Source organism: Pseudomonas sp. P8_229 (genome assembly GCF_034008635.1).
Classification (GTDB): domain Bacteria; phylum Pseudomonadota; class Gammaproteobacteria; order Pseudomonadales; family Pseudomonadaceae; genus Aquipseudomonas.
The window spans coordinates 2346306-2576254 of the sequence record NZ_CP125378.1 but is presented as its reverse complement, the minus strand read 5'-3'; the positions used below and the strand labels follow the sequence as shown (position 1 = coordinate 2576254).

General features: G+C 61.0%; 205 protein-coding genes and 1 riboswitch (1 of these 206 only partly in view). Of the genes, 103 read left to right on the top strand and 102 right to left on the bottom strand.

The genetic code is table 11. The features are described 5' to 3' along the window. The 7 genes from QMK55_RS11705 to QMK55_RS11675 form a co-directional block, all read left to right on the top strand. Positions 1-1589: the 3' portion of a heavy metal translocating P-type ATPase gene (locus QMK55_RS11705; RefSeq protein WP_320329223.1), read on the top strand. The gene continues 685 nt to the left of window position 1, outside the view; only the last 1589 of its 2274 coding nucleotides appear in the window; the start codon falls outside the window, past its left edge; its stop codon occupies positions 1587-1589. Positions 1590-1605: 16 nt separating this feature from the next. Beyond that, entirely contained in the window at positions 1606-2469 is an 864-nt protein-coding gene (locus QMK55_RS11700; protein WP_320330250.1) for a LysR family transcriptional regulator, read from the top strand. 221 nt (positions 2470-2690) lie between these two features. Beyond that, the gene (locus tag QMK55_RS11695) at positions 2691-3767 is read left to right on the top strand and encodes a putative 2-aminoethylphosphonate ABC transporter ATP-binding protein (RefSeq protein ID WP_102354905.1); all 1077 of its coding nucleotides are present in this window, start codon (positions 2691-2693) and stop codon (positions 3765-3767) included. Next, positions 3767-5491, top strand: coding sequence for a putative 2-aminoethylphosphonate ABC transporter permease subunit (locus tag QMK55_RS11690; protein ID WP_320329222.1), 1725 nt, complete (start codon positions 3767-3769; stop codon positions 5489-5491). The genes QMK55_RS11695 and QMK55_RS11690 overlap by 1 nt, the downstream gene beginning before the upstream one ends. Before the next feature lie 36 nt (positions 5492-5527). Next, complete coding sequence (locus tag QMK55_RS11685) at positions 5528-6553, top strand: putative 2-aminoethylphosphonate ABC transporter substrate-binding protein (protein WP_003229178.1); 1026 nt, start codon at positions 5528-5530, stop codon at positions 6551-6553. 198 nt (positions 6554-6751) lie between these two features. Beyond that, a complete protein-coding gene (locus tag QMK55_RS11680; RefSeq protein ID WP_102354908.1) occupies positions 6752-7885 on the top strand; it encodes a TIGR03364 family FAD-dependent oxidoreductase in 1134 nt (377 codons plus the stop codon). Further along, positions 7885-8442, top strand: a complete 558-nt coding sequence (locus QMK55_RS11675; RefSeq protein ID WP_320329221.1) for a phosphonate degradation HD-domain oxygenase — start codon at positions 7885-7887, stop codon at positions 8440-8442. The genes QMK55_RS11680 and QMK55_RS11675 overlap by 1 nt, the downstream gene beginning before the upstream one ends. Before the next feature lie 617 nt (positions 8443-9059). On the opposite strand, the gene QMK55_RS11670 is transcribed toward QMK55_RS11675, so the two are convergent. Then, positions 9060-10436: a GTPase/DUF3482 domain-containing protein gene (locus QMK55_RS11670; RefSeq protein WP_320329220.1), complete on the bottom strand. Its 1377-nt coding sequence runs from the start codon at positions 10434-10436 to the stop codon at positions 9060-9062. After that, complete coding sequence (locus QMK55_RS11665; RefSeq protein WP_102354911.1) at positions 10429-11802, bottom strand: DUF2868 domain-containing protein; 1374 nt, start codon at positions 11800-11802, stop codon at positions 10429-10431. Before QMK55_RS11665 ends, QMK55_RS11670 begins: the two co-directional genes overlap by 8 nt. 85 nt (positions 11803-11887) lie before the next feature. Between QMK55_RS11665 and QMK55_RS11660 the strand changes: the two genes are divergently transcribed. Beyond that, complete coding sequence (locus tag QMK55_RS11660) at positions 11888-12400, top strand: dihydrofolate reductase (RefSeq protein WP_102354912.1); 513 nt, start codon at positions 11888-11890, stop codon at positions 12398-12400. Positions 12401-12504: 104 nt separating this feature from the next. On the opposite strand, the gene QMK55_RS11655 is transcribed toward QMK55_RS11660, so the two are convergent. After that, complete coding sequence (locus QMK55_RS11655) at positions 12505-13896, bottom strand: L-cystine transporter (protein WP_320329219.1); 1392 nt, start codon at positions 13894-13896, stop codon at positions 12505-12507. A 242-nt stretch (positions 13897-14138) separates the two neighbouring features. Between QMK55_RS11655 and QMK55_RS11650 the strand changes: the two genes are divergently transcribed. Continuing rightward, the gene (locus QMK55_RS11650) at positions 14139-15200 is read left to right on the top strand and encodes a phosphorylcholine phosphatase (protein WP_102354914.1); all 1062 of its coding nucleotides are present in this window, start codon (positions 14139-14141) and stop codon (positions 15198-15200) included. A 197-nt stretch (positions 15201-15397) separates the two neighbouring features. On the opposite strand, the gene ilvD is transcribed toward QMK55_RS11650, so the two are convergent. The 6 genes from ilvD to QMK55_RS11620 all read right to left on the bottom strand — a co-directional run bounded on the left by ilvD (position 15398) and on the right by QMK55_RS11620 (position 23216). Continuing rightward, complete coding sequence (gene ilvD, locus QMK55_RS11645) at positions 15398-17239, bottom strand: dihydroxy-acid dehydratase (RefSeq protein WP_320329218.1); 1842 nt, start codon at positions 17237-17239, stop codon at positions 15398-15400. A gap of 258 nt (positions 17240-17497) precedes the next feature. Continuing rightward, complete coding sequence (locus tag QMK55_RS11640) at positions 17498-18730, bottom strand: multidrug effflux MFS transporter (RefSeq protein ID WP_320329217.1); 1233 nt, start codon at positions 18728-18730, stop codon at positions 17498-17500. After that, on the bottom strand, positions 18723-19700 hold the full coding sequence (locus QMK55_RS11635; RefSeq protein ID WP_320329216.1) for a diiron oxygenase: 978 nt from the start codon (positions 19698-19700) through the stop codon (positions 18723-18725). The genes QMK55_RS11640 and QMK55_RS11635 overlap by 8 nt, the downstream gene beginning before the upstream one ends. Continuing rightward, positions 19697-20770: a SagB family peptide dehydrogenase gene (locus QMK55_RS11630; protein WP_102358737.1), complete on the bottom strand. Its 1074-nt coding sequence runs from the start codon at positions 20768-20770 to the stop codon at positions 19697-19699. The genes QMK55_RS11635 and QMK55_RS11630 overlap by 4 nt, the downstream gene beginning before the upstream one ends. Positions 20771-21214: 444 nt before the next feature. Beyond that, positions 21215-22411: a class I SAM-dependent rRNA methyltransferase gene (locus QMK55_RS11625; RefSeq protein WP_102358738.1), complete on the bottom strand. Its 1197-nt coding sequence runs from the start codon at positions 22409-22411 to the stop codon at positions 21215-21217. Positions 22412-22676: 265 nt separating this feature from the next. Continuing rightward, entirely contained in the window at positions 22677-23216 is a 540-nt protein-coding gene (locus QMK55_RS11620; RefSeq protein ID WP_102358739.1) for a type 1 glutamine amidotransferase domain-containing protein, read from the bottom strand. A 228-nt stretch (positions 23217-23444) separates the two neighbouring features. Here QMK55_RS11620 and QMK55_RS11615 point away from each other — a divergent pair, with 228 nt between their 5' ends. The 3 genes from QMK55_RS11615 to QMK55_RS11605 all read left to right on the top strand — a co-directional run bounded on the left by QMK55_RS11615 (position 23445) and on the right by QMK55_RS11605 (position 25475). Then, entirely contained in the window at positions 23445-24257 is an 813-nt protein-coding gene (locus QMK55_RS11615) for an HDOD domain-containing protein (RefSeq protein WP_178082172.1), read from the top strand. Between the two features lie 12 nt (positions 24258-24269). After that, positions 24270-25082, top strand: coding sequence for a bifunctional DNA-formamidopyrimidine glycosylase/DNA-(apurinic or apyrimidinic site) lyase (mutM, locus tag QMK55_RS11610; protein ID WP_102358741.1), 813 nt, complete (start codon positions 24270-24272; stop codon positions 25080-25082). A 69-nt stretch (positions 25083-25151) separates the two neighbouring features. Beyond that, entirely contained in the window at positions 25152-25475 is a 324-nt protein-coding gene (locus QMK55_RS11605) for a hypothetical protein (protein WP_025112081.1), read from the top strand. Between the two features lie 125 nt (positions 25476-25600). Here the strand turns inward: QMK55_RS11605 and QMK55_RS11600 are convergent, their stop codons facing one another. The 5 genes from QMK55_RS11600 to QMK55_RS11580 form a co-directional block, all read right to left on the bottom strand. Next, positions 25601-25852 (bottom strand): YfhL family 4Fe-4S dicluster ferredoxin, encoded by a 252-nt coding sequence (locus QMK55_RS11600; RefSeq protein WP_003195146.1) that lies wholly within the window; start codon positions 25850-25852, stop codon positions 25601-25603. Between the two features lie 102 nt (positions 25853-25954). Next, positions 25955-26434 carry a pantetheine-phosphate adenylyltransferase gene (gene coaD, locus QMK55_RS11595; protein ID WP_003229157.1) on the bottom strand — a complete coding sequence of 160 codons (480 nt, stop codon included), beginning with the start codon at positions 26432-26434 and terminating at the stop codon, positions 25955-25957. Positions 26435-26549: 115 nt separating this feature from the next. Further along, positions 26550-28145, bottom strand: coding sequence for a GMC family oxidoreductase (locus QMK55_RS11590; protein ID WP_320329215.1), 1596 nt, complete (start codon positions 28143-28145; stop codon positions 26550-26552). Positions 28146-28266: 121 nt separating this feature from the next. After that, positions 28267-28812, bottom strand: coding sequence for a twin-arginine translocation pathway signal protein (locus tag QMK55_RS11585; RefSeq protein WP_102358743.1), 546 nt, complete (start codon positions 28810-28812; stop codon positions 28267-28269). Between the two features lie 28 nt (positions 28813-28840). After that, positions 28841-30271 carry a coniferyl aldehyde dehydrogenase gene (locus QMK55_RS11580; RefSeq protein ID WP_320329214.1) on the bottom strand — a complete coding sequence of 477 codons (1431 nt, stop codon included), beginning with the start codon at positions 30269-30271 and terminating at the stop codon, positions 28841-28843. Between the two features lie 145 nt (positions 30272-30416). Here QMK55_RS11580 and QMK55_RS11575 point away from each other — a divergent pair, with 145 nt between their 5' ends. Together QMK55_RS11575 and QMK55_RS11570 are read left to right on the top strand one after the other, a co-directional pair. Continuing rightward, complete coding sequence (locus QMK55_RS11575) at positions 30417-31088, top strand: TetR/AcrR family transcriptional regulator (RefSeq protein WP_102358745.1); 672 nt, start codon at positions 30417-30419, stop codon at positions 31086-31088. Positions 31089-31119: 31 nt separating this feature from the next. Continuing rightward, complete coding sequence (locus QMK55_RS11570) at positions 31120-31974, top strand: sulfurtransferase (RefSeq protein ID WP_102358746.1); 855 nt, start codon at positions 31120-31122, stop codon at positions 31972-31974. Positions 31975-32071: 97 nt separating this feature from the next. Here QMK55_RS11570 and QMK55_RS11565 read toward each other — a convergent pair whose 3' ends face one another. From QMK55_RS11565 to QMK55_RS11540, 6 genes are all read right to left on the bottom strand, one after another. After that, positions 32072-32935: an AraC family transcriptional regulator gene (locus QMK55_RS11565; protein ID WP_320329213.1), complete on the bottom strand. Its 864-nt coding sequence runs from the start codon at positions 32933-32935 to the stop codon at positions 32072-32074. After that, on the bottom strand, positions 32932-33930 hold the full coding sequence (locus QMK55_RS11560; RefSeq protein ID WP_320329212.1) for a hydrolase: 999 nt from the start codon (positions 33928-33930) through the stop codon (positions 32932-32934). The genes QMK55_RS11565 and QMK55_RS11560 overlap by 4 nt, the downstream gene beginning before the upstream one ends. A gap of 52 nt (positions 33931-33982) precedes the next feature. After that, positions 33983-34588 carry a 16S rRNA (guanine(966)-N(2))-methyltransferase RsmD gene (gene rsmD, locus QMK55_RS11555; RefSeq protein ID WP_102358749.1) on the bottom strand — a complete coding sequence of 202 codons (606 nt, stop codon included), beginning with the start codon at positions 34586-34588 and terminating at the stop codon, positions 33983-33985. Continuing rightward, positions 34588-36075: a pitrilysin family protein gene (locus tag QMK55_RS11550; RefSeq protein WP_320329211.1), complete on the bottom strand. Its 1488-nt coding sequence runs from the start codon at positions 36073-36075 to the stop codon at positions 34588-34590. Before QMK55_RS11550 ends, rsmD begins: the two co-directional genes overlap by 1 nt. Continuing rightward, a complete protein-coding gene (locus tag QMK55_RS11545; RefSeq protein ID WP_025112091.1) occupies positions 36068-37423 on the bottom strand; it encodes a M16 family metallopeptidase in 1356 nt (451 codons plus the stop codon). The genes QMK55_RS11550 and QMK55_RS11545 overlap by 8 nt, the downstream gene beginning before the upstream one ends. 152 nt (positions 37424-37575) lie before the next feature. Continuing rightward, positions 37576-37770, bottom strand: coding sequence for a hypothetical protein (locus QMK55_RS11540; protein ID WP_025112092.1), 195 nt, complete (start codon positions 37768-37770; stop codon positions 37576-37578). Here QMK55_RS11540 and ftsY point away from each other — a divergent pair. The 4 genes from ftsY (at position 37769) to rpoH (ending at position 41961) form a co-directional block, all read left to right on the top strand. After that, on the top strand, positions 37769-39301 hold the full coding sequence (gene ftsY, locus QMK55_RS11535; protein WP_320329210.1) for a signal recognition particle-docking protein FtsY: 1533 nt from the start codon (positions 37769-37771) through the stop codon (positions 39299-39301). The genes QMK55_RS11540 and ftsY overlap by 2 nt on opposite strands. After that, positions 39298-39969 (top strand): cell division ATP-binding protein FtsE, encoded by a 672-nt coding sequence (gene ftsE, locus QMK55_RS11530; protein ID WP_003229148.1) that lies wholly within the window; start codon positions 39298-39300, stop codon positions 39967-39969. The genes ftsY and ftsE overlap by 4 nt, the downstream gene beginning before the upstream one ends. Beyond that, positions 39966-40991 carry a permease-like cell division protein FtsX gene (gene ftsX, locus QMK55_RS11525; protein ID WP_025112094.1) on the top strand — a complete coding sequence of 342 codons (1026 nt, stop codon included), beginning with the start codon at positions 39966-39968 and terminating at the stop codon, positions 40989-40991. The genes ftsE and ftsX overlap by 4 nt, the downstream gene beginning before the upstream one ends. A gap of 115 nt (positions 40992-41106) precedes the next feature. Further along, on the top strand, positions 41107-41961 hold the full coding sequence (gene rpoH / locus QMK55_RS11520; RefSeq protein ID WP_003229146.1) for an RNA polymerase sigma factor RpoH: 855 nt from the start codon (positions 41107-41109) through the stop codon (positions 41959-41961). A 181-nt stretch (positions 41962-42142) separates the two neighbouring features. Here the strand turns inward: rpoH and mtgA are convergent, their stop codons facing one another. Continuing rightward, on the bottom strand, positions 42143-42865 hold the full coding sequence (mtgA, locus tag QMK55_RS11515) for a monofunctional biosynthetic peptidoglycan transglycosylase (protein WP_320329209.1): 723 nt from the start codon (positions 42863-42865) through the stop codon (positions 42143-42145). A gap of 74 nt (positions 42866-42939) precedes the next feature. Here mtgA and QMK55_RS11510 point away from each other — a divergent pair, with 74 nt between their 5' ends. The 4 genes from QMK55_RS11510 (at position 42940) to trmB (ending at position 45180) form a co-directional block, all read left to right on the top strand. Further along, positions 42940-43320: a DUF423 domain-containing protein gene (locus tag QMK55_RS11510; RefSeq protein WP_102358349.1), complete on the top strand. Its 381-nt coding sequence runs from the start codon at positions 42940-42942 to the stop codon at positions 43318-43320. A gap of 71 nt (positions 43321-43391) precedes the next feature. After that, entirely contained in the window at positions 43392-43592 is a 201-nt protein-coding gene (gene thiS, locus QMK55_RS11505) for a sulfur carrier protein ThiS (protein ID WP_102358350.1), read from the top strand. A gap of 58 nt (positions 43593-43650) precedes the next feature. Further along, positions 43651-44445 carry a thiazole synthase gene (locus QMK55_RS11500; protein ID WP_102358351.1) on the top strand — a complete coding sequence of 265 codons (795 nt, stop codon included), beginning with the start codon at positions 43651-43653 and terminating at the stop codon, positions 44443-44445. Positions 44446-44454: 9 nt separating this feature from the next. Then, complete coding sequence (gene trmB, locus QMK55_RS11495) at positions 44455-45180, top strand: tRNA (guanosine(46)-N7)-methyltransferase TrmB (protein WP_016983240.1); 726 nt, start codon at positions 44455-44457, stop codon at positions 45178-45180. A gap of 134 nt (positions 45181-45314) precedes the next feature. Here trmB and QMK55_RS11490 read toward each other — a convergent pair whose 3' ends face one another. The 10 genes from QMK55_RS11490 to QMK55_RS11445 all read right to left on the bottom strand — a co-directional run bounded on the left by QMK55_RS11490 (position 45315) and on the right by QMK55_RS11445 (position 52299). After that, positions 45315-45638 carry a DUF3392 domain-containing protein gene (locus QMK55_RS11490; RefSeq protein WP_102358352.1) on the bottom strand — a complete coding sequence of 108 codons (324 nt, stop codon included), beginning with the start codon at positions 45636-45638 and terminating at the stop codon, positions 45315-45317. A gap of 35 nt (positions 45639-45673) precedes the next feature. Continuing rightward, positions 45674-46879, bottom strand: a complete 1206-nt coding sequence (gene hemW / locus QMK55_RS11485) for a radical SAM family heme chaperone HemW (RefSeq protein ID WP_320329208.1) — start codon at positions 46877-46879, stop codon at positions 45674-45676. Beyond that, positions 46876-47472 (bottom strand): RdgB/HAM1 family non-canonical purine NTP pyrophosphatase, encoded by a 597-nt coding sequence (gene rdgB, locus QMK55_RS11480; protein ID WP_095186987.1) that lies wholly within the window; start codon positions 47470-47472, stop codon positions 46876-46878. The genes hemW and rdgB overlap by 4 nt, the downstream gene beginning before the upstream one ends. Further along, the gene (locus QMK55_RS11475) at positions 47469-47903 is read right to left on the bottom strand and encodes a DUF4426 domain-containing protein (RefSeq protein WP_102358354.1); all 435 of its coding nucleotides are present in this window, start codon (positions 47901-47903) and stop codon (positions 47469-47471) included. The genes rdgB and QMK55_RS11475 overlap by 4 nt, the downstream gene beginning before the upstream one ends. Before the next feature lie 26 nt (positions 47904-47929). Beyond that, positions 47930-48550, bottom strand: coding sequence for a methionine biosynthesis protein MetW (gene metW / locus QMK55_RS11470; RefSeq protein ID WP_003229126.1), 621 nt, complete (start codon positions 48548-48550; stop codon positions 47930-47932). Positions 48551-48557: 7 nt separating this feature from the next. Then, positions 48558-49697: a homoserine O-succinyltransferase MetX gene (gene metX / locus QMK55_RS11465; RefSeq protein WP_320329207.1), complete on the bottom strand. Its 1140-nt coding sequence runs from the start codon at positions 49695-49697 to the stop codon at positions 48558-48560. Between the two features lie 178 nt (positions 49698-49875). Further along, complete coding sequence (locus QMK55_RS11460; RefSeq protein WP_320329206.1) at positions 49876-50163, bottom strand: DUF167 domain-containing protein; 288 nt, start codon at positions 50161-50163, stop codon at positions 49876-49878. Further along, positions 50160-50750: a YggT family protein gene (locus tag QMK55_RS11455; RefSeq protein ID WP_102358357.1), complete on the bottom strand. Its 591-nt coding sequence runs from the start codon at positions 50748-50750 to the stop codon at positions 50160-50162. Before QMK55_RS11455 ends, QMK55_RS11460 begins: the two co-directional genes overlap by 4 nt. 10 nt (positions 50751-50760) lie before the next feature. Then, positions 50761-51579 (bottom strand): pyrroline-5-carboxylate reductase, encoded by an 819-nt coding sequence (gene proC / locus QMK55_RS11450; RefSeq protein ID WP_102358358.1) that lies wholly within the window; start codon positions 51577-51579, stop codon positions 50761-50763. A 33-nt stretch (positions 51580-51612) separates the two neighbouring features. Then, positions 51613-52299, bottom strand: coding sequence for a YggS family pyridoxal phosphate-dependent enzyme (locus tag QMK55_RS11445; protein ID WP_102358359.1), 687 nt, complete (start codon positions 52297-52299; stop codon positions 51613-51615). A 56-nt stretch (positions 52300-52355) separates the two neighbouring features. Between QMK55_RS11445 and QMK55_RS11440 the strand changes: the two genes are divergently transcribed. Then, positions 52356-53390: a type IV pilus twitching motility protein PilT gene (locus QMK55_RS11440; RefSeq protein WP_102358360.1), complete on the top strand. Its 1035-nt coding sequence runs from the start codon at positions 52356-52358 to the stop codon at positions 53388-53390. A gap of 127 nt (positions 53391-53517) precedes the next feature. Here QMK55_RS11440 and QMK55_RS11435 read toward each other — a convergent pair whose 3' ends face one another. After that, positions 53518-54144 carry a C40 family peptidase gene (locus QMK55_RS11435; RefSeq protein ID WP_003229112.1) on the bottom strand — a complete coding sequence of 209 codons (627 nt, stop codon included), beginning with the start codon at positions 54142-54144 and terminating at the stop codon, positions 53518-53520. Between the two features lie 250 nt (positions 54145-54394). On the opposite strand from QMK55_RS11435, the gene QMK55_RS11430 reads away from it, so the two are divergent. After that, positions 54395-54826 carry an NINE protein gene (locus QMK55_RS11430; protein WP_102358361.1) on the top strand — a complete coding sequence of 144 codons (432 nt, stop codon included), beginning with the start codon at positions 54395-54397 and terminating at the stop codon, positions 54824-54826. 152 nt (positions 54827-54978) lie between these two features. Here the strand turns inward: QMK55_RS11430 and QMK55_RS11425 are convergent, their stop codons facing one another. The 7 genes from QMK55_RS11425 to gshB all read right to left on the bottom strand — a co-directional run bounded on the left by QMK55_RS11425 (position 54979) and on the right by gshB (position 61094). After that, on the bottom strand, positions 54979-56250 hold the full coding sequence (locus QMK55_RS11425) for a dihydroorotase (protein ID WP_102358362.1): 1272 nt from the start codon (positions 56248-56250) through the stop codon (positions 54979-54981). After that, the gene (locus QMK55_RS11420) at positions 56247-57251 is read right to left on the bottom strand and encodes an aspartate carbamoyltransferase catalytic subunit (protein ID WP_102358363.1); all 1005 of its coding nucleotides are present in this window, start codon (positions 57249-57251) and stop codon (positions 56247-56249) included. Before QMK55_RS11420 ends, QMK55_RS11425 begins: the two co-directional genes overlap by 4 nt. A 27-nt stretch (positions 57252-57278) precedes the next feature. Beyond that, on the bottom strand, positions 57279-57785 hold the full coding sequence (gene pyrR, locus QMK55_RS11415; protein ID WP_102358364.1) for a bifunctional pyr operon transcriptional regulator/uracil phosphoribosyltransferase PyrR: 507 nt from the start codon (positions 57783-57785) through the stop codon (positions 57279-57281). Between the two features lie 80 nt (positions 57786-57865). Then, the gene (ruvX, locus tag QMK55_RS11410) at positions 57866-58303 is read right to left on the bottom strand and encodes a Holliday junction resolvase RuvX (RefSeq protein ID WP_003229101.1); all 438 of its coding nucleotides are present in this window, start codon (positions 58301-58303) and stop codon (positions 57866-57868) included. Then, complete coding sequence (locus QMK55_RS11405) at positions 58303-58875, bottom strand: YqgE/AlgH family protein (RefSeq protein ID WP_102358365.1); 573 nt, start codon at positions 58873-58875, stop codon at positions 58303-58305. Before QMK55_RS11405 ends, ruvX begins: the two co-directional genes overlap by 1 nt. 240 nt (positions 58876-59115) lie before the next feature. Next, entirely contained in the window at positions 59116-60015 is a 900-nt protein-coding gene (locus QMK55_RS11400; RefSeq protein ID WP_320329205.1) for an energy transducer TonB, read from the bottom strand. 107 nt (positions 60016-60122) lie between these two features. Next, on the bottom strand, positions 60123-61094 hold the full coding sequence (gene gshB, locus QMK55_RS11395; RefSeq protein ID WP_320329204.1) for a glutathione synthase: 972 nt from the start codon (positions 61092-61094) through the stop codon (positions 60123-60125). A 225-nt stretch (positions 61095-61319) separates the two neighbouring features. On the opposite strand from gshB, the gene pilG reads away from it, so the two are divergent. The 16 genes from pilG to madM all read left to right on the top strand — a co-directional run bounded on the left by pilG (position 61320) and on the right by madM (position 79623). After that, positions 61320-61724: a twitching motility response regulator PilG gene (pilG, locus tag QMK55_RS11390; protein WP_007913673.1), complete on the top strand. Its 405-nt coding sequence runs from the start codon at positions 61320-61322 to the stop codon at positions 61722-61724. Between the two features lie 60 nt (positions 61725-61784). After that, on the top strand, positions 61785-62150 hold the full coding sequence (gene pilH / locus QMK55_RS11385; protein ID WP_025109154.1) for a twitching motility response regulator PilH: 366 nt from the start codon (positions 61785-61787) through the stop codon (positions 62148-62150). A gap of 10 nt (positions 62151-62160) precedes the next feature. Continuing rightward, positions 62161-62700, top strand: coding sequence for a chemotaxis protein CheW (locus QMK55_RS11380; RefSeq protein WP_320329203.1), 540 nt, complete (start codon positions 62161-62163; stop codon positions 62698-62700). Positions 62701-62755: 55 nt separating this feature from the next. Continuing rightward, a complete protein-coding gene (locus QMK55_RS11375) occupies positions 62756-64810 on the top strand; it encodes a methyl-accepting chemotaxis protein (RefSeq protein WP_320329202.1) in 2055 nt (684 codons plus the stop codon). An 11-nt stretch (positions 64811-64821) separates the two neighbouring features. After that, positions 64822-70746 (top strand): Hpt domain-containing protein, encoded by a 5925-nt coding sequence (locus QMK55_RS11370; protein ID WP_320329201.1) that lies wholly within the window; start codon positions 64822-64824, stop codon positions 70744-70746. Beyond that, entirely contained in the window at positions 70739-71209 is a 471-nt protein-coding gene (locus tag QMK55_RS11365; protein ID WP_320329200.1) for a chemotaxis protein CheW, read from the top strand. The genes QMK55_RS11370 and QMK55_RS11365 overlap by 8 nt, the downstream gene beginning before the upstream one ends. 504 nt (positions 71210-71713) lie before the next feature. Next, a complete protein-coding gene (locus QMK55_RS11360) occupies positions 71714-72079 on the top strand; it encodes a DUF6124 family protein (protein ID WP_320329199.1) in 366 nt (121 codons plus the stop codon). Positions 72080-72375: 296 nt separating this feature from the next. Further along, positions 72376-74046 carry a malonate decarboxylase subunit alpha gene (mdcA, locus tag QMK55_RS11355; protein WP_007913685.1) on the top strand — a complete coding sequence of 557 codons (1671 nt, stop codon included), beginning with the start codon at positions 72376-72378 and terminating at the stop codon, positions 74044-74046. Further along, complete coding sequence (locus QMK55_RS11350) at positions 74046-74918, top strand: triphosphoribosyl-dephospho-CoA synthase (protein WP_320329198.1); 873 nt, start codon at positions 74046-74048, stop codon at positions 74916-74918. Before mdcA ends, QMK55_RS11350 begins: the two co-directional genes overlap by 1 nt. Next, positions 74918-75217, top strand: a complete 300-nt coding sequence (locus QMK55_RS11345; protein ID WP_007913697.1) for a malonate decarboxylase subunit delta — start codon at positions 74918-74920, stop codon at positions 75215-75217. The genes QMK55_RS11350 and QMK55_RS11345 overlap by 1 nt, the downstream gene beginning before the upstream one ends. Further along, positions 75210-76061, top strand: coding sequence for a biotin-independent malonate decarboxylase subunit beta (locus tag QMK55_RS11340; RefSeq protein ID WP_102358997.1), 852 nt, complete (start codon positions 75210-75212; stop codon positions 76059-76061). Before QMK55_RS11345 ends, QMK55_RS11340 begins: the two co-directional genes overlap by 8 nt. Further along, complete coding sequence (gene mdcE / locus QMK55_RS11335; protein ID WP_320329197.1) at positions 76058-76843, top strand: biotin-independent malonate decarboxylase subunit gamma; 786 nt, start codon at positions 76058-76060, stop codon at positions 76841-76843. Before QMK55_RS11340 ends, mdcE begins: the two co-directional genes overlap by 4 nt. After that, complete coding sequence (locus QMK55_RS11330; protein ID WP_320329196.1) at positions 76837-77457, top strand: malonate decarboxylase holo-ACP synthase; 621 nt, start codon at positions 76837-76839, stop codon at positions 77455-77457. Before mdcE ends, QMK55_RS11330 begins: the two co-directional genes overlap by 7 nt. Continuing rightward, positions 77454-78374: a malonate decarboxylase subunit epsilon gene (gene mdcH / locus QMK55_RS11325; protein WP_320329195.1), complete on the top strand. Its 921-nt coding sequence runs from the start codon at positions 77454-77456 to the stop codon at positions 78372-78374. Before QMK55_RS11330 ends, mdcH begins: the two co-directional genes overlap by 4 nt. 66 nt (positions 78375-78440) lie before the next feature. After that, a complete protein-coding gene (gene madL / locus QMK55_RS11320; RefSeq protein WP_102359001.1) occupies positions 78441-78857 on the top strand; it encodes a malonate transporter subunit MadL in 417 nt (138 codons plus the stop codon). Between the two features lies 1 nt (position 78858). Next, positions 78859-79623, top strand: coding sequence for a malonate transporter subunit MadM (gene madM, locus QMK55_RS11315; RefSeq protein ID WP_102359002.1), 765 nt, complete (start codon positions 78859-78861; stop codon positions 79621-79623). Positions 79624-79814: 191 nt separating this feature from the next. Here the strand turns inward: madM and QMK55_RS11310 are convergent, their stop codons facing one another. Next, positions 79815-80735 carry a LysR substrate-binding domain-containing protein gene (locus QMK55_RS11310; RefSeq protein WP_102357717.1) on the bottom strand — a complete coding sequence of 307 codons (921 nt, stop codon included), beginning with the start codon at positions 80733-80735 and terminating at the stop codon, positions 79815-79817. A 142-nt stretch (positions 80736-80877) separates the two neighbouring features. Between QMK55_RS11310 and trhA the strand changes: the two genes are divergently transcribed. Next, positions 80878-81495: a PAQR family membrane homeostasis protein TrhA gene (gene trhA, locus QMK55_RS11305; RefSeq protein ID WP_047596560.1), complete on the top strand. Its 618-nt coding sequence runs from the start codon at positions 80878-80880 to the stop codon at positions 81493-81495. Positions 81496-81597: 102 nt separating this feature from the next. On the opposite strand, the gene QMK55_RS11300 is transcribed toward trhA, so the two are convergent. Continuing rightward, the gene (locus tag QMK55_RS11300) at positions 81598-82509 is read right to left on the bottom strand and encodes a LysR family transcriptional regulator (RefSeq protein WP_102357719.1); all 912 of its coding nucleotides are present in this window, start codon (positions 82507-82509) and stop codon (positions 81598-81600) included. Positions 82510-82618: 109 nt separating this feature from the next. Between QMK55_RS11300 and QMK55_RS11295 the strand changes: the two genes are divergently transcribed. Then, positions 82619-83860 carry a D-amino acid dehydrogenase gene (locus QMK55_RS11295; RefSeq protein ID WP_102357720.1) on the top strand — a complete coding sequence of 414 codons (1242 nt, stop codon included), beginning with the start codon at positions 82619-82621 and terminating at the stop codon, positions 83858-83860. 53 nt (positions 83861-83913) lie between these two features. Further along, positions 83914-84816 carry a transporter substrate-binding domain-containing protein gene (locus QMK55_RS11290; protein WP_320329194.1) on the top strand — a complete coding sequence of 301 codons (903 nt, stop codon included), beginning with the start codon at positions 83914-83916 and terminating at the stop codon, positions 84814-84816. A gap of 121 nt (positions 84817-84937) precedes the next feature. On the opposite strand, the gene QMK55_RS11285 is transcribed toward QMK55_RS11290, so the two are convergent. Both QMK55_RS11285 and QMK55_RS11280 read right to left on the bottom strand, forming a co-directional pair. Then, the gene (locus QMK55_RS11285; protein WP_320329193.1) at positions 84938-85657 is read right to left on the bottom strand and encodes a 16S rRNA (uracil(1498)-N(3))-methyltransferase; all 720 of its coding nucleotides are present in this window, start codon (positions 85655-85657) and stop codon (positions 84938-84940) included. Between the two features lie 132 nt (positions 85658-85789). Next, entirely contained in the window at positions 85790-87196 is a 1407-nt protein-coding gene (locus tag QMK55_RS11280; RefSeq protein WP_102357725.1) for an adenosylmethionine--8-amino-7-oxononanoate transaminase, read from the bottom strand. Positions 87197-87419: 223 nt separating this feature from the next. On the opposite strand from QMK55_RS11280, the gene QMK55_RS11275 reads away from it, so the two are divergent. The 3 genes from QMK55_RS11275 to QMK55_RS11265 all read left to right on the top strand — a co-directional run bounded on the left by QMK55_RS11275 (position 87420) and on the right by QMK55_RS11265 (position 90683). Beyond that, positions 87420-89186 (top strand): flavin monoamine oxidase family protein, encoded by a 1767-nt coding sequence (locus tag QMK55_RS11275; RefSeq protein ID WP_320329192.1) that lies wholly within the window; start codon positions 87420-87422, stop codon positions 89184-89186. A 338-nt stretch (positions 89187-89524) separates the two neighbouring features. Further along, on the top strand, positions 89525-90076 hold the full coding sequence (locus QMK55_RS11270) for a cytochrome b (RefSeq protein WP_025109173.1): 552 nt from the start codon (positions 89525-89527) through the stop codon (positions 90074-90076). Between the two features lie 31 nt (positions 90077-90107). Continuing rightward, positions 90108-90683: a YceI family protein gene (locus QMK55_RS11265; protein WP_320329191.1), complete on the top strand. Its 576-nt coding sequence runs from the start codon at positions 90108-90110 to the stop codon at positions 90681-90683. A 159-nt stretch (positions 90684-90842) separates the two neighbouring features. On the opposite strand, the gene QMK55_RS11260 is transcribed toward QMK55_RS11265, so the two are convergent. The 4 genes from QMK55_RS11260 to ahcY all read right to left on the bottom strand — a co-directional run bounded on the left by QMK55_RS11260 (position 90843) and on the right by ahcY (position 96330). After that, positions 90843-92723 carry a DEAD/DEAH box helicase gene (locus QMK55_RS11260; RefSeq protein WP_320329190.1) on the bottom strand — a complete coding sequence of 627 codons (1881 nt, stop codon included), beginning with the start codon at positions 92721-92723 and terminating at the stop codon, positions 90843-90845. Between the two features lie 222 nt (positions 92724-92945). Further along, positions 92946-93758, bottom strand: coding sequence for a substrate-binding periplasmic protein (locus QMK55_RS11255; protein ID WP_102357731.1), 813 nt, complete (start codon positions 93756-93758; stop codon positions 92946-92948). 156 nt (positions 93759-93914) lie between these two features. Further along, complete coding sequence (metF, locus tag QMK55_RS11250) at positions 93915-94760, bottom strand: methylenetetrahydrofolate reductase [NAD(P)H] (protein ID WP_102357770.1); 846 nt, start codon at positions 94758-94760, stop codon at positions 93915-93917. A 160-nt stretch (positions 94761-94920) separates the two neighbouring features. Continuing rightward, positions 94921-96330, bottom strand: coding sequence for an adenosylhomocysteinase (ahcY, locus tag QMK55_RS11245; protein WP_102357732.1), 1410 nt, complete (start codon positions 96328-96330; stop codon positions 94921-94923). A gap of 23 nt (positions 96331-96353) precedes the next feature. Beyond that, positions 96354-96452: riboswitch (S-adenosyl-L-homocysteine riboswitch) on the bottom strand. A gap of 196 nt (positions 96453-96648) precedes the next feature. Between ahcY and QMK55_RS11240 the strand changes: the two genes are divergently transcribed. Beyond that, positions 96649-97056 (top strand): acyl-CoA thioesterase, encoded by a 408-nt coding sequence (locus QMK55_RS11240; RefSeq protein WP_016984776.1) that lies wholly within the window; start codon positions 96649-96651, stop codon positions 97054-97056. 189 nt (positions 97057-97245) lie between these two features. Then, positions 97246-98142 carry a formate/nitrite transporter family protein gene (locus QMK55_RS11235; protein ID WP_320329189.1) on the top strand — a complete coding sequence of 299 codons (897 nt, stop codon included), beginning with the start codon at positions 97246-97248 and terminating at the stop codon, positions 98140-98142. A gap of 2 nt (positions 98143-98144) precedes the next feature. On the opposite strand, the gene QMK55_RS11230 is transcribed toward QMK55_RS11235, so the two are convergent. Together QMK55_RS11230 and QMK55_RS11225 are read right to left on the bottom strand one after the other, a co-directional pair. Further along, complete coding sequence (locus tag QMK55_RS11230) at positions 98145-99434, bottom strand: cation:dicarboxylate symporter family transporter (RefSeq protein WP_320329188.1); 1290 nt, start codon at positions 99432-99434, stop codon at positions 98145-98147. A gap of 38 nt (positions 99435-99472) precedes the next feature. Beyond that, a complete protein-coding gene (locus QMK55_RS11225) occupies positions 99473-99886 on the bottom strand; it encodes a VOC family protein (protein WP_320329187.1) in 414 nt (137 codons plus the stop codon). A 91-nt stretch (positions 99887-99977) separates the two neighbouring features. On the opposite strand from QMK55_RS11225, the gene QMK55_RS11220 reads away from it, so the two are divergent. Next, positions 99978-100841, top strand: a complete 864-nt coding sequence (locus QMK55_RS11220; RefSeq protein WP_320329186.1) for a LysR family transcriptional regulator — start codon at positions 99978-99980, stop codon at positions 100839-100841. A 31-nt stretch (positions 100842-100872) separates the two neighbouring features. Here the strand turns inward: QMK55_RS11220 and QMK55_RS11215 are convergent, their stop codons facing one another. After that, the gene (locus QMK55_RS11215; protein WP_102357739.1) at positions 100873-102135 is read right to left on the bottom strand and encodes a cation:proton antiporter; all 1263 of its coding nucleotides are present in this window, start codon (positions 102133-102135) and stop codon (positions 100873-100875) included. A gap of 155 nt (positions 102136-102290) precedes the next feature. Here QMK55_RS11215 and QMK55_RS11210 point away from each other — a divergent pair, with 155 nt between their 5' ends. Together QMK55_RS11210 and QMK55_RS11205 are read left to right on the top strand one after the other, a co-directional pair. Continuing rightward, entirely contained in the window at positions 102291-103124 is an 834-nt protein-coding gene (locus QMK55_RS11210) for an EamA family transporter (RefSeq protein WP_320329185.1), read from the top strand. 39 nt (positions 103125-103163) lie between these two features. Continuing rightward, on the top strand, positions 103164-103547 hold the full coding sequence (locus QMK55_RS11205; protein ID WP_102357742.1) for an MAPEG family protein: 384 nt from the start codon (positions 103164-103166) through the stop codon (positions 103545-103547). 114 nt (positions 103548-103661) lie between these two features. On the opposite strand, the gene QMK55_RS11200 is transcribed toward QMK55_RS11205, so the two are convergent. Next, a complete protein-coding gene (locus QMK55_RS11200; RefSeq protein ID WP_320329184.1) occupies positions 103662-104846 on the bottom strand; it encodes a murein transglycosylase A in 1185 nt (394 codons plus the stop codon). A gap of 128 nt (positions 104847-104974) precedes the next feature. Between QMK55_RS11200 and QMK55_RS11195 the strand changes: the two genes are divergently transcribed. Continuing rightward, a complete protein-coding gene (locus tag QMK55_RS11195; protein ID WP_102357745.1) occupies positions 104975-105424 on the top strand; it encodes a c-type cytochrome in 450 nt (149 codons plus the stop codon). Positions 105425-105544: 120 nt separating this feature from the next. On the opposite strand, the gene QMK55_RS11190 is transcribed toward QMK55_RS11195, so the two are convergent. From QMK55_RS11190 to QMK55_RS11175, 4 genes are all read right to left on the bottom strand, one after another. Continuing rightward, entirely contained in the window at positions 105545-105940 is a 396-nt protein-coding gene (locus QMK55_RS11190; RefSeq protein ID WP_102357746.1) for a DUF1090 domain-containing protein, read from the bottom strand. Between the two features lie 97 nt (positions 105941-106037). Further along, positions 106038-107714 carry an NAD-dependent DNA ligase LigB gene (ligB, locus tag QMK55_RS11185; RefSeq protein ID WP_320329183.1) on the bottom strand — a complete coding sequence of 559 codons (1677 nt, stop codon included), beginning with the start codon at positions 107712-107714 and terminating at the stop codon, positions 106038-106040. 235 nt (positions 107715-107949) lie between these two features. After that, a complete protein-coding gene (metK, locus tag QMK55_RS11180; RefSeq protein ID WP_102357749.1) occupies positions 107950-109140 on the bottom strand; it encodes a methionine adenosyltransferase in 1191 nt (396 codons plus the stop codon). A gap of 18 nt (positions 109141-109158) precedes the next feature. Then, on the bottom strand, positions 109159-110154 hold the full coding sequence (locus QMK55_RS11175) for a metalloregulator ArsR/SmtB family transcription factor (RefSeq protein ID WP_320329182.1): 996 nt from the start codon (positions 110152-110154) through the stop codon (positions 109159-109161). Positions 110155-110411: 257 nt separating this feature from the next. On the opposite strand from QMK55_RS11175, the gene tkt reads away from it, so the two are divergent. The 6 genes from tkt to fba all read left to right on the top strand — a co-directional run bounded on the left by tkt (position 110412) and on the right by fba (position 116800). Next, positions 110412-112409, top strand: coding sequence for a transketolase (tkt, locus tag QMK55_RS11170; protein WP_320329181.1), 1998 nt, complete (start codon positions 110412-110414; stop codon positions 112407-112409). 181 nt (positions 112410-112590) lie between these two features. Beyond that, complete coding sequence (gene epd, locus QMK55_RS11165; RefSeq protein WP_102357754.1) at positions 112591-113649, top strand: erythrose-4-phosphate dehydrogenase; 1059 nt, start codon at positions 112591-112593, stop codon at positions 113647-113649. Positions 113650-113675: 26 nt separating this feature from the next. After that, positions 113676-114839 (top strand): phosphoglycerate kinase, encoded by a 1164-nt coding sequence (locus QMK55_RS11160; RefSeq protein ID WP_102357755.1) that lies wholly within the window; start codon positions 113676-113678, stop codon positions 114837-114839. A gap of 34 nt (positions 114840-114873) precedes the next feature. Next, positions 114874-115095, top strand: coding sequence for a hypothetical protein (locus QMK55_RS11155; protein WP_102357757.1), 222 nt, complete (start codon positions 114874-114876; stop codon positions 115093-115095). A 57-nt stretch (positions 115096-115152) separates the two neighbouring features. Then, a complete protein-coding gene (locus QMK55_RS11150; RefSeq protein ID WP_102357758.1) occupies positions 115153-115485 on the top strand; it encodes an MliC family protein in 333 nt (110 codons plus the stop codon). 250 nt (positions 115486-115735) lie between these two features. Further along, positions 115736-116800: a class II fructose-bisphosphate aldolase gene (fba, locus tag QMK55_RS11145; protein WP_019694035.1), complete on the top strand. Its 1065-nt coding sequence runs from the start codon at positions 115736-115738 to the stop codon at positions 116798-116800. Between the two features lie 71 nt (positions 116801-116871). On the opposite strand, the gene QMK55_RS11140 is transcribed toward fba, so the two are convergent. Beyond that, positions 116872-117450: a hypothetical protein gene (locus QMK55_RS11140; protein ID WP_320329180.1), complete on the bottom strand. Its 579-nt coding sequence runs from the start codon at positions 117448-117450 to the stop codon at positions 116872-116874. 591 nt (positions 117451-118041) lie between these two features. Here QMK55_RS11140 and QMK55_RS11135 point away from each other — a divergent pair. After that, complete coding sequence (locus QMK55_RS11135; protein ID WP_102357773.1) at positions 118042-118416, top strand: DUF6124 family protein; 375 nt, start codon at positions 118042-118044, stop codon at positions 118414-118416. 198 nt (positions 118417-118614) lie between these two features. Here QMK55_RS11135 and QMK55_RS11130 read toward each other — a convergent pair whose 3' ends face one another. Then, positions 118615-119283 carry a polysaccharide lyase family 7 protein gene (locus QMK55_RS11130; RefSeq protein WP_320329179.1) on the bottom strand — a complete coding sequence of 223 codons (669 nt, stop codon included), beginning with the start codon at positions 119281-119283 and terminating at the stop codon, positions 118615-118617. 335 nt (positions 119284-119618) lie between these two features. Here QMK55_RS11130 and QMK55_RS11125 point away from each other — a divergent pair, with 335 nt between their 5' ends. From QMK55_RS11125 to QMK55_RS11115, 3 genes are read left to right on the top strand one after another with little or no spacing between them, the layout of a single operon-like run. Next, a complete protein-coding gene (locus tag QMK55_RS11125) occupies positions 119619-121742 on the top strand; it encodes a putative bifunctional diguanylate cyclase/phosphodiesterase (protein WP_320329178.1) in 2124 nt (707 codons plus the stop codon). 43 nt (positions 121743-121785) lie between these two features. Next, positions 121786-122277, top strand: coding sequence for a M48 family metallopeptidase (locus tag QMK55_RS11120; RefSeq protein WP_003229006.1), 492 nt, complete (start codon positions 121786-121788; stop codon positions 122275-122277). A 20-nt stretch (positions 122278-122297) separates the two neighbouring features. Beyond that, positions 122298-122594, top strand: a complete 297-nt coding sequence (locus tag QMK55_RS11115; RefSeq protein ID WP_102357766.1) for a winged helix-turn-helix domain-containing protein — start codon at positions 122298-122300, stop codon at positions 122592-122594. A gap of 102 nt (positions 122595-122696) precedes the next feature. Here the strand turns inward: QMK55_RS11115 and QMK55_RS11110 are convergent, their stop codons facing one another. Further along, complete coding sequence (locus QMK55_RS11110; protein ID WP_102357767.1) at positions 122697-123149, bottom strand: GNAT family N-acetyltransferase; 453 nt, start codon at positions 123147-123149, stop codon at positions 122697-122699. 257 nt (positions 123150-123406) lie between these two features. Here QMK55_RS11110 and QMK55_RS11105 point away from each other — a divergent pair, with 257 nt between their 5' ends. Beyond that, complete coding sequence (locus QMK55_RS11105) at positions 123407-124144, top strand: substrate-binding periplasmic protein (RefSeq protein WP_102357769.1); 738 nt, start codon at positions 123407-123409, stop codon at positions 124142-124144. 895 nt (positions 124145-125039) lie between these two features. On the opposite strand, the gene yccS is transcribed toward QMK55_RS11105, so the two are convergent. The 9 genes from yccS to betI form a co-directional block, all read right to left on the bottom strand. Next, positions 125040-127232 (bottom strand): YccS family putative transporter, encoded by a 2193-nt coding sequence (gene yccS, locus QMK55_RS11100; RefSeq protein WP_102357715.1) that lies wholly within the window; start codon positions 127230-127232, stop codon positions 125040-125042. A 226-nt stretch (positions 127233-127458) separates the two neighbouring features. Next, positions 127459-128637, bottom strand: a complete 1179-nt coding sequence (locus tag QMK55_RS11095) for an NAD(P)/FAD-dependent oxidoreductase (protein WP_320329177.1) — start codon at positions 128635-128637, stop codon at positions 127459-127461. A gap of 159 nt (positions 128638-128796) precedes the next feature. Next, positions 128797-130134, bottom strand: a complete 1338-nt coding sequence (gene dbpA / locus QMK55_RS11090) for an ATP-dependent RNA helicase DbpA (RefSeq protein WP_256588215.1) — start codon at positions 130132-130134, stop codon at positions 128797-128799. Positions 130135-130461: 327 nt separating this feature from the next. Continuing rightward, the gene (gene mdtD, locus QMK55_RS11085) at positions 130462-131889 is read right to left on the bottom strand and encodes a multidrug transporter subunit MdtD (RefSeq protein ID WP_320329176.1); all 1428 of its coding nucleotides are present in this window, start codon (positions 131887-131889) and stop codon (positions 130462-130464) included. A 152-nt stretch (positions 131890-132041) separates the two neighbouring features. Further along, positions 132042-133379 carry a TldD/PmbA family protein gene (locus QMK55_RS11080; RefSeq protein WP_320329175.1) on the bottom strand — a complete coding sequence of 446 codons (1338 nt, stop codon included), beginning with the start codon at positions 133377-133379 and terminating at the stop codon, positions 132042-132044. Then, positions 133379-134821 carry a TldD/PmbA family protein gene (locus QMK55_RS11075; RefSeq protein ID WP_320329174.1) on the bottom strand — a complete coding sequence of 481 codons (1443 nt, stop codon included), beginning with the start codon at positions 134819-134821 and terminating at the stop codon, positions 133379-133381. Before QMK55_RS11075 ends, QMK55_RS11080 begins: the two co-directional genes overlap by 1 nt. A 284-nt stretch (positions 134822-135105) precedes the next feature. Further along, complete coding sequence (gene betA, locus QMK55_RS11070; RefSeq protein WP_320329173.1) at positions 135106-136809, bottom strand: choline dehydrogenase; 1704 nt, start codon at positions 136807-136809, stop codon at positions 135106-135108. A 249-nt stretch (positions 136810-137058) separates the two neighbouring features. Next, positions 137059-138531, bottom strand: a complete 1473-nt coding sequence (gene betB / locus QMK55_RS11065; RefSeq protein WP_102357706.1) for a betaine-aldehyde dehydrogenase — start codon at positions 138529-138531, stop codon at positions 137059-137061. Between the two features lie 89 nt (positions 138532-138620). Then, entirely contained in the window at positions 138621-139214 is a 594-nt protein-coding gene (betI, locus tag QMK55_RS11060; protein ID WP_025108530.1) for a transcriptional regulator BetI, read from the bottom strand. Positions 139215-139638: 424 nt separating this feature from the next. Between betI and betT the strand changes: the two genes are divergently transcribed. Continuing rightward, entirely contained in the window at positions 139639-141636 is a 1998-nt protein-coding gene (gene betT / locus QMK55_RS11055) for a choline BCCT transporter BetT (RefSeq protein ID WP_102357704.1), read from the top strand. Between the two features lie 253 nt (positions 141637-141889). Here betT and choV read toward each other — a convergent pair whose 3' ends face one another. From choV to QMK55_RS11040, 3 genes are all read right to left on the bottom strand, one after another. Then, entirely contained in the window at positions 141890-143068 is a 1179-nt protein-coding gene (gene choV / locus QMK55_RS11050) for a choline ABC transporter ATP-binding protein (protein WP_102357703.1), read from the bottom strand. Further along, the gene (gene choW / locus QMK55_RS11045) at positions 143065-143910 is read right to left on the bottom strand and encodes a choline ABC transporter permease subunit (RefSeq protein ID WP_320329172.1); all 846 of its coding nucleotides are present in this window, start codon (positions 143908-143910) and stop codon (positions 143065-143067) included. Before choW ends, choV begins: the two co-directional genes overlap by 4 nt. 66 nt (positions 143911-143976) lie before the next feature. Then, positions 143977-144924 (bottom strand): choline ABC transporter substrate-binding protein, encoded by a 948-nt coding sequence (locus QMK55_RS11040; protein WP_102357700.1) that lies wholly within the window; start codon positions 144922-144924, stop codon positions 143977-143979. 434 nt (positions 144925-145358) lie between these two features. On the opposite strand from QMK55_RS11040, the gene QMK55_RS11035 reads away from it, so the two are divergent. Continuing rightward, positions 145359-146735 carry an L-serine ammonia-lyase gene (locus tag QMK55_RS11035; RefSeq protein WP_102357698.1) on the top strand — a complete coding sequence of 459 codons (1377 nt, stop codon included), beginning with the start codon at positions 145359-145361 and terminating at the stop codon, positions 146733-146735. 95 nt (positions 146736-146830) lie between these two features. Here the strand turns inward: QMK55_RS11035 and QMK55_RS11030 are convergent, their stop codons facing one another. Next, complete coding sequence (locus QMK55_RS11030; protein ID WP_102359176.1) at positions 146831-147778, bottom strand: IS110 family transposase; 948 nt, start codon at positions 147776-147778, stop codon at positions 146831-146833. A gap of 655 nt (positions 147779-148433) precedes the next feature. Between QMK55_RS11030 and QMK55_RS11025 the strand changes: the two genes are divergently transcribed. Continuing rightward, positions 148434-149537 (top strand): GlxA family transcriptional regulator, encoded by a 1104-nt coding sequence (locus QMK55_RS11025; RefSeq protein ID WP_007949927.1) that lies wholly within the window; start codon positions 148434-148436, stop codon positions 149535-149537. A gap of 127 nt (positions 149538-149664) precedes the next feature. Here the strand turns inward: QMK55_RS11025 and QMK55_RS11020 are convergent, their stop codons facing one another. The 6 genes from QMK55_RS11020 to QMK55_RS10995 all read right to left on the bottom strand — a co-directional run bounded on the left by QMK55_RS11020 (position 149665) and on the right by QMK55_RS10995 (position 155178). Beyond that, positions 149665-149928: a hypothetical protein gene (locus QMK55_RS11020; RefSeq protein ID WP_102357696.1), complete on the bottom strand. Its 264-nt coding sequence runs from the start codon at positions 149926-149928 to the stop codon at positions 149665-149667. Between the two features lie 371 nt (positions 149929-150299). Continuing rightward, entirely contained in the window at positions 150300-151463 is a 1164-nt protein-coding gene (locus QMK55_RS11015; RefSeq protein WP_320329171.1) for a gamma-butyrobetaine dioxygenase, read from the bottom strand. A gap of 23 nt (positions 151464-151486) precedes the next feature. Continuing rightward, the gene (locus tag QMK55_RS11010; protein ID WP_320329170.1) at positions 151487-151963 is read right to left on the bottom strand and encodes a thioesterase family protein; all 477 of its coding nucleotides are present in this window, start codon (positions 151961-151963) and stop codon (positions 151487-151489) included. Positions 151964-152090: 127 nt separating this feature from the next. Beyond that, complete coding sequence (locus QMK55_RS11005) at positions 152091-153056, bottom strand: L-carnitine dehydrogenase (protein WP_320329169.1); 966 nt, start codon at positions 153054-153056, stop codon at positions 152091-152093. A 214-nt stretch (positions 153057-153270) separates the two neighbouring features. Beyond that, complete coding sequence (locus QMK55_RS11000; protein ID WP_093429893.1) at positions 153271-154158, bottom strand: 3-keto-5-aminohexanoate cleavage protein; 888 nt, start codon at positions 154156-154158, stop codon at positions 153271-153273. 75 nt (positions 154159-154233) lie between these two features. After that, entirely contained in the window at positions 154234-155178 is a 945-nt protein-coding gene (locus tag QMK55_RS10995) for a choline ABC transporter substrate-binding protein (RefSeq protein WP_320329168.1), read from the bottom strand. A gap of 206 nt (positions 155179-155384) precedes the next feature. Between QMK55_RS10995 and QMK55_RS10990 the strand changes: the two genes are divergently transcribed. After that, entirely contained in the window at positions 155385-156329 is a 945-nt protein-coding gene (locus tag QMK55_RS10990) for a GlxA family transcriptional regulator (RefSeq protein WP_095121415.1), read from the top strand. A 116-nt stretch (positions 156330-156445) separates the two neighbouring features. On the opposite strand, the gene QMK55_RS10985 is transcribed toward QMK55_RS10990, so the two are convergent. Then, a complete protein-coding gene (locus QMK55_RS10985) occupies positions 156446-156862 on the bottom strand; it encodes a DUF3010 family protein (protein WP_102357689.1) in 417 nt (138 codons plus the stop codon). 236 nt (positions 156863-157098) lie between these two features. Between QMK55_RS10985 and QMK55_RS10980 the strand changes: the two genes are divergently transcribed. Continuing rightward, positions 157099-158064 (top strand): tyrosinase family protein, encoded by a 966-nt coding sequence (locus QMK55_RS10980; protein ID WP_102357687.1) that lies wholly within the window; start codon positions 157099-157101, stop codon positions 158062-158064. Positions 158065-158127: 63 nt separating this feature from the next. Here QMK55_RS10980 and QMK55_RS10975 read toward each other — a convergent pair whose 3' ends face one another. Together QMK55_RS10975 and QMK55_RS10970 are read right to left on the bottom strand one after the other, a co-directional pair. Further along, on the bottom strand, positions 158128-158451 hold the full coding sequence (locus QMK55_RS10975; protein ID WP_102357686.1) for a helix-turn-helix domain-containing protein: 324 nt from the start codon (positions 158449-158451) through the stop codon (positions 158128-158130). Positions 158452-158554: 103 nt separating this feature from the next. Continuing rightward, positions 158555-158956 carry a lysozyme inhibitor LprI family protein gene (locus tag QMK55_RS10970; RefSeq protein WP_025108542.1) on the bottom strand — a complete coding sequence of 134 codons (402 nt, stop codon included), beginning with the start codon at positions 158954-158956 and terminating at the stop codon, positions 158555-158557. Between the two features lie 234 nt (positions 158957-159190). On the opposite strand from QMK55_RS10970, the gene QMK55_RS10965 reads away from it, so the two are divergent. From QMK55_RS10965 to QMK55_RS10920, 10 genes are all read left to right on the top strand, one after another. Then, entirely contained in the window at positions 159191-160168 is a 978-nt protein-coding gene (locus tag QMK55_RS10965) for a dipeptidase (protein ID WP_027610650.1), read from the top strand. Positions 160169-160246: 78 nt separating this feature from the next. Then, positions 160247-160777, top strand: a complete 531-nt coding sequence (locus QMK55_RS10960) for a DUF5943 domain-containing protein (RefSeq protein ID WP_064589570.1) — start codon at positions 160247-160249, stop codon at positions 160775-160777. Between the two features lie 15 nt (positions 160778-160792). Continuing rightward, positions 160793-162853 (top strand): dimethylglycine demethylation protein DgcA, encoded by a 2061-nt coding sequence (gene dgcA / locus QMK55_RS10955; RefSeq protein ID WP_320329167.1) that lies wholly within the window; start codon positions 160793-160795, stop codon positions 162851-162853. Between the two features lie 170 nt (positions 162854-163023). Further along, a complete protein-coding gene (gene dgcB, locus QMK55_RS10950; RefSeq protein ID WP_320329166.1) occupies positions 163024-164973 on the top strand; it encodes a dimethylglycine demethylation protein DgcB in 1950 nt (649 codons plus the stop codon). Continuing rightward, positions 164973-166193 (top strand): electron transfer flavoprotein subunit alpha/FixB family protein, encoded by a 1221-nt coding sequence (locus QMK55_RS10945; RefSeq protein WP_320329165.1) that lies wholly within the window; start codon positions 164973-164975, stop codon positions 166191-166193. Before dgcB ends, QMK55_RS10945 begins: the two co-directional genes overlap by 1 nt. Positions 166194-166202: 9 nt before the next feature. After that, positions 166203-166973: an electron transfer flavoprotein subunit beta gene (locus QMK55_RS10940; RefSeq protein WP_102357682.1), complete on the top strand. Its 771-nt coding sequence runs from the start codon at positions 166203-166205 to the stop codon at positions 166971-166973. Between the two features lie 203 nt (positions 166974-167176). Beyond that, the gene (locus tag QMK55_RS10935; protein ID WP_102357681.1) at positions 167177-167743 is read left to right on the top strand and encodes a GNAT family N-acetyltransferase; all 567 of its coding nucleotides are present in this window, start codon (positions 167177-167179) and stop codon (positions 167741-167743) included. A gap of 947 nt (positions 167744-168690) precedes the next feature. After that, positions 168691-172143, top strand: coding sequence for an alpha/beta fold hydrolase (locus QMK55_RS10930; protein WP_320329164.1), 3453 nt, complete (start codon positions 168691-168693; stop codon positions 172141-172143). A 137-nt stretch (positions 172144-172280) separates the two neighbouring features. After that, positions 172281-174149: a hypothetical protein gene (locus QMK55_RS10925; protein ID WP_320329163.1), complete on the top strand. Its 1869-nt coding sequence runs from the start codon at positions 172281-172283 to the stop codon at positions 174147-174149. 25 nt (positions 174150-174174) lie between these two features. Then, a complete protein-coding gene (locus QMK55_RS10920; protein ID WP_320329162.1) occupies positions 174175-175419 on the top strand; it encodes a metallophosphoesterase in 1245 nt (414 codons plus the stop codon). Between the two features lie 129 nt (positions 175420-175548). Here QMK55_RS10920 and gbcA read toward each other — a convergent pair whose 3' ends face one another. Further along, the gene (gene gbcA / locus QMK55_RS10915) at positions 175549-176844 is read right to left on the bottom strand and encodes a glycine-betaine demethylase subunit GbcA (RefSeq protein WP_102359033.1); all 1296 of its coding nucleotides are present in this window, start codon (positions 176842-176844) and stop codon (positions 175549-175551) included. Between the two features lie 296 nt (positions 176845-177140). Here gbcA and gbcB point away from each other — a divergent pair, with 296 nt between their 5' ends. Continuing rightward, on the top strand, positions 177141-178241 hold the full coding sequence (gene gbcB / locus QMK55_RS10910) for a glycine-betaine demethylase subunit GbcB (protein ID WP_102359032.1): 1101 nt from the start codon (positions 177141-177143) through the stop codon (positions 178239-178241). Between the two features lie 120 nt (positions 178242-178361). Here gbcB and QMK55_RS10905 read toward each other — a convergent pair whose 3' ends face one another. The 3 genes from QMK55_RS10905 to QMK55_RS10895 all read right to left on the bottom strand — a co-directional run bounded on the left by QMK55_RS10905 (position 178362) and on the right by QMK55_RS10895 (position 181205). Further along, the gene (locus QMK55_RS10905; protein WP_320329161.1) at positions 178362-179186 is read right to left on the bottom strand and encodes an NAD(P)-dependent oxidoreductase; all 825 of its coding nucleotides are present in this window, start codon (positions 179184-179186) and stop codon (positions 178362-178364) included. 140 nt (positions 179187-179326) lie between these two features. Further along, positions 179327-179860: an REP-associated tyrosine transposase gene (locus tag QMK55_RS10900; RefSeq protein ID WP_102359030.1), complete on the bottom strand. Its 534-nt coding sequence runs from the start codon at positions 179858-179860 to the stop codon at positions 179327-179329. A 304-nt stretch (positions 179861-180164) separates the two neighbouring features. After that, the gene (locus QMK55_RS10895; protein WP_016772826.1) at positions 180165-181205 is read right to left on the bottom strand and encodes a low specificity L-threonine aldolase; all 1041 of its coding nucleotides are present in this window, start codon (positions 181203-181205) and stop codon (positions 180165-180167) included. 126 nt (positions 181206-181331) lie between these two features. Between QMK55_RS10895 and QMK55_RS10890 the strand changes: the two genes are divergently transcribed. The 8 genes from QMK55_RS10890 (at position 181332) to fdhA (ending at position 191347) form a co-directional block, all read left to right on the top strand. After that, positions 181332-182042, top strand: a complete 711-nt coding sequence (locus QMK55_RS10890; RefSeq protein WP_102359171.1) for a TraX family protein — start codon at positions 181332-181334, stop codon at positions 182040-182042. Positions 182043-182327: 285 nt separating this feature from the next. After that, on the top strand, positions 182328-183581 hold the full coding sequence (glyA, locus tag QMK55_RS10885; protein ID WP_102359037.1) for a serine hydroxymethyltransferase: 1254 nt from the start codon (positions 182328-182330) through the stop codon (positions 183579-183581). 20 nt (positions 183582-183601) lie between these two features. Continuing rightward, positions 183602-184852, top strand: a complete 1251-nt coding sequence (locus tag QMK55_RS10880) for a sarcosine oxidase subunit beta (protein ID WP_003206307.1) — start codon at positions 183602-183604, stop codon at positions 184850-184852. A gap of 14 nt (positions 184853-184866) precedes the next feature. After that, positions 184867-185196 (top strand): sarcosine oxidase subunit delta, encoded by a 330-nt coding sequence (locus QMK55_RS10875; protein ID WP_320329160.1) that lies wholly within the window; start codon positions 184867-184869, stop codon positions 185194-185196. Further along, complete coding sequence (locus QMK55_RS10870) at positions 185193-188210, top strand: sarcosine oxidase subunit alpha (RefSeq protein ID WP_320329159.1); 3018 nt, start codon at positions 185193-185195, stop codon at positions 188208-188210. The genes QMK55_RS10875 and QMK55_RS10870 overlap by 4 nt, the downstream gene beginning before the upstream one ends. Before the next feature lie 132 nt (positions 188211-188342). After that, positions 188343-188975 (top strand): sarcosine oxidase subunit gamma, encoded by a 633-nt coding sequence (locus QMK55_RS10865; protein ID WP_102358916.1) that lies wholly within the window; start codon positions 188343-188345, stop codon positions 188973-188975. 139 nt (positions 188976-189114) lie between these two features. After that, the gene (gene purU / locus QMK55_RS10860) at positions 189115-189972 is read left to right on the top strand and encodes a formyltetrahydrofolate deformylase (RefSeq protein WP_102358915.1); all 858 of its coding nucleotides are present in this window, start codon (positions 189115-189117) and stop codon (positions 189970-189972) included. Between the two features lie 175 nt (positions 189973-190147). After that, complete coding sequence (gene fdhA, locus QMK55_RS10855) at positions 190148-191347, top strand: formaldehyde dehydrogenase, glutathione-independent (protein WP_102358914.1); 1200 nt, start codon at positions 190148-190150, stop codon at positions 191345-191347. A gap of 68 nt (positions 191348-191415) precedes the next feature. Here fdhA and QMK55_RS10850 read toward each other — a convergent pair whose 3' ends face one another. The 3 genes from QMK55_RS10850 to QMK55_RS10840 all read right to left on the bottom strand — a co-directional run bounded on the left by QMK55_RS10850 (position 191416) and on the right by QMK55_RS10840 (position 193352). Further along, complete coding sequence (locus QMK55_RS10850; RefSeq protein ID WP_320329158.1) at positions 191416-191892, bottom strand: DUF3757 domain-containing protein; 477 nt, start codon at positions 191890-191892, stop codon at positions 191416-191418. Between the two features lie 153 nt (positions 191893-192045). Next, on the bottom strand, positions 192046-192720 hold the full coding sequence (locus QMK55_RS10845; RefSeq protein ID WP_320329157.1) for an anti-sigma factor domain-containing protein: 675 nt from the start codon (positions 192718-192720) through the stop codon (positions 192046-192048). Continuing rightward, positions 192717-193352: a sigma-70 family RNA polymerase sigma factor gene (locus tag QMK55_RS10840; RefSeq protein ID WP_320329156.1), complete on the bottom strand. Its 636-nt coding sequence runs from the start codon at positions 193350-193352 to the stop codon at positions 192717-192719. The genes QMK55_RS10845 and QMK55_RS10840 overlap by 4 nt, the downstream gene beginning before the upstream one ends. Positions 193353-193500: 148 nt before the next feature. On the opposite strand from QMK55_RS10840, the gene QMK55_RS10835 reads away from it, so the two are divergent. Next, a complete protein-coding gene (locus QMK55_RS10835; RefSeq protein WP_320329155.1) occupies positions 193501-194052 on the top strand; it encodes a DUF2780 domain-containing protein in 552 nt (183 codons plus the stop codon). Positions 194053-194066: 14 nt separating this feature from the next. On the opposite strand, the gene QMK55_RS10830 is transcribed toward QMK55_RS10835, so the two are convergent. Next, positions 194067-194954 carry an acyltransferase gene (locus QMK55_RS10830; RefSeq protein ID WP_102358909.1) on the bottom strand — a complete coding sequence of 296 codons (888 nt, stop codon included), beginning with the start codon at positions 194952-194954 and terminating at the stop codon, positions 194067-194069. Between the two features lie 309 nt (positions 194955-195263). Between QMK55_RS10830 and QMK55_RS10825 the strand changes: the two genes are divergently transcribed. From QMK55_RS10825 to creD, 4 genes are all read left to right on the top strand, one after another. After that, complete coding sequence (locus QMK55_RS10825; protein ID WP_320329154.1) at positions 195264-195767, top strand: ATP-dependent zinc protease; 504 nt, start codon at positions 195264-195266, stop codon at positions 195765-195767. Between the two features lie 73 nt (positions 195768-195840). Next, a complete protein-coding gene (creB, locus tag QMK55_RS10820; RefSeq protein WP_102358918.1) occupies positions 195841-196521 on the top strand; it encodes a two-component system response regulator CreB in 681 nt (226 codons plus the stop codon). Beyond that, positions 196521-197939 carry a two-component system sensor histidine kinase CreC gene (gene creC / locus QMK55_RS10815; protein WP_102358907.1) on the top strand — a complete coding sequence of 473 codons (1419 nt, stop codon included), beginning with the start codon at positions 196521-196523 and terminating at the stop codon, positions 197937-197939. Before creB ends, creC begins: the two co-directional genes overlap by 1 nt. A 175-nt stretch (positions 197940-198114) precedes the next feature. Then, complete coding sequence (gene creD, locus QMK55_RS10810; RefSeq protein ID WP_320329153.1) at positions 198115-199485, top strand: cell envelope integrity protein CreD; 1371 nt, start codon at positions 198115-198117, stop codon at positions 199483-199485. Between the two features lie 208 nt (positions 199486-199693). Here the strand turns inward: creD and QMK55_RS10805 are convergent, their stop codons facing one another. The 8 genes from QMK55_RS10805 to QMK55_RS10770 form a co-directional block, all read right to left on the bottom strand. Next, positions 199694-200323, bottom strand: a complete 630-nt coding sequence (locus QMK55_RS10805; RefSeq protein WP_102358904.1) for a glutathione S-transferase — start codon at positions 200321-200323, stop codon at positions 199694-199696. A 173-nt stretch (positions 200324-200496) separates the two neighbouring features. Next, positions 200497-200676, bottom strand: coding sequence for a hypothetical protein (locus QMK55_RS10800; protein WP_102358903.1), 180 nt, complete (start codon positions 200674-200676; stop codon positions 200497-200499). Next, positions 200673-201797 carry a PepSY domain-containing protein gene (locus QMK55_RS10795; RefSeq protein ID WP_320329152.1) on the bottom strand — a complete coding sequence of 375 codons (1125 nt, stop codon included), beginning with the start codon at positions 201795-201797 and terminating at the stop codon, positions 200673-200675. The genes QMK55_RS10800 and QMK55_RS10795 overlap by 4 nt, the downstream gene beginning before the upstream one ends. A 74-nt stretch (positions 201798-201871) precedes the next feature. After that, on the bottom strand, positions 201872-204310 hold the full coding sequence (locus tag QMK55_RS10790; RefSeq protein ID WP_320329151.1) for a TonB-dependent siderophore receptor: 2439 nt from the start codon (positions 204308-204310) through the stop codon (positions 201872-201874). Between the two features lie 245 nt (positions 204311-204555). Next, complete coding sequence (locus QMK55_RS10785; RefSeq protein ID WP_320329150.1) at positions 204556-205527, bottom strand: FecR family protein; 972 nt, start codon at positions 205525-205527, stop codon at positions 204556-204558. After that, on the bottom strand, positions 205524-206042 hold the full coding sequence (locus QMK55_RS10780; protein WP_045122847.1) for an RNA polymerase sigma factor: 519 nt from the start codon (positions 206040-206042) through the stop codon (positions 205524-205526). Before QMK55_RS10780 ends, QMK55_RS10785 begins: the two co-directional genes overlap by 4 nt. A gap of 246 nt (positions 206043-206288) precedes the next feature. Further along, positions 206289-206996 (bottom strand): 3'-5' exonuclease, encoded by a 708-nt coding sequence (locus tag QMK55_RS10775; protein ID WP_320329149.1) that lies wholly within the window; start codon positions 206994-206996, stop codon positions 206289-206291. Further along, positions 206993-208927, bottom strand: coding sequence for a putative nucleotidyltransferase substrate binding domain-containing protein (locus tag QMK55_RS10770; RefSeq protein ID WP_320329148.1), 1935 nt, complete (start codon positions 208925-208927; stop codon positions 206993-206995). Before QMK55_RS10770 ends, QMK55_RS10775 begins: the two co-directional genes overlap by 4 nt. Positions 208928-209186: 259 nt before the next feature. Between QMK55_RS10770 and QMK55_RS10765 the strand changes: the two genes are divergently transcribed. Beyond that, a complete protein-coding gene (locus QMK55_RS10765) occupies positions 209187-209633 on the top strand; it encodes a response regulator (protein WP_102356265.1) in 447 nt (148 codons plus the stop codon). A gap of 218 nt (positions 209634-209851) precedes the next feature. Here QMK55_RS10765 and QMK55_RS10760 read toward each other — a convergent pair whose 3' ends face one another. Beyond that, positions 209852-212029 carry a malate synthase G gene (locus QMK55_RS10760; protein WP_320329147.1) on the bottom strand — a complete coding sequence of 726 codons (2178 nt, stop codon included), beginning with the start codon at positions 212027-212029 and terminating at the stop codon, positions 209852-209854. Positions 212030-212678: 649 nt separating this feature from the next. Between QMK55_RS10760 and QMK55_RS10755 the strand changes: the two genes are divergently transcribed. Continuing rightward, on the top strand, positions 212679-213197 hold the full coding sequence (locus tag QMK55_RS10755) for a glycine cleavage system protein R (RefSeq protein ID WP_320329146.1): 519 nt from the start codon (positions 212679-212681) through the stop codon (positions 213195-213197). 223 nt (positions 213198-213420) lie between these two features. Here the strand turns inward: QMK55_RS10755 and rarD are convergent, their stop codons facing one another. From rarD to QMK55_RS10730, 5 genes are all read right to left on the bottom strand, one after another. Next, positions 213421-214308 carry an EamA family transporter RarD gene (gene rarD, locus QMK55_RS10750; RefSeq protein ID WP_102356263.1) on the bottom strand — a complete coding sequence of 296 codons (888 nt, stop codon included), beginning with the start codon at positions 214306-214308 and terminating at the stop codon, positions 213421-213423. Between the two features lie 196 nt (positions 214309-214504). Further along, positions 214505-215479, bottom strand: a complete 975-nt coding sequence (locus QMK55_RS10745; RefSeq protein ID WP_025108581.1) for a serine/threonine protein kinase — start codon at positions 215477-215479, stop codon at positions 214505-214507. Between the two features lie 166 nt (positions 215480-215645). Next, positions 215646-217547, bottom strand: coding sequence for a PhoX family phosphatase (locus QMK55_RS10740; RefSeq protein WP_320329145.1), 1902 nt, complete (start codon positions 217545-217547; stop codon positions 215646-215648). 71 nt (positions 217548-217618) lie between these two features. Next, entirely contained in the window at positions 217619-218383 is a 765-nt protein-coding gene (locus QMK55_RS10735) for a TOBE domain-containing protein (protein ID WP_102356260.1), read from the bottom strand. Between the two features lie 187 nt (positions 218384-218570). Further along, complete coding sequence (locus QMK55_RS10730) at positions 218571-219305, bottom strand: ComF family protein (RefSeq protein ID WP_320329144.1); 735 nt, start codon at positions 219303-219305, stop codon at positions 218571-218573. A 91-nt stretch (positions 219306-219396) separates the two neighbouring features. Here QMK55_RS10730 and bioB point away from each other — a divergent pair, with 91 nt between their 5' ends. The 9 genes from bioB to QMK55_RS10685 all read left to right on the top strand — a co-directional run bounded on the left by bioB (position 219397) and on the right by QMK55_RS10685 (position 229932). Next, a complete protein-coding gene (gene bioB / locus QMK55_RS10725; RefSeq protein ID WP_320329143.1) occupies positions 219397-220452 on the top strand; it encodes a biotin synthase BioB in 1056 nt (351 codons plus the stop codon). 148 nt (positions 220453-220600) lie between these two features. Beyond that, positions 220601-221779: an 8-amino-7-oxononanoate synthase gene (bioF, locus tag QMK55_RS10720; RefSeq protein ID WP_102356257.1), complete on the top strand. Its 1179-nt coding sequence runs from the start codon at positions 220601-220603 to the stop codon at positions 221777-221779. Beyond that, entirely contained in the window at positions 221772-222503 is a 732-nt protein-coding gene (locus tag QMK55_RS10715) for an alpha/beta fold hydrolase (RefSeq protein WP_102356256.1), read from the top strand. The genes bioF and QMK55_RS10715 overlap by 8 nt, the downstream gene beginning before the upstream one ends. Further along, positions 222496-223308: a malonyl-ACP O-methyltransferase BioC gene (gene bioC, locus QMK55_RS10710; RefSeq protein ID WP_102356255.1), complete on the top strand. Its 813-nt coding sequence runs from the start codon at positions 222496-222498 to the stop codon at positions 223306-223308. Before QMK55_RS10715 ends, bioC begins: the two co-directional genes overlap by 8 nt. Then, on the top strand, positions 223305-223985 hold the full coding sequence (gene bioD, locus QMK55_RS10705) for a dethiobiotin synthase (protein ID WP_102356254.1): 681 nt from the start codon (positions 223305-223307) through the stop codon (positions 223983-223985). The genes bioC and bioD overlap by 4 nt, the downstream gene beginning before the upstream one ends. Before the next feature lie 109 nt (positions 223986-224094). Continuing rightward, positions 224095-224391 carry a hypothetical protein gene (locus QMK55_RS10700; protein ID WP_003228898.1) on the top strand — a complete coding sequence of 99 codons (297 nt, stop codon included), beginning with the start codon at positions 224095-224097 and terminating at the stop codon, positions 224389-224391. A 275-nt stretch (positions 224392-224666) separates the two neighbouring features. Further along, positions 224667-226472 (top strand): phenylacyl-CoA dehydrogenase, encoded by a 1806-nt coding sequence (locus QMK55_RS10695; RefSeq protein WP_025108590.1) that lies wholly within the window; start codon positions 224667-224669, stop codon positions 226470-226472. 191 nt (positions 226473-226663) lie between these two features. Continuing rightward, positions 226664-227953 carry a GGDEF domain-containing protein gene (locus QMK55_RS10690; RefSeq protein ID WP_102356253.1) on the top strand — a complete coding sequence of 430 codons (1290 nt, stop codon included), beginning with the start codon at positions 226664-226666 and terminating at the stop codon, positions 227951-227953. Positions 227954-228153: 200 nt separating this feature from the next. Continuing rightward, a complete protein-coding gene (locus tag QMK55_RS10685) occupies positions 228154-229932 on the top strand; it encodes an acyl-CoA dehydrogenase C-terminal domain-containing protein (RefSeq protein ID WP_320329142.1) in 1779 nt (592 codons plus the stop codon). Positions 229933-229949: the final 17 nt, after the last annotated feature.

The window sequence follows — 229949 nt, the reverse complement described above, 5'->3', positions numbered from 1 at the left end:
TGGCCGAACTGATTGAAGCGCGCTCGCTGGATCGCGCCCGCAACGCCATCAGCGGTCTGATGCAGATGACCCCGGAACAGGCCACGGTGCAGCAAGCCGACGGCAACTGGATCGAACAAGAGGTTAAAAGCGTCGAACTCGGCGCCCGCGTGCGAGTAAAACCCGGCGAGCGTATCGCGCTGGACGGTGAAGTCGTCAGCGGCAGCTCGACCATCGATCAGGCACCGATCACCGGCGAAAGCCTGCCGGTGGAAAAAACCGTCGGCGACAAAGTCTTCGCCGGTACGATCAACCAGGCCGGTTCGCTGGAATACGCGGTCACTGCCGCGGCGAATAACTCGACCCTGGCGCGGATCATCCACGCCGTCGAGCAGGCTCAAGGCGCGCGCGCACCGACCCAACGCTTCGTCGATCAGTTCTCGAAAATCTACACCCCGGTGGTATTCGTCCTGGCGTTGGCCGTGGCGATCATCCCGCCGCTGTTCATGGGCGCGGTGTGGTTCGACTGGATCTACCGCGCGCTGGTGCTGCTGGTGGTCGCGTGCCCATGCGCACTGGTGATTTCCACCCCGGTGACTATCGTCAGCGGCCTCGCGGCAGCCGCGCGCAAAGGTATTCTGGTCAAGGGCGGCGTGTACCTGGAGGGCGGTTTCAAGCTCGATTATCTGGCGCTGGACAAGACCGGGACCATCACCCACGGCAAACCGGTGCAGACCGATTACCTGTCGCTGGACCCGACCGCCGACGCCACGGCGCCGGCAATTGCTGCCGCGTTGGCCGGACGTTCCGATCACCCGGTGTCGCTGGCGATCGCCAATGCAGCTGTGGACAAGAATCTCGCTGCGCTGGCTGTGGATAACTTCGAAGCGCTGGCCGGTCGCGGTGTGAAGGGCCAGGTCAACGGCCAGACCTATCACTTGGGCAACCACCGTCTGGTTGAAGAACTGGGCCTGTGCTCACCGCAACTGGAAGAAAAACTCTTCGCGCTGGAGAAGCAGGGCAAGTCCGTGGTGCTGCTGCTCGACAGCTCCGGCCCGCTGGCGCTGTTTGCCGTGGCCGACACGGTCAAGGAAACCAGCCGCGAAGCGATCCGCCAGTTGCACGCCCTGGGCGTGAGAACCCTGATGCTCACCGGCGACAACGTGCACACCGCGCAGGCGATCGCGGCGCAGGTCGGCATCGATCAGGCCAAGGGTGACTTGCTGCCGACCGACAAGCTGCAAGCCATCGAAGAGCTTTATGCACAGGGCCACCGGGTGGGCATGGTCGGCGACGGCATCAACGACGCCCCGGCACTGGCCCGCGCCGAGATCGGTTTCGCCATGGCGGCGGCCGGTACCGACACCGCGATTGAAACCGCCGATGTCGCCCTGATGGACGACGATCTGCGCAAGATCCCGGCGTTCATCAGCCTGTCGCGCAATACCGCCAGCATTCTGAAACAGAACATCGCGTTGGCACTGGTGATCAAGGCTATCTTTCTTGGGGTAACCTTCGCCGGGCTCGCCACCATGTGGATGGCGGTGTTCGCCGACATGGGCGTGAGCCTGTTGGTGGTGTTCAACGGCTTGCGCCTGTTGCGTAAATAAACGATGAGGGATGGTTGTGCTGAGTGCCGAGCTGAAAGCGTTTTACATGGTCGCCCGCTTGGGCAGCATCACGCTGGCAGCGAAGAAACTCGGCCTCAGCCAACCCACCGTGACCACGCAGATCCGCAACCTGGAAAGCCAGTATTCGGTGGAGCTGTTCTACCGTGGCGGTCGGCGCCTGAGCGTCAGTGACGAAGGCGCGCGGTTGCTGCCGATGGTCAAGGCGCTGTTGCAGCAGGAGTCCGACATCGAATTCTTCCTGCGCAACAGCGGTCAGGTGCAGGGCACGTTACGCATCGCCGCCACTGCGCCGTATTACATCCTCGATCTGGTGAAGACCTTCCGCGAGCGCCTGCCGCAGGTGGAAGTGTCGGTGGAAATCGGCAATTCGCAGCAGGTGCTGGAAGCGCTGGAGGATTATCGGGTGGACGTCGCGGCGTCGTCACAGTTGCTTGAGGATGCGCGGTTGATTCGTCGGGTGTTGGGGACTGATCCGCTGGTGCTGGCGGTGCATCGCAACCATCCGCTGGCGACGCAGGAGCATGTGGCATTGAGCGCACTGGCCGGGCATACGTTGTTGATGCGTGAGTCGGGCTCGACGACGCGGCGGCTGACGGAAGAATTGCTCGCGACTGCTGGGGTGAGCTTCGGGCCGTTGCTGGAAATTGGCAGCCGTGAGTCGATTCGAGAGGCGGTGTTGCGCAATATCGGTATCAGCATTATTGCGCGGCAGGAAGTGCCGCATGATCCGCAACTGCGCGTGTTGACCATCGAGAATGCGCCGCAGATTCCTGAGTACCTTTACTGCCTCAAGGAGAGGAAGGCGGCGCGGTTGCCGGCGGCGTTCCTCGGCTTGGCCCAGGAAATGTCTCCTGCGTAATGATCGTTCCCACGCTCCGCGTGGGAACGCAGCCCGGGACGCTCTGCGTCCCAACAGCCGAACGCGGAGCGTCCGATGAGGCATTCCCACGCAGAGCGTGGGAACGATCTCTGGTGAACCAAAATCCCTGAATACCACTATCGGCCGTTTTTGCCTCACTGCCACATGACGGACGCATTACAACTCTAGGATTGGCCCCATCTGCTTGATGAGGTCTGTCCATGAATCCTGCCATCGCAACTGCCCTGACCAACCCCGGTGCGCCGATGAAAGTGCGCGGCGTGCAGAAACGCTTCGGCGCGTTCACCGCGCTGGATAACGTCTCCCTCGATGTCGCCGCCGGTGAACTGGTGTGCCTGCTCGGCCCGTCGGGCTGCGGCAAGACCACGCTGCTGCGCTGCATCGCAGGGCTGGAAAAGCAGGACAGCGGCGAGTTGTATCTGGGTGAGCGCGACGTTTCCCATCTCGCCCCGCAGGCCCGCGACTATGGGATTCTGTTCCAGTCCTACGCGCTATTCCCCAATCTGACGGTTGAAGCGAACATTGCCTACGGCCTCGCCGGCAGTGGTCGCGACGAAGTGCGCCGTCGCGTCGCTCAGATGCTGGAACTGGTCGGCCTCACCGGCAGTGAAAAAAAGTATCCGGGCCAGTTGTCTGGCGGCCAGCAGCAACGCGTCGCGCTGGCTCGCGCCCTGGCACCCGCGCCGTCGTTGCTGTTGCTCGATGAACCGATGTCGGCGCTGGACGCCCGCGTCCGCGAGCATCTGTGCACCGAGCTGCGCCAACTGCAGCGCAACCTCGGCATCACCACCCTGATGGTCACGCACAATCAGGACGAAGCCATGTTGATGGCCGACCGCATCGCCGTGATGAACAACGGCCGCGTCGAGCAGTACGCCACCCCGCAGGAAATCTACAACCGCCCGGCCACGCCGTTCGTGGCCGAGTTCGTCGGGCAGGGTAACTGGTTGCCGTTCCAGCGCAGCAGCGACAGCCATGCGCAGGTCGGCGGGATGAACCTGCGCTTGGCCGACGGTAGTGTGCACAGCGCCTCGGGTCGTTTGTTCTGCCGCCCGGAAGCGATCAACGTCAATCCGCTGGTGCACGAAGAAAACCTGTTCCCGGCCAAGGTCCGCGAGATCACCTTCCTCGGTAACCGCTGCCGCATGAGCTTCGAGCTCGATCAACTGCCGGGCCATTCACTGCTCGCCGAACTGGCGCCGGAAGCCATGCCGCGTCTTGGCGCGCAGCAGATCATGGTCGCCTTGCCACCGCGCAGCCTGCAGGTGTTCGCCTGATGAGCGCGAACATCGCACTGCCGCTACCGCACAAGCAGGCGCGGCAGGTGTCCGGTGCCGAGGTCGGTGACCGGATCTTCGTCCTCGGCGGCAAAGTCCTGCTGCTGTTGCTGCTCGGTGTCGCGGTGCTGCTGCCATTGCTGGCGATCTTCTGGCGCGGTTTCAGCAGCGAGGCCGGGCAGGGCGGTGGCTGGCTCGCCGCCAGGGAGTTGGTGGCCAGCGACAATTTCCACTGGCTGCTCGGCAACAGCCTGAAAGTTTCCCTCAGCGTCGCGGCCATCGTCGTACCGCTGGCCTACCTGTTTGCCTACGCGCTGCAACGCACACTGATTCCGGCCAAGGGCATCTGGCGCGGAATTTCCCTGCTGCCGCTGATGGCGCCGTCGATGCTGCCGGGGATTGCGCTGGTCTATCTGTTCGGCAACCAGGGCATGTTGCGCGGGCTGCTGTCGGACAACATCTACGGGTTCTGGGGGATCGTGCTGGGCGAGGTGATTTACACCTTCCCCCATGCGTTGATGATTTTGCTCTCGGCATTGTCGCTGGCCGATGCGCGCCTGTTCGACGCCGCGTCGAGCATGGGTGCCAGCCCCGCCAAGGCTTTTCGCAGCATCACCTGGCCGGCGACTCGCCAGGCGGTGTTCGCCGCGTTCTGTCTGGTGTTCACCCTGACCATCACTGATTTCGGCGTGCCGGTGGTGGTCGGTGGTGACTATCAAGTGCTGGCGCTGGAAGCCTACAAAGCCGTGGTCGGCCAACAACAATTCGGTCGCGGCGCGTTGATCGGCATGGTGCTGTTGCTGCCGGCGCTGTTCAGCTTCGGCGTCGATGCCTGGCTGCGCCGGCGTCACGGCGATTCCATGAGCGGTCGTGCTCAGGTGTTCAAGCCGGCACCGTCGACACTGCGTGACGGTTGTTATCTGGCGATTGTTTTACTGATCAGCGCCGCGTTGATTCTGGTGTTCGGCATGGCGGTGTTCTCGTCGCTGGTGAAGTTCTGGCCGTACAACCTGTCGCTGTCGCTCAATCACTACCAGTTCAACGAAACCGCCGGCGGTGGCTGGCTGGCCTATAGCAACAGCCTGAAGATGGCGCTGGGCACGGCACTGATCGGCAGTGTGCTGATCTTCACTGGCGCTTACCTGATGGAGAAAACCCGCAGCCAGCGCGGCCTCAACCTGACGTTGCGCATGCTCAGTTTCATACCAATGGCAGTGCCGGGGCTGGTGCTTGGTCTGGGTTACGTCTTCTTCTTCAACCTCAGCGGCAACCCGCTGCACGTGCTCTACGGGACGATGACGCTGCTGATCGTCTGCACCATTGCGCACTATCTGACTACCGCACAAATGACCGCGACCACCGCGCTGCGCCAGCTCGATGCCGAGTTTGAAGCCGCCGCGCTGTCGCTCAAGGCGCCGCTGTACCGGCATTACTTGCGCGTCACCGTGCCGATCTGCCTGCCGGCGCTGCTGGACATCGTGCGCTACCTGTTCGTCTCGGCGATGACCACTGTTTCTGCTGCGATCTTCCTCTACAGCCCCGACACGATCCTTGCGGCGGTGGCGGTGCTGAACATGGATGACGCCGGCAACGTCGGCGGCGCGGCGGCGATGTCGACCCTGATTCTGTTCACCTCGGCAGGCGTGTCCTTGCTGCTGGCGTGGGCTTCGCGCGGCTTGCTGCGCCGTTCTCAAGCCTGGCGGCAAACCGCGCCCGGTCACTGATTCCAACCCCGTTCAACTCATTACAGGAAATCGATCATGTTCAAGCCTATGGCCCTGGCCGCTGCTGTGCTCGCTACTTTCAGCCTGAATGCCTTCGCGGCAAAAACCGAGTTGACGGTGTACACCGCCCTCGAAGCCGAGCAACTGACCGCCTACAAAGCCGCATTCGAAAAGGCCAACCCGGACGTCGAGATCAAATGGGTGCGCGATTCCACCGGGATCATCACCGCCAAACTGCTGGCCGAGAAGGCTCGTCCACAGGCTGATGCGGTGTGGGGTCTGGCGGCTTCCAGCCTGGCGATCCTCGACCAGCAAGGCATGCTGCAAAGCTATGCGCCGAAGGATCTGGGCAAGATCGGCGCGAACTACCGCGACGCCGCCAACCCGCCAGCCTGGGTCGGCATGGACGTGTGGGCCGCAACCATTTGCTTCAACACTGTTGAGGCTGAGAAGCAGGGCTTGAGCAAACCCGTGAGCTGGCAGGACCTGACCAAGCCTGAGTACAAGGGCAAGATCGTCATGCCCAACCCGGCGTCGTCCGGCACCGGTTTCCTCGACGTCAGCGCCTGGCTGCAAACCTTCGGCGAGAAGCAGGGCTGGGCCTATATGGACGGTCTGCACCAGAACATCGGCCAGTACGTTCACTCCGGTTCCAAGCCTTGCAAACTGGCTGCTGCAGGCGAATTCCCGATCGGGATTTCTTTTGAATACCCGGCGGTACAGCTGAAGCGTCAGGGTGCGCCGCTGGACATCATCCTGCCGAAGGAAGGCCTGGGCTGGGAGATCGAAGCGACTGCCGTGATCAAAGGCACGCCGCATGAAGACGCAGCGAAAAAACTGGCCGACTTCTCCGCCAGCGCCGAGGCGATGGACTTGTACAAGGAGAACTTCGCTGTTCTTGCACAGCCGGGCATCGCCAAGCCGCAGACCGAACTGCCGGCCGACTACGAGCAGCGCCTGATCAAGAACGACTTCGCCTGGGCCTCGAAGAACCGCGACGAGATCCTGACCGAATGGCGCAAGCGTTATGACGGCAAGTCCGAGAAAGTTGTCGCCAAGTAAGATCTCTATCGACTGACAGGATCTCTTCGCGAGCAAGCCCGCTCCCACAGTGGACCGTGTTCACAACACAACTCCCAGGGGGCGGGCAGGCTCGCCCCCACATTGGATCTCCCGTGAACACAAATTTTGTGAACACCCAAATCCCCTGTGGGAGCGGGCTTGCTCGCGAAGGCGGTCTCTCCTTCAGAGCACATTTCAATGACACAACACCAAGACTTGCTGATTGTAGGCGCCGGCATCCTCGGCCTTTCCCACGCCTACGCCGCCGCCAAACGCGGCCTCAAGGTCAGCGTTTTCGAACGCACCGCCACGCCCCTCGGCGCTTCGGTGCGCAACTTCGGCCAAGCCTTGGTCACCGGCCAACCACCCGGTCAAATGTTGGAACTGGCCAAAGCCAGCCGCGAAATCTGGGGCGATTGGGCGCAACTCGCCGGTTTGCAAATCAAGCGTAACGGCTCGTACCTGTTCGCCCGCACCGAAGCTGAAGAACACCTGCTGGAAGCCTTCTGCAACGGCCGCGCCGTGGAACACGGTTACAACATCGAGCTAATGCGCGGTGCTGCCCTGCGCGATCTGTACCACGGTCAGTTCAGCCACCACCGTGCCGCGTTGCACGGTATGGACGATCAACAGTTGTATTCGCGCGAAGCGATCCCGGCGCTGATCGACTATCTGCGCCGCGACCTCGGCGTCGAGTTTCACTTCTCGACGCTGGTGCGCGACGTCGAACCGGGGCGCCTGCAAAGCACCGCCGGCACCTTCACGGCGAAGCAGATCATCGTCTGCTCCGGCCACGATTATCAGACCCTGCTGGCCGAGCCGATTGCTGCGCTCGACCCGCAGATCTGCCGCCTGCAAATGCTCCGCGCCAAACCGCAGATCGAGCTGAATCTGCAACATGCCTTGCTCACCGGCCTGAGTTGCGTGCACTACGGCGCCTTCGCCGATTTACCGGAAGCGGCAGCGGTGCAGGCGCAGATCCTGCGCGAGCAACCGCACCTGCATGACAATGGCATTCACCTGCTGATCAGCCCGACACCGTACGGCGAACTGATCATCGGCGACTCGCATCATTACGGCAGCGACCCTTCGCCATTCAATGCCGAGCAGGTCGACAACTGGATGCTGGAATTGGCCGAGCAGACGCTGGGCTGCAAGGTGCAAGTGGTCGAGCGTTGGCAGGGAGTCTATGGTTCCCGAGGGCCGGGGCCGTTTTCGTTCCTGCGTCCGGCACCGGGGTTGAGTGTGGCGCTGATGCACACCGGCGTCGGCATGAGCGTCGGCCCGGCGCTGGCCGAGCGCAACATCGCGCAATTGCTGGAGGAAATCTGATGGCGGATCACCAACAAGTCGTCGCCCGGGTGTTCGGGTTGTACGAGCGCTTCGGCAGCAGCGATTACATCGGCGAGCCGGTGTCGCAGATCGAACACATGTCCCAGGCCGCCGAACTGGCGATTGCCGAAGGCTTCGACGACGAAGTCGTGCTGGCGGCGTTCTTCCATGACATCGGCCATTTGTGTGCCGAGGGCGCCGAGAACATGGGCGGTTATGGTGTAGTCAGCCATGAGCGGCTGGGCGCGAATTATTTGCGTGAGGCCGGGTTCAGTGAGCGCCTGGCACGGCTGGTGGAATACCACGTGCAGGCCAAACGTTATCTGACCTTGCGCGAGCCGGGGTATTTCGAGCGCTTGAGTGAAGCGAGTCGCCGGACCCTGGAATATCAGGGTGGGGTGATGAGCGAGGCTGATGCGGATGCGTTTGAGCGGGATCCGTTGTGTGCCGTCAGCCTGCGGATGCGCCAGTGGGATGAGTTGGCCAAGGAGACGGCGGTGCCGGTGATGGATCTTCGGGTGTTGAAGGAGAAAGCGGTGCGGCTGCTGGCGGCGTAATCCCCGGCACCGAGTCGCACCATTCGCGAGCAAGCCCGCTCCCACATTCGACCGAGTTCTACCATAAGGAATGCGATCAAACTGTGGGAGCGGGCTTGCTCGCGAAGAGGCCGAAACAGGTGCTAAAGCTCTGCAGCCAGTAAATCAATCTGCTCCTGCCGCTCTGCCTGATTCAGCTTCGGATGCGGGTTGAGTGAAGATCCCTTCCACATTCGACCGAGTTCTACCATAAGGAATGCGATCAAACTGTGGGAGCGGGCTTGCTCGCGAAGAGGCCGGAACAGGTGCTAAAGCTCTGCAGCCAGTAAATCAATCTGCTCCTGCCGCTCTGCCTGATTCAGCTTCGGATGCGGGTTGAGTGAAGATCCCTTCCACATTCGACCGAGTTCTACCATAAGGAATGCGATCAAACTGTGGGAGCGGGCTTGCTCGCGAAGAGGCCGGAACAGGTGCTAAAGCTCTGCAGCCAGTAAATCAATCTGCTCCTGCCGCTCTGCCTGATTCAGCTTCGGATGCGGGTTGCGTGAAGATCCCTCCCACATTCGACCGAGTTCTACCATAAGGAATGCGATCAAACTGTGGGAGCGGGCTTGCTCGCGAAGAGGCCGAAACAGGCGCTAAAGCTCTGCAGCCAGTAAATCAATCTGCTCCTGCCGCTCTGCCTGATTCAACTTCGCATGCGGGTTCAGTGATGACCACTGCGGATGCGCCCGGGCCTTGCTCAGCGCATCCGGCAACTTGCCCTCGCGCCAGGTTTTGTCCTGCGGCGTTGCAACCTGAACCGCGTCCATCGCCGCATGCCCGCGCTGATCGAGCGCGAGCAACAGTTGCCGCTGACGCAACGCCAACAGCCGCAACACCCCATCATCCACCGTCAATTCCCGCTGGCCCTTGATCTTGCCCAGCAAACGACTGCCATAACTGCGCGCCGTTTGCAGCGCACCACCGGCAATCGCGCCAGCCAAAGCCGCAGCACCAAGAGTAATGCCGCCCACCAGCAAATCCACCCCGGCACCGGCCGCAGCACCGGCAGCAATCCCGCCGCCGACGCGAACCCCCAGTTGCTTCAGGGTTTCCGGGTTGAACAGGTCATCGCCCCAACGCCCGTCCAGCAACGGCAAATCACTCGCCGCCGCATCCTGTGGACGAAACGCATACAACTTGAGCAGCGCCTCAACACACTTCTGCTCACGCTGACGCACAGCCTTGCGCAGCTCGCTGATCGCTTGCTGTTCCTGCTCGGCCTCGCTGACCACGCTGCGTCGGCACGCGGCGCAATCGATCAGCAATTCGGCGATCAAGCGCGCCGCACTTTGCTGGCGCGCGAGGCGCTGGGCCTGTTGATCGGCGATCAGCCGTTCCAGTTGCGGGCGGGCATTTTCCAGCAGTAATGCGAGGCTTTCGTACAGCCGCCGCTCGCCGTCCTCCGGCGGTGCAACGCTGTCGAAACGCACCAGCGCATGCAGGCCGAGCCGCGCCAACGCTTCGCGCCAGTCCGGCTCGCGATGGTTGGCGCTGCTGACGAAATTCAGCACCGGCAGCAGCGGCTTGCCACAACTGGCGAGCACTTCCAGTTCATCGCGGTACTTGGCCAGCACCGGCTCGCGGGCGTCGATCACGTAGAGTCCGGCGTCGGAGGCCAGCAGTTGCCGCAGCACTTTCGCCTCCTGTTCGAAACGCTGGCGTGCCTCGCTGCCGTCGAGAAAGCGCGCCAGTCGCGCCGGACCGTCGAGGCGTGCGCCCGGACGCTCCAGACGCTCGAGGAAATCCAGCAGGGCAATCGCGTCTTCCAGCCCGGGCGTGTCGTAGAGATCAAGCAGTGGCTCGCCGTCCACCGACAACCGCGCACCCTCGACATGCCGAGTGGTACTTGGCCGGTGCGAGACCTCGCCGAAACCGACGTCGCGGGTCAGGGTGCGCAGCAGCGAGGTCTTGCCGACGTTGGTGTGGCCGACCACTGCAAGTTTCAGCGGCGTTTTCCGGGCATCAGTCATGACCGTTCTCCAGCCAGTTCATCGGCGCGCAATCGGCGAATGGCAGCTCCAGTTGTTGCAGGGCGAGGTGCCAGTCGCCGAGGCGTGCGCTGTCCAGCGCTTCGCCGGGCGGTGCTTGCAGCAGCCAGACGCGGGTGGCGCCGGCATTGCGCGCCAGTTCGGCGATCAGCGCGAGGCTACCGCGGTCCGGCGAGCGCCGTGGATCGCAGGCGATCAGCAGGCGCGCAGGGGGGAAGCGGCTGAGTTGTTCGAGCAGTTTGTGCCGCGATTCGCGGCTGTCTAGAATCCCGGCGTTGTTCACGGTTTTCGGCAGGGCCGGAGGCCAGGGGCGCTGGTCGTCGAGTTCGATGGCGACCAGCAGGGCACCGTCGCTCGCATGTTCGCTGACGCTGCTTTCGACCCGATGCAACTGCTGCGGCGCCGCATCGTTGATGCCGAGGCGCTCGCTGGTCGGCATCAGGCGTTCGCGCAACTGGGCGTAGCCGGGCAGGTTCAAGTCCAGACTCAGCGCCGCTTTGCCACTGCTCCAGCGCCAGAAGCAAAACAGTGCCAGCAGCAGGCGCGGCAGCACGCCGTAGACCACCAGCACGCCGACCAGCCAGGTCGCCCAGGCCTGCCGCGCGCTTTCGATGTTCAGTGCGGCGTCGCCGCTGGCGCGGATCATCTCTACGGTCGGCACGTTGAAGCCGAGCAGCGCCGGCAGCGCGCCGAGGGTTTGGGTCATGTTGATGAACGTGTCGGCGCTGAGAATGGTGGTTTCCCAGACGAAGCCGTAGCGCCGGGTCGCCATCAGCGTCAGCAGCAACACCAGCGCGCTGAGCATCGCCAGCAGCCACAGGCCGTTGACCAGTGTGCCGAGCGCCCAGCGGTTGAGTTTTTTGCGTTGCAGCATCAACAGCAGGGCCGGTGCGAGTTGTGCGGCTTTGGCGTCACGGGCGAATTTTTCGCTGAGCCACAGCCACAAACGCCCAAGAGTGGTGCCGTGTTCGCCGGCAAAGACCAGCCCCAGCGCCCAGCTCAACAGCAGAATCAGGTTCAGCCCGAGCAGGCTGCCCAAGGCCCAGAACACATTGACCGGCGTCTGACTCAGCGCGGCGAAGGCCAGACCGGCGCCGCTCAGCACCGCGAAGATCATCAGCAGCACCAGCGCCAGACGTGCGCCTTGCAGCCAGTGAGTGAGCGCAGCGCTCAGCCCGTCGCGCTCGGCCAGCCATGCCGCGCGGCGTTGAATGCGGCTCGGCAGATCGCCGCCGGCCGCGCGGGCCAGACGATTGGCTTCCAGATCCTCCAGGGGACCTGCGTGTTCTTCACGCAGGCGGATGGTTTCTGTCAGCCAGAGGTTTTGCAGTGGAGTCAGTTCAGTCACGCGCCATTCCGTTGCTCAATTGAGCAGTGAGCATAACCGCTGTGGCGCTTATCGGGTCAAGCGAGGCTCTGGTATCCTCGCCGGCATGACTAAATCACTCCCCCTCAGCCTGATCGCAGCCCTCGGTGAAAACCGTGTGATCGGCGTCGACAACAGCATGCCCTGGCACCTGCCGGGGGACTTCAAATACTTCAAGGCGACGACCCTCGGCAAGCCGATCATCATGGGCCGCAAGACCTGGGACTCCCTCGGTCGCCCGCTGCCGGGGCGCTTGAACATCGTGGTCAGCCGTCAGCCTGATCTGGTACTGGAAGGCGCAGAGGTTTATCCGTCGCTGGAGGCTGCCGTGGTTCGCGCCGAGGAATGGGCGAAAGCGCAGGGCGTCGATGAGCTGATGCTGATTGGCGGCGCGCAGTTGTATGCGCAAGGGCTGGCGCAGGCCGATCGTCTGTACCTGACCCGTGTGGCGCTGAGCCCGGAAGGGGATGCGTGGTTTCCGGAGTTTGATCTGAACCAGTGGAAACTGGTGTCGAATGTGCCAAATCCGGCTGAGGGCGATAAGCCTGCGTACAACTTCGAAGTCTGGGAAAAAGCCTAAGAGCTTCGCGAGCAAACCCGCTCCCACATAGGATCTGTGATCGACACAAATCCAGTGTGGGAGCGGGTTTGCTCGCGAAGAGGCCAGGTCAGGCAAAGAAGAACTTAAGCCTGAGCAAGCTCCGCATGCTCATCCGCATCCAGCAGTGCTTTATCTGTCTGCTGCATCACCTGGCTGGTAATCGCCCCCGCCGTGATCGATCCACTCACGTTCAACGCCGTACGACCCATGTCGATCAGCGGCTCGACCGAAATCAGCAGCGCCACCAGTGACACCGGCAAACCCATCGCCGGCAGCACGATCAGCGCCGCAAACGTCGCGCCGCCACCGACACCGGCCACACCGGCCGAGCTCAGGGTCACAATCGCCACCAGTGTCGCGATCCACAGCGGATCCAGTGGGTTGATGCCAACGGTTGGCGCCACCATGACCGCCAACATCGCCGGGTACAGACCGGCGCAACCGTTCTGGCCGATGGTCGCACCGAACGATGCGGCGAAACTCGCCACCGACTGCGGAATTCCCAGACGACGGGTCTGCGCTTCAATGCTCAGCGGGATACTCGCCGCGCTGGAACGGCTGGTGAACGCGAACGTCAGCACCGGCCAGATCTTGCGGAAGAAGCGCAGCGGGTTGATCCCGGCGGCCGACACCAGCAAGCCGTGGACCACGAACATCAGGCCCAGTCCGAGGTACGAGACCACGACGAAACTGCCGAGCTTGATGATGTCCTGCAGGTTGGAACCAGCCACGACTTTAGTCATCAGCGCCAGTACGCCGTACGGGGTCAGCTTCATCACCAGACGCACCAGACGCATCACCCAGGCTTGCAGGGTGTCGATGGCGTTGATCACTTTCTGACCTTTTTCGACGTCATCCTTGAGCAGTTGCAGCGCAGCAACCCCCATGAATGCAGCGAAGATCACCACGCTGATGATCGAGGTCGGCTTGGCCCGGGCCAGGTCGGCGAACGGGTTCTGTGGAATGAACGACAGCAGCAGCTGCGGCACATTCAGGTCGGCAACCTTGCCGGCGTAGTCGGTCTGAATGGTTTGCAGACGGGCCATTTCCTGGGTGCCGGCCACCAGCCCTTCGGCGGTCAGGCCGAACAGGTTGGTCAGGCCGATGCCGATCAGCGCCGCAATCGCGGTGGTAAACAGCAGGGTGCCGATGGTCAGGAAGCTGATCTTGCCCAGCGACGAAGCGTTGTGCAGACGCGCGACCGCGCTGAGGATCGAGGCGAACACCAGCGGGATCACGATCATTTGCAGCAACTGCACGTAACCGTTGCCTACCAGATCGAACCAGCCGATCGAGGCTTTCAGCACCGGGTTGCCGGCACCGTAAACAGTGTGCAGGGCCACGCCGAACGCGACGCCCATCGCCAGTGCGAGCAGGACTTTTTTCGCCAGGCTCCAGGTGGTGTGGCGGGTTTGCGCCAGGCCAAAGAGCAGGGCGAGGAACACCAGCAGATTGAGGATCAGCGGCAGATTCATGAAGACTCCGATAAGACTTGTGCCAGTCGCCTTCTTGGGCAACTGCGAACCGGCAAGCCTAACAGTTTGATTTCCAATGAATTAATACCGAAATCGCAGGTCATCCGTCGTTTTTGGAATAAGCGCCTGTCGCTCTCGGCAATGCAGTTGGCGTTGAGGAGACGTAAGCGGTCGCTGACAGACGAGGACTGTCACACTTATTTGTTAGCGTCGATGTCTTTACATCAGGGGAGAAAACGCCAATGAAGTTCGCACCGAAGTTGCTGGCTGTCGCACTGACGTTAGGGTTGGGTCTGGCAGGTCAGGCGTTCGCCACTGACCTGAAACACTGGCCGGCGGATCAGGCCAAGGCACTGGACGCGATGATCGCGGCCAACGCCAACAAGGGTAACTACGCGGTGTTTGACATGGACAACACCAGTTACCGCTACGACCTCGAAGAATCGTTGCTGCCGTTCATGGAAAACAAGGGGCTGATCACCCGCGACAAGCTCGATCCCTCCCTGAAACTGATGCCGTTCAAAGACACCGCCGACCACAAGGAAAGCCTGTTCAGTTACTACTATCGCCTGTGCGAAGTCGACGACATGGTCTGCTACCCGTGGGTAGCGCAGGTGTTTTCCGGCTTCACCCTCAAGGAACTCAAAGGCTACGTCGATGAGCTGATGGCCTCGGGTAAACCGGTGCCGGCGACTTATTACGACGGCGATGTGGTGAAGAACCTCGACGTGCAGCCGCCGAAAGTCTTTACCGGTCAGGCCGAGCTGTACAACAAGCTGATGGAGAACGGCATCGAGGTCTACGTGATGACTGCCGCCTCCGAAGAGCTGGTGCGCATGGTCGCTGCCGATCCGAAGTATGGCTACAACGTCAAACCGCAGAACGTGATCGGTGTGACCACGTTGCTGAAGAACCGCGAAACCGGCGAGCTGACCACTGCGCGCAAGCAGATCACGGCTGGCAAGTATGACGAGAAGGCCAACCTCGGCCTCGAACTGACCCCGTACCTGTGGACCCCGGCAACCTGGATGGCCGGCAAGCACGCGGCGATCCTGACGTACATCGATGAGTGGAAAAAACCGGTGCTGGTGGGCGGCGACACCCCGAGCAGCGACGGTTATATGCTGTTCCACGATGTGGATGTGGCCAAGGGCGGTATCCACCTGTGGGTCAACCGCAAGGATAAATACATGACTCAGCTCAACGGCATGATGGCCAAGCATGCGGCAGCGCAGGCCAAGGAAGGCTTGCCGGTGACGGCGGACAAGAACTGGGTGATCGTCAAGCCTGAAGAAATCCAATAACCCTCAGAATCCCTGTAGGAGCCTTCGGCAGCGCCTACAGGGATCGGGTTGATCGTTCCCACGCTCTGCGTGGGAATGCAGCCCGTGACGCTCCGCGTCACTGGACGTGGAGCGTCCCTTGAGACATTCCCACGCAGAGCGTGGGAACGATCAGCCCCGCACTTTGGCGGGGCATTTTTGTTTCTGCGATTTGACGCTTACAGCCCGTCGAGCATCGCCTTGTTACGCACGGCACCCTTGTCGGCGCTGGTCGCCAGCAGGGCGTAGGCCTTGAGCGCGGTGGTCACTTTGCGTGGACGGATCTCGGCCGGTTTCCAGCCTTTCTTGTCCTGCTCGGCGCGGCGTGCGGCCAGTTCTTCATCGCTGACCAACAGGTTGATCGAGCGGTTCGGAATGTCGATCAGCACTTTGTCGCCGTCCTGCACCAGACCGATCGCACCGCCGGCTGCAGCTTCTGGCGAAGCGTGACCGATGGACAGACCCGACGTGCCGCCGGAGAAACGACCGTCGGTGAGCAGTGCGCAGGCTTTGCCCAGGCCTTTGGATTTCAGGTAGGACGTCGGGTAGAGCATTTCCTGCATGCCCGGGCCGCCTTTCGGGCCCTCGTAGCGAATGATGACGATGTCGCCAGCCTTCACTTCGTCGGCGAGGATGCCGCGTACGGCGCTGTCCTGGCTTTCGAAGATCTTCGCGTTGCCTTCGAAGACGTGGATCGACTCGTCGACGCCGGCGGTTTTCACTACACAGCCGTCGAGGGCGATGTTGCCGTACAGCACGGCCAGGCCACCCTCTTGCGAATAGGCGTGCTCGAAGCTGCGGATGCAGCCGTTTTCACGGTCGTCATCCAGCGTTTCCCAACGGGTCGACTGGCTGAATGCCGTCTGGGTCGGGATACCGGCAGGTCCTGCCTTGAAGAAGTGGTGCACCGCTTCGTCGGTGGTCTGGGTGATGTCCCATTTGGCGATGGCTTCTTCCATGCTGCGGCTGTGCACGGTCGGCAGGTCGGTGTGCAGCAGGCCGCCACGGGCCAGCGAACCGAGGATGCTGAAGATGCCGCCGGCGCGGTGCACGTCTTCCATGTGGTACTTCTGAATGTTTGGAGCGACTTTGCACAGTTGCGGCACGCTGCGCGAGAGGCGGTCGATGTCGCGCAGGTCGAAATCGATCTCGGCTTCCTGGGCGGCAGCCAGCAAGTGCAGGATGGTGTTGGTCGAACCGCCCATGGCGATGTCGAGCATCATCGCGTTTTCGAACGCCTTGAAGTTGGCAATGTTGCGCGGCAGCACCGACTCGTCGTTCTCACCGTAGTAACGCTTGCACAGCTCGACGATGGTGCGACCGGCCTGCAGGAACAGCTGTTCGCGGTCGCTGTGGGTGGCCAGGGTCGAACCGTTGCCCGGCAGTGCCAGGCCCAGCGCTTCGGTCAGGCAGTTCATCGAGTTGGCCGTGAACATGCCGGAGCATGAGCCGCAGGTCGGGCAGGCGCTGCGCTCGTACTCGGCAACTTTCTCGTCAGAAGCGCTTTCGTCGGCGGCGATCACCATGGCGTCGACGAGGTCGAGGCCGTGGGAAGCGAGTTTGGTCTTGCCGGCTTCCATCGGGCCGCCGGATACGAAGATCACCGGAATGTTCAGGCGCAGGGCCGCCATCAGCATGCCCGGGGTGATCTTGTCGCAGTTGGAAATGCAGACGATGGCGTCGGCGCAGTGAGCGTTGACCATGTACTCGACGGAGTCGGCGATGATCTCGCGGCTCGGCAGCGAATAGAGCATGCCGTCGTGGCCCATGGCGATGCCGTCATCCACGGCGATGGTGTTGAATTCTTTCGCTACGCCACCGGCGCGTTCGATTTCGCGGGCAACCAGTTGACCAAGGTCTTTCAGGTGTACGTGGCCCGGTACGAACTGGGTGAACGAGTTGGCAATGGCGATGATCGGCTTTTTGAAGTCGTCATCTTTCATTCCGGTGGCGCGCCACAGTGCGCGGGCGCCGGCCATGTTGCGGCCGTGGGTGGATGTTTTCGAACGGTAATCAGGCATTGGAGCACTCCGGGCGGCTAATCAGGTATCAAAAGGGAGTGAGCTTCTATTGACGTCTGGAACACTCAGAAATGGCCGTGTGTCCTGGATGTTGCCGATGACTTTGCGGGATCGCCGCTTGCCTCAGCCTGAGCTCATAAACCCGCCGGGGGATGAATGGCGATGAATCAGCCGATTCTACACCGCTGGCGTCTGGAGGGAATGGCGCAAAGCATTGTTCCAGTGCCGACGGTGCGTATGGCATGACGACCGGCAGGCTCAATCGCCGCCGGTGGGGGCGATGGCGCTGCTTTCGATGACTCTGGCGCGATAACTGATCCGCTTGTTCAGCGCCAGTGCGATGCAACTGAGCAGGACAAAGCAGTAGCCGAGGGTTGCTTGCAGGTTGCTCGGGCTCAGGCTGATCAGGGCGCTGATCAGGCCGCCACAAATGAAGACAATGGTGCTACCGGCCGAAGCCGAGGTGCCGGCGTTCCCCGGGAACAGGCCCATGGCTCGTGAGGTGGCGGCCGGGCGCGCAATGGTGGTGCCGGCGGTGCAGATCAGCATCGGAATCAGCACCGTGGCGGGCGAGAGCGCGAAGTGCTGCGACAGGAACAGCATCACCAGCCCCGCCAGCAGGATCATGCTCAAACCCGCGACGATCTGTTGCGCGGAGCTGATGCGCCGGCTCAACAGCGCAGCGGCAATCCCGCCAACGATATAGGCCGCACCGTAGGCCAGCAGGATCAGCGAGAAGTCATAGGCCGATAGCTGCAGTTGATCCATGAAGATCAGTGGTGAGATGACGATGAACGAGAAGTGGCAGGCGAACGCAAATGCGGAAATGAGCCAGTAGCCGACGAATTCGAAATCGCCGAGCACCCGGCGATAGGCATTGAGGAAGTTGAGCGGCGTGTTGCGAACGACGCGATGACTGTTCTCCAGAAAAAACCAGGCCTTGACCAGTACAACCGCCGCCAGCGCGGTGAATACCCAGAAGCTGCCACGCCAGCCGAGAGTGGTTTGCAGAAGCGTGCCGGCCAGCGGCGACACTGAAATGAAAATTCCGGTCGCGGTCACCATCAGGATGCGCAAGCGGTCGCGCTCCTCACCCTCGAACAGGTCCTGAACCAGCGCCTGGGACAGCACAAAGCAGCCGCAACCCAAGGCCTGCAGCAACCGGAAGGCCAGAAAGAGCTTGTAGTCGCTGGTCATGGCGCAGCCGAGCGCCCCCAGCATCGATACACCCATGCCCGCGAGCAGCAACCCTTTACGCCCGATCACATCGGAGAGTGGCCCGATCAACAGCTGCGCGAACGCGATCCCTACGGCGAACAGGCTGATCGACAGCGCAATGTCCGCCGGAGTGCTGCGAAAGTGTTCGGCCAGGGCGGGAAACGAAGGAAGCAGCACGTCCAGGGGAAATACCCCAAGCAGGACCATGGCCAGCAGAAGACTGATGGCGCCGCGTCGTTGTCGGGCGGTGCCTGTTTTTGCTCGGTTATCCATCGATCAGTCCTGCCTTGGCAAAAAGTTTCCGGTTATGTTCCAGCGCAAAGAATCCTGCCTTCTCCAGTGCATGCAGCGTAGCGCCGACGCCTGATTGCGCTCGTTGCCGATTGGCCTGTGCGGTCGTCAGGCCGCCAACAATCTGCGCCACGTCCATGTCGGCAACTCCGACGCCGCGCAGGCTTTGCCGCAGCCAGCGCTCATCGACTTCGAAGAAGATTGCGATGATGTCCAGCAGGGTTCTGGCGGTGAAGGTGCGCTGGCGGTTGTTCAAGGTCAGCCACAGGTAATGGAACACCTCGCAAAAGTAGCGACTGTGGCGGGCCTCGTCGCTCAGGTGATCGCGCAGCATGTCGTTCACGCTGGTGACCAGTGTTTCGCGACAGACCTCCAGCAACTCCCGGGCAATGATGGTTTCCGAGACGAAGCCGAGCAGGAACCACGCCAGTGGGCGATTGCTTTCGGTGGTGCGGGCAATCAGGGCGTTCATTCGGGTGATCCGCAAGGGCATCACCGGGCGCTCGGTGAAACCATGCAAGTCGGCGATCTGGCTGGCGAGCCGATCAGAGAACAGTGCGTGATAGCCCTCGTCGGTATAGAGCTGCAACGCTGCGGTTTTCATCCGTGGCGGAACGTAGGCAGGCAATTCGCCGTGGACGATGGTTTCCACCGCCCGGTTGACGATGCGGTGTTCGAGCAGGGTGGTGTAGTCGAGAAAATGCACCAGATGATTGGCGGTCAGGCGGTGCATGACAGTTGCACCTGCGGCCTGAATGACGGGGTGCGCCAGGTACGGCAGGAAGGCCGGCGGGAACCAGAAACGAGTTTGCAACTGTTGCTGCACGTCTGGCGGCAGCAGGTATTCGTGATGGCTGGTGCGTACCGAGGCGTGACTGTTCCAGTCACCGAGGGTAAACCGTTGTGACCAGGACTCGGGCGCCGGAGGCGGATCCGCTAGGGGCGCGGTCATGCTTGCGTCTCCCGGAGCAGATCCTGCATTTCCTGACACATCGCCTGACCGTCGCTCGCGCCACAGCCGACAAAGAACAGCGGTTGTTCGGCACTGCCTTCGATTCCCAGCAGGGTTTCGACCTGATGATCGCCGAATGCCCCTGTCAGCCAGGTGCGCAATCCCAAGGCCGTGGCCACCAGTTGGAATGACTGTGAAAGGTGGCCGGCTTCGACGAAGGCCATGCGGTAGGCCCGTGAGTGCTGATACTTCCACCAGAGCTTGTCGAAGCGAGCCGTGATGAACAGCCCCAACGGCAAGTTGTTGATGAAGTGTTGCCCGGCCAGAAGTTGGCCCAACGCCGGCTCGGGCAGTGGACCGACCGGACTCAAGGCGTGCTCGGCCGGGTGATAGGCGTAAATGCCCGGTTCCAGGCCGCTGACGTTCTGCGCCAGAACAAAACCTTCGCAGGCGTTCAACCCTCCACCCGATGGGCTGCTGCGCCGCGCGCCGAGGCCTTGGGCGATGCTGGCGTCGCGATCATTTTCCCGTTCGGCGAGATAGCCGAGCGAGAGGTACAGCAGTGTGGCAACGGTATCAAGGTTGATTGCTTCGCCGGTAAAGGTGCGACAGGTCTTTCGCTGCAGCAGTGCATTGCCCAGGCTGCTTTCAGTCAATGTGACCGGGGCAGGCAGCACGATGCGTCGTTCGAGGTCCTGAACCGGACGCTCCCTGTGAGGGGCTTCTGCAGCCAGCACTTCATTGCAGTGATCCAGGTATTGTCGGGACCACTCATGGATATTCTGCGGCACCTGTTCGCAGGGAATGTTCTGTGTGCCGATATGGTAAATCTTCGATAACTCATCCCAGCCCCATGCGGGACTGTCTATCTTTGTAATGGTTAATATTTTTGCATTTAATAGTTGTGTGTCTATTGTATTGCAGTGATCAAACAGGCTCGGGTCGTGAATGAGTTTGGCGAGTCTCGATGAGTAATCGATATCGAGTTCATATTGAAGGTGCTCTTTGTAGTTCCAGACAATAAGTCCGGGCGTGCGCGGCAGTATGAATAAATAAGGATTTATGTGCATGTTGGCTATTCGCTCTGGACAAAGTCGAAAAGGACGTCAGGGGGCCGGCACTCCCCGACGTCCACCTTACTTAGCGGGCTTTAGGGGCGACCAGAAAAGCCAGGTTCGCGATTTTGTTAGCTTCCAGAGTAATTGCTTTCATAGTGTGAACTCCATGTTCAGTAATATTGAGTGCCACCTCGTGGTGACAACTTAATCATAGTTTGTAATGAGTTATTGGCAAGTGATTATTAAGTAGGAAAATTCCAGTAATTTTGTCGGAGTGGTCGCGCGAATAAAATATGTTTGTAAGTTATGGGGTGTTAAATCAAAAGCGCAGGGAAATTTCCTTCACTGGTTTGGGAAGTTATATGTAGGACGGGATAGAGAAAGAACAGGCATTCGGCGACGTTGCATCGCCAGACAGCAAGCGGGGAGCCCTTGGGCTCCCCGTTTTTGTGTCAATCAGCTGTTAGGCAGAAGGCGGCAGGTGATGCTCTTGATGTAGCGGGTTTCGGCGATGGCCGGGTGTACCGGGTGATCCGGGCCTTGACCGCCGCGCTCCAGCATCTGGATGTTGCGGTCCAGGTGACGGGCGCTGGTCAGCAGGATGTTCTGCAGATCATCTTCCGGCAGGTGCATCGAGCACGAAGCGCTGACCAGGATGCCGTCCTTGGTGAGCAGGCGCATGGCTTGCTCGTTCAGGCGACGATAGGCGCCTTCGCCGTTTTTCATGTCTTTCTTGCGCTTGATGAACGCCGGCGGGTCGGCAACGATCACGTCGAAACGCTCTTCGCTGGCCTTGAGTTCTTTCAAGGCTTCGAACACGTCGCCTTCGATGCAGGTCATCTTGTCGGCGAAGCCGTTCAGCGCAGCGTTGCGTTCAACGCCGTCGAGGGCAAAGCCCGACGCGTCGACACAGAACACTTCGCTGGCGCCGAATGCCGCTGCCTGCACGCCCCAGCCACCGATGTAGCTATAGAGGTCGAGGACGCGTTTGCCCTTGGCGTACGGGGCCAGGCGGGCGCGGTTCATGCGGTGGTCGTAGAACCAGCCGGTTTTCTGGCCTTCGATGACCGGTGCTTCGAACTTCACGCCGTTCTCTTCCAGGGCGACCCACTCCGGCACCAGGCCGAACACGGTTTCGACGTAACGGTTGAGGCCTTCGGCATCACGGGCAGCGGAGTCGTTCTTGAACAGAATGCCGCTAGGCTTGAGCACTTGGGTCAATGCGGCGATCACGTCATCTTTATGCGCTTCCATGGTCGCCGAGGCGATCTGGACCACGAGGATGTCGCCGAAACGGTCGACCACCAGACCCGGCAACAGGTCGGAGTCGCCGTAAACCAGACGGTAGAACGGCTTGTCGAACAGGCGCTCGCGCAGCGACAGGGCCACGTTCAGGCGATGCACCAGCAGCGATTTGTCCAGCGGCAGTTTGATGTCGCGCGACAGCAGGCGTGCGCAGATCAGGTTGTTCGGGCTCATGGCGACGATGCCCAGCGGCTTGCCGCCGGCGGCTTCGAGGATTGCCTGATCGCCGGCCTTGAAGCCGTGCAGTGGCGTGGCCGCCACATCGATTTCGTTGCTGTAGACCCACAAGTGGCCGTTGCGCAGGCGACGGTCGGCGTTGGCTTTGAGGCGCAGGCTAGGCAGGGACATGACGTCGCTCCGGAAAAAAGAGCGGGAGTATAGCGCGTCAGGCCGGCTGATTGGCCGGCAAATGGACATGTGGTGAGGGGGATCTGTGATGAAGGAGTTTATCTGTGGCGAGGGGATTTATCCCCGATCGGCTGCGTAGCAGCCGCAAACCCTGACAACTCGTTTCTTCAACTGAACCGAGTCAGACTGCTTGGGACGGCTTCGCCGTCCATCGGGGATAAATCCCCTCGCCACAATAGATCTTTGTGAAATGGAAAAATCCGGATCAGGCAGTGAGGGCGCTGATCAATTCGCGACTGAACGCCGGAATATCATCCGGTTGGCGGCTGCTGATCAGGTTGCCGTCCTTGACCACTTCTTTATCCACCCAGTGCGCGCCGGCATTCACCAGATCATCCTTGACGGTCTTGTAGCTGGTCATGGTCTTGCCGTTGACCAGCCCGGCGGAAATCAGCAACCAGCTGCCGTGGCAGATCACCGCAATCGGTTTGCCGGCAGAGGCTCCGGTCTTGACCAGGTGCTGGGCATCCTGGTCGATGCGGATCGTGTCGGAGTTCTGTACGCCGCCCGGCAGGACGATCGCGTCGTACTGCTCGCTGCTGGCGCCTTGAAATGTCTGGTCGACCTTGAAATCGTCCGCCGGTTTGTCGTGGTTCCAGCCTTTGACCTTGCCGGCCTCGGCGGAAAGGATGTCGACCCGGGCGCCGGCCTGCTCCAGTGCCTGCTTGGGACCGGTCAATTCGACCTGTTCGAAACCGTCTGTTACCAAAATGGCGATGCGTTTGCCGTTGAGGGAAGTGGCCATCGATAAGCTCCTGAGTCTGTGGGAGTTTGCCGCCGCAAGGGGTCGGAGTGATCCATTGGGCATTACAGATTCCGAAGCCGTGGCCTGAATGAAAGTTCCTGACAATTGCCCACTGGTGTGTCGTCGCGCGGTTTTTAGAGGTTAGAATCGCCGCCTGTCCCAGAGTGTGTACTTATGTCCCAAGAGCTGACCACCGAACAGATTCAACAATCCCTGCAAGGCATCAGCGTGCCCGCGCAACCGCAGATCATGGTGGATCTGCAAATGGAGCAGTACATGCCCGACCCGGACCTGGAGGTGATCGCCAAGCTGATCTCCCAGGATCCTGGCCTGTCCGGTTCTCTGCTGAAAATCGTCAATTCGCCTTATTACGGCCTGAGCAACAAGATCACTTCGATCCAGCGCGCGGTGAATCTGTTGGGCAGCCGTTCGATCATCAACCTGATCAACGCGCAGTCGATCAAGGGCGAGATGAACGACGACACCATCGTCACCCTCAACCGCTTCTGGGACACCGCCCAGGACGTGGCGATGACCTGCCTGACCCTGGCCAAGCGCATCGGCACCCAGGCAGGTGATGAAGCCTACGCTTTGGGTCTGTTCCACGACTGCGGCGTGCCTTTGATGTTGCAGCGGTTCCCCAATTACATGACGGTTCTGGAAAAGGCTTACGCCAATGCCAGCGCTGAATGTCGAGTGGTGGACACAGAAAACAGCGAGTTCAACACCAACCACGCTGTGGTCGGTTATTACACCGCCAAGTCGTGGCGCCTGCCGGAGCACGTCAGCACGGCGATCGCCAATCACCACAATGCGCTGGCGATCTTCAGCGACGAGTCCTCACGCAACAGTCAGATGAAGAATCTGCTGGCGATCCTGAAGATGGCCGAGCACATCTGTGCGTCTTACCGGGTACTGGGCAATCAGACCGAAGACCACGAGTGGAACAGCATCGGTGCCCTGATTCTCGATTACGTCGGTCTGTCGGACTACGATTTCGAAACCCTCAAACAGACGATTCGCGACCTCGGCGCGCATTGATTCGAGGACACCATGCCTGAACTGCCGGAAGTCGAAACCACCCGCCGGGGCATTGCCCCGCACCTGGAAGGCCAGCGCGTCAGCCGGGTGATCGTGCGTGATCGCCGGTTGCGCTGGCCGATCCCCGAAGACCTTGATGTGCGCCTGTCCGGACAGCGCATCGTGTTGGTCGAGCGGCGAGCCAAGTATCTGTTGATCAACGCCGAGGTCGGCACCTTGATCAGTCACCTGGGGATGTCGGGCAACCTGCGTCTGGTGGAGGTCGGGCTGCCGGCGTTGAAGCATGAGCACGTCGATATCGAGCTGGAATCCGGGCTGGCCCTGCGCTACACCGATCCGCGACGCTTCGGCGCTATGCTCTGGAGCACCGATCCGCTCAATCACGAATTGCTGATTCGCCTCGGGCCGGAACCGTTGACCGACCTGTTCGACGGCGAGCGCCTGTTCCAGCTGTCGCGCGGGCGTTCGATGGCGGTCAAGCCGTTCATCATGGACAACGCGGTGGTGGTCGGCGTCGGCAATATTTATGCGACCGAAGCCCTGTTCGCTGCCGGGATCGACCCACGCCGCGAGGCCAAGAGCATCTCCCGGGCGCGTTATCTGAAGCTGGCCATCGAGATCAAGCGCATTCTTGCCGCGGCCATCGAGCGCGGCGGCACCACGTTGCGTGATTTCATTGGCGGTGACGGGCAGCCGGGGTATTTCCAGCAAGAGCTGTTTGTCTATGGCCGTGGCAGTGAGCACTGCAAGGTCTGCGGCACCGGCCTGCGGGAAGTGAAGCTCGGTCAGCGGGCCAGTGTCTTCTGCCCGCGCTGCCAGAGCTGAGGCAAAAGGCTGAAAAACTCCTACGGTCTATAGTGAGTTGTCTCACTGTTCAGCCCGAAGGATCGTGCCATGAAGCCCCTGCAAGTCCTGCTCATTGCGCTGCTGTTGTGTTCCAGTCTACCGACCCGGGCGACGGAGGGCGGCAGCGGTGACCCACGCTATGCGATTCAGAACCCTCCGGCCTACGCCATGATTGGCGACTTGCTGATCGCCCGCCCGCTGCTGGTGGTGGCGACGGTGTTGGGGGCCGGGGTGTTCGTGGTGTCGTTGCCGTTTACCGCGCTGGGTGGCGGGGTGGGCGATGCCGGGCAAGCGTTAGTGGTCGACCCGGCGAAAGCGGCGTTCGTGCGCTGCCTGGGGTGTACGGGGGAGGGATTCGAGCAGCGCGAGTGAGCTGATCCAGGTTTTGCGGTGTGGCTGACGGCCTCATCGCGAGCAGGCTCACTCCTACAGGGAAACGCATTCCAAATGTAGGAGTGAGCCTGCTCGCGATGGCGTCGGTACGGGCGCTGAAGAACTCAGGCCTTGCCGGTAATCTTGCGGTACTTCTCCATCAACTGTTCTTCAGTCTCCGGATGCGCTTCGTCCAGTGGAATGCAATCCACCGGGCAGACCTGCTGGCACTGCGGCTCGTCGTAGTGGCCGACGCACTGCGTGCACAGGTTCGGGTCGATCACGTAGATCTCTTCGCCTTGGGAAATGGCGGCGTTCGGGCACTCGGGTTCGCAGACGTCGCAGTTGATGCAATCGTCGGTGATGATCAGGGACATGCTAACTCCAGCCGGGGCGGCAGGCCCGGGCGCTATAAATCAATGCGCGTAATTGTGCCGCATTGGCGCCCGCAGTGCACGCGGGCGCCGTTTGAACGGTCGTTACTTCTTGAAGCGCAGGGTCAGGGCATCGGCCACGGCCGGGTGCACGAACTTGCTGATATCGCCGCCCAGCGCGGCAATTTCCCGCACCAGGGTCGAGGAAATGAACGAATAACGCTCGGACGGGGTGAGAAACAGGCTCTCTACGTCCGGTGCGAGTTGGCGGTTCATGTTGGCCAGCTGGAATTCGTATTCGAAGTCCGACACCGCACGCAGACCACGCAGGAACACGTTGGCGTTCTGCTCTTTGGCGAAATGCGCCAGCAGCGTCGAGAAACCGACCACTTCCACGTTCGGCAGGTGTTTGGTGACCTCGCGAGCCAGTTCAACCCGTTGTTCCAGCGGGAACAGCGGATTTTTCTTCGGGCTGGCAGCGACCGCAATGATCACGTGATCGAACAGGCGCGAGGCGCGTTCGACCAGATCGCCATGGCCCTTGGTAATAGGGTCGAAGGTACCTGGGTACAACACTCGGTTCATCGCGTCGTCCTGGCGGGAGTCCGTTGGGGAGTCGGATGGTATCGCAGCCGTCCCGGTCGGCCAAGTCGCCTGTTGGGTAAGAAAGCACTATAGACGACGCGATAAATCGGTTTTTTCACGGATTTCTAAGCCGATCGGCGAGGGACGTCGCCAGTTGTGCGGTCAGTCCGTACACCGACAATTGCGGGTTGGCGCCAATGCTGGTGGGGAACAGCGAGCCATCGTGAATCGACAGATTGCTCAGTTGATGGTGCCGGCCGAGGCTGTCGGTGACCGCACTTTTCGGGTCTTCGCCCATCGCACAACCGCCCATCACGTGGGCACTGCCCAGGCGCGTGCGATACAGCTCAAGGCTCAGACCGTCGATCAGCGTGCGGGCTTCGGCCAGGGTTTTCACGTAGCGCGCATCGGCGTGCATCGGCATCACCGATTTGGCGCCGCCGGCAAACTGGATCTCGGCCATGCTGTGAAAGGCGCGGCGCAAGCCTTCCCAGGCGTAAGGCGAGACCTGATAGTCGAGCACCGGAGAGCCATCGCCGCGCAACTCGACACTGCCGCCGACGCTGTCCGGGTGGAAGCCGTCGCGCAGCAGGGCCAGCATCGCGTGGGTGTGTGGCAGATCAGCCATGTGTTCGGCGTTCTGTGTGCCGAAACCGCCGAGCAATGTCGTGGCCAGCGCCGGCTGCAGCGGTGGCACTTCGAGTTTGTAGCCCATCGGCCCGGTGGTGCCGTCCTTCCACTGGAAATAATCCGAGTAGATCGACTGCGGCGCGCCGTAGAACGGGTTGATCACTTCGTCGAAACGTCCGGCGGACATGTTCACCAGATGCAGGAAGGTGCGTTTTCCGAGGCGCTGATGCGGATCCGGAGCATCCGAGCGCAGCAGCAGTGCGGGGCTGTTGATGCCGCCGCCGGCCAGCACGTAATGCTGCGCCTTGACGGTGATTTTGCGTCCGGTCGGCTCGACGCAGCGCTCATCCATTGCCACGCATTGCAGGCCGGTGATTTTGTCGCCGCTGATCAACAGTTTTTCCGCTCGGGCCAGGTACAGCAGCTCGCCGCCCTTTTCCAGGGTCGCGGGGATGGTGGTGACCATCATCGATTGCTTGGCGTTGGTCGGGCAGCCCATGCCGCAATAGCCGAGGTTCCAGCAGCCGCGCACATTGCGCGGGATCACGTGCCAGCTGTAACCGAGTTGCTCGCAGCCCTTGCGGATCACGTCGTTGTTGGCATTGGGCGGAACCATCCATGGTGCGACACCCAGGCGTTGTTCCATTTTCTCGAACCACGGCGCCATTTCGGCCGGGCTGTGGCCTTTGACGTTGTGTTCCTTGGCCCAGTGCTCGAGCGTCGGCTCCGGGGTACGGAAGCTCGATGTCCAGTTGATCAGCGTGGTGCCACCCACGGCACGGCCCTGCAGGATGGTGATCGCGCCATCCTTGCTCATGCGGCCGATGCCTTCTTGATAGAGGCTGCTGTAGGCCTGGTCTTCGAGCATCTTGAAATCGGAGCTGGTCTTGAGCAGGCCTTCTTCGATCAGCAGCACTTTGTAGCCGGCGGCGCTGAGGATTTCCGCCGTGGTGCCGCCACCGGCGCCGCTGCCGATGATGGCCACGTCGGCTTGCAGCGTCAGGTCGTTGCTCAGTTGTGCGCCGTTGTAGGTTTTCCAGCCACGGGCGAGGCCTTCGCGGAACGGGTCGGGTACGGGCATCGGTCAGGTTCTCTTGTTTTTGTTGTTCTTGCGGGCCCCTTCGCGAGCAAGCCCGCTCCCACAGGGGAATGCATTTCAAAATGTGGGAGCGGGCTTGCTCGCGAAAGGCGCGGCGCCGATTTCAGACGGTAGGCGGGCCCGGGTAGCCGCAATGCCCCCACGATTCCGCGCGGGTGTACCAGGCCATCAGCACCATTTGTTGCAGTGAGCTATGCCCCATTTTCAACAAACTCAATGAGCTGTTTTCCCAGCGTTCGAGGAAGTGGCGCATCGCCTCGGGGCTGGCGTTTTCCCAACTGCCCCAGATGCCGGTGAGCGGGCCGCGTGTGACGGCCATGCCGAGCACATCGAACAGTTGCCGGGTGAGTTTGAGCATCTCCGGCGACAGGTGATCGAGGCTGTAGTCCAGCGACTTGAGCGTGCCATCGACGGCGCCGGGCATTTTTTCGCTCGCCACGGCGCCGTCGAGCATCACCGGAATCAAGGCGCGCAGGAACAACAGGTCGCCGTCGCGCAAGGTGACGAAGCCGTTGGCGGCGACACTCGATGAGCAGCCACTGAGGCTGGCGCCAAGGCCGGCGGTGGCGAGGAATGCAGTGGCGCCGAGGCTGAATTTCAGCAGACCACGGCGCGACAGGGCAGGTGTTTCGGTCAGGCTTGGGTGCATTGTTGTTATTACCCGGCGGTGACGACGATTAGCGGATGAACAGCTTCTGGATCAGTTTCTGAATCGATTTACCGTAAGGCGGGTAAATCAGTTTGGCGGCATTGAAGCGCTGTTTGATCAGCACACCTTTGGCCTTGCTGAAGGTCAGGAAACCTTCATGGCCGTGATAGTGGCCCATGCCCGAAGGGCCGATGCCGCCGAATGGCATGTCGTCCTGCGCCACATGCAGCAGGGTGTCGTTCAGGCACACGCCGCCGGAGTGGGTTTCGTGCAGTACGCGGTTCTGTTCGCGTTTGTCGTAGCCAAAGTAGTAAAGCGCCAGAGGACGCGGCCGCTGATTGATGTAGGCAAATGCCTGGTCCAGATCCTGGTACGGCACGATCGGCAGCAGCGGGCCGAAGATTTCGTCCTGCATCACGATCATCTCGTCACTGACGTTCAGCAACAGGCTGTGCGGCATGCGCCGGCCCTGACCCTGTTCGAACAGCGGGATCAGCAGCGCGCCCTTGCTGGTGGCGTCGCTGACATAATTGTTGAGCCGGGCCAGTTGGCGCTCGTTGATGATCGCGGTGTAGTCCGGGTTGTCGGCAAGGGTGGGATAGAAGTTGTTGACCACCTGACGATAGGCTTCGACGAACGCGCCGACACGGTCTTGCGGCACCAGCACGTAATCGGGGGCGACGCAGGTCTGTCCGGCATTCAGGGTCTTGCCGAAGGCAATGCGTTCGGCGGCGTCCTTGAGCGGCACGTCGCGCGAGACGATGGCCGGGGATTTGCCGCCCAGTTCGAGGGTCACCGGGGTCAGGTTTTCCGCCGCAGCGCGCATCACGTGTTTGCCGATGCTGGTGGCGCCGGTGAACAGCAGGTGATCAAAGCGCAGACGGGAAAACGCCACGCCGACGTCCGACTCACCGAGCACCACGCACACCAGATCTTCGGGGAAGATTCGCGCCAGTAAGGCCTTGAGCAGCAGCCCGGTGGCGGGCGTCGATTCACTAAGCTTGAGCATCACCCGGTTGCCCGCCGCCAGTGCGCCGACCAGCGGGCCGATGGCCAGATACAACGGGTAGTTCCACGGGACGATGATGCCGACCACGCCGAGGGGTTGATACACCACTTTCGCCGACGCCGGCTGAAAAGCCATGCCGACTTTGCGCCGCGAGGACTTCATCCAGCCCTTGAGGTGGCGACTGGCGTAATGAATGCCGTGCAGGCTGGGCATCAGTTCGGCGAGCAGGGTTTCATCGGCGCTGCGATGGCTGAAATCCGTGCTGATGGCGTCGATCAGGGCCTGACGCTCATCGCTGAGCAAGTAGCGCAATGCCTTGAGCCATTGCTGACGCTGGGCTGCCGGCGGCATCGGGTTGGCGGCATAGGCGGCGCGCTGTGCCGCGAAGAGCCGGTCGAGCTCTTCCAGTGGCTGTTGCAGCGTTTGCAGGTAAGCAATGTCGGCAGTCATCGTCTGCTCCTGATTTATTGTAGTGAGGACTTTTTAGAGTCTATGCTCTACAAAGTCAAATGACTTCCCGACACAGCTTTGTTTTATCCATTTCCGGTTAGGTCGTAAGATGCCCCTCACCGCACTCTGAATTAAAGCTCAAGCCATGGCCCCACGAATAAAAACCAGCGAGCGCATCGTGCAGAACAGCCTCGAACTGTTCAACCAGCAGGGCGAGCGCAGCATCAGTACCAACCACATTGCGGCCCACATGGAGATTTCTCCGGGCAACCTGTACTACCACTTCCCCAACAAGCAGGCGATCATCGCCGTACTGTTCAGTGAGTACGAAAGCCTTGTGGACAGCTTTCTGCGCCCGCCGCAGGGGCGTGTTGCCACGGTCGAAGACAAGCGCTATTACCTCAAGGAGCTGCTGTCGGCGATGTGGGGCTATCGCTTTTTGCATCGCGATCTGGAACACCTGCTCGACAGCGATCCCGATCTGGCGGCGCGCTACCGGCGGTTCTCCCAGCGCTGCGTGATCCAGGGCATGGCAATCTACGAGGGATTTGTGGCGGCTGGCATTCTCAAGATGGATCGGGTGCAAATCGAATCCCTGACGATCAATGCCTGGATCATCCTCACCTCCTGGGTGCGCTTTCTGTGCACCACCCGGGAAAATTCCAACCACCTCAGCGAGCAGGCCATCAAGCGTGGCGTGTATCAGGTGCTGGTGCTGGAAGCCGGGTTCGTCACCGATCAGGCGCGCGAAGAGGTGAATGCCTTGTTTGACGAGTTTTACGTGCCGCTGGCCCAGGCCCTCGAGGAAGGGCAGTAACCCATTTCGAAGTCGCTCACAGGAGTCCGTTATGCCGATTGCGCAACTGATCAGCCCGAACGCACTGGATGCCCGCAAGGAGCAACCGGGGCTGGTGATTCTCGATTGTCGTTTTGCCCTCGAAGACCCGGACTACGGGCAGCGCAGCTACGCCGAAGGGCACATTGCCGGCGCCCGTTTCGCCGACCTTGAGCGTGATCTCAGTGGCAAGGTGATCAAAGGCGTGACCGGACGCCATCCGCTGCCCGAGCCGGCAGCATTGATCGAACGCCTGCAAACCTGGGGCATCAATGCCGACAGCGATGTGGTGCTTTACGACGACGGTCCCGGCGCCTACGCGGCCCGGGCCTGGTGGTTACTGGCGTGGCTGGGCAAGCGCGACGGTGTGTTCATTCTCGACGGTGGGCTCAAGGCCTGGCACGCGGCGGGGTTGCCGCTGAGCCTGGATGCGCCAGCGGTCAGCCGGGGCAACTTCAGCGGTCAGCCGGACATGAAACTGCTGCTGAGCGCCGAACAATTGCAGAAACGCCTTGCTCAGCCGTCGCTGACGTTGCTCGACGCCCGGGCCTTGCCGCGCTTCAAGGGTGAGGTGGAGCCGATCGACCCGATTGCCGGGCACATTCCCGGCGCGCAATGCGCGGCGTTCACCGACAACCTCGGCAGCGACGGGCGCTTTCTGCCGGCGGATCAGCTCAAGCAGCGTTTTGCCGCGAAACTCGGTGAGCGCTCGCCAGCGGAACTGGTTGCCTATTGCGGTTCCGGGGTGACGGCGTGTCACAACCTGTTTGCGTTGTGCCTGGCGGGTTATCCGTTGGGTTCGTTGTATGCCGGGTCGTGGAGTGAGTGGATCAACGAGCCGGCTCGCGGGATCGCCACGGGCGAGTGATCACCACGAAGTTCTCCCTGTAGGAGTGAGCCTGCTCGCGATAGCGTCGTGTCTGTCGACATCAATGTTGCATGAGCGGCCGTCATCGCGAGCAGGCTCACTCCGACAAAGGGGATTCGGTGTTTGAAGGTATTTGTCGGGCACTGCGATACGCCGCCGGCCCCACGCCATACACCTGCTTGAACTGCCGGCTCAGATGACTCTGGTCGGCAAAGCCCAGTTGCATGGCGACTTCCACTGGCAGACAACCGTGCTGCAATAACCCCCGTGCAGTGGCGATGCGCTGCTGCATCAGCCAGGTGTGCGGCGGCATGCCGGTGGCGCGGCGGAATACCCGGGCGAAGTGGAAGGGCGACAGGTTCACCGCAGCGGCCAACTCTTCCAGCGATGGCGGCGCGGCCAGTTGCGCATGCAATAACTCCTTGGCCATCACCACCGCGCGGTGTTCCTTGCCCGGCTTGCCGTTGATCTGCACCGCGGCATGGCGCTGCAACAGCAGCATCATCATCTCGCGCCACACCGTCTGCTGTTGCAGCGCGGTGGCGGGGCTTTCCAGCAGCCGATGCAACTGACAGAAACCATTGACCAGATCCGGGTCGCGGTAGAGCGTCGCGCCAAAGGCAGGCATGGGCGCGGTGGGCAGTTCCAGTTCCTCAAGCAAGGACACGATCTGCCCGGTGTCGGGGTAAAACGCCCGGTACAGCCAGCCGTCCTCGGTGCCCTTGTGCCCGGTGTGCAATTCGTCCGGGTTGATCAGCACCAGCGTTCCGCTGCCGGCCAGGTGTTCGGCGCCGCGATAGCGATAGCGATAGCGCTGGGCGCCGGCCATGATCATGCCGATCACATAGCCGTCGTGGACGTGCGGGGCGAAGCGATGTTCGATGTAGCGCGCCGACAGCAACTCGACACCGGCCAGTGGCGCGGTTTGCCAGAAACGGATCGACTCGCTCTGATCGCTCATTGCGTCACGCCGGCCAGCCATTGCGGGATGCGTCGTTCCAGGTAGTAACCGGGCTGGCGGAACGAGCCATCGACAAAGCCGACATGCCCACCCCTGGTCTGCAACTCGAACTGGGTAGTGGCGGACAGCTCCTCGGCCGTCGGCAGGCTGTGGGGGAATACGAATGGATCGTCGGCGGCCTGAATGATCAGGGTCGGCGTGCGGATCTCTCCGAGAAAGTAGCGACTCGACGCCTGGCGATAGTAATCCTCGGCATCGGTAAAACCGTGCAGCGGCGCGGTGACCCGGCCATCGAAGTCCCAGAAGGTGCGCATGTTCTCCAGTGAGCCGAGCGCCGCCAGTGCTGCCAGGCCATCTTCGCGCCCGTCGTGCTGGAACTGACGCTGCTTGTTCTTGATGTAGGCGACCATCTCGCGCATGAAGTGCGCCTGATAGACCTTGGAAAAACCCTGGCCGATCCGGTCCGCGCATTGATCGAGGCGAAACGGTACCGACACCGCCACCGCACCGAGTACGCCGCTGTCGCTGCCGGTTTCGCCCAGATGTTTGAGCAGCACGTTGCCGCCCAATGAATAGCCGACCGCATACAGCGGCGCCAGCGGCCGTTGGGCGCGCAGGTGCTTGATGGCTTCGGCGAGGTCCTCGCTGGCGCCCGAGTGGTAGCTGCGCGGCAGCAGATTCGGTTCACCGGAGCAACCGCGCCAGTTCAGCGCGACACTGGCCCAGCCTTGCGCAGCGAGCGCGACCTGGATCCCGGCGACATAAGGCGAATTGGAAGAGCCGGTCAGCCCATGCAGCACCAGCACCAATGGCGCCTCGGCGCTGTGCGGGCCATGCCAGTCGAGATCGAGGAAATCACCGTCGTCCAGCCACAGGCGTTCGCGTTGGCGATCAAGGTGTACGGTTTTGCGCCACAGCGACCCCCACAAGGTTTGCAGGTGCGGATTGCCGAGGCCGAAGGCGGGGGTGAAGCGTTCAGTTTCCAGAGGGCACACACCTTTTGTGGTGAGGGAGCAAGCTCCCTCACCACAGGGTTCTTCAATACTTTCAGTTGACTGCCATACGTTGCCACAACGCGTAGTACACCCGCCCGGATTTCTGCTCGCGGTGCAGGCGCCAGTTGCCCGGCAAACCCAGCGTCGAAGGCGCGGTCTCGCTTTCAGTGTAGATCCACGAGTCGGGTGCGAGCCATTGGCGTTCTTCCAGCAGGGTGCAGACGGCTGGCAGCAGGTTCTGGTTGAACGGCGGATCGAGAAACACCAGGTCGAACGGCGTGGCGACCTGGGTTTCCAGATAGCGCAGGGCGTCGGCGGTCTGCACCTGGCCGTTGGTGCAGCGCAGGGTGCCTAGGTGTTCCTTCAGGCTCGATACGGCGAGGTGGCTGGCGTCCAGCGCCTGTCCCATGGCCGCGCCACGGGACAGCGCTTCGAGAAACAGCGCGCCGCTGCCGGCGAACGGGTCCAGCACCTTGGCCCCGGCCACATACGGCGCGAGCCAGTTGAACAGGGTTTCGCGCACACGGTCCGGCGTCGGGCGCAGGCCCGGCGCATCGGGGAAGCTCAGTTTGCGGCTGCGCCATTCGCCGCCGATGATGCGCAGCTGGTTCACACCGTTGTGGACGTTCTGCGCAGGTTTTTTAGGACGAATAGCCATTAATGCTCCGGAACCCCGAGCGGTTGCTCGGCAGGTTTATCAGATGGGGCCGGTAACGGCTTTTGCGGCACGGTCGGGCCAGCGCTGACGATGACCATTTTGTCCGTGCTCAGGTGTTTGTTCATCGCGTCTTTGACCTGTTCGACGGTCAGGCTCTGGGACTGACGCATGAAGTCATCCAGATAGCTCAGCGGCAGATTATAGAAGCCCATGGCGCCCAGTTGGCCGACGATATCGGCATTGCTCGCGGTGGACAGCGGGAAGCTGCCGGCCAGCTCGCGCTTGGCGTCGTCGAGTTCTTTCTGGGTCGGGCCGGTCTTCAGGTAATCGGCGAGCACGTCCTGCACCAGTTTCAGCGTGCCTTCGCTCATTTCCGCGCGGGTCTGCAGGTTGATCATGAACGGGCCACGGGCCTGCATCGGGCTGAACCCGGAGTACACGCCATAAGTCAGGCCGCGCTTCTCGCGCACTTCGCTCATCAGGCGGGTGCCGAAGCCGCCGCCACCGAGGATCTGGTTGCCCATCGACAGCGCTGCGTAATCGGGGTCGTCACGGTCGATGCCCAGTTGCGCGAGCAACAGGTTGGTCTGCTTGGACGGGAACTCGATGTGACCGATGCTCGCCTTGGGCTCCTGGGGCTGGGCGATTTTCGCCAGCGCCGGGCCTTTGGGCAGGGCGCCGGAGACCTGGTTGGCAATCGCCTCCGCTTCGGCGCGAGACAAGTCGCCGACCAGCGCGATCACCACGTTGCCGGCCGCATAGGCCTTGGCGTGGAACTCGCGCAGTTGCGCCAGCGTGATCTTCGGCACGCTCTGCACATTGCCGTCGCTGGAGTGGGCATACGGGTGATCACCGTACAAACGCTTCATGAGCTCCAGGCTGGCGAGTTTGCCGGGGTTCTGTTTCTGGTATTCGAAACCGGCGAGCATCTGGTTCTTGATGCGCGCGAAGGAGTCGGCCGGGAACGTCGGTTTACCCACCACTTCGGAGAACAGCTTGAGTGCTGGCTCACGTTGTTCGGCGGCACTCAGGCTGCGCAGCGAAGCCAGCGCCATGTCCTTGTAGGCGCCGTTGCCGAAATCCGCACCGAGGCTTTCGAAGCCCTGGGCGATGGCGCCGACGTCCTTGCCGGCCACGCCTTCGTTGAGCATGGCGTTGGTCAGGACTGCCAGGCCTGGTGCATTGCCGTCCTGGCTGCTGCCGGCGGCGAAGATCAGGCGCATGTCGAACATCGGCAGCTCATGGGCTTCGACGAACAGCACCTTGGCGCCACCGGCGGTGTTCCAGGTCTGCACGTCGAGCTTGCGGCTGGCCGGAGCCTTGCCGTCGAGTTCGGTCAGCGATTGCAGCTTCTGGCTGGTCTTGGCGTTATCCAGCGCCTCGCTGGCGTCGGTTTTGGCACCGGGCATCAGATAAAACGCGGCGGAGCCGATCACCGCGACGGCGATCAGGCCGAGCAGCAGGCGTGGGGATTTGCGCTCACTCATGAGTCGTCTCCAGTGGCAGGACGTGGGCGACGCTGAGACGTTCGCGGGTGAAATACAACTTGGCGGCGTTCTGGATGTCTTGCGGGGTCACGCTTTCCAGGTCGGCCAGTTCGGTGTCCATCAGTTTCCACGACAGGCCTACGGTCTCCAACTGGCCAATGGCGGTGGCCTGGCTGGTGATCGAGTCACGCTCGAACACCAGGCCAGCGATGACCTGTGCCCGCACGCGTTCCAGTTCTTCGGCGGACGGCGCGGTGGTTTTCAACTGCTCCAGCAGTTTCCACAGACCGGCTTCGGCCTGCGCCATGGTCTTTTTCTTCTGGGTGTTCGGTGTCGCCGACAAGGTGAACAGGCTGTCGCCCCGGGTGTAGGCGTCGTAGCTCGACGAACCGCCGGACACCAGCTCTTCGCCGCGCTCCAGTTGCGTCGGGATGCGTCCGCTGTAGCCGCCGTCGAGCAGCGCCGAGATCAGGCGCAGGGCATTGACCGAGCGCTTGTCTTCAGCGGTGGCGATGCTTGGCACGTTGAAACCGAGCATCAGGCTAGGCAGTTGAGTTTGCACGTGCAGAGTGATCTGGCGTTCACCGGGTTCGGCCAGCTCCAGTGGTTTCTTCGCCGGTGGCACGTCACGTTTGGCGATTGGCCCGAAGTAGCGCTGGGCGAGGGTCTTCACCTCGTCCGGGGTGACGTCGCCGACCACCACCAGCGTGGCATTGTTCGGCACATACCAGGATTGATACCAATGCCGCAGCTCCTCGACCTTCATCCGGTCCAGGTCAGCCATCCAGCCGATGGTCGGCGTGTGGTAGCCGCTGGCCGGGTAAGCCATCGCCTTGTAGCGCTCGTAAGCCTTGGACATCGGCTTGTCGTCGGTGCGCAGGCGGCGCTCCTCCTTGATGACTTCGATTTCCTTGGCGAACTCGTCAGCCGGCAGGCGCAGATTGGCCATGCGGTCGGCTTCCAGCTCAAAGGCTACGCCCAGACGATCGCGGGCCAGTACTTGGTAATAAGCAGTGAAGTCGTCGCTGGTGAATGCGTTCTCTTCGGCGCCCAGGTCGCGCAGGATCAACGAGGCTTCGCCGGGACCGACTTTCTCGCTGCCCTTGAACATCATGTGCTCAAGCGCGTGGGACAGACCGGTCTGGCCCGGGGTTTCGTAGCTGGAACCGACCTTGTACCAGACCTGCGACACCACCACTGGCGCGCGATGGTCTTCGCGCACGACGACCTTGAGGCCGTTGTCGAGGGTGAATTCGTGGGTCGGTTGCGGGTCGGCCGCCAGGGCCGAAAGGGGCAGGCAGACTGTGCTGAGCAGCAGGCCTGCAGCGCGGCGGGCTAGAGCATTCATTCGTTTTTTAACCTGTTGGGCTGCCCGCTTGGTCTTAGCCTAGGCGGGCGAGGAGGTGCTAGGATACTGATCCGTTTTACTGGCGGCCACGCCTATCAGGCCACTGATCGGTCTATAGGTTGTATGGGTTTCCGGCAGAAGCTTTGAGTTTGTCAGCTAAACTCTGCGTTTTCGCCGACGATGCCGTTCCAGTCCTTCGTATTAATCGACCTTTGAGGTGCCTGTGGCGCCTCGACAAAATGTTGCGCGTGAACAAGCTGGATGAAACACAGTCTGTTCTGCATCGAATATTTATTTGCCGGGGCGCCCTTATGGCGCGTCGCTACCGTGAGATAGCCGTCCTCCATGTTTGGTTCCAACGACGACAAGAAGACCCCAGCTGCGGCTGGCGAGAAGAAAAGCCTGTTCGGATGGCTGCGTAAGAAACCGCAGGAACCCGTCGTCGAACAGCCGCCTGCGACTCCTGAGCCAGCCCCTGCGCCGACTCCGGTAATAGAAGAAGAGCCGGCACCAATCGTGCTGCCGATTGCTGAGCCGGTGCTGCAACCGGTTGAGCCTGCGCCCGAGCCTGAAGCGCCTGTGGCGGCTGAATTGCCGCTGACTCCGGCGGCTGAGCCGTGGCTGACCTTGCCGGTGGCGGAAGAGCCGGTGGCATTGGTCGAAGAGGCTGCGCCGCACATCACGCCAGTGATTCCGGCGCCTGCCGCGTTGGTGTCTGAAGTTGCTTCGGCGCCGGTGGTTGAGCCCGTTGTCGAACTTGCGCCGGTTATTCCTGAACCCGTTGCTCCGGTGTTTGTTGCCCCGGTTGCTCCGGTCGTTCAACAAGCCGAACCTGCACCTGCACCTGCACCTGCACCTGCACCTGCACCGGTCGTCGTTGCGCCAGCCGTGCCGGTTGAAGTGGTGGCCGAGGCTCCAGTCGAAGCCCCGCGCACCGAAGAAACCAAGGCCGGTTTCTTCGCCCGCCTCAAACAAGGCTTGTCCAAGACCAGCGCCAGCATCGGCGAGGGCATGGCCAGCCTGTTCCTCGGCCGCAAAACCATCGATGACGATTTGCTCGATGACCTCGAAACCCGTCTGCTGACCGCCGACGTCGGTGTCGAAGCCACCACGCAGATCATCCAGCGCCTGACCCAGAAGGTCGCCCGCAAAGAACTGGCCGACGCCGATGCGCTGTACAAGTCGTTGCAGGCCGAACTGGCCGCGATGCTCAAGCCGGTTGAACAACCGCTGAAAATCGCCTCGCAGAACAAGCCATTCGTGATTCTGGTGGTTGGCGTCAACGGCGCCGGCAAGACCACCACCATCGGCAAACTGGCGAAGAAGCTGCAACTGGAAGGCAAGAAAGTCATGCTCGCCGCCGGTGACACGTTCCGCGCCGCTGCCGTTGAGCAGTTGCAGGTCTGGGGTGAACGCAACAAGATTCCGGTTATCGCCCAGCACACGGGTGCCGACTCGGCTTCGGTGATCTTCGACGCCGTGCAGGCCGCCAAGGCGCGTGGCATCGACGTACTGATCGCCGACACCGCCGGTCGTTTGCACACCAAAGACAACCTGATGGAAGAACTGAAGAAAGTTCGCCGGGTGATCGGCAAGCTCGACGCCGACGCGCCGCATGAAGTGCTGCTGGTGCTCGACGCCGGCACCGGGCAGAACGCCATCAACCAGGCCAAACAATTCAACCAGACCGTCGAACTGACTGGCCTGGCGCTGACCAAGCTGGACGGTACCGCCAAGGGTGGGGTGATTTTCGCCCTGGCCAAGCAGTTTGGCCTGCCGATCCGCTACATTGGCGTCGGTGAAGGCATCGACGATCTGCGTACCTTTGAAGCCGAACCCTTTGTCCAGGCATTGTTTGCCGAGCGGGAGCGTTCATGATTCGTTTCGAACAGGTCGGTAAACGCTACCCGAACGGTCACGTCGGCTTGCATGAGCTGAGCTTTCGAGTCCGTCGTGGCGAGTTTCTGTTTGTCACCGGTCACTCCGGTGCCGGCAAATCCACACTGTTGCGCCTGTTGCTGGCGATGGAACGTCCGACCAGCGGCAAGCTGCTGCTCGCCGGGCAAGACCTGAGCACCATCAGCAACGCGCAGATTCCATTTCTGCGCCGGCAGATCGGCGTGGTGTTCCAGAACCACCAGTTGCTGTTCGATCGCACGGTGTTCAACAACGTCGCACTGCCGCTGCAGATTCTCGGCTTGTCCAAGGCCGAGATCGCCAAGCGCGTCGATTCGGCGCTGGAGCGCGTGGCGCTGTCGGATAAAACCGATCTGTACCCGGGCGACCTGTCCACCGGTCAGCAACAGCGCGTCGGCATCGCCCGCGCCATCGTTCACCGCCCGGCCCTGCTGTTGGCGGACGAACCCACCGGTAACCTCGACCCGCGTCTGGCGGCCGAGATCATGGGCGTGTTCGAAGACATCAATCGGTTGGGCACCAGCGTACTGATCGCCAGTCACGACCTGGCGCTGATTGCGCGCATGCGTCACCGCATGCTGACCCTGCAACGCGGCCGATTGATCGGCGACGGGGAGGCTGGCGTATGAGTGCGACACGCAGTCCGAAGGTTTCCGAGCGCGTGGCCCCGAAAGCCGCCGACCCGCAACCACCGAAGAAGAAAAAACACGACGATGACGACGGCCCGGACTTTTCCACGCTGTTGCGGTCGTGGATCGAAAGCCATCGCGCCAGTCTGCTCGACAGTCTGCGCCGCCTCGGCAAGCAGCCGATCGGCAGCTTCTTCACCTGCATGGTGATGGCCGTGGCGCTAAGCCTGCCGATGGGCCTGTCGCTGCTGATCAACAACGTCGAGCGACTCGGCGGCTCGTGGCAGCGGGCGGCGCAGATTTCGCTGTACCTGCAACTGGACGCCACGCCGGATCAAGGCGAGTCGTTGCGCGAGCAGATCAAAGGCATGCCCGGTGTGGCTGATGCTGAATATGTCGGCCGCGATCAGGCGCTGGAAGAGTTCCAACAGCAGTCCGGTCTGGGCGAAGCCCTGCGCGAACTGCCGGAAAACCCGCTGCCGGGCGTGGTGCTGGTGACGCCGAAGGAGGTCGACAAGCCGACCCTGGAAGCATTAAGACAAAAACTTTCCGAGCTGCCCAAGGTACAACAGGCGCAACTTGATCTAGTCTGGGTCGAGCGTCTGGCCGCCATCCTCAAGCTCGGCGACCGGTTTGTCTTCGGTCTGACGGTGCTGCTGGTTTCTGCATTACTTTTGGTGATAGGCAATACCATTCGTCTTCATATTGAAAACCGCCGCACAGAGATAGAAGTGATTAAACTCGTCGGCGGCACCGACAGTTATGTGCGTCGTCCCTTTCTTTATATGGGCGCGTTATATGGCTTCGGTGCGGGAGTTCTGTCCTGGGGGGTGCTGGCGTTCGGCCTGAACTGGCTGAATGACGCGGTAGTTGGACTGGCCGGCTTGTACGGCAGTGATTTCGCGCTGGCCGGAGTGCCAGTTGCCGACGGTCTGTCGCTCTTGCTTGGCGCGGTGCTGTTGGGTTATATCGGTGCATGGATTGCAGTCGCACGTCATCTCAGGGAGCTGGCGCCGAAGTAGAATCTTTTTTGCGCGTGATTGACCTTGCGGTTTTTTTGGGAACTTGTACTTGAATTCCCGGTCAATTTTTCGCAGTGCCGAGAGGCACGAGTATGTAAGTGGGAGGTTTTTTCGCATGACCAATTCTTTGCAACCTGCGTACGCGTTGGTTCCGGGTGCGAACCTGGAAGCCTATGTGCACACCGTCAACAGCATTCCATTGCTGACGCCGGAGCAGGAGCGTGAACTGGCCGAGAGTCTCTACTATGAGCAGGATTTGGGGGCGGCTCGGCAGATGGTGCTCGCCCACCTGCGTTTTGTTGTACACATTGCCCGTAGCTATTCCGGCTACGGCCTCGCTCAGGCTGACCTGATCCAGGAAGGTAACGTCGGCCTGATGAAGGCCGTGAAGCGCTTCAACCCGGAAATGGGTGTGCGTCTGGTGTCGTTCGCCGTGCACTGGATCAAGGCGGAAATTCACGAGTTCATCCTGCGCAACTGGCGCATTGTGAAAGTCGCGACCACCAAGGCCCAGCGCAAGCTGTTCTTCAACCTGCGCAGCCAGAAGAAACGTCTGGCGTGGCTGAACAACGAGGAAGTCCACCGTGTGGCGGAAAGCCTCGGCGTCGAGCCGCGGGAAGTGCGCGAGATGGAAAGTCGTCTGACCGGTCATGACATGGCCTTCGACCCGGCCGCGGAAGCGGACGACGACAGCGCTTTCCAGTCGCCGGCCAACTACCTGGAAGACCACCGGTACGACCCGGCGCGTCAACTGGAAGATGCCGACTGGAGTGACAACTCCAATCACAACCTGCACGAGGCGCTGGAAGTGCTGGACGAACGTAGCCGCGACATCCTCTACCAGCGCTGGCTGGCAGAAGAGAAAGCCACGCTGCACGACCTGGCGCAGAAGTACAACGTGTCGGCCGAGCGGATCCGTCAGCTCGAGAAGAGCGCGATGAACAAGCTCAAGTTGTCGATCGCCGCCTAACCGGCGCTCAGGCAATAAAAAAAAACGCCCCGATCAGCGATGATCGGGGCGTTTTTCATTTCTGATTCAACACCACCCTGTAGGAGTGAGCCTGCTCGCGATAGCGGTCTGCCTGCCACACTTGTGGTCACTGACATGACGCCATCGCGAGCAGGCTCACTCCTACAGGGGATCTTCGGTGTTATTCGGCCCAAGGCGCCCGGCGCGAATCGTTGAGTCCCAGCAGATAACTATCCCCACCCAACTGGCTCATCTGCTGGCGAATCCACCCGGCCCGGCGCGACACGTAAGCCGTCGGATGGCTCGCACTCCATACGCGCGGGTTAGGTAGAACGGCCGCCAGATAACTGGCCTGCTGCCGCGACAGCGACTTGGCGCTTACGCCGAAATGATGGCGGGCTGCGGCTTCGGCGCCAAACACGCCGTCGTCCCACTCGACGCTATTGAGGTACACCTCAAGAATCCGCTGCTTGGGCCAGAGCACCTCGATCAGCGCGGTAAACCAGGCTTCCAGGCCTTTGCGCAGATAGCTGCGACCCGACCACAGGAACAGGTTCTTCGACACTTGCTGGCTCAAGGTGCTGGCGCCGCGAATCGAGCCGCCGAGTTCGTTGTGGGCCAACGCCGCCTGGATCGCACCGAAGTCAAAACCCCAGTGCTCGGGAAACTTCTGGTCCTCGCCGGCCATGACTGCAACCTTGAGGTCATCGGAGATCTCGTCCCACGGTTTCCAGGTGCGCTGCAGGTCGATCGGTTCGCCGTCGACCCAGGATTCGACCTTGCGCTCGATCATCAGCGCCGTGCCCGGTGGCGGCACAAAGCGAAACAGCAAGACCAGCAATACGCTGCCGCCCGCGAACCAGAGCAGGGCCTTCGTGAGACGACGCAAAAGTGAACGCAGCATAGAGATGGCTTGGCCGAACCGATAGAGCGGGCCATTATACAGACCCTGCCGAACGAGTCTGACTGGAGTTCCACATGCTGCGTGGCTTTCTGATGCTGGCCGCTTTCTTTGGTTTTACCGGTGTTGCCCTCGGCGCATTCGCCGCCCATGGTCTGAAAAACCGCCTCACGCCCGAGTATCTGGCGATCTTCCACACGGGTGTGACCTATCAACTGGTGCACACCCTGGCGCTGTTCGGTGTGGCGTTGCTGGCCACGCAAATTCAGGGGCGACTGGTCGCGTGGGCCGGCTTTTCCTTCGCAGTGGGCATTGTGCTGTTCTCCGGTAGCCTGTACGTGCTGACCATGACCGGTATCAGCAAGCTCGGCATCATTACGCCGTTCGGCGGTCTGGCGTTCCTGGTCGGTTGGCTGTGCCTGGGGCTGGCCGCCTGGCGCTTGCCGCTAACCGCTTGACGCTTGGTGCTGACCTTTAGGTCATGATCGGGCTAGAATGCCAGCCCCTAAAAATGATGGCGGCCTAGCGCATGCGCATTCAGTTGAACGGCGAATCCCTTGAACTGCCCGACGGCGAGACCGTTGCGGCCCTGATCACCCGTCTGGAACTGACCGGACGCCGGGTGGCAGTCGAACTCAATCTGGATATCGTCCCGCGCAGCCAGCATGCCGACACCGTTCTCAGCGACGGCGACAACGTCGAAGTCGTGCACGCCATCGGCGGCGGCTAATCGCCCGGCGCCAGGGCACAGAGTTCTGCAAGACCCTCACCCCTAAAGAGGATTCCCCATGAGCATCGTTCGTAACGACAAGCCTTTCGTCCTGGCCGGTCGTACTTACCAGTCGCGTTTGCTGGTTGGTACCGGCAAGTACCGTGACATGGAAGAAACCCGCCAGGCCATCGAAGCCTCGGGTGCCGAGATCGTCACCTTCGCCGTACGCCGCACCAACCTGGGCCAGATCGAAGGCGAGCCGAACCTGCTCGACGTGCTGTCGCCGGAGCGCTACACCTTCCTGCCAAACACCGCCGGTTGCTACGACGCCATCGAAGCCGTGCGCACCTGCCGCCTGGCGCGTGAGCTGCTCGACGGCCACAACCTGGTGAAGCTGGAAGTGCTGGCCGACCAGAAAACCCTGTTCCCCAACGTGATCGAAACCCTCAAGGCCGCAGAAACGCTGGTCAAGGAAGGCTTCGACGTGATGGTCTACACCAGTGATGACCCGATCATCGCTCGCCAACTGGCGGAAATCGGCTGCATCGCGGTGATGCCGCTGGCCGGTCTGATCGGTTCGGGCCTGGGGATCTGCAACCCGTACAACCTGCAGATCATCCTCGAAGAAGCCAGGATTCCGGTGCTGGTGGATGCCGGTGTCGGGACGGCTTCCGACGCCACCATCGCCATGGAACTGGGCTGTGATGCGGTGCTGATGAACTCGGCTATCGCCCACGCTCAACAGCCGGTGATGATGGCCCAAGCCATGCAACACGCGATCGTCGCGGGCCGTCTGGCCTACCTCGCCGGTCGCATGCCGAAAAAACTCTATGCCAGCGCCTCTTCGCCGCTGGATGGTCTGATCAAGTAAGAGCCATTGATGACTGAATCGAACGACACGCCTATCCAGACGGAAGAGGGCGACGAGCGCCAACACCGCCGCATCAAGAGTTTCGTGATGCGCGCCGGGCGCATGACCGAAGGCCAGCAGCGCGGTCTGGATCAGGGCGCGCCGCTGTACGTGCTGCCGCTGGCCGACGCGCCGGTGGATTACGATCAAGTGTTCGGCCGTTCGGCGCCGCGCTCGCTGGAGATCGGTTTCGGCATGGGCCACTCGCTGCTGGAAATGGCCGCCGCCGCGCCGGATCAGGACTTCATCGGTGTTGAAGTGCACCGTCCGGGTGTCGGCGCGCTGCTCAATGGCGTGCTGACCCAGGGCCTGACCAACCTGCGCGTCTATGATTGCGACGCGATCGAAGTGCTCAACCGCTGCATCGCCGACAACAGCCTCGATCGCCTGATGCTGTTCTTCCCGGACCCATGGCACAAGAGCCGTCACCACAAGCGTCGCATCGTTCAGGCCTCGTTCGCCGAACTGGTGCGCAGCAAGCTGAAGGTCGGCGGCATTCTGCACATGGCTACCGACTGGGAACCGTACGCCGAGTACATGCTGGAAGTGATGAACGTCGCTCCGGGCTATCGCAACCTCGCCGAAGACGGCAAGTGCGTACCACGCCCGGCCGAACGGCCGATCACCAAGTTCGAACGCCGCGGCGAACGTCTTGGGCATGGCGTGTGGGATCTGAAGTTCGAGAAACAGTCCTAAGCATCACGCTATGATCGTTCTCACGCTCTGCGTGGGAATGCTGCCCGGGACGCTCTGCGTCCCACAGCGGACGCAGAGCGTCCATTGAGGCATTCCCACGCGGAGCATGGGAACGATCAAAAGCGGCCGAAAAATCAGCGGCGGTCAGCTACGACGCCGATCAACACCAGCACCACCAACAACACCGGCGCCAGGCTGTAGTTGTTGAACTGGCTCAAGCCCTTGACTACCCACGGCGTGGCGTAGATCAGTGCGGCGCCACTGCCGATCACGCACAGCAGCGACATCAGCGGTATGCGCAGGGCGCCGGCGATGCTGCCCAGGCGTTGCTCGACCCAGCCTTTGAAGTCGGCGCCAAACAGCACCAGCAGGCAGCCGACCAGGGCCAGGGCGATTTCCGAGAGATTGCTGCGGCTCCAGCGGGACACGGTGGCGAGCAGATCGAGTATCAAATCCATGCGTTTTTCCTTGGGGCTGCCGTTGGGGCGTGGGCTCAGCTCAGAAATTTCTGCAGCAAGTCGTTGAGAAAGAGTTGTCCGCGCTCGGTGGCCGCCAGACGTGACGGTTCGACCTGCATCAGGCCGCTTTGTTCGGCCTCCTTGCGGTGTTCGGTGAGACCTTCCAGCGGCAGGCCGGTGCGCTCGGGATACAGGCGTGATTCCACCCCGGCAGTCAGGCGCAGCGCGTTCATCAGAAACTCGAACGGCATCTCGTCGTTGCTCAGGGTTTTCTCGCCAGCCTGGAAGCTCTTGGCCGGGTTCAGATAGTCCTTCGGCAGGCGTGTCTTCCAGGTCCGGACGATGCGCCCGTCCGGATGGCTGAGCTTGCCGTGAGCGCCCGCACCGATACCGATGAAGTCGCCGAAACTCCAGTAATTGAGGTTATGCCGCGCCGGCCGTCCGGCCTGTGCATAAGCCGACACTTCGTATTGCGCGTAACCGTGTTCGGCCAGCAGCGCTTGCCCGGCCTCTTGAATGTCCCACAGCGTATCGTCTTCCGGCAGTACTGGCGGCTGGTTCCAGAACACCGTGTTCGGCTCCAGTGTCAGCTGATACCAGGAGATGTGCGTCGGTTTCAGTTCGATGGCCTGGCGCAGGTCGCTCAAGGCATCTTCCAGCGACTGGTCAGGCAAGCCGTGCATCAAGTCGAGGTTGAAGTTGTCGAACCCGGCCTGCCGCGCCATGCCGGCCGCGCGCACCGCTTCGTCGCCGTTGTGGATGCGCCCGAGGGCTTCAAGCTTCTGCTGCTGGAAACTCTGAATACCGATCGACAGGCGATTGATCCCCAGTTTGCGGTACGCGACGAATTTCTCCTGTTCGAAGGTGCCGGGGTTGGCTTCCAGGGTGATTTCGATGTCATGGGCGAACGGAATACGCTGCTCGACGCCTACCAGCAAACGCCCCAGCGCCTCGGCACTGAACAGGCTCGGCGTGCCGCCGCCAAAGAAGATCGAACTGATTTCACGACCGTAAACCGCGTGCAGGTCCTGATCGAGATCGGCGAGCAGCGCGTCGACGTATTCCTGCTCCGGCAGCACGGGACTGGCGGTGTGCGAGTTGAAATCGCAATACGGGCATTTGCGTACACACCACGGGATGTGGATGTACAGCGCCAAGGGCGGCAGCGTCGGCAGCGGTGCCCGAGGCGAAGAGGCGGCGCCGCCGATGATCAGCGACGACGCGGAGGGGCTGTCGGTCATTTCAGGCCCAGACGCTGGCGCAGCAGATCCATTGCACGGGCGCGGTGGCTGATCTGGTTCTTGTCGGCCGGGCTCAGTTCGGCGCTGGACACGTCACGCTCCGGTACCCAGAACAGCGGGTCGTAGCCGAAACCGTGTTCGCCGCTGGCGGCGGTCAGGATGCGCCCGTGCCACAGGCCTTCGCAGAGGATCGGCAACGGATCGTCGGCATGCCGCACCAGCGCCAACACGCAGACGAACTGTGCGCCACGCTCGGCTTCAGGCACGTCCTTCAAGGCGTCGAGCAGTTTGGCGTTGTTCGCCGCATCGCCCTTGCCATCGGCATAACGCGCCGAATAGATGCCCGGCGCGCCGCCAAGGAAATCCACCGCCAGACCGGAATCGTCGGCCAGCGCCGGCAATCCGGAAATACGTGCGGCATTGCGCGCCTTGAGAATGGCGTTCTCGACGAACGACAGGCCGGTTTCTTCCGGCTCGACCTTGCTCCACTCGCCGATCGAGCGCAGTTGCACCGAGTCGCCGAGCATGGCCTGGAGTTCCTTGAGTTTGCCGGCGTTATGGCTGGCCAGTACGAGTTGCTTGAGGTTCATCATTCGCCGGGGAAAAGCTCTTGGTTGAAATTGATAGTGTTGATCTTGTCGCCGTTCTGCACCTTGATTTCAAAGGTGCGGGTTTCCTGCTGCTCAACCGGATACTGGGCGATGTAGTAGATCGCGCCCTGTTCGGTGACCTGGCGGAAGTTCAGCGGCACGCTCTGGCTGGTCAGGTCTTTGACCGTGCCGGTGACGTTGGCGCTCAACGGTTTGCCGTCCTTGATCACCGAGACATTGATCACGCCCTGGTTCTTGCTGCGGATCAGCTCGGCGGCCTTGGCGATGTCCGGCTGCAAATACGTGGAGTTGAAGGTGTTGTAGTGCACCGTCACGTCACCGAAGGTTTCCTGGCGCTCGCTTTTGATGACATCGGCTGCCATGGCCGTGACGCTCAGGCAGGCGGTAAATAACAACAACGCTAGACGACCCATGATCGTTCTCCTCGAAATGTCGTGGTTCAGACCGCGACCCGATGATCTGCAAGCACCGGGCTGCTGACGCGGTAGATACCGATCTCACCTAACAGATTAGGCCATAGCTTACTGGCCCACCCGTGACGGTGCTGTTGATCCACGGCAAGCCGATCAATGACCTTCGCATCACGTTCGCGACAAAGTTCTTCAAAGTCTTCGAAGGTGCAGAAGTGGATGTTCGGCGTGTTGTACCAGGTGTACGGCAGGAACTCGGATACCGGCATGCGGCCCTTGCTCGCCAGGTACCAGCGGCAGCGCCAGTGACCGAAGTTGGGGAAAGTGATGATGCACTGGCGACCGACCCGCAGCATTTCGTCGAGGATCTTGTCCGGGTAATGCACGGCCTGCAGCGCCTGGGTCATGACCACGATGTCGAAGCTGTTGCTGGCGAAGTTGCCCAGCCCTTTGTCCAGGTCCTGCTCGATGACGTTGATGCCCTTGGCCACACACTCGGCGATGTTGTCGGCGTCGTTTTCCAGGCCATAGCCGGTGACGTTCTTGTTGTCGCGCAGCCAGGTCAGCAATTCGCCGTCGCCGCAACCGAGGTCGAGCACGCGGCTGCCGGCGGGGATCCATTCCTGGATGATTTCCAGATCAGCTCTCATGGCTTTCTCACAACGTGATTCGGTTCATGTAATTGCCGAACGCCTGCAAATAGCGCGGGATCGGAATCAGGAAGGCGTCGTGGCCCTGTGGTGCGTCGATTTCCAGATAGCTGACGTCCTTGCGCGCCGCCATCAGCGCGTCCACCAGCTCCCGCGAGCGGGCCGGGGAGAAGCGCCAGTCAGTGGTGAACGACATCACGCAGAACTTGGCCGTGGCGTTCTCGAAGGTTTTCGCCAGGTTATCGTCGAAGTTCGCTGCCGGATCGAAGTAGTCCAGCGCCTTGGTCATCAACAGATAGGTGTTGGCATCGAAACGACCGGAGAACTCTTCGCCTTGGTAGCGCAGGTAGCTTTCGACCTGGAACTCGACGCTGTGGAAGTCATAGTTGAGCTTTTCGCTCTTCAGGCCACGGCCGAATTTCTCGCCCATCGAGTCGTCGGACAGGTAGGTGATGTGCCCGACCATCCGCGCGAGCATCAGGCCGCGCTTGGGGATCACGCCTGCTTCTTGGAACGAACCACCGTGAAACTCGGGGTCGGTGAGGATGGCCTGACGCGCCACTTCGTTGAAGGCGATGTTCTGCGCCGAGAGCTTTGGTGCCGAGGCGATGGCCAGGCAGTGCCGCACGCGATCCGGGTAAGTGATGGTCCATTGCAGGGCCTGCATGCCGCCAAGGCTGCCGCCTATCACTGCGGCGAACTGGCGGATTCCGAGCAAATCAGCCAGACGCGCCTGGCTGTGCACCCAGTCCTCCACGGTGAGTACCGGGAAGTCGGCGCCGAACGGTTTACCGGTTTCCGGATTGATGCTGCTCGGCCCGGTAGAGCCGTTGCAGCCGCCCAGATTATTCAGGCTGACCACGAAGAACTTGTTGGTGTCGATCGGTTTGCCCGGGCCGATGCAGCTGTCCCACCAACCGGGCTTGCGGTCGTCGGGGCTGTGATAGCCGGCCGCATGGTGATGCCCGGACAAGGCGTGGCAGATCAGCACGGCGTTGCTCGCCTGCGCGTTCAGCGTGCCGTAGGTTTCGTAGATCAGGTCGTAGGCGGGCAGCGAACGGCCACAAGCCAAGGCCAGAGGTTCGCTGAAGTGCGCCGTTTGCGGCGTCACCAGACCAACAGAATCGGGGGGAAAGGCAGCTGGCATCGACCCTGCTCTCGTTGAAATGAGGCGTAAGTCTAAAGACCGGGGGGGTTAGCGGCAAGCAACTACCTGCGCTCGTTCCCACGCTCTGCGTGGGAATGCCTCATTGGACGCTCCGCGTCCGCTTCGGCGGGGACGCGGAGCGTCCCGGAATGCATTCCCACGCGGAGCGTGGGAACGATCAACGCATAAGCCCAGGCAGATCCGGCAGCTTCTTCGGCGAGCAGATCCTCACCCGTTTCTGCCGGTTCAACTCACCGCTGAGCAAACTGACCTGGCTCTTCGAGACCCCAAAAGCCTTGGCCAGAAAGCCCATCAGATAAGCATTGGCCTTGCCCTCGACCGGCGGCGCGGTGAGGCGGATCTTCAGGCGGTCACCGTGCAGCCCGGCGAAATCATCGCTGCGGGCTGCCGGTTGCAGATGACATTCGAGGATCAGATCGTCCCCGTCCCAGCGAAACCAGCTCACATCAGCAGGCGCAGGATTTCCGGCATCATCGTCATCGCCGCGAGGTTGTTGATCACCAGCATGTCGATCAGCTTCAACGCGAGGAAGGCGAAGATCGGCGACAGGTCCAGACCGCCGAGGTTCGGCAGGATCTTGCGGAACGGTGCCAGCGCCGGTTCGCAGATCTGGTTTACCAGCTCAGCGCCCGGGTTGTGGCTGCCCGGGGCGACCCACGAGAGGATCACGCTGATGATCAGGGCGAAGAAGAAAATCTTCAGGAACAGCGCGGTCACGCCAATGATCGACCAGATAAACAGCTGCAGCGGGTTACCGGTGGTGCCGTAGGTCAGCAGCAAGGTCAGGGCCATCAGTGCCAGTTGCACCAGAATCGCCAGGACCAGCGACGACATGTCGAGGCCGAATACGCTCGGGATAATCCGACGCAGAGGCTTGAGCAGCGGCTGGGTGGCCTTGACCACGAACTGGCACAGCGGGTTGTAGAAGTTCGCTCGCACCAGTTGCAGGACGAAGCGCAGCAGCACGATCAGCAGGTACAGGCTGCCTAGGGTTTGCAGCACGTAAACCGCTGCGGTGTTCAATCCAATCATGTAAGGCTCCTTATTTGCCCAGTTGTTCGGCCATTTCGGCCGAGCGGTGCGCGGCGGCGCCGAGTGCGGTTTCGACCAGGGCTTCAAAGCCATTGGCCTGGAATGATTTGATTGCAGCTTCGGTGGTGCCATTTGGCGAGGTCACGCGGCGGCGCAGTTCGGCAGCGTCGACATCGCTGGACACCGCCATATGCGCAGCGCCAAGCGCCGTTTGCAGGGTCAGTTGTTCAGCGACTTCCTTCGGCAGGCCGAGTTTGACGCCGGCGGCGGTCATGGCTTCGATCAGCAGGAAGAAGTACGCCGGGCCGGAACCGGAAACAGCGGTAACCGCGTCCAGTTGCTGCTCTTCGTTGAGCCACAGGGCAATGCCGACGGCGGACAGCAGCTCTTCGGCTTGCTGACGCTGTTCGGCAGTCACTTCGCTGGTCGCATACAAACCGCTGACGCCCTGACGCAGCAGCGCCGGGGTGTTCGGCATGCAGCGTACGATTGGCTGCTCGCCGAGCCACGCGGTCATGCTCGCGCAGGTGATGCCGGCGGCAATGGAGACCACCAGTTGATTGGGTTTCAGGCTTGGGCGAATCGCCTCGCACACGGCTTTCATCGCCTGTGGCTTGACCGCCAGTACGATCACGTCGACGCCGTCAATGGCTTGGGCATTATCGGCAAAGGTTTCGATGCCGTGTTCGGCGCTGACGCGTTGGCGCGTTTCTTCGCCCGGATCGCTGGCGCGGATGTGGCTAGCTTGCAGACCCTTGGCGCGCAGGCCGCCGATCAGACTGGCGGCCATGTTGCCGGCACCGATAAAGGCAATACGTGTGTTGCTCATGTCAGGTCCTTATTCAGAAGTTTGTCAGCCATTTCATGGCTGGCCGTAGTCGCGGGCACCAAACAGGGCGGTACCGATCCGCACCCAGGTGGCGCCTTGGGCGATGGCCGACTCGAGGTCGTGGCTCATGCCCATGGAAAGTGTGTCGAGCGGCAGATTCAGGCTGGCCTGCAGGCGTTGCACGGCAGCAAACGCGGCGTCCTGTTCGGCGCGATCTTCGGTCGGCTCGGGAATCGCCATCAACCCGCGCAATTTCAGGCGCGGCAGGGCGCTGATGGCCTCGGCCAGTGCCGGCAGGTCGGCCGGGGTGCAGCCGGACTTGCTGGCCTCACCGCTGACGTTGACCTGAATGCAGATGTTCAGCGGCGGCAGCTCGGCCGGGCGCTGTTCGGACAGGCGTTGGGCAATTTTCAGGCGATCCACGGAGTGCACCCAGTCGAAATGCTCGGCAATCGCGCGAGTCTTGTTCGATTGAATGGGGCCGATGAAGTGCCAGATCAAGGGCAGGTCGGCCAGTTCGAGCTGTTTGCCCAGGGCTTCCTGCAGATAGTTTTCGCCAAAGTCACGCAGGCCGGCGGCGTGGGCTTCACGCAGATCCCCGGCGGGCTTGGTCTTGCTCACGGCGAGCAACTGAACGCTGTTTTCAGCGCGCCCGGCAGCGGCGGTGGCGGCCTGGATGCGCGAACTAACCTGAAGGATGTTGTCTGCTATCGTGGACATCAAGAGGCGCCGGCGGTCTGAAGGTTCGCGGCATTCTACTGGAATTGAGGGACGCTATGGATATCACTGAACTGCTGGCGTTCAGCGCCAAACAGGGCGCTTCCGACCTGCACCTGTCGGCCGGTCTGCCGCCGATGATCCGCGTCGATGGTGATGTGCGGCGGATCAATCTGCCGGCGCTGGATCACAAGCAAGTGCACGAATTGATCTACGACATCATGAACGACACCCAGCGGGTCGACTTCGAGAAACACCTCGAAACGGATTTCTCGTTCGAAGTCCCCGGCGTGGCGCGTTTTCGGGTCAATGCGTTCAACCAGAACCGTGGTGCCGGGGCGGTGTTCCGCACCATTCCGTCGAAAGTGCTGAGCATGGAAGACCTCGGCATGGGCGATGTCTTTCGCAAGATCACCGATGCGCCGCGCGGGCTGGTGCTGGTCACCGGGCCGACCGGTTCCGGCAAGTCGACCACGCTGGCGGCGATGATCGATTACCTCAACACCCATCGACATCACCATATCCTCACCATTGAAGACCCGATCGAATTCGTCCACGAATCGCGCAAATGCCTGATCAACCAGCGCGAGGTACACCGCGACACCCGCAGCTTTGCCACCGCGCTGCGTTCGGCGCTGCGCGAAGACCCGGACGTGATTCTGGTGGGTGAGATGCGTGATCTGGAAACCATTCGCCTGGCGCTGACTGCCGCCGAAACCGGGCATCTGGTGTTCGGCACGCTGCACACCACTTCAGCGGCGAAAACCATCGACCGGGTGGTGGATGTATTCCCGGGGGATGAGAAGTCGATGGTGCGTTCGATGCTCTCGGAGTCGTTGCTGGCAGTGGTCTCGCAGACCCTGATCAAGAAGATCGGCGGCGGACGGGTGGCGGCGCACGAGATCATGCTGGGCACATCGGCGATCCGTAACCTGATCCGCGAGGACAAGGTGGCGCAGATGTATTCGGCGATTCAGACCGGCGGGTCGTTGGGGATGCAGACACTCGACATGTGCCTGAAGGAGCTGATGACCAAAGGCTTGATCAGTCGCGAGCATGCGCGGGAGAAGGCGCGTACGCCGGATAATTTCTGAGGGAGTGATCGTTCCCACGCTCTGCGTGGGAATGCAGCCCGGGACGCTCTGCGTCACTGCCGAAGCGGACGCGGAGCGTCCATTGAGGCATTCCCACGCAGAGCGTGGGAACGATCGGTACGTGCTGTTAGCGCTGAACCACGCGCATCTGCTTACCGGCAGGCTCTTTCGGCAGCACGCGCTTGGCAACCACGTAATGCTGTTCCCAATACGGCTTGTTCAGCGTGTCGATGCTCACCGCTTTACCACGACGGGGTGCGTGGATGAAGCGATCGTTGCCCAGGTAGATGGCAACGTGGTTGACCCGACGGCTTTTGATGTTGAAGAAAATCAGGTCGCCCGGCTTCAGATCCTTGCGCTCGACTTTCTCGCCATGACCGCTGGCCATGGCGTTGGAAGTGCGCGGCAGGTCGAACGTGGCGTCGTTGAACGCATATTTCACCAGCCCGCTGCAGTCGAAGCCTTTACTTGGGCTGCTGCCGCCCCAACGATAAGGAGTACCGAGGACGTTCACCGCACGGCTCAGGACGTTGCTGCTTTCCTTGTTCGCCATCGGCGGAACCAGCTTGCCGTGATTCTTGCTGGCGAGCGTGGTGTGTTTCGTTTGTTTGCTGCTCTTGCTCGAAGGAGCCGAAGCATGGGATTTAGGGGTGAAACCGTTGACGTTGGGAAGACGTTGCTCACGATTGGTGGCGTGGGCGGCCAGTGGCATTAATAGGCAGATGGTTAGCCATGTCTTGAAAAATGGTCGCATTAGGCGTGGCTCTTAAAGGTTTGCGCGCAACTTTATAACAGCTTTTTTGTCCCTTCCGAGGCCGTTGGTCGATTCAACCCGGTGGTCAATTTCGCCCAACAAGCGGTAATTTGGCGCAATTGTCGGACAGAACCCAAGCCCTGCAAGGCTTTGAGCAAGGTGTAACGCTGGCGAACCACTTGTCGGCTCGACACAAAAAAGTCACAGAGATGCAGAAAAAATTTATCTATCGAGGCAAATGAGGTCATCCATGAACCGCTATCAGCAGGTTGCTCAACCCCAGGATACGCACAGCAAAGTGATCGGTTATCTGCTGTGGATTTTCGGTTTTACCGGCGCTCACCGCTTTTATTACGGCAAGCCTGTGACCGGGACGATCTGGTTTTTCACTTTCGGTCTGCTGGGTATCGGCTGGCTGATCGACGTGTTTCTGATCCCGGCGATGGATCGCGAGGCCGATCTGCGTTTTACCGCAGGGCCGATCGAATACAACGTGGCGTGGATTCTGCTGACGTTTCTGGGAGTGTTCGGCGTGCACCGGATGTACCAGGGCAAGTGGATCAGCGGTTTGCTGTACCTGCTGACCGGCGGATTGTTCTTTGTCGGGGTGTTGTATGACTTCTGGACGCTGAACGATCAGGTCTCGCTGCGTAACGCGCAGAACCGGGGCGCCTTCCAGTAACCTGTGGCGAGGGGATTTATCCCCGATGGGCTGCGCAGCAGCCCTCAATCTACAACCTCGGTGATTCAGGTCATCCGCGGTTGAATGGTTTAGGGGCGCTACGCGCCCCATCGGGGATAAATCCCCTCGCCACAATGACCCTCAGCAGCCGGTTAAGCCTGGTGGCTGATCCGCCCATCCACCAGGGTATAGCGAACCACGCCCGGCAATGTATGCCCGAGGAACGGACAGTTCTCGCCCCTCGATAACCAGCCTTCACCGGCCACGGTGGACGCCTTCGGATCGAACAGCACGATATCCGCCGCACCGCCCACCGTCAGTTTGCCCGCCGGCAGACGCAGCGCGTCCGCTGGACCAGCGCTCAGGCGTGCGAGCAGCGTCGGCAGATCCAGCAAGCCATCCTCGACCAGCGTCATCGCCAGTGGCAGCAACAGCTCAACGCTGCTGATGCCCGGCTCGGTCGCACCGAACGGCGCCAGTTTGGCATCGCGCTCGTGCGGCTGGTGGTGGCTGGAAATCGCCGACACCACACCGGACTTCACTGCCTCGCGCAGGCCATCGCGGTCAGCACGGGTGCGCAGCGGCGGTTGCACGTGATACAGGCTGCTGAAGTCGATCAGCGCTTCATCGGTGAGGATCAACTGGTATAGCGCGACATCCGCCGTGACCTTCAGGCCGCGTGCCTGGGCCTGGGCGATCAGGGCGACGCCGCGAGCGCTGGTCAGTTGGCTGAAGTGCGCACGCACGCCGGTCTGCTCGACCAGCAGCAGATCACGGGCCAGGGCCACGGTCTCAGCTGTTTCCGGGATGCCCGGCAGACCAAGGAAGCTGGCGACCGCGCCTTCGTGGGCCAGGCCGCCATCGGCCAGATCGTGATCCTGCGAATTGAAAATCACCGTCAGGTCGAAGGTCGCCGCGTAGTCCAGCGCCCGGCACAGGGTGCGGGTGTTGCGGAAACTCTCCAGACCATTGCCGAACGCCACGCACCCGGCGTCACGCAAAGCAACGAGCTCTGCAAGCTGTTCGCCGTCCAGGCCTTTGCTCAGCGCGCCAATCGGGAACACCTTGGTGTTGCCGGCTTCGCGGGCGCGGTCGAGGATCAGTTCGGCCACCGCCGAAGTGTCGAGCACCGGTTTGGTCTTCGGCGGGCAACACAGGCTGGTCACGCCGCCGGCCGCCGCAGCGCGGGTTTCGCTGGCGATGGTGCCTTTGCGGCTGTAGCCCGGCTCGCGCAGGGCGACGTTCAGGTCGACCAGCCCGGGTGCGGCCACCAGGCCTTGGGCGTCGATGGTTTCGACGGCAGTGAAACCGGCCGGCGCAGCGCCGAGGGCGACGATCTTGCAGGCTTCAACGTGGATATCGGTGATTTGATCCAGGCCGCTGCTTGGATCGATGACACGGGCGCCGAGAATGCTGAGCTTCACTGGGCGTTCTCCTGCTCGAATTGACGTTGTGCTGTTTGCCCGCTCATGGCCATCGACAGCACGGCCATGCGGATCGCGATGCCGTAGGTGACTTGATTGAGGATCACCGAATGCGGGCCGTCGGCCACTGCGGACTCGATTTCCACACCCCGGTTGATTGGCCCCGGGTGCATGACGATGCAATCGGGTTTGGCCCCGGCCAGGCGCGCGGTGGTCAGGCCGAACAGGCGGTAGAACTCGCCTTCGCTCGGCAGCAGGCCGCCGGTCATGCGCTCACGCTGCAGGCGCAGCATGATCACCACGTCGACGTCCTTCAGGCCTTCGTTCATGTCGGTGTAGACCTTCACGCCGTACTGCTCGATGCCGATCGGCAGCAGGGTTTTCGGTGCGATCACGCGGATGTCCGGGCAACCGAGGGTCTTCAGGGCGAGCATGTTCGAACGCGCCACTCGCGAGTGCAGGATGTCGCCGACGATCGCCACCGAGAGGTTTTCGAAACTGCCCTTGTGCCGACGGATGGTCAGCATGTCGAGCATGCCTTGCGTCGGGTGCGCGTGCCGACCGTCGCCGCCGTTGATGATCGCCACCTGCGGGCAAACATGTTCTGCGATGAAGTGCGCAGCACCGGAATCGCCGTGACGCACGACGAACATGTCGGCGGCCATGGCTTCGAGGTTGCGCAGGGTGTCGAGCAGGGTTTCACCCTTACTGGCCGACGAGGTCGACACGTTCAGGGTGATCACGTCCGCCGACAGCCGCTGGGCCGCCAGTTCGAAGGTGGTGCGGGTGCGGGTGGAGTTTTCGAAGAACACGTTGCACACGGTCTTGCCGCGCAGCAACGGGACCTTCTTCACCGCCCGGGCACCGACTTCGAGGAACGAGTCGGCGGTGTCGAGGATTTCCGTCAGCAACTCGCGGCGCAGGCCATCGAGCGAGAGGAAGTGGCGCAGCTGGCCCTGGTCATTGAGCTGCAGCGGGCGCTTGGTATCTAGAGGCGTCATCGCGAGGGGGACTCTCAATAGGGCGGATTAAGGGTTCAGGTCTTGCAGTTCGAGCGTCAGCGGCTCAGGGCCGGACAGCTTGACCCGCTCATGGGCGGCCAGCGACAGGGTCGCGCCGACCACGTTCGGGCGAATCGGCAGTTCGCCTGCGTCCAGGTCGAGCAGGCAGACCAGGGTCACGCTGGCCGGGCGGCCGTAGTCGAACAGTTCGTTCATGGCGGCGCGGATAGTGCGGCCGCTCATCAGTACGTCGTCGATCAGTACCAGATGCTGGCCTTCGATCTCGAAGGGCAGGGCTGACGGGCGCACTTGCGGGTGCAGGCCGTTCTGGCTGAAGTCATCGCGGTAGAAGGAAACATCCAGCGTGCCCAGCGGCGCATCGCTGCCCAGCTCCTTGAGCAGGGCCTGCGCCACCCAGATACCACCGGTGCGGATGCCGATGTAACGCGGTTCGCTGATATCACGTTGGGCAAGGTGCGCCTTGAGGCGGGTCGCCATCTGGCTGATCAGATCGGCGGGATTTGGCAGGCTCATGGTTGCTCCTTCTTGGGATCGAGCCGGGTCCTTGGACGCGGCTCGGGTCGTAGCTCAAAAGAAAAGCGCCGAAGCGCTTGTCAGGATTCAAACAAAGCAGTGTTTTCATCGAGCCAGCCCTGCAACAGCAGGGCGGCGGCGATGGCGTCCACCGGGTTGTCGCGGTAACTGCCTTTTTGTCCGCCACGCACCAGTCGCTCGCCTTTGGCTTCGAAGGTGGTCAGGCGTTCGTCGTGGGTATAGAACGGCACGTTGAAGCGGCCATTGAGGCGCCGGGCGAATTTCTCCGCGCGCAGGCACATTTCGCTGGGCGTGCCGTCCATGTTCAGTGGCAGGCCGACCACCACGGCGTCGGGTTTCCACTCCTTGAACAGCGCTTCGACCTGGTTCCAGTCGGGAACACCGTTCTGCGCTTTCAGGGTGCACAGCTCGCGGGCCTGGCCGGTAATCACCTGGCCGACCGCGACGCCGATCTGTTTGGTGCCGTAGTCGAAGCCGAGAATCAGACGCAGGGCCATCAGGCGTGCCCCGCCTGGCTGGTCAGCAGGCTGAGGTTGATCCCCAAATGCTTGGCCGCCGCTTCCAGACGCAGCTCGCTGCTGGTGTTGAACAGGATGTCGGCATCGTATGGGCAGGTCAGCCAGGCGTTGTCGGCGAGTTCCGCTTCCAGTTGCCCGGCTTCCCAACCGGCGTAGCCGAGGGCGATCACGCTTTTCGCCGGGCCGACGCCGTCAGCGATGGCGAACAGCACGTCCTGCGAGGTGGACAGCGCCAGATCACCGTCCAGCTCGACAGTGGCCTGAAAGGTCTTGCCCGCCGGGTGCAGGACGAAACCGCGATCGGTCTGCACCGGGCCGCCGATGAAGATCGGTACATGCTGGCATAGCGCTGGCGGATCGATGTCCGGGCGCAATTGCTCGAGAATATCAGCCAGATTCAGCTCTTGCGGTCGATTGACCACCAGCCCCATGGCGCCATTGGCCGTGTGCTCGACGATGTAGGTCAAGGTGTGGGCAAAGTTCGGGTCGGCCATGTGCGGCATGGCGATCAGGAAGTGATGCTTGAGGTAGCTGGGGCTGACGTTTTTCATGAGCGATAGTGTGGCGTTCGGGGGGCAAACTGACAAGCTGGAGATGCTGACAACAACACAGATCCCTTGTTGGAACAGAGCTTTGTGGTGAGGGGATTTATCCCCGATCGGCTGCGAAGCGGTCGCAACACCATCACGCACGGTGTGTCAGGCAGATCATGTCAATGTATTCAGGGCAGCTTCGCGCCCCATCGGGGATAAATCCCCTCGCCACAATGAATCACATCGTCACAGAAATATTCAGTTGCTGGAGAGCTTGTCGCCCCGGGCGAATTTCCAGGTGCGGATGATTTCCAGTCGGTCGATATCCGACAGATCGCCGGTAAACGGTGCAAACGGCGCCGCCAGCCGGACGATGCGCTGCGCGGCCTGATCCAGTAGCGGCTGGCCGGAGGACTCGAGCACCAGTACTTCATACAACGAGCCGTCGCGGTTGATCGAGACCATCAGGCGCAGGTTGCCGTAGATCTGCTTGCGCCGGGCTTCTTCCGGGTAATTGAGGTTGCCTATGCGCTCGACCTTCTTGCGCCACTCATCCTTGTACCAGGCGCCCTTGTCGCGCATGGTCGAAGCGGCGCTCAAGCGGTGAATGCGCGGGCGCTTGGCGTACAGCTGTTGTTCATTGGCCAGCTCCGCTTCGAGACTGGCGATGTCGCTGGACAGCTGCGAGCTGTCGAACGTCGGTGCGTTGACCGCAGGCTTGGTCTCGGTCTTGGTTTCTTCTTTTTTGGTCGGCGCCTTTTGCTGTTTCGGCGCCACTGTGGTCACGGCAGCCTTGGGCGCTGCTTCGCGCACTTGCGGCTTGGCGGCCGGTGGCGGGATGACCTTCTTGACCTGATTGTCCTGAAATGGCGCGACCTCGGTGGTCTTGGGAATCGCCTTCTTGTCCAGCGTGCCGCTGCCTTCCTGGTTTTCCTGAGCGAGGAAATCAGCCTTTTTCGGCTTGGTTTCGCTCTTGAAGGTGGCGAGGGTGATTTCCAGGGTTTTGCTGATCTGCTTGGGCTCGACCATGGTGAAGCCGACACCCAGCAGCAGCGCCAAATGAATCAGCGCCGCGAGAAACAGGGTAAATCCGAGGCGATCGGCCGCGCGCACGCCACGATGGGCGAGTTCTGCGGGCAGATCGGACGGGAGGGTCATGACAAGAAAACCAACATCGCGTTTTTCAGAGGCTGCGCATGATAACGCAATGTTGGTTTCACGCCTTGGGCTTCACGCTTCAAGCGACAGACTGCATGTGACGTGCATCAAGCTTGTGGCTTTTTGCCGGCGGCTTGCAGCTTCTTGTCGATCGCATCCATCAGCATGTCGCCGATGTCGGTGCCGAACGCATTATCGATTTCGCGGATGCAGGTCGGGCTGGTGACGTTGATTTCGGTGAGGCTTTCGCCAATCACGTCCAGACCGACGAACAGCAGGCCTTTCTCGCGCAGGGTCGGGCCGACTTGTGCGGCGATCCAGCGATCCTTGTCGGTCAGCGGACGGGCTTCACCACGACCACCGGCGGCGAGGTTGCCACGGGTTTCGCCCTGCGCCGGAATCCGCGCCAGGCAGTAATCCACCGGCACGCCGTCGATCATCAGGATGCGCTTGTCGCCGTCCTTGATTGCCGGCAGGTAAGCCTGGCCCATGATCTGCTGGGTGCCGAGGGCGGTCAGGGTTTCCAGAATCACCGACAGGTTCGGATCGCCCACGCGGTGACGGAAAATCGAAGTGCCGCCCATGCCGTCCAGCGGCTTGAGGATCACGTCGCCGTGTTTGGCGGCGAATTCACGCAGCACATCGGCGCGACGGCTGACCACGGTCGGTGGCGTGCACTGCGGGAACAGCGTGGCGAACAGCTTTTCATTGCAGTCGCGCAGGCTCTGCGGTTTGTTGACCACCAGCACGCCGGCGGTTTCGGCCTGTTCCAGCAGGTAGGTGGAGTAGACGAACTCCATGTCGAACGGCGGATCCTTGCGCATCAGGATCACGTCCAGATCGCTCAGCAGGTTGTCCTGCTCGGCGTCCAGTTCGAACCATTTTTCCGGGTTGGCGAAGACTTTCAGCGGCTTCATGCGCGCCCGGGCCTGGCCTTCGCCCTGATACAGGTCGCGCTGTTCCATGTAGAACAGTTCCCAGCCACGCTTCTGCGCGGCCAGCAGCATGGCCAGCGAGCTATCCTTTTTATAGGAAATGCTGGCGATAGGGTCCATGACAATCCCGACGCGAACGCTCATTGGGTTTTCCTCGAAAATTGGCTACCGGATCGGTATTGAAAAAGTGCCGCCAGAGTGGCGCTGGCAGGGTTTTGGGTCAAGGAAAAACCCGTCGATAGATTGCATCTGGAGACTGTGCTAAAAAGGCTGGCATAGCGTGCTGGCCCTTGAGCATCAAGGGTTTCCAGCCATTACTCATCGCAAAACGGACAATTTGATTCGCAAAGGCGACGGTAGAGCCCCCTTATGGAACAGCAGTCCAGCGCCTTGAAGGTCATGGTGATCGATGACTCGAAAACGATTCGTCGCACCGCCGAAACGCTGTTGAAGAATGTGGGCTGCGAGGTCATCACGGCCATCGACGGTTTCGATGCGTTGGCCAAGATCGCCGACAACCACCCCGGAATCATTTTTGTCGACATCATGATGCCGCGTCTGGATGGTTATCAGACCTGCGCTTTAATCAAGAACAACAGTGCGTTCAAGGCCACGCCGGTGATCATGCTGTCGTCGCGCGACGGGCTGTTCGACAAGGCCAAGGGGCGGATTGTCGGTTCTGATCAATTTTTGACCAAGCCTTTCAGCAAGGAAGAACTGCTCAACGCGATTCAGGCCCACGTTCCGGGCTTCGCCGCCGTTTTGCCGCAGTAAGACACGTACAGTGACGCTCGGCCAGCGGGCCGGATGTCGACAAGAAAAATGGGGAAGACCATGGCACGTATCCTGATCGTCGATGATTCGCCGACTGAAATGTACAAACTCACCGGCATGCTGGAAAAGCACGGCCATGAAGTGCTCAAGGCCGAAAACGGTGCCGACGGCGTAGCGCTGGCCCGTCAGGAAAAACCCGACGCGGTGCTGATGGACATCGTCATGCCCGGCCTCAACGGTTTTCAGGCGACCCGCCAGTTGACCAAGGATGCCGAGACCAGCCATATCCCGGTGATCATCATCACCACCAAGGATCAGGAAACCGACAAGGTCTGGGGCACCCGTCAGGGCGCGAAGGATTACCTGACCAAACCGGTCGAAGAAGACATGCTGATCAAGACCCTGAACAACGTGCTGGCCGGTTGAACGCGTCGTCATGAGCCAATCGCTGACCGCGTTCGAACTGCTGTGGCAGATCGACCAGCGCTGTCGCCTGCTGGCGGCGGACCTGCCCTCGCAGCCCGGTCGCCAGGATCGCTGGAGCGGCATCGGTTTTCGCCTCGGCGAGCACTGGTACGTGGCACCGATGGGCGAAGTCAGCGAAGTGCTGCACGAGCCACGCTTCACTCAGTTGCCCGGGGTCAAGCCGTGGGTCAAAGGGGTGGCTAACCTGCGTGGGCGCTTGCTGCCGATCATGGACCTCTGCGGTTTCTTCGGCCACGAACTGTCGCCACTGCGCAAACAGCGGCGGGTGTTGGTGGTGGAGCATCAGGACGTGTTCGCCGGGCTGCTGGTCGATGAGGTGTTCGGCTTGCAGCACTTCGAGCAGGACAGCTTCGAGCCGATCTCGATCAGCAAGCGCCAGGGCTCCAAGGCCGAGTTCGTCAAAGGCTATTTCCGGCGCGAGCAGAACTGGCGGGTGTTCAGCCTGTTTGCGTTGGCCAAATCGCCGGTGTTCATGAGCGTCGCAATTTAGTCGAAACAACACAAATCCCACATTGGATCGTGGCAGGTTTCATAGGCGAGGACCGATGACAAAAGCAAAAACAGGCAAGTCAGCAGAAGGATCGCGCAGTCGCTCGCAGATCATCGTGCTGTTCATCGCACTGATCGTGTTCATCATGCTGCTGTTCGCCAACTTCGCGTACCTCAATACCCAGGCCAACTACGACAAACAGTACATCGGCCACGCCGGTGAGCTGCGCGTGCTGTCGCAACGCATCGCCAAGAACGCCACCGAAGCCGCCGCCGGCAAGGCTGCCGCGTTCAAGCTGTTGAGCGATGCGCGCAATGATTTTGCCCAGCGCTGGAGCTACCTGAAGAAGGGCGACCCGGCGACCGGCCTGCCACCCGCGCCGGCCACCGTGCGCCCGGAAATGCGCGCCGTGCAACTGGACTGGGAACGCCTGCTGAAAAACACCGACGCGATTCTCTCCAGCGAGCAGACCGTGCTGTCGCTGCATCAAGTCGCCGCGACTCTGGCTGAAACCGTGCCGCAGCTGCAGATCGAATACGAAAAAGTCGTCGAGATCCTCCTGCAACGCGGCGCCCCGGCCGCGCAAGTGGCGATGGCCCAGCGTCAGTCGCTGCTGGCTGAACGCATCCTCGGCGCGGTCAACACCGTGCTCGCCGGCGACGAGAACTCGCAGCAGGCGGCCGATGCCTTTGGCCGCGACGCCACCCGATTCGGCCAGGTGCTCAACGGCATGCTGCAAGGTAACCCGACCCTGAAAATCAGCCAGGTCGAAGACCGCGATGCCCGCGCACGCCTCAGCGAAATCTCCGAGCTGTTCCAGTTCGTCTCCGGCTCCGTGGATGAAATCCTCGAAACCTCGCCGGAGCTGTTCAAGGTCCGTGAGTCGGCGAGCAACATCTTCAGCCTGTCGCAGACCCTGCTCGACGAAGCCTCGCACCTGGCCACCGGTTTTGAAAACCTCGCCGGCGGGCGTAGCACCGACACCATCGGCGGCTACGTGCTGGGCTTGCTGGCGCTGGCCTCGATCATCCTGATCGGCATGGTCATGGTCCGTGAAACCAACCGCCAGTTGCGTGAAACCGCCGAGAAGAACGAGCGCAACCAGAACGCAATCATGCGCCTGCTCGACGAAATCGAAGACCTCGCCGACGGCGACCTGACCGTGACCGCCTCGGTGACCGAAGACTTCACCGGGACCATCGCCGACTCGATCAACTACTCGGTCGATCAACTGCGCGATCTGGTGGCGACCATCAACCTCACCGCCGGCCAGGTCGCCGCCGCCGTGCAGGAAACCCAGGCCACCGCCATGCACCTGGCCCAGGCCTCGGAGCATCAGGCGCAGCAGATTTCCGAAGCCTCGACCGCGATCAGCGACATGGCCGAGTCCATCGATCAGGTCTCAGCCAATGCCGCGGAGTCTTCGGCAGTGGCCGAGCGCTCCGTGGAAATCGCCAACAAAGGCAACGAGGTGGTGCACAACACCATCCACGGCATGGACAACATTCGCGAACAGATTCAGGACACCGCCAAGCGCATCAAGCGCCTCGGCGAATCCTCGCAGGAGATTGGCGACATCGTCAGCCTGATCGACGACATTGCCGACCAGACCAACATCCTCGCCCTTAACGCGGCGATTCAGGCGTCGATGGCCGGGGATGCCGGGCGTGGTTTCGCGGTGGTTGCCGATGAGGTACAGCGTCTGGCCGAGCGCTCGTCCGCCGCCACTCGGCAGATCGAAACCCTGGTGCGGGCGATCCAGACCGACACCAACGAAGCGGTGATTTCCATGGAGCAGACCACCACCGAGGTGGTGCGCGGCGCGCGGCTGGCGCAGGATGCCGGTGTAGCCCTGGAAGAAATCGAAGGCGTATCGAAGACTCTCGCGGCGCTGATCCAGAGCATTTCCAACGCGGCGCAGCAGCAGACCTCGTCGGCCGGGCAGATTTCCCTGACGATGAACGTGATCCAGCAGATCACCACGCAGACTTCGTCCGGTTCCACCGCCACTGCCGAGAGCATTGGCAACCTGGCGAAGATGGCCAGTCAGCTGCGCCGTTCGGTATCCGGTTTCACCTTGCCGTCGGCGTCCGCGACGGACAAGGCGTGAGTGGAGTGGTTATGGGTGACCGGCACGACTACGTGGCCCTCGAATGGGTCAAGGGCGAGATTGCCGAAACGCTGAAACAGGCGCATCAGGCGATTGAAGCCGTGCTCGATGATTCGCAGGCGTTTCCTGGGCTGGACGAGTGCCTTGACTACGTCCATCAGGTGCACGGCAGTCTGCAGATGGTTGAGTTCTATGGCGCCGCCTTGCTTGCCGAAGAGATGGAACATCTGATCGAGGCCCTGCAGCACGAACGCGTCAGCCATCGCGACGAAGCCCTGCACCTGCTGCTGCAAGCCCTCGGGCAACTGCCGATCTACCTCGATCGCGTGCAGAGTGCCCGCCGCGATCTGCCCTTGGTGGTGCTGCCGCTGATCAACGATCTGCGCAGCGCCCGGGGTGAAAGCCTGCTCTCGGAAACCAGCCTGTTCAGCCCGCAACTGCCCGAACTGGCGCCGCTCAGCGATGCAGCGCTGGCGCTGCTGGAGCCAGCGGAACTGCCGAACGTGCTGCGCAAGTTGCGCCAGATGCTGCAAATGGCGCTGGTCGGTCTGTTGCGCGAGCAGGATGACCAGACGCATCTGGACTACCTGGCGAAAGTCTTCAACCGACTTGAAGCCTTGAGCGGCGACGCGCCGTTGAGCCCCTTGTGGCAAGTGGTATCGGCGCTGGTCGAAGGCATGCGCGAAGGCGTCATCGCCCACAGCCCGGCGCTGCGCAGCCTGTTCAAGGATGCCGACAAGGAACTCAAGCGCCTGCTCGAACAAGGCATGCGCGGCCTCAATCAGCCGCCGCCTGCGGAGCTGCTCAAAAGTCTGCTGTTCTATATTGCCAAAGCCGAACATCCCACCGGGCAGATGCTGACCATGAAAGATCGCTACTCCCTGGACGACGCGTTGCCCGACAGCGCGATGCTCGACGAAGAACGCGCGCGCCTGGCCGGTCCCGACCGCGATGCGATGCGCTCGGTGCTCACGGCATTGTGTGAAGAACTGGTGCGGGTCAAGGAACGCCTTGATCTGTTCGTGCGCAGCGACCGCCAGCATGCCTCCGACCTGGAGAGCCTGCTGGCGCCACTGCGGCAGATCGCCGACACCCTGGCGGTGCTCGGTTTCGGCCAGCCGCGTAAAGTCATCATCGATCAACTGGCAGTGGTGCTCAGCCTCGCTCAAGGCCAGCGCGAACCGAGTGACGCCACACTGATGGATGTGGCCGGCGCCTTGCTCTACGTCGAAGCGAATCTCGCCGGGATGGTCGGCAAGGTGGAGCCGGAAAGCCCCGAAGACGCGCGTTTGCCGACCACCGACCTGACGCAGATCCACCAGATCGTGATCAAGGAAGCGCGCATCTGTCTGCAACAGGCCAAGGACATGATCGTCGACTATATCGACGCCGACTGGGATCGCCAGCAACTGCAACCGTTGCCGGAGCTGCTGACCCAGGTGCGCGGCGCGCTGGCGATGATTCCGCTGAGCCGGGCGGCGAGCCTGGTCGAGGCCTGCAACCGTTTCATCCGCGAGCACCTGCTGCTCGATCCCCACGAGCCAGGTTGGCAGCAGCTGGATAATCTGGCCGACGTCATCACCAGCCTTGAGTATTACCTCGAGCGTCTGAGCGACGATCCGCAGGCGCCGAACGAGCAATTGCTGGACGTCGCGCAGAAGAGCCTCGCCAGCCTCGGTTTTTTTCCCAAGGACCCGCTCGACGAGCAGCCCCGCGAACCGCGTGTGCCGCTGCTTGACGACGTGCTCAGCCCCGGCGAAGCGCGGGTGATGCAGGACCTGCAAGCGCTGGATGACCCCGAGACGGTGCAGTCGCTGGCCGATGTGCTGGCCAGCCCGGTGTCGGCGCTCAACCCGCCGGCACGGATCACCCCCGGCAGCCTGATGCCGCCGCCCGCCGATGAAGAACCGGTGGACGATGAACTGCGCGAAGTGTTCCTCGAGGAGACCGACGAGGTGCTCGAGGTCCTGCACGAATACCTGCCGCGCTGGTCGGCCGACACCGATGATCGCGCCGCGCTGACCGAACTGCGTCGCGCCTTCCACACCTTGAAGGGCAGCGGGCGCATGGTTCGCGCGTTGATCCTTGGCGAGCTGGCGTGGGCGGTGGAAAACCTGCTCAACCGCGTGCTGGAACACAGCGTCGAGCCCGGCCCGCAGGTTCAGCAGTTGCTTCAGGACAGCGTGCTGTTGCTGCCGGAGCTGATCAACGAATTCGCCACTCAGCGCCAGCGTCAGCGCAGCGATGTCGATCAACTCGCGGCCCGTGCGCACGCTCTGGCCAAAGGCGATCAAGCATTGGCCGAAGAAGACGTCGCCGACGTTGCCGCGCTTGATCCGCTGTTGCTGGAGATCTTCCGCAACGAGGCCGAAACCCACCTCGCCAGCCTCAACCGTTTCCTCGATCAGGCCGCCGAGCATGTGCCGCTGCAGGCCAGCGACGAGTTGCAGCGCGCCTTGCACACCCTCAAGGGCAGTGCGTCGATGGCCGGTGTGCTGCCGATTGCCGAGCTGGCGGCGCCGCTGGATCAACTGGCCCGCGAGTTCAAGGCGCATCAGTTGCCACTCGATCTGGACGAAGTGGAATTGCTGCTCGAAGCCGAAGGCCTGTTCCGGGTTGGCCTGCGTCAGCTCAAGCATGATCCGCTGGCGCCGATTGTCGGTGCGCAGTCGCTGATCAAACGCACGGGCACACTGCTCGCCGAACGTCTGGAAGCGATCCTCAATGCGCCGAATACCGGCCTGCGGGTCAAGCGCGATCCGCAACTGATCAACAACTTTCTCGCTCAGGGCATGGACATCCTGCTCGACGCCGAAAGCCTGTTGCAACGTTGGCAGCAGCACCCCGGCGAGCGCCAGGAACTCAGCGCGCTGCTGGATGAACTGACCACTTTGGGCGAAGGCGCACACCTCGCCGATCTGCTGCCGGTCGACGTCCTGTGCGAAGCCTTGCTCGACCTCTATGGCGCGGTGGAAGAAAGCAGCCTGGCGGTCAGTGAGCGGTTTTTCCAGGAGGCGCAGAATGCTCACGAAGCGCTGATCAACATGCTCGACGAACTGGCCGCCGGCCAGGAAGTCACGCCGCAGCCGCAACGTATCCGCGCCCTGCACGAACTGCTCGACGAAAGCCTCGACCCCACCTCCATGGGGCTGATCCGCAGCGACGGCAGCCGCACCTTGAGCATCCATGAGCTGGGCGCCGCGACCGCCGAACTTGCCCAGGCCAATCCCGAGACCGCTCCCGACGACGAGATCGTCGAGATCTTCCTCGAAGAGGCGGTGGACATTCTCGACAGCGCCGGCCAGGCCTTGCAGCGCTGGTTGAGCGATCCGGACAACAGTGCGCCGCTGTCGTCGTTGCAGCGCGACTTGCACACCCTCAAGGGTGGCGCGCGAATGGCCGAGGTCGATGCCATCGGCGATCTGGCCCATGAGCTGGAAGGTCTTTACGAAGGGCTGGTGGATCGTCGCTACAGTCACAGCGAGAGGCTGGGCCGTTTGCTGCACAAGAGTCATGACCGCCTGGCCTTGTTGCTGGAGCAGTTGCAGGATCATCAGCCACTGCGCCCGGCGCAGGAGCTGATCGAGGCGATCCGCCAGTTCCGTCAGGGCGCATCCGGCAGTGCCGAAGCCGCGCAACCGGCCGCCGAGCACGACAGCGCCGCGCATGACCCGGAGCTGCTGGAGATCTTCCTCGAAGAAGGTTTCGACATCATCGAAAACTCCGGCGCGGCGTTGCTGCGCTGGCAGGCCGAGCCGGGCAATCGCCAGGAAGTGGAAACCCTGCTGCGCGATCTGCACACTCTCAAGGGCGGCGCACGGATGGTCGAGATCGGCCCGATCGGCGACCTTGCCCATGAGCTGGAATACCTTTACGAAAGCCTCGCCACCGGTGTGCTGCAACCGTCCGCCGAACTGTTTGCGCTGGTGCAACGCGGGCATGACCGCCTGGCGCAAATGCTCGACGGCGTGCGCGCCGGACAGCCGTGCCCGCCAGCAGATCGACTGATCAGCGCGATCCAGAACTTCAGCCACCCGGTGACGCCCGACACGCCGCCGCTGGTACCGGTTGTGGTCAAGACCGAAGCTGCGGCGCCGGCCGTCGACGCCGGTGCGGACATGGTCAAGGTCTCCGCCGAACTGCTCGATGAGCTGGTCAATCTGGCCGGTGAAACCTCGATTTTCCGTGGGCGTATCGAGCAGCAGGTCAGCGATGCGCAAACCGCGCTGAACGAGATGGAAACCACCATCGAGCGCATGCGCGATCAGTTGCGCCGGCTCGATACCGAAACCCAGGGGCGGATTCTCAGCCGACAGCAGGTCGATGCCGAACGCCTCGGTTACGAAGAATTCGATCCGCTGGAAATGGACCGTCATTCGCAGTTGCAGCAACTGTCGCGTGCCCTGTTCGAATCCGCCTCCGACCTGCTCGACCTCAAGGAAACCCTCGACCGTCGCAACCACGACGCCGAGAACCTGTTGCAGCAACAGGGGCGGATCAACACCGAATTGCAGGAAGGCCTGATGCGCACGCGCATGGTGCCGTTCGAGCGCATGTTGCCGCGGCTCAAGCGCATCGTGCGTCAGGTCGCCGAAGAGCTGAACAAGGACGTTGCGTTCATCATCGACAACGCCGAAGGCGAGATGGACCGCAACGTGCTGGAGCGCATGGCCGCGCCGCTGGAACACATGCTGCGTAATGCCGTTGACCACGGTCTGGAGTCTGCCGAAGTGCGGCTGGCGGCGGGCAAGCCGGCGCAGGGCACGATCAGCCTGGACCTGTCCCGCGAGGGCGGCGACATCGTTTTCGATATCCGCGATGACGGCGCCGGTGTGCCGCTGGATGCGGTGCGGCGCAAGGCGATCAAGCGTGGTTTGCTGGCGCCGGATGCCGAGATCAGCGACCGCGATGTGTTGCAGTTCATCCTGCAGCCGGGATTCTCCACCGCTGAAAAGATCACCCAGATTTCCGGACGCGGCGTCGGCATGGACGTAGTCCACGAAGAAGTCCGCCAGCTCGGCGGCACCATGAGCATCGACTCGGTGCCCGGGCAGGGTGTGCATTTCCGCATTCGCTTGCCGTTCACCGTATCGGTCAACCGTGCACTGATGGTGCAGAGCGGCGAGGATCAATACGCGATTCCGCTGAACACCATTGAAGGCATCGTCCGCGTGTTGCCGAATGATCTGGAAGGGCATTACCGCAATGATCCGCCGAGCTATCACTACGGCGGCCAGCGTTACGAGTTGTGCTATCTGGGCGAGCTGCTGAAAACCGCACCACGGCCGAAACTGCTCGGCCAGAGTCTGCCGTTGCCAGTGCTGCTGGTGCAGTGCAATGACCGGCACATCGCGGTGCAGGTGGACGCGATGGCCGGCACTCGCGAGATCGTGGTCAAGAGCCTCGGCCCGCAGTTCGGTGCGGTGCAGGGCGTGTCGGGGGCGACGATTCTCGGCGATGGCCGGGTGGTGTTGATTCTTGACCTGCTGGCGCCGATCCGCGCGATGCAGGCGCGGGTCGCGCAGCGTCCGGCGCACGCGGAAATCGACAGCGAGCCGCACAAACCGCTGCTGGTGCTGGTGGTCGACGACTCGGTCACCGTGCGCAAGGTCACCAGCCGTTTGCTCGAACGCCACGGCATGAACGTGCTGACCGCCAAGGACGGGGTCGATGCCATGCTGCTGCTCGAAGAACACATGCCGGACCTGATGTTGCTCGACATCGAAATGCCGCGCATGGACGGCTTCGAAGTCGCCACCCAGGTGCGCAATGACGAACGCCTGCAACACCTGCCGATCATCATGATCACCTCGCGCACCGGGCAGAAACACCGCGACCGCGCGATGGCCATCGGCGTCAACGACTACCTCGGCAAGCCGTACCAGGAATCGGTGCTGCTCGAAAGCATTGCCCACTGGAGCAAGAAACATGCATGAGCGCCGCCACAACGCGCGCACCAGTCAACTCACCGGCCTGCTGCTGCCGCTGGCCGACCGCAATCTGATCCTGCCTAACGTCGCTGTCGCTGAGTTGATCGACTATCAGGCCAGCGCGTTCGATCTGGACACACCGCCGTGGTATCTGGGACGGGTGAAGTGGCGTGAGCGGCAGATTCCGCTGCTGAGTTTCGAGTCGGCCTGCGGGCAGAAAATCGTCATTGGTGAGCGCGCGCGAATCGTCATCCTCAATGCCCTCGGCGGCTTGCCGCAGCTGAAATTCATTGCGCTGCTGGTGCAGGGGATTCCGCGCTCGTACAAGCTCGACAGTCAGTTGAGTTATGTCGATGTGCCGTTGTGTGCGCTGGAGCAGGCGGCGGTGCAAGTCGGGGAGCAAGTGGCCAAGGTGCCGGATTTGTTGGGGTTGGAGCAGTTGTTGGTGGATGCCGGACTTATCCACTGATCCGGAGTCTTCAGTGGCCTGACTGGCCTCATCGCGAGCAGGCTCACTCCTACAATTGGAATGCGTTCCCCCTGTAGGAGTGAGCCTGCTCGCGATAGCGCCTGCGGCATCACCCAAAATCCGACAGACAAATCCCAATTCCTGTAGCGCAATAAACACTATTCAGCACAGCTGTTTAAAGACACTCAGTGTTACGCCTAACCAGCCTACAAATCCTTGCGCCGCTGCCTACGCATGCACCAGAATCCGCCGGCTTGTGCGCCCTCGGTTGGCTGCGTAACTTGATCCCGTCACTGATTTCCAGTGATCGGGTTTAGTAGCCCGTGGTTAATCTAAGGGTGCACATACACCATCGTCAGGCTTCGCCTGCATTCGATGGCGGCTGTGCGCAGGGCGCTTCGGCGCGCCGGCTTCCTTAGGTTCCCCGGTCTGCTAACCTGCGTTCAGCTGCCACCCCTTCTTTTAGCAGAGAAGCGGTTCCAGCCTTATTCCGGAACCTGAAAAATGATAAAACCTTCGCCAAACCCGCCGGATACCGATCCCGCATCCCCCTACGAATCCCCCGACTCAAAGAAATTCCACGAAGCCGCCGAACGCGCCCTCGACCATTACCTCGGCCCGACCAACGCCGATCTGATGGCCACGCCTTACACCCCCAACACGCTGTACATGGCCAATCCCAATGCCGACACCGAATCCCTGCTGGCCGACGCCAGCGAAACCCTCGGCTCGGCTACGGTGATGCTCAACAACCATGCAGCAATGGTGCAAGGCACGCACCGCAAGACTGTGCAAGGTATTGCGCAGGTGGTGATGGTGGCGGAGATGGCCGTCAACCGTTTGTTGGACAGGTTGGTGCCGACGGAGTGATTTAAAAGCCAACCCTCACCCCAGCCCTCTCCCGGAGGGAGAGGGGGCCGACCGAGGTGTCTGGCGTTGTACATCGACCTGAAATACCCAGTCGATTATGGATTCAGTAAAGCACGATCAGGTCGGCGTATCCCTTGAGCATCCCCCAATCGGTCCCCTCTCCCTCCGGGAGAGGGCTAGGGTGAGGGTGCTTTTGATCGTTACCCTGGGCGTAATGATTCGCCGCTGCGCTTGATTGATGCCCCCACCCCACACGCCTACCTTAGCTCCACGACAGCGAACCCCGTGGAGTGAGCATGACAACAACAATTTCCCCCGACTCGCGCTGGACGCGGCGGCGTGACGAGAAGCAGCGGCGTCTCGACAAGGTGCGCGGGCTGGCCGACGGTGTGGTGTTGCCCACCGACAAGATCGTCGCCGCGCTCGAAGCGCTGATCCATCCCGGAGACCGTGTGGTGCTGGAGGGCAACAACCAGAAGCAGGCGGATTTTCTTTCTCGTTCGCTGGCCAAGGCTGACCCGGAAAAGCTCCACGACCTGCATATGATCATGCCCAGCGTCGGTCGCTCCGAGCATCTGGACCTGTTCGAACGCGGCATCGCCCGCAAGCTCGACTTCTCCTTCGCCGGCACCCAGAGCCTGCGCATCAGCCAGTTGCTCGAAGACGGCTTGCTGGAAGTCGGTGCGATTCACACCTACATCGAACTCTACGCACGGCTGGTGGTGGACCTGATCCCCAACGTTGTGCTCTCGGCCGGGTTCATGGCCGACCGCGCAGGCAACATCTACACCGGCCCCAGCACCGAAGACACTCCCGCACTGATCGAACCGGCGGCGTTCAGCGACGGCATCGTCATCGTCCAGGTCAACCAGTTGGTCGACGACGTCAGCGAGCTGCCCCGCGTAGACATCCCTGCCTCATGGGTCGATTTCGTCGTGGTCGCCGACAAGCCGTTCTACATTGAACCGCTGTTCACCCGCGACCCACGCCACATCAAGCCTGTGCACGTGTTGATGGCGATGATGGCGATTCGCGGTATCTACGAAAAACACAACGTGCAGTCGCTCAACCACGGCATCGGTTTCAACACCGCCGCCATCGAATTGATCCTGCCGACCTACGGCGAATCCCTCGGTCTCAAAGGCAAGATCTGCCGCAACTGGACGCTCAACCCGCACCCGACGCTGATTCCGGCGATTGAAAGCGGCTGGGTCGAAAGCGTGCATTGCTTCGGCACCGAACTGGGCATGGAAAACTACATCGCCGCGCGCCCGGACGTGTTCTTCACCGGCCGCGATGGCTCGCTGCGTTCCAACCGGATGTTCTGCCAACTCGCCGGGCAATACGCGGTGGATCTGTTTATCGGCGCGACGTTGCAGGTCGATGGCGATGGCCACTCCTCAACCGTCACCCGTGGCCGTCTCGCCGGTTTCGGTGGCGCGCCGAACATGGGCCACGACCCGCGCGGTCGCCGTCACGGCACCCCGGCGTGGCTCGACATGCGCCACGACGATTCGCAGCAACCGATGCTCGAACGCGGCAAGAAACTCGTGGTGCAAATGGTCGAGACCTTCCAGGAGGGCGGCAAACCGACCTTCGTCGAAACCCTCGACGCGGTCGAAGTGGCGAAGAAAAGCGGCATGCCGCTGGCGCCGATCATGATCTACGGCGACGACGTCACTCACCTGCTCACCGAAGAAGGTATCGCCTACTTGTACAAGGCGCGTTCGCTGGAAGAACGCCAGGCGATGATCGCCGCGGTGGCGGGCGTCACCGCCATCGGCCTGCGCCACAACCCGAAAGACACCGAACGCATGCGCCGCGAAGGCCTGATCGCCTTGCCCGAAGACCTCGGCATCCGTCGCACCGACGCCACCCGCGAACTGCTTGCGGCGAAAAGCGTGGCCGATCTGGTCGAGTGGTCCGGCGGCCTCTACAACCCGCCCGCCAAGTTCAGGAGCTGGTAATGCACGCACTCAACCTGCAAGCGAAACCCGTCAGCCTGAGCGAACGCCTGGCCGATCTGGCGGTGGATGCGCTGATCGACGAAGCCGATCTGTCGCCGAAACCGGCGCTGGTCGATCGGCGTGGCAATGGCGCACACACCGATTTGCACCTGGGCCTGATGCACGCGTCGGCGTTGTCGTTGTGGCCGGCGTTCAAGGAAATGGCCGAGGCCGCCAACGCGACAGGCAAAGTCGGATTGCCGTTGCGCGAAGCGATTGGCCGCATCGGCCGCGAAGGCGAGCAAGCGATGCTCGCGACCACCAACGGCGTGAACACGCATCGCGGGGCGATTTGGGCGCTGGGTTTATTAGTGACCGCCGCTGCACTGGAACCGCAATCCTCCAGTGCTAACGCCGTGACCCTGCGCGCCGCGCGTCTGGCCTTGCTGGACGATCGCTACGCACCAAAACCTTTGAGCCACGGCGCCCAGGTCGCCCTGCGTTACGGCGCACGCGGTGCCCGCGAGGAAGCACAACTCGGCTTCCCTTCAGTGCTGCAACGCGGTCTGCCACTACTCAAGCGCAGCCGCGCCTACGGCCACGGCGAACAGAACGCCCGGCTCGACGCCTTGCTCGCGATCATGACTGAGCTCGCTGACACCTGCGTGCTCTACCGCGCCGGTGAACAAGGTCTGCAGGCCATGCAACACGGCGCGCAAGCGGTGCTCGACGCCGGTGGCAGCGCCAGTCTCACCGGGCGTCGTCGCCTGCACGAACTGGATCAACAACTCATCGCATTGAATGCCTCGCCCGGTGGCGCCGCCGACTTGCTCGCCGCCACGTTGCTGCTCGACCGAATCGAGCGCGACGGCATCCTTCAGGGAGCGTTTTGATGGAAACCTTATCCTTTGAATTCCCCGCCGGGCAGCCGCCACGTGGACGGGCGCTGGTCGGTTGTGTCGGCTCGGGCGATCTGGAAGTACTGATCGAACCGGGGCTGGCCGGCAAACTGACGATCAATGTGCAGACCTCGGTCAACGGTGCGCAGCTGCGCTGGCAGCACCTGTTTGCGCGGATGTTCGACGGTACCACGCCGCCGGCGATGGCCATCGATATCCACGATTTCGGCGCGACGCCGGGGGTGGTGCGCCTGCGGCTGGAACAAGGTTTCGAGGAGATCGGCCATGACTGACAGCGCAGCGCTTTTGCACAAACACAGCTTCGTCGAACTCGGTGCGCGGCAACGGGCGAAAGCCTTGCTCGACGCCGGGACCTTCCGCGAATTGCTCGATCCGTTTCAACGCGTCATGTCGCCGTGGCTCGAACGCCAGGGCGTGGTGCCGCAAGCCGATGACGGTGTGGTGATCGCCAAGGGCAGCCTCGATGGTTTGCCGGTGGTAATCGCGGCGATTGAAGGCGCGTTTCAGGGCGGCAGCCTCGGCGAAGTCGGTGGGGCGAAGATTGCCGGTGCACTGGAACTGGCCGCCGAAGATAACCGCAAAGGCATTCCGACCCGCGCCGTGCTGCTGCTGGAAACCGGCGGCGTGCGCTTGCAGGAAGCCAACCTCGGGCTGGCGGCGATTGCCGATATTCATGCGGCGATTGTCGATTTGCAGCAGTACCAACCGGTGGTTGGGGTGGTGGCGGGCAGCGTCGGTTGCTTTGGTGGCATGTCGATTGCCGCTGCGCTGTGCAGCTATTTGCTGGTGACTCAGGAAGCACGCCTGGGTTTGAACGGCCCACAGGTGATCGAGCAGGAAGCCGGCATCGAAGAATACGACTCGCGCGATCGTCCATTTATCTGGAGCCTGACCGGTGGCGAGCAACGTTTCGCCAGTGGTCTGGTGGATCGTTATGTGGCCGATGACGTGGCGCAGATTCGGCAGCAGGTCGGTGAACTGCTGCAGCAAGGTTTGCCCGCGCAGCCACGCAGCCAGCGCGCCGAATGGTTCCTGCGACGTCTGGCGAGCCTGGACACCGACCAGCAAATCGAGCCTTCGGTGGTTCGCGATCTGTATCAAGGAGAGCGCTCATGAGCGGTTATTCACTGCGCGGTTTGAACTGGTTCAACGCCCTGAGCGCGGGGGCAGTTGCGGTGGAAGGTTTGCCGCCATCGTTGAAGGTGGCGGATGGCGAGCTCGGGCGTTTTATCGCTGTGGTCGCTGACCCGGATAATCGTTTTCCTCGAGCCCGAAACGGCGAAGTCGGTTTGCTCGAGGGCTGGGGTTTGGCCAAGGCTGTGGATGATGTGATCACTGCCGATCGCGACAAAGCGCAGAAGCGCCCGATCATCGCCATCGTCGATGTACCCAGTCAGGCTTATGGCCGGCGCGAAGAAGCGCTCGGCATTCACCAGGCGCTGGCTGGTGCGGCGGACAGTTATGCCCGCGCGCGTCTGGCCGGGCATCCGCTGATTGCGCTGCTGGTGGGCAAGGCCATGTCCGGGGCGTTTCTCGCTCACGGTTATCAGGCCAACCGCATGATCGCGCTGCGCGATCCGGGCGTGATGGTGCATGCCATGGGCAAGGCATCGGCGGCGCGGGTGACCTTGCGCAGTGTCGAGGAACTGGAAGCGCTGGCCGCCAGCGTGCCGCCAATGGCCTACGACATCGACAGCTACGCCAGCCTCGGATTGCTCTGGGAAACCCTGTCGGTGCAGCAGATCGAGCAGCCGACAGCGGAGGATCTGGCGCGGGTCAGCGAATGCCTGAAGCAAGCCATCGACGATATTGCCGCGACTGATTTGAGCAACCGTCTTGGCGCAAAAAATCGCCAGGCATCCAGCCGTGTGCGCGAACTGCTGAGGGCGCAGTGGTGAGCATGCCTCTGGCCCACGATCTGCTGTGGGGCATGACGCCTGCGCAGCTGCCGGCGGATGCGCCGCAGTGGGCAGTCGAGTCGCTGGCCGCCGGGCAACCGGTGGTGGTGCGGCGGGCGCTGAGCGAGGAAGGTTTAGTCGCGGTCGGCGTGCGCGGTGTGTTGCGCGAGCAGCGGTTGGCGGCGTTTATGGCACTGGATTCGATTGCCTGTCGGGTCAGTCCGGAGGCGCTTTGTCATGTTGATTGCGAGCGCGATCTGCCAGTGATGCAGGCGCTCCAACAACTGCGGCCGATGCTCGACGATTGCGGTTGGGTTTGGGGCGTCAGCGGCAGTGTCGGCTTTGAATTGGCCAGCGGTTTTACTGCGATGCACGCGGCCAGTGACCTCGATCTGATTCTGCGTACACCGCAACTGATCACGCGTAATCAGGCACGTAAACTGGTCGCGCGTTTCGACCAAGCCATGTGCCGGGTCGACATGCAATTGCAGACTCCGTTCGGTGCTGTGGCTTTGCGTGAATGGGCCAGCGGTTCGGCACGAGTGCTGCTGAAAAACGCTCATCAGGCTTGTCTGGTGGCTGACCCATGGAACCCGCAGGAGCAGGCAGCGTGAGCAGTCTGCTGGTGTTTCCCGGCCAGGGCGCGCAGCAGCCAGGCATGCTCCAGCGTTTGCCTCGGGAAACCTTGATCGAGGCGAGTGATGTGCTCGGTGAAGATGTCCTGCTGCTCGATTCTCCCGAAGCGTTGCGCACCACCCGAGCCGTTCAGCTGTGCCTGTTGATCGCCGGGGTCGCTGCCTCGCGGCAGCTGTTGCAGGACGGGCTCACGGCGGATTACGTCGCCGGCCTGTCCATCGGCGCTTACCCGGCAGCGGTGGTTGCCGGTTCTTTGAGCTTCAGCGACGCGTTGCATCTGGTCAGCCTGCGCGGTGAGCTGATGCAGCAAGCTTATCCACAAGGCTACGGCATGACCGCGATCATCGGCCTGCAATTGTCCACAGTCGAAACGCTGCTGGCGCAGGTGCACAGCGAGGATTCGCCGGTGTATCTGGCCAATATCAACGCCGACAACCAGGTGGTGATTGCCGGCAGCGACAAGGCCATGCAAGCGGTGGCCGAACTGGCGCGCGGGCGTGGCGCCGGTCTGGCAAAGCGCCTGGCGGTGAGTGTGCCGTCGCACTGTCCGTTGCTGGATCAACCGGCTCAGATCCTCGCTGATGCCTTTGCGAAAGTGGAAGTGAAGTCCCCGATAATCGCTTACCTGAGTGGCAGCCGCGCGCGTCCGGTGATCAAACCTGACGCTCTGCGCGACGACCTCGCCTTCAACATGTGCCGCGTGGTGGACTGGCGCGGCACCGTGCAAAGCGCTTATGAGCGCGGCGTGCGGCTACAAATCGAACTGCCGCCCGGTGCGGTACTGACCGGGCTGGCGCGCCGGGTGTTCGAGCAGGGCACGGTCACTGCCTTCGACAGTGCGCGGCTGGACACCTTGCAGGCGCTGTTGCGAGAGGAGGGTGGCCGCCGACCATAAACCGCCGCGACTCAGGCTTCGAACAACAAAAACAACATTCGACGATGCACTTTGAGGACTACAACAATGATTATTTACGGTGTGGCGCTGCTGGCGATCTGTACGCTGGCAGGGGTGATCATGGGTGACATGCTCGGTGTACTGCTGGGCGTCAAATCCAACGTCGGCGGGGTCGGCATCGCCATGATCCTGTTGATCTGCGCGCGGTTGTGGATGCAGAAGCGCGGTGGCATGACCAAAGACTGCGAGATGGGCGTCGGCTTCTGGGGCGCGATGTACATTCCGGTGGTGGTGGCGATGGCCGCGCAACAGAACGTCGTCACCGCGCTGCACGGCGGCCCGGTGGCGGTGCTGGCGGCGATCGGTTCGGTGGTGGTCTGTGGCTGCACCATTGCCCTGATCAGCCGCACGCATAAAGGCGAGCCGTTACCCGACGAACCGGCGCAAGTCACGCCCGTCGGCACGCCAGTAGGAGGTCGCTGACATGTGGGACCTCATTGAAAACGGTCTGGAACACAACGGTCTGGTCACGGCCTTCGCCTTCGTCGGCGTGATCATGTGGGTCTCGGTGATTCTCTCCAAACGGCTGACGTTCGGGCGCATTCACGGCTCGGCGATTGCCATCGTTATCGGTCTGGTGCTGGCCTGGGTCGGCGGTACCATGACCGGCGGGCAAAAGGGTCTGGCGGACCTGTCGCTGTTCTCCGGTATCGGCCTGATGGGCGGGGCGATGTTGCGTGATTTCGCGATTGTGGCGACTGCGTTCGAAGTGCAGGCGACCGAAGCGAAGAAAGCCGGGCTGATCGGCGTGATCGCGCTGCTGCTGGGCACGATTCTGCCGTTCATTGTCGGCGCGAGCATGGCCTGGGCCTTCGGTTATCGCGATGCGGTGAGCATGACCACCATCGGTGCGGGCGCGGTGACTTACATCGTCGGGCCGGTGACCGGTGCGGCGATTGGTGCGACTTCGGATGTGATGGCGCTGTCGATTGCCACCGGGTTGATCAAGGCGATTCTGGTGATGGTCGGCACGCCGGTGGCGGCGCGCTGGATGGGCCTGGATAACCCGCGCTCGGCGATGGTTTTCGGTGGTCTGGCCGGGACGGTGAGTGGGGTGACCGCAGGGCTGGCGGCGACGGATCGGCGGTTGGTGCCTTATGGGGCGTTGACGGCTACGTTTCACACCGGGCTTGGGTGTTTGCTGGGGCCTTCGCTGCTGTTCTTCATTGTTCGCGGGATTGTGGGTTGAAGATCAACAGCCCCTCACCCTAGCCCTCTCCCGGAGGGAGAGGGGACTGACCGAGGTGGATATTGGAGGTTCGCCGACCTGAAATTCCTGAGTCGAACTCAGGCTTTGAAAAGCCCCCCGATCTGCCCCCTTTCCCCCTCGCCCCCTTGGGGGAGAGGGCTGGGGTGAGGGAGTAAGCTCTTGATCTGCTGTTAATCCGCCAACTGCCGATTGGCATACATCCGACACTCCGCCAACAACGCCAGCAAATTCGGATCCCGCTCCTTGGCCTTCAAGAACACCACGCCAATGTGCTGCTGCAACCGGTACTTCTCCTGCAACGGAATCAGCTTCACCCGATTCTCGTACACCGCCGCAATCCTTCCTGGCAGCAACGCATAACCCACCCCCGAGCTGACCATGCTCAGCAGCGTGAAAATGTCATTCACCTGCATCGCCACCTTCGGTTCGAACCCCGCCTGCCTGAACACCCGGATGCCGTCCTGATGGGTCGCGAAGCCTTGGGTCAGGGTGATGAACGTTTCATCGCGGACCTCGGCCAGATCGACTTCCTGACGCTGGGCGAACCTTGAATCTGCCGGCGTGGCGAGGAAAATGTCATCGGAGAACAGCGGGATCTGTTCGCAGTCCGGGTCGCTGACGCTGTCGTCCAGCGACACCAGGATCGCGTCGACTTCCATGTTCTTCAGCTTGTAGAGCAGGTCGATGTTCGAGCCGAGAATCAGGTCAATGTTGAGCTCGCTGCGACGGATCTTCAGGCCCATGATCAGTTGCGGTACGGTTTTCACCGTCAGCGAATACAGGGATCCGAGCTTGAAGCGTTCAGCGGAGAATCCGGCGGCTTCGCGGGTCAGGCGTACGCTTTCGACCACGTCCTGAATCAGCTTCTGCGCCCGTTCTTCGAGCACGTAGGCGCTTTCCAGCGGCGTCAGGTTGCGGCCTTCGTGCTTGAACAGCGGGCAGCGCAGAGCGCTTTCCAGCGAATGAATCGCCCGGTGCACGCTGACATTGCTGGTCTGCAACTCGGCCGCGGCGCGCGCCAGATTGCCGGTGCGCATGAAGGCGAGGAACACCTCGAGTTTTTTCAGGGTCAATTCTTCGTCGATCAGCATGGCGCGGACTCTTTTTGGTATCGACCGATTGTGCCCAATTACCGTGGCGTGCGCAGGTCCGCGTTGAACAGAAACATTGCGCTTTTACGCTCAAGGCCCGAGCCTTGCGCGCTGCGGTAACGAATATTGAGGTGAGCGACACATGTATCACGGAGAAAAACTCAACGCCTGGACGCATCTGGTCGGGGCAGTGGCAGCGTTTATCGGCGGCGTGTGGATGCTGGTGATTGCCAGCCTCGACGGCAGTCCGTGGAAAATTGTCAGCGTGGCGATCTACGCGTTTACCTTGCTGGTGCTCTACAGCGCCTCGACCGTGTACCACAGCGTGCGCGGGCGCAAGAAAGCGATCATGAAGAAGGTCGATCACTTTTCGATCTATCTGCTGATCGCCGGCAGTTACACGCCGTTCTGCCTGGTGACCCTGCGCGGGCCGTGGGGCTGGACGTTGTTCGGGATTGTCTGGGGGCTGGCGCTGATCGGCATCCTGCAAGAGATCAAGCCGCGCTCGGAGGCGCGGATCCTGTCGATCGTGATCTACGCGGTGATGGGCTGGATCGTGCTGGTGGCGGTCAAGCCGCTGATCGCAGCGCTGGGCACGACCGGGTTTGCCTGGCTGGCGTCCGGTGGCGTGTTGTACACCGTGGGGATCATCTTTTTTGCCCTGGATCACCGGTTGCGGCATGCGCATGGGATCTGGCATTTGTTCGTGATTGCCGGGAGTCTGCTGCACTTTGTGGCGATTTTGTTTTATGTCCTCTAGACACACCACCCTCCCTCTGTCGGCCTTCGCCAGCTCGCGATAGCGTCAGGTCAGGCGGCAGAGTTTTTGGCTGATCCACCGCCATCGCGAGCAGGCGAAGGCCTACAGGGGTACCAGTTCATCCAGTTGCTTTTTCGCGCGATCGCTGAATATTTGCAGCAGATGGTTGAGGGTATGCGGCGGTGGTTCGGTGGCGCGGGTCACGGCGTAAAGGGTGATCGGCAGCGGCGGGGCGAGGGGGCGGATAGTGGTGGTCGCCGACGAGGCACCCAGCGCCGTGAACGGGTCGATCACCGCGACCCCGGCACCGGACTCGACCATCGCTCGCGCCAGTGAATAGGTCTGCACGGCGATCCTCACCCGGGGCGGCGGCTCGACCGCTTCCAGATAGCTGTCCAGCCTTGCCGCCAGTGGGTCGGCACTGGACAAGCCAATCAGCGGCGCCCCCGCGAGCGCCATCAAGGGCAGCGGTTTGCCGACGTCTGCCAGCGGCCAGAAATCCTTCGGCGCCAACGCCACCAGCACACCTGCCGCCAATGGCTGCGCTTTCAGCCCCGGGTGATCCGGCAGTTGCAGGGTCAGGGCCACGTCCACTTCGCGCATCAGCAGGTTCTGCATCAACTCGCGGCTGTGGGCGCTGGACAGCTCGCAGGCGCTGTCCGGATAACGCGTCGTCCACTCATGAATCGCCGGTGGCAGCAACGACAGCGCCAGCGCCGGGGTCGCGCCGATACGCAGGCTGTGGCCCGGCTCGCGGCGCAGGCTCTGGGCCAGACGGCGCACGCCTTGCAAGCTCTCCGTGACCTTGTCGACCTCGCGTTCCAGCTCCAGCGCTTCCGGGGTCGCCTGCAACTTGCCGCGTACGCGCAAAAACAACGGGAAGCCCAATTGCTGCTCGGCGTGTTGCAAGACCTTGGTCACTGCCGGTTGCGAGACGTGCAGCAACTGCGCGGCCGCGCTGATCGAACCGGTCTGGCGGATGGCCTGGAAAATCTCGATGTGACGTAAGCGCATGACGAGTCCATAACCTTTGTTTATGGGGCGAACATCTTTATTCATTGTTCGCCGGCTGTCACCTGGCCCTAACCTCGGCCCCGTCTTCACAACGGTTTCAGGGACAGACATGGCTCAGCGTGTATGCGTCATCGGTGGTGGGGTGATCGGTCTGGCAACGGCGTATGCGCTGGTGCGCGACGGTTTTGAGGTGACGGTGATCGAAGCGCGGGATGCGCTCGGCGTCGAAACCAGTTTCGCCAACGGCGGCCAGTTGTCCTATCGCTATGTCGCACCGCTGGCCGATGCCGGGGTGCCGTTGCAGGCGCTGGGCTGGATGCTGCGCGGCGACTCACCGCTCAAGCTGCGCCCACGTCTGGATCCGGCGCAGTGGCGCTGGATGGCCGCGTTCCTCGGCGCCTGCCGCACTTCGGTCAACCGCGAGAACGCCGCGCATCTGTTGCGTCTGGCGCTGCTCAGCCAACGCACGCTGAAGCACTGGCGCGAGGATGACGGCCTGAGTGGATTCCACTGGCGTCGTAACGGCAAACTCGTGACCTTCCGCAACGCCGGCAGCTTTGAACATGCGCGCAAGGGCCTGGCCGACCCGCAGCAACAGCAGGTGTTGTCCGCTGCCGAATGCGCGCAACTGGAACCCGCGTTGGCCGACGCCGCGTTTGTCGGGGCGATCTACACGCCGGACGAAGAAGTGGGCGACTGCCATGGGTTTTGCCTGCAACTGGCCGCGCGATTGCGCGCCTCTGGGCGTTGTGAGTTTCGCCTTGGTCAGGCCGTGACCGGGATTCGCCACAGCAATGGCGCCGTCAGCGCTATCGAACTGGGTAGCGAAGTGCTGCCGGTTGAACAACTGGTGATCGCCGCCGGCCATCGCAGCCCACTGCTGGCGTTGCCCGGCCTGCGCCTGCCGCTGTATCCGCTCAAGGGCTACAGCCTGACGGTGCCGATCGGCGCTGAACATCGGGCACCGGACATGAGCATCACCGACTACGACCGCAAGATCGTCTACGCGCGCATCGGCGAACAGTTGCGGGTGGCGGCGATGGTCGACATTGTCGGTTTCGATCCGGCGGTCGATCCTCAGCGGCTGGCGCTGATCAAGCGTCAGGCGCGCGACACCTTCCCCGACGCCGGAAACTATGAGGCCGCCGTGGAATGGGCCGGTATGCGCCCGGCGACGCCCACTGGCGTGCCGCTGCTGGGTGCCACGGCGTATCGCAATCTGTGGCTGAACCTTGGCCACGGTGCGCTCGGTTTTACTTTGGCCTGTGGCAGCGGACGGTTGCTCAGCGAACTGATTGGCCAGCAACGTACCTCTATTGATCTGCACGGCTTCAATCCCCGTGCGGCGTGATTGACTGATGCTTCACCGTTCAAAAACAACAATGCCCACAACGGAGAATAACAATGCAAAAAATCACGTTGCTTGCCTGTACTTTGGGGCTGCTGCTCGGCAGTCAGGCTCAGGCCAATGAGGCGCCGCTGACCGGCACTCTTGGCAAAATCGCCAGCGCCAACAGCATCACCCTGGGTTATCGCGATGCGTCGGTGCCGTTCTCTTACGTGGGCGATCAGAGCGGTCAGCCGATGGGTTATTCGGTGGATCTGGCCGGCAAGGTTGTCGAACGTATCCGCCAGCAACTGGCGCGGCCGGAGCTGAAGGTGAAGTACAACCTCGTCACCTCGCAGACGCGCATTCCACTGGTGCAGAACGGCACGGTCGACCTTGAGTGCGGCTCCACCGGAGTCACCGCCGAGCGGCAGAAACAGGTGTCGTTCTCCTACGGGTTCATTTACGTCAAAGGGCAGTTGCTGACCGCCAGGGACAGTGGCATCCAGCGCTTCGACGATCTGCGTGGCAAGAACGTGGTGACCACGGCGGGCACCACCAACGAGCGCTATCTGAAGAGCTACAACCACGATCACAAGCTCGATATGTCAGTGATCAGCGCCAAGGATCATGGCGAGGCATTCCAGATGCTCGAGTCGGGGCGGGCGGTGGCGTTCTACATGGACGACGCGTTGCTCTACGGCGAACGGGCCAAGGCGCGCGATCCGCATCACTGGGTGGTGGTCGGGGAGGAGCAGTCGCGGGAGATCTACAGCTGCATGGTGCGCAAGGACGATCCGCAGTTCCTCGCGTTGGTGAATGGCGCGTTGGCTGAGCTGTATCGTTCGGGGGAGATCAATGGGATTTACAAACGCTGGTTCGAACAGCCGATTCCGCCGAAAGGGTTGAACCTGGAGTTTCCGATGACCAGCGAGTTGAAGGCGATTATTGCCAAGCCTGTCAGTGATCCGGTGGAGTGACAGTTAGACCGAGGTGAAGCTTTTCGCGAGCAAGCTCGCTCCCACAGTGGATGTCCAGTGAGCACAAACTTTGTGTACACCCAAGATCTACTGTGGGAGCGGGCTTGCTCGCGAAGAGGCCCTAGAAATCACCCCAAAGCTGCTGGGCTACCGCCAGTGCAACCACCGGCGCCGTCTCGGTACGCAACACGCGCGGGCCGAGGCGGGCGGCGTGGAAGCCGTTGCCTTTGGCCTGCTCGACTTCGGCATCCGTCAAACCACCTTCAGGCCCGATCAGGAACGCCAGCGTCGCCGGTTTGGCATGGCTCACCAGCGGCTCCGCCACAGGGTGCAGCACCAGTTTCAACTCGGCTTCGGTCTGCTTGATCCAGTCAGCCAACAACACCGGCGGATGAATCACCGGCACCCGCGAACGGCCGCACTGCTCACAGGCGCTGATCGCCACCTGACGCCAGTGCAGCAGGCGTTTGTCGGCGCGTTCGTCCTTCAGGCGGACTTCGCAGCGATCACTGAAGATCGGGGTGATTTCATTCACACCCAGCTCGGTGGCTTTCTGGATCGCCCAGTCCATGCGCTCGCCCCGGGACAGGCCCTGGCCGAGGTGGATCTGCAATGGCGACTCGACCTGGCCGGCCAGTTGCTCGTCGATCTGCACGGTCACACGCTTCTTGCCGACGTCCAGCAGGGCGCCGCGAAATTCATGGCCGGAGCCGTCGAACAACTGCACCGCATCGCCCTCGGCCATGCGCAGCACGCGGCTGATGTAATGCGCCTGGGCTTCCGGCAGTTCGTGTTCGCCGGTGCTCAGGGGGGCGTCGATAAAGAAGCGGGACAGTCTCATTTCGGGTCTCTCAGATTAGATCGTTCCCGCGCTCTGCGTGGGAATGCCTCAATGGACGCTCTGCGTCCGCTTTGGGACGCGGAGCGTCCCGGGCTGCATTCCTTTGCTGCGCGTGGGAACGAGCGGTCACGGTTAGCCCGGATCGCGGAAGCCGGGGTGGAAATCTTTCGGCACAGCGACGCTGACGCTGTCACGCGTGGCGATGTCGATGCCTTCGCTGGCGACTTCGGCAAGGAAGTCGATCTGCTCCGGGGTGATCACGTATGGCGGCAGGAAATACACCACGCTGCCCAGCGGACGCAGCAGCGCGCCACGCTCCAAAGCATGCTGGAACACTTTCAAACCGCGACGTTCCTGCCAAGGGTAGGCCTCTTTCGTGGCCTTATCCTTGACCATCTCGATCGCCAGGACCATGCCGGTCTGGCGCACTTCCGAGACGTTCGGGTGATCGACCAGATGCGCGGTGGCCGAGGCCATGCGCTGGGCCAGGGCCTTGTTGTTCTCGATGACGTTGTCCTGCTCGAAGATATCCAGCGTCGCCAGTGCCGCCGCACAGGCCAGCGGGTTGCCGGTGTAGCTGTGCGAATGCAGGAAGGCGCGCAAGGTTGGATAGTCGTCGTAGAACGCGCTGTAGACCTCATCGGTGGTCAGGCATGCGGCCAGCGGCAGGTAGCCGCCGGTCAGGGCCTTGGACAGGCAGAGGAAATCCGGGCGGATGCCGGCCTGTTCACAGGCGAACATGGTCCCGGTGCGGCCGAAGCCGACAGCGATTTCGTCGAGGATCAAATGCACGCCGTAGCGATCGCAGGATTCGCGCAGCAGCTTGAGGTACACCGGGTGATACATACGCATGCCGCCGGCGCCCTGAATCAGCGGTTCGACGATCACTGCCGCGACGCTGTCATGATTTTCGGCCAGAGTCTGTTCCATGGCCGCGAACAGGTTGCGCGAATGTTCTTCCCAGCTCATGCCTTCAGGGCGCCCGTAACAATCGGGGCTCGGCACCTTGATGGTGTCCATCAGCAGGGCTTTGTAGGTTTCGGTGAACAGCGGCACGTCGCCAACGGCCATCGCTGCCATGGTTTCGCCGTGGTAGCTGTTGGTCAGGGTGACAAAGCGCTTTTTGTTCGGTTGGCCGCGGTTGAGCCAGTAGTGAAAGCTCATTTTCAGCGCGACTTCGATGCAGGACGAACCGTTATCGGCGTAGAACACCCGGTTCAGGCCTTCCGGGGTCATCTTCACCAGACGCTCGGACAGTTCGATCACCGGCTGATGGCTGAAACCGGCAAGAATCACGTGTTCCAGTTGATCGACCTGATCCTTGATGCGCTGGTTGATGCGCGGGTTGGCGTGGCCGAACACGTTGACCCACCAGGAGCTGACGGCGTCGAGGTAGCGCTTGCCTTCGAAGTCTTCGAGCCACACGCCTTCACCGCGCTTGATCGGGATCAGCGGCAGCTGTTCGTGGTCTTTCATCTGGGTGCAGGGATGCCACAGCACCGCGAGGTCGCGTTGCATCCACTGGTTATTCAGGCCCATTTACAGTCTCCTCGAGGCGGCTCGCGTCAGGCGCGGGCGAACAATCGCGCAAGCCTATGCAATGCATCGCGCCAGGACAACCCATTGCGTCGATTGAGCTACTTTGTATGGGCCGATAGACGTCGCTGGCGGCGTTTTGATGGCTGACGTATTCTTCGCGGTTCTTTGGGTCGTCTGACCCGCAAAACTGCTTTTTCCTACGTGTATTTCCGGAGTTCGCTGAATGTCTGTCGGTTGGCTGCGCGCCTGTGCGCTGGTGATGTTGGGGCTGTTCAGCGTTACGGCGCTGGCCAAGGATAAAACCGCAATTGTGATCGGCGGCGGCCTGTCGGGCCTGACCGCGGCTTACGAGCTGCAGAACAAGGGCTGGCAGGTCACCCTGCTGGAGGCCAAACCGAGCCTGGGCGGTCGCTCCGGCATGGCCACCAGCGAGTGGATCGGCAACGACAAGACCCAACCGGTGCTGAACAAGTACGTCTCGACCTTCAAGCTGGGCACCACGCCGGCTCCGGAATTCGTGCGTACGCCGGGTTATCTGATCGACGGCGAGTATTTCTCCGCCGCTGATCTGGCGACCAAGCAACCGGTCACCGCCGACGCCTTGAAGCGCTACCAGAAAACCCTCGACGATCTGGCGCGCTCGATCGACGACCCGCAGAACCCGGCGGCGACCAGCACGCTGCACGCGCTGGACCAAATCACCGTGTCGAGCTGGCTCGACAAGCAGAATCTGCCGGCCACCGCGCGCCAGTTGATCAACCAGGACATCCGTACTCACTACGACGAACCTTCGCGTCTGTCGTTGCTGTATTTCGCCCAGCAGAACCGCGTGTATCGCGGCGTCTCCGACCGTGACCTGCGTGCTTCGCGTCTGGTCGGCGGCAGTCAGGTGCTGGCCCAGGCGTTCGTCAAACAGATCAAGACGATCAAGACCAACTCGCCGGTGTCAGCGATCAATCAGGACAAGGACGGCGTGACCGTCAAGGTCGGCAGTGTTGGCTACCAGGCTGATTACGTCGTACTGGCCGTGCCATTGCGTGCGCTGAACAAGATTGCTTTGACGCCTGCGCTGGATGCCCAGCACCTGGCTGCGATCAAGGGCATCAACTACGGCTGGCGCGACCAGATCATGCTGAAGTTCAAGACGCCAGTCTGGGAAAGCAAGGCGCGCATGTCCGGTGAGATCTACAGCAACACTGGCCTCGGCATGTTGTGGATCGAGCCTGCGCTGAAGGGCGGCGCCAACGTGGTGATCAACCTGTCCGGCGACAACGCTCGCGTAATGCAGGCATTCGGCGACAAGCAGATGGTCGATCAGGTGCTGATCCGTCTGCACGCGTTTTATCCACAGGCCCGTGGCTCGTTCACCGGTTATGAGATCCGTCGTTACAGCACCGACCCGTCGATGGGCGGCGCCTACCTGGCTTACGGCCCGGGCCAGATCAGCAAGTTCTGGCGCCTGTGGGAACGTCCGCTGCAACGCGTAACGTTCGCCGGCGAACACACCGACACCCTGTACCCGGGCACTCTGGAAGGCGCACTGCGCACCGGTCAGCGTGCGGCCAGTCAGGTTGAAGATCTGGCAGCCGGCAAGTCGTTTGAACCGGTCAAAGTGGTTCCGGCTGCAGCAGCAGGCGCGGCGGGTGCCGTGGCGGCGAAGAAGGGCAACTTCTTCAGCAACCTGTTCGGTGGTTCGGATGACGAGAAGAAGCCAGAGCCTGTGAAGGCGCCTGAGCCAACTCCAGCTCCAGCGGCCCCAGCGCCTGCACCGGCTCCAGCCCCTGCGCCAGCTCCGGTGGAAGCACCGAAACCAGCCGCTCCGGTGAAAACCGAGCCGGCGAAGAAAGCGCCAGCCAAGCCTGCGGCGAAAAAGCCGGCGGCCAAAACCGACGCGAAGAAAGCCGCAGCCAAGCCTGCTGCGAAAAAGGCTGAACCGGCGAAGAAGCCAGCGGCCAAGCCTGCTGCAACGACCGAGACCAAGGCGCAGTAAGCCTTGCGGTGAATGAAGAAGCGCGGCTTTTATGCCGCGCTTTTTTTTGCCTGTAGGACTGCTATCGCGAGCAGGCTCACTCCTACAGGGGATCGCATTTCTCCAATTGGAATACGGCCAACTGTAGGAGTGAGCCTGCTCGCGATAGGGCCAGCTCTGCCAACAAAAATCCATTGCTTAGAAACAACATCCCGCCACACTTTTCCCTTTAATCTTTCCTTAACAAGCCACTTACAGACTCTTGATCGTATTTCTCGATACTTCAAAGCAAAATTTTCCGCTTTAATTCGATAGATAACTCGCTAGTCTTGGTTCGCAGTTCTCACAGGATTTGGGCAATGCAGCTACGTAACTCTTCTTCACGCTATGGTTGGGTCAGCATCTTCATGCACTGGGGCGTGGCGCTGGCAGTCTTCGGGCTGTTCGCACTGGGTCTGTGGATGGTGGGGCTGGATTACTACAGCAGCTGGCGCAAAGACGCGCCGGATCTGCACAAGAGCATCGGTCTGGTGTTGTTGGGTGTGATGGTGTTGCGGGTACTCTGGCGCTTTATCAGCCCACCGCCACCAACACTGCAAAGCTACAGCCGCATGACCCGCATTGGCGCCAAATTCGGCCACGGGTTTCTTTATCTGGCGCTGTTCGCTGTGATGATTGCCGGTTACCTGATTTCCACCGCAGACGGTGTCGGGATCCCGGTGTTTGGCCTGTTTGAAGTTCCTGCACTGGTCTCCGGGCTACCGGATCAGGCAGATACCGCTGGGGTGATTCATCTCTGGCTGGCGTGGGCGCTGGTAATTTTTTCCGGCCTCCATGCGTTGGCAGCATTGAAGCACCACTTTATCGATCGTGATGCGACCCTGACGCGAATGCTCGGTCGCAAAGCCTGAAATTCAACCTCGACTCAAAGGAAAAGAAAGCATGTTGAAAAAGACTCTGGCCGCTCTGGCAATCGGTTCTGCACTGCTCTCGGCTCAGGCCATGGCAGCGGATTACAAAATCGACAAGGAAGGTCGGCACGCCTTCGTTGACTGGAAAATCAGCCACCTGGGTTACAGCTTCATCCACGGTACTTTCAAGGATTTCGACGGTACGTTCTCGTGGGATTCGGCCAAGCCTGAAGCCAGCAAGATCGCTGTCGACGTGAAAACCGCCAGCCTGTGGTCGGACCACGCTGAACGTGACAAGCACATCGCCAGCAAAGACTTCCTCGACGTGGGCAAGTTTGCTGATGCCAAGTTCGTCTCCACCGCCGTTAAGTCGACCGGTGAAAAGACTGCTGACGTGACCGGCGACCTGACCCTGCACGGCGTGACCAAGCCTGTGACCTTCAAAGCCACGTTCAACGGCGAAGGCAAGGATCCATGGGGCGGCGAGCGTGCTGGCTTCAACGCCAAGACCACCCTGAACCTGAACGATTTCGGGATCAAGGGCCCAGGTCCTACCTCGCAAACTGCAGATCTGGATATCTCGCTGGAAGGCGTGAAAGTTAAATAACTTTCCCCCACCACAGAAAAACGCCCCCGGTCGAAAGGCCGGGGGCGTTTTTTATTGCCCGCCAAAACACAATTCCCCCTGTAGGAAAGCGGGTTTGGGTCGTCCATAAAAAATGCCCCGGCTCTTGCGAGTCAGGGCATTTTTCATTGCAGCGTCAAATCAGCGATTGCGGGTCAGCAGTGCTGGTTTTTCGCCACGCGGGCGGCTTGGCAGTTGATCGAGCTGCTCAGGCGTCGGGAAGCGGTCGGCTTTCGATTCCTTGTGCATGATCTTCGGCCCGGTGCTGCGCGGGTTCTGTACGGCTGGCTCGCTACGTGGCTGATCGTCACGAGCTGGACGGCGGTTGCGCGACGACGAGGAGGACTCGTCACGACGAGCCGACTGACCATCACGCGGTGCGCCGTTGCGCGGGCCGCTGCGTTTGGCCGGCGGGGTGCCGGTGCTCGAACCGTTGCTGTTGCGCGGACCGTTCTGACGACCCTGCGACTGACCGCCGCGTGGTGCGCCCGAACCTGCGCCTGCGCCCTGAGCCGGTGCGCCTGGACGACGGCCGCGACCGCCAGCAGGAGCCGGCTTCGGCACGTAGTCAACGCGGTTACCGAAGTTGTCGATATCGTCGTCGAGGAACTCGTCCGGTGCGCGATCGGCAGCAGCACGTGGCGGCTGGCTTGGGCGCTGTTCACGGGCTGGAGTGCCTTCGCGCGGCTTCTGCTGACGGGCAGGACGCTCGCCACGTTCACCGGCCGGTTTTTCCTTGCCCTTGTCTTTGCCTTTGTCTTTACGACCGCCGCCACCGCCGCCATTCGGGCCGTCGCCGCGTGGGCCACGTGGATTGCGTGGATTGCGCACGTCCGGACGCTCACGCACTTCCGGTTTCTCGGCTTCAATGGTGCTCGAATCGAAGCCCATCAGGTCGCCGTCGGCGATTTTCTGCTTGGTCATGCGTTCGATGCTTTTCAGCAGTTTTTCTTCGTCCGGCGCAACCAGCGAGATCGCCTCGCCCGAACGACCGGCACGGCCCGTACGGCCGATACGGTGCACGTAGTCTTCATCGACGTTCGGCAGTTCGAAGTTGACCACGTGTGGCAACTGATCGATGTCCAGACCGCGAGCAGCGATGTCGGTGGCCACCAGGATACGCACTTCACCGGCCTTGAAGTCGGCCAGGGCTTTGGTGCGAGCGTTCTGGCTCTTGTTGCCGTGGATCGCCACAGCCGGCAGGCCGTGTTTGTCCAGGTACTCGGCCAGACGGTTGGCGCCGTGCTTGGTGCGGGTGAACACCAGCACCTGTTCCCAGGCGCCTGCGGTGATCAGGTGCGCCAGCAGGGCACGCTTGTGGCTGGCCGGCAGACGGAAGACGCGTTGTTCGATGCGCTCGACCGTGGTGTTCGGCGGCGTCACTTCGATGCGTTCCGGGTTGTGCAGCAGCTTGCCGGCAAGGTCGGTGATGTCTTTGGAGAAGGTCGCCGAGAACAGCAGGTTCTGACGCTTGGCTGGCAGACGCGCGAGGACTTTCTTCACGTCGTGCACAAAACCCATGTCGAGCATGCGGTCGGCTTCGTCGAGGACGAGGATTTCGACGTGGGACAGGTCAACGCTGCCCTGGCCGCAGAGGTCGAGCAAGCGACCCGGGCAGGCAACGAGCACGTCAACACCACGGGACATGGCCTGAACCTGTGGGTTCATGCCGACGCCGCCGAAGATGCAGGCGCTGACGAATTTCAGGTCACGGGCGTAGATCTTGAAGCTCTCGTGAACCTGGGCCGCGAGTTCGCGGGTCGGAGTCAGGACCAATACGCGCGGTTGGCGCGGGCCATGACGCTGGGATTTGTCCGGGTGACCGTTGGGGAACAACCGCTCCAGGATCGGAAGGGCGAAACCGCCGGTTTTACCGGTACCTGTCTGTGCCGCAACCATCAGGTCGCGACCTTGCAACACGGCGGGAATGGCCCGCTGTTGCACCGGAGTAGGCTCGGTATAGCCCGCATCTTCGATGGCACGGACTAAAGCCTCGGAGAGACCGAGGGAAGCAAAGGACATGAGTAATCCTGTTTTAGTTAGGGCTTGGCCCAATGGGAGTCTTGCCTGGCGCGAATCGCGTTTAAGAGGACGCGATCCCGTCCGGTCCAGCTGCGGTCTCGAAGGCACGTCAGGAGCGCTCGCGCGGGCTGAAAAGCTGCGCTGTAGCGGGTCTAGAGGCCTGTTACGGTTCCGGGCGTCCGGGCGTGAGCCTGGCGGGAACGCCGGAGTATAACAGAGCAATCACTGCGCGCTGCTTTCCTGCTGCTCAACGGTTTTGCGGCTGGCCGAGGCGTTGCCCAGCGGCGCGGTGCCGGCCGGGGCTGCGCCGTAGCGTGCGCTCAGCTCGGCATAGGCCGGTTCACGCTTGAAACGCTTGAGTTCGGCGCCGAAACGCTGCACCAGTAGATCCATCCCGGCATTGCGTCGAACCGCCAGAAATTGGCTCTGACGACTAATGACGGTGGGGTTTTCGGTGATCTGATCGCGGATATTCAGTTGATCGAGCAAATGCTGACCCACACGGCGATCGGTGATCAGCAAGTCGATGCGCCCGCGCAGCAGTTTGCCGAAGTTCGCCTCGTGGGTTGGCGCCGGTTCACGGGTGAACAGCAAGGATTCGCTGAAGTCCGGGCTGTACAGATATCCCGGCGAGGTGCCGATGGTCAGGCCTTTGAGGTCTTCGAGCTTATGGAACGGGTGCGGGCGGTCGTTGGCGTAGAACATCACGAACTCGACGTCCGACAGCGGTTCGCTGGGGTAGAGCAGGGTGGCGTCGCGTTCGGCGCTGTGAAAGATGTCCAGCGCGCCGTCGGCCTGGCCGGTTTCAAGCATCGACAGGCAGCGCTTCCATGGCAGGAACTGCCACTCGACCTCGATCCCCAGGCGCTTGAACACAATGGCAGTGGTTTCGTAGTCCAGCCCGAGGTTCTTGCCGCCCTCTTCGTAGACATAAGGCGCCCATGGCTCGGTGACAATACGCAACTTCTCGCCCCGAGCGGCAAAGCTCAGGCAAGCAAAAACCAGCACGGCGAATAACTGCGTGATCAAAGGCATGGCTTGAGATTACGACGAGAAACGCGAAAGAGCCAGAAAGTGGCTGCACAAGCTCTGTTTCGGGCGTTAAAAGAAAAAGATCGCAGCTTCTGGCAGGGTTCGCAGAGCCGGAACACTGTCAAAAATTGCGATCTTCGGGTCTTGCTCGGGTGTTGCTTAGCGCGGCAGCTTCAGGTTGTTCCAGATCGCCAGGCTCGGTTCGGCCTGGTTCATGGAATAGAAGTGCAACCCCGGTGCGCCACCCTGCAGCAGACGTTCGCACATTTCGCTGACGACCTGCTCGCCAAAGCGCTGAATGCTTTGGCTGTCATCGCCGTAGGCTTCCAGTTGCTTGCGGATCCAGCGCGGGATTTCCGCACCGCAGGCATCTGAGAAACGTGCCAGCTTGCTGTAGTTGGTGATCGGCATGATCCCCGGCACGATCGGCAGATCGACACCCTGCGCCTGCAAACGGTCGACGAAGTAGAAGTAGCTGTCGGCGTTGAAGAAGTACTGGGTGATCGCGCTGTCGGCACCGGCGCGGGCCTTGCGCACGAAGTTGGCGAGATCGTCTTCGTAGTTGCGCGCTTGCGGATGCATCTCCGGGTAAGCGGCGACTTCGATGTGGAAGTGATCACCGGTTTCTTCACGAATGAATTCCACCAGTTCATTGGCGTGACGCAGCTCGCCGCTGGTCATGCCCATGCCGGACGGCAGGTCGCCGCGCAGGGCAACGATGCGCTTGATACCGGCTGCCTTGTACTCGTTCAGCAGGCCGCGCAGGTCGTCCTTGCTGTCGCCGACGCACGACAGGTGCGGTGCGGCCGGTACTTTGACTTCGCTTTCCAGTTGCAGAACGGTGTTGAGGGTGCGATCACGGGTCGAACCACCAGCGCCATAGGTGCAGGAAAAGAAATCGGGGTTGTAAGTGGCCAACTGACGGGCAGTGGCGAGCAGTTTTTCTTGCCCAGCATCGGTCTTGGTCGGGAAGAACTCGAAGCTGTAGCGACGGTCTTGGGACATGGGAAATACCCTTGGAAACACGAAGCCTGTGAGGCTTGCACGGCCCATGTGGGAGCGGGCTTGCTCGCGAAAGCGGCGGGTCAGGCAACACCAATGTTGAATGACATACCGCTTTCGCGAGCAAGCCCGCTCCCACAGGGAGAGCAGGCCGTCGCGTCAATCAGTAGCGGTAAGCGTGCGGCTTGAACGGGCCTTCGACGGTCACGCCGATGTAGTCAGCCTGTTGCTTGGTCAGTTGAGTGACCACGCCGCCGAAGCCGCGAACCATTTCCAGGGCCACTTCTTCGTCGAGTTTCTTCGGCAGTACTTCAACGGTCAGACGCTCGGCTTTCTGGGCTGGCGACAGGTCGGCGTACTTCTGGCCGAACAGGAAGATCTGCGCCAGAACCTGGTTGGCGAACGAACCGTCCATGATGCGGCTTGGGTGGCCAGTGGCGTTGCCCAGGTTCACCAGACGGCCTTCGGCCAGCAGGATCAGGTAGTCGTCGTTCTGCGCGTCGAATGCGCCCGGGCCGGTACGGTGGATCTTGTGTACCTGTGGCTTCACTTCTTCCCATGCCCAGTTCTTGCGCATGAAAGCGGTGTCGATTTCGTTGTCGAAGTGACCGATGTTGCAGACAACAGCACGCTTCTTCAGCGCTTTGAGCATGTTCGCGTCGCAAACATTGACGTTACCGGTGGTGGTCACGATCAGGTCGATCTTGCCCAGCAGCGCTTTGTCGATGCTTGCTTCGGAACCGTCGTTGATACCGTCGATGAACGGCGAAACCAGTTCGAAACCGTCCATGCAGGCCTGCATGGCGCAGATCGGGTCAACTTCGGAGACTTTGACGATCATGCCTTCCTGACGCAGGGACTGGGCCGAGCCCTTGCCCACGTCACCGTAACCGATGACCAGCGCTTGCTTGCCGGACAGCAGGTGGTCGGTACCGCGCTTGATCGCATCGTTCAGGCTGTGACGGCAGCCGTACTTGTTGTCGTTCTTGGACTTGGTTACCGAGTCGTTGACGTTGATGGCCGGGATGCGCAGTTCGCCCTTGGCCAGCATGTCCAGCAGACGGTGTACGCCGGTGGTGGTTTCTTCGGTCACGCCGTGAACGCGATCCAGTACTTGTGGGTACTTGTCGTGCAGCAGCTGGGTCAGGTCGCCGCCGTCGTCGAGGATCATGTTGGCGTCCCATGGTGCGCCATCCTTCAGGATGGTCTGCTCCAGGCACCACTCGTACTCTTCTTCAGTCTCGCCTTTCCAGGCGAAAACCGGGATGCCGGCAGCAGCGATAGCGGCAGCAGCCTGATCCTGAGTCGAGAAAATGTTGCAGGACGACCAGCGTACTTCGGCACCCAGGGCAACCAGGGTTTCGATCAGCACGGCAGTCTGAATGGTCATGTGGATGCAGCCGAGGATCTTGGCGCCTTTCAACGGCTGTTCGCCGGAGTACTTGCGACGCAGACCCATCAGGGCCGGCATTTCCGACTCGGCGATGATGGTTTCGCGACGGCCCCAGGCAGCCAGGGACATGTCGGCAACTTTGTAATCGTTAAAATCGGCAGGCGTGATAACAGCGCTCATGAAGAGCCTCCATTCGTAATGTATGCGAATGGGCGCCGTTGTGCGTTTAGTGTCTGGCCTGAGCCAGTCAACGCCCCATCCGAGCCTGACAGGTTGAACCTGCTGCAGCGCCCCTCGGACAGGTGGCGGGAAAACGGTACCAATTGAAGATGACCGTTTTGAAACGGTGGCGATTATAGCCGTCTAGACTGATCTTCCAAAGGGTTTCTGTCGGCCAAATGAAGATCGCTAATAGCGACCATAGTAGAAGGCTCATGGAGCCTGACCGCTCGGTCTGCCAAGATGGCGTCATCTTTCGGCAAACGCTCAGGAGTGAACATGAATTTCCACACCCGCAAATGGGTAAAACCCGAAGACCTGAACCCCAACGGCACCCTGTTCGGCGGCAGCCTGTTGCGCTGGATCGACGAAGAAGCGGCGATCTACGCCATCGTCCAGTTGGGCAATCAGCGCGTGGTGACCAAGTACATTTCCGAGATCAACTTCGTCAGCGCCTCGCGCCAGGGCGACATCATCGAACTGGGCATCACCGCCACCGAGTTTGGCCGTACCTCGATCACCCTGACTTGCGAGGTGCGCAACAAGATCACCCGCAAGAGCATCCTCACGGTGGAGAAGATGGTCTTCGTCAACCTCGGTGAAGACGGTCTGCCGGCACCGCACGGGCGCACTGAAATCAAATATGTGAAAGATCAGTTTCAGGAAGATGAATTAGTCACCAAGTGACATCGGCGGTGCGCCCTTCGCGAGCAAGCCCGCTCCCACATCAGACCGCGTGCTGCCCCGCATCTCGGTCAACTGTGGGAGCGGGCTTGCTCGCGAATGCGGTTTTGTATCCACCGAAGATTCATCTGCTCAGTGAACAGCTGTGAACGACGGGGGTCGTAGCTAAAAGCCCCCCACGGTTCCCACGCCATGAGCACCCCGACAGACGGCAAGACCCCCGACCTCTCGGCCCAGGAGCAACACGAAGTCGAGAAAAACCAGCCGCCGCGCGCGGCGGTTCTGCATGAAATCATCCGCACCCAGGGCGACCAGGAGCTGGAGCGCAGCATTGCTGCATTGTGGTGGTCGGCGCTTGCTGCCGGGCTGACCATGGGCCTGTCGCTGATGGGCATGGGCCTGCTCAACTCACGCCTGCCCGAGGGCGACGAATTCAAGGTGATCGCCAGTTTCGGCTACTGCGCAGGCTTTCTGGCGGTGATCCTTGCCCGCCAGCAACTATTCACCGAAAACACCCTGACTGCGGTCCTGCCGGTCATGACCAAACCAACGATACGCAACTTCGGTCGGCTGATCCGGTTGTGGGGCGTCGTCCTGTTCGGCAATTTGTGCGGCACGATTCTGGTGGCGTACGTGATGCTCGAGTTGCCGATCTTCGACAGCAAGACCGATCACGCCTTCCTTGAAAACGGCCGCAAGGTCATGGAAAACCACGCCAGCCAGATGTTCGCCAAGGGCATCGTCTCCGGCTGGATGATCGCCACCATGGTCTGGATGATCCCGTCCATGGAGAGCGCCAAGATGTGGATCATCATCCTCATCACCTATTTGATGGCGCTGGGCGACTTCACCCACATCGTGGTCGGTTCGGCGGAAGTGTCGTATCTGGTGTTTGCCGGCGAATTGCCGTGGAGTGATTTCTGGAGGGTGTTCGCCGGGCCCACGCTGGCGGGGAATATCATCGGCGGCAGTTTCATTTTCGCCCTGATCAGCCATGCGCAGATCCGCAGCGAGAGCGGGGCGCCAAAGACTGATAAACCAGACTCTGACGAACCCCGCGAGGATGACGCCGACAGCAAGGCCAAATAGCGTCAGGCCTTGAACGGTGGACTGACCGTCGCTATGACCGCTTCGCTCTGCGGTGCCTTGAGCTGGCCTTCCCAGCGCGCGATGACCAGCGGCGCCAGCGCATTGCCCAATACATTGAGTGCTGTCACCGGCATGTCCATCAAGCGGTAGACGCCGGCGATGATCGCCACGCCTTCCACCGGCAACCCGGCGGCAGTCAGTGTTGCCGTCAGAATGATGAACATGAACCCCGGTACGCCCGCCGCGCCTTTCGATGTCAGCACCATGATCAACACCAGCATCGCCTGATCCGCCAGGCCCAGCTCGATGCCGTAAGCCTGGGCGATGAACAACGTGCCCAGCCCTGCGAACAATGATGCGCCGTCCAGATTGAACGAGTAACCCAATGGAATGACCATGCTGGTGATCGGGCGCGGTGCCCCGTAACGCTCCATTTTCTCGATCAACTGCGGCATCACCGTGGCCGATGCAGCACTGCTGTAAGCCAGCAGCAGTTCACTGCGTATTTCGCGGATCAGGTGGAAAAAACGGATCCCGGCCATTCGCGCCACCACACCCAACACGCACAGCGCGAACAGCAACACCGCCACGTAGGTGATGCCGATCAGCTTGGCCAGTGGCAGCAAGGCACTTAGACCGAAGCTCGCCACGGTGACGCCGATCAGGCCGAAGATGCCGATCGGTGAATAGTGCATGACCAGGTGCGTGACCTTGAACATGGTGTCCGAGACCGCCTGCATCACTGCGATCAACGGCGCTTTCTGCTGCTCGGGCAGCATCGACAGGGCGCAGCCGAACAGGATGGCGAAAAACAGCACCGACAATAGTTTGCCCTGAGACATGGCCAGGACAATGTTGTCGGGAACGATATTGACCAAGGTGCGGCCAAGGTTTTGCGTTTCGCCCGAAGTAGCGAGTCCGCTGACCGGTGCCTGCAAGGTACTGCTGAAGTCCGCGCCAGCGCCGGGCTGGAATACATTGCCGACGACCAGTCCGAAGACGATGGCGATGCTGGTGATCGTGAAGAAATACACCAGCGTTTTGATTCCGACCCTGCCCAGCGCCTTGGTACTGCCGGCTCCGGCAATGCCAACCACCATGCAGGCAAACACCAGCGGGACCACGATCATCTTCATCAGTCTGATGAACAAATCGCCTGCCGGTTGCAGCAGATTGTCGATGAACCAGCCCTTGTATTCGGGAAACTGGTTGAGAAGGATGCCGACAATGACCCCGGCGGCGAGCCCGATCATGATGCGAGTGACCAGACCGGTGGTTTTCTTGTTGCTCATGTTGTGCCCCTTTTTTCTTGTGTTTGTTGGGGGTGGAATCAATGGGCGAACAGACCGTTGAAGTCCTTGAAGCCTTTGACTTCCAGCGGATTGCCGCTGGGATCGAGAAAGAACATCGTGCGTTGCTCGCCGGGTTCGCCGGCGAAGCGGATCATCGGCGGGATCTCGAAAGCAGTGCCAAGGCGTGTCAGGCGCTCGGCCAATGCCAGCCATTCTTCCAGCGGCAGCACCACGCCCATGTGTGGCATCAATACCTTGTGCTCGCCGACCTGTCCGGTGCGGGTAGTGGCGAAAGGTTCGCCCAGGTGCAGTGAAAGCTGATTGCCGAAAAAGTCGAAGTCGATCCAGGTCTCGGTGCTGCGGCCTTCGGTGCAGCCCAACACATCCCGATAAAAAATCCGCGTCTGTTGCAGATCGCAAACGTGGTATGCAGCGTGAAAGGGTCTGTTCATGGGATATCCCTGAGTGAAGGAGCGTTCAGGGTAAACAGGCCCCGCGGCGGGGCAAAACGGCTTCGCCTTGTTCTGAGCGAAAGGAAAACTTATGGATGTTCGGTTTCTGAAAAGCCTGGTTGCCGTGGTTGAAAACGGTTCGATTGCGGCGGCCGCGCGGCGGGAAAATCGCACGGCTGCGGCCATCAGTCAGCGTATCCAGGCCCTCGAACGTACGCTGGGCTGCACGTTGTTACTGCGCACGGCCCATGCGACCCGCCCTTCGGATCAATGCCTGCTGATGTTGCCGAAGATCAGGGCGATCATCGAACAGGCGCAGGCGTTGCAGGACGACTTGCACCTCGACGGGTTGGTCGGTGAAGTAAAGATCGGCGCAATCTCGACGGCGCTGACCGGGGTGTTGCCAGCCTTGATCGAGCGGCTGGCGATTTCCGCGCCGGATCTAAAGTTGAAGATCACACCGGGTGACTCACGAAGCCTTTACGAAAAAGTGCTCAACGCCGAGCTGGACGCGGCGATTCTGGTCAGACCGCCGTTCCAGCCGCCGAAGGCATTGGCCCTGGCTGTGCTCAAGGTTGAGCCGCTGATTCTGGTTGCGCCCGCCGCGCGCGTCGGACAGTCGCTGGAAACTCTACTGCGCGAAGGTCCATTCATTCGTTATGACGCACGCTCATGGGGCGGACAGATCGCTCAGCGATACCTCGACGAGCAGGCGATCGAGCCGAATGTGCTGTGTGAGCTGGATGCGCTGGAAACCATCATCATGCTCGTTGCTCAGGGGATGGGGGTGTCACTGGTGCCGCAATGGGTCGGGATGGCGCTCGACGGACTGTATGTCTTGCCGGTGGAGGATGGTCAGCGTTATTCGCGAGAACTGGTGGTGATGCACGGCTCGACGCCGCACCGCCCGTTGGCGATGCGGCATCTGCTCGAATTACTCTGCGGCTCGCCATGAAGGTATCCCGCGACGGCGCCACAGTGCTGCGTCAGTGTGCGGGCCCGGCCGCTGTGGCTGGCTCGTCACGGGTGGCGTGCTTGACCAGTTTGCCGATGGTCAGACCCTGCAACAGGATCGACGACAGCACCACGATGTAGGTGATGCTCAGCAGCAGATCGCGCTCCGGACCCAGCGGCAGGGCCAGCGCCAGTGCCACCGAGACACCGCCGCGCAAACCGCCCCAGGTCAGGATGCGGATGGTCCCGCGCGGCACCGTGCGCCAGCGGCGCAGCAGGACGATGGCCGGGGCCACGGTGAGCAGGCGCGAGAGCAGAATCGCCAGCGCCAGCAGACTGGCCGCCGCCACGTGCGCCCAGTTGAACGGCAGCAGCAACAGTTCCATGCCGATTAGCGCAAACAGCAGGGCGTTGAGCATGTCATCGAGCAGTTCCCAGAAACCGTCGAGGTACTTGCGGGTCATGTCGTTCATCGCCAGGTTGCGCCCCAGGTTACCGATGATCAGACCGGCCACCACCATCGCAATCGGCGCCGAGACGTGCAGCTCGGTGGCCATCGCCGAACCGCCGATCACCAGCGCCAGGGTCAGCATCACCGTGATCTGATGCTGCTGGACGCTCTTGATCATCCGGTACACCAGATAACCGATCAGCCCACCGAACAGCACGCCGCCAATGGCTTCGTGCACGAACAGCATGGCCGTGGCGCTGATCGTTGGCGTCTCGCCCAGTTGGGCGATGCCCAGCAGCACGGTGAACACCACCACTGCAGTGCCGTCGTTGAACAGCGATTCGCCGACGATGGTGGTTTTCAGCGGCTTGGAGGCGTTGGCCGTACGCAATACGCCGAGCACCGCGATCGGGTCGGTCGGCGAAATCAGCGCGCCGAACAGCAGGCAATACAGGAAGCTCACGTGCCAGCCGAACAGGGCAAAAATGTAATAGGCAAGGCTGCCGATCACGGCGGTGGCAATCAGCACGCCGAAGGTCGCCAGCAGGCCGATCGGCCAGCGGTAGCTGCGCAGGTCGTTCAGGTTGACGTGCAGAGCGCCGGCGAACAGCAGGAACGACAGCATCCAGTTCATCAGCAGATCGCCGAAGTCGATCTGGCCGATCAGTTGCTGCACGCGTTCTTCCAGGCCGGGGTAGCCGAGCACACTCAGGCCTTGCAGCAACAGGGAAAACATCAGTGCGGTGACCATCACGCCGATGGTCGGCGGCAGGCCGATGAAGCGGTAGTTCACGAAAGTGAGGAGGGTGGTGAGGCAGATGAAAGCGGCTACGAGTTCAAGCATCCGGGGTCCTTTGGATGAAGGTGGAAAGACAGCGCCCCGATTCTTCGGCGCAAAGGTTGGATGGGCTGATTCGGGGTGGGGACACAATCCTGTCCCCTCGGTTGGTCAGCCGCGCACATTGGTGTAGGGTCAACAAAAAAATCAAGGAGTGAGACGTGCTGGCGACAGTTCTGGTGTTGATGGCGGCGCTGTTGCATGCGACGTGGAATACCCTGATCAAGTTCAGCGCCGAACGGTTGTTGGTAGTGGCGTGCATGGACACGGTGGCGCTGTTGTTCGTGGCGCTGGTGTCACCCTTTATCAGCCTGCCGCCGCTGGACATCTGGCCGTGGATTCTGGCTTCGGCGGCGTTCGAGCTGCTCTATCGCTATCTGTTGATTCAGGCTTATCGGGTCGGCGACCTCGGGTTGGTCTATCCGCTGATGCGTGGCTTGTCGCCGCTGGTGGTGCTGGCGCTGACCCTGATCTTCGCCGGCGAAGTGCTCAGCGCGCAGCAGATCTTCGGCATCATGCTGATTCCGTTGGGCATGGCTTGCCTGCTCTGGCAGGGCGGCGGCGGGAAGCATTTGCCGTGGTCGATGCTGCCGGTGGTGGCGCTGATCGGGCTGTGCATCGGTTGCTATACCTACATCGACGGCCAGGCTTTACGGCGCTGGTCGCATCCGCTGGATTACCTGGTCTGGGTCACGCTGCTCAGCGCCTGGCCGTTTCCGTTGCTCGCATGGTTCGCCAAACGCCCGGCGTTTCTGGTGTTCTGGCGCGAGCAATGGAAACTGGGGCTGGCGGTCGGGTTCTGCGTGTTGTTCAGCTACGCTCTGGTGCTGTGGGCGATGCAGTTGGGCTCGATTGCCGAGGCGGCGGCATTGCGCGAGATCAGCGTGATCCTGGTGGTGTTGTTCGGCATGCGCTACCTGAAAGAACCTTTCGGCAGACCGCGGCTCTTAGCCTGTGGGTTGGTATTGATCGGCATGCTGGTGATGAAGTTCTGACCGCCCGCCATTTTCCATCACTCAAAGAAGGACGGCTTTATGACGGTAGCTCTGTGGTGCGTGTTGATTGCGATTTTCCTGCCCTATATCTGCACAGCCGTGGCCAAGGCCGTGGGCGGCTACCGACTGAGCGACAACCATGATCCCCGGGACTTTCTGGAAAGTCTGAACGGCGTGGCCCGACGGGCGCATGCGGCGCAGTTGAACAGTTTCGAAGTGACCCCGGCGTTTGCCGCGGCGGTGATTGTCGCGCATCTGGTAGGCACCGCGCAGCTGGTGACGGTGAATGTGCTGGCGGTGATGTTTATCACCAGTCGCCTGCTGTACATCATCTGCTATCTGGCGGACTGGGCGATTCTGCGGTCGCTGGTGTGGTTTGTCGGGATGGGGTTGATTGCTTCGTTCTTCTTTGTGTCTGTCTGATTCTTTGCTTGTAGCTACCGGCGCCATCGCGAGCAGGCTCACTCCTACATTGGAACGTGTCCCCCTGTAGGAGTGAGCCTGCTCGCGATAGCTAATTGTCAGACGCTGAACAACTCAGGATTTGTCTTTGGGAGTGTCGGCGACTTGGGGCACTTGCGGCAACGCCGCCCCCTTAGGCCAGAGCATCCAGATCTGCCCCTGTTGTTTCATGTCGCCGGCCAGTTGCCCGGCTGCGTCGCCGGTGCCCCAGAACAGATCCGCACGCACTTCACCGACAATCGCACCACCGGTGTCCTGCGCCGCGACCGGACGCACCAGCGCCGTGCCGTCGGGGCGGGTGGTCGACAGCCACAACAGACTGCCCAACGGAATCACCTTGCGATCCACCGCCGCGCTATAGCCGGCAGTCAACGGCACGTTCAGCGAGCCGCGCGGGCCTTCGTTGCTGTCGGGATTGCGGGTGAAGAACACATAGCTCGGGTTGCTGCCAAGCAGTTCCGGAATGCGTGACGGGTTAGCCTTGGCCCAGTTGCTGATCGCGCTCATGGTCACGTCTTCTTTCTTCAGCTCGCCCTGTTCCACCAGCCAGCGACCTATCGGTCGATACGGGTGGCCGTTCTGGTCGGCGTAGGCGATACGCAGTTGTTTACCGTCCGCCGTCTGAATCCGCCCGGAGCCCTGGATCTGCAGGAATTGCAGGTTCATCGGGTCGGTCAGATAAGCAACCACCGGCGCTTTCACGCCTTTGGATTCGATGGTCGCGGCGTCGTCATACGGCTTGAGCACCCGACCTTCGAGGCGGCCACGCAGGCGCTTGCCCTTGAGCTCCGGATAAATGCTGTCCAGCGACACGATGATCATGTCTTCAGGCACGCCGTACACCGGCACGTTGGCGGCGTCTGTGGGCGTCAGGCTGCCGGGGTAGACCGGTTCGTAGTAACCGGTGATCAGACCGTTCGGGTTGTCATGCTCGGCGCGCAGGCCGAACACGTCGAGGTTCTGCTTGAGGAAGGCGCGGATTTCGCTGGCGCTCTGCGGCACATTGGCTGCCGCAGTGCAGGTCCCGCCCCAGATCGGGTCGGCCTTGAGCCGGGTGCAAGCGCTGCGCCATGAGCCGAAGCCGGCGACCAGATCGCTGTCGGACACGGCCGGAAGGGCTTCCCAGGTGGCGCTGGAGTAAGTGGCCAAGGCGTGGGTTTTCGGTTTGGCGGTGTCGCCGCCTGTGCAGCCGGCAAGGATTGCCAGCAACGGCAGGGTTGCGATCAGTGGGTGACGCCAGGCCTTGAAACGGCTGTTCATGGAGTGATTCCTGTGTCGGTTGCCCGAGTGCTCCATGCGCTCCGGCAACCCGTATTTTTAATAGGGCTATTGGTGTTTGTCGGCGACGCGAGGATACTGGCCGCCGAATTCCGTGACCTGAAGCCACCATGACTCTTAAAAGAATTTCTGTTGTATTGCTGGCCTGTCTGACCTTGTCCGCCTGTGGCGGTGTCGATCCGAATTCCCCGCTGGGTCAACGCAAGGCGATCTTCAAACAAATGCTCAAGACCGGCGAAGAGCTGGGCGGCATGTTGCGTGGGCGCATTGCGTTCGACGGGCCGAAATTCGCCGACGGTGCGCTGAAACTCGATGCGTTGTCGCATGAACCGTGGAAGCATTTCCCGCAGGTGCGCGAAGAAGATCACACCAGTGCCAAGGATGATGTCTGGCTGCGTCAGGCACGCTTTCAAGAATTGGCCCGCAACCTTGAAGCGGCCACCGGTGAACTGGTGATCGCCAGCAAGGTTCAGCCCTACAAGGCCAGTAACCTGGGGCCGGCGGTGCAGAAAGTTGAAGATGCCTGCAGCGCTTGCCATAAAGAGTTTCGGGATCATTGATCTCTATTGTTTGAATTGACGTCATCGCGAGCAGGCTCGCTCCCACAAGGTTCATCGCCAATCCTGTGGGAGCGAGCCTGCTCGCGAAAACGGTCTGAAAGTCACCGCAACACTGAATGCTTACTTATCCAATTGGTCCAGCGCGTCCTGCAGTTCCTTGCGCGACTCGGCGAGCTTGTTCTTGCGCTTGTCGATCTTCTCCGGATCGCCTTTTTTCATCGCCTTGTCGAGGTCGGCCTGACGCTTGCTGACTTCGTGCTTGGCATCCAGCACCTTGTTTTCGCGTTCTTTCTTCAGGCCGGCATCGGTGCAGTTCTTCGTCACTTCATCCAGTGCCGTTTGCAGGCCGGCTTGCTGATCGGCGTTGCCGCGGGACTTGGCTTGTTCGATCTGGTTGGTGATGCCCTGTTTCTTGGCGGCGCAACCGGTCAGGCCCGGGGCATCTTCGTCAGCCATCACGGGGGCGGCCATCATGGCGCAGAGGGTCAGCAGGGCGAGCGGTGAAAGAAGTTTCATAAAAGCTCCATGTGCAAAGGCAATCGGGTCAGTCGGGCGCTGCGCAGTTGGAGCGCCTCGACGGCCGTTGGGTTCCCGGCGTGCGGGGATTGCATGTTCAGAAACCGTCGATTCCGGCGGCACGTAATTGTTCGCTGATGGCCAGCACCTGCGGGTCGCGAAAGAATGCGCTCAATTGCGCTGCGCGTCCGGGGCCGATTCCGGCTTCAGCCTGCCATTGTTCGGTATTTCGTTGTGCCAGTGCCTGCCATGAATCAGCCAGTTGAACCTCACCTGTCGGTGGTAGGCCCAACGCTTTGAGCCACTGTGTGAAAGGCCTTTGGCGGGCACTGTGAAAACTGAGTATCAGGCGCGCACTGCTGCGTTCGCCGAAGCCGGCAATGTTAGCAAGCTCTGGCTCATCGAGGGTCAACCAATCCAGCAGGTTGTTCACGCGGCCTGTCTCCAGAAGTTTCTCCCAGGTGCCTTTACCCACATGGGGCATTGCCAGCCCTTGCTTGCCGCTGAGCCAGGTCAGGCGCGCGAGAAACTGGCTTTCGCAGCCGGGTGTCGGTTGCCAGCAGCTCAAGGTGTGGAAATCCCCTGCCTCGGGAATCTCGATGTCGGCCCGCTCGGCCGTTCGCAGCACCACGCTGTCGAGCCGCGGAATCGTAAGCCCGGCCAGGCTGATTGCCACCTGGTCGCCGGGGCGGATGTCCAGCGCCCGCCAGCGCTTGAGCGAACTGGCGCTGACGCGTTTGATCTCCCGGTCATCGAGCATGACCGGCGTCAGCTCCAGCACCGGTGTGATGCGGCCGGTGCGGCCGATTTTGAAATTAACCTTGCGCACCTCGGCCAGGGCCCGGGCAAACGGGTATTTCCAGGCGACGGCCCAGTAGGGGGCACTCGCCTGCCAGCGCTCGGCCGGTGGGCGCAGGCTCTGGCGCAGGACAATGCCGTCGCTGGCGAAAGGCAGGGGTGATCGATACCAGTGCTCGCGCCACTTCTGGGCGTCCTCAAGGTTGGCGATGGCCTGACTGAACGGCGCCGTCGTGGCGAAACCCAGTGTCGTCAGCATGGCTATTCTTTCAGGAAGCGCCGCTGGCCCCTGTGGCCAATCCCAGACGAACAGACCAATCCCGGCTGCCTGCTCGGCGCTCAGGGTTTTACGGTTCATCAGCCCGGCAACGGTGGCGCGGGCATTGACGCTGCCGGCGCGGGCCTGCACGTGTTGGGTCAGGCGCCAATAGAGTTCGCCCTGCACCAGCAGATCACGGGGCTGCGTCAATTGTTGCGGAATGGCCGCGATCTTTTGCGCCGACGCCGTCCAGTCCTGACCGCTGATACCGTCGCCACGACTGATCGCTTGTTGCAGCAGGCCGCGACGGTAGATCAGTGTTATTGCGACGCCATCGACCTTGGGTTGGACCCAGACATCCCGGCGGTCCTTCAACCACGCCTGTACGGCTGCTGCTTCGTGCAGTTTATCCAGACCAGTGTGCGCGACAGGATGCGCGATTGGGCCAGATGCGCTGCGCAAAGGTTCGGGCGCTGGTGGCTGCTGGAAACACTGGCGCCACACGTTGAGTCGCAAGCGGGTTTGATCGTAGAGGTCGTCGGCAATCAGAGAACGGCCTTCGCGGTGATAGGCGTCGTCCCATTGGTCGATCTTTTTTTGCAGGGCGGTGATTTCGTTTGTTGCGGTGGCGGCGGACCAATCGGGGCAAGCGGCATAAGCAATCAGGTGGGTGATGCTCAGCAGAACAATTGAAAACAGGCGCAGCGTGGCAAGCATGGTGAGCGTCCTTGCTCAGGGGGAATGCTTGAAGGCTAGTCAGGATTTTGAGCAGCACCGGGTGGGTGTTTTGCATCGTGTTTCCGAGCTGAAACTCAGGGCCTCAGAGCTGGCCTCATCGCGAGCAAGCCCGGCTCCCACAGGATTTTGGGTTGAAATCAGAAAAGTATTTCAGGCATGAAAAAGCCCCGCACGGCGCGAACCGTGCGGGGCTTTTTGTGCAGCCGGGGACGTCTTACAGACCAGCAGCGGAACGCAGGGCGTCGGCGCGGTCGGTTTTTTCCCAAGTGAACGTGGTGAAGGTGTCTTCGCCAACAGTCTTGGTCTGCGGAGCACGACCGAAGTGGCCGTAGGCTGCAGTTTCCTGGTACATCGGGTGCAGCAGATCGAGCATGGTGGTGATTGCGTATGGACGCAGGTCGAACACTTCACGTACCAGTTTGACGATCTTGTCATCGCTGATCTTGCCGGTGCCGAAGGTGTTCAGCGAGATCGAAGTAGGCTGAGCTACACCGATCGCGTAGGAAACCTGAATCTCGCAACGCTCGGCCAGGCCGGCAGCGACGATGTTCTTGGCAACGTAACGGCCAGCGTAGGCAGCCGAACGGTCAACCTTCGATGGATCTTTACCGGAGAACGCGCCACCGCCGTGACGGGCCATGCCGCCGTAGCTGTCGACGATGATCTTGCGACCGGTCAGACCGCAGTCACCTACCGGGCCGCCAATGATGAACTGGCCGGTCGGGTTGATGTGGAACTGGGTGTCTTTGCTCAGCAGTTCGGCAGGCAGCACGTGCTTGACGATCAGCTCCATCACGCCTTCGCGCAGGTCTTTGTACGACACTTCAGGGTTGTGCTGGGTCGACAGAACAACAGCGTCGATACCGACAACCTTGCCGCCTTCGTAGCGGCAAGTCACTTGCGACTTGGCGTCCGGACGCAGCCAAGGCAGCAGGCCCGATTTACGGGCTTCGGCCTGGCGCTGCACCAGTTGGTGCGAGAAGGTGATCGGGGCTGGCATCAAAACGTCGGTTTCGTTGCTGGCGTAGCCGAACATCAGGCCCTGGTCGCCGGCGCCTTGATCTTCAGGCTTGGCACGGTCAACACCCTGGTTGATGTCCGGGGACTGCTTGCCGATGATGTTCATCACGCCGCAGGTCGCGCCGTCGAAGCCGACGTCGGAGCTGTTATAGCCGATGTCGAGAATCACGTTACGCACGATCTCTTCCAGATCGACCCAGGCGCTGGTGGTGACTTCACCGGCAACGATGGCCACGCCAGTCTTGACCAGAGTTTCCACCGCAACGCGTGCGTGTTTGTCCTGGGTAATGATGGCGTCCAGCACCGCATCGGAAATCTGGTCGGCGATTTTGTCCGGATGTCCTTCAGACACGGACTCGGAGGTGAAGAGGGAGTATTCGCTCATCTCGATGTTTTCCTGAATTTACCGATGGTGAGTGTCGCCAGCCGGTCGCTGAAAGTGGCGAACCTGGATCTGGAAACCATTACGTAAGCCTACATAGAGGCTGTCCCCGGGAACGAGTCCCGCAGCGGTGGCCCAACGGGCCAAATCGTCCTGTTCAAACCCCAACCACAGATCACCGCAGGCCTCCCTGGCCCAACTCTGGTTGTGGCTACATAACTCTGTCACGAGCAGGCTACCGCCCGGTTGCAGCAGGCCGGCCATGTGCTTGAGCGCTTCGGCCGGCGCGGCGAAATGGTGCAACACCATGTTCAGTACCACGCAATCGGCCTGAAGGCTTGTGCCATTCAATGCATCGGCCAATTGCAGGCTGACGTTAGCCAGCTGTTCACGAACGCATACCTGACGCGCCAGATCGAGCATCGCCGGGCTGTTGTCCAGCGCGGTTACGGTGCCGAAGCGACGAGCCAGTTCCGGCAGAAAAGCACCATCGCCGGGGCCGACTTCAATGGCCGTGGCAGCACCATTGAAGTTCAGTTTGTCGAGCAGGGCCAGCACGCTGTCACGGTACTGCGGCAGGCCTGCGATCAAGTCTTGCTGGGCGCGAAATTTCTCCGCGACCCGGGCGAAAAAGTCCTGGCTGGCCGCCTCGCGTTGCCCGTGTACCTGAGCGATGCGTGCCTGTACGTCATCCGGCAGCGCCAGATTGTCGACTTCTTCTAACAATGCCGCGTGCAGCTTGCCGCCCAGCAGTTCGGTGTGGGGCAAGGCGCGGCGATAGAAAATCGCGTTGCCTTCACGGCGCGTTGCCACCAGATCAGCCTGGGCCAGCACTTTAAGGTGATGACTCATACCGGACTGACCGATGCCGAAAATCTGCGCCAGTTCCAGTACACCGAACGAATCGTTGGCCAGCGCGCGCAATACATTCAGGCGCAGCGGGTCGCCACCGGCCTTGCACAGGGCCGCCAGCTCGTCGCAATCGTCATGGCGAATGGAAGGCACGCGTAAGTTCATGGGGCAGCAGTCTAGTGACGGTGGGAAATCGCCGCAAGAGCAATATCAAAAAGTTTTGATATTGCTCGATAGATGGCACTTCTCACTGGCTGGTTAACTCTACAAACGAACAGCGGAAAGGTTTCACCCACAGAATCCACTGTTAACCATGGGAAAAACGCCTCCGGATGACTATCTGTCATTGCCCCGAGGCGCTCCGGTGAGGGAAAATGCCCTCCTTTTTTCCGTTTCGATTATTCACACTCAGGAGATCAGCGATGCCTAGCCGTCGTGAGCGTGCCAACGCCATTCGTGCCCTCAGCATGGATGCCGTGCAAAAAGCCAACAGCGGCCATCCCGGTGCCCCTATGGGTATGGCAGATATCGCCGAAGTGCTTTGGCGCGACTACCTCAAGCACAACCCGAGCAATCCATCGTTTGCCGACCGTGACCGCTTCGTGCTGTCCAACGGCCACGGCTCGATGTTGATCTACTCGCTGCTGCACCTGACCGGTTACGACCTGTCGATCGACGACCTCAAGCAATTCCGTCAACTGCACAGCCGTACCCCGGGTCACCCGGAATTCGGCTACACCCCAGGCGTTGAAACCACCACCGGTCCGTTGGGTCAGGGTCTGGCCAACGCTGTGGGCTTCGCTCTGGCAGAAAAGGTTCTGGGCGCGCAGTTCAACCGTCCTGGCCACAACATCGTTGACCACCACACCTACGTGTTCCTGGGTGATGGCTGCATGATGGAAGGCATTTCGCACGAAGTTGCTTCCCTGGCCGGTACTCTGGGTCTGGGCAAGCTGATCGCTTTCTACGATGACAACGGCATCTCCATCGACGGCGAAGTCGAAGGCTGGTTCACCGATGACACCCCGAAGCGTTTCGAAGCCTACAACTGGCAAGTGATCCGCAATGTTGACGGTCACGATCCGGAAGAGATCAAGACCGCCATCGAAACCGCGCGCAAGAGCCCGCTGCCGACCCTGATCTGCTGCAAGACCACCATCGGTTTCGGTTCGCCGAACAAGCAAGGTAAAGAAGACTGCCACGGCGCCCCACTGGGTGACGCGGAAATCGCTCTGACCCGCAAGGCGCTGAACTGGAACCATGGCCCGTTCGAAATCCCGGCCGACATTTATGCCGAGTGGGATGCCAAGGAAAAAGGTCGCGCAGTCGAAGCCGAGTGGGATCAGCGTTTCGCTGCTTACTCCGCAGCATTCCCGACCGAAGCCAACGAACTGGTGCGTCGCCTGAGCGGTGAGCTGCCGGCTGACTTCTCCGAAAAAGCCAGCGCCTACATTGCTGAAGTCGCGGCCAAAGGCGAAACCATCGCCAGCCGTAAAGCCAGCCAGAACACCCTGAACGCGTTCGGCCCGCTGCTGCCGGAACTGCTCGGCGGTTCGGCTGACCTCGCCGGCTCCAACCTGACCCTGTGGAAAGGTTGCAAGGGCGTCAGCGCTGAAGACGCCAGCGGCAACTACATGTACTACGGCGTGCGCGAATTCGGCATGACCGCCATCATGAACGGCGTGACCCTGCACGGCGGTCTGGTGCCTTACGGCGCGACCTTCCTGATGTTCATGGAATACGCCCGCAATGCCGTGCGCATGTCCGCGCTGATGAAGAAGCAAGTGATCCACGTCTACACCCACGACTCCATCGGTCTGGGCGAAGACGGCCCGACGCACCAGCCGATCGAGCAACTGACCAGCCTGCGTACCACACCGAACCTCGACACCTGGCGTCCAGCCGATGCCGTTGAATCGGCCGTGGCCTGGAAAAACGCGCTGGAGCGTAAAGACGGCCCGTCGGCGCTGATCTTCTCGCGTCAGAACCTGCAGCATCAGGAACGCGACGCTGCCCAGATCGCCGACATCAGCCGCGGTGGTTATGTGCTGAAGGACTGCGCAGGCGAGCCTGAGCTGATCCTGATTTCGACCGGTTCGGAAGTGGGTCTGGCGGTTCAGGCCTATGACAAACTGACCGAGCAGGGTCGCAAGGTGCGCGTGGTTTCCATGCCTTGCACCAGCGTGTTCGATGCTCAGGATGCTGGCTACAAGCAAGCGGTGCTGCCGTTGCAGGTCAGCGCGCGTATCGCGATCGAAGCGGCACACGCCGACTTCTGGTTCAAGTACGTGGGCCTGGAAGGTCGCGTGATCGGCATGACCACCTACGGCGAATCGGCTCCGGCTTCGGCACTGTTCGAAGAGTTCGGCTTCACCCTGGAAAACATCCTGGGTCAGGCTGAAGAACTGCTGGAAGACTGATCCAGGAGTCGCGTCGTCTGGACGGACGCCTTCGCGAGCAAGCCCGCTCCCACAGGGGGATTTGTTGTGTGACACAAACAGTGTTCACAACCCTGATCCAATGTGGGAGCGGGCTTGCTCGCGAAATCGGTGGCTCAGACACCACTGCAATAACGGATTCACCACGGTAATCGAGAACCCCATGCCTCAACCGCGTCCTTACAAAGTTGCACTCAACGGCTACGGCCGGATTGGTCGTTGCGTCTTGCGTGCGTTGTTTGAGCGAGGCGAGAAAGCCGGGTTTGAAATTGTCGCGATCAACGATCTGGCGGACATGGCCAGCATCGAATACCTGACACGCTTCGACTCCACTCACGGCCGCTTTCCCGGCGAAGTGCGAGTAGAAGGCGATTGTCTGCATATTAATGGCGACTGCGTGAAGGTCCTGCGCAGTGCTACCCCCGAAGGCATCGATTGGGCGTCGCTGGGCGTCGATCTGGTGCTTGAGTGTTCCGGTGCCTACAACACCCGTGAAGACGGCCAGCGCTTTCTCGACGCCGGCGCACCGCGCGTGTTGTTTTCGCAGCCGATGGCCAGCGAGGCGGATGTCGACGCCACCATCGTCTACGGCGTCAATCAGGACTGCCTGACTGGCGACGAACTGCTGGTGTCCAACGCCTCCTGCACCACCAACTGCGGCGTGCCGCTGTTGCGTTTGCTCGACAAGGCCATTGGCCTGGATTACGTGTCGATCACCACGATTCACTCGGCGATGAACGATCAGCCGGTGATCGACGCTTATCACCACGAAGACCTGCGCCGCACCCGTTCGGCGTTCCAATCGGTGATCCCGGTGTCCACTGGTCTGGCGCGTGGTATCGAGCGCTTGCTGCCGGAACTTGCCGGGCGAATTCAGGCCAAAGCCGTACGCGTGCCGACGGTCAACGTGTCCTGCCTCGACATCACGATGCAGACCGCCACCGCGACCGACGCGGGTGAGGTCAATCGGATCCTGCGCGAGGCCGCCACCAGTGGTCCGCTCAAGGGACTGCTGGCCTATACCGAGTTGCCGCACGCCAGCTGTGATTTCAATCATGACCCACATTCGGCCATCGTCGATGCCAGTCAGACCCGTGTTTCCGGCCCCAAACTGGTGAACATCCTGGCCTGGTTCGACAACGAATGGGGTTTTGCCAACCGAATGCTGGACGTTGCAGAACACTATCTGCAAACAGCGATTTCAAAAAAACCTGCTCTCTAAGAACAGTTACTCAGGAAGTGCGACCCATGACCGTGTTGAAGATGTCCGACCTCGATCTGCAAGGTAAGCGCGTATTGATTCGCGAAGACCTCAACGTCCCAGTCAAGGACGGTGTTGTCACCAGCGATGCGCGTATCCTGGCTTCGCTGCCGACCATCAAGCTGGCCCTGGAAAAAGGTGCAGCCGTGATGGTCTGCTCGCACCTGGGCCGTCCGACCGAAGGCGAGTTCTCCGCCGAGAACAGCCTCAAGCCAGTCGCTGACTACCTGAGCAAGGCGCTGGGCCGTGAAGTGCCGCTGGTGGCCGATTACCTGGGCGGCGTTGACGTCAAGGCCGGCGACATCGTGCTGTTCGAAAACGTGCGTTTCAACAAGGGCGAGAAAAAGAACGCCGACGAACTGGCACAGCAATACGCCGCCCTGTGCGACGTGTTCGTGATGGACGCTTTCGGCACTGCTCACCGCGCCGAAGGCTCGACCCACGGCGTGGCGAAGTTCGCCAAAGTCGCCGCTGCCGGCCCGCTGCTAGCCGCTGAACTGGACGCACTGGGCAAAGCCCTGGGTGCTCCGGCGCAACCAATGGCGGCGATCGTTGCCGGTTCCAAGGTGTCGACCAAACTCGACGTGCTGAACAGCCTGAGCCAGATCTGCAATCAACTGATCGTCGGCGGCGGCATCGCCAACACCTTCCTCGCTGCGGCCGGTCACCCGGTGGGCAAGTCGTTGTACGAGCCGGACCTGCTGGACACCGCACGCGCCATCGCCGCCAAGGTCAGCGTGCCACTGCCGGTTGACGTCGTGGTGGCCAAGGAATTCGCCGAAACCGCCGAAGCGACCGTCAAGCTGATCGCTGACGTCGCAGCGGACGACATGATTCTGGACATCGGCCCGCAAACCGCAGCCAACTTCGCCGAACTGCTGAAATCGTCGAAAACCATTCTGTGGAACGGTCCGGTTGGCGTGTTCGAATTCGACCAGTTCGGCAACGGCACCAAAGTGCTGGCGCAAGCCATCGCTGACAGCGCCGCGTTCTCCATCGCGGGCGGTGGCGACACCCTGGCCGCGATCGATAAATATGGCGTGGCTGAGCAAATCTCCTACATTTCCACCGGTGGTGGCGCGTTCCTCGAATTCGTCGAAGGCAAGGTGCTGCCAGCCGTTGAAGTCCTGGAAAGCCGGGCCAAGGCCTGAGGCCGCCCGTTTGGCCAGGCAAAGGAGTGTTCACATGGTCAAGTCGTTAGCGCTGTTGTTGCTGACCGGTACGCTGGCGGCCTGCGGGAGTAACCCGAAGGCCGAGGCGACGCCTGCGCCGGGAGAGGCGCAGAAAGGCTGCTACCAGGCCGACTGGCAGGCTGAAACCAACCCGGTGCTGAACAAGCGCTCGGGGCCGGACGGTCTGGACAAATACGAGACGCAAACCCCGGCCAAGGAACATGGTTGTCCTTGACGGGTCTGACTCTTTAACTCAGGGCTGGCGGCGTGCGCCGTCAGTCGAGGAACACGGATGAAAGGCTTGATCGCCATTGCGGCGTTGGCATTGTTGGGCGGTTGCGCGCAGATGAACCTGTTTCAGTCGTCCGCCCCTGTGGACAGCTGGACGACATGGACCTGCGACAGCCAGGCCAAAGTGCTGTGGCGCTACGCCGATGCCGGCCAGAAGGAAGTCGATGTTCGACTCGGCGGCGGTGATCAGGTCTATCGCCTGAAAGAAGAGCCGGGCGCCTCGGGCACGCTGTACAGCGACGGCATGCTGGCGTTTCACGTCAAGGGTGACGAAGGCCTGGTGTACTGGGTTGCCACCAATGACCTGATCGGGCGTGGCTGCAAGGCGCAGTAATTGACACACCACAGTTCTAATGTGGGAGCGAGCCTGCTCGCGAAAGCGGTCTGACAGGCACTGCATCAGCGACTGCAAGATTGCTTTCGCGAGCAGGCTCGCTCCCACAGGGACTGTGCAGGTTTCCAAGATTGGCTTTATCGAATCACCAGACCGGGCCTCGACCCCCGATCTGCAATCACTTGAATAGCCGCCGCCGCTCCGGCAGGCTGGCACGATTAACGACCCTCAACCGGGAGAGACACACACAATGGCACTTATCAGCATGCGCCAGATGCTGGACCACGCAGCCGAGTTCGGCTACGGCGTTCCAGCCTTCAACGTCAACAACCTTGAGCAGATGCGCGCCATCATGGAAGCCGCTGACAAGACTGACTCCCCGGTGATCGTCCAGGCTTCGGCCGGCGCTCGCAAATACGCCGGCGCGCCGTTCCTGCGTCACCTGATCCTGGCCGCGATCGAAGAATTCCCGCACATCCCGGTGTGCATGCACCAGGACCACGGCACCAGCCCTGACGTCTGCCAGCGCTCGATCCAACTGGGCTTCAGCTCGGTGATGATGGACGGCTCGCTGGGCGAAGACGGCAAGACCCCGACCGACTACGACTACAACGTCCGCGTTACCCAACAAACCGTGGCCATGGCGCACGCCTGCGGCGTTTCGGTAGAAGGCGAGCTGGGCTGCCTGGGTTCGCTGGAAACCGGCATGGCCGGTGAAGAAGACGGCATCGGCGCCGAAGGCGTTCTGGATCACAGCCAAATGCTGACCGACCCGGAAGAAGCCGCTGACTTCGTCAAACGCACTCAGGTCGATGCCCTGGCTATCGCCATCGGCACCAGCCACGGCGCCTACAAGTTCACCAAGCCACCTACCGGTGACGTACTGGCCATCGACCGTATCAAGGAAATCCACAAACGCATCCCGAACACCCACCTGGTGATGCACGGTTCCTCGTCGGTGCCACAAGAGTGGTTGGCGATCATCAACCAGTACGGCGGCGACATCAAAGAAACCTACGGCGTACCGGTTGAAGAAATCGTCGAAGGCATCAAGCACGGCGTGCGCAAGGTCAACATCGACACTGACCTGCGTCTGGCCTCCACCGGTGCGATGCGTCGCCTGATGGCCACCAACCCGAGCGAATTCGACCCACGTAAATTCTTCGGCGCGACTGTGACGGCGATGCGCGACGTATGTATCGCTCGTTATGAAGCGTTCGGTACTGCGGGTAATGCTTCGAAGATCAAGCCGATCTCGTTGGAAGCGATGTTCCAGCGGTATTTGAAGGGTGAGTTGAACGCCAAGGTTAACTAAGCCCGGGTGTTGAGCTGCTTTTATGAAAAACCCGCCGAGAGGCGGGTTTTTTATGGTTCGCATAATTCAAGTTACTCAACGTTTTTTGCTTCAATACGCAATTCAATATTAGTTCCGACAAGTCCGACGTCGCCTCCCTGTGTGCAAACATAAGCTGCCCATTGACTATCCCCGTTGCTCCCTGGTCGTACTATTTTTTTGTGAAGCTCTATTCCGCCATGTTTGCAAACTAATTCCAAACCAGCAATAACGTTTCCTGTCATTTCATTTAGACCTATCACCTTGCCGTTTTGCTTAAAACTGAAGCGATTCGATTCGGAGCGAGGGCGATAGGCGAAAAGATAGCTCTTGTCGGTTATTCCCAAGTAGCATCCTTCATAAAAATCTTTGTCTCTACTGGTTATGGTGTACTCTCCATAGTTGCTGGTTTGCTCAAAGTGGAATAAAGCTCCTCTACTTCCCGAGCAGGTATTCGCACATAGATAGTCAGTTTTCGGTAAGGTTATAGTTGTGGAGGAGCTTCCACCCTCCATTCCGATTCCTTTGCTGCCAGGGCTTGACGTCGACTCGAAGTATTGAAATCCTAGTTGGCACGTCAATGAGTATCCGGATATCGACATGTACCCTGTGAATGAGCCTTCCTTGTTCATGATATTCCTCGTTGCAGTTATTTAGGTTGCGTGGTTTACGCTTGGCGCTAGATAAGGATTGTAAGTTACTTCGAGAAGTAGAATAGAGGCGCGGGAGGGGTGAGCACACCTGTCAGAGTTGACAGGTTTTAAGATGATTTTGCTGTGATTGATGTTGCGGAAAGTTTGATCGCGAAAGAAATTTCAAGAGCTGGAATATTAGCTTCGTACTTTGTACTTAAATTCCGCCTGAAGAGTAGTTACTTTGGGTTAAGGTTTGTCGGTCGTGCGCTCGTCCTACAGACACTGGCATTCGCCGGGAATATTCCGACAGGTCGCGTCGGTTGTCCCTCGGAAGTCGGCTGGATAGGCTGGTCGTGTCGCTGACGTATCAGTGACCGGGTCTGGAAAACCCGATTCATACCAACTCTGCCCATGGCATACTGCGGCGCTTTTCTGCTCGCGATGTAATGGCGGCTGCGCGCGGGAGGCCTTTGGGCCTGCCGGTTTGGGTTGGTTGACCGGTTTTTCCAGTCCGCGCTCAGCTGCCACCCTTTCGCCTGGAAAACGAAAATGGCGGCTGCAATTCAACCAGCCATGAGTATGTCTACGATGATCAAGCCAACACCCAATCCCCCCGAGGCGGAATCTACGTCGCCCTACGAATCCCTCGACTCAAAAAAGCTCCACGACGCCGCCGAACGGGCGCTCGATCACTACCTCAAGCCGAACGCCGCCACTCTGAGGTTCCACAAACCCAGCACGATGTTCCAGGTCAGCCCGGGCATGGACAACGAAAGTCTGCTGGTTCATGCCTGTGAGTCGCTGGCCTCTGCGAGCATCATGACCAGTGACATTGCCGCTTATGTGGATACGCCGCAACGGCATACGATTCTGGCGATTCAGCAGATCATCATGCTGGCGGAGCTGGCGGTGAGTCGGGTGCTGGATAATGTGGAAGTCAGCCAATCCCCGGAACACCGCTGAACCTTTGTAGGAGTGAGCCTGCTCGCGATTGCGATCTGACATTCAGCATTGTTGGCGACTGATACGCCGTCATCGCGAGCAGGCTCACTCCTACAATTGGATCGTGTGCAGTCTGCAAGATATTGGTTGGTGGTCGGGACGCCATCGCTGGCAAGCCAGCTCCCACAGGGTTGTGGGTAGTTCTTCAGTTCGTCGATGTCACTTGTCGTGATCAATATCCAACTTGGTAAATGTCACCTGCCCACCCTCACTGGTATACCCGGTGTTGTCCTGCACATACACGCCGGCCTTGAAGTACAGCGGCTTGTTGCGCCAGGTCGCGCTGATTTGTGAATCCCACTGATAACCCGCCGCACTTACACCCAACGCGCCGCCGGGACTGAGGTGGATGAGGTAGTTGAATTCGTTGTCCAGTTTGATCCCGGTGGCGAGGGTGATGACGCGGCTTTCCTTGTCGTCGGGGTGCATGCGGACTTTGATCACCAGGTTGCCTGTCTGGGTTTTTTCCTTGTACTGGTATTCGAGCTTGACCATCGGGCGCTGGCTTTCATAGGCGTGGATCTGGCCGATGACGATCTTGCCCGAGCTGGGCACCTTGTTCACCGCGAGGGTTGCGCGCAGGGTGTTGTCGGCGTCCGGGTAGTACCAGTTGCGCAAGGTGCCGTTGCTGAAGGTTTCGCGCAGTTCGGTGCGCGGGTAAATGGCGTTTTCGGTTTTTGACCCGGTAACCGGCGACCAGAAAAACAACGTACCGGTATCGGAATGGAAGTACTGATCCTTGAAGCCATCCACCAGTTTGGAGGTTTCGACGGTGTACGGCGGACTGCCGACGGGAACGCTGAGGTTCCAGGTTGCGAGATCGATCATGTCGGTTCTTCCACTCAATTCATCCTGAACGCGAGTGCCAGAAGCTCTAGCCCGCGCCTTTTCGGGCGGCCTTTATAAGCGTAGAGGACTTTTTTGTTAACGCCCGTTTGGCAGATGATTGGCGTCAACATCCTGTCGAAATGCCATCTGTGCCGGTTTCCGGGGGCTGCAGGGGTGACCGTTAGTCGGTAAATCGTAGCTTTGGTTAAATGATGGCGGCGTGACAGCTTCTGCTTTCACAGATCCGGGACTAGAGTGATGGCTCAGTAACTGTACGGTTTTCACGAGAAACCGGCCGATATCCCGACAAGAGATGTCCCGACAAGAGAAGCAGCATGGAATGCGCGCAACCCCAGCCAGGTGAAGGCAGCTCTGTCCTTTTGATCGTTGACGATTACCCTGAAAACCTGATCAGCATGCGTGCGTTGTTGCAGCGTCAGGATTGGCTCGTCATGACCGCCGCCTCCGGTTTCGAGGCGCTCAGTCTTTTGCTCGAACACGATGTCGACCTGGTGCTGCTGGATGTGCAGATGCCGGGCATGGACGGCTTCGAAGTCGCGCGGCTGATGCGTGGCAGCCAGCGCACGCGCCTCACCCCGATTATTTTCCTCACCGCCAACGAGCAATCCCAGGACGCGGTGATCAAGGGCTATGCCAGCGGCGCGGTGGATTACCTGTTCAAGCCGTTCGACCCGCAGATTCTCAAGCCCAAGGTGCAGGCGCTGCTCGAACATCAGCGCAATCGCCGCGCCTTGCAACGCCTGACCCATGATCTGGAAGTCGCCCGCGCCTTCAATGCGTCGGTGCTGGATAACGCGGCCGAAGGGATTCTGGTGCTGGGCGAGGACGGTTTGATCCGCTTCGCCAATCCGGCGATTTCGCGCTTGCTCAATGCCCCGGTGAAGGAGCTTGAGGGCAAGGAATTTCTCGATTTCCTGCAGAAACCGCACATTCCCCTATGGGCCGACTCCGAGTTGTTTGCCGGTTATCGGCGCGGCGAAACCCTGCGTCTGCACGACGCGCTGTTGCGCACGGCGCCCGGCCAGCAAGTGCCGGTGGCGCTGTCTTGCGCGCCGTTGCCGGCGGTGCAGCAGGCGATGGTGGTGACGGTGCTGGACATGTCGGTGGTGCGTCACTTGCATCAGCAGTTGGAGTTTCAGGCGGTCACCGATCCGCTGACCGGTTTGCTCAACCGCCGTGGTTTCTATCAGACCGTGGAGAATCTGCTGCTGCGCGGTGAACGCAGCGACAGCAGTTGGGTGCTGTTGTACCTCGACCTCGATGGTTTCAAGCGGGTCAACGATTCCCTCGGTCACGATGCCGGCGACCGGGTGCTGCGCTGGGTCTCCGAGCAACTGAAGGCTTGCCTGCGGCCGTTCGACATTCTGGCGCGCATGGGTGGGGACGAGTTCACCGCGTTGCTCGATCTGGAGTTTCCCGAGCAGGCGGCGAAGATTGCCGAGAAGCTCATCGAGCGGGTGTCGATCTGTCAGCAGATCGAAGGGCTGGACATTGCCCTCGGCGCCAGTATCGGCATCGCCACCTATCCGGACTGCGGTTCGAACCTCGACGGATTGCTGCGTGCGTCCGACATCGCCATGTACGAAGCCAAGCGCGCCGGGCGGCAGCAATATCGCTTTTATGATCACGACATGAACGGTCGGGCACGCTCGCGCCTGATGCTCGAAGAAAGCGTGCGCGCGGCGATCGAAAATCGTGACTTCAATCTGGTGTATCAGCCGCAGGTGGCGATCGACAGCGGGCAGATCCGTGGCTTCGAGGCGCTGTTGCGCTGGCAGCATCCGAGTGTCGGCGATGTGCCGCCGGGGCTGTTTTTGCCATTGCTGGAAGAGGCACGGCTAATCAGCCGGCTCGGCAGCTGGATCTATCACCGTGGCGCCGGTCAGCGCAAAGCCTGGGAAACCCTGTTTGCCGAAGACCTGGTGCTCGGCGTGAGCCTGAGCAACACCCAGTTCGGCTTGCCCAACCTCGCCACCGAATTGCGTCAGGTGCTGGAGCGGCATGCCTTGCAGCCACGGCAATTGGAAGTCGAAATCACTGAAGAAGCGTTGATGCACAACCCCGATGAAACCCGTAAGCAGCTGCGCTTGCTGCGCAATCTTGGGGTGCGGGTGGCGCTGGACGATTTCGGTTCCGGGCCGTGTTCGCTGGCGCATCTGCGTGATCTTGAACTCGATACACTCAAGCTTGATCGGCACCTGATCGCGCGTCTGCCGGATTCGGCCCGGGATGCCTCGCTGGTGAGCACGGTGATCAGCCTGTGCAAACAGTACGGTTTGCTGGTGATCGCCGAAGGTGTGGAGACCATCGAGCAGTACCAATGGCTGCAGGCCCATGGTTGCGAATACGTGCAAGGCTTCCTGGTAGCGCGGCCGATGATGGCAGATGCTGCTGCAAGCTTTGCCGAGCCGTTTGACTGGAGCGCGCTGCCCGGTTGAATTCGCTACACTGGCGCTCTTTTCAAACCGTGTTGCCGTGTCCATGACTGCGTTGAAATACCTCCAGGCCTATCCCGCGCAATTGCAGGATCAGGTGCGCCAACTGATCGCCGAGCAGCGTCTGGGTGATTACCTGAGCCAACGCTATCCCGGGCGCCACGATGTGCAGAGCGACAAGGCGTTGTACAGCTACGCGCTGGACCTGAAGCAGGAATACCTGCGCAACGCCCCGGCCATCGACAAGGTGCTGTTCGACAACCGCCTCGACCTGACTCATCGAGCGCTGGGCCTGCACACCACGGTTTCGCGGGTGCAGGGCGGCAAGCTCAAGGCCAAGAAAGAGATTCGTATCGCTTCGCTGTTCAAGGAGGCGGCGCCCGAGTTTCTGAAGATGATCGTCGTGCATGAGCTGGCACACTTCAAAGAGTCGGATCACAACAAGGCTTTCTACAAATTGTGTGAACACATGCTGCCGGGGTATCACCAGGTCGAGTTCGACCTGCGGGTGTACCTGACGTGGCGGGATCTGCAATAGCCGCAACAAGGAGCGGGTGGATGGACGTCAGCAAGACCAAAAGCAGTTTCTACCGTCGCCTGTACGTGGCCTACCTGATCGACAGCGGCCTGGCTGCCAGCGTGCCGGCGCTGACCGAGGTCACCGGCATGCCGCGGCGCACGGCGCAGGACACCATCGCCGCATTGGCGGATCTGGATATTGTTTGTGAATTCGAGCAGGAAGAGGGCGCACGCAACCATGCCGGGCGCTATCGGATTCGCGAGTGGGGGGCGATTGATCGTGGGTGGATCGAGCGCAATTTGCGGCAGATCAAGGCTGTGCTGGAATATCCCTGAATCCTGCGGTGACTGAGCTGACGCCATCACTCCTACAGTAGATCGGGTTCCTTCAGATGGAATGCGATCAAATGTAGGAGTGAGCCTGCTCGCGATAGGGCCTCAGGAACGACGCATCCCTATGTGCAGAATGTCATCCTCGAGGTATTCCTCACCCGCCACGACAAACCCGTACTTGCCGTAATACCCCTGCAAATGCGCCTGCGCCGACAGATAGATCGGTACCTGCGGCCAATGCTTCTCGGCCTGTTTCAGTGCGTGTTCCATCATTGTGTGCCCCAGCCCTTTGCCACGCCCTTGCGGCGCGATGATCACGCGGCCTATGACCACGTCACCGCCCTGGGACTCGGGGTCGAGCAGGCGCAGATACGCCATCAGGTGATCATCTTCCCAGCCCATCAAGTGATGGGTGTCGCCGTCCAGATCCTGACCGTCGAGGTCCGGGTAGGCGCATTTCTGTTCGACCACGAACACCTCCGAGCGCAGCTTCAACAGTGCGTATAACTGCTCTTTACCCAGATCGCTGTGATGTTTGCAGATCCACTCGATTGTCATCTTCCGGCTCCTTGAACGCTGTCGTCCGATACTAAGCGCACAGGCTTTGGATGTCTGTATGGCGTAAGAGTCTGTGACAAAGGTCAAAATGCCATCATTCCTTTCTCGCGACGGCGCCGGCTTTGTGTAATCTGCTGGTAAGCGCTGTGCACTGGCTTCAATGAGCTACTGTTAGGGCCTGGGTTTCGCCGGTAAGGGGTCTTGGGGTTTTGACTGGAAAACACGCTGGGCAAGCTGCCCGCTAAGGATTTTCAAGCATGCCGCGACTGCATCGAGCCTTTGCTTTGATCGGATTGCTCTTGCTGGCCCAAACCGCCGCAGCGGACAAGCTGCGACTGGTGTTTGATATCTGGCCGCCCTTTACCGATGACACGCTGGTCAACGGCGGCCTGGCTACGGATATTGTCAGCACGGCGCTGGCTCGGGCCGGCTACGCCAGTGACTATGAGCAGGTGCCGTGGGCGCGGGCACTGCTGGGGGTTGGCGAAGGGCGTTACGACGTGCTGGTCAACGCCTGGTACAACGACGAGCGCACAAAGCTCGGCCAGTTCTCCGGCGAATACCTGCTCAACCGCATCCGCTTTCTCAAGCGCAAAGACACGCCGCTGGACTACAGCAGCCTGGAGCAACTGCACACGTATCCGGTCGCGGTGGTGCGCGGTTATGCCTATTCGCAGGCGTTCGATGCCGACACCGCGCTGCAGAAAGTCCCTGTGCATAACTTCGCCATGGCCGTGCGCATGCTCGCGGCGGATCGGGTCAAATTGACGCTGGAAGATGAATACGTCGCGCGGTATTACCTGACGCGCGAATCACCCAAGGTGCGCAACGCCGTGGAGTTCCTGCCCAAGCCGCTGAGCGAGAACAGTCTGCATATTCTGGTGAGCCTGAAGAATCCCGAGCATGAGCAGATTGTGGCGGGGTTTGACAAAGCGATTGCGGCGATGAAGGCGGATGGCAGTTATGACCGGTTGATGCGGCAGCATGGGATGTAGGAGCTGATCCGCAAACTGCTGTGTGGCTGATGGCCCTTTCGCGAGCAAGCCCGCTCCCACCTTTGGAGTGCGTTCCTCTGGGGGGACATGGGATGTTGGGGCTGATCTGAAAATTGTTGTGTGGCTGATGGCCCCTTCGCGAGCAAGCCCGCTCCCACCTTTGGAGTGCGTTCCTCTGGGGGGACATGGGATGTTGGGGCTGATCTGAAAATTGTTGTGTGGCTGGTGGCCCTTTCGCGAGCAAGCCCGCTCCCACCTTTGGAGTGCGTTCCCCTGTGGGGGCATGGGATGTTGGGGGTGATCTGAAAATTGTTGTGTGGCTGATGGCCCTTTCGCGAGCAAGCCCGCTCCCACCTTTGGAGTGCGTTCCCCTGTGGGGGCATGGGATGTTGGGGGTGATCTGAAAATTGTTGTGTGGCTGATGGCCCCTTCGCGAGCAAGCCCGCTCCCACCTTTGGAGTGCGTTCCTCTGGGGGGACATGGGATGTTGGGGCTGATCTGAAAATTGTTGTGTGGCTGGTGGCCCTTTCGCGAGCAAGCCCGCTCCCACCTTTGGAGTGCGTTCCCCTGTGGGGGCATGGGATGTTGGGGGTGATCTGAAAATTGTTGTGTGGCTGATGGCCCTTTCGCGAGCAAGCCCGCTCCCACCTTTGGAGTGCGTTCCCCTGTGGGGGCATGGGATGTTGGGGGTGATCTGAAAATTGTTGTGTGGCTGATGGCCCTTTCGCGAGCAAGCCCGCTCCCACCTTTGGAGTGCGTTCCTCTGGGGGGACATGGGATGTTGGGGGTGATCTGAAAATTGTTGTGTGGCTGGTGGCCCTTTCGCGAGCAAGCCCGCTCCCACCTTTGGAATGCGTTCCCCTGTGGGAGCGGGCTTGCTCGCGAAGGCGTCCTTTCAGCCAGCGCTAACCTCGCTGGTGTCCTTGATCAAGTGTGCCGCCAACGTACGCAACGGCCCCAGCTGCCGGCAGATCAGCGCCAGTTGTGTCTGCACCAGACGCTGTCCCTCATCGATCTCGTCGGCCATCTGCTCCAGCTCATTGGCCAGTGCTTCCTCTTCGTCGCTCTGAATCGCTATCGGCTGCTTGTTCGCCAGGCCTTGGGCGATTTCGTCGATGCTCGCGGCCAGTTTCACCCCGGCGCCGTCGATCAGCTGTTCACGAACCTCCGCGGGTAGTTGCGTCTCGCGGTGCGCGCCCAGCCCGGACAGGTAACTGAGCAGGGTGTGCGAGAGCACCAGGAAGCGGAAACCGACATCCGCTTCCTTACGGAAATGCCCCGGCTCCATCAGCATGTTCGCCAGCGTGGTCGACAGGGCTGCGTCGGCGTTGTGCGCGTTGCGCCGGGCCAGGCGATAGGCGAGGTCGTCGCTCTTGCCGGCGGCGTATTGCTGCATGATCTGACGCAGGTAGATGCTGTTGCAGGTCAGGGTGCTGGCCAGCACCTTGTTCAGGCGCCGCCCCTGCCAATCCGGCAGGAACAGGAACACCGTAAGGCCGGCGATCAGGCTGCCGAGCAAGGTATCGAACAGGCGCGGCAGGAACAGCCCGTAGCCATCGCCGATCTGGTTGAAGCAGAACAGCACCATGATCGTGATCGCCGCCGTCGCCACGGTGTAACGCGTGGTGCGGTTGGTAAAGAACACCACCCCGGCAGCGATCGCGAAGCACGACTGCACCAGCGGGCTGGGGAACAGATCGAACAGCGCCCACGCCACGGTCAGACCGATGGCCGTGCCGAGAATCCGCTGACCGAGTTTGCGCCGGGTTGCGCCGTAGTTCGGCTGGCAGACGAACAGCGTGGTGAGGATGATCCAGTAACCTTGCGAGGGGTGAATCAAATGCACCATGCCGTAGCCGATGCTCAACGCCAACGGCAGACGCAGGGCGTGGCGGAACAGCAGAGACGTCGGCGTCAGTTGGGTGCGCAGGCGAATCCACACGTCTTTGAGGTTGCGCGGCGAGCGGTCGAGCAGGCTGCTGTCGGTGGCGTCCGCCAGGGCATCCGGGTTGCTCGCATCGCTGAGCAAGCGGTCGAGGGTGCCGAGGTTGGCTGCCAGTGCGCGCAGCGAACGCAGGAGGCCGCGCCACGCCGGGTTGCTCTGGATGCGCAGGTGTTCGAGGGAGGCGTCGAGGTCGCTCAATGCTTCGGCAAAACTGGCGTCGTAAATGAACGGCTGGCGCATCTGGATCGATTCGGCCAGCGCCCGGCAGGCCTTGCCTTGTTGACGCAGCAAGCGCTGGCAGCGAAACAGCACGTCGCTGTGAAAGAACGCGTCGGCCAGTGCGTTGTATGGATAGTGTGAAGAGCTGGCGCGTTCGTGGATGTCCTGAGCGAGGAAGTACAGCTTCAGATAACGGCTGACTTTCGAACCCGGGCGCCCGTTGCCGACCCGGTGCAGAATGATTTCCTTGGCACTGTTCAGCGCCGCCACTACCCGACCGTTCTGCTGTGCCAGTTCCAGCCGCCGCGCTTCGACATCCAGTTGGCGGATCGGCTCGAACAGCGAGGCTTTGAGTTTCAGGTAGAAGCCCAGTTCGCGGAACAGTCGCGCCAGACTTTGTTGCACCGGCTGGTTGGAAAACATCGCCTGCCACAGCACTGACAGCAAGCCGTACCACGCGGCACCGGCCACCAGCAGCATCGGTTCGTGCCAGAAATCGGTGACCGCGCCGCCGCGCTGATCAACGCCGATCATGGTGTACACCGACAGAATCAACGTCGCCGAAGCAATCGCGCCGTAACGCTCGCCGAGTGCGCCGAGCATGGTCAGACCGAAGCTGGCCAAGGCCAGGGCGATGGCAAACACGATGGGGTAGGGAAACAGCAGTTCCACCGACAGTGCGGCGATACTGAAACACACCAGTGTTACCGCCAGTGCGTTAAGGCGGCCCTGCCAACTGTCGTCGGTCTCGGCCAGGGCGCTGGCGATAATGCCCAGGAACAACGGGATCAGCAGGCCCATTTCATCCTGATACCAACACAGCGCCATGCTGCCGGTCAGGGCGATGAACACCCGTACGCTGTAGCTGAATTTATCCAGCGCCCACAGGCGCCGCAAAGACTGACGAAACGAGGTCGAGGACATGAAGTGCGAAGGCCTTCCGAGGCGATGCCGCTAAATTGAGCCAGTAATGACGCCGACGCAATGGCGCCGATCACATCTGACAGCAAAAAGTGTTCCTTACTGCATCACGCTTAACAACTGTGGGAGGGGGCTTGCTCCCGAAAGCGGGGTGTCATTCAACATTAATGTCGACTGATCCACCGCATTCGCGAGCAAGCCCGCTCCCACAGTTTTGATTTGTGTTGGATCAGACGTACTGGGCGGCCGCGTAACCGGAGGCCCAGGCCCACTGGAAGTTGAAGCCGCCCAGATGCCCGGTGACGTCGAGCACTTCGCCGACAAAATACAGCCCCGGGCTTTTCAGCGATTCCATGGTCTTGGACGACACTTCGCGGGTATCGACGCCACCGAGGGTGACTTCGGCAGTGCGGTAACCTTCAGTCCCCGCCGGCACGACTTTCCAGCTGCCCAGCTTGTCGGCGATCTGCGCCAGTTCGGCATGGGTGTACTGCTTCATCGGTTTGGAGACGAACCAGTTGTCCGCCAGCAGGTTGGCCATCTTCTTGGTAAAGATCTCGCCGAGCAGGGTTTTCAGTTCGCTGTTCGGGCGTTCGGCCACTTGCTGTTGCAGCCATGCGGTTGTGTCGTGGTCTGGCAGCAGGTTGATCTCCACGGTGTCGCCCGGTTCCCAGAACGACGAGATCTGCAGAATCGCCGGGCCGCTGAGGCCCCGGTGAGTGAACAGAATGTTCTCGCGAAAGCTCTGGTCGTTGCAGCTGACCAGGCAATCCACCGACGTCCCGGACAGCTCGGTGCACAGTTCCTTGAGCTGATCGGTGATGGTGAACGGCACCAGGCCCGCGCGGGTCGGCAGCAATTCATGGCCGAACTGCCTGGCCACCTGATAGCCGAAACCGGTGGCGCCCAGTGTCGGGATCGACAGCCCGCCAGTGGCGATCACCAACGACTGGCACTGGAGTTGGCCGAGGGTGGTGTCGAGCAGGTAACCGTTTTCGACCTTTTCGATGGTCTGGATCGAGGTGTCCAGGTGCAGCTCGACGCCGACCTGATCGCACTCCTCGAGCAGCATGCCGAGGATGTCGCTGGATTTGTTATCGCAGAACAACTGGCCGAGTTTTTTCTCGTGGTACGGCACGCCGTGCTTGCCGACCATGCCGATGAAGTCCCATTGGGTGTAGCGCGCCAGTGCGGATTTGCAGAAATGCGGGTTGTGCGAGAGGAAATTGCCCGGCTCGGTGTACATATTGGTGAAATTGCAGCGGCCGCCACCGGACATCAGGATTTTCTTGCCGGCCTTGTTTGCATGATCGAGCAGCAACACTTCACGCCCACGCCCGGCGGCGGTCAGTGCACACATCAACCCTGCGGCGCCAGCGCCAATGATCACGACTTCGGTAGAGCGCAAAACGGTGTCCTCACAAAGAATTCAAAATTCACCGAAGACCAATGTGGGAGCGGGCTTGCTCGCGAAAGCGGTATGTCAGTCAACATTGATGTTGTCTGACACCCCCTCTTCGCGAGCAAGCCCGCTCCCACATTTGATCTCTGTCGGGCAGCAGATCAGTTACAAAACACGCACGCGCAGCGAACGACCCTTGATCTTGCCGTTGTTCAAACGCTGCAGCGCCTGCATGACCACGGTGCGTTCAACCGCCACATACGACTGGAAGTCGAAGATCGCGATCTTGCCGACCTGGGCGCCCGGGATGCCGGCATCGCCAGTCAGTGCGCCGAGGATGTCGCCCGGACGCACTTTGTCCTTGCGCCCGCCGGCGATGCACAGCGTGCTCATCGGTGGCTGCAGCGGGGCGCCGCCCTGGGACTTGAGGTTGTCCACCTGATCCCAGTTCAGCGGGGCTTTCTGCAGCTGCTCGATGGCTTGCGCGCGATGGGCTTCGGACGGTGCGACGAGGCTGACCGCGATGCCTTTCTCGCCGGCGCGACCGGTACGGCCAACGCGGTGAATGTGGATTTCCGAATCGCGGGCCAGCTCGACGTTGATCACCATGTCCAGCGCATCGATGTCCAGGCCACGGGCGGCGACGTCGGTGGCGACCAGCACCGAAGTACTGCGGTTGGCGAACATCGCCAGCACCTGATCGCGGTCACGCTGTTCCAGATCGCCATGCAGGCCGACGGCGGAAATGCCTTTGGAGGTCAGGTGATCGACGGTTTCCTGCACCTGCTGCTTGGTGAAGCAGAAGGCGACGCAGGAAGCCGGGCGGAAGTGGTGCAGGACTTTGGTCACTGCGCTCATGCGTTCTTCCGGGGAAATTTCGTAGAAGCGCTGTTCGATCTGCGTGTCGTCGTGGAACGCTTCGGCTTTCACCGTTTGCGGGTCACGCATGAATTTCGACGCCAGCTGCTTGATGCCCACCGGGTAAGTGGCAGAGAACAACAGAGTCTGACGACGCTCCGGGGTCTTGACGATGATGTCTTCGATGGCGTCGTAGAAACCCATGTCGAGCATGCGGTCGGCTTCGTCGAGGATCAGCGTGTTCAGGCCGTCGAGCACCAGCGAACCCTTGCGCAGGTGTTGCTGAATGCGCCCCGGGGTGCCGACGATGATGTGCGCGCCGTGCTCCAGCGAAGCGATCTGTGGGCCGAACGACACGCCGCCGCACAGGGTCAGGACCTTGATGTTGTCTTCGGCACGGGCCAGACGACGGATTTCCTTGGCGACCTGGTCGGCCAGCTCACGGGTCGGGCAGATCACCAGCGCCTGGCAACCGAAGTAGCGCGGGTTGATCGGGTTCAGCAGGCCGATGCCGAACGCGGCGGTCTTGCCACTGCCGGTCTTGGCCTGGGCGATCAGGTCCATCCCCTTGAGGATCACCGGCAAGCTCTGCGCCTGGATCGGCGTCATCTGGGCATAACCGAGGGATTCGAGGTTAGCCAGCATGGCGGCGGACAGCGGCAGAGTATTAAAAGCGGTGGCGATGGTGGTCACGGGACTGGCCTGCAAAACAAAATGTCGCGCAGTGTAGCAGCCCCGTGCCACTTTCCTCGAAAGTTCTGGACGAACAGCGACTAAAACCAGAAGTGAAGGACTCACCTGTGGCGAGGGGATTTATCCCCGATGGGGTGCGCAGCACCCCCCTATACCTGCCACCTCGGTACATCAGACCGATCGCATCCAACCTTCTTGGGGCTGCTGCGCACCCCATCGGGGATTTATCCCCTCACCACAAACGCCCCTTACCACAGAGCCATTCTGCAAAAGTTGTAATTAATGTTCGATGTGTTCTTCCGGGCGTTTCGCGCGGCGGCCGTCCTCTTTCGACAGTTGCGAGAAAATCGTCGCGGCGAGCATCGCCATGATCCCGACGGTGACGAACGTCAGTTGGAACGCGCCCAGCACGGTTTCCACGCCATCATTGCCGATTTCCGCGGTAAAGCCGCCGAGCAACGCACCGGCGCAGGCCACCCCCAGGCTCAACGACAACTGCGCCACCACCGACAGCAGGCTGTTGCCGCTGCTGGCGCTGGCGTCGTCGAGGTCGATCAGGGTCACGGTGTTCATCGCGGTGAATTGCAGCGAATTGATCGCCCCCAGAATCGCCAGCAGGCACAGCAGCAACCAGTACGGCGTCTGCTCGCTGACCAGGCCCATGCTTGCCAGCATGATCCCCAGCGCGAGGGTATTGCCGGTGAGCACGATGCGGTAGCCGAGGCGCTCGATCAGCGGGCGTGCCATCCACTTGGCAAACATCGCCGCAGCGGCCAGCGGCAGCATGCTCATCCCCGCCTGGGACGGCGAATATCCTAGCGCCACTTGCAGCAGCAATGGCACCAGAAACGGCAGTGCACCACTGCCCAGACGGGCGAACAGGTTGCCGAGAATGCCGACGGCAAAGGTGCGGGTCTTGAACAGCGACGGGGCGAACAGCGGATTTTCGACGTGCCCGGCGCGCAGCCAGTACGCCGCCAGACAGGCCAGGCCGCCGAACAGCAGCAACATCACCCGCAGGTGCGGCAGGTGCAGTTCGCCAAGGCCTTCCATGGCGATGGTGATCAGGATCATCGCCGCGCCAAACAACAGGAAGCCGAGGCTGTCGAAGCGCGTGCGCTCAGTGCCGCGCAGGTCGGGGATGAACTTCCACACCGCGTAGCAGCCGAGGACGCCCACTGGCAGGTTGATCAGGAAGATCCAGTGCCATGTCAGGTATTGCACCATCCAGCCGCCCATGGTCGGACCGATCAACGGGCCGAGCAGGCCGGGGATGGTGATGAAACCCATGATCCGCACCAGCTCCGATCGCGGGTAGGCGCGCAGCACCACCAGGCGTCCGACCGGTAGCATCAGCGCACCGCCCAGGCCCTGAATCACCCGCGCGCCGACCAGCATGCTCAGGGTGCTGGACAAGGCGCAGAGCAGTGAGCCGAAACTGAACAGCAGGATCGCGCCGAAGAAGATCTTCTTGGTCCCGAAGCGGTCGGCGATCCAGCCCGAGGCCGGAATCAGCAACGCCACGGTGAGCATGTAGGCGATGACCACGCCTTGCATGCGCAACGGGTCTTCGGCCAGATCCCGGGCCATGGCCGGCAGGGCGGTGTTGAGGATGGTCCCGTCGAGGGATTGCATGAAGAAAGCGATGGCGACGACCCACGGCAACCAGCGGGCGGTGATGGCGTCGAGAGGCGGGCGGTTGGGCATGGAACCTCTTGTGGTTAATGCACAGGCTTTTGGTGGGAGCGGGCTTGCTCGCGAATGCGGTGAATCAGTCGATGTTGTTGGTGACTGACACGACGCCTTCGCGAGCAAGCCCGCTCCCACAGTAGATCTCCAGTGTTCTGGAGATCTTTGTCTTACAGGGTCAAGGTCAAACGGCTCACCAGCGCCCCCGGCAGCAAGGCCGACGAGGTATTGCGCTGGCTATAGGTGCTCGCCGACAGCAACAACTCGCGCTCGGCGGTCAGTGCTTCCAGCTGCGAACCCAGCAGGCTGTAGGCGCTGTCGTCGAAACGCATGGTGCTGACCGGCGCCTGAATCTCGCCATTTTCGACCCAGAACGTGGCAAACCGGGTCATGCCGGTCAGGCGCGCGGCCGGTTGATCGGAAAAGTTCAGGTACCACAGGTTGCTGATGTACAAGCCTGTGCCCAGTTGCTTGAGAATCTCGGCCTGTGACAGATTCCCGGCCGCCATGCTCAGTGCGCTCGGCGATTCGCCACCGCTGGCGCCGTTGGCGCTCAGGCCGTATTCGGCGGCACTGCGCGAACCGACCAGTTGATCGCCTGCCTTGCCTTCGATGACCAGGCGCAGATCGCTGCGCGGATACCCTTCGCCGGAAAACGCCGGGCTCAATGAGCCGCTGACTTTTTCATCCAGCGACACCAGCGGACTGAACGCCTGATCACCGACATACAGCTTTTGCAGCGGGCTGCTCTTGCTGGCGATCGACTGCGCGGAGAATCCGCCCCAGCTCAGCATGCCCATGATTTCTTCCAGCGCGGCCGGGGCCAGATACGCCCGGTATTGCCCCGGCGCCAGGGTGCGCAGCGGTCGACCGAGAAACGCCAGTTGCTCGCGCGCCTGCTGGAAGCGGCGGGCGAAGCCTGCGCTGCTCCATTCGTGCCCGGCGTAGCTGGCTTTCACCGCTTCGCCGTTTTCGTGGAACAGGCTGAAGTCGAAGTTGAAGCTGTTGGCCTGATGCCAGCCAAACGCCCCCGAGGAGCTGGCGAAACCACGGCTGATGGGGCCTGCGGCATAGAAGCCGACCAGATCCAGACCTTCAGCGGCGGCGCAGATCTCTTCAACCACCTGTTCGGTGTCCGGCAGTGGATGTTCCTGCACGTTGTTGCTCTGCCAGCCGTTATGGTTGAGCAGCAGGTACGGATCCTGCGGCAGCAGCGGCAGGGTTTCGCGCAGCTGTTGCAGGCCTTCGACGAGGCGTTGCAGATCGGCTTCCTGATCACCGGACAGGGTGATGTGCAGGTCGGCGTGGCGGCCGTCGTTGATCAGTTTCAGCCCGACATCGGCCTGCTGCACCTGACCGGCCTGACGCACCTTGGCGTGGTTGAACCGCACGAACGCCGAGGACTCGGCGGCATAGCTGAGGGTGAATTGTTCCGGCTCGCGCACACTGTCGCGCAGCCAATTGACCATGACCTTGAAGGCGTCGGACTGACTCTTCGAAATGCTCATCAGGCGTCTCCCCCAAACACATCAACGTTGCTGAATACGCAGGCCGGCGAAGCGTGGCCGACGCGGATCACCTGGTTCGGCTCGCCCTTGCCGCAGTTTGGCGTGCCCAGCACCATACGGGTGCCGGCATCGCCGACCGCGCGCAGACTCTTCCAGAAGTGCGCGGATATACCCCGGTAGTTCGGATTTTTCACCACACCTTTAAGTTCACCGTTCTCGATCAACTGACCCCACTCGCAACCGAACTGGAATTTGTTGCGTGCATCGTCAATCGACCACGAACGGTTGGTGCTCATCAGAATGCCATGCTCGATGCCGCTGATCAGTTGCGTCAGTGACTGATCGCCCGGCTCGATGTTGAGGTTGGCCATGCGGTCGATCGGCGGCCGGTTCCAGCCACAGGCGCGGCTGTTGGCAACACCGTCGAGACCGGCGCGGAACTGCGACAGCGCGCCGCCCAATGGCCGCAGCAGCAAGCCTTCGCGAATCAGGAACTGCTTGCTGGCTTTTGTACCGTCGTCATCGTGGCCGTAACTCGCCAGCTCTTCGGGAATGTCCGGATCGAAGGTCACGTTGAGCAGCTTCGAGCCGTATTGCAGGCTGCCGAAGTCGCTGGTTTTGACGAAACTGGTGCCGGCGTAGTTGCGCTCGTCACCGAGGATGCGGTCGAGCTCCAGCGGGTGCCCGATGGACTCGTGGATCTGCAGCATCATCTGGTCAGGCATCAGCAACAGGTCGCGCGGACCTTGCGGGGTGTTCGGCGCGAGCAGCAGTTGCAAGGCCTGATCGGCCACTTTCGGGCCGGCGCCAACCAGGCCGCAACGGCTGATCACGTCCGCGCCACCCTGCTGGCCGAAGTTCTCGCGGCCGAGGCTGCGGGTCTGGCTGTCGTTGCCGTCGTAGGCAGTGACGTCGAGGCCCGGGTAGACGAAGCGCTGGGCCTGGCGCAATTCGGCGCCGGCGCTGCTCAGGTAGATCTGCTCGACGTGGGTGATGCCGATGCTCGCTTCCCAATTCACCAGGCGCTCATCCTTTGGCACCGAGGCAGACTCTGCGCCGAGCAACTCGAAGCATTCGCTCAGGGACGGGAAGGGTTGCGCAAAATTGGGCGAAAAGTAATCAGCGCGGTCGCTCGACACCGGCTGATCACGCAGGTCGAGCAAGGCGTGCGGTTTGAGCCGCCGGGCCTGCTGTTCGGCGCGTTCAAGGGCGGTTTGCAGGCCTTGTTGCGACAGGTCGTTGGTCGCGGCGTAAGCCTCGACACCGTTGACGCGCACGGTAAGCATCGCGCCTTCGTCACGGCTCAGGCTCGGCGGCTCGGCGACGTTTTTACGCACCGACAGGTACTGGCCGGACTCGCGCACATACCGTAGGGAAAAAAACTCGGCGCCCGTGCGCAAGGCAGCGAAGCGCTGCTTGAGCTGGGGGTGGAAATCGAACATTCGGGAACCTCCTTGTTATGGAGTTGCGAGGGTGAAGCGATTCGGCGGGGAGGGGTGAAACGATTGCGCGAGGACTAGAGTAGGCCTGCGTGGGGGTAGGATCAAGTGAAGAGGGGGTGTAGGAGTATTTACTTGAAGCAGAGGGAATTGTGCTGAATGTGAGGGCCCCTTCGCGAGCAAGCCCGCTCCCACATTGGATCCTGAGCGTTCACACATTTTGTGTTCACAGGAGATCTACTGTGGGAGCGGGCTTGCTCGCGAAGGCCGCGCCTCGGTATTACGTCTTACTGAGCAACAGGCGTGATATCACGCATCGGCTTGCCCTTCACCGGCGCACCGCCAGCGACGTAGTAGGCAGCGTTGCTACGCGGCAGTGGCTTGCGGCCACGGATCTTGTCGGCGATTTTCTCGGCGATCATGATCGTCGGCGCGTTGAGGTTGCCGGTGGTAATGATCGGCATGATCGAAGCATCGACCACACGCAGGCTCTGCATGCCGTGCACGCGACCTTCGCCATCCACGACCGCCATGTCGTCGGTGCCCATCTTGCACGAGCAGGACGGGTGGAACGCGGTTTCGGCGTGCTCGCGGATGAACGTGTCCAGCTGCTCATCGGTTTGCACGTCGATGCCCGGGCTGATTTCGCGGCCACGGAAGGCGTCCAGTGCCGGCTGTTGCATGATTTCGCGGGTCAGGCGGATGCCGTCACGGAATTCCTGCCAGTCCTGCTCGGTGGCCATGTAGTTGAACAGGATGCTCGGGTGCTGGCGCGGGTCTTTCGACTTGGCCTGGATGCGACCACGGCTTGGCGAACGCATGGAACCCATGTGCGCCTGGAACCCGTGCTCTTTCACACCGTTGCTGCCGTTGTAGTTAATCGCCACCGGCAGGAAGTGGTACTGGATGTTCGGCCATTCGAACTCTTCACGCGTACGGATGAAACCGCCGGCTTCGAACTGGTTGCTGGCGCCGATACCGGTGCCGTTGAACAGCCATTCGGCACCGATGGCCGGCTGGTTGTACCAGAGCAGCGACGGGTACAGCGAAACCGGCTGAGTGCAAGCGTATTGCAGGTACAGCTCAAGGTGATCCTGCAGGTTTTCACCAACGCCCGGCAGGTCGTGAACGACCGGGATGTCGAGGCTTTCCAGCAGTTTCGCCGGGCCTACGCCGGAGCGCTGCAGAATCTGCGGCGAAGCGATGGCGCCGGAGCACAGCAGGACTTCTTTGCGCGCTTTGACTTCAACACGCTCTTCAGCCGAGCCGACCAGGTAACGCACGCCAACCGCACGCTTGCCTTCGAACAGGATCTTGTCGGTCAGGGCGTGGGTGACGATGGTCAGGGTCGAACGCTTTTTGGCAGTGTCGAGGTAGCCACGGGCGGTGGAAGCACGACGGCCGTTCGGCGTCACGGTGCGGTCCATCGGGCCGAAACCTTCCTGCTGGTAGCCGTTCAAGTCTTCGGTGCGCGGGTAACCTGCCTGCACGCCGGCTTCAACCATGGCGTGGAACAGCGGGTTGTTGCCAGCCTTCGGCGTGGTCACGCTGACCGGGCCTTCGCCACCGTGGTAGTCGTTCGGGCCGATGTCGCGGGTTTCCGCTTTACGGAAGTACGGCAGGCAGTCCAGGTACGACCAGTCTTCCAGACCTGGCAGTTTTGCCCAGCCGTCGTAGTCCATCGCGTTGCCACGGATGTAGCACATGCCGTTGATCAACGAAGAACCGCCGAGGCCTTTGCCGCGACCGCATTCCATCCGGCGACCGTCCATGTGCGGCTCCGGATCGGTTTCGTACGCCCAGTTGTAGCGACGACCCTGCAGCGGGAATGCCAGTGCAGCCGGCATTTGCGTGCGGAAGTCGAAACGGTAGTCCGGGCCGCCGGCTTCGAGCAGCAGAACGGTGACGCCTTCGTCTTCAGTCAGACGGGTCGCCAGGGTGTTACCGGCCGAGCCGGCACCGATGATGATGTAATCGAATTCTTGGGACATTGAATGCACCCTCTTTGAAGTTGGTCAGGTCAAGATCGCCGGGACGCTGCAAAGCCTAAGCAGAGGAGGAAACTCCCTGTGGAGAAGATCCTCTGTGGTGAGGGGATTTATCCCCGACCGGCTGCGCAGCAGTCGTAAAGTCAGCGACTGGGTTCTGTCTGGAGAATTGCAGTTTCTGGAGGGGCTGCTTTGCAGCCATCGGGGATAAATCCCCTCGCCACAAAGACCCCGTCCAGACTCTGGGTCAGATCAGAACACCGAGACGTAATCGCCCAGCTCGACCTGTACCGATTTGATGCGGGTGAAGTTGTTCAGCGAGCTGATGCCGTTCTCACGGCCAACACCCGACTGCTTGTAACCGCCGACCGGCATTTTGGCGTCGGACTCGCCCCAGGCGTTGATCCAGCAGATACCGGCTTCCAGTTGATGAATCACGCGGTGGGCGCGGTTCAGGTCTTTGGTGACGATACCGGCGGCCAGGCCGAAGTCGGTGTCGTTGGCGCGGCGGATCACTTCCTCTTCGGTCTCGTAGGAGAGGATCGCCATCACCGGGCCAAAGATTTCTTCACGGACGATGGTCATGTCGTCGGTGCAATCGGTGAACACGGTCGGAGCAACGAATGCGCCTTTGGCGAATTCGCCGTCGGTCAGACGCTCGCCGCCGCATAGCACGCGGGCACCTTCTTCTTTACCCTTGGCGATGTAGCCCAGCACGCTTTCCATGTGCGGGAAGCTGACCAGCGGGCCGAAGTTGGTGTTTTCGTCTTCCGGGTTGCCGATGCGGATGCGCGCTACGCGCTCAACGATCTTGGCTTCGAAAGCGGCTTTCAAGTGGCTCGGTACGAACACGCGAGTGCCGTTGGTGCAGACCTGACCGGAGCTGTAGAAGTTGGCCATCATTGCGGTGTCGGCGGCGCGATCCAGATCGGCGTCGTCGCAGATGATCAGCGGGGACTTGCCGCCCAGTTCCATGGTCACGTCTTTGAGCGACGAAGCCGAAGCACTGGCCATGACCTTCTTGCCGGTGTCGGTGCCGCCGGTGAAGGAGATTTTTTCGATGCGCGGGTGCTCGGTCAGCCAGGTGCCGACTTCACGGCCGCTGCCGGTCAGAACGTTGAACACGCCGTTTGGCAGGCCGGCTTCGGTGTAGATCTCGGCCAGTTTCAGGGTGGTCAGCGAGGTGACTTCGCTTGGTTTGAAGATCATCGCGTTACCGGCGGCCAGGGCTGGCGCGGATTTCCACAGCGCGATCTGGATCGGGTAGTTCCACGCGCCGATACCGGCAACCACGCCCAGCGGCTCGCGACGGGTGTAGACGAAAGCGGTGTCACGCAGCGGGATCTGCTCGCCTTCGATCGCTGGCACCAGGCCTGCGTAGTATTCCAGTACGTCGGCGCCGGTAACGATGTCGACGTATTTGGTTTCGGAGAAGGCTTTACCGGTGTCCAGGGTTTCCAGCGCGGCCAGTTCATCGTTGCGCTCGCGCAGGATGTCGACGGCGCGACGCAGGATGCGCGAACGCTCCATGGCGGTCATCGCGGCCCAGATTTTCTGGCCCTTTTCAGCGCTGACGACGGCACGCTCGACGTCTTCCTTGGTCGCACGTTGCACTTTGGCGAGGACTTCACCGTTCGCCGGGTTGATGGCTTCGAAAGTGGCATCGCTGCCAGCGTCGGAGTACGCGCCATCGATGTAGAGTTTTTGCAGTTCGAAACGGGCCATAGTGTCCTCGCAAGTGCATTAGTGGTTGGCGTTGACCACCGCGGTGGTGCTGCGGTGGCGGTTCAGGGGCCGAGCGTTTTCTGTGTGCTCTAGCTCACCTGCTTGGCCAATTGGAAATCCATGTATTCGTAAGCGATCTGTTGCGCCTGCGCGGTGTCGAAAGCGTCTCCCGACAGCGCGCCGCGCAACCACAAGCCGTCAATCAACGCTGCCAGTCCACGCGCTGCGCTGCGCGCATCTTCGAGCGGCAACACACGGCGGAACTCGCAGCACAGGTTGGAATACAGACGGTGATCGTTGATCCGCTGCAACCTGTGCAAAGACGGCTGGTGCATGCTGGTGGCCCAGAAGGCCAGCCAGGTTTTCATTGCCGGGCCATTGACCTGGCTGGCGTCGAAGTTGCCTTCGATGATCACCTGCAGATGCGCCCGTGGGCTGCTGTCTGCCAGCGCCTGACGGCGCGCGGTGACGTTCTCGCTGAGGACGTTCATCAGATACCGCATCGTGGCGGCGATCAGGCCGTTCTTGTCCTGAAAGTAATGACTGATGATGCCATTCGAGACACCGGCCAAACGGGCGATCAGCGCGATGCTGGCGTCCCCCATACCGACCTGATCGACCGCTTGCAACGTGGCTTCGATCAGTTGTTGGCGGCGGATGGGTTGCATACCGACCTTGGGCATCTTGCACATCTCCTTAGGCCTTCCGGCAGACGAAAAACGGCTGCTGGATTGAGGGCCAGTCTATTTTGTTTTGATTGAACGTTCAATCAACAAAGAATAAGATCTGCGACAAATCGTCGCTGCTTACAGGTTTTTCCTACGTGTAAATGGCGATAAACCGACATCCGAAAATGCTTGAAACCTGCGTGGGGCATGGCGCGGTTCGCGATTCGATGGACGTGTTGAATGGGCAAGACGCTCAGGGCCAGGTTTCGGATGAACGTCCGGGCCTCGGCCACGAAAGCGATTCGCAGCGCCATTTCGGCAGGTTCGGGCTTTTTCGGGGTGTCTTTATATCACCCGCCGGTCGGCTGCCAACTAACCGAGTGGTCGGGTTCCGTGTTGCCTTGTGTTCTTCTCTCGCACTGCCTGGAGCATTTGTGCCATGAGTTCTGCCTCGCTTATAAAGACCCCGCCCGAGAAGGTGACGGTCAACGGTTGGGTGTTCTACACCTCTACCGCGCTGATTCTGTTGTTGACCGCCATTCTGATTATCGCCCCGCAAGAGGCCGGCAGATTGTTGGGTATCGCTCAGGCCTGGTTGTCGCGCAGCTTCGGCTGGTACTACATGGTGGTGATCGCCGCCTACCTGGTATTTGTCGTCGGTCTGGCGTTTTCCTCGTACGGCAAACTCAAACTGGGCAGCAAGGATGACACCCCGGATTTCAGTTACGGCGCCTGGGCGGGGATGCTGTTCTCGTCGGGTATCGGTATTTCGCTGCTGTATTTCGGCGCCTCCGAGCCGCTGGACCACTACTTCAATCCGCCGGAAGGCGCAGCGGCCACCAACATGGCCGCGCGTCAGGCGGTGCAACTGACATTCCTGCATTGGGGCCTGCACGGCTGGGCGATCTACGCACTGGTCGGCTTGGCTGTTGCGTACTTTGCCTATCGTCATAACCAGCCGCTGGCACTGCGCTCGGCGCTGTATCCGCTGGTCGGCGAGCGTTGGGTCAAGGGCGCTGCCGGTCACGCGGTAGACGGCTTCGGCATGTTCGTGACCCTGCTGGGGCTGGTGACCAACCTGGGGATCGGCTCGCTGCAAGTGTCGTCGGGCCTGGAAAACCTGTTCGGCATGGAACACAGCAACACCAACCTGCTGATCGTGATCATCGTGATGAGCACCGTGGCGACCATCGCTGCCGTGTCCGGCGTGGAAAACGGTATTCGTCGTCTGTCTAACCTGAACATTGTGTTGTTCAGCGGTCTGCTGATTTTCGTCCTGTTGTTTGGCCCGACTTTGCATCTGCTCAACGGCTTCGTGCAGAACATCGGCGACTACCTCAATGGCATCGTGCTGAAAACCTTCGACCTTTATGTGTACGAAGGCGACAACGCCAAGTCCGAGCGCTGGATGGGCCTGTGGACTCTGTTCTACTGGGCGTGGTGGATTTCCTGGGCCCCATTCGTAGGCATGTTCATCGCGCGTATTTCCCGTGGTCGTACCGTGCGTGAACTGGTCGCTGGCGTGCTGCTGATTCCACTGGGCTTCACTCTGGCCTGGCTGTCGATCTTCGGTAACTCGGCGCTGGACCTGGTGGTGAACCATGGTGCGGTGGAACTCGGCAAGACGGCGCTGGAACAGCCGTCGATGGCAATCTATCAATTGCTTGAACACTATCCGGCGTCGAAAGTCGTTATCGGTGTGTCGATCTTTGTTGGTTTCGTGCTGTTCCTGACCCCGGCCGACTCTGGCGCGGTAATGATGGCGAATCTGTCCTGCAAGGGCGGCAACGTTGACGAAGATGCCCCGCACTGGCTGCGAATATTCTGGTCGGTGGTGATCACCCTGGTGACCATCGGTCTGCTGTTCGCCGGTAACTTTGAAGCCATGCAAACCATGGTGGTGCTGGCCGGTCTGCCGTTCTCGGTGGTGTTGGTGTTCTTCATGTTCGGCCTGCACAAGGCGATGCGCCAGGACGTGCAGATCGAACAGGAGCAGGCGCAACTGGCTGAACGCGGTCGTCGTGGCTTCAGCGAGCGCCTGACTCAGCTGGATCTGCAACCGAGCCAATCGGTGGTGCAGCGTTTCATGGACAAGCAAGTCAGCCCGGCACTGGAAGATGCGACGGCGCAGATGCGTGCGCAGGGTCTGCAAGTGCAAACGCTGCTGGGTAAATCCAAACGCTGCATGGGCGTGCGCGTCGAGATGGAAGAGGGCAACCCTTTCGTCTACGAAGTGAGCCTGGACGGCTACCTGGCGACCCCGACCGAATCGGCCCAGTCCGATGAGGCGCGCCAGCGTTACTACCGCGCCGAGGTGTATCTGCACAACGGCAGCCAGGACTACGACCTGATGGGCTTCACGCAGGATCAGATCACGCGGGATGTGCTCGATCAGTTTGAAAGCCATCGGCAGCTCCTTGGCCGGGTGTACAGCTAAGACTTGAAGTTCTGCAGTGCAATCAGCCGCACCGCAGAACCATTGTGGCGAGGGGATTTATCCCCGATGGGCTGCGAAGCAGTCCTGCAACCGTCAAACGCGGTTTTCCTGGATTACCGCGTTTGACGACTTGGGGCCACTTCGCGGCCCATCGGGGATAAATCCCCTCGCCACAGATCCTGTATTCACAGCTGAATATCTGCACTAACAAAAACGCCGCGATCCTCTCGCGGCGTTTTTGTGTCTGAGGTTCTTACCCCAGGTTCTTGCCCAGCAACGCGTGATACAGCTCGCTGTCGCCAAGAATCCCCACCACATGGTTGTTGTCGTGCAGCACCAGTTTGTTGCCGGTCTGGTAGCGAATCTGCAGTGCGTCACGCATGCCGATGTTCGAGTCCACCAGTGTTGGCTTGCGCTCCAGTCCTTCCACCGCTTGTCCCGGTGCCCAGTTCTGCAGGTTCAGCACCGAACCGTTCTGCCGTGCACCCTTGATGGTGTTGCCTTCGGCCAGGTCCAGCCACGAGTCACCACCCGGATCCAGACACACCGAGCCGTTGATGCGTTTGCAGTTGTCCAGCGTGCGCATCAGGCTGCGGCCGCAGAGCACGTTGAGCGGGTTGGTGTGGGCGACGAAGGTGCGCACATAGTCGTCCGCCGGGTTCAGCACGATCTCTTCCGGCACGCTGTACTGGATGATCCGGCCGTCCTTCATGATCGCGATGCGGCTACCCAATTTGAGCGCCTCGTCGAGGTCGTGACTCACAAACACGATGGTCTTGCTCAGCTTGCGTTGCAGCTCCAGCAGTTCATCCTGCAGGCCCTGACGGATCAGCGGGTCGAGTGCCGAGAACGGTTCGTCCATCAGCAGAATGTCGGCGTCCATGGCCAGCGCCCGGGCCAGGCCCACACGCTGTTGCATACCGCCGGAGAGTTCATCGGGCTTCTTGTTGCGCCATTGGGTCAGGCCTACCAGTTCGAGCTTGTCGTCGACCAGCTTGCGGCGTTCCTTTTCCGGTCGGCCCTGCATTTCCAGACCGAAACTGATGTTCTCGCGCACTGTCAGCCACGGCATCAGGGCGAATTTCTGGAACACCATGGCGATGCGTTTGGTGCGCATCATCTTCAGTTCGGCCGGGGTGCAAGAGGCGATGTCGATCTGCTTGCCTTCATGCTCGACGAACAGCTTGCCGCGACTCACGGTGTTGAGGCCGTTGATGCAGCGCAGCAGGCTCGATTTGCCGGAACCGGAGAGGCCCATCAGCACGCAGATCTCGCCCTTGTTGATGTCCAGGGTGGCTTTTTCCACGCCGACGATCTGCCCGGTCTTTTTCAGGATCTCGTTACGGGTCATGCCCTGATCCAGCAGCTTTAGCGCCTCGCGTGGATCCTTGGAGAAGATTACGTCAACGTCTTCGAAGCGAATTATGCTCATGCGTCACCCCCTGCTTTGGCGTCGGGTTGTTTGCAGATACGGTCGAGCATGATCGCCAGCAGTACGATCGCCAGGCCCGCTTCGAAGCCAAGGGCGATATCAGCAGTGTTCAGTGCGTTGACCACCGGTTTGCCGAGTCCGTCGGCGCCCACCAGTGCCGCGATCACCACCATCGACAGCGACAGCATGATGCACTGGGTGATGCCGGCAGCGATGCTCGGCATGGCGTGAGGCAGTTCGATCCGTGAGAGCAATTGGCGACGCGAGCAGCCGAAGGCCTTGCCGGCGTCCATCAGTTCTTGCGGGACATCGCGGATGCCCAGGTAGGTCAGGCGGATCGGCGCAGCGATGGCGAACACCACCGTGGAGATCAGGCCTGGCACCACACCCAGCCCGAAGAGGGTCAGGGTAGGAATGAGGTAAACGAAGGTCGGTACGGTCTGCATCAGATCGAGTACCGGACGCATTACAGTGTAGAACATCGGCTTGTGCGCGGCGACGATGCCCAACGGCACGCCGATGACCACGCAGACCAGGGTCGCGAACATGACCTGGGCGAGGGTTTCCATGGTCTCCTGCCAGTACCCCAGGTTGAGGATCAGCAGGAACGAGGCGATGACGAACACCGTCAGCCCCCATTTGCGTTGAATGAAGTGGGCCAGCAGGGCGATGAGGCCGATCAGCACCAGCGGGTTGAACCAGGTTAGCGCAAACGTCACGCCGTGGATCATCGTTTCCAGTGTCACGGCGATCGCGTCGAAGGTGCTGGCGCCGTGTTGCGTCAACCATTCAACGAAGCCCGCGATGTACTGGCCTAAAGGGATTTTCTGATCAATCAGCATGGTAGTGAACGTCCGCATGCAAGGAATAAACAGCCCGGGCGAGCGAACTCGCCCGGCGTAAGGCAATTACTGTGCGAGCTTGGCTTTCACGGCCTCCAGGCCTGGTTTACCGTCAATGGTGGTCACGCCAGCGAGCCAGGTATCAAGCACCTGTGGATTCTTTTTCAGCCAGGCCTTGGCAGCCGCTTCAGGCTTCATCTTGTCGTCCAGGATGTTGCCCATCAGGGTGCTTTCCATGTCGACGGTGAACTCCAGGTTCTTCAGCAACTGACCGACGTTGCTGCATTCGGTGACGTAGCCCTTGCGGGTGTTGGTCGCCACGGTCGCAGCACCGAAATCGGGGCCGAAGAAGTCATCGCCGCCGGTCAGGTATTGAATCTTGAAGCGCTTGTTCATCGGGTGCGGCGCCCAGCCGAGGAAGACCACGGCGGTGTCGCGTTTCTGCGCGCGGTCGACCTGCGAGAGCATGCCGGCCTCGGACGATTCGACGACTTTGAAGCCGGCGGCTTTCAAACCGAAGGCATCCTTGTCGATCATGCTCTGGATCAGGCGGTTGCCGTCGTTGCCAGGCTCGATGCCGTAAATCTTGCCGTCGAGTTCTTTCTTGAATTTGGCGATGTCGGCGAAGTCATGCAGACCCTTGTCGTACAGGGCTTGTGGTACGGCGAGGGTGTACTTGGCACCCTTGAGGTTGGTGCGCACCACTTCGACGGTGCCGGCATCGCGGTAAGCCTTGATGTCGTTTTCCATGGTCGGCATCCAGTTACCGAGGAACACGTCCATGTTCTTGCCGTCGGCCAGCGACTTGTAGGTCACGGGCACGGAAATCATGGTGGTCTTGGTCTTGTAGCCGAGGGCGTCGAGCACCACGGAAGTGGTGGCGGTGGTCGCGGTGATGTCGGTCCAGCCGACATCGGAGAAGTTCACGGTACTGCACTGAGCGGGTTCTGCAGCTTGAGCCAGTAACGGCAGACTCAGCATGGCGGCCAACAACAACGACGGGGAACCTTTCATGGATGGACTCCTGGATGTTTTTTTTGGCAGTGTTCCGACTGGACCACCGCACTTATAGGTTGCGGTTGGATGGCGTTCTGGAGACAGCTCTACCACGGCGCCTTGCAATCGAGTCATAACGATCATGTACCAGTGAAAATCTGACGCCTACAGGGTGCGTCGTATCCAGTACAGGGATGGTCGTATCTAGTGTCAGTGACGTCGTTTACAGCTTTTTTCTGCCCCGGTCGGCCCTCTGAGCTGCATAAAAACGGCGAAAAACCGGGGTGAAAACGGCGCGGCGCTGGTGGGCATGAGTGCGTCGGTGTCAGACGCCGGGCGACCTGACAAAAGCCTGATGATGCGGGCATTCCGGCGGATCGCAGCTTGAGCGTAGCAGCTCCGCCAGCGGGCGCTTAAAGCCCGGGAACGGCATCCTCAGGAGCTCTGCAGCAATGGCTATCAGCGTTTTCGACCTGTTCAAAATCGGCATTGGCCCGTCCAGTTCCCACACCGTCGGCCCGATGCGCGCCGCCGCCCTGTTTGTCGAATCGCTGCGCGACAGGCACCTGCTCGAACAGGTGCGTCGTATAGAAGTGCAATTGTTCGGATCGCTGTCGGCCACCGGCATCGGTCACGGCAGCGACAACGCGGTGATCATGGGCCTGATGGGCGAGTGGCCGGACGCAATCGACCCGTCGCAGATCGGCCCGCGGATTCAGGCGCTGCGTGAAACCCACACCCTGCTATTGGATGGCCGTTTGTCGGTGCCGTTTGTCTGGGCGCGTGACATGCGCCTGATCGACGAGAACCTGCCATTCCACCCCAACGCGATGACCTTGGTTGCCGAGGGCGATCATGGGGAAATTCATCGCGACACCTACTATTCGGTCGGTGGCGGTTTTGTGGTGGATCAGGCGCAGGCGTCCAGCGGCGTGGTCGATCTGGATCGCACCGAATTGCCTTATGACTTCTCCAGTGCGGTGGAGCTGCTGGAGCTGTGCAAACAGAACAACCTGCGCGTCGCCGAACTGATGATGGCCAATGAAAAGGTCTGGCGCAGCGAAGAGGAAATCCGCGCCGGGCTGATGACGCTGTGGCGAGCGATGCAGGATTGCGTCGAGCAAGGCCTCAAGCACGAAGGCATCCTCCCTGGCGGCTTGAACGTGCGCCGGCGTGCGGCCAAGTTGCATCGCAGCCTGCAAGAATTGAACAAACCCAACGTGATCGGCTCGACCCTCAGTGCGATGGAGTGGGTCAACCTGTTTGCCCTCGCGGTGAATGAAGAGAACGCGGCGGGCGGGCGCATGGTCACGGCACCGACCAACGGTGCGGCAGGGATCATCCCGGCGGTGTTGCACTACTTTATGAAGTTCAGCGAAGCGGTCACCGACGCCAACGTGGTCGACTACTTTCTGGGCGCGGCAGCGGTAGGCATTCTGTGCAAGAAGAACGCCTCGATCTCCGGTGCCGAAGTCGGTTGCCAGGGCGAGGTCGGTTCGGCCTGCGCGATGGCGGCCGCAGGGTTGGCGGAGATTCTCGGCGCGACGCCGGAGCAACTGTGCAACGCGGCGGAAATCGGCCTGGAACATAACCTGGGTCTGACTTGCGATCCGGTCGGCGGCCTGGTGCAGGTGCCATGCATTGAGCGCAACGCGATTGCCGCTGTGAAGGCGATCAATGCCGCGCAGATGGCGTTGCGTGGTGATGGTCAGCACTTCATCTCGCTGGACCGGGTGATCCGCACCATGCGTGATACCGGCGCGGATATGCATGACAAATATAAAGAGACATCGCGCGGTGGTTTGGCGGTCAGTGCGGTTGAGTGTTGAGTCAGCAATACCGAGTTGAGTTCTTCGCGAGCAGGCTCGCTCCCACAGGAGCCTGTATTTCAAATGTGGGAGATTCTATGGTTCATGCCTAGCCCCTAAACGGCTTTAGGTGAGTATTCGCTCTGGTTTTTCAACAGAGCAAATACCACCCGGGCAAGCTTGCGGGCTAGTGCGACCAGTGCTTGGGTAGTGCTCAATCCGCGCTCTCTTAAAGCCTCATAAAACCCTTTCCACGCCGAGGTCCGGCTCGCCGCCATTGCAGCGTTGTGCAGCAATCGACGTGCCTCTGAGTCGCCTCGTTTGGTCAGGCAGCGACGGCCTTTCTTTTTGCCTGAGTCCGATATGCGCAGATCCAGGCCTAGAAAGGCGATGAAAGCGTCGGCATTCCTGAAGTCCCCACGCTGAAAGGATGCGAGCAAGCGGGCGCCGGTCAACGTACCGATGCCTTCTACCTTCATGCAACGCTTGAGCTGAGCGCCTAAACCGGCTTCGTCTATCTGCGCCAGGATCGTTTTCTCCAGCAGGATTTCCAGTCTTTGCATGGCGTTTATCTGATTTTTGAAAGCGGTTTTGAGCAATGGCTCATTCTCCCAGCTCTGCTTGAGGCTGACACGAGCCTGGACCAGAGCCGCACGGCGCCGGAAAAGACTGATGAGCCGGCAATACAAGGGCGACGGCGGTGTCCAAGGGCGTAAGTGGTCCCCTTCGTTTGTCAGATAACGGGCCAGTAATCGGGCATCCAGCGCATCAGTTTTGGCGCGAACGTTCACGCCTTTGCGGTAATGGCTGAGCTCATAACCGCCAACCATATAGATCACGCAACCATCGGCATACGCCAGATCAGCAAATTCCTGGTGATAGATATTGGTGGCTTCGATGGCGATTGCCACTGGCTTGGCAGCGGTTTTGAGCCATTTCTTGATCGCCGCTTTGGTATTGGAGATTGTCTCGAGCTGATCTGATTCGGCGTGATAAATCACCAGTTCGTCCTTGGCGACATCAACCCCGATAATCGACTGAGTGGTAACGACGGGCATTGCCATGAGAAATCCTCCGGGCTAAGGTTTGAACGCTTGAAGGGTTCACCCAGAGGCGCAGGCTTGTTCCTATCGTCGGTCTAGGCCAGATGCATTCTTTATCGGCGCTTGGGTGAAAGGAGGAGGGGTGAAATCTCCCACGGTCTGTACTGCGCTAACAGTCAGAATCGAGCCTTGTCCCTCCTCCTCCCTTCAAGTCCTACCATACAAGCGAGCCTGCTCGCGAAGGGGCCAGACCAGTCAAAACTGCTCGCTAAGTGAACACGCATAATTCCACACGCCACCTTTTGGCGCGTCGCAATCAGATAAGAGTCTTTCCCACCCGCAGTGCGCCATTCGCACCTCCTACCGTCCGTCACCTGTGCCTGCGGTGACACTCTGAAACAATTGCGCGCAAGCCCGTTCCCACAAGTGCTACCGATCTGCTCACAGGCAACGGGGCAGCGCTTTTGCCGCCGCTGATGGCACTTCGAACGGCCTTTTGTCGGACGGCTCGTATAGACACGTCGCGACGTCGTTTTCAGGAGTTATTGAACGGCCATTCAATTTTAGGCATGGCAATTGCTCTGTCATAACAAAGCCCGTCTCCCACGCGAGAACGCGGCAATAACAAGAGCCTCCGCCTGAGGCCATCACCCGCTTTGTGTGAGGAGATACCGCGATGACGTCGTTCAACTCCGGGGCCCAACCCCAGAACCGTGCGCCTCAATCCATCGGCTTTCTGCTGCTGGACAATTTCACGCTTATTTCTCTGGCCTCCGCAGTAGAGCCTCTACGCATGGCCAACCAATTGTCCGGTCGTGAGCTGTATCGTTGGAGCACCCTCACCGTCGATGGCGGCCAGGTGTGGGCCAGTGACGGTCTGCAAATCACCCCCGACGCTTCCATGCACAAAGCCCCGCCCCTGGACACCGTGATCGTCTGCGGCGGCATTGGTATTCAACGCACCGTGACCCGGGAACACGTTTCATGGCTGCAAAGCCAGGCGCGTCAGTCCAAGCGTCTTGGCGCGGTGTGTACCGGCAGTTGGGCGCTGGCCTGCGCCGGCCTGCTCGACGGTTTCGATTGCAGCGTGCATTGGGAATGTCTGGCGGCGATGCAGGAAGCTTTCCCACGCGTAGCGATGAGCACCCGTCTGTTCACCCTCGACCGTAACCGCTTCACCAGCTCCGGCGGCACCGCGCCACTGGACATGATGTTGCACCTGATCAGCCGCGATCACGGCCGTGAACTGTCCGCCGCGATCTCGGAAATGTTTGTCTACGAACGCATCCGCAACGAGCAGGATCACCAGCGTGTGCCGCTCAAGCACATGCTTGGCACCAACCAGCCGAAGCTGCAGGAAATCGTCGCGCTGATGGAAGCCAACCTCGAAGAGCCGATCGACCTCGACGAACTGGCGGTGTACGTCGCCGTGTCGCGTCGACAGCTGGAGCGGCTGTTCCAGAAGTACCTGCACTGCTCGCCGTCGCGCTATTACTTGAAGCTGCGCCTGATCCGCGCCCGGCAACTGCTCAAGCAGACGCCGATGTCGATCATCGAAGTGGCCTCGGTGTGTGGTTTCGTCTCGACGCCGCACTTCTCCAAGTGCTACCGCGAATACTTCGGCATTCCGCCGCGTGACGAGCGCGTAGGTTCCAACACCACGCAGCAAGTGGCGATGCTGCCGCTGCCACAGGCGATCGTGATGTCGCCGCTGTCGGGGCCGATGTCGGCGTTGAGTCAGGCGCGTAATGAATCCACGTTTGCCAGCGTAAGGCTCTGAACCGAGTCATCGTTCTTCGTCGGAACGCCGCCCGGAGACAGGCTCGCTCCCACAGGATCTGCGTCGGACACAAGTGTTGTGTTCACCCGGATCACTGTGGGAGCGAGCCTGCTCGCGAATGGATTTATCAGGCGCTATGGCTTTGCTGGAAATCCGCCAACGCCGGCAACAACTGCTTGTCGATCGCCTGACGCACCGCAGGCTGAATGCTGGCGCCGCTGGTGTACATGTCCTTGACCATTTTGCGCAGTTCAAAAGCGCGAACATTATTCAGGCCGCGCACGGCATGCTCGCAAGCCTGTTCGGCGGTCGAGCCGCTTGGCACCTGAATATCCAATGCCTTGAGCTGGCCCAACAGGTCTTCCTGATCTATCAAATCGGCGTACATCATGGCGCGAATCCTTCTTCGTCAACGGAGGTCGTGGCTCGATTCTGGTAGGCATGCGGGGGGACGGCAAGGGTGAATTGTCGCAGTGGCCGGGACGGCTATGAACAGGTCGTTTTCGGCTAACTCGCCGCCAAGGGGAGTGGGCACACTGGACTCAGCTCGCTACACGACGGTTTGGTCACCCTCGACTGGCAGCTCCTCAACAGTACCCTCTGCCCCGATCCTGTCACGGCTTGTATCGGGGCTTTTTTTGCCTGTGAATCAGAGAGGAGGGTGTTGATTGATCTGACGCCATCGCGAGCAGGCTCACTCCTACAGGGGGAATGCATTTCAAATGTGGGAGCGAGCCTGCTCGCGATGAACGATGACGCGGTCTAGCGTTGCAATACCAATATCCGCGACAACAACTCGTCCCGATCGATGTAGCACCCCTGGAAATGCCGCGCCCCGGTCGCCGGATCAAACGCATTGCGCGCATGCAATGTGCGGCGGTTATCGAAGCACCACAGCTCACCCGGATCAAGCCGCTGTATCAGCCGAAACCGTGGCTCGCGGGTCATCGCGATCAAGCGTCGATAGGCGCGATACAGCAGTGGCATCTGCTCCACCGACGTATCGAATGCCCCGCGCAGAAAGTTCGCCATGCGAATCTCTGCAATCCGACCCAACGCGTCCAGCGCAATGATCGGTGCCAGGCAGCGATAGTCGCTGTGGCGATCCTTGTTGCGGAACTCCACGGGGATTTCGCACAGCGCCTGAAACAGCTCCGGCGCTTCCTGACGCAACGCGTCGGCAATCGCAAAACCATCGACAAAAATACTCTCGCCACCTTCGGCGTCATTCACCAGGCAATGCAGAAACTGCAGCCCCGGTTGCAGCTCGCGGGTCGGCAAATCGGTGTGCAACGGCAGGTTGAAAGCGGTGTAGGCGTTACTGTCGGCGTCGGCCTTGGACTGCACGTTGAACAGCACGCCGAAATTGCTCTCGCGGATGAACGAAATACGCTGCGCGATCAGCTTCAGCGAGCCCGGTTCGGTGGGCACGCCGCGCACCTGGGTCAGGCCGATGTCGCGCACCGCGATGAGCCATTGCAACAGGGCGGCGTTGTCATTCATCAGTGCAGCGTAGTCGAACACCGGCAACTGCAGATCACTGCGCCACAGGTAAGCCTTGGGCTTGGTGGCCAGTCGCTCGGCCCGGGAGGCATCGTCGTAGGCGTGGGCACGCAACCAGCCGGGGTCGAAGCGGCTGCGGTGGCCGTCCTGCCAGTCGATGCGCAGGCAGCCGTCGTGGTCGATATGGGCGGCGGCAGGCTTGAGGTCTGCAGCAGCGTCGACGATCTCGAACACCTGCTCGCGGGTGACGGTGTAGACGCACTGCTCGCACGGGCAGTTATCTCGCAGCCAGACATGGTGAAACGGGCTGATGCGGCCATCGGCCCAGGCAATCGCAACGCGATCCGCCAGACTCTGCACGCCGCTCAGCGCGCTGATCAACGGATAAGTACGGAAATCGGCTACAGCGGCAGCGGTGTTCATGGCGGCTCCTTGGTTGGGCGGGGTTACCGGGCGGGTGGCAGGGCAATGACGCGGCCGAGGTAAGCCGGGGCGGGCAGGTCGTTCTGCTCGGCGACGATGGCTTGCAGGCGGCGCAGGGTGTCTGGGGTGAACGGCGCCGAACGCGGGCCGGCGAGGTCGACGTGCAGCAACATCTGTTCGTTGCCGGCCAGTTCCTTGTCGTCGCCGGTCAGGTGCAGGCTGTGATAAAGGTGCAGGCGTTTGCTGTCGTGGCCGATGATCTGCGTGCGCACCTCGACCTCGGCGTCGAGCTTCACTTCGTGCAGGTAATTGAGGTGCAGTTCGAGGGTGAACAGCGAATGGCCGCTGGCTTCGCGGTTGTTACTGTCCATGCCGAGACGATCCATCAGGGCATCGGTGGCGTAGCTGAAAATCAGCAGGTAGAAGGCGTCGCGCAAGTGGCCGTTGTAGTCGACCCAGTCGGGGATGATTGTGGTTTGGTAGGTGGTGAGGCTGGGCATGGTGTTTGTTCCAACATTGATGGTGTCTGGACTGCCGTTTTCGCGAGCAGGCCCGCTCCCACATTGGAGTGCGATCACCTGTGGGAGCGAGCCTGCTCGCGAAGGGGCCGGAACTGCTGAGCAAGGATTACTCGCTGAAACTCATCCCGTGCTTTTCCTTGGTGGTTTTCACCGCCTCCAGCACCGCCAGCAAGCAATCATCACGATAGCGCTCCAGCGCCGAAATGCTGTGGCGTCCGAGCTGGTCGCTGGTGCCGTCGACCACGTCATCAATCAACTTGTCAGTCAGTTCCGGTGCCGGCAGATAGGTCCACGGCAACTGCAGCGCCGGACCGAACTGCGACATGAAGTGACGCATCCCCGCGTCACCACCGGCCAGCGTGTAGGTCAGGAATGTGCCCATGAACGACCAGCGCAGACCAGCGCCGAAACGGATCGCGTCGTCGATTTCGCCGGTGGTCGCCACGCCGTCATTCACCAGGTGCAGAGCCTCGCGCCACAGCGCTTCGAGCAAGCGGTCGGCGATGAATCCCGGTACTTCCTTGCGCACATGCAACGGACGCATGCCGAGGGATTCGTAGACGTTCATGGCCGCTTGCACGGCCTCCGGCGCGGTGTTCTTGCCGCCGACCACTTCCACCAGCGGCAACAGGTAGACCGGGTTGAAGGGGTGGCCGACCACGCAGCGTTCCGGGTGGGTCGAGCTCTCGTAGAACTCGCTCGGCAACAGGCCCGAAGTACTTGAGCCGATCAGCGCGTTGGGTTTGGCCGCCGCGCTGATTTTGCTGTGCAGCTCCAGTTTCAGCTCAAGGCGTTCCGGGGCGCTTTCCTGGATGAAGTCGGCATCGCGCACGCATTCTTCGATGGTTGCGACAAAGCGCAGGCGATCCTGCGACGCACCGGGCGCCAGACCGTTTTTCTCCAGCGCGGCCCAGGCATTGGCCACGCGTTTGCGCAGCGCGGCTTCAGCGCCAGGCGCCGGGTCCCAGGCCACCACGTCGAGGCCGTGGGCGAGGGCGCGAGCGACCCAGCCGCTGCCGATGACACCGCTGCCGAGGGCGGCGAAGGTTTTGATGTCGGTGATAAAGCTCATAGGCCACGTCCTGAAAATGTCGGTGATCCCTGTGGAAACTCTGTTCTTGTGGCGAGGGGATTCATCCCCGATCGGCTGCGAAGCAGTCGTAAAACCAGCGCTCTCGGTCTATCTGATGCCCCGGGTTGTCAGGTTTTGGGGCGGCTTCGCCACCCATCGGGGATAAATCCCCTCACCACAAAATTCATTTCACAGAGGGAAATGGGTGGTTGGGTTAACCGCGCTGGGTCAGGCCCATTTTCTTGCGACCTTCCGCCGGGGTCAGCACCCGGGCGCCGAGTCGGCTGAGGATCTCGGTGGCGCGTTCGACCAGTTGGCCGTTGGTTGCCAGCACGCCTTTGTCCAGCCACAGGTTGTCCTCGAGCCCGACCCGCACGTTGCCGCCCAGCAGCACCGCTTGCGCGGCCATCGGCATCTGCATGCGGCCAATGCCAAACCCGGCCCACACCGCGTCAGCGGGCAGGTTGTCGACCATGGCTTTCATGGTGGTGGTGTCGGCCGGTGCGCCCCACGGGATGCCCAGGCACAGCTGGAACAGCGGGTTGTCGAGCAGACCTTCCTTGATCATCTGCTTGGCGAACCACAGATGACCGGTGTCGAAAATTTCCAGCTCGGCCTTCACGCCCAACTCGGTGATGCGCTTGGCACCGGCACGCAGTTGCGCCGGCGTGGAGACGTAAATGGTGTCGCCGTCGCCGAAGTTCAGGGTGCCGCAATCGAGGGTGCAGATTTCCGGCAACAGTGCTTCGACGTGCGCCAGACGGGTCAGCGGGCCGACCAGATCGGTGTTGGGGCCAAACTCCATCGGGTTTTCGCCAGCACCAATCTCCAGGTCGCCGCCCATGCCGGCGGTGAGGTTGACGATGATGTCGACGTCGGCCTCGCGGATGCGCTCCATCACTTCGCGGTACAGCGCCACGTCGCGGCTGAACTTGCCGGTCTGCGGGTCGCGCACATGGCAGTGCACAACAGTGGCGCCGGCCTTGGCCGCTTCAACGGCCGCCGCAGCGATCTGTTTCGGCGTGACCGGCACGTGGGGACTCTTGGCGGTCGTGTCGCCAGCACCGGTGAGTGCGCAGGTGATGATGACGTCGTGGTTCATGGTGCGGTTTCCTTCAGGCGTGATGGGTCTGTTCGCAGCCCTTTTCGGGGCTGCGAGGTGTTGATTCGGGGTGAGTTACTTGGTGGTCAGTTGCAGGTTTGCAGCGGCCGGTTTGCCATCGAAGGTGGTCACACCCTCCAGCCAGCGCTGCTTGTCTTCGGGGTGATCCTTGAGCCACTGCCTGGCCGATTCGAAGGCGTCCTTGTGATCGAGCAGCGGTTGCATCATGCGGCTCTCGTCTTCGGCGGTGAACGTCAGGTTGCTCAGCAGGCGGCCGACATTCGGGCACTGGTCGGCGTATTTCGGCGCGGTGACGGTCCACACCGTGGCCATCCCTTCGTTCGGGCCGAGGGCGTCGTCGCTGCCGGTGAGGTAGGTCATTTTCACGTTGACGTTCATCGGGTGCGGCGCCCAGCCGAAGAACACCACAGCCTCCTTGCGACGCACGGCACGGTCGACGGCGGCGAGCATCCCGGCTTCGCTGGACTCGACCAGCTGGAACTTGCCGAGGCCAAACTGGTTCTTGGCGATCATCGCCTTGATCTGCGTGTTGGCGCCCGAGCCTGGCTCGATACCGTAGATCTTGCCGCCCAGTTCCTTGTCGAATCTGGCGATGTCGGCGAAGGTCTTCAAACCCTTGTCCGCCAGATAGGTCGGCACGGCGAGGGTCGCGCGGGCGTCCTTCAGGCTCGGCGCCGGCAGGACCTTGACCTGATTGGCGTCGACGAATGGGGTGATGGTCTGGGTCATCAGCGGGTTCCAGTAGCCGAGGAACAGGTCCAGACGCTGATCGCGGATCCCGGCGAAGATGATTTGCTGGGAGGCGCTGGTTTGTTTGGTGTTGTAGCCGAGGCCGTCGAGCAGGACCTGGGTCATGGCACTGGTGGCGATCACGTCGGTCCAGTTGACCACGCCCATGCGTACGTTCTGGCACGACGCGGGTTCGGCTGCCATGACGCTGGCGCTCAAGAAAGCGGTACCGCTGAGTGCAAGAACACAGCTGCTGATCAGTCGTTTCATGTCGGGTTCCTCGGCAGGTCGTTATTGTGAGTTCCGGTGTCTGTCGCGCCGGTGATGCCAAGTTACGCAGCTGCACGCCCTTGAAAGCGCACTGCGGCGACTGGCTCTTGCACTGTAGCGACCTGTGCGCTTGAACGCTGACGACAATCGGCGTATCAACGATCCACGCTCCCCTCCCTCTCGTTACCCGCGAATCGAGTGCGCACATGTCCCAGGATTTCTACTTTCTGCTGATGCCGGGGTTCTCCGCCATCGGCTTTATCTCTGCAATCGAACCGCTGCGGGTGGCCAACCGCTTTCGTGGCGAGCTGTATCGCTGGCACGTGCTCAGTGCCGATGGCGGGGCGGTGTTGGCGAGCAATGGCATGTCGGTCAACGCCGATGCGGCGCTGGAGCCGCTGAAGAAAGGTGCGACGCTGCTGGTGGTGGCGGGGTTCGAGCCGCTGAAGTTCGCCACGCCAACCCTTGAGCACTGGCTACGACGGCTGGACAACGAAGGCGTGACCCTCGGTGCCATCGACACCGGCAGCTTCGTTCTCGCTGAAGCGGGCCTGCTCGACGGCCATCGCCTGACCCTGCACTGGGAAGCGATCGATGCGTTCAAGGAATCTTATCCACAGCTCAGCGTGACCCAGGAGCTGTTCGAGATCGACCGTCGGCGCATCACCTCGGCGGGCGGCACCGCGTCCATCGATTTAATGCTCGATCTGATCGCCCAGGCCCATGGCCCGCAACTGGCGATTCAGGTCAGCGAGCAGTTTGTGCTGGGGCGGATTCGCCCGCGCAAAGACCACCAACGCATGGAAGTCGCCACGCGTTACGGCATCAGTAACAAGAAGCTGGTGCAGGTGATCGGCGAGATGGAACAGCACAGCGAACCACCGCTGACCACGCTGCAGCTGGCGGAATCGATCAAGGTGACGCGGCGACAGCTGGAGCGCCTGTTTCGGTTGCACCTGAACGATACACCGAGCAATTTCTATCTGCGTCTGCGCCTGGAAAAGGCGCGGCAGTTATTGCGCCAGACGGATATGAGTGTGCTGGAAGTGAGCATCGCCTGCGGTTTTGAATCGCCGTCGTATTTCACCCGCAGCTACCGCGCACGCTTCGCCCGCTGCCCCCGCGAAGATCGCCGTACCGCTCAAGCCTGAAACACACAGAATCCTTGTAGGAGTGAGCCTGCTCGCGATAGCGGCATCACATGCAACATCTTTGTTGACTGATACACCGCTATCGCGAGCAGGCTCACTCCTACAGTTTGATCGCGTTACTTCTTCACCAGCGCCGAACACGCCGCTTTATACGCCTCATGCTGATACTTGTTCAGCGTCCCCGGCAGTTCGAAATTGTGCTTTTTGGCCTGCGCATTGATCGTCTGCGGCGACAACAACGTCACCTCACACCCCTCCAGCAACTGAAACACGCCCTCGATCTTGAACGTCGTCGGCCCACCGGCAAACTCACCCTTCTTGCTGCGCTTCTTGATCGCAATCCGGTCAATTGACTGCTCGCGCACAAACGACGCCACCTGCGCTGCGAAGCGTTTGACGTTGGCCGCCTCGTCATCGTCTTCGAGGGCGATTTTCTTGGTGTTCAGTGCAACATGGCTTAGGGCCGAACCGTCGAGGGAGGCCACGGCGATGATCGCTTCGCTGCCTTTGATTTCAATGCCGCAGATGTTCATGGGCGAGTGACCTTATGAGCGAATTGGAGGCGGTCATGTTGACGCAGTCGGACAGTCAAGTCACTCCGCGTCGGCGCTCCGGCGCTCCGGCGCTTCGATGCCGCTGGTCGGATGCCGCTGGCGACCTGTAATTTCTGACAGTAGACGCCGATCTGGCTGGCGCATAGCTTGGTTGCCAAGGACCCGGATTATTGTTGTCCCCGTCCATTTGTAACCTCACTCAAGGGACTGAAGACATGAAGCTGCGCAAGAACATTCGCTCACTGACCCAAAATGAAAAAAACAACTTCGTCGCGGCCTGCCTCCAGCTCAAACAGTCAGGCCAATACGACGAGTATGTGCATCTGCATCACCAGGTCATGAAGCCCACCGTGCTGCCACATGAACCAAACGATCCGAACTACCGCAATGGTGCCCACCGTGGGCCTTCGTTCCTGCCTTGGCACCGCGCGTTTTTGCTGAAGTTCGAAAATGACCTTCAGGCGATTAACCCCTCCATCACGATCCCGTACTGGAACTGGACCGAAGATGCAGCCGATCCGCACAACTCTCCAGTGTGGGCTGAGGATTTTATGGGCGGCAATGGTGTTGAAGGCGATGACTGGCGTGTAGCAACCGGTCGGTTTGCCTATAAACACGGTCAATGGCCGGTTCCCTCCTATCCGGATGACGATTTGCCTGGGCCTGGTTTGAAGCGCCAGTTCGGGCTCGTCGTGAATTCATTGCCGACGCCGGAAGATCTGCAAATGGCGTTGCGTGAAAGTCTTTACGACACACCGCCTTATGATTCCGGCCCGAGTGTGCGCGGTTTCCGAAATCGTCTGGAGGGCTGGATTACACAGCGTGGCGATCCGCAGGTAACGACTGCAGGTTCACAACTGCATAATCGCGTTCACCTCTGGGTGGGCGGCAATATGCTGCCGATGACCTCTCCAGATGATCCGGTGTTCTTTCTGCATCACTGCTTTGTCGACAAGGTGTGGGCAGACTGGCAGTCGCTGATGCTCCAGAGCAACGAACGTTGGGCTCCGCATTACGCGCCGCTGGTCAATGGTCCGAAAGGACATAACTACGATGATGTGCTCGAACCGTTCGTTCAGTCAGCTCGAGGTGTGAGCGATATCACTGCCTTGGGTTATGAGTATGAGGCGCCACGTCTGATCCTCGATCATGCGAAACCTCGTTCGCCTTTTCACGACTGAAACTGGCGCTGGGTGGCGGTGTGAATGCCTGGCCTTTGCGGCAGGCAAACACGCCGTAACCGGCTATAGCTCAAGCTGCTCGGAGGAGATCCCAAAGGCCGCCGCAATCTTCTCGCGAGTTGCTTTTCGTGGCTTGGCAACCGTCTCCTGCTGAGCAAGTGCCGGTTGCGAAATGCCCATACGCTTTGCGACTTCTTCCTGAGTCAGGTTGAGGTGTTCGCGCCAGGCACGGATCGGTGTCGCCCCGTCGACCATTCGACTGACCACCTCATTCGGGATCAGATCGGGCTGCATTTTCTGCGCGACGTATTGAGCGTAGGGAATGACTACGAAGGCGGGGTTGCCCCCGGCATCGTTGATGATTTGGATGTCGGCAGATTGATTCATGGCGCTGGAAATATAAGTCTTTTATAAGATTTGCGGATCTTTACTTATATTTCCCAGCCGGCCAATCAACAACGTTTGTCGGCATGTTGCCGAACTTCCAGGATCACTCCTGCCCAATCGACTCCAAAAACTCCGACCGTTCGTCGCTCATCCGCGCCACGCAGTCATTTTGCGCAATCTTGAACGCCTTGCTGCCTTCGGTGGCCGGGAACGCTTCTACTGCGCAATCGGCGTCCCGGGTCTTCAGCCACTGCTGCTGGGCGGTCTTGAGTTTGGCGGTGATGTCGGCCAGTTGCGTCGCGTTTTTGCCGTAGGTGGCCTGCATGCGCTCGTTGAGGCTGGCGTAGTTGTCCTTGAGCAGGTCTTCGGCGGTGGTGCGGCTGTAGGTCGAGCATTCCAGGGTCTGGACGTCGTTTTCCACCGCGTCGCACGGGTTGTTGTCGGATTCTTCGGCGGCGTGTACGCCGGTCGCAATCAGTGCCAAAGCCAGGAAGATCGATTTCATTGATGTCGCCGCTCTAATCCAGTGGTGTATCCAAGATGCGCAAGATTCTGGCTCAAGCTGGCGGGCTTGAACAGGTGGCCGGTCGGGTCGCCTGGCGACCCTTTGTCGCGGATTGACGCTTTCGGCAATTCCCCTGTCGTTTTTGCACCCGGTCGCCCCGGCACCGAGGCATATGCTGGCCCCAAAGCGCCGGCAGACGATTCGGCGCATGAATCGCCAATAAGGGGACGCCTGATGAGCCCAGCCGAATTACACGCCGACAGCATCGTTATCGACGGTCTGATCATTGCCAAATGGAACCGCGAGCTGTTCGAAGACATGCGCAAGGGCGGTCTGACGGCGGCCAACTGCACCGTGTCGGTGTGGGAAGGCTTTCAGGCGACCGTGAACAATATTGCCGCCAGCCAGAAGCTGATCCGCGAAAACAGCGACCTGGTGATGCCGGTGCGCACCACCGCCGACATCCGTCGCGCCAAGGAGCAGGGCAAGACCGGCATCCTCTTCGGCTTCCAGAACGCCCATGCGTTTGAAGACCAGATCGGCTATGTCGAGGTGTTCAAGCAGCTCGGCGTCGGCATCGTGCAGATGTGCTACAACACCCAGAACCTGGTCGGCACCGGTTGCTACGAGCGTGACGGCGGCCTGTCGGGCTTCGGTCGCGAAATCGTCGCCGAGATGAACCGCGTTGGCGTCATGTGCGACCTGTCCCACGTCGGTTCCAAGACGTCCGAGGAAGTCATCCTCGAATCGAAAAAACCGGTCTGCTATTCCCACTGTCTGCCGTCGGGTCTCAAAGAGCACCCGCGCAACAAGTCCGATGAAGAGCTGAAGTTCATTGCCGACCACGGCGGTTTTGTCGGCGTGACCATGTTTGCGCCGTTCCTCGCCAAGGGCATCGATTCGACCATCGACGACTACGCCGAAGCCATCGAATACACCATGAATATCGTCGGCGAAGACGCCATCGGCATCGGCACCGACTTCACTCAGGGTCACGGCCAGGACTTCTTCGAATACCTGACCCACGACAAGGGCTACGCCCGCCGTCTGACCAGCTTCGGCAAGATCATCAACCCGCTGGGCATCCGCACCGTCGGCGAGTTTCCGAACCTGACCGAAACCCTGCTCAAGCGCGGCCACTCCGAGCGCGTGGTGCGCAAGATCATGGGCGAGAACTGGGTCAATGTCTTGAAAGATGTCTGGGGCGAATAAGCCACCGCACTTCTGAATCCTTTCCCCCGGCCGTCCGTGCCGGGGGCAACAAACCGAATTTTCTGGAGTTAAGTTTCCATGGCCAAGATCGCCCCGCAATTGCCAATCGAAGTCGACAGCGAAACCGGTGTCTGGACCTCCGACGCCCTGCCAATGCTCTACGTGCCACGTCATTTCTTCGTGAATAACCACATGGGCATCGAGGAAGTGCTGGGCGCTGAAGCCTATGCCGAGATCCTGTACAAGGCCGGCTACAAATCCGCTTGGCACTGGTGTGAAAAAGAAGCTGAATGCCACGGCCTGGAAGGCGTCGCGGTGTTCGAGCACTACATGAAGCGCCTGTCGCAACGCGGTTGGGGCCTGTTCAAGATCCAGGACATCGATCTCGACAAAGGCACCGCCAGCGTCAAGCTCGAACACTCCGCATTCGTCTACGTCTACGGCAAGGTCGGGCGCAAGGTCGACTACATGTTCACGGGTTGGTTTGCCGGTGCCATGGACCAGATTCTGCAAGCGCGCGGCAGCAGCATCCGCACCGTTGCCGAGCAAGTCTACGGTGGCTCCGAAGAGGGCCACGACGACGGCCTGTTCACCGTCAAGCCGTTGTAAGTCGAGGAACCCGCCATGGCTTTCGAAGCAATGTTCCAGCCGATCCAGATCGGCAAACTGACCATCCGCAACCGCGTGCTCAGCACCGCGCACGCCGAGGTCTACGCGACTGACGGCGGCATGACCACCGACCGCTACGTCAAATATTACGAAGAGAAAGCCAAGGGCGGCATCGGCCTGGCGATTTGCGGCGGCTCTTCCAGCGTGGCCATCGACAGCCCGCAAGGCTGGTGGAAGTCGGTGAACCTGGCGGACGACCGGATCATTCCGCACTTCCAGAATCTGGCTGACGCGATGCACAAGCATGGTGCCAAGATCATGATCCAGATTACTCACATGGGCCGTCGCTCGCGTTGGGACGGCGAACATTGGCCGACCTTGCTATCGCCGTCGGGCATCCGCGAACCGGTGCACCGTGCGACCTGCAAAACCATCGAGCCGGAAGAAATCTGGCGGGTGATCGGCAACTACGCCACCGCTGCAGCGCGGGCCAAGGCCGGTGGTCTGGACGGTGTCGAACTGTCCGCCGTGCACCAGCACATGATCGACCAGTTCTGGAGCCCTCGGGTCAACAAGCGTACTGACGAGTGGGGCGGCAGCTTCGAGAACCGCATGCGTTTCGGCCTCGAAGTGCTCAAGGCTGTGCGCAAGGAAGTCGGCGACGATTTCTGCGTCGGCATCCGTCTGTGCGGCGATGAATTCCACCCGGACGGCTTGTCCCACGAGGACATGAAACAGATCGCCAAGTACTACGACGACACCGGCATGATCGACTTCATCGGTGTCGTTGGCTCGGGTTGCGACACCCACAACACCCTGGCCAACGTTATCCCCAACATGAGTTATCCACCGGAGCCATTTCTGCACTTGGCAGCCGGTATCAAGGAAGTGGTCAAGGCACCGGTTCTGCACGCGCAGAACATCAAGGACCCGAACCAGGCTACGCGCATCCTTGAAGGCGGTTACGTCGACATGGTCGGCATGACCCGCGCGCACATCGCTGACCCGCACTTGATCGCCAAGATCAAGATGGGCCAGGTCGACCAGATCAAACAGTGCGTCGGCGCCAACTACTGCATTGACCGTCAGTACCAGGGGCTGGATGTGCTGTGCATTCAGAACGCCGCGACCTCCCGTGAATACATGGGCGTGCCGCACATCATCGAGAAGTCCACCGGGCCGAAACGCAAAGTCGTGGTGGTCGGTGCCGGCCCGGCCGGGATGGAAGCCGCGCGTGTCGCGGCCGAACGTGGCCACGACGTGACCCTGTTCGAGAAGAAGGAATTCATTGGCGGGCAGATCACCACCGCGTCGAAAGCGCCGCAACGTGACCAGATCGCCGGTATCACCCGCTGGTTCCAGCTGGAGTTGGCGCGGCTGAAAGTCGATCTGCGTCTGGGCACCGCTGCTGATGCGGCGACCATTCTCGATCTGCGTCCGGACGTGGTGGTGTTGGCGGTCGGTGGGCATCCGTTCCTTGAGCAGAACGAACACTGGGGCGCCGCCGAAGGGCTGGTGGTCAGCAGTTGGGACGTGCTCGACGGCAAGGTTGCGCCGGGCAAGAACGTGCTGGTCTACGACACCATCTGCGAGTTCACCGGGATGTCGGTCGCTGACTTCCTCGCCGACAAGGGCAGCCAGGTCGAAATCGTCACCGACGACATCAAGCCGGGCGTGGCCATTGGTGGTACGTCGTTCCCGACCTACTACCGCAGCATGTACCCGAAAGAAGTGATCATGACCGGCGACATGATGCTGGAGAAGGTCTACCGCGAAGGCGACAAGCTGGTGGCGGTGCTGGAGAACGAATACACCGGCGCCAAAGAGGAGCGGGTGGTCGATCAGGTGGTGGTCGAGAACGGCGTGCGGCCGGACGAAGAGCTGTATTACGGGCTCAAGGACGGTTCGCGCAACAAGGGCCAGATCGACATCGACGCGCTGTTCGCGATCAAGCCGCAACCTTCGCTGAGCACCACCGGTGAAGGTTACTTGCTGTTCCGCATCGGCGACTGCGTGGCGCAGCGTAATACCCACGCCGCCATTTATGACGCACTCCGGCTCTGTAAGGATTTCTAACGGCTTGTGGATACCCCTGTAGGAGTGAGCCTGCTCGCGATGAACGATAACGCGGTCTGCCTGATGCACCGCGGCGACTGAATCGCGAGCAGGCTCACTCCTACAGGAATCGGGCAAGGCATCCAGGTAGTTTGGCCTGCAAGACCCTGCGGTCTTTGGGAGCTTCACCTATGTTGAACACCCTTCTTCCAATCCTGTTGTTCGCAGCCCTGGCCCTTGCGGTGCTGGGCGCGTTGCGGCGGGTGGCCATGTGGCGTCGGGGCCGGGCCTCGAAGGTCGACCTGCTCGGCGGCCTGTTCGCCATGCCCAAGCGTTATATGGTCGATCTGCACCATGTGGTGGCGCGCGACAAATACATCGCCAACACCCACGTCGCCACGGCCGGCGGTGCAGTGGCGTCGATTGTGCTGGCGATTCTGGTGCACGGTTTCGGCCTGCATAACCGTATCCTCGGCTATGCGCTGCTGCTGATGACGGCCGTGATGTTCGTCGGCGCGATCTTCGTCTATCTGCGTCGGCGCAACCCGCCGGCACGGTTGTCGAAAGGCCCGTGGATGCGCCTGCCGAAGAGTTTGCTGGCGTTCTCGGCATCGTTTTTCCTGCTGACCCTGCCGGTCGCCGGCATCCTTCCGGAAAACTTCGGCGGTTGGCTGGTCGCGGCAATCCTCGGCGTCGGTGTGCTGTGGGGCGTCAGTGAACTGTTCTTCGGCATGACCTGGGGCGGGCCGATGAAACACGCCTTCGCCGGCGCCCTGCACCTGGCCTGGCACCGCCGCGCCGAGCGCTTTGGCGGCGGCCGTTCCACCGGTTTGAAACCGCTGGATCTGAATGATCCGAGCGCGCCACTGGGCGTGGAAAAACCCAAGGATTTCACCTGGAACCAGTTGCTCGGTTTTGACGCCTGCGTGCAGTGCGGCAAATGCGAGGCGGCGTGCCCGGCGTTCGCTGCCGGCCAGCCGTTGAACCCGAAGAAACTGATTCAAGACATGGTCGTCGGTCTGGCTGGCGGCACTGATGCCAAGTTTGCCGGTAGTCCGTATCCCGGCAAGCCAATTGGTGAGCACAGCGGCAACCCGCATCAACCGATCGTCAATGGTCTGGTCGATGCCGAGACCCTGTGGTCGTGTACCACCTGCCGCGCCTGCGTTGAGGAATGCCCGATGATGATCGAGCACGTCGACGCCATCGTCGACATGCGCCGCCATCTGACTCTGGAAAAAGGCGCGACCCCGAACAAGGGCGCCGAGGTTCTGGAAAACCTGATCGCCACTGATAACCCCGGCGGTTTTGCTCCCGGCGGGCGGATGAACTGGGCGGCGGATCTGAACCTCAATCTGCTCAGCGAGAAGAAATCCACCGACGTGCTGTTCTGGGTCGGCGACGGTGCATTCGACATGCGCAACCAGCGCACCTTGCGCGCGTTCGTCAAAGTGCTGAAAGCGGCCAAAGTCGACTTCGCCGTACTCGGCCTGGAAGAACGCGACAGCGGTGATGTGGCCCGTCGCTTGGGCGACGAGGCGACCTTCCAGTTGCTCGCCAAACGCAATATCCAGACCCTGGCCAAATACAGCTTCAACCGCATCGTCACCTGCGATCCGCACAGCTTCCATGTGCTGAAAAACGAGTACGGCGCCTTCGACGGTAACTACCTGGTGCAGCACCACAGCACCTACATGGCGGAAATCATTCAGGCCGGCGCGCTGAACCTCGGTCAGCACAAAGGCAACAGCGTGACCTATCACGATCCGTGCTACCTCGGCCGTTACAACGGCGAGTACGAGGCGCCGCGTGAAGTGCTGCGCGCCCTCGGCATCGAGGTCAAAGAGATGCAGCGTTCCGGCTTCCGTTCGCGCTGCTGCGGCGGCGGTGGCGGCGCGCCGATCACCGACATTCCGGGCAAGCAGCGGATTCCCGATATGCGCATGGAAGACATCCGTGAGACCGGCGCTGAACTGGTGGCCGTGGGTTGTCCACAGTGCACGGCGATGCTCGAAGGCGTGGTCGAACCGCGTCCGCTGATCAAGGACATCGCCGAACTGGTGGCCGACGCTTTGCTTGAAGATGCCGCACCGAGCAAACCGGCGGCGCCGGCCCAACGTGAACCTGCGGAGGCCCACTGATGAGCGACATTATCCGCCGCGACCCACGCGCCGAATGGATTGCCCGTAACCGCTTGCACCCGCTGCACGCGGCCATGCAACCGGCGCAACACAGCTGGATGGGCCCCAACGGCGTCATCCGCAAGAACCTGCACGGCATCGGTTTCATTGGCCCCAACGGCATCAAGCGAATCGACCGCAGCGGTGCGCAGCAGGGCGGGGCGGTCAAACGCTCGGCCTCGGTTGAAGTGCAACTGCCGCTGCATCAGGTGCCCGCCCCGGCGTTCTACATCAGTGTGGTGCCGGACATGGTCGGCGGCCGCCTGAGCAGCCACGACCGCGACCTGCTCGGCCTCGCTCATCAACTGGCTGGCCAGGACGGCGCAGTGCTGGCGGTGGTGTTCGGCGAACACAAGGAAAACGCTTTCGCCACAGCGGGCGTCGACCGCTTGCTGGTGCTGGAGGGCGACGCGTTCAGCGGTTATGCACCGGAGCAACGGGTGCAGGGCCTGCGGGCTGTGGATAACCAATTCAATCCGCGCCACTGGTTGCTGCCGGACAGCCGCAGCGGTGGCGGTGAGCTCGGTCGACGTTTTGCCGCAGCACTGGGCGAACGCCCGGCGACGCGGGTCTGGCAGGTCAAGGATCTGGAATGCATCGGCCGCGCCGGTGCGGGCCTGCAAGACCTGGCACGCCCGGTCGCGCGCTTGATTCTGGCCTCGGCCGAATGCGCAGAACCGGTCAGCGAAACCCGTCACGAAGCCCTGCCGGTGGAGTTATCCACAACGGTGGCGCGCAGCTTGTCGCGGATCGAGGATCTCGGAGCGGTGGCGGTGGACCCGGCGGCGATTCCGATGGCCGAAGCCGAGTTCATCTTCTCTGGCGGCAACGGGGTCAAGGACTGGGCACTGTTCCACGAAACGGCGGCGGCGCTTGGTGCTACTGAAGGCGCCTCGCGGGTGGCGGTGGACGATGGCTTCATGGCGCGCGATCGTCAGGTCGGCGCGTCCGGCACCTGGGTCACTGCGCGGGTCTACGTCGCTGTGGGTATCTCCGGGGCGATCCAGCACCTGCAGGGCATCGGTGCCTGCGACAAGGTGGTGGCGATCAACCTCGACCCGGGTTGCGACATGATCAAGCGCGCTGACCTCTCGGTGATCGGCGAGAGCGCGGAGATTCTTCAAGCCTTGATCGCGGCGGTAGCGGCTTACCGCAACGAGGCCAAGCGCGATGCGGCTTAAGGAACGGCTATGAACACAAAAATCATCAGTTTGGTTTCAATCGGCGCCCACCCGACCTCCGGCCGGCCACGCCGCGCCGAACAGGATGCGCGCGCTGTGGAGTTGGGTTTGCAACTGGCTGGGGATAACCTGCAAGTGCTGCATGCTGGCGATGTCGCGGAACCGGCACTGCGCGCCTATCTGGGCATGGGCCTGGAACAGATGCATGTGCTGGAGCAACCCGCTGGCGCTGATGCTTTGCCGGCGCTGACCGCGTACCTGCGCGAAGCGGGCGCCCAAGTTGTACTGACCGGCAGTCAGGCGGAAACCGGTGAAGGTTCGGGCATGCTGCCGTTTCTGCTCGCCGAAGGGCTGGGCTGGCCGCTGGTGGTGGGGCTGGCGCAGGTCGAGTCGATCAACGACGGTTCGGCGCTGGTGCTGCAAGCCTTGCCCCGTGGGCAGCGGCGGCGGTTGAAGGTGAAGCTGCCGTTTCTGGCGACTGTGGATAACGCCGCGCCCAAGCCACGGCAGAGTGCCTACGGCCCGGCGCGTCGCGGCGTGTTGAATGCCGAAGACGTCGAAGTGCTGGACGATGAACTGCTGGCGCTTGCCACCTTGCAACCAGCCAAACCACGGCCCAAACGCTTGAAAGTGATCAAGGCCAAGAGCGGCGCCGACCGGATGAAGGCTGCCACAGCCAAAGCCAGTGGTGGCGGTGGACAAGTATTGAAAGGCGTTACGGCGCAAGCTGGCGCTGAAGCGATCCTCAAGCTGCTGATCGAAGAAGGCGTTGTCCGCTGACACCCCGCAATCCCTTGTAGGAGCTGAGCTTGCTCGCGAAGACGGTGTGTTAGTCGACAGATGTGTCGGCTGCAAGACCGCTTTCGCGAGCAAGCTCAGCTGCTACAGGTCATTTTTTGATATGAAAAACCGCCCATCCCTCCGTTGTCGCGGCTTTCGACCATAGGTTAAAACACCCGTCCAAACCCCGAGGAGTCAAGTGAATGACCGTTGAGTTTCGACCGGCCCGGCGCACGGATGCGCGCGATATTGCGCGTTTGTTTCAGATATCCTCGGAGGGCGCCTCGGATTACATCTGGAGCCAGCTGGCAGAGCCTGGGGAGGCGCTGCTGGATGTCGGCGAGCGACGTTATGCCCGCGACGACGTGGATTTTTCGTGGCAGAACTGCCTGATCGCCGAGGCTGCAGGTCAGGTCGTTGGCATGATGCACAGCTACGCCATGCGCGAAGATCCCGAGCCGACCCCGCCCACCGATCCGGTGCTGGCGCCGTATGCCGATATGGAAGTGCCGGATTCGTTGTATATCTCCAGCCTGGCGCTGCATGAAGGCTGGCGCAATCAGGGGTTGGGCTTGCAGTTCCTCCTGCATGCCCAGGCGCGCGCCGATCAGCTGGCGCTCAACGGTTTGAGCCTGATCGACTATGCGGCCAATACCGGTGCGCGGCGTTTCTACGAGCGCCACGGCTTCGGCATCATCAAAACCTGCCAGGTGACACCGCATCCGCTGATTCGGGTGAGCGGCGCGGCATATCTGATGCACCGCGCTTAACGATCGGTTATCCACCAGACAGCGTTTACGCACAATCTCTGTTGGTCAGTCTGTGGATAAGGTGTTCGCGCCTCACTGCAAGTCACGTCAATCGTGGCTTACAGCCCGAAGATCAAAAAACAACCAGCCTAAGTTGCGGTTTTTCCAGGGTTTTTCCTCAGGATAACGGTGTAAGTTGCCCCCAATCTCTGTTGGCGCTTCTGTGGATAAGATGTTCGCTATCCGCTGCGAGCCATATAAAACGGGGCTTGCAGAGTATTGGTTAATAATTGCTCAATCTGCGCTTTTGTCCGACGAATTGTCTTGGGGACACTGATTTTTCACAGCTTTGAGGGTTTTTCCACAGCCAAGGCAAAGTTACCCCCGATCTCTGTTGGCGCTTCTGTGGATAACGTGTTCGCCATCCGCTACAGGTCATGCAAACCGTGGCTTACAAAGATGTGATCAAAAAACAACCAACACACCTCGCAAACCGTCCTTCTGGATAAGTCACGCTTTTTCTTCACAAATCAGCCAGTTATTTTCGGCTTCATCCACAGTTACCCCCATTAGCTGTGGGTGGCTATGTGGATAACTTGTTCGTCGAACCCTGCAAGCCCCGCCCGTCATAGTCCAAACGGCAATTGATCACATTTCATACAGTTCTAGACCGCTGCCTTGACTTCGAATCCTGCGCTGTCTTCACTGCAATGGCACAAGGACAGCCGTTACTTATCCACATCTGGTTCTGGGAGAACGCATGATGGATAGCCGCCCGCACCGCCATCCCCCCTCGCCACGCAAGCGCACGTTACGTCGTGCGGTCAATCAACACGCTCGTCTGTAGCGACCTCCTGCTGCAACCGCTGTGCTGTCGCCGGGTTCGACCCGGAGGCCAGGTGCCCGTTCGTCCATTGATTGCAGGCAACCGCAGAGTTGCCCCATCTGCCTGAGAGAGGAACATCCTCATGACACGCATCGCAACGCCCATCAGCGAGATCAAGGAACACTACGACGTGATCGTCATCGGCTCCGGCTATGGCGGCGGCATTGCTGCGTCGCGCCTGTCCCGGGCCGGCAAGCAGGTGTGCCTGCTCGAACGCGGGCGGGAAATCCAGCCCGGCGAATACCCCAACACCATGATTGCCGCGACCGAAGAGCTGCAGGTACACGATCCGGACGGCCACATCGGCTCGCGCACCGGGCTGTTCGATCTGCACGTCAATGCCCAGCAAAACGTGGTGGTCGGTTGTGGCCTCGGCGGTACGTCGCTGATCAATGCCAACGTTGCCCTGGAGCCGGAGCCCGGGGTGTTCGATGACCCGCGCTGGCCGCAGGCGGTGCGTGAACACCGCGATACGCTGCTCAAGGACGGTTACGCGCGTGCCCGGGAAATGCTCAAACCCAACCCCTATCCGAACAACGCGCCGAATCTGCCCAAGCTCGACGCCAATAAAAAGTCTGCGGACTTCCTCAAGCAAGGCGCGCATTTCTACAAGCCGCCGATCAACGTGACCTTCGACAAACTGCCGAACAACCTCAACCACGTCGGCGTCGAACAGCTGCCGTGCAACCAATGTGGTGACTGTGTCTCGGGCTGTAACAACAAGGCCAAGAACACCACGCTGATGAACTATCTGCCGGACGCCTGGAACCACGGCGCGGAGATTTTCTGCCAGGCCGAGGTGCGTTACCTGGAGCGTGATGGCGATGGCTGGATCGTGCATTTCCAGTATCTGGACAGTGGGCGTGAGATGTTCTCGGCGCCGACACTGTTTGTGAAGGCCGACATCGTCGTGGTCTCCGCCGGCACCCTTGGCTCTACCGAAATTCTCCTGCGTTCGCGCGACAAAGGCGTGGAGATGTCCGGCCAGCTCGGCGAGAACATGAGCGGCAACGGTGACATCCTCGGCTTCGGCCACAACTGCGAGCAGACCATCAACGGCATCGGCTTCGGCGCGCATTCGGCCAAGGAAATGCAACCGGTCGGCCCGTGCATCACCTCGATCATCGACATGCGCACCGAAGGTGACTGGCGCAGCCGCATGGTCATCGAGGAAGGTTCGATTCCCGGCGCTCTCGGCCGGCCGATGGTGCCGGCCATGGCCGGGTTCGCCGAGATGATCGGCAAGGCCACCGACGACAGTTTCAGCGGCAAGCTAGGCTACAAGGAGCGCGAAGCCGAAAGCTTTCTGCGCGGTCCGTATTACGGCGCGCTGCACAACATGCAGACCTACCTGATCATGAGCCATGACAGCGGCCAGGGCCGGATGATTCTCGACAACAAGGACCAGTTGCGCATCGACTGGCCGGGTGTCGGCGAGCAGGAAAACTTCAAGCTCGGCAACGAACGGCTGTACCAGAGCACCAAGGCATTGGGCGGGGTCTGGGTGGAGAACCCGATCTGGACCCAGCTGCTCAAGCACAGCATTGTCTCGGTGCATCCGCTGGGCGGTTGCGTGATGGGCGAAGACGCCGCGCAAGGCGTGGTCAATCACAAGGGCCAGGTGTTCAGTGGCGCTGCCGGCACGGATGTCTACGCCAGCCTGTACGTGACCGACGGCGCGGTGATCCCGACGTCGCTGGCGGTCAATCCGTTGCTGACCATCTCCGCTGTGAGCGAGCGCAACATGGGCCTGCTGGCCGCCGACCGGGGTTGGCACATCGACTACACGTTGCCGTCGGCGCCGCGCAAACAGGTGGCGCCACCGACGCTCGGGGTGCAGTTCACCGAAACCATGAAGGGCTATTTCTCCCGGGCCTTCACCGCCGCGCAAAGCACCGATCTGAAAGTCTACGAGGCGGCAGCCAAACGCGGCGAGGCGGACAATTCGCCGATCGACTTCACCCTGACCATCACCGCCAACGACCTCAACCGGATGATCAAGGAGCCGGAACACGCCGCGACCATCGTCGGCACGGTGATTGCCCCGGCACTGTCGCCACAGCCGCTGACCGCCAGCAACGGCGTGTTCAACCTGTTCGAGCAATTCGAGCAGCAGGTCGATACGCGCCACATGAAGTACGACATGAAGCTGACCGCCGAGGACGGTAGCGACTATTTCTTCAGCGCCTTCAAAACCGTGCCGGAAGATAACGGCGTGCTGAATATCTGGCACGACACCAGCACCTTGTACGTGACGCTGTATCGCGGGCCGGACAAGTCGGGCGAGGTGATCGGCTCCGGGGTGATGCACATTCATCCGACCGATTTCGCCAAGCAGATGACCACCATGAAAGTGCTCAACGCACGTAACGAGCGCGAGCGCATTGAAGGGCTGGCGCGCTTCGGCAAGTTCTTCGCCGGGATCCTCTGGGAGAGTTACGGCGGGGTATTTGCCGGTGACAAATACTTCAACCCCGACGCGCCGCCACGGCTGAAACGGCCGCTGGATGCGCCAACCCCGGCGGTGCATTTCTTCCCCACCGAGGATGGCGTGGAGCTGCGCCTGACCCGTTATCAGGCCGGCAGCAAAGGCCCGGTGATGCTGGTGCATGGCTTGGGTGTGGGTTCGAACATCTTTTCCACCGACACCATCCAGACCAACCTGCTGGAGTACCTGTGCAAACACGATTACGACGTCTGGCTATTGGATTTGCGTGTGAGCATTCTGCTGCCGGCGAGCAAGAAGGAATGGAACGGCGATCAGATCGCCCAATACGACTTCAAGGCTGCCATCGCGCAGATTCAACAGGAGACCCAGGCCAAAGATGTGCAGTGCGTGGTGCATTGCTACGGCGCGACGACGTTCTTCATGTCGCTGCTGGCGGGGCTGCAAGGCGTGCGTTCGGTGGTCTGCTCGCAGATTGCCGCTGACACCGTGGTCGCCACCGCGACCGGGTTGAAGGCCGGTCTGCACCTGCCGGGGATGCTCGATGCGATCGGCATCAAGTCGATGACCGCTTACGCCGACAGCAAGGAGAACTGGTTCAACCGCCTCTACGACAAGGCCCTCAATGGCTACGCGCGGATCGAGGCGCAGGGTTATTGCACCAACCCGGTGTGCCACCGCATTACCTTCATGTACGCCTCGCTGTATCGCCACGACACCCTCAACGAAACCCTGCACGACAACCTGCATGAGTTGTTCGGCGAGTCGAATATCGAGACCTTCGAACACCTGGCGCTGATCGTGCGCAAAGGGCACCTGGTGGATTTCAAAGGCAACGATGTGTACATGCCGCACTTCGATCGGCTGAGCATGCCGATCTGCTTTATCAGTGGCGCGGAGAACCAGTGTTACCTGCCGGAAAGTACCCTGAAAACCTACCAGCGAGTCTGCGAAGTCCACGGGCCGGAGCGCTACAGCCGGCATGTGGTGCCGGGCTATGGCCACATCGATTGCATGTTCGGCAAGAACGCGGTGGTCGATGTCTACCCGATCATCCTTGAACACCTGGAGAAAACTGCTCTCGGCTGACTTGAAACCGAGTCGCCTGCATCGCGAGCAGGCTCACTCCTACATTGGAATGCGTACTCCCTGTAGGAGCGAGCCTGCTCGCGAAAGCGGTGTATCTGGCACTACATCTCTCAGGTCTACACAAGGAAATGGATGACATGGACAGCTACATCCGCTGGTTTCAACGCTTCATCTGGATCGGCATTGCGATGAACATGGTGTTCGCGATCCCTGCGTTGTTTGCGCCGGGGTTGCTGACATCGGTGGTCGGTCTGCCGCCACAACTCTCCGACCCATGGCTGGAAAACGCCGGGATGCTGCTGGTGGGCATCAGCGTGTTTTACATGCCGTCGGGCTTCAACGCGCCGCGCTATGTGGTGCATTCCTGGCTGTGCGTACTGACGCGGCTGATTGCCGTGGTGTTCTGGATCTACCTGATCAATACCAGCATCCAGGGCGCGGTGTTCGTGCCAATGTTGATGGGTGATCTGAGCTTCTTTTTGATCCTCGGCATTTTGCTGTACCTCGGTACCACGCCTGCGAACAGGCCATGGGCGATGCTCTGCGATGGCTGGCGCGAATGGCGCGTGGCGTGGAAGCGGCAATGGCAGAGCCACGGTTTCAAGGTCGGGACGCTGGTGGTGCTGGCAGTGCTCGGTTTCATCGGTTACGAGACCTGGTACCAGATGCTGCGGGTGGTGCCGGAGCAGGCGTACGCCTCGGACGAAGATCACTACAAATACGCGGCCATCGGCCTGGGCATTGAAGCGCGGATTCCGTACTACCTGTTCGCCGTGCTGCCGCAGATGTGCCCAGAAAAAATGCCCAAACCCGGTGGCTGGGAAGTCTTCGGTTTCCTCTATGAGAACGGCAAGGACCTGCCGATCGGCATGGCCAAGCGGCAGATCGGCTATCCGACCGTCGAGCCGAATTGCGCGCTGTGCCACACCGGCTCCTATCGGGCCAATGCCAGTGACGTTGCAGTGAATGTGCCGAGCGCGCCGGCCAATACCCTGCAACTGCAGGCCTTCCAGTGGTACGCCTACGATTGCGCCAGTGATCCGAAATTCACCACCGATGCGGTGATGGCGGCGATCAACAGCAAATTCCAGCTGGGCTTTTTCGAAAAACTCTACAACCGCTACCTGATCATCCCGATGGCGAAAAGCGCCTTGCTCAAGCAGAAGCAGGCCTACGCCTGGCAGAAACTGCGGCCGCAACAGGGGCCGGGTCGCACCGACACCTTCAACCCGACGAAAATGGTGGTGTTCGGCTTCCCGGATGACTCGACCATCGGCACTGTCGACCTGCCGCAAGTGTGGAACCAGAAACCCCGGGAATCGATGTACCTGCACTGGGACGGCAATAACAACAAGATCCACGAACGCAACTACGCCGCCGCGATGGCCGTGGGCGCGACGCCGCAATCGGTGCTGCCGCCGAGCTTCAACCGCGTGACCAACTGGCTGCTCGGGCACAAGGCTCCCGCGTGGCCGTGGGCACTGGATCAGGCGAAAGTCGCTCAGGGCAAACCGCTCTGGGAAGCCAACTGCGCCGCTTGCCACGACTTCGGGCGTGCCGACACCGGGCAGGTCACCACCAACATCGATCAACTGGGCACTGATCCACATCGGCTGGACTCGTTCACCACCGGTCTGGTGACGGCGTTCCACACCTTCAAGAAGCCACCGTTCGACTTCGGTGCGTATCGCAAGACCCAGAGCTACAGCAACACGCCGACTGATGGCGTCTGGCTGCGCGCGCCTTACCTGCACAACGGTTCGGTGCCGACCCTGTGGGACCTGCTGCAACCGCCGGAAAAACGTCCGGTGGTGTTCATCACCGGTTCCGACGTCTACGACCCGGTCAACGTCGGTTTCGTCACCACGGGTGCCCAGGCCAAGGCCTCGGCCGACTTCAAGTACGACACCCGACTGGAGGGCAACCACAACACCGGTCACCTGTATGGCACGCAACTGTCGGACGACGACAAGCGTGCGCTGATCGAATTCATGAAAACCCTGTGAGCCCTTACGGATAGAGGATTACGCCATGTCACTGGTCAGTCATTGGGAACACGAGTACGACAAGGTCAAACTGCGCATTCACGGCTTGTTCACACGCATGGAAATGGCCTGGATGAAGCTCATCAGCGAACTGGAACCCGATGAGTTTCAGGCCATCATCAAGTTGCTCCAGCGCGGTCACGATCAGGCGCAGTACGTGCTCAAGCACGGCGAGCTGCCGGACGACGAACCGGCGGTGCCTTGGGAGCTGTCCCACGGCTTGTCGATCCTGCGTATCGGCAATGCCACGCCGTTGCCGCAATCTCCGGATCAACTGGCGACCCGGGTGCTGCAGGACGGCAGCCTGCTCGGCTGTCGCAAGTGGGAGTTGCTCGATCTGCTGTGGAGCGAGGCGCTGCTCAAATGGATCGAGAACCTGCGTCATCACGCGACCTTCGGCACTGACCCGGCCGTGGTGCAGATGGATCGCGACGTGACCCTGGCGATTGCCGGCGACTGGGGCACCGGGCCGTTCGACAGCCACGCGCCGGCGGTGTCAGTCGCCAACCAGATGCAACTGGCGCAGGCAGATTTCACCATTCATCTGGGCGACGTGTATTACGCCGGCAGCCACTCGCAGGAGGACGTCGACATGGCCGGCTGGCCGATGGGCAGTCACGGCTCGTTCACGCTCAATTCAAACCATGAGATGTACAGCGGCGCCCACGGCTATTTCAAAGAACTGGCCGCGCGTTTTCCGGGGCAGCAGGGCACCAGTTATTTTGCCTTGATCAACGATGACTGGCTGATAGTCGGGCTGGACTCGGCGTACGCCTCTGATGTGATGAACCTGTACATGGACGGCACCTTGAACGAGCCGCAGATCGCGTGGATGAAAGGCCTGCCGAAACGCAAGAAAATCATGGTGCTCAGCCACCATCAGGGCTTCGATATCACCGGGCACAACAAGACCGCGCTGTATCAACCGGTGTGTGATGCGTTGGGGCGCGAGCCGGATTACTGGTATTGGGGGCATCTGCACAACGGCATCGTCTATGCGCAACAGGGCGGCCTGCATGCGCGCTGTGCCGGGCACGGGGCGATTCCCTATGGCAATGCCAGCGAGCTGGACGGGCATTCGCGGGTGTTGTGGTCGGAGACGCTGGATGCGAAGGATCCGGAGTATCCGCTGCGGGTGTTGAACGGGTACGCGAAGATCCGGTTGGTGGGGGAGGAGATATTTGAGGAGTTTATTGGCGAGGATGGCTCGGTGAGGTGGTCATCGAAGTGATGCTGTGATGATCGTTCCCACGCTCCGCGTGGGAATGCAGCCCGGGACGCTCTGCGTCCCAAAGGCCGAACGCGGAGCGTCCGTTGAGGCATTCCCACGCAGAGCGTGGGAACGATCAAGCAGAAGACATCAGCCTTGGACAGGCACACCTTTGAGGTACGGCGCAGGCTCGGCGCCAAGGTTGCTCAGCAAGCGCTCGCTGTACCAATCGACGAAGTTGACCACGCCAAATTCATAGGTCTTGGAGTACGGCCCAGGCTGGTAAGCCGTCGAGTTGATCCCGCGCTGGTTTTCTTCAGCCAGTCGACGGTCCTGATCGTTGGTCGCGTCCCATACCTGGCGCATGCGTTCGACGTCGTAGTCCACACCTTCGACCGCGTCCTTGTGCACCAGCCATTTGGTGGTGACCATGGTTTCCTGGGCGCTGATCGGCCACACGGTGAAGACGATGATGTGGTCGCCCATGCAGTGGTTCCACGAGTGCGGCAGGTGCAGGATGCGCATCGAACCCAGATCCGGGTTTTTAATGCGGCCCATCAGTTTCGCGCAGCCCTGTTTGCCGTCGAGGGTCATCGACACGGTGCCCTTGAGCAGCGGCATGCGCACGATACGGTTACGCAGGCCGAAACTGGCGTGGGCGTAAGGGATCTTCTCGGCTTCCCAGGCGGCGGCGGAGGCGGCGACGTGATCCTTGAACGCCTGATCGGCGCGCGGGTCGGTGACGTCGTCCCATTCCAGCAGGGTTTTCAGCAGTTCCGGGTGCGACGCGTTGCAGTGGTAGCACTCGCGGTTGTTTTCCAGCACCAGTTTCCAGTTGGCCTTTTCCATCAAGGTGGTGGTGATCGCCACCTTGGTGTTCTCCATGTCGTACGGTTCCATGTAGTGGTTCAGCGTCGACAGGAAGTCATCGATGGCCGGCGGGTTCTCGGCCAGGCTGATGAAGATGTAGCCGCCGGCGGTCTTCACGTGCACCGGTTTCAGGCCGTACTGCTTCATGTCGAAGTCGGCACCCATTTCGGTGCCGGCGAACAGCAGGCGACCGTCCAGCTCGTACGTCCACTGGTGGTAGTGGCAGACCAGTTTGGCGACCTTGCCTTTTTCACTGGTGCACAGACGCGAGCCACGGTGGCGGCAGACGTTGTGAAACGCATGCACCACGCCTTCGGCGCCACGGATGACGATGATCGGGTTCTTGCCGATCTGCAGCGTCAGGTAGTTGCCTTTGGCCGGGATCTCGCAGGTCATGCCGGCGATCAACCACTCTTTCTGGAAGATCTCCTGCATGTCGATATCGAACAACCGCTCGTCGCTGTAGAACGGTTGCGGCAGCGAAAACGTGCGCTCGCGCTCCTGGAGCATTTGTGCGGTGGCCTTGCGTGCGGGTTCCAGCGGATCGCCCAGGCTGATTTTTGCGGTGACGTCCATCGATGTGATCCTCATGGCCATCTGCGTGGCCGGCGAAAAGTGGCTGATCAGGTGTGCTGCTAACGGTTGCTACGCAAGGTGTAAAGAATTCGTCTTGGTGTGAGGCGAGTGTGGGGCCGGCGCTGGGCGGAACCTTATCCATGGGCGACATGGTGCAATCTGTTCCCGACGCGCAACCCCCGGTGATTGGGGGCTGGTCGCGATAAGTATGCCGATGTCGCGGATAGGTAAACGGACGGTCTGCGCTATACGCAGAATCGCCACATGAAGGCCGACAGTCGGCCGTGGAGAACAGCATGTCCAACAGCTTCCTGAATCCGGTCACCACCCAGACCTGGGCCAATGGCCGACACATCGTCCGGTGCGTCAAAGTCATCCAGGAAACCTGGGACGTGCGCACCTTCTGCTTCATGGCCGACCAGCCGATCCTGTTCTTCTTCAAGCCCGGGCAGTTCGTGACCCTGGAGCTGGAGATCGAAGGCCAGCCGATCATGCGTTCGTACACCATTTCCAGTTCGCCGTCGGTGCCCTACAGCTTCTCGGTGACCATCAAGCGCGTGCCGGGCGGCAAGGTTTCCAACTGGTTGCACGACACCCTTCATGAAGGGCAGGAGCTGGCGGTACACGGGCCGGTCGGGCTGTTCAATGCCATCGATTTCCCCAGTCCGAAAGTGCTCTATCTGAGCGGCGGCGTCGGCATCACGCCGTGCATGTCGATGGCGCGCTGGTTCTACGACACCAACGCCAACGTCGACATGACCTTTATCCACAGCGCGCGCTCGCCGAAAGACATCATTTATCACCGCGAACTGGAACACATGGCGTCGCGGATCGACAACTTCAGCCTGCACCTGATCTGCGAGAAACACGGGCTGGGCGAGCCGTGGGCCGGCTATCGCGGCTACCTCAATCACAAGATGCTCGAATTGATGGTGCCGGACTTCCTCGAGCGCGAAGTGTTCTGCTGCGGCCCTACGCCGTACATGAACGCGGTCAAGCGCCTGCTCGAAGTCGCCGGTTACGACATGAGCCGCTACCACGAGGAATCCTTCGGCGCCACGCCACCGGAAGCCCGCGCCGATGCGGTGGAACAAGCCGAGCAGGCCGCCGATGCGCCGGAAATCGACGCGGCGGATCTGCATCAGGTGGAATTCACCGCCTCCGGCAAGAGCATCCGCGTGGCCCCAGGTGAGACCGTGCATGCGGCGGCAGCCAAGCTTGGCCTGATGATTCCGAAAGCCTGCGGCATGGGGATTTGCGGCACGTGCAAGGTGATGAAACTGGGCGGCGAAGTGGAGATGGAGCACAACGGCGGGATTACCGAGGACGACGAGGCCGAGGGGTACATTCTGTCTTGCTGCAGCGTGCCTAAAGGCGACGTGCGCATCGAATTCTGACAGGCGCCTCAATTCCCTTGTAGGAGTGAGCCTGCTCGCGATAGCGTTAGATCAGTCAACATCTTCGTTGAATGTTCCGGCCTCATCGCGAGCAGGCTCACTCCTACAGGGTAAGGTATTTCAATCGACGAACAGGTCGGGCATCAGAGCGGCGTTGCTGCCCGGTTCAAAGCGGTACTGATCGAACTCAGTCACGCCGCTTTCGCGCAAAACTTCCTCATCTATCAACAGCCGCCCAGTGATCTGCCGCTGGCCGCTATTCAAAATCACATGCGCCGCATCCGCCATGATCGCAGGCAGGCGCGCATGCTTGAACGACTCGCGATTACCCAGCTGAAACTCGATCGCCGCCGTGGCAATCATCGTCTGCGGCCACAGCGAATTGACGCTGATCCCGTAACTGGCGAATTCCTCGCTCATGCCTACTGTCAGCATGCTCATGCCGTACTTGGTCACGGTGTAGGGGCTGTATTGCGCAAACCACTTGCTCGCCAGGTTCAGCGGCGGCGACAGGTTGAGAATGTGCCCGGCGGATTTTTTCAGATAGGGCAGGGCAGCCTGGCTGCACAGCAGCACGGCGCGGGTGTTGATCTGGTGCATCAGGTCGAAACGCTTGAGTTCGATGTGTTGCACGCCGGTCAGTTTGATCGCTCCGGCGTTGTTCACCAGTGCATCGATACCGCCGAAATGTTCGTTGGCTTGCGCGAGTGCCTGGCGCACGGCGTCTTCATCACGCACGTCCAGTTGCAATGCCAACGCTTGGCCGCCCGCCGCTTTGACTTCGGCGGCGACGCTGTGGATGGTGCCGGGTAATTTCGGATGGGCTTCGGCGCTCTTCGCCGCAATGACGATATTGGCCCCGTCCCTGGCGGCCCGCAGCGCAATCTCACGGCCGATGCCACGGCTGGCGCCGGTGATGAACAGGGTTTTGCCTTGTAACGACATGCCGATGCTCCTGCTTATTGTTATGTGAGCGGAGGCTCGACAGACAATGTAGACCAAGCGGATCAGGTAACACTGTCTCCGCCATTGATCGTTCCCACGCTCCGCGTGGGAATGCAGCCCGGGACGCTCAGCGTCCCTTATCAGTACCAGCACTGAACCTCAATCAGTCCCGGCATTCCCACGTAGTTGCTTGCGCTCGAATAACGCCAATGCTCCGGCAAATCCACATACCCACGTTTGACCGGGTTGTTGTGAATGTATTCAAGCTTCTGTCGCATGACCGATTCGCTGTAAACCATCTCTGCGTGGGAGCCTTCCTGCCACAGCTGGTACACCCGATCCTGTTTGTGTGCGCGTTTGCTGAAGCGAAGCCGTTGCAGTGCTTTATCAGCGCCTTTGCTTTGCAGGTCATCAATAATCTGTCGAGCGGTGAAAGATTTGAACTGACTGAGGCATTTGCTCAGGTCGGGTGCCTGGGCGACGAAGTGAAGATGGTTTTCCAGGATCACGTAGCCGTACAGTTTCAGATCGTGATGAGTCTGTTGATAACGCCAGCAGTTGAGCAGGTGGTCGACGATGTATGGGCGGATGAACAGCGGTAACCATTCCATGATCGTACAGGTCAGAAAATGCGGTTTGTCGGTTTCGGTAATGGTGTAGCGGCTGCGGCCCATGGGATTCTTCCTTGAATCTTGCGGTGCATTGGAGATGGAACGCGGAGCGTCCCGGGATGCGTTACCACGCGGAGCGTGGGAACGATCAGGGTGAGGCGGGCGAAGAGATCGCGCTAGAAGAGAAGTCTGGTCTTGCGGTGGGAAAAGTCATTCCCGGCCGAAGATCATTCCCACGCTCTGCGTGGGAATGCAGCCACTGACGCTCTGCGTCATAGCGGTGTTTAGCATCTGGGGCTGGAACGCGGAGCGTCCCGGGAGGCATTCCCACGCGGAGCGTGGGAATGATCAGTGCGGTGGCGGGAGGTCAGGCGGACATGACTTCGCGGATGTCGCGGGCCAGTTCGCGGACGCGTTCTTCTTCGGTGTCCCAGGAGCACATGAAGCGCGCGCCGCCCTTGCCGATGAAGGTGTAGAAGCGCCAGTTCTTCGCGGTCAGCGCGGCGATCGCCGGCTCCGACAGTTGCAGGAACACGCCGTTGGCCTGCACCGGGAACATCAGCTCCACGCCCGGAATGTCGCTGACCAGCTCGGCCAGCAGTTGCGCGCAGTGGTTGGCGTGACGGGCGTATTTGAGCCAGGCATCGTTTTCGAGGATGCCGACCCACGGTGCCGAGAGGAAGCGCATTTTCGACGCCAGTTGCCCGGCCTGTTTGCAGCGGTAATCGAAGTCTTCCGCCAGTTTGTGGTTGAAGAACAGGATCGCTTCACCCACGGCCATACCGTTTTTCGTGCCGCCGAAACACAGCACGTCAACACCGGCCTTCCAGGTCAGATCTGCCGGCGAGCAGCCGAGGAAGGCGCAGGCGTTGGAGAAACGCGCGCCGTCCATGTGCAGGTGCAGGCCCAGTTCCTTGCAGGTGGCGCTGATGGCGCGGACTTCTTCCGGGGTGTAGACGCTGCCGACTTCGGTGGCTTGAGTCAGCGTTACAACGCGCGGTTTCGGGTAGTGAATGTCCTGACGCTTGAGGGCGACTTCGCGGATCGACTGCGGGGTGATCTTGCCGTTTTCAGTGCCGGCGATCAGCAGTTTCGAACCGTTGGAGAAGAATTCCGGAGCGCCGCATTCGTCGGTTTCGACGTGGGCGGTTTCCGAGCAGATCACGCTGTGGTAACTCTGGCACAGCGACGACAGCGCCAGGGAGTTGGCGGCGGTGCCGTTGAAGGCGAAGAACACTTCGCAGTCGGTTTCGAACAGTTTGCGGAAATGGTCGGCCGCGCGTGCGGTCCATTCATCGTCGCCATAAGCGCGCTGGTGGCCGTGGTTGGCCTGTTCCATCGCAGCCCAGGCTTCAGGGCAGATACCGGAGTAGTTGTCGCTGGCGAATTGTTGGCTCTTGTCGGTCATGGCCGGCTTCCGTGGTCGAGACTCTTGTGAAGGCTCGTGGTCAATGATGATGCGCACTTTACCGAAGATCTTCCGGGGAGCACACGAGATGTCGCTGTCAGAAAATTACCAGTTTGTGGCCCGATTATGCACGTGACTAAACGCGACGGCGCGCTGGATTTGCTCAAGTGGCTGGCGCTGCTGAGCATGCTGCTCGATCACCTGCGATATGTCGGGATCAGCGCCGATTGGCTGTATGTTCCGGGGCGGATGGCCTTCCCGTGGTTTTGTCTGGCGATGGCGGCGAATCTCTCTCGTGCCGGTGCGCAGAAGACCGAATGGCGCTATCTGGGCTGGTTACTGCTGTTCAGCGCGGTCAGCGAGATTCCCTACCGCTTGTACATTCCGGATCCCGACACCTTGAACGTGATGCCTACCCTGGCGCTGGGACTGCTGGTGGCGCGGGGTTGGCAGGATCGGACGCTGCTGTCGCGGCTGCTGGGCGTCGGAGCCTTGCTGTTGGCGACGCTGTTTTCGCAATGGCTGATGTTCGGCTTGTTTGGCGTGTTGCTGCCGCTGGCGCTGCTGTGGGTGATTCGTCGCCCCTGGTATTTCAGCCTGCTGCCGGGGCTGGTGTGTCTGGCGGGCAATCAGTGGCAGGTGTTGTATGAGGCGGCGGAGTTCGGCAACTACGTGGCGGTGTTCGGCATCGCGGCATGCTTGATTGCGCCAATGCTTGGGTTGTTCTTGTTGCGACATTCCCGTTCTATCCATCCGCTGCCCATGCGCCGCTGGGCCTACGCGCTCTATCCCCTGCATTTCCTCCTGCTGTTCACCATCCGCGCGGCCTGCACATAACCCCTGTGGGAGCGAGCCTGCTCGCGAAAGCGGTCTGTCAGCCAACTTCTATGTCGGAGGTGCCGGTCTCTTCGCGAGCAGGCTCGCTCCCACAGGGGATCTCCACGGATTCGAGGGATGCGTTCGACCAGCCATTTCGAACCATGTCGTAAACGCACCTTTGCGTGGCGTCCGTAGGCATTTGAGCTGTCTGCGCCGGTCATACCATCGCATCAAAGGGCACTGTCGCAAGCGGCGGGCCTGACCAAGACAAAATGGCGCACCGACGCCGCCGGGAGAGACGCGATGTTCAGCAAGCAAGACCAGATCCAGGGTTACGACGATGCACTGCTGGCGGCGATGAATGCCGAGGAGCAACGTCAGGAAGATCACATCGAGCTGATCGCGTCGGAAAACTACACCAGCAAACGCGTGATGGAAGCGCAAGGCAGCGGCCTGACCAACAAATACGCTGAGGGTTATCCGGGCAAGCGCTACTACGGCGGTTGCGAGCATGTGGATAAAGTCGAAGCGCTGGCCATCGAGCGCGCCAAGCAGCTGTTCGGCGCCGATTACGCCAACGTCCAGCCGCACTCCGGTTCGTCGGCCAACAGCGCCGTGTACCTGGCGCTGATCCAGCCGGGCGACACCATCCTCGGCATGAGCCTGGCCCACGGCGGTCACCTGACCCACGGCGCCAAAGTGTCGTCCTCGGGCAAGCTGTACAACGCGGTGCAGTACGGGATCAACACCGACACCGGGCTGATCGATTACGACGAAGTCGAGCGTCTGGCCGTCGAGTGCAAGCCGAAGATGATCGTTGCCGGTTTCTCCGCCTATTCCAAGACCCTGGACTTCCCGCGCTTCCGCCAGATCGCCGACAAGGTCGGTGCGCTGCTGTTCGTCGACATGGCCCACGTGGCCGGTCTGGTTGCCGCTGGTCTGTATCCGAACCCGCTGCCGTACGCCGACGTGGTCACCACCACCACGCACAAAACCCTGCGCGGTCCACGTGGCGGCTTGATCCTGGCCAAGTCCAACGAAGAGATCGAGAAGAAGCTCAACGCTGCGGTATTCCCCGGCGCCCAGGGCGGTCCGTTGATGCACGTCATCGCCGGTAAGGCGGTGTGCTTCAAGGAAGCGCTGGAGCCTGGCTTCAAGGCCTATCAGCAGCAAGTGATCGACAACGCCAAGGCGATGGCCAGCGTGTTTATCAAACGTGGCTACGATGTAGTGTCCGGCGGTACCGACAACCACCTGTTCCTGGTCAGCCTGATCCGTCAGGGCCTGACCGGCAAAGAGGCTGACGCTGCCCTCGGCCGCGCGCACATCACCGTCAACAAGAACGCCGTGCCGAACGACCCGCAATCGCCGTTCGTGACCTCGGGCCTGCGCATCGGCACCCCGGCGGTCACCACGCGTGGCTTCAAGGTCGCCCAGTGCGAAGTGCTGGCCGGCTGGATCTGCGACATTCTCGATAACCTCGGTGACGCCGATGTTGAAGCGAATGTGGCCAAGAACGTCGCGGCACTGTGCGCCGACTACCCGGTTTATCGCTGAGCGGTTTGGAGTAAATGACTATGCAACGCTATTCGGGCTTCGGCCTCTTCAAACACTCCCTCAGCCACCACGAAAACTGGCAGCGCATGTGGCGCACGCCAACGCCGAAGAAGGTCTACGACGTGGTCATCGTCGGCGGCGGCGGGCACGGTCTGGCGACTGCCTACTATCTGGCGAAAGAGCACGGCATCACCAACGTCGCCGTGGTCGAGAAGGGCTGGCTGGGCGGCGGTAACACCGCGCGCAACACCACCATCGTGCGCTCCAACTACCTGTGGGACGAGTCGGCGCACCTCTACGAACACGCGATGAAATTGTGGGAAGGCCTGTCGCAGGACCTGAACTACAACGTGATGTTCTCCCAGCGTGGCGTTTACAACCTGTGCCACACCCTGCAGGACATTCGTGATTCCGAGCGTCGGGTCAGCGCCAACCGCCTCAACGGCGTCGACGGCGAACTGCTCAACGCCAAGCAAGTGGCCGACGAGATCCCGTACCTCGACTGCTCGAAAAACACCCGTTACCCGGTGATGGGCGCAACTGTTCAGCGTCGCGGTGGCGTCGCCCGTCACGATGCCGTGGCCTGGGGCTTTGCCCGTGCCGCCGACGCCCTCGGTGTGGACTTGATCCAACAGACCGAAGTGATCGGCTTCCGCAAGGAAAACGGCGTGTGCATCGGTGTTGAAACCAACAAAGGCTTCATCGGCGCCAAGCGCGTCGGTGTGGTGACCGCCGGTAACTCCGGGCACATGGCCAAACTCGCCGGTTTCCGTCTGCCGATCGAATCCCACCCGCTGCAGGCGCTGGTGTCCGAGCCGATCAAACCGATTATCGACAGCGTGATCATGTCCAACGCCGTGCACGGTTACATCAGCCAGTCCGACAAGGGCGACCTGGTGATCGGCGCCGGTATCGACGGCTACAACGGCTACGGCCAGCGCGGTTCGTACCCGGTGATCGAGCACACCATTCAGGCCATCGTCGAGATGTTCCCGGTGTTGTCCCGCGTACGCATGAACCGCCAGTGGGGCGGTATCGTCGACACCACCCCGGACGCTTGCCCGATCATTTCGAAAACTCCGGTACCGAACATGTTCTTCAACTGCGGTTGGGGCACCGGCGGCTTCAAGGCCACACCTGGCTCGGGCAACGTGTTTGCCGCAAGCCTGGCCAAGGGTGAAATGCACCCATTGGCTGCACCGTTTTCCATCGACCGTTTCCACAACGGCGCACTCATCGACGAACACGGCGCTGCTGCCGTCGCCCACTAACAGGAGAAATCCCCATGTTGCATATCTTCTGTCCTCACTGCGGCGAACTGCGCTCCGAAGAGGAATTCCACGCATCCGGTCAGGCGCATATCCCGCGCCCACTGGATCCAGGCGCCTGCACCGACGAGGAGTGGGGCGACTACATGTTCTTCCGCGATAACCCGCGCGGTCTGCACCACGAGTTGTGGGATCACGTCGCCGGTTGCCGCCAGAACTTCAACGTCACCCGCGACACCGTGACCTACGAGATTCTCGAAACCTACAAGATCGGCACCAAGCCGCAATTCACCGACAAGGCTGATACGGCGAAAACAGCCACGACGGCGCTGGGAGAGAAGGTATGAGCCAGACCAATCGCCTGTCCAACGGTGGACGGATCGACCGCAACAAAGTGCTGAGCTTTACCTTCAACGGTCAGAGCTACAAAGGCTTCGAGGGTGACTCGCTGGCCGCCGCACTGATCGCCAACGGCGTCGACATCATTGGCCGCAGCTTCAAGTATTCGCGTCCTCGCGGGATTTTCGCCGCCGGTGCCGAAGAGCCGAACGCGGTGCTGCAGATCGGCGCGACCGAAGCTACGCAGATTCCCAACGTGCGCGCCACGCAACAGGCGCTGTATCAAGGTCTGGTTGCGACCAGCACCAACGGTTGGCCGAGCGTCAACAACGACATGATGGGCATTCTCGGCAAGGTCGGCGGCAAGCTGATGCCGCCGGGTTTCTACTACAAAACCTTCATGTACCCGCAATCGTTCTGGATGACCTACGAGAAGTACATTCGCAAGGCTGCCGGTCTCGGCCGTTCGCCGACTGAAGTCGATCCGGACACCTACGACTACATGAACCAGCACTGCGACGTGCTGATCGTCGGCGCTGGGCCGGCCGGTCTCGCCGCTGCACTGGCCGCTGCGCGCAGCGGTGCCCGAGTGATTCTTGCCGATGAGCAGGAAGAGTTCGGCGGCAGCCTGCTCGATTCCCGTGAAAGCCTCGATGGCAAGCCGGCGATGGAATGGGTAGCCAGCGTCATCACCGAACTGAAGAACACTCCGGATGTGCTGCTGTTGCCGCGCGCCACGGTCAACGGTTACCACGACCACAACTTCCTGACCATTCACGAACGCCTCACCGATCACCTCGGTGACCGCGCGCCAATCGGTCAGGTGCGTCAGCGTATTCACCGTGTCCGCGCCAAGCGTGTCGTGCTGGCGACCGGTGCTTGCGAGCGTCCGCTGGTCTACGGCAACAACGACGTGCCGGGCAACATGCTGGCTGGTGCGGTGTCGACTTACGTGCGCCGCTACGGCGTAGCACCGGGCAAGAAACTCGTGCTGTCGACCAACAACGATCACGCCTATCGTGTGGCGCTGGACTGGCTCGACGCCAGTCTGCAAGTGGTCGCCATCGCCGATGCCCGTAGCAATCCGCGTGGTGCGCTGGTGGAAGAAGCCCGCGCCAAAGGCATCCGCATTCTCACCGGCAGCGCCGTGATCGAAGCCCGTGGCAGCAAGCGCGTCACCGCTGCCCGCGTTGCCGCGATCGATGTCAAAGCGCACGCTGTGACCAGTCCTGGCGAATGGCTCGACTGCGATGTGATCGCCAGTTCCGGCGGTTACAGCCCGGTGGTTCACTTGGCTTCGCACCTCGGTGGCAAGCCGACCTGGCGTGAAGATATCCTCGGTTTCGTACCGGGCGAAGCACCGCAGAAACGCGTGTGCGTCGGTGGCATCAACGGTGTTTACGGTCTCGGTGATTCGCTGGCTGATGGTTTCGAAGGGGGCGTGCGCGCTGCCGCTGAAGCCGGTTTCCAGACCGTCGAAGGCGTGCTGCCGAAAGCCCTCAGCCGTCACGAAGAACCGACGTTGGCGCTGTTCCAGGTGCCGCATGAAAAGAACACCGCACGGGCGCCGAAGCAATTCGTCGACCTGCAGAACGACGTCACCGCCGCCGCCATCGAACTGGCGACCCGCGAAGGTTTCGAATCGGTCGAGCACGTCAAACGCTACACCGCGCTGGGCTTCGGCACCGATCAGGGCAAGCTCGGCAACGTCAACGGCCTGGCGATTGCCGCTCGTTCGCTGAACGTGACCATCCCGCAGATGGGCACCACGATGTTCCGCCCGAACTACACGCCAGTAACTTTCGGCGCCGTGGCCGGTCGTCACTGTGGGCACATCTTCGAACCGGTGCGTCACACCGCGCTGCATGCCTGGCATGTGAACAACGGCGCCGAGTTTGAAGACGTCGGCCAGTGGAAACGTCCGTGGTACTTCCCGAAAAACGGTGAAGACCTGCACGCGGCCGTGAAGCGCGAATGCAAAGCCGTACGCGACAGCGTCGGCCTGCTCGACGCCTCGACCCTGGGCAAGATCGACATTCAAGGCCCGGATGCCCGCGAGTTCCTCAACCGTGTGTACACCAACGCCTGGACCAAGCTTGACGTGGGCAAGGCGCGTTACGGCCTGATGTGCAAAGAAGACGGCATGGTCTTCGACGACGGTGTGACGGCGTGTCTGGCCGACAACCATTTCGTCATGACCACCACCACGGGCGGCGCGGCTCGCGTGCTGCAATGGCTGGAGCTGTACCACCAGACCGAATGGCCGGAGATGAAGGTGTATTTCACCTCCGTCACCGACCACTGGGCGACCATGACCCTGTCCGGGCCGAACAGCCGCAAGCTGCTCAGCGCCGTGACCGACATCGATCTGAGCAACGAAGCGTTTCCGTTCATGACCTGGAAAGAAGGTCTGGTCGGCGGTGTACCGGCGCGGGTGTTCCGCATCTCGTTCACCGGTGAGCTGTCGTACGAAGTCAACGTCCAGGCCGACTACGCGATGGGTGTGCTGGAGAAAATCGTCGAGGCTGGCAAGCAATACAACCTAACCCCTTACGGCACTGAAACCATGCACGTACTGCGTGCCGAGAAGGGTTTCATCATCGTCGGTCAGGACACCGACGGCTCGATGACTCCGGACGACCTGAACATGGGCTGGTGTGTGGGGCGCACCAAACCGTTCTCGTGGATCGGCCAGCGCGGCATGAACCGTGAAGACTGCGTGAAGGATCAGCGTAAGCAACTGGTCGGTTTGAAGCCGATCGATCCGAATGTCTGGCTGCCGGAAGGTGCGCAGTTGGTGTTCAACACCAAGCAGGCGATCCCGATGACCATGGTTGGCCACGTGACTTCCAGTTACGCGCACAACTCCCTTGGTTATTCGTTTGCCATGGGTGTGGTCAAGGGCGGTCTGAAGCGCATGGGCGAGCGAGTATTTGCCCCGCTGGCCGATGGCAGCGTGATCGAGGCGGAGATTGTGTCTTCGGTGTTCTTCGATCCGAAGGGTGATCGCCAGAACATCTGACACTGATCGTTCCCACGCTCTGCGTGGGAATGCATCCCGGGACGCTCTGCGTCCCAAGAGCGGACGCAGAGCGTCCATGGCGGCATTCCCACGCAGAGCGTGGGAACGATCAAGAATTCAGGAAGGTGCTTTATGACCACAGCCAATGTTTACCAACAACGCCCGACCACCGGGGCCCGTGCCGAGTCGTCGCTGCACCATGCCGACCTCGCCAGCCTGGTCGGCAAGGGTCGCAAGAACGCCGGCGTGACCGTGCGTGAAAAGAAACTTCTCGGTCACCTGACCCTCCGTGGCGATGGCCACGATGCGGCGTTTGCCGCCGGTGTGCACAAGGCCCTGGGCATCGAATTGCCCGGCGCCCTGAGCGTGATCGTCAAAGGCGAGACCAGCCTGCAATGGATGGGCCCGGACGAGTGGCTGCTGATCGTGCCGAGCGGTGAAGAGTTCGCCGCCGAGCAGAAACTGCGCGAAGCGCTCGGCGATCTGCACATCGCGATCGTCAACGTCAGCGGCGGCCAGCAAGTGCTCGAACTGAGCGGGCCGAACGTGCGTCAGGTGCTGATGAAATCCACCAGCTACGACGTACACCCGAACAACTTCCCGGTCGGCAAAGCGGTCGGCACGGTGTTCGCCAAGTCGCAGCTGATGATTCGTCATACCGCTGAAGACACCTGGGAACTGCTGATCCGCCGCAGCTTCTCGGATTACTGGTGGTTGTGGTTGCAGGATGCATCGGCCGAATACGGGTTGAGCGTTCAGGCTTGATGGATGATCGTTCCCACGTCGAGGCGTCGAACCGTCTGCGTGGGAATGCATCTCGGGACGCTCCGCGTCCCAAAAGCGGACGCAGAGCGTCCATGGCGGCATTCCCACGCAGAGCGTGGGAACGATCAGAGGAAAAAATATGAGCCGCGCCCCAGACACATGGATTCTGACCGCCGACTGCCCCAGCGTGCTCGGCACGGTGGACGCGGTGACGCGTTTTCTGTTCGAGCAGGGTTGCTACGTCACCGAGCACCACTCGTTCGATGACCGGCTCTCGGGACGTTTCTTCATTCGCGTGGAATTCCGTCAACCCGACGGCTTCGACGAGCAGTCTTTCCGTTCCGGTCTCGCTGAGAGGGGTCAGGCGTTCGGCATGATCTTCGAGCTGACCGCACCGAACTACCGGCCGAAAGTGGTGATCATGGTCTCCAAGGCCGATCACTGCCTCAACGACTTGCTCTACCGCCAGCGCATCGGCCAGTTGTCGATGGACGTCGCGGCAGTGGTGTCCAATCACCCGGACCTCAAGCCTTTGGCCGATTGGCACCAGATCCCCTATTACCACTTCCCCCTCGACCCCAACGACAAACCGTCTCAGGAGCGTCAGGTGTGGCAGGTGATCGAAGAGTCCGGCGCCGAACTGGTGATCCTCGCCCGCTACATGCAGGTGCTGTCGCCGGAGCTGTGCCGCAAGCTCGATGGCAAGGCGATCAACATCCATCACTCGTTGCTGCCGGGGTTCAAGGGCGCCAAGCCGTATCACCAGGCCTACAACAAGGGCGTGAAACTGGTGGGCGCGACGGCGCATTACATCAATAACGACCTCGACGAAGGGCCGATCATCGCCCAGGGCGTCGAGGCGGTGGATCACAGTCATTACCCTGAGGATCTGATTGCCAAGGGGCGCGATATTGAAGGCCTGACGTTGGCGCGGGCGGTGGGTTATCACATTGAGCGGAGGGTGTTCCTTAACGCCAATCGCACGGTCGTTCTTTAGATAGCTATCGCGAGCAGGCTCACTCCTACAAGGGTACGCATTCCAATGCAGGAGTGAGCCTGCTCGCGATAGGGCCATAACTGACAACGCAAGACCAACAAGCAATAACCCGAGCACTTAACGCGCTGCCTGCCTGGGCAACGCGGTTTCATAAAAACAACAGCGAGGTGAAAGCATGTCTGGCAATCGTGGTGTGGTGTATCTCGGCGCTGGCAAGGTCGAAGTACAGAAAATCGACTATCCGAAAATGCAGGACCCGCGTGGCAGGAAGATCGAACACGGTGTGATCCTGCGTGTGGTGTCCACCAACATTTGTGGCTCCGACCAGCACATGGTGCGTGGCCGGACAACGGCACAGACCGGTCTGGTGCTGGGCCATGAAATCACCGGCGAAGTGATCGAAAAGGGTTCCGACGTCGAGAACCTGAAAATCGGCGACCTGGTCTCCGTGCCGTTCAACGTGGCTTGCGGGCGCTGCCGTTCCTGCAAGGAGCAACACACTGGCGTCTGCCTGACCGTCAACCCGGCCCGTGCCGGCGGTGCCTACGGTTATGTCGACATGGGTGACTGGACCGGCGGCCAGGCCGAATACGTGCTGGTGCCGTACGCTGACTTCAACCTGCTGAAACTGCCGGACCGCGACAAGGCCATGGAGAAAATCCGCGATCTGACGTGCCTCTCCGACATCCTGCCAACCGGTTATCACGGCGCGGTCACTGCCGGCGTTGGCCCGGGCAGCACCGTTTACATTGCGGGCGCTGGTCCGGTCGGTCTGGCCGCTGCGGCCTCGGCGCGCCTGCTGGGCGCTGCGGTGGTGATCGTCGGCGACGTCAACACCATCCGCCTGGCTCACGCCAAGGCCCAGGGTTTTGAAGTGGTCGACCTGTCCAAGGACACACCGCTGCACGAACAGATCGCCGCGCTGCTGGGCGAACCGGAAGTCGATTGTGCAGTGGACTGCGTGGGCTTCGAAGCCCGTGGCCACGGTCATGACGGGGTCAAATCCGAAGCCCCGGCCACCGTGCTCAACTCACTGATGGGCGTGGTGCGTGTCGCCGGCAAGATCGGTATCCCGGGCCTGTACGTCACCGAAGACCCGGGCGCTGTCGATGCCGCCGCGAAAATGGGCAGCCTGAGCATCCGCTTCGGTCTGGGCTGGGCCAAATCCCACAGCTTCCACACCGGTCAGACCCCGGTGATGAAGTACAACCGCCAACTGATGCAGGCCATCATGTGGGACCGCATCAACATCGCCGAAGTGGTTGGCGTGCAGGTGATCAGCCTCGACCAGGCGCCGGAAGGTTACGGCGAGTTCGATGCCGGTGTGCCGAAGAAGTTTGTGATCGATCCGCATAAATTGTTTAGTGCGGCGTAAGCGCAATGCAAAACGGCGACCTCAGGGTCGCCGTTTCTAATCTTCCTTCACGCGCCAGATGCAGCTTTTCAGTTCAGTTTGAACGCACATTTCGCAGGTTCTTTCGCTTCACAATCCAACTTGCTCACAGCTGCTGTGCTGACGCTGCCTTCTGGCTGTTTGCCCCACTGGGGAGAGGCGGTTGTGATCTCTTTTCCGGGTTTGAGCACCATGGTCGCGTTGGCCTCTTCATTACCTGCACCTTGCCCCTCATACCGACAAATGACGCTCCAGACCCTGGATTTTTTCGGGTCTGTCTTATCAATAACTTCTGGCTGGATACGCGCCGATGTGAAAGCGAGTTTTTCCTTATCGCTTTCTCCGGTCCATTTATCTCCACCAGTCCATTCAAGCTTCTGGCTCGCAGCAGCAAAGGGGGCTTTGTATTCGAATCCACCGCCAGGTAGTGCGGTTTGGGATATCTGTGAAACCTCCGGGCATTGTTCCGCATTCACATTGCTCATCGCAGCCAAGCCAAGAATGGCGGTAGCAATTTTCAGCTTCATTGTCGGTACTCCGTTACAGGACAGGAGCAGCAATGTTGGCTAGTCAGGTACTTATCGACCACTGTCAGATCTGACAGTTGTATAGCCCCATTTGAAATAATGAAACGAATATTCACTAAGAAAATGATCCAAGGTATCAACCGATTTCGGCACTCAGAGTGCCGCCAGTGCGCCTTGATATAGAACCGGCCCCGTAGGCTGCCCAGTCGGTGAACCACCCTTCGGCTCCAGGCTCACAGCCAGCGCAATCGGTTTCCCGATCAACACTTTCTGCGCCTCGCTCAACTCCACCTTGCCTTTGCCTCCCGCCGGAATCACACCCAGCGAGATCGGCTTGCCATCTGCCGGAATCGCCCACAGTTCCAGGCTGTGATCAGGCGCGACGGCGGCCAGTGTCAGCGGCTCGACTTGCAGGTAATCCGCATGCGCCTCGACCTTCAGCGCCGGTTGCGCCTCGGCGGTCAGCAGGGTGGCGCTGTAGCGGGTGTCGTCGCGGTTGTACAGCGAACCGAGGAACACCAGCACGACAATCGAGCAAGCTGCTGCCGTGAGTCGTAGCCAATTCCAGAACGGAGGTTTCTCGGGTACATGCAGCACTTGCGGTTCGATGCGCGCGGTGATGCCTTGCCACACGCGGTCAGGCACCGGATGTTCCGGCAAGGATTCGGTGAGGCTGACCAGCGCTTCCTGCCACTGCGCCAGTTCGGCACGCAGCGCCGCGTCATCCAGCAGCAATTGTTCAAAACGCCGACGTGCGGGCGCAGACATCAGGCCGATGGCGTAATCGGCGGCGAGGGCGCGGCGCAGGGCGGGGGTCTGGTAGTTCATGATTCAAGGCACCGGCGCAGGCGTTCGATGCCGCGGCGGATCCATGATTTGACCGTCCCCAGCGGCGTCGCGAGGTGTTCGGCGAGTTCCGTACACGACAATCCCTGAAAGTAGGCCACAGTGATCGACTGGCGCTGCATGCTTTCAAGCGTTTCCAGGCAACGGTTCAACGCATGAGCCTCGCGGGCGCTGTCCAGTTGTTCGTGGGCCGAAGGACTTTCATCCGACAGCGCGTCCTGTTCCAGATCGGTCAGCGGGCGTTCGCGCTGTTTGCGCAACTGGTCGATGGCTTGATTGCGGGTGATGTTGATCATCCAGGTCAGCGGCGCCGACAAGTGCGCTTCGTAGCGCGAGGCGTTGTTCCAGATGCGCACAAAGGCTTCCTGTAACACTTCTTCAGCCAGATCCGCACGGCCCATGAAGCGCAGGGCCACGCCGTGCAGGTGCGGGCCGACGCTGCGATAGAGGGTTTCGAACGCGCGACGGTCACCCAGTGAACACTGGGCCAACAGGTGTCGCAACTGATCGGTGTCGGCGATGGAAATGACGGCTCTCCAGGCAATGGACGGGTGACGAGGGCAGCGCTCGGGCTGTTCACAGGCTAGTTCAGCGACAGCGCTTGTGCCATTCATCTCGGGCTATCCGCGGTTTCACGTTTTATATACGTGGCTATCCTGAAAATGGATGCGCCGGTGAGGAACATGCCGGCCGAAACCCTGTCAAACCGGCAGTTTTGCCGCTCATTGAAGGGCGGTTACCACAGCGCAAGAGGATGTCTGAATGAAGATTTCACGCGGTATTGCCTTGGCTTCACTGATGACCCTTGCAGCGAGCCCGGTGTTCGCCGGCTTCAGTCTGGACGATGTGACCAAAGCGGCTTCGAGCATGCAGGGCGGTAACGCTGCTACCGCCGCCGCGCCGACCTCGGAAACGGCAGGTTTGCTGCAAGCAGTCACCGGTCTAGGGGTGACGCCGCAGCAAGCCGTCGGTGGCACCAGTGCGATGTTTGGTCTGGCGAAGAACAAGCTCAGCGGCAGCGATTATTCGGAACTGGCCAAGAGCGTTCCGGGGCTCGACAAGCTCTCGGGCGGTGCCGGTCAGTTGGGCGCGTTGAGCAGCGTACTGGGCAGCTCCGGCAAATCGGCGGGTCTGGAAAATGCTCTGGGCAATGTGAAAGACACCAGTGACCTGAACAGCGCGTTCGGCGCACTGGGCATGAACGACAGCATGGTCGGCCAGTTTGCCCCGGTGATCCTCAAGTACCTGGGCGACCAGGGCGTTGGCGGTTCGCTGCTGAAAACCCTCGGTGGTGTCTGGGGCGTCGGCGGTTGACCGACCCCCGCTGATCAGCCGCGCTCGCCGCGCAGTGCGGTGATGCGCTGATCCTTCTCGGTCCAGAGTTGGTTGACCCAGCTCTGGACCTGTTCGCGAAACAGCGGATCGTTCTCGTAATCGCCCTGTGACAGCGCCGGGTCGAGTTCGCGGGTCTGGATGTCGACAATCACGCGCGGCACGCCGCCGCTGATCAGATCCCAGAACCCCGGAATCTTCTGCTGTGGATAAACCACGGTCACGTCGAGCAGTGCATCCAGTTGTTCCCCCATCGCTGCCAGAACAAACGCCACACCGCCCGCCTTGGGCTTGAGCAGGTGCTTGAACGGTGACTGCTGCTGCGCGCTTTTTGCTGCGGTGTAGCGTGTGCCTTCCAGATAATTCACCACCGTTACTGGCTGGCGTTTGAACAGCTCGCAGGCCTGTCGGGTGATTTCCAGATCCTTGCCCGCCAGCTCCGGGTGCCTGGCCAGGAACGCCTTGCTGTAGCGTTTCATGAACGGGTAATCCAGTGCCCACCACGCCAGACCGAGGAACGGCACCCAGATCAGCTCTTTCTTGAGGAAGAACTTGAAGAACGGCGTGCGCCGGTTGAGGGTCTGGATCAGCGCCGGAATGTCGACCCACGACTGGTGGTTGCTGACCACCAGATACGAGGTGTCACCGCGCAGGTTTTCGCCGCCGCGAATGTCCCATTGGGTGGGGATGCACAGACGAAAGATCAGCTTGTCGATCTCGGCCCAGGTCTCGGCGATCCACATCACCGCCCACGACGCATAATCACGCCAGCGCCCGGGCGCGATCAGCTTGAGCAGGGCAAAGACCATCAATGGCCCGATCAGGATCAGGGTGTTGAGCAACAGCAGCAGGGTGACGAAACAGCCGGTGAGCAGGCGGCGCATAAGCAACTCTATGAAGGCGGATAGGCGCGCCATGATAAGTGGCTTCGGGCGACAGGCCAAATCGGGGGTGACGAATGTTTCACTTTTGGGCAGCTATGCTGGAGCCAATTATTGTGTTGGCAGTCTGGCCCCTTCGCGAGCAAGCCCGCTCCCACATTGGATCTACTGTGTACATGCTGACTTCAGCACACCACTAATCCCCTGTGGGAGCGGGCTTGCTCGCGAAGGCGTACTCAAGGCGAACCAATTGCTTGCCGGCTGTCTAAAGTCTCGCGTCTGACGCCCTCATTTTTCAAGGAAGCCCTCTACGTGAAATCCCTCCTTGCACTGTTTGCCCTCGTCGTCCTGCCGGTCATGGCCGCCGAGCCGACCCTGTACGGGCGTTATGAATACATCGCGCTGCCGGAAATCGGCGGCGAGGTGCTCAAGGCCAAGATGGACACCGGCGCGCTGACCGCCTCGCTGTCGGCCAAGGACATCGAGACCTTCACCCGCGACGGCGAGAACTGGGTGCGCTTTCGCCTCGGCACCAAGGACGCCAGCAACAAGGTCTACGAACACAAGGTCGCGCGGATCAGCAAGATCAAGAGTCGCGCAGATGAAGAGGACGACAGCGACGCCACTGAGGTCGCCAAGCGCCCGGTGGTCGATCTGGAACTGTGCCTGGGTAGCGTCAAGCGTACCGTGGAGGTCAACCTGACCGACCGCAGCAACTTCAACTACCCGCTGCTGATCGGTGCCAAGGCCTTGCGCGAGTTCGGCGCGGCGGTTAACCCGGCTCGTCGTTTTACTGCTGACAAACCGGATTGCTGAACCAAGTGGTCTCATTGACGTAACGTCAGGCTTGGGGCACCGTTCGCGCACTTAACCCATGGGCTCGGATGCCATGCCTCATATCCTGATTGTCGAAGATGAAGCGGCGATTGCCGACACGCTGATTTTTGCCCTGCAGGGCGAGGGGTTCACCACCACGTGGCTGAGCCTCGGCGCAGCGGCGCTGGAGCATCAGCGGCAAACCCCGGCCGATCTGATCATCCTCGACATCGGCCTGCCGGACATCAGCGGTTTCGAAACCTGCAAACAGCTGCGGCGCTTCAGCGAAGTGCCGGTGCTGTTCCTCAGTGCCCGGGACGCCGAGATCGATCGGGTGGTGGGGCTGGAGATCGGCGCCGACGATTACGTGGTCAAGCCGTTCAGCCCACGGGAAGTCGCGGCGCGGGTGCGGGCGATTCTCAAGCGCATGGCGCCGCGTCCTGCGGTGGAAGCCGCTTCGGCCGTGTTTCGCATCGATCCCGAGCGTGTGCTGATCACCTACCGGGGCCAGGCACTGAGCCTGACCCGTCACGAATTCCGTCTGTTGCAGTGCCTGCTCGAACAACCGCAGCGAGTGTTCAGCCGCGAGCAGTTGCTCGACGCGCTGGGCGTGGCGGCGGACGCCGGTTACGAGCGCAGTATCGACAGCCATATCAAAAGCGTGCGCGCCAAACTGCGTCTGGTGCGTGCCGATGCCGAGCCGATCCAGACCCATCGCGGCCTCGGTTACAGCTACAGCCCGGGGCACAGCTGATGTCGCTGGGGCTGCGGATCTTTCTGGTGTATGTGCTGTTTATCGGTCTGACCGGTTACTTCGTGCTCAACACGGTGATGGAAGAAATCCGCCCTGGCGTGCGCCAGTCCACCGAAGAAACCCTGGTTGACACCGCCAACCTGATGGCGGAAATCCTGCGTGATGATTTCAAGGCCGGGACGCTCAGCGAGAACCGCTGGCCCGAATTGTTGCGTGCCTACGGCGAGCGCCAGCCGCAGGCGACGATCTGGGGCTTGCCGAAAAACCAGGTCAACCACCGCATCTACGTCACCGACGCCAAAGGCATCGTGGTGCTGGATTCCAGCGGGGTGGCGGTTGGTCAGGATTATTCGCGCTGGAACGACGTCTACCTGACCTTGCGAGGTGAGTACGGCGCACGGTCGAGCCGCAGCGATCCGAATGATGCGAACTCTTCGGTGATGCACGTCGGTGCGCCGATCCGCGACAACGGCAAAATCATCGGCGTGGTCACCGTAGCGAAACCCAACAGCTCATTGCAGCCTTACGTCGATCGTACCGAGCGGCGCTTGCTGTTTTACGGCGCCGGGCTGATTGGCCTGGGATTGCTGTTCGGTGCATTGCTGTCCTGGTGGTTGAGCCGAGCGCTGCACCGTTTGACTGGCTACGCCCAGGCAGTGAGTGAAGGGCGTCGAGTCGAAGTGCCGCATTACCGTGGCGGCGAGCTGGAGCAACTGGCCACGGCGGTGGAGCAGATGCGCACCCAACTGGAAGGCAAGGCCTACGTCGAGCGCTACGTGCACACCCTGACCCATGAATTGAAAAGTCCGCTGGCGGCGATTCGCGGTGCGGCGGAGTTGCTGCAGGGGGATATGCCGCCGATCCAGCGCCTGCGCTTTGTCGGTAACATCGACAGTGAAAGTGCGCGGATGCAGCAGTTGATCGAGCGGCTGCTGAACCTGGCGCAAGTTGAGCAGCGTCAGGGACTGGAAGAGCGCGTGGCGGTGCCGCTGGCGGCGTTGGTCGATGAATTGTTGCGGGCCCAGGCGGCGCGAGTCGAAGGTCGACGGCTCAAGATCGAGCAGACGATTGCACCGGATCTGTTGCTGATCGGCGAACCGTTTCTGCTGCGTCAGGCGCTGGGCAATCTGCTGGAGAATGCGCTGGATTTCACCCCGGTCGCCGGGTTACTGCGTTTCAGTGCCGAGCGAGTCGGGGAGCAAGTCGAGTTCCGTTTATTCAATGAGGCGGCACCAATCCCCGAGTACGCCTTGCCGCGGCTGAGTGAGCGGTTTTACTCGCTGCCGCGTCCGGACAGTGGACGCAAAAGCACTGGGCTGGGGCTGAATTTCGTTGAAGAAGTGGTGAAGTTGCATGGCGGTTTCATGCATATCCGCAACGTTGAGGGCGGCGTGGAAGTGACTGTGCGCCTGCCTTGAAACCGCGTCGCCGCCATCGCGAGCAGGCTCACTCCTACAGGGGAATGCGATCAACTGTAGGAGTGAGCCTGCTCGCGATGGGGCCATGACTGTCTCCACACAAACTCCATAATCGCCCCATATTCCTCCCACAAAGCCCAACCAGACTCTGCCCCATCCAAACAGGGAGAGTCCCATGAACAAGAGTCTGACCATAAAGCTGGGGGCCATTGCCCTGTTGATTCTGCTGTTGCTGATCCCGTTGCTGATGATTGACGGCATCATCGACGACCGCCAGCAATTGCGCGACGGTGTGCTGGAAGACATCGCCCGTAGCTCCAGCTACAGCCAGCAGTTGAGCGGGCCGGTGATGGTGGTGCCGTATCGCAAGGTCGTGCGCACCTGGAAGACCAACGAGAAAACCAATAAGCGCTATGAAGAGCTCGGTGAAGAACGCGGGCGCCTGTATTTTTTGCCGGAGCGTTTTGAGCTCGATGGACAAGTGCAAACCGAACTGCGCGCCCGAGGCATTTACGAAGCGCGACTGTTCCATGTCGACAATCGCATCACCGGGCATTTCTCGTTGCCGGCGCAGTTGGGCATCAAGGAAGACTTCTCTGATTACCAGTTCGATGCACCGTTTCTGGCGGTGGGCATCAGCGATATTCGCGGCATCGAAAATGCGCTGAAGCTGGAACTCGACGGCCAGCGCCTGGATTTCGTGCCCGGCACCCAGGTGGGATGGCTCGGCGAGGGTGTGCGGGTCACGCTGCCAGCGCTGGACACCGGTAAAGCCACAGAACTGGCCTTCGGCTTTGACCTGCGCCTGCAAGGCACCGGTTCGCTGCAGGTGCTGCCGGTGGGCAAGACCAGCCAAGTCAGTCTCGCCGCCAACTGGCCGCACCCCAGCTTCATCGGCAACTTCCTGCCAGCCAAGCGCGAGATCAGTGATCAGGGTTTCAGCGCCGATTGGCAGACCTCGTTTTTCTCCACCAACCTGCAAGAAGCCATGAACCGTTGCGTCATGGGCAAAGACTGTGAAACGTTCAACGGACGCAGCTTCGGGGTGAGCTTCATCGACCCGGTGGATCAGTATTTGAAGAGTGATCGGGCGATCAAATATGCGCTGCTGTTCATTGTCCTGACGTTCGCCGGTTTCTTCCTGTTCGAAGTGCTCAAGAGCCTGGCGGTGCACCCGGTGCAATACGCGCTGGTCGGTGTCGCGCTGGCGTTCTTCTATCTGTTGCTGCTGTCGTTGTCGGAGCACATCGGCTTTGCCCTTGCGTATCTGCTGTCAGCCAGTGGCTGTGTGTTGCTGATCGGGTTTTACGTGTGCCACGTGCTGCACAGCGTGCGCCACGGTTTGAGTTTTTCTGCCGGATTGGCGGCGTTGTATGCCCTGCTGTATGGGCTGCTGAGCGCTGAGGATTACGCGCTGCTGATGGGCTCGTTGTTGCTGTTCGGCCTGCTCGGGGTGTTTATGGTGCTGACGCGCAAACTGGACTGGTACGGGATTGGGCAGAAGCCAGCCAAACCGTTGGAGTTTGATGTGGGGGCGATGCAATGAGCGGGTCGTTGGGTCTGCGCGAGGACCAGCGCTGGAAGGATGAGTTGGTGACGCGGATTATTGGATATTTACCTGTGGAACCGAGCTGGTACATTCGCGAGCAAGCCCGCTCACACAGGATTTGTACTGGATCAGATTTCTCTGTCATACATAAAAACAAGGTGGGAGCGGGCTTGCTCGCGAAGAGGCCGGAACAGACGGCGCATCCTTAAGGCTTGGGCAGGGTAGCGATCATGGACGGTCGCTGGCTCACTTCGAAATACCAGTTGGCCAGTTGCGGATTGGCGGTGCGCCAGTCCAGGTCCGGATGACGCAGATCGATGTAACCCAGCGCACAGGCCACGCTGATCGCTGCCACGTCGAAATGGCTGGTCAGCTCGGCGATGGCGTCACTTTCCAGATAGGCCAGGGCGCGACGGATCTTGTCGCGCTGGGCTTCGAGCCATTCGTCCCAATGCTTTTGCGGCGCGCGCAACACCAGTTCATAACGCACCATAACCGAGGCGTCCATGATCCCGTCAGCCATCGAGGCCAGGGTCAGGCGCCGCCAGCGGGCCGAGCCTTCGCGGGGGATCAGCGGATTGCCGACGTGCTGCTGGTCGAGGTATTCGAGGATCACGCGGCTGTCATGGATGACGTTGCCATCGGCCAGACGCAGGGCGGGGATCTTGCCCAGCGGGTTGTCGACATTGAGCTCGGCGCTCGGGCTGACCGGGCTGAGCACGCAGTCTTGCAGGGCGACTCGATCCTGCTGGCCGGTCTCGTGCAACAGCACCATCACTTTGCGCACGAACGGGGAGAGCGTGTTGTGAAACAGGGTCATGCTGGGGGTGGACATTGGCAGGGTCTCGGTCAGGACAGTGAGGGGGGAGCATAGCGCGTTACTCGCCTTGCTCAAGCCCTGTGCAGTCCCTTGTAGGGGGGAGCCTGCTCGCGATAGCGGTAGGTCAGTCAACATTGATGTTGAATGTCAGTGCGCCATCGCGAGCAGGCTCACTCCTACAGGGTTCTTCAGCTTCGCCGCAACAAGCCTCTTATGGCCAGAAATGCCGGGACACCCAGCCCGACCCAGCTCAACGCATCCCACACCCCATCCCCCAACAACGCCGAAAACAACCCCGCCGCACTCAACAGCGCAATCACCAGCGGTGTGCTGAACACCTTCCAGAAATTCGACTGACGCGGCTTCATGCAGCAGCCTCCACCGGCAGCGGTTTCGCCGCTTTACGCCGTACCAGCCACAGGTACACGCCGCTGCCGAGGACGACGGTGGTCAGCACGTCGAGGGCTGCCCAGAGGATTTTCATCGGCATGCCGCCGTAGTCACCGAAGTGCAGCGGCTGTGACATGCCCATGGCGTCCATGTACCACGGGCGCTCGGCCACGGCGGTGACCTGCAGGGTGCTGGCGTCGATCAGCACCGGCGTCAGCAGGTGCGAGGTCAGGTGGGTGCCGCCCTTCATGAACACCGCGTAATGGTGCTCGCTGGAGAACCGCGTACCGGGAAACGCGATGAAGTCCGGGTTCATCCCCGGCGCCACGTCCCGGGCGATGTCCAGCAGGCGGGTGGCCGGGGCCAGTTGGGTGAGCGCTGGCGCGTCGCGATAGGGCGCGACCATGGCGGTCAGCGAATCATTGCGCCATGCGGCGATGATCAGGTCGGCGCAGGCGCTGATCACCCCGGTGACGCCGACCACCAGCGCCCAGGTCAGCGTCACGACGCCAATCAGGTTATGCAGGTCGAGCCAGCGCAGGCGGGTGGACTTGTCCTGACGCACGGTGCCGAACGGCAAGCGGCGCATGAACGGCAGGTACAACACCGTGCCCGAAATGATCGCGACCACGAACAGCAAGCCCATGAACGCCAGCAGCAATTTGCCCGGCAGTCCGGCAAACATGTCGACGTGCAGGCGCAGGATGAACAGCATCAGGCCGCGGTTGGCCGCGGGCGTTTCCAGTGCTTCACCGCTACGCGCGTCGAGCATGAAGGTGTGCGAGGAGTTGGGCTCGGTACCGGCGGTTTTTGCCATGATCGTCAGTACGGCGTTCGGCTCGTCGTCTTCGAAACCGAAGTACTGCACCACTTCGCCGGGGCGATGTTGTTCTGCCGCCTCCACCAGTTGCGCCAGGTTCAGGTGCGGCGTGTCAGCCGGCATCTCGCGCAGCACTGGCGCATCGCCGAGCAGGTGCTCGATTTCGTGATGGAAGATCAGTGGCAGGCCGGTCAATGCCAGCAACAGCAAAAACACGGTGCAGATCAGGCTGGTCCAGGTGTGGATGAACGACCAGCGGCGAATGGTTTTACTTTTCATTTCATGACCTTCAAAAACGCCGAAGCCGTCCACGGGGGACGGCCTGGTGACAGGACCGGTTTCAGCTCACGCGCTTACCACTTGTAAGTGGCGCTGGCGACGACGCTGCGCTGGTCGCCGTAGTAGCAGTAGTAGCCGTCGCAGGTGGAGATGTAGTCCTTGTCGAACAGGTTGGTGGCGTTGACCGCGACCGAGGCACCTTTCAGGCTGTTGTCGAGGCGGCCGAGGTCGTAATGCACGGAGGCGTCGAACACGGTGTAGGCGTCCGCTTTACCCAGCCAGGTGTTGGCCTTGTCGCCATAAGTGTTGCCGGTGTAACGCACGCCACCGCCAACACCGAAACCGTCGAGTACGCCGGAGTGCCAGGTGTAGTCGGTCCACAGCGAGGCTTGCTGGTTGGGCATCAGTTGCAGGCGATTGCCCTTGTCCACGCCATTTTGTATTTCGGACTTGGCCAGGGTGTAGGCGGCGATGACTTTCAGGTTATCGGTCACGTCCGAGACCGCTTCCAGTTCCAGGCCTTTGACTTTCACTTCACCGGCCTGGGTGGTGATGGTCACGTTGTTGACGATGTTGTTGACCGAGACGTTCTTCTGAGTCAGGTCATACACCGCTGCGCTGAGCAGGGTTTTGCTGCCCGGTGGCTGGTACTTGATACCCAGTTCCCATTGTTTGCCTTCAGTCGGTTTGAGCGAACCGGTGGAGGTGGAGTCGGCACCGCTGGTTGGCTGGAAGGATTCGGCGTACGACAGGTACGGCACGAAGCCCGAGTCGAACACATAGCTGAGCGCCGCGTTGCCGCTGAAGGCTTTGTCGCGCTGGGTGTTGGTGGCATCGCCCTTGTTGATGAACTTCGTGCTGGTGTGTACCCAGTCTTCACGACCGCCCAGGGTCAGGCGCCATTGATCGAGGGCCATTTGGTCCTGCACGTACAGACCGGTTTGATAGGTCTTCTGGTCGTAATCGTAAAACGCGCTGGAGCGCGGCGGACGGGTGATCGGCTGGCCGTAGATCGGGTTGTTGAGGTTGATGTCCGGCGCAGTGCCGAAGATCGAGGTGTAGTGGGTGTTGCTGCGCTGATGGTCCAGGCCGAGCAACAGCGTATGGCGGATGTCGCCGGTGGCGAAGTCGGCCTGGAAGTTGTTGTCCACGGCGAACTGGCTGATGTCCTCATCGGCGTTGGTGGTGCCGCGACCGACGTTGCCCTGATCATCAACCGTGTAGCCTGCGTACTGGGTGTTGTAGCTGTTCACGGTTACGGTCTGGAACGACAGGTCCGACTTGGTGTAACGCAGGTTCTGCTTGAACTGCCAGACGTCGTTGAGACGATGCTCAAAGGCATAGCCGAGCGCGTAGTAGGTGCGGTCGTAGTAGTCGTAGTCAGGATCGCCGAGGTTCTTGTGATGGGAAATCTTGCCGAACGGCATGTCGATCTTGGTGCCCTGGATCGGATAGAACTGGCTGGTGACGCCAGTATCGTCGCGAGTGAACTGGCTCAGCAGGGTGAGCCTGGTGTCGTCGTCGATGTTCCAGGTCAGGCTCGGCGCGATGTTGTAGCGCTTGTTCTCGATGTGATCAATCTGTGTGTCGCTGTCACGCACCACACCGCTGATGCCGTAGAGAAACTGCCCGGCGTCGTCGATCTTGCCGGTGCTGGCGAAGTTGATCTGGCGGTGGTTGTCGCTGCCGTACTGCAGCTGGATTTCGCTGCTGGCTTCGGCACTCGGACGCCGACTGACCATGTCCAGCAGGCCGCCCGGCGGGGTCTGGCCGTAAACGGAAGAGGCCGGGCCGCGCAGCAGGGCGAGGCGATCGAGGTTCCAGGTTTCCTGTTTCGGGTTGGCGTACACGCCTTTTGGCAGCGGCAGGCCATCGAGGAACTGAGTTGGCTCGAAACCGCGCACGCGCAGCCAGTCGGCGCGGGTGTCGCTGCCGTAGCTGCTGGCGGTGATGCCCGGCATATAGCGCACGGCGTCATCGAGGCTGTGCACGCTGCGGTCGTCCATTTGCTGGCGGGTCGCGACCGAGATCGAACGCGGTGCTTCGACCAGCGCGGTGTCGGTCTTGCTGCCGGCGGCAGTGCGGGTGGCGGTGTAGCCTTCGACCGGGCCCCAGGCGCTTTCAAGATTTTCCACGCCGATCACCGCAGTTTCCGGCAGCGCCAGTGTCCCTTCCGGCACCGCAACCAGGGTGTAGGTGCCGGTGCTGCTTTGTTCCAGTTGCAGGCCGGTGCCTTGCAACGCCGCGCGCAGAGCGCCAGCGGCGTCGTAGTGACCGTTGATCGGTGCCGAGGTCTTGCCGGCGGCCAGCGACGGGTTCAGCGACAGCGCGAGGCCGCCCTGGCTGGCGATCTGGTTCAGCGTGGTCGACAGTGGCGCTGCCGGCAAGTTGTAGGCGTGCACACTGGACGCCTGCTCAGCGGCGAACAACGGGCTGCTGAGCAGCGGTGTGCCGAATGCGATGGCTGCAGCCAACAGACTGGGGCGCAACAAGGTGTCTAGCGAACGGGACATGCGAAGGCTCCTGAATGGAAATATTTCTCAATTGCCTGTGTGCCGGACGAGAATTGAAAAGTGATAGGGCTGGATGAAAATAATTTCGATTAACGGGGGAGTGGGGCGGCCGATTCTGATGACACGCCGGAATTTTAGAGTGCGGCGGATGGCCCTATCGCGAGCAGGCTCACTCCTAGAGGGGAACGCATTCCAACTGTAGGAGTGAGCCTGCTCGCGATAGCTGTTTCCCTGACAACGAATTTTTAAGGCTTGGTATCAGCCTTCGCCACCGTGACCCAATACGGCGTGTGCTGCTCGATCTGCACTGGCAGCGTCGGCAGCAGGGCGCTCAAGGCCTTGTCGGTGTCGTGCAGCGGGAAGCTGCCGGTGATGCGCAAGTCAGCCACTTCCGGCGCCACGCCCAGATACCCGCGGCGATAACGCCCCAGTTCATGCACCAGGTCTTCCAGCCGCGCGTTATCCACCACCAGCATGCCGCGGGTCCAGGCATCGGCGTCGGGCGTGAGCGCAGCGATCGTGTCGAGGCGGTCATTGCGGATCAGCACTTGCTGGCCTTCGCGCAGGATCTGTTCTTTGGGCTGGCTTTGTGGATGCGCGGCGACGGCCGACTGCAACACGCTCAGGCGTGTGCCTTGCTCCTCGCGCTTGACCAGAAACCGCGTGCCCAGCGCGCGCATGCTGCCTTCGCGGGTTTCGACGATGAAGGGCCGGGCATCGCCATGGCCGGTCTCGACCATGATCTCGCCTTCCTGCAATACGATCAGCCGCTGCCGGGCATCGAAGCGCACATCCACCGCACTGTGGGTGTTGAGGTTGAGCAGGGTGCCGTCGGCCAGATGCACCGTGCGTTGCTCGCCGGTGGCAGTACGTTGATCGGCGAGCCAGTAATCCAGCGGTAGATAACGATCACCGACCAGCAGCGCGACACCGACCACCGCGACAATGCTCGCCAGACCACTGCCCAGCTTGCGCACCCGGCGCCGAATGCCTTCGCGTGATTGCAGCAAGGCGTTGCGGGCCGGACCGCTGGCCACGCTGAAACGCTGATCGAGCATGCCCAACTGGCGCCAGGCCCGGGCGTGCTCTTCATGGGCCGCGTGCCACTTGGCGAACTCTTCGCGCTCCAGCGGGCTGCCGGAATCCAGCGACAACTGCCAGGCAATCGCCGCGTCCAGCACCTGGGCCGAGACCGGTTTGGAACTGGCCGGACTCATGTCGGCTCACCGTACAGGGCGATGTAGCACTGGCGTATCCCCTGCGCGAGGTACTGCCGCACACGCGGCACCGAGACGCCGAGCTTCTCGGCGATTTCGGCATGGCCGAGGCCGTCGAGGCGGTTATAAAGGAAAGCGGCGCGGGCCTTGGTCGACAGTTTGCCGAGCAGACGATCGATGGCCTTGAGGTCTTCGAGGATCAGTTGCTGTTCTTCCACCGAGGGCTGTTCGCCTTCGGGGATCAGCATCAATTCGGCGAGATAGGCTTGTTCCAGCGCGGCGCGGCGGAAGTAGTCGAACAGCAGACCTTTGGCGATCGCCACCAGAAACGCTCGGGGTTCGCGCGGCGTCAGCAGTTCATCGCGACCGAGCAGACGCACGAAGGTGTCCTGGCTCAGGTCTTCGGCCCGCTGCGGGCACGCCACGTTGCGCCGCAACCAGCTCAGCAGCCAACCGCGATGGTCGCGATACAACGCACCGACGAGTTCACTGTGAGGGCTTGGGACTGACGACACCAGACGCACCGATTGGGAAATGTTAACCAACGAGAATTGTTCGCGATTCTCGCAGAGGTGGGAATGGTTAGCAATTGGCCACTGGTCGGGTGATCTCAGGAAGACCGCATCATCGTTCTTCGCGAGCAAGCCCGCTCCCACAGGGGAATGCGATCAACTGTGGGAGCAGGCTCGCTCCCACAGGGGAATACGATCAACTGTGGGAGCGGGCTTGCTCGCGAAGGGGCCGGAACCGGCACCGAAAATCTAGAAGGACGGCGCCTGCTGACGACGCTTCCACTGACTCAAACGCTGCTGCAGATTCAACGGACTGTGAATCTGCTGCTGCCGCGCCCGGCTGAACAGAATCAACGCCAGCTCCGCCGTCGCCTGCGCATCGGCACTCGCGTTGTGCCGCTCGAACACTTCGAGCCGGAACCAGTCGATCCACTCATCCAGCCCGGCCTCGCGGATATTCGCCTGCGGGCACAGCAGCGGCGCCATGTCCGCGACATCCAGAAACACATTTTGCAGCTTGTAGCCCAGGTGTTCCTTCAGCGCGCGCCCGAGCATGTGCTGATCGAAGGGCGCATGAAACGCCAGCACCGGGCTGTCACCGATGAACTCCATGAGCTCCAGCAGCGCCTCGGCCGGGTCGCTGCCGGCGGCAATCGCATTCGGCCCCAGGCCATGAATCAACACGCTCGGGCCGAGCTTCAGCTCCCGACATTGCAGAGTGCGTTCGAACTGCTGGCTGAAGTCGATCGCGCCGTCTTCGATGACCACGGCGCCAATCGACAGCACGCGATCCTTGTTCAGGTTCAGCCCGGTGGTTTCCAGATCCAGCACTACCCAGCGTTGTTGGCGCAGGCTGCATTCGCGCAGTTCGCTGATCGCTGGCAGCTGTGCCAGACGCTGTTGCAGGTCTGCCGACAGCAGAGGACTGGCCGGTCGCAGCCACGAGAACAGGCTCATAGCTGATACCGCAAGGCCAGGCTGCTTTGCAGGCGCTGGGCCTGGCGCAGGGATTCACGCAGGATGCGTCGGTCCAGATGATTGAGGCTGTCGGGGTCGACCCGATTCGACCAGGGCAGGTTCTCGCGGGTCTGGATCTGGTGTTGCTGCATGCGCGTCTGCTGGATGAAGTGATAAGCCTCTTCATACGCCGCGCCATCGAGCCGTTCGATGACTTCTTTTTCGACCAGCTGACGCAAGCGCTCCAGGGTGTTGTTGGTTTCGATGCCATGCGCCAGTGCCAACAGGCGTGCGCCGTCGACGAAGGGTGTCAGGCCCTGGACCTTGAGGTCGAGGGTGGCTTTCTCGCCGTTCTTGCGCGCCAGCACAAACTCGCGAAAACGCCCCACCGGCGGACGATTGCGCAGGGCGTTCTCGGCCATCATGCGCTGGAACAAACGGTTGTCGCCGACCTGATCGAGGATTCCCCGGCGCAACTGCGCGCAACCTTTCTCATCGCCCCAGACCACCCGCAGGTCGAAATAGATGCTCGAACCGAGCAGGTTCTCCGGCGTGGCCTCGCGAATGAACGCCGCAAAGCGCCGCGCCCATTCCGCCCGGGACAGGCACAGCTCGGGGTTGCCGGCCATGATGTTGCCTTTGCACAGGCTGAAGCCGCACTGCGCCAGGCTCTGGTTGATCTGCTGCGCGATGGGCAGCAGCTTGCCGCGAATCTGCGCCGCATGCGCCGCGTCCCGGGCTTCGAAAAGTATGCCGTTGTCCTGATCGGTGTGCAGGGTCTGCTCGCGCCGGCCCTCGCTGCCGAAGCACAGCCAGCTGAACGGCACGCCGGGGTCGCCTTTTTCGGCGAGGGTCAGTTCGATTACCCGACACACGGTGTGGTCGTTGAGCAGGGTGATGATGTGAGTGATCTGCGTCGAAGACGCACCGTGAGCCAGCATGCGCTCGACCAGTTGGCCGATCTCGCCACGCAGGCTCACCAGTTGCTCGACGCGCTGGGCGCTGCGGATGGTCCGGGCCAGATGCACCAGGTCGACCCGTTGCAGGGAAAACAGATCGCGCTCGGATACCACGCCACACAGGCGCTGATCCTTGACCAGGCAGACGTGGGCGATGTGCCGTTCGGTCATGGCAATCGCCGCGTCGAAGGCACTGTGATCCGGCGAGAGATAAAACGGTGCGCGGATCATATGCCGCTCGATGGTTTCACTGAAATCGCCGCTGCCATTGGCGACTACTTCGCGCAGATCACGCAGGGTGAAAATTCCCAGCGGCGCCTTGTGTGCATCCACCGCAACGATGCTGCCGACCTGCTGCTCGTGCATCAGCTTCACTGCTTCGCGCAGTGGCGTGTCGGGGCTGCAGGTCACCGGATGGCGCATCGCCAATTCGCCCAGGCGGGTGTTGAGCGAATACTGGGTGCCGAGGGTTTCCACGGCTTTTTGCTGGACTTGCTGGTTGACCTGATCGAGCAGGCTGCTGACCCCGCGCAAGGCGAAATCGCGAAAGCTGTTGGACAGGGCGAACAGTTTGATGAACGCCGGTTTGTTCAGTTGCAGGCAGAAGGTGTCTTCGCTCGCCAGATGCTCGGTGCGGGTTGCCCGTTCGCCAATTAGCGCGGCCAACGGGAAGCATTCGCCGGTGGTGATCTCGAAGGTGGTTTCGGTGCCGGGCTTGGTGATGTGCTGACGTTCGCCGACCACGCGGCCCTGTTTGACGATGTAGAAGTGTTCGACCGGCCCGTCGGCGGGCTTGATGATGCTTTCGCCCTGGCCGTAGAAACGCAGCTGACATTGCTCCACCAGATAAGCCAGGTGGGCGTGTTCCATCTGATTGAAGGGCGGGAAGCGCTGGAGGAATTGCAGGGTACCCTGAATGTTCTGCAACACCGCGGTTTTCCCTGCCTGGGTGAAGGCGTCCGCTTTACTCATAACCATTACCGCAGTCTTTTTTGAATTGTTGTTGTCGGATCGTTGCAGCCATGGTCGGCCCCTGCGCGCAGGGTGCCCATTGGACGTAAGTCTAGGTTTGCGCTGCCGTTGGGCACATTTGGGAATTGCCCTACAAAAACAGTCGGAAATTCTGCCGTCAGCCTCTTGGAAAAATATCCGACGAAGTGCACATTGAAGCTCTGCTTAGCGATGTCTGACGACTATGCCAGGTGATTGATTTGAAAACGTAGAGAACGCCATGTCCGACCACGATATTTTGAGCGACGCCGAGCGAGAAGCGCTCAGCGCTGTCATGCTCGAACCCGACCTGCCGCCGCAGCGTGTACTGATCGTTGATGACGACAAGGACGCCCGGGAGCTGTTGTCGGAGATTCTCGCGTTGGACGGGATTCGCTGCATGACCGCCGCCAGCGGCGAAACCGCGCTGAAGATGCTCGACGAAAAACCTTCGATCGGGCTGGTGATCACTGATCTGCGCATGGGCCATGTCGATGGCCTCGAGCTGATCCGCCAGGTACGCGAGTCGGTCAGGGCGGCGCTGCCGATCATCATCGTTTCGGGCGATGCGGATGTGAAGGACGCCATTGCGGCGATGCATCTGAGCGTGGTGGATTTTTTGCTCAAGCCGGTTGATACGGGCAAGTTGCTCGAACTGGTCAAATACGAATTGGGCATCGAACCCTGACTTTCAAGCACCACCGAAAAACGGTGGGAGCGGGCTTGCTCGCGAATGCAGACTGACATTCAACATTAATGTCGACAGACAAGACACCTTCGTCGGAACGCCGCCCGGAGCAAGCCCGCTCCCACAATGGTTCTCCAGTGGTTGTCAGATTTTATCGGCCAATGAAAAAGCCCTGATCGAAAGATCAGGGCTTTTTCATGTCCGGCAATCAGCGCAGGTTACAGGCCGTTGGCCTTCTTGAACTCGCGACGACGACGGTGCAGGACCGGCTCGGTGTAGCCGTTCGGCTGTTTGGTGCCTTCGATCACCAGTTCGACCGCTGCCTGGAAGGCGATGTTGCTGTCGAAGTTCGGTGCCAGCGGACGGTACAGCGGGTCGTTGGCGTTCTGACGGTCGACCACCGGCGCCATGCGCTTGAGGCTTTCCATCACTTGCGCTTCGGTGACGATACCGTGGCGCAGCCAGTTGGCGATGTGCTGGCTGGAGATACGCAGCGTGGCACGGTCTTCCATCAGGCCGACGTCGTTGATGTCCGGCACTTTCGAACAACCCACGCCCTGGTCGATCCAGCGCACTACGTAACCGAGAATGCCCTGGGCGTTGTTGTCCAGTTCGTTCTTGATCTGCTCAGGCGTCCAGCTTGGGTTGACCGCCAGCGGGATGGTCAGGATGTCGTCCACCGAGGCGCGGGCACGCTTGGCCAGTTCGGCCTGACGAGCGAACACGTCGACCTTGTGGTAGTGCAGCGCGTGCAGCGCAGCAGCCGTTGGCGACGGTACCCAGGCGGTGTTGGCGCCGGCCAGCGGGTGAGCGATTTTCTGCTCAAGCATCGCCGCCATCAGATCCGGCATCGCCCACATGCCTTTACCGATTTGCGCACGACCTTGCAGGCCGGTGCTCAGACCGATATCGACGTTCCAGTTCTCGTAGGCGCCGATCCATTTCTCAGCCTTCATGTCGGCCTTGCGCACCATCGGGCCGGCTTCCATGGAGGTGTGGATTTCGTCGCCGGTGCGGTCGAGGAAACCGGTGTTGATGAACACCACGCGCTCGCTGGCAGCCTTGATGCAGGCCTTGAGGTTGACCGTGGTGCGGCGCTCCTCGTCCATGATCCCGACTTTCAGCGTGTTGCGCTTCAAGCCCAGCACGTCTTCGATGCGACCGAACAGCTCGTTGGTGAACGCCGCTTCTTCAGGGCCGTGCATCTTCGGTTTAACGATGTAGACCGAACCGGTGCGGGTGTTGCGACGCGAGGTGTTGCCGTTGAGGTTGTGCATCGCCGCGAGGCAAGTCACCAGACCGTCGAGAATGCCTTCCGGCACTTCGTTACCGTGTTTGTCGAGGATCGCGTCGATGGTCATCAGATGGCCAACGTTACGCACGAACAGCAGCGAACGGCCGTGCAGGGTCACCTCGCCACCCTTCGGCGCGGTGTAGGTGCGATCCGGGTTCATGGTGCGGGTGAAGGTCTGGCCGCCCTTGGACACGGATTCCGCCAGGTCGCCCTTCATCAGGCCGAGCCAGTTGCGGTAGATCACCACTTTGTCGTCGGCATCGACGGCGGCCACGGAGTCTTCGCAGTCCATGATGGTGGTCAGCGCCGCTTCCATCAGGATGTCTTTGACGCCGGCAGCGTCGGTCTGGCCAACCGGAGTGGTGGCGTCGATCTGGATTTCGAAGTGCAGACCGTTGTGTTTCAGCAGGATCGCGATTGGCGCGTCTGCCGGGCCCTGAAAGCCGATCAGTTGCGCGTCGTTGCGCAGGCCGGTGTTGCTGCCGCCCTTGAGGGAGACCAGTAGTTTGCCGTCAACGATCTTGTAAGCGGTGGAGTCGACGTGGGAGCCGGCGGCCAATGGTGCGGCTTCGTCGAGGAAGGCACGGGCGAAGGCGATGACTTTGTCGCCACGTACCTTGTTGTAGCCTTTGCCTTTTTCCGCGCCACCGTCTTCGCTGATTGCGTCGGTGCCGTAGAGGGCGTCGTACAGCGAACCCCAGCGGGCGTTCGAAGCATTGAGAGCGAAGCGGGCGTTCATCACCGGTACAACGAGTTGCGGGCCGGCGGTACGGGCGATTTCATCATCAACGTTTTGCGTCGTTGCCTGGAAGTCAGCCGCTTCTGGCAGCAGATAACCGATTTCTTGCAGGAAGGCTTTATAGGCCACGGCGTCGTGCGCCTGACCGTGGCGTTCCTGATGCCAGGCGTCTATACGAGCCTGGAAGTCATCGCGTTTGGCGAGTAGGGCTTTGTTCTTCGGTGCCAGGTCATGAATGACCTTGTCGGCACCTTCCCAGAATTTGTCGGCGGTGAGGCCGGTACCGGGAATGGCTTCGTTGTTCACGAAGTCGAACAGGACTTTGGCGACCTGCAGGCCACCGACTTGAACGTGTTCAGTCATTGCTTGCCTCACTCTGCTCAGCTATTTCGCTTTTCAGCTCTTCAATTTAACAATGAAGCCTCTGGCCATTTAAACCACAAACCTTCCGACCAGTACATGCCATTGCTGGCGGCTGGGCTGGGACCAATCAACGGCTTGGGGGCCTTGCTGACGGGGCTTTCAAGGTTGCGAACGTGCCTTGGGCAGACATCGATCCAGCGTTATGTAGTGCGCGCTGCGGCATACTACATGATGAGTTGCGCTTGTGAAAATCAGACTAATTACGTCGTTCTGCGACCTCATGACGCATTGCGGTCACGTCGCGGAACGGGATGTTCTCAAAAAACCAGCAGATTGTTCCAGCTAAATATAAAAAGTTGTACACATAAATACTTTCTGCCTGCTATGGCATCCCCCTGCGGAGCACACTTCTGTGGCGAGGGGATTTATCCCCGATGGGTGGCGAAGCCACCCCCTGCGCGCTGACAGGTAGACTGAGCTGACAGGGTTTACGGCTGCTGCGCAACCGATCGGGGATAAATCCCCTCGCCACAGGTTGCTTCCAAAACCCAGACACAGGTCATCCGCAAAAAATGCTGCCCGGGCTGAATCAAACCCCTTGCCTATACTTGCCTTTCTATAACAAAAGTCATGACAAGAGGGCTGCGCCATGGACCATCTCGTACTCACTGTCTTTGCCCCGGACAAGCCCGGGCAGGTCGAGCGCATTGCCCAATGCATCGCCGAGCACGGTGGCAACTGGCTGGAAAGCCGCATGTCACGGATGGCCGGGCAGTTCGCCGGGATTCTGCGGGTGGGTGTACCGGCGGAGGCTTACGACGAATTAGTCGATTCCTTACAAGCACTGTCGGCGCAGGGTATTCGCGTGTTGATTGCCGAAAGCGGCATCGAGCAATCCTGCACCTGGAAACCGATCGCCATGGAACTGGTGGGCAATGATCGCCCGGGGATCGTGCGCGACATCACCCGCCTGCTCAGCGAGCAGGGGGTGAACCTCGAACGGCTGGTGACCGATGTGCGGCCGGCGCCGATGAGCAGCGAGCCGTTGTTCCACGCCGAAGCGATTCTCGCGGTGCCGCTGACCCTGTCGCTGGACGTGTTGCAGTCGCGCCTGGAAACCCTGGCCGATGATCTGATGGTCGAACTGGTGTTACGCACAGACGTTTAACCGGCGCCCGGGTTATCCAGATTTAACGTGCACCTGCCTGTGGATAACCTGTAGAGACCGGGCGCAACGCCATGCTGGTCGGGGCTTTCCTGGAACTGATCAAAAAACCGCCAGCATTCAGTGACTTGCGCACAAACGGCGGGGATCACGCTGTGGATAACCTTGGGAAGGAATGTTGCAGGCCACGAGAACCGTGGCTTGCAAAGCTTTGTGCGTTTTTTGATCAGCTGCGCCGACGCAAACTGATCACTGCATCGATGCTATAAACCGCCAGACCGGCCCAGATGAAGATGAACGCGATCAGGGTGCTCGACGACAAATGCTCGCCGAACAGCAACACTGCCTGCAGCAGCACCAAGGTCGGCGCCAGGTATTGCAGGAAGCCGATGGTGGTGTAGGGCAAGTGTCGGGTCGCAGCGTTGAAGCATACCAGTGGCACCAGCGTCACCGGGCCGGCCGCCACCAGCCACCAGGCTTGCGAGGTGGTCCAGAATTCGGGTTGGGCACTGGTGGCTGTCTGGTTGAACAACAGCCAGGCCACGGCGATCGGCACCAGCATCCAGGTTTCCACCACCAGCCCCGGCAACGCTTTGACCGGTGCCTGTTTACGGATCAGCCCGTAGAAACCAAAGGTCAGCGCCAGCACCAGCGACACCCACGGCAGACTGCCGACCTGCCACACCTGCTGCGCCACACCGACGGCTGCCAGCCCCACCGCGACCCACTGCATGCGCCGCAAACGCTCGCCGAGAATCAACATCCCCAACAGCACGTTGACCAGCGGGTTGATGTAGTAGCCGAGGCTCGCTTCGAGCATGCGCCCGTTGTTCACCGACCACACATAGGTCAGCCAGTTCGCCGCAATCAAGGTGCCGCTAAGTGCCAGGATCGCCAGGCGCTTGGGATTGTCGAGCAACTCGCGCAACCAGCCGGGATGCTTCCACACCATCAGCAGCAAGGCGCCGAACAGCGCCGACCACAACACCCGATGGATGATGATCTCGACAGCCGGGACTTCGGCGATGGCTTTGAAGTAGATCGGGAACAGGCCCCAGATGATGTAGGCACTCAGGCCCAGAATGTACCCGCGACGCGGGTTGGCGGCTTGCATGCAGAATCCTTGCTTAGACAGCTGACAAAGCAGGGATTGTAAGGAGATTTGTTGGCCAATGAGTTCTGAAATTGTGAGCACGGGACAAAATTGTGGGAGGGGGCTTGCTCCCGAAGGCGGTGTGTCAGCCAACATTTATGTTGAATGTCAGTCCGTCTTCGGGAGCAAGCCCCCTCCCACATGGATTTGCGGGTAATCAGAAAAGTTTCAGTGGCTCTTCGTTTAGCGCTGACAGCTGTTCGCGCAACGCCAGCACCTGATCACCCCAATAACGTTCGGTACCAAACCACGGAAAGCTGTGCGGGAACGCCGGATCGTCCCAGCGCCGGGCCAGCCAGGCGCTGTAGTGCATCAGCCGGAGGGCGCGCAGCGGTTCGATCAGTGCCAGCTCGCGCGGGTCGAAGTCGTGGAATTCGTTGTAGCCGTCCATCAGTTCCGACAGTTGCCCGAGGCACTCCTGACGGTCGCCCGCCAGCATCATCCAGATGTCCTGCACCGCCGGGCCCATACGGCAGTCGTCGAGGTCGACGATGTGGAACATCTCGTCGCGGCACATCATGTTGCCGGGGTGGCAGTCGCCGTGCATGCGGATGTTCTGATGCGGGGTATTGGCGTAGGCGTCTTCCACGCGCTTAAGCAGATCGCGGGCGACGGACTCATAGGCCGGCAGCAGGCTTTTGGGAATGAAGTTGCCTTCGAGCAAGGTGTTCAGCGAGGCGTGACCGAAGTTCTGCACGGCGAGCGCTTCACGGTGTTCGAACGGCTTGGTCGCGCCGACTGCGTGGATGCGGCCGAGCAACTGGCCCAGGCGATACAGCTGATCGAGATTGCCCGGCTCCGGCGCACGGCCGCCGCGACGCGGAAACAGGGTGAAACGGAAACCGGCGTGTTCGTGCAGGGTCTGGCCGTTGTGGATCAGCGGCGCCACCACGGGAATCTCGACGTCGGCCAGCTCGAAGGTGAATTGGTGCTCTTCGAGGATGGCCTCGTTGGTCCAGCGCTGCGGGCGGTAGAACTTGGCGATCAGCGGTTCGGAGTCTTCGATGCCGACCTGATAGACACGGTTTTCGTAGCTGTTGAGCGCCAGAATGCGCGCATCACTCAGGAAGCCGATGCTTTCGACGGCATCGAGTACGAGATCGGGTGTGAGGGTTTCAAACGGGTGGGCCATGCTGACTCCTGCGCGCGGCAGGCTGCCGCGTCCGGCCCAGCATGGTAGCGCAGATGGCAGTGGGAGAGTTGGTTGGTGTCTGTGCTGACGCCATCGCGAGCAGGCTCACTCCTACAAGGAAACGCGTTCCAACTGTAGGAGTGAGCCTGCTCGCGATGAGGGCCAATCAGGCGCCGACTATTCCGCCGTCTTCACGGGTGATCGCCATCACCGAAGACCGCGGCTTGCCGTTCGGCAGATGCTCAGGGAAGGTGGAGCCACCGTTTTCGCCCGGATGCTGAATCCCGACAAACAGGGTTTTCTGATCCGGCGAGAAGCTGATCCCGGTGACTTCACAGCCAATCGGCCCGACCATGAATCGACGAATTTCACCAGTCTTGGGGTCAGCGCAGAGCATCTGGTTGTTGCCCATTCCGGCAAAGTCCCCGGCGTTGCTCGAATCACCGTCGGTGAGAATCCACAGGCGTCCGGCCTTGTCGAAACCTAGACCGTCCGGGCTGTTGAACATGTTTTGCGCAGTGATGTTCGACGAGCCACCCTTCGGCGTGCCGGCATGTACACCCGGATTTCCGGCGACCACGAACAGGTCCCAGGCGAAGGTCTTCGACGCGTGATCGTCGCGCTCGGTGCGCCAGCGCAGGATCTGCCCGTAGACGTTCTTCGCGCGCGGATTCGGCCCGCCCACCGGTTGCCCGTCTTCGCCGCGTTTGGCGTTGTTGGTCAGGGTGCAATAAACCTGGCCGTCCTTCGGACTGACCACGATCCACTCCGGGCGATCCATGCGCGTGGCGCCGACCACACTGGCGGCAAGGCGCGCGTGGATCAGCACTTCGGCCTGATCGGCGAAACCGCTGCTGGCGTCGATGCCGTTCTTGCCGTGGGTCAGTTCGATCCACTGGCCCTGGCCTTTCGGATGATCGGGGTTGCTGTCGCCGTTATCGAACTTCGCCACGTACAGGGTGCCGTGGTCGAGGATGTCGCGGTTGGCTTTCGGGTTGCGATGGTTGATGCGGTCGCGGCTGACGAATTTGTAGATGAACTCGCCACGCTCGTCGTCGCCCATGTACACCACGGCGCGACCATCATCGGTCTCGGCCAGCGCGGCGTTTTCATGTTTGAAGCGGCCCAGCGCGGTGCGCTTGACCGGGGTCGATTGCGGATCGAACGGATCGATCTCGACCACCCAGCCGTGACGGTTGAGTTCGTTGGGGTTCTTGGCCATGTCGAAACGCGGGTCGAACGGGTGCCAGTTGATCTCGCGGCTGGCGGCCGACACGCCGTAGCGCTTCTGCGCCGGGTCGAACTGTTGCTGGGCGTTGCTGCTGCCGAAGCCGTCGGTGAAGTTCTCTTCGCAGGTCAGGTAGGTGCCCCACGGCGTCTTGCCATTGGCGCAGTTCTGGAAGGTACCGAGGACTTTCTTGCCGTGTTTGTCGGCGGCCGTTTTCATCAGGTCGTGGCCGGCGGCCGGGCCGCTGATGCGCAGCGGCGAGTTGCCGTGAATCCGGCGGTTGTAACGCGAGCCCTGGACGAACTGCCACTGGCCATTCTTGCGCTGCACTTCGATCACCGACACGCCTTCGCAGGCCAACGCCTTGCGCACGTCTTCGGCCGATTGCGGCATGCCGCCGTGCGGGTAGAGGTAGCGGTAGTTGGTGTATTCGTTGTTGATCGCCATCAACGCGCGGTTTCGGTCGTCGGGGAAGGCGAACAGGCTCATGCCGTCGTTGTTGTCACCGAACTGCACTTCCTGTGCGGCGGCGGTGCCATTGCCGCTCGGGTCGAAGGCCGGACCGTTCTTGTGCAGCGGTTGGCCCCAACTGATCAGTACCGAGGACTTGTAGCCCTTCGGCAGGCTGATGACGTCGGTGGTCGCGGCGGCAATGCTCTCGAAACCGAGCAGGCGGCTGTTGCCGGCGCTGATGCTTGAGGCCAGCGCGCTGCGGCTGAGCAGGTTGCCGCCGAGGAACATGGCGGCGCCGCACAGCGCGCCGGCGCTGATGAAACCGCGACGGCTGAGGCCGACCATCTTTTCCAGATCAGTGGATTGGTTTTCTTCTAATAGGCTCACATCAGGCTCCCTGCTTGGTTTTGGCAGCAACCTTAATGGGGGGCGATGAAGCTTTTGTTGCAGAACGTCCGTTATAGCGGTGCGCCGATCAGCACATTGGACGGCGAGAACTGCACCTGGACCGGTTGCTGGATATTCAGCCCGCGAGTGCGAAGCTGCAGCGGCTCTGCCAGAGCGCACAGCGTCTGGCCGTTGGGCAGGGCGATGCGCACTTCGCTGGGGCCGTCCTCGGCATCGAGAATGGCTTCGATGATGCCGCTCAGAAGATTGTGTCCAGATGTTGCTGCTTGATCCGCCGCCAGCAACTCAAGCCAACCGGCCTTGATCAGTGCCACTACTTCGGTGCCCGGTTGCAGCTCCAGGTGCACGGTGCTGTCGTGGGTGATCTGCGCATCGATGCACAGGCCTTCGGCCAGTTCGAGGCGGATCAGGTCATTGCGTCCCGCGCCTTCGATGGCCACGACCTTGCCGTGCAACTGGTTGCGGGCGCTGGTGCGCAGCATCAGCCGACCGAGCAGATCGAGGTCGCTGGCGTCTTCGGCGGCCTCCAGGACCTGCGCCTGCAAGGCTTGCAGCTTTTGATACAGACGCAACACCCGTTCGCCTTCGCTGGACAGCTTGGCGCCACCGCCACCCTTGCCGCCAACCGCGCGCTCCACCAGTGGTTTCTGCGCCAGGTTGTTCAGCTCATCGATCGCATCCCAGGCCGCCTTGTAACTCAGCCCGGCGCTTTTCGCGGCGCGGGTGATCGAGCCCTGCTCGGCAATGTGTTGCAGCAAAGCAATGCGCTGCGGACGGCGGACGATGTGCTGGGACAACAGGGAGGGCAGGGACATGAAGTGGGCGCTTTTTAACGGTGGCGGTGAGGAGTGAAGTTGGCCGCTTGCGGCGCATCAGTCAAGCCAAACACAGTTCCCTTGTAGGAGTGAGCCTGCTCGCGATAGCGGTGGATCAGTCGGCATCTATGTTGACAGTGAAGGCGCCATCGCGAGCAGGCTAACTCCTACAAGGGGGGTGCCGATTTCAGCTTCCGGGTTTCGGTGTGCGGGCCAGGCAATACACATCAATTCTCGCCGCCCCTGCATCCCTCAGCAGTCGCGCCAGAGCCTGGGCCGTGGCGCCGGTGGTCAGTACATCATCGATCAACGCGATATGCCGACCGTTCACATCCGCATCGGGCGCCATAGCGAAGGCGTTACGCAAGTTGCGCTTGCGCGCCTTGGCGTCGAGGTCCTGCTGAGCGCTGGTGTCATGTATCCGCCGTAGAACATGTTCCTCAAAAGGCAGCTCAAGCTGTTTGCTCAACCATCGCGCCAGCATCGCCGCTTGATTGAAGCCTCGTTGACGCAAGCGCTTGTTCGACAACGGCACGGGCAACAACACGTCGGGGCGTGGCAGTCCCTCATCGAAGCGATGTTGCAGGTATTGTCCGGCAACGTCGGCGAGCAGGTGACCAAACGGCCATTTTGCGTTGTGTTTAAAACGCGTAATCAGACTGTCCACCGGGAAGTCATAACGCCACGGTGCAATGACCTGCTCGAAGGCCGGAGGCTCTAGCAGGCACTCGCCGCAAGTCAGGCCTGTGTCGGGCAGCGGCAGCGCGCAGCTCTGGCAGTGGTCGCCGAGCCAGGGCAATTCGGTTTCGCAGGCGACGCAGATTGGCATTTCTGCTTCTGCGGGCTCATCACACAGCAAGCAGGTCTGTGCGTTTTTTAAACAGATGTAAACCTGTTGTTCGTGTCGTGGTTGACAGCGCATGGCTCTTCCTTAAATATGCCGAACATCCGTGTCGCGCCTGTGGGTATTCCATTCCCGCAGCCGCCAGCCAAGCATAACCAAGGAACTGCCCATGAGCGCCAGCACCTCTGCCACCCTGCGTCACGACTGGTCTTTAGCCGAAGTCAAAGCCCTCTTCGTACAGCCATTCAACGACTTGCTGTTCCAGGCGCAGACGGTGCACCGCGCGCATTTCAACGCCAACCGCGTGCAGGTTTCGACCCTGCTGTCGATCAAGACCGGTGCCTGCCCGGAAGACTGCAAGTACTGTCCGCAGTCCGGTCACTACAACACCGGCCTGGAAAAAGAAAAACTGATGGAAGTGCAGAAGGTCCTCGAAGAGGCTGCCCGCGCCAAAGCCATCGGCTCCACGCGTTTCTGCATGGGGGCTGCGTGGAAACACCCGTCGGCCAAAGACATGCCGTATGTGCTGAAGATGGTTGAAGGCGTCAAGGCCATGGGCCTGGAAACCTGCATGACCCTCGGCCGTCTCGACCAGGAGCAGACTGCAGCGCTGGCCGAGGCCGGCCTGGATTACTACAACCACAACCTCGACACCTCGCCCGAGTTCTACGGCAGCATCATCACCACCCGCACCTACAGCGAGCGCCTGCAGACCCTGGCCTACGTGCGTGAGTCGGGGATGAAGATCTGCTCCGGTGGCATCCTCGGCATGGGCGAGTCGCTCGATGACCGCGCCAATCTGTTGATTCAACTGGCCAACCTGCCGGAGCATCCGGAGTCGGTTCCGATCAACATGCTGGTGAAAGTCGCCGGCACTCCGTTGGAGAACGCTGATGACGTCGACCCGTTCGACTTCATCCGCATGCTCGCGGTAGCGCGCATCCTCATGCCGCAATCCCACGTGCGCCTGTCTGCCGGCCGCGAAGCGATGAACGAGCAGATGCAGGCGCTGGCGTTCTTCGCCGGTGCCAACTCGATTTTCTACGGCGACAAACTGCTGACCACCGCCAACCCGCAGGCCGACAAGGACATGCAACTGTTCGCCCGTCTGGGCATTCAGCCGGAAGCGCGCGAAGAGCATTCCGATGAAGTGCATCAGGCCGCGATCGAGCAGGCGCTGGTGGAGCAGAAGAGCGGCGAGCAGTTCTATAACGCCGCCGTCTGAACAAAGCTTGAAATGCAAAACCCCTGTAGGAGTGAGCCTGCTCGCGATAGCGGCCTGACATTCACCATTTATGTCGGCTGATACACCGCCATCGCGAGCAGGCTCACTCCTACATAGGATGTGTGTCATTAAAAAAGTCGAGGCCTGCATGTCTTTCGATCTCGCCGCACGCCTTGCTGCCCGCCGTGCCGAAAATCTCTATCGCCAGCGCCCCTTGCTCGAGTCCCCGCAGGGGCCTGAAGTGGTGGTCGACGGTCAGCCGTTGCTGGCGTTCTGCAACAACGACTACCTGGGCCTGGCCAATCACCCGCAGGTGATCGAAGCCTGGCGCGCCGGTGCCGAGCGCTGGGGCGTCGGTGGCGGGGCGTCGCATCTGGTGGTCGGCCACAGCGGTCCACACCACGCACTCGAAGAAGCATTGGCCGATCTCACGGGCCGGCCGCGAGCGCTGTTGTTCACCACCGGTTACATGGCCAACCTCGGCGCGGTCACGGCGCTGGTCGGGCAGGGCGATACCGTGCTTGAAGACCGGCTCAACCATGCCTCGCTGCTCGATGCAGGCCTGTTGTCCGGCGCGCGTTTCAATCGTTATCTGCACAATGACGCCGACAGTCTGGCCAAGCGTTTGGAGAAAGCCACCGGCAACACGCTGGTGGTCACCGACGGAGTGTTCAGCATGGACGGCGACATAGCCGATCTGCCGGCGCTGGCGCGGGAGGCCAAGGCCAGGGGCGCGTGGTTGATGGTCGACGATGCCCATGGCTTCGGTCCGCTGGGCGCCCATGGCGGCGGAATCGTCGAGCATTTCGGTTTGAGTCAGGACGATGTGCCGGTGCTGGTCGGCACCCTCGGCAAGGCGTTCGGCACCGCAGGCGCATTTGTCGCTGGCAGCGAAGAGCTGATCGAAAGCCTGATCCAGTTCGCCCGGCCGTACATCTACACCACCAGCCAGCCACCGGCGCTGGCCTGCGCGACGTTGAAAAGTCTGGAGTTGCTGCGCACGGAACACTGGCGTCGCGAACATTTGCAGACGCTGATCCGTCAGTTCCGCCACGGTGCGGAGCAGCTCGGTCTACAACTGATGGACAGCTTTACTCCGATCCAGCCCATCCTGATCGGCGACGCCGGTCGCGCCGTGCGCCTGTCGCAGATGCTGCGCGAACGCGGATTGATGGTCACCGCGATCCGCCCGCCCACCGTGCCCGCTGGCAGCGCACGTCTTCGCGTGACCCTGACCGCCGCCCACAGCGAGGCGCAGGTGCAGCTATTGTTAGAGGGACTGGCCGATTGCTTTGCCCAACTGCCGCCGGAGCCAAGCCATGCGTAATCGCCTGATTCTGCTGCCCGGCTGGGGCCTCGGGGTTTCACCGCTGGAGCCTTTGGCAGCGGCGTTGCAGGGACTCGACGAGCATCTGCATGTCGAGATCGAGCCGTTGCCGGAACTGGACTCCGGCGATCTGCAGGATTGGCTCGACGAACTCGATGAGCGTATTCCTCAGGATGTGTGGCTGGGCGGCTGGTCGTTGGGCGGCATGCTTGCTTCTGAATTGGCAGCACGGCGTGGCGAGCGTTGCTGCGGCCTGCTGACGCTGGCGAGCAATCCGTCCTTCGTTGCCCACGAGCAATGGCCGAGTGCGATGCCGGGGGAGACGTTCGATGCGTTTCTCGCTGGCTGCACGGCCGATCCCAAAACCACCCTCAAACGTTTCTCGCTGCTGTGTGCCCAAGGCGCGCAAGACCCGCGCGGTTTGTCGCGACTGATGCTCGGCGGTGCGCCAAACGCGGCGCCAACGGCATTGATGGCCGGGCTGGAATTGCTGGCGCAACTGGACACCCGTGGCGCGTTGCAGGCGTTTCGCGGCCCGCAATTGCACCTGTTCGCCGGGCAGGACGGATTGGTGCCAGCAGAGGCAGCAGGTGAGTTGTTTGCACTGCTGCCGGATATCGAGATTGGTCTGATTGAACAGGCCAGTCATGCGTTTCTTCTGGAAGACCCCCATGGTGTGGCGGGTGCGATCCAGGCTTTTTTACATGAGTGCGGTGATGACTGATTTGTCTCTTGTTGCGCTGCCCGGCGGCTTGCCCGACAAGCGCCAGGTCGCGGCCTCTTTTTCCCGTGCAGCGGCAAGCTATGACAGTGTTGCCGAGTTGCAGCGTGATGTCGGTTCGCAGTTGCTGCAGCGCTTGCCATCGGGTTTTGTGCCATCGCGCTGGCTGGATCTGGGCTGCGGCACCGGGTATTTCACTCGCGCATTGGCCGAGCGCTTTACTCAGGGGCAGGGGCTGGCGCTGGACATCGCCGAAGGCATGCTCGCGCACGCGCGTCCCTTGGGCGGTGCGCAGCATTTCATCGCCGGTGATGCCGAACGTCTGCCGCTGCGGGATGCGACGTGTGATCTGCTTTTCTCCAGCCTCGCGGTGCAGTGGTGTGCGGACTTCGAGTCGGTGCTCAGTGAGGCTTTTCGCGTGCTGAAACCCGGCGGGATTTTTGCGTTTGCTAGTCTTTGTGTAGGGACGTTGTACGAATTGCGCGACAGTTGGCGTCAGGTCGATGGCTTGGTGCACGTCAACCGCTTCCGCGAGTTCACCCGTTATCAACAGTTGTGCATGGCCAGTGGTTTACACACGGTGAGTCTGCAGAATCAGGCGCACGTACTGCATTACCCGGATGTGCGCAGCCTGACGCATGAGCTCAAGGCGCTGGGTGCGCACAATCTGAACCCTGGTCGTCCGGGTGGCTTGACCGGGCGGGCGCGGATTCTCGGTCTGGTCGAAGCATATGAGCAGTACCGTCAGGCACAAGGATTGCCGGCGACCTATCAGGTGGTTTACGCCGTGTTGGAGAAACCCTTATGAGCGCAGCCTATTTCATCACCGGAACGGACACCGATGTCGGCAAGACCACCGTGGCTGCCGGCTTGCTGCATGCGGCGCGGTCGGCGGGGCTGAGTACGGCGGCGGGTAAACCGGTGGCTTCGGGCTGCGAAGTGACGCCCAAGGGACTGCGCAATGCCGATGCACTGGCGCTGCTGGCCGAATGTTCGGTGCCGCTGACTTATCAACAGGTCAATCCGGTGGCGTTCGAACCTGCGATCGCCCCGCATCTGGCGGCGCGGGAGGCGGGCGTGGCGCTGACGGTGCAATCGTTGCTGGCGCCGATGCGCGAGATTCTGGCGCTGAATGCCGATTTCACCCTCATCGAAGGTGCGGGTGGCTGGCGGGTGCCGTTGGCGGATCAGGCCAATCTATCGGACCTGGCCATTGCCTTGAAGCTGCCAGTGATTCTGGTGGTAGGTGTTCGGCTGGGGTGCATCAGTCACGCCTTGCTGACGGCTGAGGCGATCGCGCGCGATGGTCTGCAACTGGCCGGGTGGGTGGCCAACATCATTGATCCGAAGACTTCGCGGCTGGAAGAGAATCTGGCGACGCTGGCTGAACGGCTACCGGCGCCGTGCCTGGGGCGCGTGCCGAAATTGAAGTCGCTTAGCGCTGAGGCGGTGGCTGATCACTTGCAACTCGATCTGCTCGACTAATGTTTTTGGCTATGACGAGGCACTGTGCCATCAGTATTTTTGACGGGTGTTTTTCTGGCGCCTCTGCTTCAATGGCACCCATTGATCCTTCCCAAGGATGAGAACTCCCATGGAAATCTCCGGTAACACAGCTTTTTATGCGGGTTTGAGCACCATTCAGACCGGGCAGAACCGCGTCGATCAGGCCGCCAGCCAGATTGCCAACAACACCATCGAGCGTTCGGTCACCAGCCAGTCTTCCGAGGCACAGGTCGATCGTCTGCGCGGCATTGATCGCAGCCAGCAAATGGATCCGGGCAGCGCCATGGCCGAGATGGCCCAAGGCAAGTTCCAAGTCGAGCTGGGCACCAAAGTCGCCAAGGCTTCCGATGAAATGCTTGGGACGATCATCGATACATTTGCCTGATTTTTCTCAATCAGTGTTTGCCGAACGCCGCGTCTTGTCGCGGCGTTTTTCGTTGTAAGTCCTTCTCCCTCAACTAATCTTTTTTATCGCCCATGACGCTTCACCGTCCATGGCGGTTTGCTGTGTCCGGTGTTTGAAAGCAGTGATGACGAACGGCAAAAGATCGACGCTTGACAAGGTTTCGGCGTAAACGTATGTTTCAAACAACTGTTTGACCGTCACAACAAATCAACACGGTCGTTCATTCCCGGTTACATCAGCAGAGGTTTATCGCTATGCCTGACTACAAGGCCCCCTTGCGTGATATTCGCTTCGTTCGTGACGAACTGCTCGGCTACGAAGCGCATTATCAGAGCCTTCCGGCTTGCGCCGACGCAACGCCGGACATGGTTGACGCCATTCTCGAAGAAGGCGCCAAGTTTTGTGAGCAGGTACTGGCACCGCTGAACCGTGTGGGCGACCTCGAAGGCTGCACCTGGAGCGAGTCCGGCGTGAAAACCCCGACTGGCTTCAAAGAGGCGTACAAGCAATTCGTCGAAGGCGGCTGGCCAAGCCTGGCGCACGACGTCGAGCACGGCGGTCAAGGCCTGCCGGAGTCGCTGGGTCTGGCCGTCAGCGAAATGGTTGGCGAAGCCAACTGGTCGTGGGGCATGTACCCAGGCCTGTCGCACGGCGCGATGAACACCATCTCCGAGCACGGTACCCCAGAGCAGCAAGACGCTTACCTGACCAAACTGGTTTCCGGCGAGTGGACCGGCACCATGTGTCTGACCGAACCGCACTGCGGCACCGACCTGGGCATGCTGCGCACCAAGGCCGAGCCTCAGGCCGACGGTTCCTACAAGGTTTCCGGCACCAAGATCTTCATCTCGGCCGGCGAACACGACATGGCCGACAACATCGTCCACATCGTACTGGCCCGCCTGCCGGACGCGCCGGCTGGCACCAAAGGCATTTCCCTGTTTATCGTTCCAAAGTTCCTGCCGAATGCTGATGGCACTCTCGGTGCACGCAACGCAGTGAGCTGTGGTTCGCTGGAACACAAGATGGGCATCCACGGCAACGCCACTTGCGTGATGAACTTCGACGGTGCCACCGGTTTCCTGATCGGCCCGGCGAACAAAGGCCTGAACTGCATGTTCACCTTTATGAACACCGCACGTCTGGGTACCGCGCTGCAAGGTCTGGCCCACGCCGAAATCGGCTTCCAGGGCGGCCTGAAATACGCTCGCGACCGTCTGCAAATGCGCTCCCTGACTGGCCCGAAAGCGCCGGACAAAGCTGCTGACCCAATCATCGTGCACCCTGACGTGCGCCGCATGCTGTTGACCATGAAGGCATTCGCCGAAGGCAACCGCGCGATGGTGTACTTCACTGCCAAGCAGGTCGACATCGTCAAATACGGCGTCGATGAAGAAGAAAAGAAGAAGGCCGACGCACTGCTGGCGTTCATGACCCCAATCGCCAAGGCATTCATGACCGAAGTCGGTTTCGAATCCGCCAACCACGGCGTGCAGATCTACGGCGGCCACGGCTTCATCGCCGAGTGGGGCATGGAGCAGAACGTTCGCGACAGCCGCATTTCGATGCTGTACGAAGGCACCACCGGTATCCAGGCTCTCGACTTGCTGGGCCGTAAAGTGCTGATGACTCAAGGTGAGGCTCTGAAAGGCTTCACCAAGATCGTCCACAAGTTCTGCCAGAACAACGAAGGCAACGAAGCCGTCAAAGAATTCGTTGCACCGCTGGCTGCACTGAACAAGGAGTGGGGCGAGCTGACCATGAAGGTCGGTATGGCGGCCATGAAAGATCGCGAAGAAGTCGGCGCGGCCTCTGTGGACTACCTGATGTACTCCGGTTACGCCTGCCTGGCCTATTTCTGGGCCGACATGGCACGTCTGGCAGCCGAGAAACTGGCAGAAGGCACCGGCGACGCAGCGTTCTACACCGCCAAGCTGCAAACCGCGCGTTTCTACTTCCAGCGCATCCTGCCACGCACCCGTACCCACGTGGCCACCATGCTGTCGGGCGCGAACAACCTGATGGACATGAAAGAAGAAGATTTCGCACTGGGCTACTAAGCCTTAACGCGGTCTGACGAAACCGCTGCTCCTCCCGGGGCAGCGGTTTTTTTGTTTCTGAATCGCTCAGAAACCCGGGTTTTCTGCCGTTAAAGAGACTGCATGTGATCTGGATCACATTGTGTGTGCTTAACTGGCCACATTGCAGGCACAATGCCATCTCTTTGATATGACGGGTCGGAGCTTTACCCTTGCCGCGTTCTTCCGCTGTACGTTTCAGTCATTTCCTACCTTCACTGCTGTTGTTGCTCGCGGGGTTGGCGGCTGCGTACGTCAAAGACCTCAACGTGTTCTTCACGTCACTGTTCAACGTGCTGCCGACTCTGGTGCTGCTGTTGGGCGGCGCTTACTGTGCGGTTTACCGACGTCAGCGTGAACTGTTTCTGATGCTCACGGTGTACATCGCCTACTTTCTGCTCGACACTCAGACCGACTATTATCGCGACAACGGCAAAGTGCGCGAAGACGCCGCCGTGGTGTTCCACCTGGTCTGCCTGCTGCTGCCGTTGCTGTTCGGCCTGTTCGCCGCGTGGCAGGAGCGCACCCATCTGTTTCAGGACATGGTCGCGCGCTTCGCCGTGTTGTTGGCCTTTGGCAGCGTCGCCCTCGGCCTTGAGCAGAGCTATCCCCAGGCGCTGTTGATGTGGCTTTCGGAGATTCGCTGGCCAGCGCTGCACGGTGCGTGGATGAGCCTGATCCAGATGTCCTATCCGGTGTTCCTCTCGGCGTTCCTGTTGCTGGCCTGGCAATACTGGCGCAACCCGCGTCCGCTGCATGCGGCGCAATTGGTCGGCTTGCTCGGGGTGTTCTGGATGCTGCCGAAAACCTTCATTCTGCCGTTCACCCTGAACATCATGTGCAGCCAGGTGATGCTGATGATTGCCGCTGCTGTGGCGCATGAGGCCTACCAAATGGCCTTCCGCGATGAACTCACCGGTCTGCCGGGGCGTCGTGCGCTCAATGAGCGTATGCAGCGGCTGGGCCGCAACTATGTGCTGGCGATGAGCGACGTCGATCACTTCAAGAAATTCAACGACACCCACGGCCATGATGTCGGTGACCAGGTACTTCGACTGGTCGCCAGCAAACTGTCGAAAATCAGCGGTGGCGGTAGGGCGTATCGCTATGGCGGTGAGGAATTCGCCCTGGTGTTTGCAGGCAAAACCCTCGAGGAGTGCATGCCGCACCTGGAAGTCATTCGCGAGTCGATTGCCTCCTACAACATTCAGCTGCGCAATCAGGAAAACCGTCCGCAGGATGACCTGCAAGGACGTCAGCGCCGTGGTGGCACTGGTGCTTCAAGTGTGTCGGTCACGGTCAGTATCGGCGTCGCTGAGCGCGTGGAGCAGCGCACGCCGGAAGAAGTTCTGAAGTCCGCCGACCAGGCGTTGTACAGCGCCAAGGGGGCCGGGCGTAACTGCGTCATGGCGTTCGGGCAGAACCGTCGCGGTGCGGTACGCATGGACGCTGCGGCAGGCTGAATTGCGCTCTGCTCAACGCGCCTCTCTACAATAAAAAGCCCGCTGATCGCGGGCTTTGTTTTTGGTTGAATTACTGGTGACTAAAAATAACAAATCAGTCACTGCCTGACCCTATGTGTCGCAAAAGTTGTTGAGGTACACTCGGCCTCAACGAAAACACTCTTCCACGAATCACCTGTTTAGATCTTGCGAGGTTTGCCATGGCTGACTACAAAGCGCCGCTGCGCGATATGCGCTTCGTCCTCAATGAAGTATTCGAGGTCGCCAAACTCTGGGCCGAACTGCCGGCATTGGCCGAGACCGTCGATGCCCAAACCGTAGAAGCCATTCTCGAAGAGGCCGGCAAGGTCACCAGCAAAAGCATTGCGCCGCTGAGCCGGGCTGCCGACGAAGAAGGCTGCCACTGGAAGGACGGTGCCGTCACCACGCCGGCCGGTTTCCCACAGGCTTATCAGACTTACGCTGAAGGCGGCTGGGTCGGTGTCGGTGGCGATCCGGCCTACGGCGGCATGGGCATGCCCAAGGCCGTTTCGGCGCAGGTCGAAGAGATGGTCAACTCCGCCAGTTTGTCGTTCGGTCTGTACCCGATGCTGACCGCCGGCGCCTGCCTGTCGATCAACGCCCACGCCAGCGAAGAGCTGAAAGCGGCGTACCTGCCGAACATGTACGCCGGGATCTGGGCCGGTTCCATGTGCCTGACCGAGCCGCACGCCGGCACCGACCTGGGCATCATCCGCACCAAGGCCGAACCTCAGGCCGACGGGTCCTACAAGGTCAGCGGCACCAAGATCTTCATCACCGGTGGTGAGCACGACCTGACCGAAAACATCATTCACCTGGTGCTGGCGAAACTGCCGGACGCACCCGCCGGCCCGAAAGGCATTTCGCTGTTCCTGGTGCCGAAGTTCATGGTCAATGCCGATGGCAGCCTGGGCGCGCGCAACCCGGCGAACTGCGGTTCGATCGAACACAAGATGGGCATTCAGGCGTCTGCCACCTGCGTGATGAACTTCGACGAAGCCGTGGGGTATCTGGTCGGTGAGCCGAACAAGGGCCTGAACGCGATGTTCACCATGATGAACTACGAGCGTCTGGGCGTCGGCATTCAAGGCCTGGCCAGCGGCGAGCGTTCTTATCAGAACGCCGTCGAATATGCCCGTGATCGTCTGCAGAGCCGTTCGCCGACCGGCGCGCAGAACAAGGACAAGGTCGCTGACCCGATCATCGTCCACCCGGACGTGCGTCGCATGCTGCTGACCATGAAAGCCTCGAACGAAGGTGGCCGCGCATTCTCCACCTACGTGGCGATGCAGCTCGATACCGCCAAGTTCAGCGAAGACGCCACCACCCGCAAACGTGCGGAAGATCTGGTGGCGCTGCTGACGCCAGTGGCCAAGGCATTCCTCACCGACCTCGGTCTGGAGACCACCGTTCACGGCCAGCAGATTTTCGGCGGCCACGGCTACATCCGCGAGTGGGGCCAGGAGCAACTGGTGCGTGACGTGCGCATCACCCAGATCTACGAAGGCACCAACGGCATTCAGGCGCTGGACCTGGTCGGGCGAAAGATCGTTGGCAGCGGCGGTGTGTTCTACAAGCTGTTCGCTGACGAGATCCGCCACTTCACCGCAACTGCCAGCGCTGACCTGAGCGAATTCACCAAGCCGCTGAACGATGCCGTCAGCACCCTCGACGAGCTGACGGCATGGCTGCTGGATCGGGCGAAAACCAATCCGAACGAAATCGGCGCTGCCTCGGTCGAATATCTGCAAGCGTTTGGCTACGTTTCCTACGCCTACATGTGGGCACTGATGGCCAAAGCCTCGCTGGGCAAGGAAGCGCAGGACGATTTCTACGCCAGCAAGCTGGGCACCGCGCGGTTCTATTTCGCCCGTCTGCTGCCGCGCATCCACTCGTTGAGCGCATCGGTGAAGGCTGGCAGTGAATCGCTGTTCCTGCTGAACGCTGAGCAGTTCTGATGATGTAACGTCATGTA

Bases quoted from the DNA above. Each gene is read 5' to 3' on its own strand.
- QMK55_RS11695 (WP_102354905.1), top strand. From the start codon at position 2,691: ATGAATCCTGCCATCGCAACTGCCCTGACCAACCCCGGTGCGCCGATG.
- QMK55_RS11690 (WP_320329222.1), top strand. From the start codon at position 3,767: ATGAGCGCGAACATCGCACTGCCGCTACCGCACAAGCAGGCGCGGCAG.
- QMK55_RS11685 (WP_003229178.1), top strand. From the start codon at position 5,528: ATGTTCAAGCCTATGGCCCTGGCCGCTGCTGTGCTCGCTACTTTCAGC.
- QMK55_RS11680 (WP_102354908.1), top strand. From the start codon at position 6,752: ATGACACAACACCAAGACTTGCTGATTGTAGGCGCCGGCATCCTCGGC.
- QMK55_RS11675 (WP_320329221.1), top strand. From the start codon at position 7,885: ATGGCGGATCACCAACAAGTCGTCGCCCGGGTGTTCGGGTTGTACGAG.
- QMK55_RS11670 (WP_320329220.1), bottom strand. From the start codon at position 10,436: ATGACTGATGCCCGGAAAACGCCGCTGAAACTTGCAGTGGTCGGCCAC.
- QMK55_RS11660 (WP_102354912.1), top strand. From the start codon at position 11,888: ATGACTAAATCACTCCCCCTCAGCCTGATCGCAGCCCTCGGTGAAAAC.
- QMK55_RS11655 (WP_320329219.1), bottom strand. From the start codon at position 13,896: ATGAATCTGCCGCTGATCCTCAATCTGCTGGTGTTCCTCGCCCTGCTC.
- QMK55_RS11650 (WP_102354914.1), top strand. From the start codon at position 14,139: ATGAAGTTCGCACCGAAGTTGCTGGCTGTCGCACTGACGTTAGGGTTG.
- ilvD (WP_320329218.1), bottom strand. From the start codon at position 17,239: ATGCCTGATTACCGTTCGAAAACATCCACCCACGGCCGCAACATGGCC.
- QMK55_RS11640 (WP_320329217.1), bottom strand. From the start codon at position 18,730: ATGGATAACCGAGCAAAAACAGGCACCGCCCGACAACGACGCGGCGCC.
- QMK55_RS11635 (WP_320329216.1), bottom strand. From the start codon at position 19,700: ATGACCGCGCCCCTAGCGGATCCGCCTCCGGCGCCCGAGTCCTGGTCA.
- QMK55_RS11630 (WP_102358737.1), bottom strand. From the start codon at position 20,770: ATGCACATAAATCCTTATTTATTCATACTGCCGCGCACGCCCGGACTT.
- QMK55_RS11625 (WP_102358738.1), bottom strand. From the start codon at position 22,411: ATGTCCCTGCCTAGCCTGCGCCTCAAAGCCAACGCCGACCGTCGCCTG.
- QMK55_RS11620 (WP_102358739.1), bottom strand. From the start codon at position 23,216: ATGGCCACTTCCCTCAACGGCAAACGCATCGCCATTTTGGTAACAGAC.
- mutM (WP_102358741.1), top strand. From the start codon at position 24,270: ATGCCTGAACTGCCGGAAGTCGAAACCACCCGCCGGGGCATTGCCCCG.
- QMK55_RS11605 (WP_025112081.1), top strand. From the start codon at position 25,152: ATGAAGCCCCTGCAAGTCCTGCTCATTGCGCTGCTGTTGTGTTCCAGT.
- QMK55_RS11600 (WP_003195146.1), bottom strand. From the start codon at position 25,852: ATGTCCCTGATCATCACCGACGATTGCATCAACTGCGACGTCTGCGAA.
- coaD (WP_003229157.1), bottom strand. From the start codon at position 26,434: ATGAACCGAGTGTTGTACCCAGGTACCTTCGACCCTATTACCAAGGGC.
- QMK55_RS11590 (WP_320329215.1), bottom strand. From the start codon at position 28,145: ATGCCCGTACCCGACCCGTTCCGCGAAGGCCTCGCCCGTGGCTGGAAA.
- QMK55_RS11585 (WP_102358743.1), bottom strand. From the start codon at position 28,812: ATGCACCCAAGCCTGACCGAAACACCTGCCCTGTCGCGCCGTGGTCTG.
- QMK55_RS11580 (WP_320329214.1), bottom strand. From the start codon at position 30,271: ATGACTGCCGACATTGCTTACCTGCAAACGCTGCAACAGCCACTGGAA.
- QMK55_RS11575 (WP_102358745.1), top strand. From the start codon at position 30,417: ATGGCCCCACGAATAAAAACCAGCGAGCGCATCGTGCAGAACAGCCTC.
- QMK55_RS11570 (WP_102358746.1), top strand. From the start codon at position 31,120: ATGCCGATTGCGCAACTGATCAGCCCGAACGCACTGGATGCCCGCAAG.
- QMK55_RS11565 (WP_320329213.1), bottom strand. From the start codon at position 32,935: ATGAGCGATCAGAGCGAGTCGATCCGTTTCTGGCAAACCGCGCCACTG.
- rsmD (WP_102358749.1), bottom strand. From the start codon at position 34,588: ATGGCTATTCGTCCTAAAAAACCTGCGCAGAACGTCCACAACGGTGTG.
- QMK55_RS11550 (WP_320329211.1), bottom strand. From the start codon at position 36,075: ATGAGTGAGCGCAAATCCCCACGCCTGCTGCTCGGCCTGATCGCCGTC.
- QMK55_RS11545 (WP_025112091.1), bottom strand. From the start codon at position 37,423: ATGAATGCTCTAGCCCGCCGCGCTGCAGGCCTGCTGCTCAGCACAGTC.
- ftsY (WP_320329210.1), top strand. From the start codon at position 37,769: ATGTTTGGTTCCAACGACGACAAGAAGACCCCAGCTGCGGCTGGCGAG.
- QMK55_RS11540 (WP_025112092.1), bottom strand. From the start codon at position 37,770: ATGGAGGACGGCTATCTCACGGTAGCGACGCGCCATAAGGGCGCCCCG.
- ftsE (WP_003229148.1), top strand. From the start codon at position 39,298: ATGATTCGTTTCGAACAGGTCGGTAAACGCTACCCGAACGGTCACGTC.
- ftsX (WP_025112094.1), top strand. From the start codon at position 39,966: ATGAGTGCGACACGCAGTCCGAAGGTTTCCGAGCGCGTGGCCCCGAAA.
- rpoH (WP_003229146.1), top strand. From the start codon at position 41,107: ATGACCAATTCTTTGCAACCTGCGTACGCGTTGGTTCCGGGTGCGAAC.
- mtgA (WP_320329209.1), bottom strand. From the start codon at position 42,865: ATGCTGCGTTCACTTTTGCGTCGTCTCACGAAGGCCCTGCTCTGGTTC.
- QMK55_RS11510 (WP_102358349.1), top strand. From the start codon at position 42,940: ATGCTGCGTGGCTTTCTGATGCTGGCCGCTTTCTTTGGTTTTACCGGT.
- thiS (WP_102358350.1), top strand. From the start codon at position 43,392: ATGCGCATTCAGTTGAACGGCGAATCCCTTGAACTGCCCGACGGCGAG.
- QMK55_RS11500 (WP_102358351.1), top strand. From the start codon at position 43,651: ATGAGCATCGTTCGTAACGACAAGCCTTTCGTCCTGGCCGGTCGTACT.
- trmB (WP_016983240.1), top strand. From the start codon at position 44,455: ATGACTGAATCGAACGACACGCCTATCCAGACGGAAGAGGGCGACGAG.
- QMK55_RS11490 (WP_102358352.1), bottom strand. From the start codon at position 45,638: ATGGATTTGATACTCGATCTGCTCGCCACCGTGTCCCGCTGGAGCCGC.
- hemW (WP_320329208.1), bottom strand. From the start codon at position 46,879: ATGACCGACAGCCCCTCCGCGTCGTCGCTGATCATCGGCGGCGCCGCC.
- rdgB (WP_095186987.1), bottom strand. From the start codon at position 47,472: ATGATGAACCTCAAGCAACTCGTACTGGCCAGCCATAACGCCGGCAAA.
- QMK55_RS11475 (WP_102358354.1), bottom strand. From the start codon at position 47,903: ATGGGTCGTCTAGCGTTGTTGTTATTTACCGCCTGCCTGAGCGTCACG.
- metW (WP_003229126.1), bottom strand. From the start codon at position 48,550: ATGAGAGCTGATCTGGAAATCATCCAGGAATGGATCCCCGCCGGCAGC.
- metX (WP_320329207.1), bottom strand. From the start codon at position 49,697: ATGCCAGCTGCCTTTCCCCCCGATTCTGTTGGTCTGGTGACGCCGCAA.
- QMK55_RS11455 (WP_102358357.1), bottom strand. From the start codon at position 50,750: ATGATTGGATTGAACACCGCAGCGGTTTACGTGCTGCAAACCCTAGGC.
- proC (WP_102358358.1), bottom strand. From the start codon at position 51,579: ATGAGCAACACACGTATTGCCTTTATCGGTGCCGGCAACATGGCCGCC.
- QMK55_RS11445 (WP_102358359.1), bottom strand. From the start codon at position 52,299: ATGTCCACGATAGCAGACAACATCCTTCAGGTTAGTTCGCGCATCCAG.
- QMK55_RS11440 (WP_102358360.1), top strand. From the start codon at position 52,356: ATGGATATCACTGAACTGCTGGCGTTCAGCGCCAAACAGGGCGCTTCC.
- QMK55_RS11435 (WP_003229112.1), bottom strand. From the start codon at position 54,144: ATGCGACCATTTTTCAAGACATGGCTAACCATCTGCCTATTAATGCCA.
- QMK55_RS11430 (WP_102358361.1), top strand. From the start codon at position 54,395: ATGAACCGCTATCAGCAGGTTGCTCAACCCCAGGATACGCACAGCAAA.
- QMK55_RS11420 (WP_102358363.1), bottom strand. From the start codon at position 57,251: ATGACGCCTCTAGATACCAAGCGCCCGCTGCAGCTCAATGACCAGGGC.
- pyrR (WP_102358364.1), bottom strand. From the start codon at position 57,785: ATGAGCCTGCCAAATCCCGCCGATCTGATCAGCCAGATGGCGACCCGC.
- ruvX (WP_003229101.1), bottom strand. From the start codon at position 58,303: ATGGCCCTGCGTCTGATTCTCGGCTTCGACTACGGCACCAAACAGATC.
- QMK55_RS11405 (WP_102358365.1), bottom strand. From the start codon at position 58,875: ATGAAAAACGTCAGCCCCAGCTACCTCAAGCATCACTTCCTGATCGCC.
- QMK55_RS11400 (WP_320329205.1), bottom strand. From the start codon at position 60,015: ATGACCCTCCCGTCCGATCTGCCCGCAGAACTCGCCCATCGTGGCGTG.
- gshB (WP_320329204.1), bottom strand. From the start codon at position 61,094: ATGAGCGTTCGCGTCGGGATTGTCATGGACCCTATCGCCAGCATTTCC.
- pilG (WP_007913673.1), top strand. From the start codon at position 61,320: ATGGAACAGCAGTCCAGCGCCTTGAAGGTCATGGTGATCGATGACTCG.
- pilH (WP_025109154.1), top strand. From the start codon at position 61,785: ATGGCACGTATCCTGATCGTCGATGATTCGCCGACTGAAATGTACAAA.
- QMK55_RS11380 (WP_320329203.1), top strand. From the start codon at position 62,161: ATGAGCCAATCGCTGACCGCGTTCGAACTGCTGTGGCAGATCGACCAG.
- QMK55_RS11375 (WP_320329202.1), top strand. From the start codon at position 62,756: ATGACAAAAGCAAAAACAGGCAAGTCAGCAGAAGGATCGCGCAGTCGC.
- QMK55_RS11370 (WP_320329201.1), top strand. From the start codon at position 64,822: ATGGGTGACCGGCACGACTACGTGGCCCTCGAATGGGTCAAGGGCGAG.
- QMK55_RS11365 (WP_320329200.1), top strand. From the start codon at position 70,739: ATGCATGAGCGCCGCCACAACGCGCGCACCAGTCAACTCACCGGCCTG.
- QMK55_RS11360 (WP_320329199.1), top strand. From the start codon at position 71,714: ATGATAAAACCTTCGCCAAACCCGCCGGATACCGATCCCGCATCCCCC.
- mdcA (WP_007913685.1), top strand. From the start codon at position 72,376: ATGACAACAACAATTTCCCCCGACTCGCGCTGGACGCGGCGGCGTGAC.
- QMK55_RS11350 (WP_320329198.1), top strand. From the start codon at position 74,046: ATGCACGCACTCAACCTGCAAGCGAAACCCGTCAGCCTGAGCGAACGC.
- QMK55_RS11345 (WP_007913697.1), top strand. From the start codon at position 74,918: ATGGAAACCTTATCCTTTGAATTCCCCGCCGGGCAGCCGCCACGTGGA.
- QMK55_RS11340 (WP_102358997.1), top strand. From the start codon at position 75,210: ATGACTGACAGCGCAGCGCTTTTGCACAAACACAGCTTCGTCGAACTC.
- mdcE (WP_320329197.1), top strand. From the start codon at position 76,058: ATGAGCGGTTATTCACTGCGCGGTTTGAACTGGTTCAACGCCCTGAGC.
- madL (WP_102359001.1), top strand. From the start codon at position 78,441: ATGATTATTTACGGTGTGGCGCTGCTGGCGATCTGTACGCTGGCAGGG.
- madM (WP_102359002.1), top strand. From the start codon at position 78,859: ATGTGGGACCTCATTGAAAACGGTCTGGAACACAACGGTCTGGTCACG.
- QMK55_RS11310 (WP_102357717.1), bottom strand. From the start codon at position 80,735: ATGCTGATCGACGAAGAATTGACCCTGAAAAAACTCGAGGTGTTCCTC.
- trhA (WP_047596560.1), top strand. From the start codon at position 80,878: ATGTATCACGGAGAAAAACTCAACGCCTGGACGCATCTGGTCGGGGCA.
- QMK55_RS11300 (WP_102357719.1), bottom strand. From the start codon at position 82,509: ATGCGCTTACGTCACATCGAGATTTTCCAGGCCATCCGCCAGACCGGT.
- QMK55_RS11295 (WP_102357720.1), top strand. From the start codon at position 82,619: ATGGCTCAGCGTGTATGCGTCATCGGTGGTGGGGTGATCGGTCTGGCA.
- QMK55_RS11290 (WP_320329194.1), top strand. From the start codon at position 83,914: ATGCAAAAAATCACGTTGCTTGCCTGTACTTTGGGGCTGCTGCTCGGC.
- QMK55_RS11285 (WP_320329193.1), bottom strand. From the start codon at position 85,657: ATGAGACTGTCCCGCTTCTTTATCGACGCCCCCCTGAGCACCGGCGAA.
- QMK55_RS11280 (WP_102357725.1), bottom strand. From the start codon at position 87,196: ATGGGCCTGAATAACCAGTGGATGCAACGCGACCTCGCGGTGCTGTGG.
- QMK55_RS11275 (WP_320329192.1), top strand. From the start codon at position 87,420: ATGTCTGTCGGTTGGCTGCGCGCCTGTGCGCTGGTGATGTTGGGGCTG.
- QMK55_RS11270 (WP_025109173.1), top strand. From the start codon at position 89,525: ATGCAGCTACGTAACTCTTCTTCACGCTATGGTTGGGTCAGCATCTTC.
- QMK55_RS11265 (WP_320329191.1), top strand. From the start codon at position 90,108: ATGTTGAAAAAGACTCTGGCCGCTCTGGCAATCGGTTCTGCACTGCTC.
- QMK55_RS11260 (WP_320329190.1), bottom strand. From the start codon at position 92,723: ATGTCCTTTGCTTCCCTCGGTCTCTCCGAGGCTTTAGTCCGTGCCATC.
- QMK55_RS11255 (WP_102357731.1), bottom strand. From the start codon at position 93,758: ATGCCTTTGATCACGCAGTTATTCGCCGTGCTGGTTTTTGCTTGCCTG.
- metF (WP_102357770.1), bottom strand. From the start codon at position 94,760: ATGTCCCAAGACCGTCGCTACAGCTTCGAGTTCTTCCCGACCAAGACC.
- ahcY (WP_102357732.1), bottom strand. From the start codon at position 96,330: ATGAGCGCTGTTATCACGCCTGCCGATTTTAACGATTACAAAGTTGCC.
- QMK55_RS11240 (WP_016984776.1), top strand. From the start codon at position 96,649: ATGAATTTCCACACCCGCAAATGGGTAAAACCCGAAGACCTGAACCCC.
- QMK55_RS11235 (WP_320329189.1), top strand. From the start codon at position 97,246: ATGAGCACCCCGACAGACGGCAAGACCCCCGACCTCTCGGCCCAGGAG.
- QMK55_RS11230 (WP_320329188.1), bottom strand. From the start codon at position 99,434: ATGAGCAACAAGAAAACCACCGGTCTGGTCACTCGCATCATGATCGGG.
- QMK55_RS11225 (WP_320329187.1), bottom strand. From the start codon at position 99,886: ATGAACAGACCCTTTCACGCTGCATACCACGTTTGCGATCTGCAACAG.
- QMK55_RS11220 (WP_320329186.1), top strand. From the start codon at position 99,978: ATGGATGTTCGGTTTCTGAAAAGCCTGGTTGCCGTGGTTGAAAACGGT.
- QMK55_RS11215 (WP_102357739.1), bottom strand. From the start codon at position 102,135: ATGCTTGAACTCGTAGCCGCTTTCATCTGCCTCACCACCCTCCTCACT.
- QMK55_RS11205 (WP_102357742.1), top strand. From the start codon at position 103,164: ATGACGGTAGCTCTGTGGTGCGTGTTGATTGCGATTTTCCTGCCCTAT.
- QMK55_RS11200 (WP_320329184.1), bottom strand. From the start codon at position 104,846: ATGAACAGCCGTTTCAAGGCCTGGCGTCACCCACTGATCGCAACCCTG.
- QMK55_RS11195 (WP_102357745.1), top strand. From the start codon at position 104,975: ATGACTCTTAAAAGAATTTCTGTTGTATTGCTGGCCTGTCTGACCTTG.
- QMK55_RS11190 (WP_102357746.1), bottom strand. From the start codon at position 105,940: ATGAAACTTCTTTCACCGCTCGCCCTGCTGACCCTCTGCGCCATGATG.
- ligB (WP_320329183.1), bottom strand. From the start codon at position 107,714: ATGCTTGCCACGCTGCGCCTGTTTTCAATTGTTCTGCTGAGCATCACC.
- metK (WP_102357749.1), bottom strand. From the start codon at position 109,140: ATGAGCGAATACTCCCTCTTCACCTCCGAGTCCGTGTCTGAAGGACAT.
- QMK55_RS11175 (WP_320329182.1), bottom strand. From the start codon at position 110,154: ATGAACTTACGCGTGCCTTCCATTCGCCATGACGATTGCGACGAGCTG.
- tkt (WP_320329181.1), top strand. From the start codon at position 110,412: ATGCCTAGCCGTCGTGAGCGTGCCAACGCCATTCGTGCCCTCAGCATG.
- epd (WP_102357754.1), top strand. From the start codon at position 112,591: ATGCCTCAACCGCGTCCTTACAAAGTTGCACTCAACGGCTACGGCCGG.
- QMK55_RS11160 (WP_102357755.1), top strand. From the start codon at position 113,676: ATGACCGTGTTGAAGATGTCCGACCTCGATCTGCAAGGTAAGCGCGTA.
- QMK55_RS11155 (WP_102357757.1), top strand. From the start codon at position 114,874: ATGGTCAAGTCGTTAGCGCTGTTGTTGCTGACCGGTACGCTGGCGGCC.
- QMK55_RS11150 (WP_102357758.1), top strand. From the start codon at position 115,153: ATGAAAGGCTTGATCGCCATTGCGGCGTTGGCATTGTTGGGCGGTTGC.
- fba (WP_019694035.1), top strand. From the start codon at position 115,736: ATGGCACTTATCAGCATGCGCCAGATGCTGGACCACGCAGCCGAGTTC.
- QMK55_RS11140 (WP_320329180.1), bottom strand. From the start codon at position 117,450: ATGAACAAGGAAGGCTCATTCACAGGGTACATGTCGATATCCGGATAC.
- QMK55_RS11135 (WP_102357773.1), top strand. From the start codon at position 118,042: ATGATCAAGCCAACACCCAATCCCCCCGAGGCGGAATCTACGTCGCCC.
- QMK55_RS11130 (WP_320329179.1), bottom strand. From the start codon at position 119,283: ATGATCGATCTCGCAACCTGGAACCTCAGCGTTCCCGTCGGCAGTCCG.
- QMK55_RS11125 (WP_320329178.1), top strand. From the start codon at position 119,619: ATGGAATGCGCGCAACCCCAGCCAGGTGAAGGCAGCTCTGTCCTTTTG.
- QMK55_RS11120 (WP_003229006.1), top strand. From the start codon at position 121,786: ATGACTGCGTTGAAATACCTCCAGGCCTATCCCGCGCAATTGCAGGAT.
- QMK55_RS11115 (WP_102357766.1), top strand. From the start codon at position 122,298: ATGGACGTCAGCAAGACCAAAAGCAGTTTCTACCGTCGCCTGTACGTG.
- QMK55_RS11110 (WP_102357767.1), bottom strand. From the start codon at position 123,149: ATGACAATCGAGTGGATCTGCAAACATCACAGCGATCTGGGTAAAGAG.
- QMK55_RS11105 (WP_102357769.1), top strand. From the start codon at position 123,407: ATGCCGCGACTGCATCGAGCCTTTGCTTTGATCGGATTGCTCTTGCTG.
- yccS (WP_102357715.1), bottom strand. From the start codon at position 127,232: ATGTCCTCGACCTCGTTTCGTCAGTCTTTGCGGCGCCTGTGGGCGCTG.
- dbpA (WP_256588215.1), bottom strand. From the start codon at position 130,134: ATGCTGGCTAACCTCGAATCCCTCGGTTATGCCCAGATGACGCCGATC.
- mdtD (WP_320329176.1), bottom strand. From the start codon at position 131,889: ATGCCCAACCGCCCGCCTCTCGACGCCATCACCGCCCGCTGGTTGCCG.
- QMK55_RS11080 (WP_320329175.1), bottom strand. From the start codon at position 133,379: ATGAGCATTTCGAAGAGTCAGTCCGACGCCTTCAAGGTCATGGTCAAT.
- QMK55_RS11075 (WP_320329174.1), bottom strand. From the start codon at position 134,821: ATGTTCGATTTCCACCCCCAGCTCAAGCAGCGCTTCGCTGCCTTGCGC.
- betA (WP_320329173.1), bottom strand. From the start codon at position 136,809: ATGTCCCAAGAATTCGATTACATCATCATCGGTGCCGGCTCGGCCGGT.
- betB (WP_102357706.1), bottom strand. From the start codon at position 138,531: ATGGCCCGTTTCGAACTGCAAAAACTCTACATCGATGGCGCGTACTCC.
- betI (WP_025108530.1), bottom strand. From the start codon at position 139,214: ATGCCCAAGGTCGGTATGCAACCCATCCGCCGCCAACAACTGATCGAA.
- betT (WP_102357704.1), top strand. From the start codon at position 139,639: ATGAGTTCTGCCTCGCTTATAAAGACCCCGCCCGAGAAGGTGACGGTC.
- choV (WP_102357703.1), bottom strand. From the start codon at position 143,068: ATGAGCATAATTCGCTTCGAAGACGTTGACGTAATCTTCTCCAAGGAT.
- choW (WP_320329172.1), bottom strand. From the start codon at position 143,910: ATGCTGATTGATCAGAAAATCCCTTTAGGCCAGTACATCGCGGGCTTC.
- QMK55_RS11040 (WP_102357700.1), bottom strand. From the start codon at position 144,924: ATGAAAGGTTCCCCGTCGTTGTTGTTGGCCGCCATGCTGAGTCTGCCG.
- QMK55_RS11035 (WP_102357698.1), top strand. From the start codon at position 145,359: ATGGCTATCAGCGTTTTCGACCTGTTCAAAATCGGCATTGGCCCGTCC.
- QMK55_RS11030 (WP_102359176.1), bottom strand. From the start codon at position 147,778: ATGGCAATGCCCGTCGTTACCACTCAGTCGATTATCGGGGTTGATGTC.
- QMK55_RS11025 (WP_007949927.1), top strand. From the start codon at position 148,434: ATGACGTCGTTCAACTCCGGGGCCCAACCCCAGAACCGTGCGCCTCAA.
- QMK55_RS11020 (WP_102357696.1), bottom strand. From the start codon at position 149,928: ATGATGTACGCCGATTTGATAGATCAGGAAGACCTGTTGGGCCAGCTC.
- QMK55_RS11015 (WP_320329171.1), bottom strand. From the start codon at position 151,463: ATGAACACCGCTGCCGCTGTAGCCGATTTCCGTACTTATCCGTTGATC.
- QMK55_RS11010 (WP_320329170.1), bottom strand. From the start codon at position 151,963: ATGCCCAGCCTCACCACCTACCAAACCACAATCATCCCCGACTGGGTC.
- QMK55_RS11005 (WP_320329169.1), bottom strand. From the start codon at position 153,056: ATGAGCTTTATCACCGACATCAAAACCTTCGCCGCCCTCGGCAGCGGT.
- QMK55_RS11000 (WP_093429893.1), bottom strand. From the start codon at position 154,158: ATGAACCACGACGTCATCATCACCTGCGCACTCACCGGTGCTGGCGAC.
- QMK55_RS10995 (WP_320329168.1), bottom strand. From the start codon at position 155,178: ATGAAACGACTGATCAGCAGCTGTGTTCTTGCACTCAGCGGTACCGCT.
- QMK55_RS10990 (WP_095121415.1), top strand. From the start codon at position 155,385: ATGTCCCAGGATTTCTACTTTCTGCTGATGCCGGGGTTCTCCGCCATC.
- QMK55_RS10985 (WP_102357689.1), bottom strand. From the start codon at position 156,862: ATGAACATCTGCGGCATTGAAATCAAAGGCAGCGAAGCGATCATCGCC.
- QMK55_RS10980 (WP_102357687.1), top strand. From the start codon at position 157,099: ATGAAGCTGCGCAAGAACATTCGCTCACTGACCCAAAATGAAAAAAAC.
- QMK55_RS10975 (WP_102357686.1), bottom strand. From the start codon at position 158,451: ATGAATCAATCTGCCGACATCCAAATCATCAACGATGCCGGGGGCAAC.
- QMK55_RS10970 (WP_025108542.1), bottom strand. From the start codon at position 158,956: ATGAAATCGATCTTCCTGGCTTTGGCACTGATTGCGACCGGCGTACAC.
- QMK55_RS10965 (WP_027610650.1), top strand. From the start codon at position 159,191: ATGAGCCCAGCCGAATTACACGCCGACAGCATCGTTATCGACGGTCTG.
- QMK55_RS10960 (WP_064589570.1), top strand. From the start codon at position 160,247: ATGGCCAAGATCGCCCCGCAATTGCCAATCGAAGTCGACAGCGAAACC.
- dgcA (WP_320329167.1), top strand. From the start codon at position 160,793: ATGGCTTTCGAAGCAATGTTCCAGCCGATCCAGATCGGCAAACTGACC.
- dgcB (WP_320329166.1), top strand. From the start codon at position 163,024: ATGTTGAACACCCTTCTTCCAATCCTGTTGTTCGCAGCCCTGGCCCTT.
- QMK55_RS10945 (WP_320329165.1), top strand. From the start codon at position 164,973: ATGAGCGACATTATCCGCCGCGACCCACGCGCCGAATGGATTGCCCGT.
- QMK55_RS10940 (WP_102357682.1), top strand. From the start codon at position 166,203: ATGAACACAAAAATCATCAGTTTGGTTTCAATCGGCGCCCACCCGACC.
- QMK55_RS10935 (WP_102357681.1), top strand. From the start codon at position 167,177: ATGACCGTTGAGTTTCGACCGGCCCGGCGCACGGATGCGCGCGATATT.
- QMK55_RS10930 (WP_320329164.1), top strand. From the start codon at position 168,691: ATGACACGCATCGCAACGCCCATCAGCGAGATCAAGGAACACTACGAC.
- QMK55_RS10925 (WP_320329163.1), top strand. From the start codon at position 172,281: ATGGACAGCTACATCCGCTGGTTTCAACGCTTCATCTGGATCGGCATT.
- QMK55_RS10920 (WP_320329162.1), top strand. From the start codon at position 174,175: ATGTCACTGGTCAGTCATTGGGAACACGAGTACGACAAGGTCAAACTG.
- gbcA (WP_102359033.1), bottom strand. From the start codon at position 176,844: ATGGACGTCACCGCAAAAATCAGCCTGGGCGATCCGCTGGAACCCGCA.
- gbcB (WP_102359032.1), top strand. From the start codon at position 177,141: ATGTCCAACAGCTTCCTGAATCCGGTCACCACCCAGACCTGGGCCAAT.
- QMK55_RS10905 (WP_320329161.1), bottom strand. From the start codon at position 179,186: ATGTCGTTACAAGGCAAAACCCTGTTCATCACCGGCGCCAGCCGTGGC.
- QMK55_RS10900 (WP_102359030.1), bottom strand. From the start codon at position 179,860: ATGGGCCGCAGCCGCTACACCATTACCGAAACCGACAAACCGCATTTT.
- QMK55_RS10895 (WP_016772826.1), bottom strand. From the start codon at position 181,205: ATGACCGACAAGAGCCAACAATTCGCCAGCGACAACTACTCCGGTATC.
- QMK55_RS10890 (WP_102359171.1), top strand. From the start codon at position 181,332: ATGCACGTGACTAAACGCGACGGCGCGCTGGATTTGCTCAAGTGGCTG.
- glyA (WP_102359037.1), top strand. From the start codon at position 182,328: ATGTTCAGCAAGCAAGACCAGATCCAGGGTTACGACGATGCACTGCTG.
- QMK55_RS10880 (WP_003206307.1), top strand. From the start codon at position 183,602: ATGCAACGCTATTCGGGCTTCGGCCTCTTCAAACACTCCCTCAGCCAC.
- QMK55_RS10875 (WP_320329160.1), top strand. From the start codon at position 184,867: ATGTTGCATATCTTCTGTCCTCACTGCGGCGAACTGCGCTCCGAAGAG.
- QMK55_RS10870 (WP_320329159.1), top strand. From the start codon at position 185,193: ATGAGCCAGACCAATCGCCTGTCCAACGGTGGACGGATCGACCGCAAC.
- QMK55_RS10865 (WP_102358916.1), top strand. From the start codon at position 188,343: ATGACCACAGCCAATGTTTACCAACAACGCCCGACCACCGGGGCCCGT.
- purU (WP_102358915.1), top strand. From the start codon at position 189,115: ATGAGCCGCGCCCCAGACACATGGATTCTGACCGCCGACTGCCCCAGC.
- fdhA (WP_102358914.1), top strand. From the start codon at position 190,148: ATGTCTGGCAATCGTGGTGTGGTGTATCTCGGCGCTGGCAAGGTCGAA.
- QMK55_RS10850 (WP_320329158.1), bottom strand. From the start codon at position 191,892: ATGAAGCTGAAAATTGCTACCGCCATTCTTGGCTTGGCTGCGATGAGC.
- QMK55_RS10845 (WP_320329157.1), bottom strand. From the start codon at position 192,720: ATGAACTACCAGACCCCCGCCCTGCGCCGCGCCCTCGCCGCCGATTAC.
- QMK55_RS10840 (WP_320329156.1), bottom strand. From the start codon at position 193,352: ATGAATGGCACAAGCGCTGTCGCTGAACTAGCCTGTGAACAGCCCGAG.
- QMK55_RS10835 (WP_320329155.1), top strand. From the start codon at position 193,501: ATGAAGATTTCACGCGGTATTGCCTTGGCTTCACTGATGACCCTTGCA.
- QMK55_RS10830 (WP_102358909.1), bottom strand. From the start codon at position 194,954: ATGCGCCGCCTGCTCACCGGCTGTTTCGTCACCCTGCTGCTGTTGCTC.
- creB (WP_102358918.1), top strand. From the start codon at position 195,841: ATGCCTCATATCCTGATTGTCGAAGATGAAGCGGCGATTGCCGACACG.
- creC (WP_102358907.1), top strand. From the start codon at position 196,521: ATGTCGCTGGGGCTGCGGATCTTTCTGGTGTATGTGCTGTTTATCGGT.
- creD (WP_320329153.1), top strand. From the start codon at position 198,115: ATGAACAAGAGTCTGACCATAAAGCTGGGGGCCATTGCCCTGTTGATT.
- QMK55_RS10805 (WP_102358904.1), bottom strand. From the start codon at position 200,323: ATGTCCACCCCCAGCATGACCCTGTTTCACAACACGCTCTCCCCGTTC.
- QMK55_RS10800 (WP_102358903.1), bottom strand. From the start codon at position 200,676: ATGAAGCCGCGTCAGTCGAATTTCTGGAAGGTGTTCAGCACACCGCTG.
- QMK55_RS10795 (WP_320329152.1), bottom strand. From the start codon at position 201,797: ATGAAAAGTAAAACCATTCGCCGCTGGTCGTTCATCCACACCTGGACC.
- QMK55_RS10790 (WP_320329151.1), bottom strand. From the start codon at position 204,310: ATGTCCCGTTCGCTAGACACCTTGTTGCGCCCCAGTCTGTTGGCTGCA.
- QMK55_RS10785 (WP_320329150.1), bottom strand. From the start codon at position 205,527: ATGAGTCCGGCCAGTTCCAAACCGGTCTCGGCCCAGGTGCTGGACGCG.
- QMK55_RS10775 (WP_320329149.1), bottom strand. From the start codon at position 206,996: ATGAGCCTGTTCTCGTGGCTGCGACCGGCCAGTCCTCTGCTGTCGGCA.
- QMK55_RS10770 (WP_320329148.1), bottom strand. From the start codon at position 208,927: ATGAGTAAAGCGGACGCCTTCACCCAGGCAGGGAAAACCGCGGTGTTG.
- QMK55_RS10765 (WP_102356265.1), top strand. From the start codon at position 209,187: ATGTCCGACCACGATATTTTGAGCGACGCCGAGCGAGAAGCGCTCAGC.
- QMK55_RS10760 (WP_320329147.1), bottom strand. From the start codon at position 212,029: ATGACTGAACACGTTCAAGTCGGTGGCCTGCAGGTCGCCAAAGTCCTG.
- QMK55_RS10755 (WP_320329146.1), top strand. From the start codon at position 212,679: ATGGACCATCTCGTACTCACTGTCTTTGCCCCGGACAAGCCCGGGCAG.
- rarD (WP_102356263.1), bottom strand. From the start codon at position 214,308: ATGCAAGCCGCCAACCCGCGTCGCGGGTACATTCTGGGCCTGAGTGCC.
- QMK55_RS10745 (WP_025108581.1), bottom strand. From the start codon at position 215,479: ATGGCCCACCCGTTTGAAACCCTCACACCCGATCTCGTACTCGATGCC.
- QMK55_RS10735 (WP_102356260.1), bottom strand. From the start codon at position 218,383: ATGTCCCTGCCCTCCCTGTTGTCCCAGCACATCGTCCGCCGTCCGCAG.
- QMK55_RS10730 (WP_320329144.1), bottom strand. From the start codon at position 219,305: ATGCGCTGTCAACCACGACACGAACAACAGGTTTACATCTGTTTAAAA.
- bioB (WP_320329143.1), top strand. From the start codon at position 219,397: ATGAGCGCCAGCACCTCTGCCACCCTGCGTCACGACTGGTCTTTAGCC.
- bioF (WP_102356257.1), top strand. From the start codon at position 220,601: ATGTCTTTCGATCTCGCCGCACGCCTTGCTGCCCGCCGTGCCGAAAAT.
- QMK55_RS10715 (WP_102356256.1), top strand. From the start codon at position 221,772: ATGCGTAATCGCCTGATTCTGCTGCCCGGCTGGGGCCTCGGGGTTTCA.
- bioC (WP_102356255.1), top strand. From the start codon at position 222,496: ATGACTGATTTGTCTCTTGTTGCGCTGCCCGGCGGCTTGCCCGACAAG.
- bioD (WP_102356254.1), top strand. From the start codon at position 223,305: ATGAGCGCAGCCTATTTCATCACCGGAACGGACACCGATGTCGGCAAG.
- QMK55_RS10700 (WP_003228898.1), top strand. From the start codon at position 224,095: ATGGAAATCTCCGGTAACACAGCTTTTTATGCGGGTTTGAGCACCATT.
- QMK55_RS10695 (WP_025108590.1), top strand. From the start codon at position 224,667: ATGCCTGACTACAAGGCCCCCTTGCGTGATATTCGCTTCGTTCGTGAC.
- QMK55_RS10685 (WP_320329142.1), top strand. From the start codon at position 228,154: ATGGCTGACTACAAAGCGCCGCTGCGCGATATGCGCTTCGTCCTCAAT.